The following is a 230686-nucleotide window of genomic DNA, read 5'->3' on the forward strand; positions in this document are numbered from 1 at the left end:
AATGTGGGTGATGAATTAGAAATTTGGGTCGATAAAGATCAAAATTTACAAAAGATTCTTTATCCAAAATCACAACTCACAACTTATGAACTGGTTAAAACGTCAACAGGTTACCAGATTCAAGAAAATAAAGCCCAAGTCGAGATTCGGACTGAAACGGCCTACGGCACAATCAATGGTTCTTTTTATATTGCCGCGCAAAATGCGGGTTTAAGCGCGCGCAGCATTATGAACCTAGCCGATTTATTTGCATGGGACATTGATTTTGCCCGAGAGTTACGTGATGGCGATGTCTTTAAAGTTATCTATGAAGCGAAGTATCTTGGTAATAAATATATTGGAGATGGTGACATTTTAGCCGCCCAAATTATCACAGAGAACGGCAACAATGCACATAATGCGTTTATCATGCGGGATAATAAAAACGTCATAGGTTACTACGACGAAAAAGGTAAAAACCTTAAAAAGGCTTTTTTACGTAGCCCAGTTGATTATGTCCGCATTACCTCCAAATTTACGCCAAGGCGTTTTCACCCTATTCTTAAAAAATGGCGCTCACACCGGGGCGTCGATTATGGTGGGCCGATTGGCACACCCATCCACGTCACAGGCAGTGGCAAAATCATTTATGAAGGTTGGGGGCCCGGTTACGGACGACACATTAAGGTTCAGCATGCTGGAAAATACATGACCCTTTATGGCCACCTTTCCAAGTATGGAAAATTCAAAAAAGGCAGTTATGTTTCACAAGGACAAACGATCGGATACATGGGTATGTCAGGCCTGGCGACAGGCCCACATTTACATTATGAGTTCCGCATTCACGGCAAACATGTTGACCCTCTAAAGGTGAAGTTCCCCGCAGCAGGGCCCATTGATAAAAAATACCGTGTCGCATTTAAAAAGCGGTCACATTTATTGCTTTCACAACTTGACCGCTTAGACAGCAGCACCTATTTAGCACGGAACTTTGAATAAATGCCTGCATCAAGCCTATATATCGGCCTCATGTCTGGGACCAGTGCCGATGGTGTAGATGCCGCCTTAGTGGAGTTCAAGTCCGATAAAATTCAATTAATCGATTTTATCAGCCCCTCTCTACCAAAAGCACTAAAAAAATCACTGCTAGCGCTGAATGATTCACCCCACCTCTCTCTCGAGCAGTTCAGCCAACTCTCCTTTGACATTGCCTTACAATTTTCACAAGCGGCACAGATGCTCATGACAAAGAATCGTTTGCAAGCAAGCGATATCCATGCAATTGGTAGTCATGGACAAACTATTTACCATGCGCCTCACATTCCCATGAGTGTACAAATAGGTCATCCGGCGTTTGTAGCCAAAACTACCGGCATACAGACTGTTGCGGATTTTAGAGTGGATGATATGGCTTTAGGAGGTCAAGGTGCACCTTTTGCACCGGCCTTTCATCAGGTTTTGTTTACAGATGACCAGGCCTGTTTTGTGGTTAACATTGGCGGCATTGCTAACATAAGCTTTTTACCTGGCAACCGCACTCCTAATCAGCCACCTCTTGGTTATGATACCGGACCGGGTAATGCGCTGATGGATGACATTTGTCAGCAGTTCTTTGACAAGGCTTTTGATGAAAATGGCGAGTTGGCAAAACAAGGTAAAGTCGACAGTGAACTATTAACCCTCTTGCTTTCTCACCCCTATTTTTTGAAGACTCACCCTAAAAGTACTGGTAGAGAAACCTTCAATGAAAGTTGGCTTGAAGAAACAGTACACCAGCATGAACAAAACTTAGGTACAACCATTGTTAAACAAACTCTATTAAGCACCTTATGTGAGCTGACAGCCCACAGCATTGCGATGGAAATTAAAAAAGTAACAATGGAACATCTTCCAATTGAATCCACTTTAAAAATACCTGTTTGGATTGTCGGTGGTGGAGCGCAGAATCAACACTTAATTTCACGATTACAAAACCAGCTGCCTCACTACCATGTACAAAGCTCTGCAGCCAAGCAAATCGACCCTAATGCCATCGAAGCCATGATGTGTGCTTGGTTAGCTCAACAACGAATGGCTTTAAATACCATCCCCTTGTCTGCTGTTACAGGGGCAAAACGAGATGCTGTTCTCGGCGGACTCTGGTTACCCTAGGGCGTATTATTTTTGTCTGCGCTTAATTGCATAGGACAAGCAACGCAACCTCCTAAATACCAAGCCAGATGTAATCCCATTAGAGTGTAATTAAAGCTATAAAAAAAGCCCTATTGGATAGTATCCAGTAGGGCTTTTTAAGGTTTAAAACGGTGCTTAACGCTTATTTAGTTTTTTTAGGGTCTTTCCGAGCGCCCCTCAATTCAACAGGCAAATAACAAAGATCACCTGAACCTGAATAGATTTGAGTCGGTCTAAAAATCTTATTGTTTTGCAACTGCTCGCGCCAGTGGGCCATCCAACCTGCCGAACGTGCTACTGCAAAGATAGGTGTAAAAATTCCTACATCGAACCCCATCTCTTTGTATAAAATCCCGGAATAAAAATCGACATTTGGGTAAACCCCTTTATGGCCTAATAACTCCTCACAAACCTTTTCAACCTCTAATGCGGTTTGAAAAGCCATGCTTAACTTATCAGACTTACCTTCCAATAGGCTAGAAGAAAGCTTCTGTAAAATAGAAGCGCGAGGGTCTTTTGTTTTATATTCACGATGCCCCATACCCCAGATCACTCTATTTTTAGCCAAACGATCTTCTATATAGGCACGAGCATTTTCTGGTGCACCGATTTCTTCAAGCATCTCAATCACTTTTTGATTAGCTCCACCGTGTAGTGGTCCTGATAAAGAAGCGATTGCCGAAGAGATGACTGAACACGGATTTGCCAGAGTAGAACCTGTCACCATGGTCGTGAAGGTAGAGGCATTGATGGTGTGTTCTGCATGCAAGATAAAAATGGCATCTAACAGGCGTGCCCAATCCTTATCGGGCTCTTCCCCTGTCACCATATACAAAAAGTTTTCAGCGTAGTTCAAATCTTTGCGAGGTGGAATCGGGTCATACCCATTGCGCATATGCTCCCACATGGCGACGAGAGTTCCCATATGCGCAATAATTTTCACGGTCACCGAGTTGATATAGTCTTGGTTCTCCGTAGCCCCTTTCATATACTCAGTACTAGGATAAAAACTCGCCAAACTGGCCACCACGACTTGCAACATATGCATAGGGTGGGTCGTGGGTGGTAAATTCTTCATAATCTCGCGTATATTATATTTGACACGACGATTATTCCTGAGCTCTGTATCAAAGTTAGCCAGCTCTTCAGCCGTTGGTAACTCTCCAAATAGCAGTAGCAAAGTGGTTTCTTCAAAAGAAGAATGCTCAGCCAACTCTTGAATATCGTAACCACGATACGTCAAGATTCCTTTCTGCCCATCGATAAAAGAAATCTTTGATTCCGTTGCCGGAACGCCTGCTAAGCCTGGAATATATTGCATCATATGAAGATCTGAACCATGAGTGGAATGAGTATTTAGCGATTAGACACTGAAAGAAGAACCGCAACCACAAGTGGTCGTCGCATTTGGGTTTTCAATGACAAAGCGTGCGCCCTGCAGGTCTTCAAGATAATCTATCTTAGAACCGACCAAGTACTGAAAACTCATGGAATCTACTAGCAGCGTCACCGTATCTTTAGTCACAACGGTATCATCATCATTCAATGTTTCATCAAATGTAAAACCGTATGAAAAGCCAGAGCAACCCCCACCGGAGATATACACTCGCAATTTTAACTCTGGATTTTGTTCATCTTCAATCAAGCCGCGCACTTTTACCGCAGCAGCTTCTGTAAAATCTAGTGGTGTTGGAATTTCTGACATCTCGTATTCCTTTTTATTTTCTACCCTGTCCAAGCCTTTACAGGCTTATTAACCAGAGTATTAGTTGACCAAATAAATATTATAACAAAAAACGGCCAATATCTCCTGTCTGAATACATTCAGGCAACAAGTTCGCGTAAAGAAAATATTCATTACTCTTAAGGCAGTAGTGCAACTTGGTTCAAGCCTGCGGTTTCTGGCAGATTAAACATAATGTTCATATTTTGAATGGCTTGTCCAGCCGCCCCTTTCACAAGATTATCGATAACTGAAGTGATCACCACTATATTGCCGCCAGGGGGACAATAAATTGCCATACGACACATATTGGATCCTTTAACCATTCGGGTTTCAGGTAAGCTACCGGCTGGCATGACATCGACAAAAGGCTCATTTTCATAAGCGGCTTCATACAGAGCTTGTAACTCTGCTTGGGTTTTATCTATTTTGAGCGTCGCATAGATCGTTGATTCCATTCCTCGGACCATTGGGAGTAAATGCGGTACGAAGGTTAAGCCAACTTCCTGACCTGTTAACAGTGACATTTTTTCTTGCATCTCAGGCAAATGTCGATGACCATTGACACCATAGGCCTTAAAACTTTCACTCATTTCGGCACCCAACATCGCCACACTTGCACCTTTTCCGGCTCCACTCACACCAGACTTACCATCTGCGATGATTGAATCAACCTTAACCAGATCCGCCTTTAATAAAGGTAAAATACCTAATAGAATACTGGTTGGATAACACCCTGGATTAGCGATCACTTTAGCGTGTTTTATTTTTTCACGATAGTACTCTGGCAAACCATAGACCGCTTCAGCCATTAGGGCCTCACTTGCAGGTTCAATCCCGTACCACTTCTGCCATACTGCCAAATCTTCTATTCGAAAGTCAGCGGCCAAATCAATCACTTTAACGCCCGCCTCGATCAATTCAAATGCCATGCTTGTTGCCACTCCGTGCGGCGTTGCAAAAAAGACAAGATCACAGTTTTTTAACTTTTCAATATCAGGGACGGAGAATTGCAAACGATAGATGCCACGCAAATTTGGATACATATCTGCAACAGCCACACCCTGTTCACTACGAGAAGTAATCATCGTCACTTCCGCAAAAGGGTGGTTAGCAAGGGATCTTAATAATTCGACACCGGTGTAACCCGTACCGCCAACGATCCCAACTTGAACTTTCTGGTTTGTCATGTGTCTATAATTCCTCAAAAGGGTCATCATAATTACTGGATTTAAAGCAATACTGTCACAAGGCCTATCGACGCTTGCAATCACTTAATGGATTCTCTATTTTAGTTAAAATCCACTTGAAAATTTTCGATAAAGCACTGGTTTGATTGATTAAGCACCCAAATCAAATTCTTTGTTTTTTGCACTCAGCCAAGGCTTGTTGGCGATCAACCTCACCAGAAATCGAGATGAGCAGGAAAATAAATCAATCACATAATTTTGACAAATACTTTGAAAAATTAATGGGCAACACTCCCCTCCAGATCTTTAGATTATACTCTTTAGGTTCATTATTTTCATCAAATCAGGTTCAATAAAACTTTTTGATTTGGCATAAGAACATTTTTTGATGCTGTTCCATAATGATGAATTAATGGACACCTGAAACATAATCTAAATGCTGAATAGAGCGGCTTTAGCTCTATTAATACACCGATAGAATAAACTTACTATCCATACTTTATTTAAGGTGATAGGATATTTAATTCATTACTATCTCTAGGGTAAAAGGCATCGTGTCACTCTTTCATAGATTTAAGACTAAACTGAGTTATAAGCTTCATATCCCAATTATTTTTGTCTTTATTCTTGGATTGGTAACCGTCACGCTGAATGCAGTACACTCGATTCAGAAACTCACCCAGGAAAAGCATTTAGAAGTTCAAGACACCTATCAACACTACGCCAAAAAAGCATTGCAAACACAATACCAAATAGCACTTACCAACGTCATTGCCATCGCCAACAACAGTGAAATACAACAAGCTCTTTTTGAAAAAGACCGTCCTACTGCACAAATCCTATTGAATAAACTTCTTGAGCAATACACCGCCTATACGGATTTTCATAATATAAAAATCCATCTTCATACCCTTGATCTTCATAGTTTTTTACGCAGCTGGCGTCCAGACAATAATGGAGATGATCTTAGCCCCTTCCGTTATTCCCTTCATCAGCTGCAAAAAACCCAGAAACCATTCGCGACCATTGAACTAGGCCGCGCGGGGATTTTGTTGCGTGGTCTATCCCCCATTAAATACCAAGGAAAAATCATTGGTTCGGTAGAATTCATCCAAAGCTTTGACAGCATCATCGGTGAACTCAAACATGAGCACCAATTAAAGTCTCTTGTATTGAGTCCCTATGACAAAACGATCAATTACTTCAATAGCCCTATCATGGTGGGAAGCCAGTACGTTCTATTAAATGGCAATCTAAACACTAACCAGAAAATAATTCAGTCTTTAACCGATAAAGATTTTGGTGTACTAGAAAATAAAAAGCCAATCACTAAAGCGGGACTATACCTCACAGGTATCCCACTAGTTGACTTTAGCAATAAACGCATTGGTTGGTTTTTAGTCGCGGACTCTTTAGCAAATGTCGATAATATTATTGACCATGCCCAACAGGCATTACTCTTTCAAATCATAATCATGTTGATTATCGATTTATTAATTATCCTGCTTCTTGTATGGATATTACATAAATCAATTGTTCAGCCCATATCCAAACTCTCTACACATATTGCTAACTTAAACACGGTTATTGATGATTTAGACAAATTAAAACAGGCGGACTCTTTCAAAAACCATCGCGAAGATGAAATTGGCACCATCTCTAAAGCTCTGGATCGTTTTATCAAACACATCAATCACCTACTTCAAAATTTACAAAAGTCTAACAAAATCAATACCGAGTATTTGAAAGCGGTCGATGCCGGTAGCATTGTTTCCAAAGCTACCCCCACGGGTATCATCACTTACGTTAACCAAGCCCTATGTGATGCAACCGGCTACTCTGAAACAGAGTTGATTGGCCAACCACATAACATGCTTAGACACCCTAGCACACCGAAATCAACCTTTAGGGAGCTATGGCGAACCATTACACATGGCAATATCTGGCATGGTTTATTCAAAAATAAACGCAAGGATGGCTCCTCTTTCTATGCCAACATCACAGTGGCCCCCATCATGGATGAAAATGGCAATATCATAGAATATTTAGCCTTAAGAGATGATGTTACAGAACTGGTAATGAGTCAGAAAAAACTGCGTAAAGCTTTCAGTACCGACACCCTGACCAGTTTGGGTAACCGTTTCAAATTGATGGATGACTTTACCCCCTTAGAGAAAGCCTACTTAGCCATTATTGATATTCGTTCATTTAAAGAGATTAATGACTTTTATGGTTATGAACTGGGTGACAAAGTCATTGTCGAACTCGGTAATTGCATCTTTGATTACTTTGAAGAAAAAGGCTATGAGGTTTATCGCTTACAAGGCGATGAATTTGCCGTCCTCGCCAATGGTGCATTAATAACGGAAGAAGATTTTATCGAAAAAGTTAAAAATCTGCCTACTCTCCTAGACAGCAACCCTTTCACTATTGATGACTATACCCCTGAAATTGACTTGACCCTTGGAATCTCTACCAATATTAAGGATTTATTTACCGAGGCAGACATTGCCCATAATACCGCAAAAAAACTTAATAAAAACTTCCTGAAATATTCCAAAAGACTAAAAACCAGTGATGAGTATAAAAACAACTTATTATGGACTGGCCATGTCAAAAAGGCCTTAGCGCAAGGACGTATTCTCAGTTACTATCAACCCATCGTCAATAATGTTTCACGAAAGGTCGAGAAATATGAAGCGCTTGTTAGAATGGCGACAGAAGGCAAAAAAGATAAAATAATTTCGCCTTTCTTCTTTTTAGAAATTTCCAAAAAGGCTCGACTCTACAGCAAAATAACCGAGACCATGATTGAAAATAGTTTTCGGTATTTTGCAAATCGCAGCGAACAGATATCTATTAACCTCACCGCTGACGACATCGTCAATGATGAGGTGGTTGAATACCTCATTCTAATGTTAGATAAATACAATATTGGAGAACGCGTAGTCCTTGAAATTGTTGAATCTGAAGGTATTCAGAATTTTGAAGAGGTTGAACATTTCATACGTAGGCTCAAAGAGAAGGGCTGTAAAATTGCCGTGGATGACTTTGGTACTGGGTACTCTAACTTTGAGTTTTTACTTAAACTTAAACCCGATTTTTTAAAGATTGATGGCAGCATGATTAAGAATATTCACCTAGATCCTCATGTTTATAATGTCGTGGAAATTATTGTCGCCTTTGCAAAAAAGAATGGTATTAAAACCATTGCTGAATTTGTCAGTGAAGAGGTGATCTTCGATATTGTGACGGATCTTGGCATTGATTACTCACAAGGGTATTATTTTGGAGAACCCAAAGCCAGTGCTCTTCCTGCTTAGGCTTATTCAGAGCGACCATTCCTCAGCTAATGCTTTCGCCAAGAATTGATCTCGTGTTGTCAGGCTAGATTCCGACACCCATAACGGTGCATGCGAAATCCGCCAAACCGGTCGGTTTTTCATAATCGATGTGAAATATTCTGCATCAAGATGCTGCTCTAACCATCTCTTTAAATAACGATAAATGGACTGCTCAAACCAATGTTTATCGACATGTGCAAACTGCCTGACGAAAGGAAACAGGGCTATATCTGTCATACTGATATTCTTAGCATTTAGTGCCAACAGCTTACTCACTGAAAAGCTGTGTGCCAGCAACTCTTCGAGTGTTTGTAAAAAGTCCTCTCCTCTTAATCGATAAGTTTCCGGTAACTCATCAGGAAAACGTTCCGCGTATTTGTAATGATCTAAATGTGTCTTGAACTCATTATCGCAAAGATCAATCAAAGAGGTCATTTCAGCAAAGGCTTTCTCCTTCTCCGACGGTAGCCAGTTCAACTTATCACTTTGCGACAAAGCCCAAAGCATAATGTCACAGCTCTCATCAATTACCTGGCCATCCGGCAAAATCAAGACCGGTACAGTGCCTTTCGGTGAAGCAGCTAACATCTCAACTGGTTTGTCCCAAAAAACAATCTCACGCTGCTCTACTTGCACACCTGAAGCCATAATCGCCATCCGTGCACGCATGGCATAAGGGCAACGCCGATAAGAGTACAAAATGGGAAAATTGACCATAAATCACTCCAAATAAGATTAAATATCAAAGACCATACAAAGTGACCCGGCCGGGTCACTTTGTATGGACTCTAAAGACAACATTATAAAACGATATAAATCAAAAGCACCATTCACAAAAAAGCCCGCATTAAGCGGGCTTTCAAAAAATAAGCGCTAAGCAAATTTTTGGGTTGAGAGGTTCAGTATTGCGTTAGCTTCAAGGCGAGAATTTGAACCGAAGCGCAGTGTGCTACTGGCACATGAGCATCGGAAGCAAATTCTCAACGCAGAAGATCGCGTGAAAATGAGCCTCTCAATCAAAAATTACATCATGCCGCCCATTCCGCCGCCACCCATCTGGGCATCTGCAGACGCGCCATCTCTAGATGGAAGATCGGCAATCGCTGCACCTGTCGTCAAGACAAGACCGGCAACAGATGCTGCATTTTGAAGGGCTGTACGAGTAACTTTAGCGGGATCGATAATCCCTGCTTCAATCATATCGCAATAGATTTCTTTCGCAGCATCAAAGCCGAAATGCCCCTTACCTTCCATAACTTTATTGACGATAACAGAGCCTTCTAAACCACAGTTAGCGGCAATCTGACGCATTGGCTCTTCCATTGCACGTAGTGCAATTTGAATACCAACATCTTGATCAGAGTTATCACCCTTAACGTTTACATTCGCTTTAGCGCGAACTAAAGCAACACCACCACCAGCAACAATCCCTTCTTGAACCGCTGCACGAGTCGCGTGAAGTGCATCGTCAACACGATCCTTCTTCTCTTTCATTTCCATCTCAGTCGCAGCACCCAACTTAAGGACAGCCACACCACCAGAAAGCTTCGCTAAACGCTCTTGAAGTTTCTCTTTGTCATATTCAGAAGTTGTAGTCTCTGCTTGCGAACGAATTTGCGCACAACGACCATCAATGTCTGCTTTATCACCAGCACCATCAATCAGCTTAGTATTATCTTTTCCAACAACAACGGTCTTAACTTCACCTAATAAATCTAAAGTGATCGCATCAAGAGAAAGGCCCACTTCTTCAGAAATAACCGTACCACCCGTCAGAATCGCCATATCTTGCAACATCGCTTTACGACGCTCACCAAAACCAGGCGCCTTAACGGCTGCAACCTTAACGATGCCACGCATATTATTGATAACCAATGTCGCTAGTGCTTCACCATCAACGTCTTCGGCAATAATCAATAATGGACGACCTGCTTTAGAAACCGTCTCCAAAGTAGGTAGTAATTCACGAATGTTAGAGATTTTTTTGTCATATAACAAAACATAAGGTGCATCTAATTCAGCAACCATTTTGTCTTGGTTTGTCACAAAGTATGGAGAAAGATAACCACGATCAAACTCCATCCCTTCTACAACAACCAACTCATCTTGCAGTGAAGAACCTTCTTCAACTGTGATAACACCTTCAGTACTTACACGCTCCATAGCATCTGCAATCATCTTACCGATGGCTATGTCAGAGTTAGCAGAGATAGTCCCTACCTGAGCGATTGCTGCTGAAGTTGTACAAGGCTGAGCCATGGCTTTAATTTCAGCCACCACTGCTTCTACGGCCTTGTGAATACCACGGTTTAAATCCATTGGATTCATACCCGCAGCAACGGCTTTCATACCTTCACGTACAATAGACTGTGCAAGAACAGTCGCAGTCGTTGTACCATCTCCAGCTACATCATTGGTTTGAGAAGCCACTTCTTTAACCATCTGAGCGCCCATATTCATGAACTTATCTTCTAAATCGATTTCGCGTGCAACCGAAACACCATCTTTTGTGACGGTTGGCGCACCAAATGATTTTTCTAAAACAACATTACGCCCTTTAGGCCCAAGTGTAACTTTTACAGCATCTGCAAGAACGTTAATACCTTCAACCATTTTCTCACGTGCATCTATTCCAAATCTGACGTCTTTTGCCATTTTTTCGCTTCCTTAAATTCTTGAAAATTCTATTAATAACCACTCTACCAGCCCAGATCAGTAATGGGTGCAGAGTACTTTTGTTATTTAATCGATAATTGCGATGATGTCATCTTCACGCAAAATAGTTAAAGTTTCACCTTTATCATCTTTAGTCTCTTGACCTTGATACTGGGCAAACATTACCTTATCACCGGTTTTTACCGTCATAGGAATAATAGTACCTGCATCCGATGCCTTGCCTGGACCAACAGCAAGTACTTCACCTAAATTCTGCTTCTCTTGAGCTGAACCTGGTAAAAGAATCCCACCAGCAGATTCTTTTTCTTCTTCAACGCGGCGAATAACAACACGGTCATGTAATGGCTTGATGTTCATAGGTATCTCCTAAAGTTTAAATAATATGGGGGTTCAAGGTTGTTTCGATGACAGCCGAAACAGTATTTTTTAAGACTAAATCAATTAGACAAATGAATTTAGCACTCTATCCTTGAGAGTGCTAATTATTTTAGTCATCTAGGGCTGTCTGTCAACTAAATATGGGGAGTTGTTGAAATGAATTCAAGAGTGTAAGAAAAAAATAGGGAATGATCAGGCCTGGTTATTAGGAATATAGGGTTGTACACCGAGCATAAAGCAAAGTATTTACGATCAACGTAAAGAGCTCACTTAATCGGTCAAAACCAGATTATCACGATGAATAAGTGATTCAGCGTCTATATACCCTAAAATAGATTCAATTTGACTACTTGGTTTACCCAGTAATTTTGCAGATTCATTCGCCGCGTAGTTGATCAATCCACGCCCCACTTCCTGGCCGGATTCGTCATAGCAAATGACCATCTCGCCCCGCTGAAACAAACCACACTGAGACTTGACTCCGATTGGCAATAAACTTTTACCAGAGGAACGAACCATCTCTACTGCACCACTGTCCAGAACCAACGTACCCTTGACTTGCAAGTGGCCCGCTAGCCATTGTTGACGAGCTGTTAAAGGTTCTAAATCCGGAATCAATAAGGTTCCAAATGGTTCCCCTTGAAACAACTTAGACAAGATATCGGGCTCCCGCCCAGACGCAATCAAAGTAGCCGTTCCAGAACGGGCTGCACGTTTAGCCGCCATGACCTTGGTATACATCCCCCCTTTTCCTAGAGACCCTCCCTCTGGACTTGCCATCGCTTCAATATCTTTGCGACTCACTTGTGCTTCTGTAATAAGCTGGGCATTAGGGTTTTCTCGAGGGTTATCATTATACAAACCATCCTGGTCTGTCAAAATAACCATCACATCAGCGGAGATTAAATTCGCAGTCAATGCCCCCAAGGTATCATTGTCACCAAAACAAATCTCATCTGTCACTACCGCGTCATTTTCATTAATGATCGGTACAACGCCATATTCTAAAAGGGTTTCAATAGTATTTTTGACATTTAAGTAACGCTTTCGATTAGACAAATCATCATGCGTCATTAAAATTTGAGCAGACTGAATATCAAATTCAGCAAATAAGGATTCGTAGGCTTGAATCAAACCCATCTGACCTACCGACGCGGCGGCCTGTAGTTCATTTAAAGCAGAAGGACGAGAGGTCCAACCTAAGCGTTTCATGCCTTCAGCAATCGAACCTGAAGAGACTAAAACAACCTCAACACCCTGCTTTTTAAGGAAGACCATTTGGGCAACCCAGTGCGCCAGCGCCGTTTTATTTAAGCCTTGACCATCATCCGTCAATAAGGCACTGCCGATTTTGATGACCCAACGTTTTGTATTTTTTAACTCTTCACGATTCATTTTGTAACCAAACGCGTTAAATATAGAACTTAAAATTTAAATTCATAATTTCAATAAAATCTTTAAAAGTCGAAATCGGCGTCCACTGATGCACGAACAGGCTCAACCTCTTCAGTCATTTCCATACGATTTTGCTCTAAGGCATACGCGATTTCATTCACCAATTTAGTGGTTCCGTCACGCATAACGGCTGAGATTTGGTAAACAGGGCCTTGCCAATTCACTTCGGCGACAATGCGGTCACAGACTTCCTTGGTCTCTTCAGGCAACAACAGATCCGTTTTATTCAAAACCAACCAACGCTCTTTGCCGGCTAAAATTTCGCTGTATTTTTCAAGTTCTTTCTGAATAATACGGATCTCTTCAGCAGGGTCCGTCTCATCCATCGGTGCAATATCGACCACATGTAATAACAAACCGGTACGTGAAAGATGCTTTAAGAATTGCAAACCTAAACCAGCACCTTCCGCAGCACCTTCAATAATGCCAGGAATATCCGCCATGACAAAACTGGTTTCAGGAGAGACACTGACCACCCCTAGGTTAGGATATAAAGTAGTAAAAGGATAGTTCGCAACTTTTGGGCGTGCCGCAGAGACCGCTGTAATCAAACTCGACTTACCTGCATTAGGCATGCCTAACAATCCGACATCCGCGAGAACGATAAGCTCCAACATTAAGTTACGCTCATCACCGTCTTCTCCTGTCGTACATTGACGAGGTGTGCGGTTACGACTACTCTTAAAGTGAATATTGCCTAGACCATGACGCCCACCCTGTGCGACTAACAATTCCTGACCATGTTCGGTTAAATCGCCCATCACTTCGTCCGCATCAATATCTCTTACCTTGGTACCCACTGGCACCTTAATAATCAACGGCTCGCCGGCACAACCGGTTTTTTGTTGCCCCATACCAGCTTGACCGTTCTGAGCTTTATAATTTTTGGTAAAACGAAAATCAACCAAGGTATTCAGATTACGATCAGCCAGCAGAATGACACTGCCGCCATCTCCGCCATCTCCGCCGTTAGGCCCACCAAATGGAATGAACTTTTCGCGACGAAAGCTCGCCACACCGTTTCCACCACGACCTGCTTCTACATGAATGGACGACTCATCTACGAATTGCATGTTATTCCCTTTTTTCAGTCAATTAACGCCTCACCGCTTTTTAATAAACGCTGAGCGACTTATTTTATCAAAACCTTGCCAAGCAAGTGACTATACCCATTAATAATGAACGTTAGTCTGTTTTTTATCTACAAACAAAAACGCCCCGTCAATGCGGGGCGTTTTTAGATAAGTTGAAACTGAAATTATTCAGAAACAATCGTTACGTATGTACGTAATGGCTTACCTTTATAAACAAACGCAACCGCGCCGTCTGCTTTAGCGAATAAGGTATCATCCTTACCGCGACCAACGTTTACACCTGGGTGAAACTTAGTCCCACGCTGACGAACGATAATGCTTCCTGCAGAAACTTGCTCACCACCGAATGCTTTAACGCCAAGGCGTTTGGCATTGGAGTCGCGACCGTTTTTAGTACTACCTGCTGCTTTCTTATGAGCCATGGTATAGTCCTTTAATTAACAGCGTTGCCCCCTACTAAGAAGCAACCCCTGTTTCGATTCAATTATTATTTAAGCTGAAATCTTACCGATTTTTACTTCAGTATAATTCTGGCGGTGGCCTTGCTTAGTTTTAGATCGGTTCTTACGACGACGGAACTTGATGATGGTTACTTTCTTACCACGACCGTTTGATTCAACAGTAGCTGCAATTTTTGCACCTTCAACAAAAGGCGAGCCGATTTTAATATCCGCACCTTCACCAATCATCAATACTTCGTCAAATTCAACTGTATCACCAGCTTCTGCATTTAAAGATTCAATGCGTAGAGTTTGACCTTCACGAACTCGATATTGCTTACCACCGGTTTTAATTACTGCATACATGAAACTTCTCCCGGATTTTAATAAATTCTGTTATACAGTCGCAGATTACGACAAAGCCGGGATTATATAGACTTTTTAATACTAGGTCAAAACAAATTAACTCTTTTTTAGAAAAAACCCTACTCTGTTTAATATAGAGTCGATAGAAAGTTCACATTGACAAAATATTTAAGCCTAACAGATTGATAATTATACCCTATTCAAACAACCCATATCAGCTATCACAACAGAGTTGAATAGAATCAATAGATGCAATTTTATACTGTTGCCATGCAAACACTGGCGTCCTTCTGCTATTCATACTAAAATAGCGGCTTTCACACTTTTGATATAAATAAACAGCCTTGAAACCCATGACTCTTACCGACATCAACACGCTCATTCAGAATGACATTGAAGCCGTCAATCAACTTATCATTGACCGCTTATCATCTGATGTTGTTTTGATTAACCAAATTGGCCACTATATTATTAATAGCGGGGGCAAACGATTGCGCCCTTTATTAGTCTTATTGTCGGCACGTGCATGTGGCTACCAGGGCACAGACCACCACTTAATGGCGGCCGTCATTGAATTCATCCATACCTCAACCTTGCTCCATGATGATGTCGTAGATGAATCCGATACCCGTCGAGGCAATAAAACAGCCAATGAAGTATGGGGCAATGCCGCCAGCGTTCTTGTGGGAGATTTCTTATACTCCCGTTCATTTGAAATGATGATTGAACCTGGTCAGATTCGAATCATGCAAGTGATGTCTGAAGCGACTAACGTGATTGCTGAAGGGGAAGTTCTACAACTGCTTAACTGCCATGATGCCGATACCAGTCAAGAACGTTATATGGAAGTCATTCATCGTAAAACAGCCAAGCTATTTGAAGCCGCGACTCAGATGGGGCCAATTTTAGCCAACAAACCCGAACTAGAATCGGCTTTTATCGCCTACGGTCGTCACTTAGGTGCGGCTTTCCAGCTTATTGATGATGTATTGGATTACACTGCAAATGAGATTGAACTGGGTAAAAATATCGGTGATGATCTAGCAGAAGGCAAGCCAACGCTGCCATTAATCTATAGCCTTGAGAAAGGGACAGATAACGAAAAATCTATTATTCGTCGCGCCATTGAAAGTGAAGGAATAGCACTACTCGCAGAAGTAACTGAGATTATTAAAAACTCGGGCGCGATTGATTACACCAAGAAGATTGCGTTAAATGAAGTTAAACTTGCTAAAAAAGCTTTATCGCCTTTAGCTGACAGTGATTTTAAAAGCGCTCTTAACGCCTTGGCCGACCTCGCAGTCAATCGCTCAAACTAAGCCGATAACAATTGATACTCAGACGCAGCATGGCTAAAAACCTAATAATGGTCTTGCCAATTACTGCGGCTAAATTGCCTAAACCATTTTAACGTGAATAGACACCTCTTGATTTTTTCTGATTGAATTTTTCTAAAGCACGTTGTAGCTCTTCAGCCTCTTTCTGAGCAATTTGTTCCTCAATCTGACGCTTTAGCTCTTCCTGCTCCTGAGCAACAACGCGCTTATACAACTCTAAATTATTCAACTTAGTTTTATCCCAATCAATACGACGCATTAACCAACGAACCATAAAACGCACCACATGACATTGATCACGACTAACGTAAATACGCTCAGACTTTACTCTTAAACCATGCACTCGTTCGACAATAATTAACTGTTCTTCTGAATCAGGACGTACTCTAATAAAACCAATATTATCCTCATCAAAACTTGTGCTGTAATAAACTCGCACAACTTTGTCCATACTAAAAATGGCTTTCGCCAAAATTGTCGATTCATGCTTGCCATTCAAACCCACGGTATGAATAAATATATTCTGAGTCATGATCTGTCTAAAGAAGCCTTCAACCTCTTCAAACGGAATATCTTTATGTAATGATGAGACTTCAGAAATTCCCGACTTTATCTGTTCGGAACGCCTTTCTAGATGCTTGAAGAAATACTTCACTGCGGGTGCTAAAGTTTTATCATTTTTCATTTTGTGAATACCTCTAAATAAGGTATCGACCAAATGTCTTAAACATTAAGGCTATTTGATAAAAATTAGGAGAGAAATTTTGGGTGAATCGATTATTGATGATTAAAGACTAACAGAGTGGCATAACAAGCAGGCCTGAAACATGTTAAGTGTCACTCTCAGCCTGTTATGTATAAAGCTGTCTACACAATGTTATTACTGCTAATCATCACTCTCTGACCCACTAAAGTTCAGCGCGACAATCATGGGTGAGAGCAATATCGCAACAGAGTTAAAGAGCTGATAGCTAGGTTTATCACCTCTTTTCTTGCATGTTTTTTGATTGACTGACCTACCATTGAATTAGGCACAGTGAGCTAAGACTTTATTTCGCTTCATCAATCATTTGGATTGTTTCTTGTTCAACGTCGTTCGCGATCTTAGTTAATGAGTCATCACTTGATAAAAGAGCCAATACTTTTGCGGGCTCGATCATGCCAATATAGGTTTGATCATTTTCCGTAAAAACCGAAATACGGCAAGGTAAAGCCATATTCAAACGCATATCAATGGCTAAAACCTCTGCCGCTTTAACAGGATTACACACTTCAAATACTTTACATTCTTCTTTAAATTCAATACCTTTGCTGCGCAAAGTTGCACCCAAATCATGAATATGCAACACACCAAAACTATGGCTTTTTACCGCAACGTCTAAATCGGCAACAGCTTGCTCAAATGACTTTTTACTTTCTACTTGATAATACATCGTTCTTTATCCCTTTATTTTATAAAACTCCAAACACCAATCATACTCCGTGAAAATTAAGTTATCAAACTGATCTGGCCTACTAAAACATGGCACGACTAATTCAGGCAATAAAAAAAGGCGTTTTAGACGCCCTTTCAGTAAATCAACTTCAGAAAACCATGCAAAACCTATTAAAATCGAGCCTCTAGTTTTATCCCCACAAATGCACCTAAAGCAATGCTAAATAGAGCTAAAAATGAGCCTAATGCCAAGGTCGAAACCCCTGTCAGACCATGGCCCACTGAACAACCCATTGCTAATACACTGCCGACTCCGACCAGTACTGCACCTAATATACTTAGCAAAACATCTTTGCGCGAAAAAAAGCCAAGTTCCGTCTTGAACTCTTTGCGTATCACACTGGATAGAAATGCTCCTAATGGGAGACCAATCACCGCAACGACACCAAAAGTGATTACCGACAAGCTACTAGGATTGAAAACCGCATAGACGGTATCAGCCATTGGAGCGGCAAAGCTATAAGATTGTGTGCCAAGCCCTAATGGCGGCACCTCCATAAACTCTGCTTCTGCAATCAAGGTCTGGCCCGTTTCCGCGCCCGTGAGATAAAAACCTGCCGTAATGGCTAAACCGATGATTAAAGCACTTAATAGATATCTCGGTTTACGGAATTGTGGATTTTTCAGAGCAAAATATAAAATTGGTAAGGAGATGATGAGCGCAATAGCTAATCGAGTGCTTTCTATATCACTTGAACGATTAGAATTCAAAAATAGTGACCCTAAATCTTGACTCGTCGCGGCACTAAAGTTGACTGAAAAAGGCATTACTATCGGCATAAAGAGATCAGCATACACCGAGGTCTTGGTCATGACATAGGCCGTTAATGCCATCACCAATACCAATAATATGGCCTTGAGACTACCCTGACCGACTCTCACTAGATTTCTCATTCCACATCCCATAGATAAAACCATGCCGAATCCAAAAATAAATCCTCCAAGAATATAACGCCCATAAGCAAACTCCTCAGCTCTATAGTTGGGCTTCGTCCCCGTCAAATCGACCCATTGAAAAAACTCAATCAAGGTCACACCCATCATAGCGACGGCAATCGCCACTAAATAGGTCCATAATCGATGTGCCCCCTGATTTGACATCACCTCTCTCAGTCCGCCTACTGGACAAAATTGACTGATTTGTGCCACCGCTCCAAAAACCATCGACAACACAAGCACTAACAATAAATACTGCACCAAAACATCCATTTACCTCTCCTTTAAATTATTTATGATTTTTTGGGCAGAATCATCTGCACCCACAAGCCCGACAATAACATCGCCGCACCGACAAACCAGAAAGGGGAAACTAAGTCCTGAGACCACTGCGCCATAAGTCCCATTAACAAAGCGCCAAACGCATAGCCCGAATCTCGCCAAAAACGATAAATCCCGATTAAACTTGCTCGGTGTTTGGCAGGAGCAAAATCGCCCACTGCCGCCCCCAAGTTTGGGTAAAGCATTGCCATACCTAGACCAATAAAAGCCGCCTCTAAACTCCATAAATAAACCTCATTGCTCAATGGAATCGCTAGCACCCCCAAACCACAAAACCACATTCCCCAGACGATTAAACCTTTACGACCAATCTTATCCGATAGAGGTCCGGTCACTAACTGACTTGCACCCCAGACCACACCGTAAATCGCAATAATGGCACCCGCCTCAATCAGCGTTAGACCCTGTTGTAAGAAATAGATCGGTAAAAACACCCAAATAATCGCATCAGTGAACTTCTCAACCAGGCCTGCCTGATTAAGAGCAACCAAATTTCTATCGTCTATACTTGCGGTTTTAAATAATTGAGCAAGACTCTGATGTTCACTGGTTTGACCTGCTGCAAGAGCCTTTTGATGGTGTAACTCTGCCCACGGTAACGTCTCTATAATAGTAAATTTAGCCAATAATAATCCGGAGAGAATGACAACTAAACTGAAGATGAATAAGCCCTCTTTTGCCCCCAATAAATCGACTAAATAAGCTGTCACTAGCCCTGCTACACCTACTGCTGCATAACCTGAAAATTCATTTACACCATTCACAAACCCTTTTTGCGTTGACTTAGCCAAATCCAACTTACTGTTTAACGCCATTGACCAACACAGACCTTGGTTAAAGCCTAAAAGAATTGTCGCAAAAATAATCCAATTCCAACTTTGCGCATAGAGCAATATAAAAGGCACTGGCAAAGCGACTAACCAACCCCAGAGCAATACCGTCTTTCTGCCATAATTCTCACTCAGTTTGCCTGCAAACAGATTCATAACGGCTTTGACAACTCCGAAGACTACTACAAAGGATGCCAGTAAAAAAAATGCTTGATCAGCCAATCCAAACTCAGTTTCTGCCAGGCCAGGTACCACAACTCTTGTCATTCCAATCGTCAGGCCCACGAGGAAAATTTGAATCAAATGTAAACTAAATTGGTGTTTATTAGCTGATATTCCATGTTTGATATCGGTTTCAAGTGTATTGAACGCATGCGTTACTGGTTCTATATTTTTTTTATCTTCAGACATATCCCTTCTCTCTTCAAAAATACTTGTTGCATTGTAGCAGGGATTATTTTAACATTCAATCAAACAATTGATTGTTTTATATTTACATTAACGCAATCATTACTCGCTAGACCAATACCATTACACTGGAGAAACATATGTTTTTAATTCAGAGAGAAGTCCCATCAGATCCATCCTCTATTGCTTACTTCATGGGATGTGCTGGACAAGGAAAAAGTATCGCCATTGATGTGCATAAAGAAGACGTAGAGTGGTTTATAGAACAAGCGGCTCAAAAAGGGGTCAATATAGACTATGTCATCGATACGCATATTCACGCCGATCACTTTTCTGGTGCCATGGAACTTGCAAAACGCACCGGTGCAAGCTATATGCTTCATGAATCATCCACCCCAAACTTTCCATTCACCCCTCTCAAAGACGGTCACAAATTTACCGCGGGTAATGTGGGCGTTGAAGTCTTTCACACTCCAGGACATACCATGGATTCTATTTGTCTATTAGTGACCGATTTTTCACGCGGACCTTTACCTTGGTTTTTAATTTCTCAACACACTCTGTTTGTCGGAAGTGTAGGTCGACCAGACTTAAGAGGCCATGAAAGAAAAATGGCAGGGCATTTATATGATTCAATTCATAGCAAAATTCTGACACTGCCTGATCACATTGAAATACTACCCGGGGCTAAAGCGGGAAGCGTGTGTGGTGTAGGACTTTCTGCAAAACCCAGCTCTACCATCGGTTACGAAAAGGCCAACAACGCCTCTCTGAAGTTAACAAAAGAGGCTTTTATTGAAAAAATTCTAGAGGAATTACCGCCCTTTCCAGACAAAATGGATGAAATCATTAACGCAAATATCACTGGATAAATTGAAATTGGCAAGCCCATGACATATCATTCAATTACTTAATTGAGTAAGGAAAGATAATGTCTGAAATCAAAAAGCAACTTTTTGAACAGCTTGCACTCATCACGCAAAGTTTAGCTTCGCCACAAAGAATCGAGTTACTCGACTACCTGGCACAGGCTGAACGTAGCGTGGATGAGCTCAGCCAGCTAACCAGTCTAAGCACTGCAAACACATCAAGACACTTACAAATCCTAAAGCAAAATGGCCTGGTTTTAATGAGAAAACAGGGTAAAAGCCGACTCTACAAAATTGCCGGTGATGACGTCATTCAACTGATTAGTTGCTTGAGAAGAACGGCTGAAAATCATTTAGCGGAAGTAACCCGCCTAAAACAAAATATCCTACCGAGCTATATCGATAAAGAGGCTATTTCCAGTAAAGAATTGCTCTCTAAAATGAATACTTGTGCGATTTTGCTACTGGATGTTAGACCCCTTAAAGAGTTTGAGCAGGGTCACATCAAGGGCGCGGTCAACATTTCGCCTGAATCAATCGAACAAAAAATAAACGATATACCACATGACAAAACGGTTGTTGCCTACTGCAGAGGCCCCTATTGCGCATACTCATACCAAATGGTAGAGGCTTTACGTCAAAGAGGGCTTAAAGCACTTAGATTAGAAGAGGGTTTTCCCGAGTGGAAAGCGGCAGGATTACCTTTTGAGATAAACCAGGTGGTTTAATGCAAAGTAACAGGAGCATATAATTGAAGATTAGACAAAGTGGTATGCCTGATATGGAGTATTGGAACAATTTCTTTGATGCGCCTCGCATCATTGAAAAACTTTTTACCAACACCCCTCCTGGCAACACCATTGAATTTGGCTGTGGTTACGGAACCTTTACCATGCCTGCCAGCTTACATACTCAGAAAACCTTATATGCATTCGATATCGAACCTTCAGCAATAAACTCAGTAACCGAATTGGCACACCAACAGCACATTTTCAATATTAAACTACAGCAACAAGATTTTATTCAACATGGTACTGGATTAACAGACGAATCTGCCACACACGTTATGATCTATAACCTGCTCCATCTTGAAAACCCAGGTGGACTTTTAAAACAAGCTTATCAACTGTTAAAACCCAACGGAGTTTTATCCATAATGCACTGGAGAAGTGATATTGAAACGCCAAGGGGCCCTTCTTTAGAGATTAGACCGACACCAGAGCAATCTAAGAAATGGCTAGAGTCGACTGGATTCCATTCAATACAAAAAATTGATATTGAGGTCTATGCCCCTTATCACTTTAGTTATATTGCAATAAAAGGCTGCAACAACCAGGTTAAAAGGGCTTTAAACTCTAAGAATATATAGTAGATCTACATGACCCAATTATTGTTCATATCAAGAAAGTTAACCATTTATGCTATCCAACTTTAAAGACTGAAAATTTATATGATAAACATAAATTGTGTATTTTTTGTCAATTCTATGGGTGTCAACCCCTAATACTAAAGTCTAGGTCCGCCGCGACGATTTTTTACACGAGTAAGTAAAGTTTTACAATCCACATCGATAATATGTTCACGTGAAAATAAATGTTCACGTGAAAAACGATCTAACGCTTCCGTATCATTCGTTAACGTATGAATATGAAGACTTTTCATATCACTCATAATATATAGACTTACTACTTCAGGACACTCCGCTAATTCATGCGCAATGGCCTCAATTCCTTGCGGGGCAACTTTTACATCAAGAAAAGCTGACAAAGACTTACCAAGTTTGTCAGGGTTTATAACGGCTGTAAATTGCTCAATCATACCTTCATCAACTAGTTTGTGTACACGCTGCCTAACATAAGCACGAGAGACTCCAATCTCTCGTGCTATATCCGCAAATGAAGCACGTCCATTTTTTATCAATAAATTAATGATATGTGTATCGGTATTCATTTTTAACCCCCCTTGCCTTTTAGAGTTGCTCCAATTTGGTGCGTGAATAAAACAGGTTATTTGTGTCAATTGTATACAAGATAGCTAAATTGTAGTGTTAATCGAAAGCAATTAAGAACAAGTGGACGTAATCCATATACAAACGAGCCCTAAACCATGCTTATTGTAAACAAAGGTTCTTGATAAAGACATTATTTTATGGTGCATATTAGAAAATTTTAATTTAAAACTTAGGCCTTAAAACTCATTAAACACAATATTATCAAGTAGTTACTGCTAATATAAATCTTTGGCACACCTCCTGCTAATTGGGTATCTGATAGTTTACAAATGATATGTATATTAATTAGGAGATAAAGAATGAAGTCTAAAAATCAAAACCGAGCGCTTGGATTACTTGCCTGCGCTCTGACTGGTGGAGCACTGCTTTCAGCAACGCCAATTGCAAATGCTGGCGTGACACTTAATATCGATGACGATCGATGGATAAAAATTGGCGCAGGCCTTAGAACAAGTATTACATCCACGGATGCTAAGGATGCTAGTGGCGCTACAATCGCACCAGATATGGCCGTTAACAATATGCGCTTTTATCTAACAGCTCAAGCTATGAAAGGGATTCAGTTCACCTTTAATACTGAAAAAGATGCTAATGATAATATAAAGATGTTAGACGCTGCAGCAAAGTTCCATATCAGTGATGCTTTGAATATCTGGGCTGGTCGAGTTTTGATTCCCACCGACAGGGCTAACTTAGACGGGCCATTCTACCAAGCGTCCTTTGATTTCCCTTCCGTACGAAAGTATCCATCCATTAATGCCGGCAGAGATGACGGTGTCATCTTTTGGGGTCTAGCCAATGATAAAAAAGTTAAGTACTACTTTGGTGCTACTCAAGGTCGGTCTGATGCGGGAGGTCCGAATGATTCTGGTAGCTTGCTTTATTCCGGTCGCCTTGCATTGAATCTATGGGATGCCGAGTCTGGTTACTTTAATCGCAGCACCTATCATGGAACAAAAGATATCCTTTCCTTCGGTATTGGTGGAGCTTACCAAAAGAATGGTGCAGGAACCGATATTGCGAACCAAGGAGATTTTACAGCCTGGAATGCTGACTTCTTACTAGAGAAGAAACTTGCAACGGGTGGTGTCGGTACGCTGGAAGGTGCTTATTACTCTTATGACCTTAATGGCGTGACTGACGTTTCCCTTAAAGCAGGAAACTCTTATTTGGTATTGGCTTCTTACCTATTCCCAACAAAAGTCGGAATTGGGCAATTTCAGCCTTATGCGCGTGTACAGCAGTTTGATTATGACGCAGTTGGTTCTGGAACCATGGATAAAACTGAGCTAGGCATGAATTATGTCATCTCTAGTCATAATGCGCTTCTTTCAGCAGTCGTTACCAATACAGATACCGCGGGTTCCCCTTCTGTCAGCACATTTAAGTTAGGCACTCAGATTCAATTCTAATCAAAATTAAACCAATTTATTTAGGAGTTATAAGATGGATATTAAAAGAAGAAATTTTCTAAAAACTGGACTTGCTGGATTAGCTGCTGCAGGAGCCGTAACTACTGCAGTCATTCCTTCTGTTGCTAACGCAAGTTCACCCAAAACATTTCGTTGGAAAATGACGAATGCTTATCCTGCAGGAGCACCTTTTTATTCAAAAGGCCCTGGAAGCGCAAGTTATTTTTGTAAGCGTATAGAAGAGCTATCTGCCGGACGCTTGCGCATTAAACACTATGCTGCTGGTGAGTTAATTCCAGCAATGGAAGGGTTTGATGCGGTTTCCAAGGGAACCATTGAAATGAACTGGGCGAACTCATACTATTGGGCTGGTAAAACATTTGCAGCACAATATTTTACAGCCGTTCCTTTTGGAATGAATTTCCAGGGGACCAATGCCTGGCTACAAGAAGGTGGTGGACAAGAACTTTGGGATGAGGTCTACAAGCCCTTCAATGTCATGGGATTAGCCGCTGGTAATACAGGTGTCCAAATGACAGGTTGGTTCAATAAGGAGATCAACTCTGTTGAAGACCTAAAAGGACTGCGTATGAGAATACCAGGCTTAGCAGGGAAAGTTTATGAACAGCTAGGCGTCAGTGTCAAACTACTTCCTGGTGGCGAAATTTTCCCTGCTTTAGAGCGTGGCGTTATTGATGCAGCCGAATTTGTTGGACCTTATCAAGATCGTCGCATAGGACTACAAAAAGCGGCTAAATACTACTACACCACAGGGTGGTCAGAGCCAAGCAATACTACCGAATGTTTAATTAATAAAGACGCTTGGGCGACTTTACCTAAAGACCTACAGGCTATTGTTCAAACGGTTGCCGCTGAGTGTAATCTAATGGGACTTATGTGGTCAGAAGGAAATAATTCTGAAGCTTTGGATGATTTAATTAAAAACCAAGGTGTTGAAGTACGTACCCTGCCCGACTCCGTCATTGCTAAACTAAAAGAAACAACCTTTAAAACTTTTGAAACTTATACAGGGAAAGACCCTTTAGTCAAAAAAGTTCATGAAAGTTATTTCGCATTTAAAGCCAAACATGATGCATGGCAAGCACGTAGTGAAGCTATTGTAATGACTAAGCTTTAATCAAAAAATGTCATTAGTCACTATATCTCAAAAGCTGGATGCATTCATTGAAAGCATCGGCCGCTTAAGCGCTTGGTTAATTTTAGCATTAGTTCTCTTGGTTGCTGGTAATGTACTTGCCAGAAACTTCTTCCATGTGAGCTCTGTGGGTTTACAAGAGCTTGAATGGCACCTACTTGCAGCTATCGCTATTCTTGGGTCTATATACACCTTGCAACAAGGTGAGCACGTTCGTGTAGACCTTTTTTATCACACATACTCTCTTAGAGTTAAACGTTGGATGGATATATTAATTCCGGCATTAATTATTTTGCCATTTGCGATTTTTATGATCTACCTAACTACAGATTATGCTTTGCAATCATATGGTATGAATGAGGTTTCACCTGATCCTGGCGGCTTACCTTACCGATACCTAGTCAAGGCATTGCTACCTGCCGGCTTCATACTAATTGGCCTTCAAGGCTTTGCTCATCTTTTGAAAGCTTTAACACACACTGAACAAGAGTCCTAACCTATGGAACCTCAATCACTGGCCATTTTAATGGTCATTACACTTTTTGCCCTCATCCTAGCAGGCGTTCCCGTTGCGTTTTCAATTGTCGCAGCAGGCGTAGGTTTTGGATTAATGGGAATGGGATTTGATTTATTCCACCTTATCCCCGCTCGTATTTTTGGAGTCATTACGAACTACACCCTTCTTGCAGTTCCCCTATTTGTTTTCATGGGCGTAATGCTAGAAAAATCCCGGCTTGCTGAAAAAATGCTCGATGTAATGGGGCACTTAGCTGGAAGAATACCTGGAGGCATGGCCATTTCCATTATTGTTGTTGGTGTGCTGATGGGCGCATCTACTGGAATTGTTGGCGCAACGGTTGTTACTTTAAGCATGATTGCCCTGCCGACGCTGTTACGCCGCAATTACAGCCACTCTGTTGCTTGCGGCACAATTTGCGCTTCTGGGACGCTGGGGCAGATTTTACCGCCTAGCTTAGTGCTTATACTGCTTGCCGATATTACTGGTGAAGCCATCGGTCCACTTTTTGCGGCCGCTTTGATTCCAGGCCTACTGCTCGCGACACTGTATGTTTTATATATTCTTTATCTCGCTTGGAAGTCACCAGAAAAGGTTCCTCCTATTGATTTGGAAGAAAGACAAAGCTATTCACGTAAGGATTTATGGATTCAATTCTTCAAGTCTGTTGCGCCTCCATTTATTTTGATTTTTGCAGTTTTAGGTTCAATTCTTGGAGGCGTCGCAGCTCCAACCGAAGCTGCATCTATGGGAGCTCTAGGAGCCTTGTTACTTGTCTTTTTAAGTAAAAGATTGAGTTTGGACGTACTGAAAGGCACCTTGCGTGAAACGTTAAAAATAACAGGCATGATTATGTTTGTTCTCATCGCCGCCCAGATATTTGGATTGAGTTTTAGAGGGCTTGATGGGGATTATTTAATAGAGGATCTCTTTTCAATCATTCCTGGCGGTGAATGGGGTGCAATATTCTTTATGATGTTGCTTCTGCTTGTTCTAGGGTTTTTCTTAGAATGGATAGAGATTTCTTATATTGTATTACCTTTGGTATTACCTATATTTCATGCCTTAGGTGTTGATATGGTCTGGCTTGCCATATTAGTAGCGCTTAATTTACAGACTTCATTTTTAACACCGCCCTTTGGTTGGTCATTGTTTTTCCTCAAAGGGGTTGCTCCTCCTGAAATAAAGACGATAGAAATTTATAAGGGGGTTCTTCCATTTATTGGAATGCAAGTCAGCGTTATTGGTTTGGTTATGCTTTTCCCTGAAATAGCACTATGGCTACCTAAAGCCATTGGTTGGAGTTAATATGAAACATTTTCCGGAAACACAAATTGCAGAAAATGGCATGGTGGTGGCTCCGCACCACTCTGCCGCGGATGCAGGATTAGATATTTTAAAGTCGGGTGGTAATGCGATTGAAGCAGCTATCGCCACAGCAGCATCACTTTCCATTCACTATCCTCATATGACAGGAATTGGTGGCGATGCTTTCTGGCTTATTTATGACCCAGAAGAAGGGGTCAGTTTTATTGAAGCCTCAGGGTATTCAGGCTCTAAAGTAAAGTCTGAACTCTATTCTGAGGTGCATGAAATCCCATTTAGAGGAAAGCTCGCAGCAAATACTGTTGCAGGTGCAGTTTCAGCTTGGTCTTTAGCATTTCAAAAAAGTCAGGACGAATGGCTAGGAAGCATGAATGCTTCTGAGCTGATGTCTGAGGCTGTTTCCGCAGCTAATAATGGCATTACAGTTACCCCTTCGTTAGCCGAAACATTAAAAGACAAAGCCAGTGAACTTCAATTGGATCCCTTTTTTGCCGACGTTTACTACCCTAAAGGAAATGTACCCAAGACTGGAGAATCATTAACTCAAACAGCATTGGGAAATACGTTAAAAAATATAGGCTATAAAGGGTTCGATGATTTTTACAGAGGACAGTTATCAGAAGACATTGCGCATGACTTTGCTCACCGCCAAGGTTTTTTAACTCATGAAGACCTTAAAAGTCATCATGCAACATGGCAACCCTATCTTGAGTTGGAAACCTCGCATGCAAAATTATTTAATGCTTCAGCACCTACTCAAGGCGTGGCTTCGTTGATGATTTTAGGGTTATTCGATCGGTGGACGGAGAAATTACCCGATATAGACTCTGCTGACTATGTGCACTTACTGGTAGAAGCTACCAAGATTGCATTTTCACACCGAAACCGCATGGATACCTCTGCAACACCTGAAGAACTTCAAGCCTGGTTAGAACCAGAGTATTTGGACCAATTAAGTAAACAAATCGATTTGGATAAAGCGATACCTTGGGGAGAGCAGACCTCTCCAGGTGATACCACTTGGTTTGGCGTTATTGATTCTAAAGGGCGAGTAGTGAGTGCTATACAGAGTATTTACCATGAATTTGGAAGTGGATTAATGCTCCCTAAAACAGGTATTGTTTGGCAAAATAGAGGCTGTAGTTTTTCGCTAGATCCTACTAATATTCGTGCATTAGCACCTCATAAAAAACCCTTCCATACGCTAAATCCTGCAATCGCTTTATTTAAGGATGGTCGTGTTATGGCCTATGGAACAATGGGGGGGGATGGACAGCCTCAGACACAAGCTGCTGTTTTTTCCCGCTATGCTTACTATGACGAAGATTTACAAACGGCTATAAATAAACCCCGGTGGCTCCTAGGTCGAACCTGGGGTAATTCTTCCGAGAGTTTAAAGTTGGAATCCCGTTTTCCTGATAACTACCACTCTCTTCTTCGCGAAAAAGGGCATGATTTTGAATGGTTATCCCCTTTAGATTCTGCCGTAGGTCATGCAGGTGCATTAGTACGCCACACCACATCAACAATAGAAGGGGCTTATGACCCTCGAAGTGATGGCAAGGCCTCTGGATTTTAAGGATAAAAATAATGAATGAACTACTAATTTTACTACCAATTTTATTAATTAGCGGCATGATTGCTGGGCTATTAGCTGGGCTATTAGGTGTAGGCGGGGGCATTGTGATTGTCCCAATGCTCTATCATATTTTTATTTATCTGAATATTGATATATCTATTGCAATGCCATTGGCCATAGGAACTTCACTATCCACCATTGTCGTCACATCGGTTATGTCCGTTAGAGCCCATCATAAAAAAGGCGGTATTGATTGGGGCTTAGTAAGGGTTTGGTTGCCATTTGTAATAGTAGGGGTGTTTATAGGAGCCTTTTCCGCCAACTTTATTGATGGCATAACCTTGAAGGTTATGTTTGGAATTTTGCTTTTAGTGATCTCTCTTCATATGATAATAAGCACGAGAATGAGTTTAGTTATAGCTAAACAGCTTCCGAGCCCTCCTGGACAACCTATTTTTGCGACTTTTCTAGGGTCATTTTCTTCAATCTTAGGGATTGGCGGAGGAACATTAATGGTTCCCTTATTAACACTGTTTTCTTACCCAATACATAAAGCAGTCAGTACTGCATCTGTATTTGGTTTAGTCATCAGTATTCCTGCAACAATCGGATATATTCTTATTGGCTGGGATGTACCGAACTTGCCTACAGGGTCAACAGGCTATGTTAACTGGCTTGGTTTTATAGCTTTAGTACCAATGACAATGATTTTCGCACCTATAGGGGTTAAGCTAGCATATCGCCTTAATGTTACACAGCTAAAAACAGCCTTTGCAATTTTTCTAGCACTTGTTGGAATTAAGATGCTTTTAGTGTGAGTTGTTAGTGCCTGCCTTAGATAATTCAACTTATCTAAGGCATAAAAAACCCGCTCTATTAGCGGGTTTTAGGACTCTTAACAATAAAAGATTTATGTCATTTAGAATGGTACATCGTCATCGTCAAAATCATTCGGTGCATAAGCTGGTGCTCTTTGTGGTTGCTGACCACCTTGGTAAGCTTGCCCAGCATTCGGATTTTGACCCTGTGGCTGTTGCTGTGGACGTCCTTGCTGACCACCCATTGGCGCAGCGCCTTGCTGACCCATTGGATTACCTTGTGGTGCTTGACTGAATCCACCTTGACTTTGGTCAAATGAAGTATCCCCACCCTGTCGCTGACCACCGCCACCAAGCATCTGCATCTGACCGTCAAAACCACTGATAACGACTTCTGTCGTGTAACGATCCTGGCCATTCTTATCTTGCCACTTACGCGTCTGCAATTTACCTTCTAAGTAAACCTGAGAACCTTTTTTAAGGTACTGCCCTGCAATCTCTGCAATCTTGCCAAACATAGAGACTCGGTGCCATTCTGTTTTTTGTTGCTTCTGACCGGTGCTCTTGTCATTCCACTCGTCACTCGTGGCCACACTTAGATTTGCAATGGCATTGCCATTGGCTGCATATTTCACTTCTGGATCAGCACCCAAAGTTCCAACAATAATTACTTTGTTCACACCGCGCATACAATAACTTCCTTTTAATTTCCACTATTACAAAGCCTTAGAGGCTTATAAAGCTCTGCAAATCCTCTGTTTAATTAGCCTAATACAGCCCAATAACAGTCGCAATACAACTCTTTTTTCAATCTAGATAGTTTAACCTAACCCGCTTTCAAAGTGCACCCTAGTTGCCCCTTTACCTACAGATTTAATCTCAAAATTAACATAAACTGACTTTGAGGCTTATCCCGTGGAGTAATAAACTCGTTCTAGACAGCAATATTACGGTTAAAATCGAATGTAATACATTAAGCATTGAGAAGCGCCATGGACACTCTTAAATTACGCAGAATCGCGATTGATACCTATAAAGAGAACGTTGCTTACCTGCACCGGGATTGTGAAATCTATCAAACTCAAGGGTTTCAGGCGCTCAATAAAATTGAGATTTATGTCAATGGTAATTTACATCCCGTGGTCGCCGTTTTAAACGTGGTAGATGATAAAAAAATCACCAACATTGATGAGCTTGGATTAAGTGAACAGGTTTTCCAACAACTTAACCTACCCGAAGGCACTCCGGTTAAAGTCAGGCATGCCGAGCAACCTAAATCACTCTCTTATGTTCACCGAAAAATTTCTGGGGATCGCCTGGAATATACTGAGTACTTAGAAATAATTCAGGATATTAATGCCAATCGCTATTCCAAAATTGAAATCACCGCCTACTTAGTTGGCTGTGCCGAATCGGAGATGGACCGAGATGAAGTACTGTATTTGACGCGTGCCATGGTGGATACGGGTGAGCGCATAGATTGGCAAGAACCGATGATTGCGGACAAACACTGCATCGGTGGCATTCCTGGTAACCGTACGAGTATGTTAATCATGCCCATCATTGCCGCTTATGGCATGTTAATACCCAAAACCTCTAGTCGAGCAATCACCTCGCCGGCTGGCTCTGCTGATACGATGGAGGTGTTAGCAAACGTAGAATTAGAAATAAAAACGCTGCAAAAAATTGTTCAACAACACGGCGGCTGCTTGGCTTGGGGTGGCACAGCAAAACTGGCACCTGTGGATGATATTTTAATCGCAGTAGAGCGTCCACTGTCGATGGACTCTCCCGGACAAATGGTCGCATCAATTCTCTCTAAAAAAGTGGCGGCTGGCGTCACCCATCTTATTATCGACATCCCAGTTGGCCCTACGGCAAAGGTACACAGTTATGCCAAGGCAATGAAACTCCGTAAATTATTTGAGTATGTAGGCGACAACCTGGGACTGACGTTGGAGGTGCTCATCACGGATGGCAAGCAGCCGATTGGTTCAGGGGTTGGCCCAATGTTAGAGGCTCGAGATGTCATGCGAGTCTTAGAAAATGACCCGCTCGCCTCTCAGCATTTACGCGAGAAAGCACTTCAATTGGCCGGGCACATTATTGAATTTGATATCAAAGTGCGGGCCGGTCAAGGCTATAACATTGCACGGGACATATTGGACTCTGGCCAAGCTTTAGAAAAGTTTAATGCCATCATTGATGCTCAGGGTAGAAACCCCAACCCTTTGAGATTAGCGAAGCTTAGTTATGACGTGGTTGCACCTATTCATGGATCCGTAAGCAGTATCAATAATTTTGTCATCGCGCACATTGCGCGCTTAGCTGGCGCACCAATCGATCAGGCCGCGGGAGTGGATATTCATAAAAAACTCGGGCAAACGGTCAAAAAAGGCGATCCGCTTTTTACTATCTACGCAGACTTTGCGGCTGACTTTCACTTTGCTAAGGAAGCGGCTATTCAGGATAGTGGCTTTGAGATTGAAGTCCAAAAAGTTAACTAGCAAGAAGATTACTGTTGAAAAACAGTCACCAATTGTTGTCCCGCTATCGTTAAGTCTCCATCATTGCTGACGGTCGTTAAATTCGGATGACTTAGCTGAGAAAATTCAGAAGCGCGTAACAAACGCTCTTGAATTTGCTCGGCGCTTTCTCGGCCACGTTGTTCTAGCCGAGTTTTTAATTTATCTAATGCAACAGTAATTAAGACCGGTCGAAGTTGAGGCAACCGCAATGTCGCCTCGGGCAAATAGCCTCTGGAACCATTCATGACGACATTCAAGCCTCTATCTAACCAGTCTTGCACTTCCTGACCGATACCATAATGCAGACCGTGACTCTGCCAATCAAATAGAAAACAACCGTATTGCAGACGGCTTAAAAACTCGGCTTCACTTAGTCTGACATGGTTTTCACCGTTTAACTCGACAGGACGTGTAATGTAACGATGAGCAAACACGACAGGAGCAGAACTTAAGAAAGGACGTACATAATTTAACAGACTGTCTTTACCTACCCCGGAAGCGCCAATTACATAATAAAGATGGCCTGTAGCAGGCTCAACCTCTTGATCTAACTGACCAGGCCTGGTCGATTTTATGTACGTCTTCATATAGATAGGCTCCTGAACAGGGCATAAATAGATTGCGTATTGATCCGTTTATATTGGTATATGCACTAGATTGACAGGTTCGCTTGACTGACTCTGCTCAATGTAATCAATTAGCCCTGCTTCGTTAATCACGCTACGATCAATTTTAAAAAATGCACGCTTTTCATCCAACAACACAACGGCCTCATAGACACCTTCATAAGCGAGCAACTTTTGCTCAATATCAGCGACATCCTCAATATGGATATCCCCCAGAGGTACTGAAGCAATACTCAGAGGCAGAGGATTATCCATGCTCATAGCAGCGATCAACCAGATGCCGCTAATGACGGCGGTAAAAACGAAAACCCCGACATAGCCATCATATTGGTAAAAATAGCCCCCGAATAAACCACCCACGGCGGCACCTAAGAACTGACTAGTAGAGTAGACTCCACTTGCGGTGCCTTTTTTATCCGCAGGTGACAACTTAACCACGAGTGAGGGTAATGAAGCTTCTAGTAAATTAAACGCGGTAAAGAATACTAACAATAATGCAAACAATGACCAAAAATTAGGATCAATGGTGGCGAATCCAATTTGCGACAGCATAAGCACTCCCACAGCACCGACAAATATCTGTTTCATACGACCTTTACTTTCGGCTTGAATAATAAGTGGCACCATTAAAGCAAATGACAACAACATAACGGGCAGATAAATGTGCCAGTGACTTAGGATGTCTAGCCCGGCATTATCTCTTAGGCTTAATGGTAAAGCGACAAACATGGCCGTCAACAAGGCGTGTAAAATAAAGACACCCAAATTCAAACGTAATAACTGGGTGTTTTTTAAGATCGCTCTGAACTGTTTTGGATCCGCTTGTGCTTCTCGCTGAAATTCTTGATGCTTAATATCCGGCATCACCCACCAGACTAAAATCATACCAAAAATGGCCAGCCCTGCAATGGCCCAGAAAATTCCGCGCACCCCAAACCAGTTCGCTAAGACAGGTCCCGCAACCAAGGAAAGAGTAAAAGAAAGCCCTATTGTCATACCGACAATTGACATGGCACGTAGTCTAAATTGTTCAGTGACTAAATCACCAACAGAGGCCATCAATACTGCGGCCACTGCACCCATACCTTGAATCGCTCGACCCAGAATCATCACCTCAATCGAGTCGGCTAATGCGCAGACGATCGACCCGACCATAAACACCAGCATCCCGGTAATAATAAGGGGTTTACGACCATACTTATCTGACAACATGCCATATGGAATTTGTAAAAAGGCCTGAGTTAAGCCATAAATTCCCATGGCAATTCCGATTTGCATACCGGTTACATTTACAAATTCGCCTTCTGCAAACAGAGCAAATACCGGAAAAATCATAAACAATCCCAACATTCGAGTTGAGAAAATTCCAGCGATGGAGAATGCGGCGCGGCGCTCTACCGGACTCATGGCATTGGGTTGGGGAATTGGCATGCTTGGGCTTCCTTGGTTGTAGATGATATTTGCAGATAAATTGACTTGAGAATACCTGCGACAAATTATAACACCGCTGGAAATGCACCGAGTTATAATCGAAGTCTGATTCTATGGCGTTTTGAATCACGCTTATTTTTATTTTACTGCCTTATACCGCCTATACAAACGTTAAGGCTCCTTAATTAATGGAGAGACAGATGTTTAATCGATTACTGCACACGATGCGCCGTAATAGCAAACGGCTATTACTGGTATTAACCCTTAGTATAACGAGCTTACTTAGTCCTTCGGCAATCGCTCAAGCAGCCACAAACCACAACAATGAAATTCAGAGTAATCAGGTTCACTTTTCTATCTCTGAAAGCCAAAATATTCCTAACGATCAGCTCACCATTATCTTTAACCATGTCGCTCAAGGGAACTCCGCACAAATAGTGGCTGATGAGATTAATGTAAAGATGCAAGATGCCCTTATTGTCCTCAATCAATATCCTGATGTTAATCATCAAACGTCGCAATATCATATTCGTCCCGCCTATAATAAACAACAGATCATCACCCATTGGACTGGATCGCAGAACCTCACAATTACACTTGAGAATAAACCAGAACTGATTAAAGTGCTCACAGATCTACAGCCTTATCTCACTTACCAGTCCATGCAATTCGGAGTCTCTACCCAGCTCAAAACAGACATCACTCAGAAGTTGACGATGAAAGCGATCCAAACCTTTCAAAAACAATCTGCCATGATTGCCCAAGGCTTTCATGCACCAGACTACCGTATTCTGGAAACGCGTATTAACACACCCTACAACCCGCCAATAATGCATAGTTACGCCCCTAATCGAATGTTAACGACGGAAGGAATGGCTCCTCCAGCAGTGTCTTCGGGAGAAAGTACGCTTCGAGTAGACATTTCAGGCGTTTTGCAGCTATCGCCGTAAGGGCCTGGAACCCGTTACGGGTTTCATGGTAGCTTTTACCTTTATTGAAGTACTCTTTATAAGGTATCTTCATTTGACCAGGCCTGGTCATTTAATTACCGTTCGTTCACCAGACTTAAGTCACTTTATGTAAATTAAGGTAATCTTGTTATAATACTCAATTAACTCAAAATTGACGGACAGGCATGCTCGAAGAAATCATTATTGAAGGGGCGCGTACCCACAATTTAAAAAATATCGATGTCACATTACCGCGTGATAAACTGATCGTTATTACTGGCTTATCGGGCTCAGGGAAATCTTCTCTTGCCTTTGATACCATCTATGCGGAAGGTCAACGTCGTTATGTTGAATCCCTTTCAGCCTACGCACGTCAATTTTTATCGATTATGGAAAAACCTGATGTAGATCATATAGAAGGTCTCTCGCCAGCGATCTCCATAGAACAAAAGTCTACCTCGCATAATCCACGTTCAACCGTCGGTACCGTTACAGAAATTTATGACTATTTACGTCTGCTGTACGCCCGTGTTGGTACACCGCGCTGCCCTACTCACGGTTGTGATTTAGAAGCACAAACCGTCAGTCAGATGGTTGACCATACATTGAACTTGCCTGAAGGTACCAAGTGTTTATTGATTGCACCGATTGTGCGTAGCAAAAAAGGTGAACACGTTCATCTATTGGAAGGACTCCAAGCACAAGGCTTTATTCGCGCACGGATTGATGGTGAAATTATCGATTTAGACGGCAAAATTCAGCTGGACAAAAATAAAAAACATAACATTGATGTCATTGTTGATCGCTTTAAAGTCAGAGATGACATGAAACAGCGACTGGCGGAATCTTTTGAGACAGCGCTTAAGCTAGCAGATGGGATCGCTCAAGTGTTACCCATGGACGACGAGGATGATTTTGCTCTGCTGTTTTCAGAGAAATTCTCCTGCCCGCACTGTGGTTACAGCGTGCCTGAATTAGAGCCACGTATTTTCTCTTTCAATAATCCACATGGTGCTTGTTCAACGTGTGATGGTTTAGGGGTTAAAGATACGTTTCAAGCAGAACGCGTCATTACCCACCCTGAACTCAGTTTAGCAGGCGGTGCCATTCGTGGCTGGGATCGTCGCCATAAATACTATTACGACATACTTAAAGCCGTTGCGGACTTCTATGCCTTCGACATTGAAACCCCTTGGGAAGAACTGGATGAAACACATCAACAGATCATCCTCTTTGGCTCGGGTGGGAAAAAAATTCCTTTACCCCATGGCCGATACAGTGATACTCGTCGTTTCGAAGGGGTGCTTCCAAATATGGAACGTCGCTTTACTGAAACTGAAAGCAAAACCGTACGTGATGAACTTGAAAAATATCGTGTTTCGCAACCCTGTGAAAGTTGCCACGGCACACGCTTAAACGAAATTGCGCGTAACGTCTTTGTCAACGATCAAAACTTACCCTCCATCACCGAGCGTCCGGTGGGTGAGTTGCACCAAATATTCAGTGAACTCACACTAGAAGGTGCTAAGGGCCAAGTTGCTAGTAAAATTGTCAAAGAGGTCTTTCAGCGCCTTACCTTTTTAGTCAATGTAGGATTGAACTACCTTGCGCTCAATCGAGGTGCAAATACTCTTTCCGGTGGTGAAGCACAGCGTATTCGTTTGGCCAGCCAAATTGGTGCAGGCTTAGTGGGTGTCATGTATGTTTTAGATGAACCTTCGATAGGCCTTCATCAACGTGACAATGACCGCCTGCTTTCAACTTTATTCCATTTGCGCGATATCGGCAATACCGTTATCGTCGTTGAACACGATGAAGATGCCATCCGCGCAGCAGATTATGTTTTAGACATAGGACCGGGTGCCGGGATACATGGTGGCCGAATTATGTCACAAGGCACACCAGAATTTGTCGCCAACGATCCGAACTCTTTAACTGGTCAGTATTTGAGTGGAGTACGTAAAATAGCCATTCCAGAAACACGTTTAGCGCCACAGGAAGACAAGTGGCTCACGATTGAAGGTGCAAGCGGTAATAACCTTCAGGATGTTGAACTATCTATTCCCGCAGGTCTATTAACCTGCATCACCGGCGTTTCTGGTTCGGGTAAATCTACACTGATCAACGGTACACTTTCAAAACTTGCCGCCAATATGCTCAACAAAGCGATGCAGACTCCAGCACCTTATACCGCTGTGCGAGGCATGGAGAATTTTGATAAATCGGTTAACATCGACCAAAGTGCCATTGGTCGTACGCCGCGCTCCAATCCGGCGACTTATACCGGGTTATTCACACCCATTCGAGAACTGCTTTCAGCAACTCCCGAATCCCGTGCACGCGGCTATACACCCGGGCGATTCAGCTTTAATGTCAAGGGTGGACGCTGCGAAGCTTGTCAAGGTGATGGCGTAATCAGAGTTGAAATGCATTTTTTACCAGACGTTTACGTACCTTGCGATGTCTGTAAGGGCGCTCGCTATAATCGTGAGACGCTACAGGTTCAATACAAAGGCAAGAACATCCATCAAATACTCGACATGACTATCGAAGACGCCCGCGCCTTTTTTGAAGTCATTCCGGTGATTGCACGTAAGCTGCAAATGCTTATGGAAGTTGGCTTGGGATATATCAAACTTGGACAGAGTGCAACCACACTCTCTGGTGGTGAAGCCCAAAGAGTTAAACTGGCGAAAGAACTCTCTAAACGCGACACCGGAAATACACTTTATATCCTCGATGAACCAACGACAGGATTACACTTCCATGATATTGAATTACTCTTAAAAGTGATTCGTCATTTGCGCGATCAAGGCAATACCATTGTAATTATCGAGCACAATTTAGATGTGATTAAAACCGCCGACTGGGTCATTGATTTAGGCCCTGAGGGTGGTTCTGGTGGTGGATTAATTGTTGCCACGGGTACGCCTGAAAAAATTGCACAGGCCGCGGAATCATTTACCGGATTTTATCTTAAAAAACTGTTATTGCCAGCCGCTGTATAGGATGACCAGGCCTGATCACTCCATAAAATACCCTCGTGGGGTGATACGTGGTTAACATCGCCCTCAAGGACTTCTTAGGTTACAAGCTAACCTTTCTACTGGTGATACTCTTTTGGATACCAGCCAGCAGCGCTAACGAGCAAATGAATGCTATTGAGTGGCAGTCTCCCAGCTACATACAAAAGGCATTCAATGAAATCGCCTTAAAAAACGAGTACCGAAAAACTCAGCAACGGATTATTAAGTGGCAGAAACCGATATTCTACAAATTTGTGTATCATAACCTCCCACAGAATCCTGTCATTGAAAGACTGTTCAATCGACACTTACAGCATTTACAACAAATCACACAGCATCCCATTCAACTTATTTCGAACGAAAAACTGAGCTCTCACAGACAACAGAAACCGAACCTACATATTCATCTAACCAAAGATACAGACTACGGCCGAGTCATCCAGCAGGTGTCCAAGTCTAAAGTTAGAAATATAGAACGTGAAAGTCATTGTATGGGAAGCTTTACACTGAATGCTCAACATCAAATCGAACAAGCTGTAGTTATCATTCCAGTAGACCACGTTTATAGCCGAGGACTGCTCGTTACCTGTATTGTAGAAGAAACCACTCAAATAATGGGATTGCCAAATGACTCTGATTGGGTCAATCCAAGTATTGCAAATGATGCGAGTAGAATAGAGTTATTGACGGGATTGGATTATTTACTTCTAAAAATACTCTATGATTCAAAATTGCAGGCTGGGATGCGGCTTTCACAAAGTGAACCAATCATAAAAAACATCATAAATGAGTTCCAAAAAAAGGATCTTATTAAAAATGCACAACAACAGGTCAACAAACAGGGCCTATATCCGTTGTTAAATTAAGCGTTTTCTTGTCGTGAGTGAACTATCTCTGGCTTAGGTGCCGCTAGGATCTGAATCACTCTCCCTGCCAACATTAATCCAAAAATTCCCGGCATATAACTTGCCGTCCCATTGACAACACGACCACGTGATCCCTCTATCTCCTCCATTGGACCCGGCGCTTGTGGAAGTTCACTTGAAAAAACCGTAATGACACCTTTATGGATGCGTTGCTTCTTCAACCTCTGGCGCATATTTCTCGCCAAGGCACAGCCGTAGGTTTTAGAAATATCCGCTAATTGAATCTTAGACGGATCAATCCTTCTTCCTGCCCCCATACTTGAAGCCACTGGGATTTTTTTTTGTACAGCCATAATCACTAAGGCGGCCTTGCAATTCAAGCTGTCTATTGCATCGACTACAAAGTCATAGGGCTTTGAAAGTACTCGTTCCATATCATCTGGCCGTATAAAATCTCGAGAGATAATGACTTTACAGTCCGGATTAATATCGGCGATTCGTTTTGCCATGACTTCCGCCTTATTGAGTCCCATCGTAGAATCTAGGGCAATGATCTGCCTATTTTTATTAGATAGGGAAACGCTATCATGGTCAATCAATGTGATACAACCAACTCCTGCCCGGGCCAATGCTTCGGCGACAAATCCCCCTACACCACCGACACCGGCCACCAATACATGAGCGGCCTGCAATTGTTGCAACCCTATTTCGGCAAAGACGAGTAAACTACGTTCGTATAATGGGTCATTAGTCATATTTATTCCGTGTGAAATTGAGTAAGCTCGATTTTGAGCTCTCATTATTATGAAGAACTAAGTTGAAAGATCTGTTCAGCATTGTCATTAAGCGTCTTTAAAACATCGTCAAAAGAAAGACCGAGTAGTGTCGCCACCTGTTCAGCTACTCGAATGCTATCATGCAAATTAGATTTGGCCTGGCCTGGTAACTTTACATTAGGGTAATCCGTTTCTAAAACGAGGTGCTCAGTTCCAAAATACCGAACTAAAGCATGATATCGATGAGCATTCCCACGTAATAGCACGCCATTCACACCAATTTTAAAACCGCAATCGACATAATTTTGAGCCACTTCTAGACTACTGCCCAAACCATGAATGATACCCGTCATACTACGTTGACGCAGGCTCTGATAAAGTTCATTGTGTGCCTTAACAACATGTATCGAAATTGGTTTACTAAACTTTTCTGCTAAAGATAATTGGGCTTCAAGCACGTCCATTTGAAATAGCTTACTATGTTGGTAGGTGGCTGAAAAATCCAAGCCGATTTCACCTAAAGCAACAACACACTCAACATTCAATAGATCTTCAAGTGACTGAAGACTAGCACGACTCTGTGCCGTAACGTACCAGGGATGGATGCCTAAGCTAGCATGAATATTAGGATACAACAGTGATAATTTGAGTGTAGCAGACCAGTTGTCTGGACTGACTGACATGGCGATAAAATGGGGAGTTAAATGATCGTTTTGAAAAATAGACAGAGAGTCCAAAAAATCTACAGAAGATTCAAGAAGTGAATCTAAATGGCAATGTGTATCGATGATCATTAGATGAATTTTAGGCATAAAAAAACCGGTAAAAACCGGTTTTTAAATGCTGATTAATCAGCAGCTTCTGTTGATTCAGCGATCGGACGATCAACTAATTCAACAATAGCCATTGGTGCATTATCACCAGGACGGAAACCACATTTTAAAATGCGGATATATCCACCTGGACGAGTTTGGTAACGAGGACCAAGCTCAGAAAATAATTTTCCAACCATTGCTTTATCACCTAAACGTGCCATAGCAAGACGACGATTATGTACGCTGTCTACTTTAGCAAGTGTAATCATAGGTTCAGCAATTCCACGAAGTTCTTTCGCTTTAGCAACCGTTGTACGTATAACTTCGTGATCGATAAGCGAAGCAGACATGTTTTTAAACATTGCCTTACGGTGTGAACTATTGCGATTTAACTTACGACCTGTTTTACCATGACGCATGATAGCTTCCTTATTTTATGCTGACTCTTTACTAACCAAACTTGCTGGCGGCCAGTTCTCTAATTTAGTCCCTAAGCTCAAACCTCTTTGCGCAAGAACATCTTTGATCTCTTGCAGAGATTTTTTACCTAAGTTAGGTGTTTTAAGTAAGTGAGGCTCTGCTCTCTGTACTAAATCACCAATATAATAGATTTGTTCTGCTTTCAGACAGTTAGCTGAACGAACAGTCAATTCTAAATCATCAACAGGTTGTAAGAAGATAGGATCAAACTCATTATCTTCTTCCTCTGGCGCTACAACTTCCTTATGCTTAAGATCAACAAAAGCATTCAGTTGATAATGTAGAACCGTTGCTGCCTGCTTAATGGCATCTTCAGGATCTAAAGTACCGTCAGTGACAATATCGATAATCAACTTATCTAGGTCTGAACGTTGCTCAACACGTGCATTCTGAACTTCATAACTTACTGTATGAATCGGGCTGAAACTAGCGTCTAAACGTAAAACACCGATTCCAGAATCCTCTTCAGTTCTTACCGCAGGTTGATAACCCATTCCTGAACGTACAGTTAAAGTCATATTCAACTCTGCACCTTCAGCAACATGTGCAATGACATGTTCTGGGTTAGCAATCTCAACATCGTGGTTTAAGACGATATCTGAAGCTCGAACGATCGCAGGACCCTTCTTGCTTAACGTTAATTCTGCATGGTCTGTTGCATTAAGTTTTACAGCCACTTCTTTCAGGTTTAAAAGAATTTCAAGCACATCTTCTCTTACACCTTCAATAGAAGAATATTCGTGTAAAACACCTTCAATTCTTGCTTGTACTATAGCCCCACCAGGCATAGAAGATAATAAAATACGACGAAGTGCATTTCCTAGTGTGTGTCCAAAACCACGTTCAAGTGGCTCTAACGTAACACGACTATGAAATTCGCTTTTTCTTTTAATATCAACCAAACGAGGCGTCAACAACTGTTCTAACATCTCTTGCATTCGAGGGTATCTCCGTATCAGGTTTTACTTAGAGTAAAGCTCAACGATTAGGTTTTCTGAAATATCAGAAGAAAGATCTGTACGATCAGGAAGATTTTTAAATGTTCCTTCAAATGCAGTCTTATTCACTTCAACCCAACTAACCGTACCAGCTTGAGCATTTAAATCTAATGCAGAAGCAATACGCGTTTGATTACGTGATTTCTCTCTAATAGCAACAACATCACCAGCACCCACTTCATAAGAAGGGATATTAACTGATTGACCGTTTACTAAAATTGATTTATGTGATACCAACTGGCGTGCTTCAGCACGAGTCGATGCAAAGCCCATACGATATACAACATTATCTAGACGGCTTTCAAGAATTTGCAACAAGTTAACACCTGTTGAACCTCTACGACGATCTGCTTCTTTGTAATAAAGACGGAACTTTTTTTCTAATACGCCGTACATACGACGAACTTTTTGTTTTTCACGAAGCTGTAAGCCGTATTCGGTTACTTTCTTTCGTCCTGTACCATGTTGTCCAGGTAACTGATCAATTTTACATTTTGATTCGATGCTACGAACACCGCTTTTCAAAAATAAGTCAGTACCTTCACGACGGGCAAGTTTACACTTTGGACCAATATATCTAGCCATGATTACCTCAAATATTAAACGCGACGTTTCTTAGGTGGACGGCAACCATTATGCGGAATTGGAGTTACATCAGCAATTGATGTAATTTTGAATCCTGCACCATTTAAGCCACGAACAGCAGAGTCACGGCCAGGTCCAGGACCTTTAACCATAACATCTAAGTTCTTAACACCAAAATCGTGGGCCATTTGGCCACAACGTTCTGCAGCGACCTGCGCAGCAAAAGGCGTACTTTTACGTGAACCACGGAAACCGCTCCCACCTGAAGTAGCCCAGCACAGTGCATTACCCTGACGGTCTGTGATAGTCACAATTGTGTTGTTAAAACTAGCATGGACATGTGCTACTGCATCTGTCACAACCTGTTTTACTTTCTTCTTAACACGCGAATTTGCTTTTGCTTTAGCCATAATCTTCTCTCGCAATTATGCGTTATCTCTTAATAGGTCTTACAGGACCTTTACGAGTACGTGCATTAGTTTTTGTACGTTGTCCACGCATAGGTAGACTACGACGATGACGAATTCCGCGGTAACAACCCATGTCCATTAATCGCTTAATGTTCATAGATACTTCACGACGAAGATCACCTTCAATTTTAAATTTTGTCACTTCTGAACGAAGTGCTTCTAACTGAACTTCACTTAGTTCTCGAACTTTCGTAGATGAGTCCAATCCAACAGAAGCACAAATTGCTTTTGCTGTAGTTGAACCAATCCCGTAGATCGAAGTCAAACCGATAACAATATGCTTGTTAACTGGAATGTTTACACCGGCAATACGTGCCATAGTGCGCTCCCTTTAAATCCATCTACTGAAAAACAGAGTATTATACTTGTTTTTCAGACTAAATACTAGAGTGACAACCAAATTGGTTATCGACTCTTGCGTTTTGATTTTTTCATCATGCCTGCATACTGTGTCGACTGCATTTGGGCTTGCACTGAAGTCATAAAATCCATAACAACAATAACAATGATCAGTAGTGATGTTCCGCCAAAATAGAACGGGACATTCCAGTAAAGAATTAAGAACTCAGGTAACAAACAAACCGCTGTAATATAAATCGCACCCGCTAAGGTTAAACGACCCATAATACCGTCAATATGACGTGCAGTTTGAGCACCCGGTCTAATTCCTGGTAAATAGGCACCTGACTTTCTTAAGTTGTCTGCCGTTTCCTTCGGATTGAAAACAATCGCTGTATAAAAGAAACAAAAGAAAATAATCGCAATTGCGTAAAGCAAAACATAAAGAGGCTGTCCTGGGGACATTGTCGTTGCAATATCCTTTAACCAACCCATACCTTCAGCAGCACCGAACCAACCACCAAGAGTAGCTGGAAACAAGATGATACTAGAGGCAAAGATAGGAGGAATAACCCCAGCCATGTTTAACTTTAATGGTAAGTGAGACTCTTGACCGCCGTAATGTCTATTACTACGCGATTTCTGCGCATAATGGACTGGAATACGACGTTGCCCGCGTTCTACAAAGACAACGAAAGCAATCACAGCAAAGATAAGTGCAAGTAAAACAAACACTGTTATTGCGTGAAGAGCACCTGTATTCACTTGCTCGAACGTACCACCCAAAGCAGATGGTAATCCAGCAACAATCCCCGCAAAGATAATCAGTGAAATACCGTTACCTATGCCTCGCTCGGTGATTTGCTCACCAAGCCACATTAAGAAGATTGTTCCACCAACAAGCGTCACAACTGCAGTCAATCTAAAGAGTAGACCAGGGTCCACTACAACAGACATACCATTAATATTTTGAGATTCTAAAGCAATTGCGACACCCAACGCCTGGAACGTTGCCAAAACAACGGTACCATAACGCGTGTATTGAGTGATTTTGCGGCGACCCTGCTCTCCATCCTTCTTTAATTGTTCTAAAGAAGGCGATACCACGGTTAATAACTGCATAATAATAGAGGCAGATATATAAGGCATAATACCTAATGCAAAGATAGATAAACGCTCAAGAGCACCACCCGAAAACATGTTAAACATGTCTAGGATCGTACCCTTTTGCTGTTCAAACATCGCAGCTAATGCAATTGGGTCAATAGACGGTACAGGTATATGTGTACCTAGTCTAAAGACGACGATCGCCCCAAGAACAAATAAAATCTTGTTCTTTAAATCACTCATACCTGAAGTTGCGTTAGAACTATTCATATTAAGCTTCTACAGCACCACCGGCAGCTTCGATTGCCGCTTTGGCACCCGCAGTTGCTTTAATACCAGACAACTTGATTGCTTTGGTAATTTCACCAGAACAAACAACTTTAACAACTTTGATTTTATCACCGATAATATCAGCTGCTTTTAAAGCTGCAATGTCAATGACATCCGCTTCAATTTTTGCTAATAAATCAAGACGAATCTCAGTTGCATATGCAGCTTTTCTTGATCTGAAGCCAACCTTAGGAAGTCTTCTTTGAAGAGGCATCTGCCCACCTTCAAAGCCGATTCTAGGCATACCACCAGAACGAGATTTCTGACCTTTATGACCACGTCCACCCATCTTACCCCAGCCAGAACCCTGACCGCGTGCGACGCGCTTTCTTTCAGATTTAGAACCTTCTGCTGGTTTTAGAGTATTAAGTTGCATACTATGCTTCCTCTACTTTTAGCAAATAGTGAACCTTATTGATCATTCCACGATTTTCTGGAGTATCAATAACGCTAACTGTTTGGTGCATCCTTCTTAGACCAAGCCCAGACACACATGCTCTGTGATTTGGTAAACGACCAATGGTGCTTTTTACCAACGTCACTGTGACATATTTTTTATCTGACATATTACTCACCTAAAATTTGACCGACTGTTTTACCGCGTTTAGCTGCAATATGCTCAGGACTGGAAATACTAACTAAAGCATTCACAGTTGAACGTACAACGTTTACAGGGCGTGTTGTGCCGATACATTTTGAAAGTACGTTTTTAACACCTGCAGCTTCTAACACTGCACGCATAGCACCACCAGCAATAACACCAGTACCTTCTGACGCAGGGAGCATAACAATGTTAACAGCCCCTTGTTTGAAGTTAATTGGGTATTGGATAGTTCCATCATTAAGATGGATATCTTTCATGTTACGACGAGCTTTTTCCATGGCTTTCTTGATCGCAATAGGAACTTCGCTAGCTTTTCCGCTACCAAATCCTACCTGACCTTCACCATCACCAACGACTGCTAGTGCTGAAAAACTAAATACACGTCCACCTTTTACAACCTTGGCAACACGACGAATGTCTACTAACTTTTCAATCATTCCATCGTCTTGTAATTCACGTGAAGACATATTTTATCCTTCCTTTAAAATTCAAGACCGTTTGCACGGGCTGAGTCTGCTAATTCTTGGATACGGCCGTGGTATTTAAACCCTGAACGATCAAAAGCAACAGCTGTTACACCAGCTGCTTTTGCTTTTTCAGCGATTGATTTACCAACAGCTTTAGCAGCATCTTTGTTACCAGTGTTGCTGATTTCTTTCTTAACGTCCGCTTGAACGGTAGAGCATGCAGCAATAACTTCGGTACCATTAGCTGAAATCAGCTGAGCATATATGTGCTGAGATGTACGATGTACGCACAATCTTGGCACTTGTAGCTCAAATATTTTGGCACGAGTTTTCTTAGCTCTACGAAGACGGGCTGTTTTCTTATTCATATCAACTTCCAGCTTTATTTCTTCTTAGCTTCTTTACGTAAAATACGCTCATCAGCATACTTAACACCTTTGCCTTTGTAAGGCTCAGGTGGACGGTATGCACGAATCTCAGCAGCAACTTGTCCAACAACTTGCTTGTCCGCGCCTTTTACAACGATTTCTGTTTGTGACGGAGTCTCAATAGTGATGCCGGCCGGTATAGCATGCTTTACCGGGTGTGAAAAACCAAGAGTCAAGTCTAAAACATTACCCTCAGCTTTTGCACGATAACCAACACCAACCAACTGTAATTTCTTCTCAAAACCATCTGTAACACCAACAACCATACTGTTAATGATTGAGCGAGCTGTTCCAGCTTGCGCCCAACCGTTTGCAGCACCATCAACTGGTGTACAAAATACTTGACCGTCTTCAGACTTAAACGCAACTGCCGCATTGAACTTTTTAGTCAATGAAGCCTTAGCGCCTTTTACCGTTACTTCAGTACCGTCAAATGTAACCTGTACACTTGAAGGGACTACAACAGCAGCTTTTGCAATTCTAGACATAATAGATTCCTTATGCTACGTAGCAAATAACTTCGCCACCAACACCCGCTTGGCGAGCGTCACGGTCAGTCATAATACCCTTAGACGTTGAAATTACAGCGATACCAAGACCACCAATTACATTAGGTAACTCGTCTTTGTTTTTATAAACACGTAAACCTGGACGGCTAACACGCTTAATCATATCAATGACAGGGTTCCCATCAAAATACTTTAGGTCTACTGATAACTCAGCTTTCCCTTTCCCTTCATCTTCTTTAATACTGAATGTTGAAATATAACCTTCTGCAGTCAAAACTTTAGCTAATGCTACTTTAAGTTTTGAAGAAGGCATATTTACTTTCGCGTGACCGGCCATTTGGCCGTTACGAATTCGTGTCAACATATCAGCAACTGGATCAGACATACTCATAGATAATTATCCTTACCAACTAGCTTTTCTTAAACCAGGCACATCACCTTGCATTGCTAATTCTCTTAGCATGTTACGTGATAAACCAAACTTTTTATAAACACCGTGAGGGCGTCCAGTCATACGACAACGATTACGTTGACGAACTGGAGAAGCATTACGAGGAAGAGCTGCTAGCTTTTCCATTGCTTCCATACGCTCTTCAAAACTAAGTGCCATGTCTACTGATGCTGTTTTTAACGCATCACGTTTAGTAGCAAACTTTGCTACTATCTTTGCACGCTTCTTTTCACGTTCAATCATTGATTGCTTAGCCATCAGTGAACCCCTATTTCGTGAATGGAAAATTAAAGGCTTCTAAAAGAGCTTTCGCCTCATCATTCGTATTTGCAGTCGTGACAAAGTTAATATCCATACCGCGGATCTTGTCAATCTTATCAAATTCGATTTCAGGGAAAATAATTTGCTCTTTAATACCTAGGTTGTAGTTTCCACGACCATCAAATGCTTTCGGGTTAACACCACGAAAATCTCTTACACGAGGCAATGAGATATTGATTAAACGATCTAGGAACTCATACATCTTGGCACCACGTAAAGTCACTTTGCAACCTAACGGATAACCATCACGAACTTTAAAACTAGCGACAGACTTACGTGCCAATGTTTTAACTGCTTTCTGACCTGAAATTGCTTCCATATCAGAGACTGCGTGATCTAGGACCTTCTTATCACCAATTGCTTCACCAACACCCATATTGATTGTAATCTTAATCAATTTAGGCGCCTGCATTGGAGACTTGTAACCAAATTGCTCTACTAACTTAGCAACAACCTGATCTTGATATACTTTCTGTAAACTTGCCATTTTCTACCCTATATTAAGCGTCGATCGCTTTACCAGTAGATTTAAAAAAGCGGATTTTAGAATCCCCTTCAACTTTAATACCGACTTTGCCAGCTTTATTAGTTTCAGGATTTACCAAAGCCACATTTGAGGCATCGATAGGCATTTCTTTTGAAAGAATCCCACCCTGAGCACCCGTCTGAGGGTTACCCTTAGTGTGTTTCTTAACTAAGTTAATACCATCAACTAGAACCTTACCGTTAGTCTGAACAGAAGAAATAGAACCTCTTTTCCCCTTGTCCTTACCAGTAATTACGATAACTTCATCACCTTTCTTTAAACGATTCATACCTTCTTCCTTATAGTACTTCAGGAGCTAATGAAACAATTTTCATAAATTTTTCATTACGCAGCTCGCGAGTTACAGGTCCGAAGATACGTGTTCCAACTGGCTCTAATTTTGCATTAAGCATAACGGCAGCATTGCCATCAAACTTAATCAAAGAACCGTCAGGACGTCTAACACCTTTAGCAGTACGAACCACTACAGCATTATAGACATCACCTTTCTTCACTTTTCCGCGAGGTGCTGCTTCTTTAACACTCACTTTAATAACGTCACCAACACTAGCGTAACGACGTTTTGATCCGCCTAACACTTTAATGCATTGGACGCGTCGTGCTCCGCTGTTATCAGCAACATCAAGCACTGTTTGCATCTGAATCATGGTGGTACTCCATCCATAAAAAATAAAAATTACTTACAGCACAAAAACCACTTAAAAGAGTAGTCCCTGAAAATAAATCAGGCTGACTCTTTAGAGTGGCTTTATTCATTTCGGGAATTATAACAGAACAATCCCCGGAATGCTATAAAAGTTAAATCTTAGCTTTACTATCAATACTTACTAATGTCCAAGACTTGTTTTTTGACAAAGGTCTACATTCCTGAATGGTGACTGTATCGCCAACACCACAAATGTTTTCAGCATCATGTGCCATAACTTTAGTAGATTTTCTAATAAATTTTTTGTACTTAGCATGCTTTACATAGCGCGAAGTATTAACAACGATAGAATCTTGCATACCATTGCTAGCAACAACACCTTGCATTGTACGGGCTTTCTTTTCTTGACCAGTCATCTTTATACACTCACTTTTTGACGAATGATGGTTTTAACTCTAGCAATTGAACGACGAACTTTTTTCAATTGAGAAGAGTTAGATAACTGACCAGTAGCATTTTGCATTCTTAAATTGAATTGCTCTTTTAACAAATTAAGCAATTCTGTTCTTAGCTCATCAACTGGCTTTTCATTTAATTCTTTAGCAGTCATTTACATCACCGTTTTCGTTACAACTTGTGTTTTAAAAGGTAGCTTAGCTGCAGCAAGCGCAAACGCTTCTTTAGCAAGCTTCTCATCAACACCCTGAATCTCGTATAAAACACGACCAGGCTGAATCTGAGCTACCCAATATTCAACACTTCCCTTACCCTTACCCATACGAACCTCAAGAGGTTTGTTAGTAATCGGCTTATCCGGGAATACTCGAATCCAAATTTTTGCACCACGTTTTACGTGACGAGTCATAACACGACGACCAGCTTCGATCTGTCGTGAAGTCATTCTTCCGCGCTCTAAGGCTTTAAGACCGAAATCACCGAAGCTAACTTTGTTTCCGACTTGCGCCAAACCACGGTTACGTCCTTTGTGTACTTTTCTGAATTTAGTACGTTTAGGCATTAACATAGTTAGTTATCCTTTTAGTTACGGCCTTTCTTGCCCTTAGATGGTGCATTATCAGTTAACGACAATTTACCAAGTTTCTCACCTTTGAAGATCCATACTTTTACGCCAATTTTACCGTAAGTAGTATTTGCTTCGAAAGCTGAATAATCGATGTCCGCACGGAAAGTATGAAGAGGTACTCGACCTTCTCTATACCACTCACCACGTGCAATATCAGTTCCATTTAAACGACCTGAAACGGCAACCTTAATCCCTTCAGCACCTAGACGCATTGCATTACCTACTGCACGCTTCATAGCACGTCGGAACTGGATACGCTTCTCAAGTTGCTGAGCAATACCTTCTGCAACAAGCTTAGCGTCCAATTCTGGTGTTTTAATTTCTTCAATATTAAGACTAACTTGCATGCCTGTCATTTTTGACAAAGACTGCTTTAGCTTTTCAATATCTTCACCTTTCTTACCAATAACAACACCTGGACGGGCAGTATGGATCGTTACACGAACTCCATTTGCTACACGCTCAATGTGAATCTTACTAATAGAAGCATGACCAAGCTTGCTATGTAACTCTTTACGGATTTCAACATCACTGACAAGAAAATCAGAAAAGTTCTTACTATCCGCATACCAACGTGCATTCCAATCTTTACTAATACCAAGACGAATACCAATAGGATGTACTTTTTGACCCATTCTGATTCTCCTTACTTTTCGCCAACTGTAACAGTAATGTGACTGATACGTTTTAAAATACGGTTACCGCGACCCTTAGCACGAGCGCGCATACGCTTCATGATCGGACCTGCATCAACAAATGCTGCTGTAACTACCAATTCATCAATATCAGCGCCTTCATTATTCTCGGCGTTGGCGATGGCTGAATTTAAAACCGCTTTAATTAGATCCGCTGCTTTTTTGTCGCTGAACGACAGAATGTTAACAGCAGTTTCAATATCTTTACCACGGATCTGATCAACTACTAAGCGCGCTTTCTGAGGAGAAATACGGGCAAACTTATGTGTTGCACTAACTTGCATATTAATCTCCTACTATCGCTTAGATTTCTTATCCGCGGTATGACCACGGTAAGTACGAGTTAATGAAAACTCGCCAAGTTTATGACCAACCATGTTTTCAGATACGAAAACTGGAATGTGCTCTTTACCATTGTGAACTGCGATTGTAAGACCAATCATGTCAGGAAGAATCATAGATCTTCTTGACCAAGTTTTAATGGGACGTTTATTACCAGATTCTTGCGCCTCGATCACTTTCTTATACAAGTGATGATCAACAAAAGGTCCTTTTTTAACTGAACGTGGCATCAGTGTCCTTCCTTATTTTTTGTTACGACGACGTACGATCATTCCATCAGTACGCTTATTGCTACGAGTCTTCTTACCTTTAGTAGGAACACCCCATGGAGTACATGGGTTACGACCACCAGAAGTACGACCTTCACCACCACCGTGCGGGTGATCAACAGGGTTCATTGCCACACCACGAACGGTAGGACGAACACCACGCCAGCGCGAAGCACCAGCCTTACCTAGCTTACGAAGACTGTGTTCGGCGTTACCAACTTCACCGATAGTCGCCTTACACTCAGCAAGAATTTTACGCATTTCACCTGAACGAAGCTTAAGTAAAACGTAAGCTCCATCTTTACCAGCAAGAGAAGCAGACACACCTGCACTACGTGCAATTTGAGCACCTTTTCCAGGACGCATCTCTACGTTATGGACAACAGTACCGACAGGGATATTTCTAAGCGGTAAACAGTTGCCAGGCTTAATAGAAACGTGATCACCTGTTTCAACAAGGTCACCAGCGGCTAGATGTCTAGGAGCAATGATATAAGACCACTCACCATCAGCATGCTTAAGTAATGCAATATGCGCTGAACGGTTTGGATCATATTCAAGATGCTCAACCGTAGCAGGAACACCTACTTTGGTACGCTTGAAATCAACCATACGGTAATGCTGTTTATGTCCACCACCGTGATGACGAACGGTGATACGACCGTTGTTATTACGACCACCAGACTTTGATTTCTTCTCTAGTAACGCTGCGTGAGGCTTACCTTTATGCAATGTCGGTTCAATAATATGAACCATAAAACGACGACCTGGAGAAGTCGGTTTAGACTTTTTAATAATTGCCATGTTGTAACTCCTTACTCAGCAGTCGAAAAATCGATTTCTTGGCCAGCTGCCAAACGCACGATCGCCTTACGGATACCATTACGTTGACCTTGACGACCTTTAAAGATTTTACGCTTACCTTTAATGTTGATCATGTTAACAGACTGAACCTTTACATCAAATAAAGACTCAACTGCCTGCTTAACTTCAGTTTTAGTTGCTGTAGGCTCAACTTTAAACACATATTGCTCGCGAGTGTCTGCAAGTATTGCAGCTTTCTCAGAGATATGCGGAGCTAGCAAAACCTTTAGAATTCTTTCTTGATTCATGCTAATTGCTCCTCTAGTTGTTTAACAGCACCTTGAGTCATTACAACATTTTTGAAACCAATTAAACTAACTGGATCAATTGAAGCAACATCACAAACATCAGCGCTATAAAGATTACGAACTGACAAGTACAAATACTCATCAAAACCTTCTGTAATAACTAAAGCATCTGTCACATTTAATTGTGCCAACTTAGCTTTAAATTCTTTTGTCTTTGGAGCATCAACTGTAAAGTCATCGACCACAATCAGACGTCCAGAACGATTTAACTCAGCAACAATAGATTTCATCGCACCGCGATACATCTTTTTGTTAACTTTCTGAGAGAAATCACGGTTATGACCTGGGAACGCACGCCCACCGCCAACCCATATAGGGCCACGACTAGTACCCGCACGAGCTCGACCAGTTCCTTTTTGATTCCAAGGTTTAGCACCACCACCACTAACAGCTGCACGGTTCTTCTGAGCTTTAGTACCTTGACGGCCACCGCTCATATATGCAGTTACAACTTGGTGAACAAGCGCTTCATTGAATTCTGTACCAAACAAAGCATCAGAAACGGAAACTGTTCCGTTTTCTTTACCCGTTGATAATTCGATTAATTTTAATTCCATAATGCCCACCTTACTTAACAGCTTTACGAACAATAACAGTACTATTTTTAGCGCCAGGGATTGCACCCTTAATCAATAACAGGTTATTTTCTGCATCAACTCTCACTAAATCAAGATTCTGTGTTGTTTGACGAACATCACCCATATGTCCAGACATTTTCTTACCTTTGAAAACGCGACCTGGAGTTTGGTTTTGCCCGATTGAACCGTTAGAACGGTGAGAAATAGAGTTACCGTGAGTTGCATCTTGCATCGTAAAATTATGACGCTTAATACCACCTTGAAAACCTTTACCTTTGGTTGTTCCAGTAACATCTACCACAGGAATTTCGTTGAAACGCTCAACAGTAAGCTCTGAACCTACTTCTAAACCTTCAGCCTCAGCAGCTGAATCAACACGAAACTCCCACAAACCTCTTCCAGCTTCAACACCTGCTTTCGCAAACTGTCCAGCTGCTGGCTTGTTAACACGTCCAGCGTGCACAGAACCAGTTGTAACTTGAATTGCAGAATAACCGTCATTTTCAAGTGTTTTGATTTGAGTGATGCGGTTCGCTTGAACCTCTACAACCGTTACCGGAGTAGATACACCATTCTCATCAAACACACGAGTCATGCCGATTTTCTTACCAATGATACCAATACTCATACCATTTCCTTATTTATTATTTATTGCCCATCATAACGATTGATGATCGGCTAAACCACGATTAACGTAATTCTAATTGAACATCTACACCAGCAGCCAAATCTAGCTTCATTAATGCATCAACAGTTTTTTCTGTTGGATCAACAATATCTAGCAGACGCTTGTGAGTACGAATTTCATACTGGTCACGAGCGTCCTTATTGACGTGAGGTGAGACTAGGATCGTGAAACGTTCTTTACGAGTTGGCATAGGAATAGGTCCACGCACTTGTGCACCGGTTCTTTTTGCTGTTTCAGTAATTTCACGAGCAGACTGATCGATTAAACGATGGTCAAATGCTTTTAAGCGAATACGAATATTCTGGGTAGCCATAATCTCGGTCTCATTTATTTACATAATAGAAAAGCACGCAAAATCAATGCATGCAAACTAAGGGAGCGGATTATAGCAACATAATCCAATTAAAACAACCCCTTATTATAGATACAAAAAAAGAGGGCATATAGCCCTCTTTCTTATGAAACAAGTGTAGTTTTAATCAAGAATTCTTGCTACAACACCTGCACCAACAGTACGTCCACCTTCACGAATGGCAAAACGAAGACCGTCATTCATTGCGATTGGGTTAATTAACTCTACTGTCATTTGTACGTTATCACCAGGCATAACCATTTCTGTGCCTTCTGGTAAGGTACATGCACCAGTCACATCAGTTGTACGGAAGTAGAACTGTGGACGGTAACCTTGGAAAAATGGAGTGTGGCGTCCACCTTCATCTTTTGAAAGTACATAAATTTCAGCTTCGAACTTAGAGTGCGGAGTGATTGTACCTTTATGTGCCAATACCTGACCACGTTCGATATCTTCACGCTTAGTACCACGTAAAAGAATACCAACGTTATCACCTGCCTGACCTTGGTCAAGAAGCTTACGGAACATTTCAACACCGGTAACCGTAGTTTCAGTTGTGTCACGAATACCAATGATCTGGATGACTTCACCAACTTTAACAACACCTGTTTCGATACGTCCTGTTGCGACTGTTCCACGACCTTGGATTGAGAAGATATCTTCTACAGGCATTAGGAATGGCTTATCCGTTTCACGAATAGGATCTGGAATATATGAATCCAATGCAGCAACTAGACGCTCTACTGCAGGTGCACCGATTTCAGACTGATCGTCAGCAATGGCTAACGTTGCTGAACCGATAATTACTGGCGTATCATCACCAGGGAATTCGTACATATCAAGAAGCTCACGAACTTCCATCTCTACTAATTCTAGTAACTCTTCATCATCAACCATGTCAGCTTTGTTTAGGAAAACAACGATGTATGGAACACCAACCTGACGTGAAAGAAGGATGTGCTCACGCGTCTGAGGCATTGGCCCATCAGCAGCTGAACATACTAGGATTGCGCCATCCATTTGTGCAGCACCAGTGATCATGTTCTTAACATAATCGGCGTGACCCGGGCAATCTACGTGTGCGTAGTGACGAGTCTCTGACTCATACTCAACGTGTGAAGTTGAGATTGTGATACCACGCTCTCTTTCTTCTGGTGCATTATCGATAGATGCGAAATCTTTAACATCTCCACCGAACTTTCTACCTTGTACGATTGTTAGTGCTGCTGTAAGAGTTGTCTTACCGTGATCGACGTGACCGATAGTACCAACGTTTACGTGAAGCTTATCGCGTGAAAACTTAGCTTTTGCCATTTTAAAATACCTATATTAAACAAGGACCTCGCTATAGAACGAGGCCTAAATAATTAAATTGATTAAGAGCCTTTTTTGGCACTTGTCATGATTTCATCTTGGATGTTTCTAGGCGCATGATTATACTTCATAAAAGTCATACTATAGTTAGCACGACCTTGAGTCAATGAGCGCATAGAGTTTGAATAACCAAACATCTCAGACAATGGAACTTCGGCCTTAATAGCCTTACCTGCAGGAATATCAGTCATGCTTGTTACCAAACCACGACGTCTATTCAAATCACCAATGATATCACCCATGTAATCTTCAGGAGTAGTAACCTCTACATCCATGATAGGCTCAAGAATAACAGCGTCCGCTTCCGCAACACCATTCTTAATACCCATTCCAGCAGCAACAGAGAACGCCATTTCATTGGAATCGACATCATGATATGAACCATCAATTAACTCGACACTTACATCCACCATAGGGAATCCTGCAAGCACGCCGTTTTCAAGTTGAGCTTTAGCACCTTTCTCTACAGCACCAATATACTCACGCGGGACCGAACCACCAACAGTACTGTTGATAAATTCAAATCCTTCACCAGGCTCACGAGGCTTCATTTTGAAGACAACATGACCATACTGACCACGACCACCTGACTGACGGACAAACTTTCCATCTACTTCAACTTCTTTCGTAATCGTTTCACGATAAGAAACTTGTGGTGCACCAACATTCGCTTCAACACCAAATTCACGCTTCATTCGATCTACGATAATATCAAGGTGAAGCTCACCCATACCAGAGATAATAGTCTGACCGGTTTCTTCATCAGAATGTACACGGAAAGACGGATCTTCGGCAGCAAGTTTCTGAAGAGCGATTCCCATCTTCTCTTGATCAGGCTTAGTTTTCGGCTCAATTGCGATTGAGATAACTGGATCAGGAAATTCCATACGCTCAAGTACAATGCGATTGTCTGGATCACATAGAGTATCACCCGTTGTAGTAGATTTCAGACCTACCGCACAAGCAATGTCACCCGCACGAACTTCCTTAATCTCTTCACGAGAGTTAGAGTGCATTTGTAACAAACGACCGACACGTTCACGTTTCTCTTTAGTTGAGTTGTAAACTGGACTACCTGCAGGTAAAGAACCAGAATAAACACGGAAGAAAGTCAATGTACCTACATATGGATCCGTCATAATTTTAAACGCAAGAGAGGCAAACGGCTCATCATCCGTTGAATGACGGACAGCAGGTGTTCCATCTTCCAATTCTCCGGCAATAGGTGGAACATCAACTGGAGCTGGCATATAATCAATCACCGCATCAAGCAGGGTTTGAACACCTTTATTCTTGAAAGCAGAACCACAGAACATTGGAACGATCTCAACAGCGATACAACGAAGACGGATACCCATCTTAATCTCTTCTTCTGTTAACTCACCTTCTTCAAGGTACTTATCCATAAGCTCTTCAGTAGCTTCTGCAGCTGACTCAACCATTTGCTCACGCCACTTATTGGCTTCATCGATCATATCAGCCGGAATTTCTTCATAACGAAACTCCATACCCATATTCTCTTCTTCCCAATAAATTGCTTTCATTTTCACCAAATCAACCACACCGCGGAAAGTCTCTTCAGCACCGATAGGTAGTTGCATTGGAACAGGATTAGCCCCTAAACGATCAATAACCATTTGGTTAACGTTCAAGAAGTTAGCACCAGCACGATCCATTTTGTTTACAAAGCCCATACGTGGCACGCCATACTTATCCGCTTGACGCCATACCGTTTCAGACTGAGGCTCAACACCACTTACTGAACAGAAACATGTTACTGCACCATCAAGTACGCGCAGTGAACGCTCTACTTCGATTGTAAAATCAACGTGACCTGGAGTATCAATAATATTGATGCGGTGCTGTGGATACTGCTTAGCCATCCCGCTCCAGTGACAAGTAGTTGCAGCAGATGTGATAGTAATACCACGCTCCTGCTCCTGCTCCATCCAATCCATCGTCGCACCACCGTCATGCACTTCACCAATTTTGTGAGATACACCCGTGTAATACAGGATACGTTCAGTTGTTGTTGTCTTACCCGCATCGATGTGCGCCATAATACCGATATTTCGGTATTGATTTAAAGGGGTTGTACGTGCCACTTTAATAACCTTTTTTAAATTGTACAAAAAATAAAGGCCCTAAATAGGGCCCTAATCAGATTACCAACGGAAATGTGAGAAGGCTTTGTTTGCCTCGGCCATTCTGTGAGTATCTTCTTTTTTCTTAACCGCAGAACCTCGACCCTCGAGGGCATCGCTAAGCTCACCAGCTAAACGCAGCATCATACCTTTCTCGCTACGTTTACGAGCAGCATCAACCGTCCAACGCATAGCTAAAGCTACTTTACGCTCTGGGCGAACTTCTACAGGAACCTGATACGTTGCACCACCAACACGTCGAGATTTAACTTCGACCATTGGACCAACGTTTTCAAGTGCTTCTTTCAAAAATGCAGCATGATCGCCGCCATTCTTACGCTCAACAACAACATCTAATGCGTCATAAACAATTTTTTCAGCAATGGCTTTTTTACCACTGACCATAATCATGTTTACAAATTTAGTTAGCGTCAAATCGCCGAACTTCGGATCAGGTAAAACCTGTCTTTTTGGTATTTCTCTTCTTCTTGCCATTCTTAACTCTTCCGGTATAAATATTACACAAAACTGCAAATCGTATGTTAAAAGTTAGTTACTAACCTTTAGGACGTTTTGCACCGTACTTTGAACGACCTTGTCTACGCTCAGAAACGCCGGCGCAATCTAATGCTCCACGAACTGTATGGTAACGTACACCAGGTAAATCTTTAACACGACCACCACGGATAAGAATAACCGAGTGCTCTTGCAAGTTATGACCTTCACCACCAATATAGGAAGCTACTTCATAACCATTTGTTAATCGTACACGCGCAACTTTACGCAGAGCAGAGTTAGGCTTCTTAGGGGTCGTTGTATAAACACGCGTACAAACACCACGACGCTGAGGACAAGCCTCTAACGCTGCTACGTTTGAAATCTTACGTTTATCTTTACGCGGCTTACGCACCAACTGGTTAATAGTCGCCATTCTTTCTCTCCAAATTTGAGATTAACTCTAACTTTAATACGAATTGCGGACCAATTATTAGTCCGCAAATAAGGATAGAGGATTCTAAAGGCCTAAACAACATAAGTCAAGCATTAACTACTTGAAATTATTTAGATTAGGCCTCGACCTCTGGGGTTTCTTTTTCTACTACTTCTGCAGTGAGTTCTACAACTTCATCAACGGTTTCAGAAACTTCTTCCGTTTTCATAAAAACTTGTAATTCTTCTGCTGCTTTCTCGGCAGCCTTTCTTCTAGCTATGTGATAGGCAAAACCTGTACCAGCTGGAATCAAGCGACCGACAATAACATTTTCCTTCAAACCAACTAATCTATCACGTTTACCACTGACAGCAGCTTCTGTTAATACACGCGTTGTTTCTTGGAATGAAGCGGCTGAGATAAAAGACTCAGTCGCCAATGATGCTTTAGTGATACCTAATAAGACACGATCGTAAGTGGCTTCAACTTCACCAGCTTCACGTGCTTGCTCATTTAGACGAAGCACTTTAGAGTACTCTGTTTGCTCACCTTTAATAAGACCCGTATCGCCAACAGTTTTAATTTCAACTTTACGAAGCATTTGACGAACAATTGTCTCAATGTGTTTATCGTTGATTTTAACACCTTGCAAGCGATATACATCTTGAACTTCGTCCACAATATACTCAGCAAGCTTTTTCATTCCCAATAAACGCAAGATGTCATGAGGGTTAGGGTTACCATCTACAACGATATCCCCTTTTTCTACACGCTCACCTTCAAATACGCTGACTTTACGCCACTTAGGAATCAAGTCTTCATACTGTTCGCCACTATCTTGAGTGATAACAAGACGCTGCTTACCTTTCGTTTCTTTACCGAAACCTACCACACCAGAAACTTCTGCCATGATAGAAGGCTCTTTAGGCTGACGCGCTTCAAACAAGTCAGCAACACGAGGTAGACCACCCGTAATATCCTTGTTTTTCGAAGATGCTTGAGGAATACGTGCGAGTACTTGACCCGCACCGATCTCTGCATTCTCTTGAATAACAACAACACCGTTTTCTGGCAAGTAATATATTGCAGGAGTCTGCGTGCCTGGGAAGTTAATAGCTTCACCTGCTGCGTTGACCAATGCAATAAACGGACGAGCTTCTTTTGCTGCAGTAGCACGCTCTTTAGCATCTTTAACCACGTGAGTGGTTAAACCTGTTAACTCATCAATAGTTTCCTCAACGGCACCATCGAAGTTACCAAAGATTGCTTGACCAGAAACTTCTGTAATAACTGGGTGAGTATGCGGATCCCACTGAGAAAGTATCTCACCAGCCGTAATCGAACCATTATCTTTAACCGTTAACAAACTACCATATAAGATTTTATAACGCTCTTGTTCACGACCCGTTTCATCTAGAATAGAAACCACACCAGAACGAGATGTGACTACGATTTGACCGTCTGGATTAGTAATGGTCTTAATCGCGTCATACTTAACTGTACCTGCATGCTTAACTTCAATCTGACTTTGTGCAGCTGAACCAGAGGCCGTACCACCGATATGGAAAGTACGCATGGTTAACTGAGTACCAGGCTCACCGATAGACTGAGCTGCCATAACACCGACAGCTTCACCCATATTAACTAAATGACCACGAGCTAAATCTCGACCGTAACACTGCTGACAAATACCAAACTTAGTTTCACATGTCATTGGCGAACGAACAAGAATATGATCGATACCATTCGAATCTATAACACCGGCAATTTTCTCATCAATCAACGTGCCGTTAGTAATCAATAGCTTACCATCACGCGTCATGACATCTTCATTTGTATAACGACCTAAAACTCTGACATTCAAGGTTTCAACAACATCACCACCTTCAACATGAGCCTTCATTAAGACACCAGCTTCGGTTCCACAATCACGTTCTGTAACCACAACATCCTGGGCAACATCTACTAAACGACGAGTCAGGTAACCAGAGTTAGCCGTCTTCAATGCCGTATCAGCTAAACCTTTACGAGCACCGTGAGTCGAAATAAAGTACTGAAGTACGTTCAAGCCTTCACGGAAGTTCGCTGTGATCGGCGTTTCAATGATTGATCCATCAGGCTTGGCCATCAAACCACGCATTCCACCTAACTGACGCATCTGAGCAACGGAACCACGAGCACCAGAATCAGCCATCATATATACGGAGTTAAATGAAGTTTGTTGAATTTCATTGCCTTCTGCATCGATAACGGTTTCAAACTGAAGTTCTTGCATCATTGCTTTGGTCACCAATTCATTGGTATGAGACCAAATATCAACAACTTTGTTATAACGCTCACCTTCAGTAACCAAACCTTGTGAAAACTGATTCTGAATTTCTTCAACCTGTGCTTCCGCCCGATCGATAATACCTGCTTTCTCATCCGGAATTAACATATCATCAGAACAGAAAGATAGACCACCCATTGTTGACCATTTGAAACCAGCATACATCAACTGATCCGCAAAAATAACAGTCTCTTTAGGACCTAATACTCGGTAACAAGTATTCAATACAGTACTGATATTTTTCTTTGTCAAATTAAGGTTCAATAAATCAAAACTTAACCCTTTAGGTAATATTCTTGACATGATTGCACGCCCAACAGTCGTATCAACAATACGTGTCGAAACGCTCTCGGTACCTTCATCATCTATTAATGTTTCTATAAACTTAAGCTTTATTCTTGTATGAATATGGACAACATTTGCATCTAAGGCACGTTGAACTTCTTGCCAGTTAGAGAACGCCATACCTTCACCGATTGCATTGATTTGCTCTCGTGTCACATAATAAAGACCCAATACAACATCCTGTGAAGGAACAATGATCGGCTCACCATTAGCGGGTGACAATAGGTTATTTGTAGACATCATCAAAGTACGCGCTTCAATCTGAGCTTCCAATGATAGAGGTACGTGTACCGCCATCTGATCTCCATCGAAATCGGCGTTGAAAGCAGAACAAACTAGAGGGTGCAAATTAATTGCCTTACCTTCGATCAGAACTGGTTCAAATGCTTGGATACCTAATCTATGTAGTGTCGGAGCACGGTTAAGAAGAATCGGATGCTCACGAATGACTTCATCTAATACATCCCAAACTTCTGGAAGTCCTTGCTCTACCATCTTCTTAGCCGCTTTGATCGTTGGAGCAGAGCCGCGCTTTTGTAACTTACTAAAGATAAATGGCTTGAATAATTCAAGAGCCATCTTCTTAGGCAAACCACACTGATGTAACATCAATGTCGGTCCAACTACGATTACTGAACGACCAGAATAATCAACACGCTTACCAAGTAAGTTTTGACGGAAACGACCTTGCTTTCCTTTGATCATATCGGCTAAAGACTTAAGCTGACGCTTGTTAGTCCCTGTCACTGCACGACCACGACGACCGTTATCCAACAAGGAATCAACAGATTCCTGCAACATACGTTTTTCGTTACGAACAATGATATCAGGAGCCATTAGATCTAATAATCGCTTCAAACGGTTATTACGGTTAATCACACGACGGTATAAATCGTTCAAATCAGATGTCGCAAAACGACCGCCATCAAGTGGCACTAATGGACGAAGTTCTGGCGGTAATACTGGTAGAACATCTAAAATCATCCATTCGGGCTTATTTCCAGACCCTAGGAATGACTCAATCAACTTCAAGCGTTTTGAAATCTTCTTCTGCTTAGTTTCAGAGTTTGTACTTTCAACCTCTTCACGTAATCTTTCAGCTTCGCCGGCTAAATCAATTGATTGCAACATTCTTTTGATGGCATCAGCGCCCATTAGGGCTTCAAATTCATCACCATGCTCATCCAAAGCATCCAGATACTCTTCTTCAGTCAATAACTGCCAAGGCTCTAAAGGCGTTAATCCTGGGTCAACGACCATGAAGGCTTCAAAATACAATACAGACTCGATTGATTTCAACGTTTTATCTAACATCAAACCAATACGAGAAGGCAGTGACTTTAGGAACCAAATGTGTGCAACAGAGGTCGCTAAGTCGATGTGACCCATACGCTCACGACGAACCTTAGACTGAGTAACTTCAACACCACATTTTTCACAAATGACACCACGATGCTTTAGGCGCTTATACTTACCGCACAAACACTCAAAATCACGGATTGGTCCGAAAATCTTGGCACAGAACAAACCATCACGTTCTGGTTTAAAGGTACGATAGTTAATTGTCTCTGGCTTTTTAACTTCACCAAAAGACCATGAACGAATTTTTTCAGGAGAAGCAAGAGACACCTTAATAGCGTCAAAATCACTACTAACATTTTGTTTTTTTAGAAATCCAAGTAAATCTTTCATTAATCTTGCTCCAACTCAATATCAATACCTAATGCACGAATCTCTTTACGCAATACACTGAACGACTCAGGCATACCAGGCTCCATGTACTCATTACCATCAACAATGTTTTTATACATTCTTGTACGACCGTTTAAATCATCTGACTTAACTGTCAACATTTCTTGCAGTGTAAACGCCGCACCATATGCCTCTAATGCCCACACTTCCATTTCACCGAAACGCTGCCCACCAAACTGAGCTTTACCACCCAATGGCTGCTGTGTGACTAAGCTATAAGGCCCAGTAGAACGTGCATGCATTTTGTCATCAACCAAGTGATTCAATTTCAGATAATACATATAACCAACGGTGACTGGACGATCGAACTCTTCACCTGTCTGACCATCGAATAACTTCATCTGGCCTGACTCGGGCAAGTCAGCAAGTCTTAACATAGATTTAATCTGCGCTTCAGAAGCACCATCAAATACTGGAGAAGCAACTGGAACACCTTTTTTAAGATTGTGAGCTAATTCTACAATCTCAGCGTCACTAAACTGGTTAAAATCAACAGATTGACCTTGAGTTTCGTTATAGATTTTATCTAAGAACTTTCTCAACTCGACAATTTCAGCTTGCTCTTGAAGCATATTGTTAATCTTAGTCCCCAGACCTTCAGCAGCAAGTCCTAAATGAACTTCTAGGATCTGACCAACATTCATACGTGATGGAACACCTAAAGGGTTAAGACAGATGTCAACAGGGCGACCCGTTTCATCATATGGCATGTCTTCAACTGGACAAATACGCGAGATAACACCTTTGTTACCATGACGACCAGCCATTTTATCACCTGGCTGGATACGACGCTTAATAGCAACATATACTTTAACCATCTTAGACACACCCGGCGCTAAATCGTCGCCTTGCGTTAACTTCTTACGTTTTTCTTCATAAGCTTCATTGTATTCAGTACGCTGGGCTTTAAGTTGGGCTTCTAACAACTCTAACTGACGAGACGTTTCTGCATCATCAACATTCAAACCGAACCATCTAGCACGCTCTACACCCGCTAAAAACTCATCATTGATAGCTGTTCCGTCAACTAACTTCTTACCAAGAAGCATCGTTTTAATACGCTCCAAAGTATCATTTTCTAGAATAGTATACTGTTCATCAATATCCTTACGGACTTTTGTCAGCTCCTGCTCTTGAATCTCTAATGCACGAGCATCCTTATCAATCCCTTCACGAGTGAAGACTTGAACATCAATAACGGTACCTTCGATACCTTTAGTTACACGTAAAGAAGTGTCTTTCACATCAGACGCTTTTTCACCAAAGATTGCTCGCAGAAGCTTCTCTTCAGGTGTTAGCTGAGTCTCACCCTTCGGCGTTACTTTACCAACCAGGATATCACCTTGCTTAACTTCAGCACCAACGTAGACAATACCGCACTCATCAAGACGGCCTAATGCAGACTCACCAACGTTAGGAATATCCGCAGTAATCTCTTCAGGACCAAGCTTTGTATCACGTGCTAAACAGGTCAACTCTTCAATATGGATAGTGGTATAACGATCTTCTTGAACAACACGCTCAGAAACTAGGATTGAATCCTCAAAGTTATAACCATTCCATGGCATAAAGGCGATACGCATGTTTTGACCTAATGCCAACTCACCTAAATCGGTTGAAGGACCATCAGCCATTACGTCACCACGTACTACTAGATCACCGGCTTTAACAATCGGCTTCTGGTTGATACAGGTGTTTTGGTTAGAGCGCTGATATTTAACTAAGTTATAGATATCAACACCAGACTCACCATCTTTAATCTCACCAGCACTGACTCGAACAACAATACGCGCTGCATCTGAAGACAAAACTTCACCACCACGTTCGGCAATAACGGTTACACCAGAATCGATAGCGACAATTTTTTCAATACCAGTCCCAACCAACGGCTTATCTGCACGTAATGTCGGCACGGCCTGACGCTGCATGTTGGCACCCATTAGGGCACGGTTAGCATCATCATGCTCTAGGAATGGAATCAAACTAGCCGCAACAGAAACAATCTGATTAGGTGAAACGTCCATCAAATTGACATCCTTAGGGGAAGCCAACGTAAATTCATTTTTATGACGGGCCGAAATAAGATTGTCAGTAAAACGCCCTTCCGCATCAACATTTGCACTGGCCTGAGCAATGACGTATTTCATTTCATCAATGGCAGAAATATACTCCACATCATCCGTCAACTGTCCATTAACCACTTTACGATAAGGTGTCTCCAGGAAACCATACTCATTGGTTTTTGCATAAATAGCCAAGGTATTGATCAGACCAATGTTAGGTCCCTCTGGCGTTTCAATAGGGCAAACACGACCATAGTGAGTAGGATGAACATCACGCACCTCAAATCCAGCACGCTCACGAGTAAGACCACCAGGCCCAAGAGCCGAGACACGACGTTTATGCGTCACTTCCGAAAGTGGGTTAACTTGATCCATAAACTGTGATAATTGACTCGAACCAAAGAACTCTTTAACCGCAGCCGATACAGGCTTTGCGTTAATCAAGTCCTGTGGCAACAAACCGTCTGTTTCAGCCTGATTCAAACGTTCTTTAACTGCACGTTCAACACGTACTAGACCGACACGAAATGCATTTTCAGCCATTTCACCAACCGCACGAATACGACGGTTACCTAATGCATCGATATCATCGACCATTGTCAGTCCATTACGTATACTGATTAACTCGCGTAATACGTCAAGGATATCTTCCTTCTCAAGAACGGTTGCACCGTCATTTTTCTTACGACCCATACGACGGTTTAGCTTCATACGACCTACTGAAGATAAGTCATAACGCGCATCATCAAAAAATAAGCTTTTAAATAACGCTTCTGATGAATCTTTAGTTGGCGGCTCGCCAGGACGCATCATACGGTAGATTTCAACCTGAGCTTCAAGCTGAGAAGTTGTTGAATCAAGATTCAATGTATCAGAGATATAAGGACCATTATCTAATTCATCAATATAAAGAACTCTGATAACACAACCCTTAATCTGAGCAATCTTATCTAATGTTTCAACAGTCAAAACTTCATTAGTACGACAAACTAGCTCGCCAGTGGTGGTATCCGTCACACCAGACGCAAGTACCTTACCAACCAAATACTCTTCAGGAACAATGGCACTCTTAACGCCAGACTCTTTAAGCGCTTTAACGTGACGTGCATTGATTTTGTTACCAGCTGTAATGATCTTTTTGCCATCATGCACAATATCAAAACCAGCGGTCTCACCCTTAAGCTGATCAGCATCAAGAACAAGCTCATAACCCTTAGGCGTAATCTTAATTGTATTGGCCACAAAGAATTCTGAAAGAATATCTTCGTTTGATAAACCCATTGCACGCAAGAAAACTGAAACGGGCAATTTACGGCGACGATCGATACGCGCAAACATACAATCATTATGGTCGAACTCAAAATCTAACCAAGAACCACGGTAAGGAATAACACGAGCGTTAAACAACAACTTACCAGACGAGTGTGACTTACCTTTATCGTTATCAAAGATAACACCAGGCGAACGATGTAACTGAGTCACAATTACACGCTCGGTTCCGTTGATAACAAACGTTCCGTTATCGGTCATTAAAGGAATATCGCCTAGATAAACTTCCTGCTCTTTAACATCCTTAACAGGACGCTTTCCAGCAGGTGCAGTCTTATCAAAAAGAACCAAACGCATTTTTACGCGCAATGGAGAGGCATAAGTCACACCACGTTGCTTACACTCTTTAACGTCAAACTCAGGCTGACCCATATGGTAACTAACGTATTCTAAATCTGCCGTACCTGCGACCCCATGAATAGGGAAAACAGATTTGAATGCAGAATGAAGACCAACTTTTGCTCTTTCGGCTGGCTTCTTATCTATCTGTAAGAAATCATGGAAAGACCCTTTCTGCAGAGAAAGCAAATAAGGAACTTCTAGAATGGATGGAAGTTTCGCAAAATCTTTACGAACTCGTTTCTTTTCGACTAATGAATATGTCATCGTTTACCTCGACGATATGATTGTCCGGATGCATGTAACAATCGTTACAAAATAATGCATAAAACTGTAGTAGCTATGAACAAGTTATCCACACGTTACTAACACACTTTTACACACTGTTAAAAACGAGAAAAGGCCGGCGCCAAGGCGCCAGCCAATTCAGTGCTGCTTTCGCAGCAAGTAGCGTTAAATTACTTAACTTCTACTTCAATACCAGCTTCTTTAAGCTCAGCTGCTAAAGCATCTGCTTCTGCTTTAGACGCGCCTTCTTTCAATGTGAAAGGAGCACTTTCTACTGCAGCTTTAGCTTCTTTAAGCCCAAGTCCAGTTGCTGCACGAACTGCTTTGATTGCAGCTACTTTGTTTGCGCCAGCGCCAGTCAGAATTACATCAAATTCAGTCTGCTCTTCTGCAGCTGATGCATCGCCAGCAGGACCAGCTACTGCTACTGCAGCTGCTGATACACCGAACTTCTCTTCCATTGCTTCAACAAGTGCAACAACATCCATTACTGACATGTTAGCTACTGCTTCTAGAATATCTTCTTTAGTTATAGACATTTGAAATCTCCAAAATTTTAATATTATTTAATTTGTGCTTAAGTAAAACTTAAGCTGCTTCAGCTTCTTTTTGCTCTTTAATAGCAACCAAACCACGTGCAATTTTCGCAACTGGTTCTTTCATAACATATAGAAGCTTACTTAGTGCTTCATCGTAAGTAGGTAGTGCTGCGATAATAGCCAATTGGCTAGCATCCATAACCCCATCTCCAATAGATAATGACTTGACAACAAGTGCTGCATTATCTTTAGAGAAATCTTTGAATACACGTGCCGCATTCCCTAACTCTTCACCAGAGAAAGCGAACACAAGTGGACCAACGAATGTCTCACCCATGTCTTCAAACTTAGTACCAGCAACTGCACGGCGTGCAAGTGTGTTTTTAACAACACGAACTTTTACACCTGCAGCACGAGCGCTAGCACGTAACTGGGTCATTTGCTCTACAGTCAAACCACGATATTCAGCGGCAATCATTGAACCCGCATCTGCAACAACAGCAGAAACTTCTTCAACGACAAGCTTTTTACCTTCGATATTGAGTGCCATTTTACCCTCCAAGCAGCCTATTCATTCTAAGAACGAGTAGACTCTTCCATCTACGTAGGCTTAATGACTATTAAGAGTGCATGCTCTGCACTCACCTACGGTCTGCGATGGGCACTCACTCGAGATCAAATTAATGTTCATAAGGAGTCCCAATTCGCAAATAATGCCTACGCACTTAACGTGCGTAACCAAAATTATAGTGTTGACTGATCAACCAATAGGCCTGGACCCATTGTAGAAGAGATAGTCACTTTCTTAACATAAACACCTTTTGCAGACGCAGGCTTAGCTTTCTTAAGCTCGTCTAATAAAGCATTTAGATTTTCTTGTAATTTTGCCGAATCGAAACCAACTGTTCCGATTGCTGCATGAACGTTACCTGCTTTATCCGCACGGAAACGAACCTGACCAGCCTTGGCATTATTGATCGCGCCAACGACGTCAGGTGTAACGGTACCCGTCTTAGGGTTAGGCATAAGACCACGAGGACCAAGAACCTGACCCAACATACCAACAACACGCATTGCATCAGGAGAAGCGATAACGACATCAAAGTCCATCATGCCTTTCTTGATTTCAGCTGCAAGCTCTTCCATACCAACGAACTCAGCACCCGCTGCTTTAGCGGCTGCTTGGTTCGCTTCACCCGTAAATACTGCAACGCGAACGTCTTTACCAGTACCATTAGGCATAACAGTCGCACCACGTACTACCTGGTCAGACTTACGAGGATCAATCCCTAAACGGATAGAAACGTCTACAGACTCAACGAATTTCGAAGTTGCTAATTCTTTAACAAGATCAAACCCTTCAATAACGTTATAAGCTATATCGCGATTAACGCGTTCTGAACTGATTTTTTGTTTTTTAGTTAGCTTTGCCATTCTATTATCCCTCTACCACTAGGCCCATACTACGAGCAGAACCCGCAATAATGTTGACAGCCGCGTCTAAATCGTTCGCATTAAGATCAGCCATTTTAGTCGTTGCAATTTCTTCCAACTGCGCACGAGTAACGGTACCAACCTTATTCATATTCGGAATTGCACTACCACTTTTAATTCCAGCTGCTTTCTTCAAAAGAATTGAAGCAGGAGGCGTTTTAGTGATAAACGTGAAACTACGATCACTGTAAACAGAAATAACGACAGGAATAGGCATCTTAGCTTCAAGACTTTGAGTCTGAGCATTAAATGCTTTACAGAATTCCATAATGTTAACACCGTGCTGACCTAGAGCAGGACCAACTGGTGGACTTGGGTTTGCAGCACCTGCAGGCACTTGCAATTTAATATAGGCTGTAATTTTCTTAGCCATGATACTCTCCTAATTTGGGTCAAACGCCTTTCGGCTCCCCTGTTGTTAAATCAGTTTAAATTTTTTCTACTTGAGTAAACTCAAGATCAACCGGAGTTGAACGACCAAATATTAATACTGACACTTGCAATTTATTTCTGTCGTAATCGACTCGCTCTAACACCGCTTCAAAATCCGTGAAAGGACCTTCGGTTACACGAACCATTTCACCAGGCTCATACATAACCTTAGGACGTGGCTTATCAACACTTGTTTCAACACGCTCAAGAATACGATCCACTTCTTTTTGAGAAATAGGCGCGGGACGATCTTTTGTCCCACCAATGAAGCCCATTACCTGTGGCACACTTTTAACTAAGTGCCAGGTATCTTCATTCATTTCCATCTGTACTAAAACATAACCAGGGAAAAATTTACGCTCACTCGTGCGTTTCTTACCATCACGAATTTCAACGACTTCCTCTGAAGGAACCAACATCTCACCAAAAAACTCACCTAACTCAGCGCGTTCAACATAATCAACTAAACTGGCTTTTACTTTATTTTCATAACCTGAATACGCATGAACGACATACCATCTCTTTGCCATCTTAACCACCTTGACCTGTTAATAGCTTTACTGCCCACATAAAGAACATATCAACCAACCACAAAAATATACCCATAAGAATAACTACTACAAACACGATTAACGTCATCTGCACAGTTTCTGGGCGTGTTGGCCATACGACTTGTTTAACTTCTCGTTTGGCGTGACTAAGATAGCTGTACCAGCTTCGGCCGACATTCGTTAGATAAAGAACAAATAGCGCAAGCCCTATACCGACTACTACACCTAAAACACGGAGAACCGCGTGAACTTCTTGAAATACGTAATACCCTACTAACGAACCAATTAAAATGGCAATCGCCAATATTAACTTCGCAGTATCAAGTGTGTTCGACTCGCTTTGTTTTTGCATTTCTTTATTCATAAACCTATCAGCTAAATGTAAAAACGACCCGTGCTTTGTTAAACACAGGTCGTTTTGAATATGGCAGGGGTAGAGAGACTCGAACTCCCAACACCCGGATTTGGAATCCGGTGCTCTACCAATTGGAGCTATACCCCTGGAATGTGTCACCAAAAAAAAGGGATTATACATCCCCTTCCTCAGTGTTACAAGCGTTATTTAGTCAAGAATTCTTGCTACAACACCTGCACCAACAGTACGTCCACCTTCACGAATGGCAAAACGAAGACCGTCATTCATTGCGATTGGGTTAATTAACTCTACTGTCATTTGTACGTTATCACCAGGCATAACCATTTCTGTGCCTTCTGGTAAGGTACATGCACCAGTCACATCAGTTGTACGGAAGTAGAACTGTGGACGGTAACCTTGGAAAAATGGAGTGTGGCGTCCACCTTCATCTTTTGAAAGTACATAAATTTCAGCTTCGAACTTAGAGTGCGGAGTGATTGTACCTTTATGTGCCAATACCTGACCACGTTCGATATCTTCACGCTTAGTACCACGTAAAAGAATACCAACGTTATCACCTGCCTGACCTTGGTCAAGAAGCTTACGGAACATTTCAACACCGGTAACCGTAGTTTCAGTTGTGTCACGAATACCAATGATCTGGATGACTTCACCAACTTTAACAACACCTGTTTCGATACGTCCTGTTGCGACTGTTCCACGACCTTGGATTGAGAAGATATCTTCTACAGGCATTAGGAATGGCTTATCCGTTTCACGAATAGGATCTGGAATATATGAATCCAACGCAGCAACTAGACGCTCTACTGCAGGTGCACCGATTTCAGACTGATCGTCAGCAATGGCTAACGTTGCTGAACCGATAATTACTGGCGTATCATCACCAGGGAATTCGTACATATCAAGAAGCTCACGAACTTCCATCTCTACTAATTCTAGTAGCTCTTCATCATCAACCATGTCAGCTTTGTTTAGGAAAACAACGATGTATGGAACACCAACCTGACGTGAAAGGAGGATGTGCTCACGCGTCTGAGGCATTGGCCCATCAGCAGCTGAACATACTAGGATTGCGCCATCCATTTGTGCAGCACCAGTGATCATGTTCTTAACATAATCGGCGTGACCCGGGCAATCTACGTGTGCGTAGTGACGAGTCTCTGACTCATACTCAACGTGTGAAGTTGAGATTGTGATACCACGCTCTCTTTCTTCTGGTGCATTATCGATAGATGCGAAATCTTTAACATCTCCACCGAACTTTCTACCTTGTACAATTGTTAGTGCTGCTGTAAGAGTTGTCTTACCGTGATCGACGTGACCGATAGTACCAACGTTTACGTGAAGCTTATCGCGTGAAAACTTAGCTTTTGCCATGATGTAATCTCCTATAGTAGCAGCGACTGTTGATACAGTTCGATGCAAATTAATTTCTAAAATTTGGAGCTCTTAATCGGAATCGAACCGATGACCTCATCCTTACCATGGATGCGCTCTACCGACTGAGCTATAAGAGCAAATTAAAAAGGCCCACCCCATCAATTTGAATTAACAAATTAACAAAGAGAGCCTTTGAAATATGGAGCGGGTAAGGAGAATCGAACTCCTCTCATCGGCTTGGAAGGCCGAGGTAATAGCCAATATACGATACCCGCAATATGGTGGAGGGTGGAGGATTCGAACCTCCGAAGGCTGAGCCAGCAGATTTACAGTCTGCCCCCTTTGGCCACTCGGGAAACCCTCCAAATTGTGTGTGCGTATTCTATAGAAGTTTTACACACTGTCAACAACAATTTACATAATTTTAGTAAAATCAGTAATTTCTTATTGCCGAAGCTAACTTAAACAGTATAAACATTACAATTGCCAGATTTTAAGAAAACCTTGCCAAAAACTATTCGCGTATTCTAGCAACCTTTTCCCCGAATACAAGCAATTCTTTATACTCTTTTGCTTTTGTTTACTTCTAACCAAGAGTAACTTTAAAAGAGTGCCGGTATTTCAACTAACATCACACTAGAACGTTTCGCAAAGAAATGGTTTAGAAGCTCGTTTATCATGATGGTTTAGGCTTAGAACCCTATGTTGACTCAATCAACTTAAGAGGCTCTGGCTACGCTTTTACTGTATTCAAGATCATAAACATACAGAATATTGTCATACCTCTATTTTTAACGGATCAATTGGATAAAACAAAACACCTTGCATTCAACCGCGGCATCATTTTGATTTGCCATTCAAACTCTATTAGAAACCATTATATATAAGCGGCCACGGAAAATTTCATTTCTGGGCACTCTCAATCATCCATATAAAATTACCATGCCTGGTAAAATAACGTCAACTCAAACTATTATAGCCCTATGCAACCGTTATATAAGAGACTGTTTAATACTATGAATTCGATCAAACCAAACCATTGGGACAACCTTCTCGCATTTGACCAACAGCACGTCTGGCATCCATACGCCAAAATACCCAATCCAAACCCAGTGATTGGTGTGACGAAAACGCAGGGCTCAATACTTACATTGGCAGATGGTTGTGAGGTGATTGATGGTATGTCTTCCTGGTGGGCGGCCATTCATGGCTACAACCACCCCTTTATTCAACAAGCCATGCATAATCAGATTGAAATTATGCCCCATATTATGTTTGGAGGATTAACACACCAACCCGCAATTGAGCTGGCTAAAAGGTTGATCCATTTAACCCCGCCAGGCCTGGTCAAAGTATTCTTCTCAGATTCAGGCTCGGTTGCAATGGAAGTCGCTATCAAAATGGCTCTGCAATTCTGGATAAGTAAAAACAAGCCCGAAAAAAACAGACTATTGACCGTCAGAAATGGTTATCACGGCGACACCTTTGCCACGATGGCAACGAGCGATCCTGATAATGGTATGCACCATATATTCAACGACAATCTTGCTCACCACATTTTCGCCCCTGCGCCAGAGATGGGGTTTAGCATAGAATCGGACAACTCGGATATTCAGGCTTTTGAGGCTTTACTAGAAGCACACCACACCTCTATAGCAACTGTCGTGATTGAACCGATTGCCCAAGGTGCTGGTGGAATGCGTTTTTATCGTCCCGACTACCTTAACCGAGTCAGAATGTTATGTACTCAATATGATGTACTCTTGATTATCGATGAAATTGCCACGGGGTTTGGCCGAACTGGCAAGCTCTTTGCCTGTGAATGGGCGGATATCGCTCCCGATATCATGTGCGTAGGCAAAGCTTTGACGGGTGGTTACATGACATTAGCGGCGACACTTTGCTCCCAAACCATTAGTGACACGATAAGTAATGGCAACCCAGGATTACTAATGCACGGTCCAACCTTTATGGCCAACCCTTTAGCCTGTGCCACCGCAATCGCAAGCATTGATCTACTGCTAGACTCTCCTTGGCAGCAAAACATTCAGCGAATTGAACGACACTTGCAAGCCACACTATTGCCGCTTAAAGACATTGAAGGTGTAGCGGATACACGCGTATTAGGTGCGATTGGCGTGGTTGAATTGGAACGAGACGATTTAGGTCCAACGATACAAGCTCTAGGCATAAAAAATGGTATTTGGTTAAGACCGTTCGGAAAACTTATCTATACCATGCCCGCTTTTAATATTCCGCAGACACAACTTACCTCGTTGATAAACGGCATGATCAAAGCCATTCAAAGCACACTAAATGCAACTTAATATCATTTAGGACAACAAGAGATTGAACCATGAATTATTTTTTAGATGCTCTCAAAAACTATGTGACCTTCACGGGCCGGGCCACCCGCCAACAGTATTGGATGTACATTCTGTTTTACATCGTCTTTTATTTTGTCGCCGTCATGCTCGACATTAATTTAGGGCAATACGACAAAGAGAACATGAGCGGCTTTATCAGTACCGTTTATACCTATGGCTTATTATTACCAACGATTGCAATACTCGCCAGACGACTGCATGATATCGGACGTAGTAGCTGGTGGATTTTGTTAATCATCATTCCGGTGATCGGCTCATTGGTCATTCTAATTTTTACGTTAATCGACAGTCAGAAAGAAGACAACAAATATGGTGTAAGCTTGAAATACGCAAACACAACAGAAGCTGATCAGGAATAATTAACTAAAACCCAATCATGCAGCCAGCAAACATCCAACCTATTATGGATAAAATACCCGCGTGCCTTGAAAAACAAAATGACCAGGCCTGGTCATTTAAGATTTAACTGACAAATGATTTATTTTGGCGGACTCTGCCATGGATTTATACGACGGCTTATAAGCCACAGCACAAAACGAATCTACCGGAAAACCAATTCTAGATTGAATCGTAATGTTTTCAAAACCAGCCAACTCGAGCAAAGACTCTACCTCTGCCGTTGTATAACGTGCAAAAATAGTTGGATGCAACTGCATTCTATCAATCTGCTCTCCGGTTCTAAAACCCATAACAAATTTTCCACCGGACTTTAAAACTCTTAAAACGTCTTTAAAATGCGGTTCTGGCGGTTGCCAAAAATAAAGCGTATTAGCACAAGCCACCTGATTAAATGAAAAACGATCAAATGGCATATTGTCACTAGACGCTTCGATCAAAGATAGCTGTCCGGATTTAATAAACCGTTGAGTACGTAAGGTAGCTTGTTGTAACATGAGGGGTGAAAAATCTGCCCCAGTAAACAGGGCAGAAGGATTTTGTTGGCACAACTGAAATAACAGTTCACCAGGCCCAAAACCGACCTCTAAGATCTGATCATTAGCCTGAACTGCCATCTGTTCGAGAATAAACTGATTTAAATCAGCATTCCCCTTAACGAACATAGGCTGGAGGATATTTTTCCCCAACCAGCCAGAAGGTTTTCTAGATTGCTTCGCCAGCGTCTCGGCGGACACCAAAGATTTCACTAGCAGCACTTTCACCATAAACAGATTAAACGCCACTCTTCCTCCTTTTTTGCCCTCTCAAAATAACTTAAGCTTCAATGATCTCGTAATCATGTGACATCTCTGCCGTTTTTTCCAACATTTTTGAAACTGAGCAATATTTTTCAGCAGACAACTCTACAGCGCGGCTGACCCTTTTCTCATTTAAGTCCGTTCCAGTCACCTTAAAATGCAGATGAATCTTAGTATAAACCGAAGGCACGCTGTCAGCACGTTCAGAGGTTATTTCGATCTGGCAATCCTTAATGTCTTGCTTACCCTTTTCCAGCATCATAACAACATCAATTCCAGAACAACCACCCAAACCCATTAGCAACATTTCCATTGGACGGGGCCCTTTATCCTCTCCACCAACAGTTTGTGAGGCATCCATTAGAACTTTATGTCCAGTCGACGAGGTTGCTTCAAACGCTTTTTTACCTTGCCATTTCACTGATATCGTCATATTTTATCCTTTGATATAAAGGGTTAAAAGGATTAAAGCGCTTCGGTTTCAGGATCAAAAATATCTTCTACCACAATGACTTTTGGTTTTGGATAGTAGTTAAATTCAGTCGCAGATGCAATTGTATACGCGCCCATTTGTTTGCCTATTAGGATATCACCAACCTCCATCTCTGGCAGTTCAATATCTTCAGAAATGACATCAATACTGTCACACGTCGGCCCGGCTAAGACACTTGAGAAAAACTCACCCGTCGCATCAAAGGGTTTTAATGGCGCCAAAGGGTACACGGCATGGTCAAACATCTGACCACTGAAGCCGCCATAAACGCCATCATCCATGTAATACCACATTTTGGCACCACGCTTAGCTTTACCAACCACTGAAATCACCTCAATCATAGACGGTGCTGCGATAAAACGCCCTGGCTCCGCATAGACTTCAATACCCTCTGGCAGCTCACCTAACGCCTCCATAACGGGAGCACAGAAATCTATAATCGGTAACACGGCTTCTTGATAAGAGACCGGGAAACTGCCGCCAATATCCAAAAACTTCCACCTTACATGATGCATTACCTTCATCGCGGCGACACTGGCACGAACTGCATTGACCTGCGTCATCGGCGATAATGATTGCGAGCCAACATGAAAGGAGAGTCCAACCACTTCAATCCCATTCTTTTGGGCAAGATCAACCATTACCGGTAGTTCTTCTAATGCACAACCAAATTTACGCGACAAATCAACGACGGCTTGTTGATTACGGAAACTGACACGCATAATCAACTCAACCTGACCCGCATAAGGAATGAACTTACGCAGCTCCTCAATGTTGTCAACCACAAAGCGATTACAGCCAAATTCTAAAGCACGTTTAATCTCTTTATCTTTTTTAATTGGATGCGAATGGATGCATTGATCCCCTTTAATCCCCAGTGACTCAACTAACTCTACTTCACCAATGGTCGCTAAATCAAAAGAGCTGCCTAAAGACTTAAGACGCTTAATCAACTCAGGGTGAGACAAGGCTTTTAAAGCATAAAAAAGCTTTACCCCAGGCAAAGCAGCCTGCAAAGATTTGTACTGATATTCGACTTCACTTAAATCGAGCACCATAAAGGGCGTTTCATGTTTAGCCACCAAGTTCTCTAAACTTTCGCGGTCAAACTCTTGTAGAGCATCGGGGTGAGACTGTTCTGCAAAAGACTCTGCAATCATATGTTTATTCATTAGTTTAAGACATCCAAAATATATTGCGGTAGTGCAAAACTAGCCTTATGCAACATAGGTGTATAAAAACGCGTCTTTATATTTGCCTGCGCAAAACGCGAGTCAAGTGTGGTTATATCCACATTCTTTAATGCTAAGTTATCAGTAGCCCAAGCAAACGTCATCATACCACCAACATAAGTTGGCACAGCCCCCGAATAAAAACTCGCTTCCTTAAAAAGAGGCAATAAACGCTTAAAGGTCGTGACCACTTCATCGGTTTGCAAAAAACAAACGCCATTCTGAGCAACAAAAACACCATCCTCTTTTAAACAACTTTTGATACCTTGATAGAAACGCGACGTAAACAAAACTTCTCCAGGCCCCATAGGGTCGGTTGCATCAGAAATAATCACATCAAACTGTTCAGTACAGTTGTTAACGAAATCGACGCCATCCGCAATGACAATATGTGTCTTAGGGTTATCGTAAGCTCCCGCTGAATGATTTGGCAAATACTTGACGCACATATCAATCACTTGCTGATCGATTTCAACCTGTGTCACGGACTCAACATTTTGATGCTTTAACACTTCACGCAAAATCCCGCCGTCACCACCACCAATAATCAATACCTTTTTAGCATGACCATGTGCAAACATTGGGACATGAGTCATCATCTCGTGATAGATAAACTCATCTTTTTCGGTCGTTTGAATAACGCCATCCAAGGCCATTACATTGCCCCATTGGTCATTTTTAAAAATGACTAGGTGTTGATGCCCAGTATTGACCTCAAACAACACCTCATCCATAACAAACTGCTGCCCCCAGGACGGGTACAGCGTTTCTAGGCAATTCTGACTCATGCTTCGAGTCTCACGTCCGCTTCAAGCATCTCACCACGTAAAATCGTGTCTACTTTGACTGAAGTTGGCGTAAAGGCCGCTTTTAAAACGTCAATCGCGTTCTCAGGTTCAGCGTCGCCACACATAAAGACATCAAATGCGGCATAGTTACGCTCAGGCCATGAATGCACACTGATATGGGATTCTGCTAGAACAGCCACCCCAGAAATCCCACCATTTGGCGTAAAATGATGCAAATGGATGTGCAATAAAGTAGCTTTAGCTTTTTCTACGGCTTCCCGTAATGTAGCCTCCATAAGCGGCAGATTATCTAGATGAGAAGCACCCCACAAATCAATAATTAAATGCGTACCGGCAAAGACTTTGCCATCTCGACAGATAAAGTGATCCGCATTTTGATCTTCTACGGCTTGTTCGTGGGTCGGCCAAGAGGAATCAATGATGGTCGTTTTTTCGATCACTTCGAAATGATCATTACTGGTGACCAGTGTGTTTTCTGAATTAGGCATGAAATGAGCACCTTACTAAAACACCCGAAAAAATGTAGACGGATGAATGATTAACAAAAATTCGACAAGACAAGGTTAGCTTGAAGAACCCCAGCCACGTTCAATAACGTGAGGTTTTAACCATTTTTCTTTCTATCTCCTACAGCAAGTTAGCCACAGGGTTCTGTCTGAAAAAGGAGAAACGTATTATTCTCCTTTTTGGAAGTTTTGCAAGCGTTTTTTATCGTCTTTTTTTCGTCTCTAAAAAACGCCGTAACATAATGATTTAACTGTATAGTTTTGCATACAATCCAAAGCTACATTCCGCTAATTAAAACCATAAATAAAAATATGTTTATCAAAAATAAATGACCAGGCCTGGTCGAGTTATTTCTATGATATCTTGATATAGATTGAGAAGCCTTTGAAGCTCTGTCATTCTCCTTGGAAGTTATCTAATGGCTTCACGTAACTTTTTTGCTTGTCCAAAAAAGTAACCAAAAAATGACCCCCCCGGTGACGGTCTCTATTTCACTAAGCTTGTAAGCGGAAGTTTGAGAACTCGCTTCGCTCAAACACACAAACTTTGATCCGCTTCCTACGCTAAGTTCAATAACGATTCCTTTCAAAGGGGACTTCGGAGGCTTGTGGATGCTTTTGTATTCTTTCAGGATGTTTTCAATTATAGATTTTTGAAATATAACAAAGCGGATCAAGAAGAGACGTTTAAAAGAGATAACCACCAGGCCTGGCTAAAATGAAGCTTGATCTCTTTTAAAGCTAAGATAAGTTCAAGGCAAAGTGCCCAAAGTCCCTTCTGTAAGAAAGCGCACTTTCACTTAATGAAGAGCGCGTTTAAACGTTTGAGCTGTTTGAGCGTTAGCGAGTTCTCAAACGTCAGCGATCGAGTTTAGGGAAATCGCTTTCGTCAGCAGGGCTACTTTTTTGGTTATTTTTTGCGCAGCGGCAAAAAGTAACGGGGAAGCCGAATAAGAAAATAGAGGAGGATTATTGAGTGTCAAAGGCTTCACATATCGCTTAGTCAATTAAAGGATAGTGCCTATTTTTTCGAATTTTCGTTTTTATGCTTCTTTACCTGAAAATTTATACAGCATATCCGCGCTCTACTGCATATGCATTACCTTTTTCTGTGAATAATAATTCACCTGAAGAGTTGTGTCTTACATATCCCTCTGCTGCCAACTGCTCTATTAGATGTCGGATTTTGACTGCACCAAATTTTGAACCTTCGATAATAGCTTTCATCGAGCAACGACCTTCTGCCTTAGTTAAATCTTTAATCAACTGATCTTCTTCATCGCTTAGAACACTTATGGCTCTCTTCTCTGCTATTTCAACAGGGGTTGCAGATCGAACCCTTACCCCCTCGACTTCAGCTTTTAACTTTTCCTTAATATCTTCATCTTCAATCTTATTAATTTCTACTTCACGCTTTGCTCGATCAATAAGACCTTCTTCAAGTGTCGCTAATAACTTTGCATTAGCTGATTCAAACTTTTGTTTTTCCAAAATTAACTTCGACTCTGAATCAGCTTGTAAAGAATTTTTCAAATCAGTTGGTATTTTACTAATCCCTAAAAAAACATAATGTATCCATGGGTATAAAAATGAGTATAAAAATGCCAGCATCAAGGGAAAGAAAAATAAGGAATCAAATCCAGTATGCTCATTAAAATATTCAATCCGCATCTCTGCGCTTAATTTACTAGCAAATAAATAAAATATTTCCTCCCAATTGAACGCAATAAAAGCAAAGAAAAAATAGCCAAATAATGGACTACTGATTCTAGAGAAAATTGATTCCATTACTTCTTTCATAATTTACCTTGTTTTAATTGTGCATCATCAAACAGACAAAAAAGCGCCTCATAAAGAGGCGTTTTCTTAATTAAACAACTCTGCCAACTTCTCGCCTGGATTTTCGGCGCGCATAAAAGCTTCACCCACTAAGAATGCATCCACATGACAGGCCCGCATTCTGGCAACATCACCCTTGGTTAGAATGCCACTTTCAGTGATGACAATACGATCTTCTGGAATCATCTCTAACATTTCAATGGTGGTGTCTAATGAGACTTCAAAGCTGTGCAAATCGCGGTTATTAATGCCAATCATTGGCAGTGGCAGATGCAAAGCTCGTTCCAACTCTTCCTTGTTATGCACTTCGATTAAGACATCCATATCCAAGGTTAACGCAACCTGAGTCAGTTCCGACATTTGCGCGTCGCCAATGGCTGCGGCAATTAACAGAATACAATCTGCACCAATCGCACGTGCTTCGTAGACTTGATAATCATCAACAATAAAGTCTTTGCGGATAATCGGCAGATCAACCGCTTCACGAACTTGCTGTAGATATTCATTTGAACCCTGAAAGAAATCTTTATCTGTTAAAACGGATAAACAAGCCGCACCGTTAGCCGCGTAACTCTTGGCGATTTCAACGGGATCAAATGATTCACGTAAAACCCCTTTGCTAGGTGAAGCCTTTTTAATTTCGGCAATCACTGCAGATTGCCCCGCATCTAACTTCGCTTGCATGGCACCCACAAAACTTTTAGTTTCTGGCGCTAATAGGGCACGTCTTTTCATTTCACGCAGTGGAATTTTGTCACAGCCATCCTGAATTTCTTCAAGCTTACGTAAGATAATTTTCTTTAAGATGGTTGGCGTAGCCATATTGCATTCCTTGATTAGGTGACTGATTCTGCATAACTCGCATGCATTGTTGTTTTATTAAATTCTGTATTAAAGGGGATTGTCTGATGGTGTTTTCACATCACTTGCAACGTCTTCCGCCACTCGCCACAAAAAGAAGAGTAATAGTAAAGCGATTCCGAGCAACATTAGCTGCAAGCCCAAACTCCCCCAGAGTAAACCTATGGAAAGACTAAAAGTAATCCCAATGACCCAAGTAGCTCTTTTTTTAGTGGCACGCTGCATGGTTTGATTATTTTCCCAGCGACGTAAATCTTCTCCTATCCAGCGATTATTTAATAATGCCTGATGAAATCGCGGAGAACTTCTAGCAAAACAGGCCGCTGATAAAATCATAAATGGAGTGGTCGGTAATATTGGCAAGACAACGCCTATCAGACCTATTAGAAAAAATAGACCTCCTAAAGTGAAGTAGAAATGGCGTTTCAGGGTTTTTGTCATTGTTAAATCTATTCTGACCAGGCCTGGTTAATATTCAATCAAGCGTTAAAGGGCTTTAAAAGACTGTGTTTTGGCGATAAATTCATTTAGTTTTTGCTGAGCCAGCCCATCGGCGATGATTTTACATGCCATAACAACACCCGCCGAATAAGATTCTACAAGGCCTGCCACGTAAAGAGATGCGCCCGCATTCAAACAAACAATATCTTTAGCGGCGCTGATATTATTGGCAAAAACCGCCCGAATAATATTCAAACTATCCAGCGCAGACTCCACCGCTAAATCTGATAGGTCGACATGATCCATACCATACTCAGAGGGATCAATAACCCACTCAATGACTTCACCGTTTTTTAATTCTGCGACAAACGTTCTACTGGCGACACTGATTTCATCCAACCCATCTTCAGCATGGACCACCATGACATGCTTTGAACCTAGGCGTTGCAAGACTTTGGCAAACAAAGAGGTCAGCGACTTGTCATAAACGCCAACGACTTGAGAAGGTGCACCCGCCGGATTAGTCAAAGGTCCGAGCATATTAAAAAGAGTGCGAACCCCCAACTCTTTACGCGCACCAATCACATGACGCATCGCGCTGTGATGTGCCTGGGCAAACATAAAACCAACACCCGTGTCATTAATGCATTCGGCGACCTGCTCGGGACTAAGCGTTAAATCCACACCCGCCGCTTCCAAAACATCAGCACTACCTGACTTACTGGAAATTGAACGATTGCCATGTTTGGCCACCGTACCACCTGCCGCCGCAACAACAAAAGCACAAGCGGTAGAGATATTGAAGGTATTAGCACCATCGCCCCCTGTACCGCAAGTGTCGACTAACGTTGATTTATCTTCTAACCGAACAGGGGTGGCTAAGCTGCGCATAACCTGAACAGCAGCCGTAATCTCTTCTAAGGTTTCACCTTTCATTCTCAAAGCGGTTAGGATCGCACCAATCTGAGCAGGTGTGGCTTTACCCGACATTAACTTATGCATGACCGATTCCATTTGATCCGCATTTAATGCTTGTCTCTCTATGAGTTGTTCAAGTGCCGCTTTCAGCTCCATGGAATAACCTGCTCAAGTAGATTTAGAAGTTAGGAACAACTGCTGTTAGGCGTTCTGTTCGAGAAAATTCCTTAGCATCTGATGACCTTGATCGGTCAAAATAGACTCAGGATGAAATTGCACGCCTTCAATCGGTAAGGTTTTATGGCGCACGCCCATAATCTCATCCAACTCACCATTTGCATCCTGCGTCCAAGCAGTAATCTCTAAACACTCAGGCAAGGTTGATTGTTCAATGACAAGTGAATGATAACGTGTGGTCGTGACCGGGTTTGGCAAGTTAGCAAACATGCCTGTATCTTGATGGTAAACCGGAGAGGTTTTGCCATGCATGACCTCTTTGGCACGAATGACATGACCCCCGAATGCCTGACCAATACTTTGATGCCCTAAGCAAACGCCCATAATCGGGATCTTACCTGCAAAGTATTGAATAGCGGCAACCGATATACCCGCTTCTGCTGGCGTACATGGTCCTGGAGAAATGACCAGATATTTGGGATTTAACGCTTCAATGCCTTCTATCGTAATTTGGTCATTACGAAACACTTCGACATGCTGACCTAATTCACCAAAATACTGAACGATGTTGTAGGTAAAAGAGTCATAATTATCAATCATTAATAGCATATTTTTTCCTAAGTCTTTCCCAGAGAGCTTTTTTAAGTCAGTTGGGTCTGCTGAATCATATTTACTTATGGTTTGCTTGTGGATTGATCGTCTGCAGACCATTGGTCACAAACTCTGCGGCTTTGAAAATGGCGCGGCCTTTATTCATGGTCTCATCCCATTCAAGCTGGGGGACCGAATCAGCGACAATGCCCGCACCTGCTTGTACAAAGAGGGTATTGTCTTTAATGACTGCGGTGCGAATCGCAATGGCCGTATCCATATTGCCGTGCCAACCTAAATAGCCCACCGCGCCAGCGTAAATACCACGCTTAACGGGCTCAAGTTCATCAATAATTTCCATCGCACGAATTTTCGGTGCCCCTGAGACGGTTCCTGCTGGAAAGGTAGCGCGCAGGACATCCATCGCACTTAAACCAGGTTTGATTTTTGCATTCACATTAGAAACGATATGCATGACATGTGAATAACGTTCAACAACCATCTTTTCCGTCAAGTCAACCGAACCAATTTGTGCAATGCGCCCAACATCGTTACGTCCTAAATCAATCAACATCAAATGCTCTGAAAGCTCTTTAGGGTCATTTAACAACTCTTGCTCTAAAGTCAGATCGCTCTCATGGGTTGCACCACGTCGGCGGGTTCCGGCAATAGGACGCACAGTGACTTGTTGATCCTCTAAACGCACTAGAATTTCAGGTGAAGAGCCAACAATCTGCACATTCCCCATATCCATAAAGAACATATAGGGTGATGGGTTCAGATAACGCAATGCGCGGTATAAGTCTATTGGTTCGTCATCGAACTTGACCGACATTTGCTGTGAAATAACCACCTGCATAGCATCACCCGCCAGGATGTATTCTTGAATTTTTGCAACGGCCTGTTTAAAGGCTTCTTCACCAAAACTTGACTGAAAATCCGCCTCGGTAATCTGCTTAGCACTCGGCACATCAATAGGTATCGGCATCGGTTGACTTAACTTCGCGCTAAGCTCGTCTATCCTTTGTAAGGCTAGGGTTTCACCATCATGTTTAGTTAAGTCGGCGTGTACAATCACATGTACTTGGCCACTCAAGTTATCAAACACCACTAATTCTTCAGAAACTAACAGTTCAATATCCGGCACACCGATATCGTCTTTTTCTGGAACGGTATTTTTTAGACGCTCTTCGACAAAACGGATTGTATCGTAACCGAAGTAACCTACTAGCCCACCGCTAAAAACAGGCATGCCTGAAGGTTCGTAAACCTTAAACTGTTTTTGATACGCTTCAATCCACGCTAAAGGATCCTCCGCAACTTGATGCTGCACCACTTCGCCGTCAAGAACCTCTTTAATATGATGACCATTAATCAGCAACCGTGTGTGACAAGGCAAGCCAATAATCGAGTAACGTCCCCATTTCTCACCGCCTTGAACGGATTCGAATAGATAAGAGTATGGACCCTTGGCTAACTTATGGTAGACACTCAACGGGGTATCATAATCAGACAGTACGGTACGCATAACCGGCACACGGTTATAGCCCTGCTTTGCTAAGTTTGCAAAGTGTGCGTTGCTCATTCTAGATCTACCTTAGTGTTTGATTGTTTCTCTAGTTTTTTAAACAAAATTGTTCGACGAATACCGGCAATTGAACAGAGTAATGGTCGAAAAATTTCTAGTAACAATGCTTTTAAAAAAGCCATATCGAATTCCTAATTGTTAATGCAAACTTCTCAAATTTATATTTTAAGCTTATCAAGTCACCATGCCTGGTAAGTTCAAATAACAAAGCCCTGCCTATAATAGACAGTGCTCATACATCTTAAACTTTATTTAGACTCAATGTAGTTGGGGAACTCAGCAAATGAATCCATAATGACATCTGGATTGTAATCGCGGATATCTTCACCGTGGTTATAACCGTAAGTCATACAAAAGATATGGAATCCAGCCGCACGGGCCGCTTTAACATCAGAACGAGAATCACCTACCATTAATGCATTTTCAGGTTCAACACCCATCAGTTTCGCCGCATGTAACAAAGGCATTGGATGGGGTTTCTTTTCGGCACAAGTGTCACCAGAGACGATGAACTCAAAATAATCGTGTAGCCCTTTATCTTTCAATAATGGAATGGTAAACGCTTCGGCTTTATTGGTCACACAAGCAATGCGGTAACCTTGCTTAAGCATCCATTCAATCCCTTCAACAACCCCATCATAGACACAAGAGCGTACTGCATTATTATGCGTATAAAGCTCTAAAAAGATAGGGTAAGCCTTATCCATTAAAGCTTGATCTGGCATGCCTTCTACTGCATTGATCAAAGCGCGTTCTGTTAAACGCTGAACACCATTCCCGACCCAATCACGTACGGCCGCTTCTCCACGTACAGGCATATCAAGTTGCTTCATCATTTCATCAACACAGTATGCTAAATCCGGCACACTGTCGATCAAAGTACCATCTAAATCAAATAGGACAAATCCAGGTTTTAACTTTTCCATTCTTATATTCTCTTTTTAAAAGTAGCTAATGTTTATTATTTTATGCGGTGAGTACACACTTAAATCTACGACACCATAAATAACAAACGCCAGCGTCACTAAGAGGCCGGCGTTTTATGATGATGATACCGTCTTTGAGAGTTTAAGCTTTTGCCAACTCATCACGCATTTGCTGAATAATCGTATTATAACGATTTGCATCAGACGCATTTGCTTTGCCGAAAATACCAGAACCGGATACAAAGGTATCACAACCTGCCGCCGCTACAGCAGCGATATTTTCAACCTTAACGCCACCATCAATTTCTAAACGAATATCACGACCAGACGCATCAATTAACTTACGCGCCATTTTTAGTTTTTCTAACGCTTGAGGAATAAATGATTGCCCGCCAAAACCAGGATTAACAGACATAATTAAGATCATGTCAATCTTGTCCATTACATGCTCAAGATAGTCTAAAGACGTTGCTGGATTAAAGACTAGTCCGGCTTTAAGACCTGCGTTTTTGATCAGACCTAAATCCCCGTCGATGTGCTCAGACGCTTCAGGATGAAACGTTATAATGTCTGCACCTGCAGAAGCAAAATCACCAATGATACGGCTAACAGGCTTAACCATTAAATGAACATCGACCGGTGCATTAATACCTTCTTTAACCATGAAGTTCTTAAGGGACTCACATACCAATGGTCCGATGGTTAGGTTAGGCACATAGTGATTGTCCATAACATCAAAGTGCACGACATCAGCGCCCGCAGCAATAACATCTTTAACATCGGTTCCTAACTGCGCGAAATCTGCAGATAAGATTGAAGGAGCGATCCAATTTTGTTGCTTAGCCATCATTAAACACCTTATATCTATAAACGATTAAAAAAATAATTCGTGCATTTTACCAGTATCTATTAGAATGGGCAAAAAAATGGCTATTTAACGACTCTAGCTATAGTGATAAAAAATCCCTCGATATATACTGGGAATAATCTATAGATTTAGCACATGCAAAAGGGCTGCAGAATGAAAGTTAAAGAACAATTTGATAAAAACGAAGTTATCCGTCCAGATAAACCAATGAGATTCACTGGTCTTGCTGAACGCACGTTAAAAAAAGGCATTCACTTCCTAGAGTTTATTGGTTTGTTCATTATTACTATAGCGACTATGTTCGCAGGCTATGACGCCGTTATTACAATGTATGAAAGCCGCGTCGTTCACCTAGGTGATTTGCTATTGTTGTTTTTATACCTTGAAGTCTTAGCCATGGTCGCCATCTACATCGACTCGGGTAAATTACCGGTGCGTTTACCGATGTACATTGCTATTGTCGCCTTGGCACGTTACCTAATTCTTGAGATGAAGGACTTAACGGAATGGCAGATGATTGCCGTAGCCGTTACAATTACCCTTATTACGCTATCTACCTTGGTTTTACGTTACGGAACGATGAAATACCCGTATCCTGAGAATCAAAACAGACGTAAACCTGAACACAACAACCAGAAATAGTAGGACGCCGCATGCAACCTCTTTATGAATCAAACCTGACGAGCCTACCTTTGATTGCTAAGGGCAAGGTACGAGATATCTATGACATTGATGAGCATCATTTATTGATCGTAACCACAGATCGTATCTCTGCCTTCGATGCGATATTGCCAACCCCGATTCCCGGTAAAGGCCGAATTTTGACCGCAATGCCACAGTTTTGGATGAATAAGATGCAAGACATCGTGCCAAACCATTTGGCACCCGAGATGGCTTTAGTGGACTATTTAACGCCTGATGAGCTACAACAACTCGATGGACGAGGCATGATTGTTCGTAAACTTAAACCTTTGCCCGTTGAAGCGATTGTTCGTGGCTATCTCGTAGGATCGGGTTGGAAAGAGTATAAGAAAAACCAAAGTGTTTGTGGCATTCCCCTTAAAAAAGGCATGTTACTCGCTGAAAAACTACCTGAGCCCTTGTTCACACCTTCAACCAAAGCGGCTCAAGGTGACCATGATGAAAACATCAGCTTCGAGCAACTGGTTGAGATTATGGGGCTCGAAAAATCCCAAAAAGTTCGAGACCTGAGTTTAAAACTTTATACGACGGCCGCTGAATTTGCATTAGAGCGTGGCATCATCATTGCCGACACTAAATTTGAGTTTGGTGAAGATGAAGAGGGTGTCATTTATTTAATTGATGAAGCTTTAACACCGGACAGCTCGCGATTTTGGCCGGCATCAAGTTATAAAGTCGGTAAAAACCCACCCAGTTTTGATAAGCAATATATTCGGGATTATCTTGAAAGCCTTGATTGGGACAAAAACCCAAGTACCGGCCCTGAACTTCCAGATGATGTCGTAGCACAAACTTTCGACAAATATCAAGAAGCTCAAGCACGCTTAACAGAAAATCTGTAATGCCTTCAGCAAATCACGCTTTAATCAAACCCACCAGGCCTGGTGGGTTTTTTATGACGGGTACCGACACCGATGTTGGTAAAACCTATGTAAGCGGTTGCATCGCCTTAAGCCTTAGACAACAAGGTTTAACCATCGCACCTAGGAAACCGATAGCCTCAGGATGTTTGGCCCAAACAGATGGTTCATTATTATCTGAAGATGCTCTATTTTTACAACGAACAACCAACACATCAGACTCTTTGCAAATCATCTGCCCTTATCGATTTGAACCTGCAATATCTCCGCACACAGCCATTAAACAAGCAAACCTAGACATCAGGCTAGACGACTTAATTAAAGCCTGTGATGTACCTGAAAATGAATTTGCTTTGATTGAGGGAGCCGGTGGGTTTTACTCACCTTTGGCACTAGACGGGCTAAATAAAGATTTAGCCGTTGCCTTGCGCTTTCCTGTCATTTTAGTGGTCGCCAATCGGCTGGGTTGCCTTAACCAGGCCTTATTGAGTATTGCGGCCATTGAACAAGCTGGATTAAGCCTACACAGCATCATTGTCAACCAACCCAACTCAAGTGTCGACCCAGTTGAAAACCATGCTCTAGGCTTGACAGACTTTACCGATGTGACTATTTTTGAGGTCGATTTTGCCAAAAATGGTCAAGCGATTGTTATCGAGAACTGGACGCGTTAAAAACTATTTTTGACCGGACATGGTCATTTATAAAGACCATTAAACAGCTTACTCAGTCATCACGAGCTTAAGCAGATGAACTTCTTTACCCGTCTCTTTATGCCTATAAACATCATGTTTTGCATCTGACCTAACCCACACATAATGTTCGCCCATGTACTGAATGCGCTCATCATAAAAACGTTTTAAGAGGGAAAGCTCCAATGCCCAACCCTTGGGAAAAGCCACCTCTTTCACACTTTTAGAATCATTGAAAGTCGCCAGACAAATCAAAGTATTATCCTTGAGTTTGCTAAACTGAATACTCAACCAAGAGCAAGCCACATCAAGCTCTCCAAACTGGGTCACCATCACCATATCTGTGGCCCTCCCCTCAGACCCATCAGCTGATTTGTATACCAAACCTCCCCCTTCTAAAATAGCGACAAATTCCTTAGCTTGTTTTAAATCGATAAATCCAATACGCAATAAATCATTATCAGAGCACACTGCCATCGGGTGTAACACAGTGTCAACAGAGCTTAAAAGTGATAATGCATCTGCTTTTTTTGAGGCTTCTGCTTTATTAATAACTATGGAATACCCTTCGATTAAGACCGCCATTTTCTACTCCTATTTATAATAATTTTTAATATTTTATCACTCATTTATGACGTTTGAAAATATTGAAATGCTATCATTCTCTTTTGGACGTAAAAAATCCATACCGTTAGATTAAATAAGGATTCAAATATGGCGAATACGATTACTGCAACAATTAGCTTTGATTACCAAGGCCGCCACTTTGAGCCAAGTGTCGTGTTTGATTTAGATGATTGGGTCAAGCGCAGCGAAGGCGAAATGCCGGACTTCGTATCTGCCATTGCCGGCGGAAGTGACTTTGGCGGACACTCCCATGAAGTAGAAGCGATGGAAGCGGCCGACGTCCTGCTTTCCAATCCAACAGGTATGGCGGACCGTTTTTATAATTTTGCGACTAAAGAATTTAACTTCACAGGCTTTCGTAAAACTTGGCTAAAGAATGTTTACTTCAGTCAGTTAAACCAGATCAATCAACGCCACCTCGACGTGGCCTTAGTAGAAGACTCCCCACAACATTTGTTGATGCTTGACGTCTTACAAATGAGTAAAAAAGTGTAAGCAATAAACGACCACAGAAAATTCGCTTTACCCTCTTCTTTTAGGTATCAAAGAGGAAGTTCAATCAACACGGTTTACTTAAATCTTGACGCAGTGTTAATCTCTCAGCGTCTTCACCATTATCTACCGTCACATTCATATTGTGCAAACGCCCATCTTTAATGTCATAGATAAAGCCATGAATCGCTAGTTTCTGACCTTTTTCCCAAGCCTTGCGCACCGCGGGTACATGACAAATATTACGAACCTGTTCAACAACGTTGATCTCACATAATTTGTCGACCTGCTCTTCTTTAGATAAACTGATTAAATCCGTTTTTGCGCGTTGGTAATATTTTCGAATAGGTCGAATCCAATGATCAATCAAATCCGGATTATCATCATTCAAGGAAGCCATCACCCCACCACATCCATAATGACCATTTACGATAATATGTTTTACTTTCAGGACTTCAACGGCGTACTGAATAACGGACAGGACATTCATGTCACTCGAGTTAACCAAATTGGCAATATTACGATGCACAAAAATTGTACCTGGAGCCATCTTAACCAACTCATTGGCAGGCACTCGACTATCCGAACAGCCTATCCACAAATACTCAGGCATTTGTTGGTGCACTAAGCTTTCAAAAAAACCTGGGCTCTTTTCATTGATCTGTGCAACCCACTCCTCGTTGTTTTTAAATAATTGCTGAATATCGTTATCACATTCACACTGATGACTCATCTTATATCACACCTATCAATTTTGATTCTATTGCTATCACTTAGCTCGAGCTTTAAGTACGTTTAATGTCTTAATCATTAAAGTACACAAGATGCCCGGGAAAAACATAAAGATCATCTCTGACCATAAAAAAACGATGCCGGTCAACCGTCTGTCAATGGCATTATTAAGCCACCCACAACTTCTGTCAATCGTATTTGACCGATAAAAGTCATTAAATGATACAGTAGTCACGTTATAAAACCGAGTATAAAAATACACATTTCAGCTTCCTCCAGACATAAAAAATGCCCTAATCTAAAAGATGAAGGGCATTTCAAAAAAGCATGGATTATATAATAAATTTAATGCGAACCACCTGCAGAGTAGCCAATGGCATAGGCTGCCATTAATGCCTGGTACATCGCATTACTCTCTGCTTGCTCAGGTAGATACGTTTCTGCAATATTTCGTATTAACATCTCAATGGTGACGTTATTACAGTCTGCAATAAATTGTTCTAATGGAACACTCTCCCCATGCATAAACCGGGAAACATACCCTTCAGCCTTAATAACCTCAACCGGCGTACATTCTAACGCATCAAACATATAGGAGTAGGTATCTACATCATTTGCACGCGCTATTCTTCGTGGAATGGACTCCGCGAACTCCAGCAAACTATCTAGATGTAATGGCAGTTCTTCGACGGATTGAAAAACAAATTCTTCACCTTTGTAGCCGAAGTTCATTTTAACCGTAATTAAATTTTTACTCGTTTTTGTCATATTAAGATACCAAAATTCTTATTATTATTTCGTTATATTCATGAATACTTGCGGCAACTGCTCTGGTAATTTCTCAACATGATCAATAATAGTGTAACTATTGCCGAAGATATCCGCTACATACTCATCTGCTTTTGGATCTAGTGTAATACAGTAGGCATGAATGCCTTGCTCACGTAATTCACGAACAGCCATCTTAGTATCTTCAATCAACACCCGAGGATCTTTAGTATCGATATCCGCTGGTTCACCATCCGTTAGAATCAACATGATTTTTTTCTCAGCTTTCTGTGCTTCAAGATAGTGTGCGGCATGACGCATTGCAGGCCCCATTCTCGTTGAGAAAGAAGCTTCCATCGCCGCTATACGTGCTTTAACTTCATCGCCATAACGCTCTGAGTAGCCTTTAATATGTTCATAACGCACTTCTTGACGGGTATCAGAACAGAATCCAGCAATCGCAAATTTATCACCCAACTGCTCAACCGTCCACGCGGTAATCGCTAACGCCTCTTCAGACAGTTCAAGCAATGTTTGTCCTGTATCAGGATTACGTTCATTAAGTGATTGAGACGTGTCAACCAACAACATAACTGCAATATCTCGATTGTCCGTCGTATAACTATAATTGATACGAGGATCGGGTACCTGGCCACTTTTATAATCAACAATTGAACGCAACGCAACATCCAAATCAAGTTCCTCACCCTCTTCTTGGAAGCGAATGCGTTTCTTGTTTTGAGGCTTCATCATTTCAATCATTTTTTTCAAACGCTTAGCCAAGACATCATGCTTAGCCATTAAACGATCAATTTTTCCTGCGTCCCCAGAAGGATGCAGGCGTTCGTAAACCGTTGCCCACTCTGGACGGTATGAATCGGAAAGATAATCCCACTCATCATAGCGACGTGGTGGTAAGCCACCATCAGTTTCAACTAACTTGTCTTCTGCTTCATACTCATTATGCTTATAATCTTCCGCTTCATCACTCTCTTCATGATGCATCCACATAACACGGTTGTCATCACGGTAGGAGATCTCAGTATCATCAAAAAACATATTGGGTAAACTATCTGTCTTTTTACGTGATTTAACATAAAAGTCACTGCCCAACTGCGCCATATCTTCAGTTGTACTCAACTCACCCTTTTCTTCCATAAGGTCATGGAAGCGTTTTTTAAAGGTGGCAATCAACTCATTATCAGCATCAAAACTATCATCCATAATCGCTCTTGATAACCGTGTGGCCCGGTACCGTAAGCAGGCTTGTATTTTAGGATCACATGCGCCTTTCCCAGGTACGGGATGTAGATCTAAAAAGAGTTTCTTTAAGCCAGGGAATTCTTTAATCGCTAAATACTCAACACGACAATCCTCAAAGGTAGAAACGAACAACTGCATATGCGGAGCATAGTTATCGGCCATCAACTCTCCAGACCAGCGTAAATGCGCCATCATATGGGCAATAGTGGCTTGATAGATTTTAATCCCAGGCACGCCATTTTCATCTTGAAATACGTCAGGAATGGCTAATGAGGCTTGATCTACATAAGGCACCGGTTTACGCAGTTGCTTAAAGCCCGTCGTGAAAGATTGGAATGGCAATTCACAGTTCCAAAAAGCCTCTTTCATCATTGACAGTTGGCGCTCGCTACCTTTAAAACTGGTACCCGCTCTTTCACGTTGAATGATGGCACGGGCATCAGGTGCTTCCAATGAAAAATATTCAACTTGGGGATCGGGTAAGTTTTGATAATTGCGCACACCAAAATCAATGAAGTTACGAAGACCTTCAAGATCGAGCAAACTAATCAATTGCGGCATGGACTCGCACAATGAAATAAGACCTGGGCTTTCGTATGCAGCATAGTGTCCCTGGACCACTTCCTCAGATCTTTTTCGGTAATCATCCATAATGTCTAAGTAAGTCTGAAAATCTTCTGCATCGCTCAGAATACGACTGACCGCAGGCAGCGCTTCTAAAAAAGGCAGTACCGCTTTTTTACTCGGGCTTCTAACAATGGTATAGATAAAATCGGCAATTTTCAGACTGGCTTCTTCACCCACATATTTCGCAATATCAGGCATTTCAACTAAAAAGGCCAAACCAGGTTCTACGCCAATACCAATTTTAAATAAGAAGTTAGCACCGTCAATATAGGCATTGATACCTTCTGGGCTCAAGACTTTAACGGCGTCTTCTAGGCAGTGTGGAAACGCTTCTTTTGCTTCAGGAAAACCCGCGGTAAAACGTGCTTGGTATTGGGAAAGTATTTCTGCATCCATGATGTTCAACTCATTTTTGTAGATAAAAGCAAAGCGAAAAGCTTTGTAAAATAGAAACTTCGTTTGAAACGCCTGAGTTTGATTCCTAGCCAGTTAGATAAAAGGTCGATACCCATTTATCTAACGATGATTAACTAGGGGGCGTATTAGACTCAGTAAAAGTCAAATGGTGCTTTAGCCGAAAATCAATTCGATTGCGGTATCTAATGTTTCACGAATATCAGCATCGTCTGTAATCGGACGAACCATCGCCATTTTACAAGCTTCAACAGGAGCAATGCCCTGATTAATCAAGGTTGCAGCATAAACCATCAAACGGGTAGAGATACCTTCATCTAAACCATGGCCTTTTAGATTACGTGCAGTCTCACCAATCTTGACCAGCTTATTGGCTGTATCACGATCAACATTACCTTCTTTCTGAAGAATACCTGCTTCTACCGATGCTTCTGCATAGTCGAAATCAAGTGCGCAAAAACGCTGCTTGGTTGATTGCTTCAGATCTTTCAGCATGGTCTGATAACCAGGGTTATATGAGATAACCAACTGAAAGTCAGGATGTGCTTTAATTAATTCACCCTTCTTATCCAAAGACAGTTCACGACGGTGATCTGTTAAGGCATGGATAACAACCATGGTATCTTGACGCGCTTCAACAATTTCATCCAAATAACAGATAGCGCCGTAACGAGCTGCTAATGTTAAAGGACCATCAACCCAACGCGTTCCGTTAGCATCTAAAAGATAGCGACCGACTAAATCAGAAGCGGTAATGTCTTCATTACATGAAACGGTAATAATTGGCTTACCCAACTTCCATGCCATATGCTCTATGAAACGTGATTTACCACAACCGGTAGGCCCTTTTACCATCACTGGTAAACGCGCATTGTATGCAGCTTCATAAAGCGCTACTTCATTTGATTGTGCGTCATAAAATGGTTCGTTTTCTATCTTGTACTGTGAAATATCCATATCAGTCCCCGTAACATTTATGGTTGGAAGTAAGTAATTTAACAATTCATTTTCAAAAGATGTTTTAGCTATCTTAATTCAAAAATCAATGACTAAATAACCTAGTATTTTGGTAGGTTTATTGCATTCGGATTAAAAAAAACCCCTGCTCGAAAGCAGAGGTTCCTTTTGGTTGTTCTAATAAGAATTCATTAACGAACTTCTTACTTATGAACACCCAACTTTTCTCTCCAGTTAGGATAAAGCTTATCAGCATCCCCTGGGAAAGATTCGAATGCGCGAGCGAATTCGTTATGGTCTTTAGCATACTCGATAGGATCAGCACCAGACTTCCAGCAATCAAATGCTTGAGCCAAAGACTTAGCACCGGCCGCAGGAGAATCGATATGTCCGTAAGCACCACCACCAGAAGTGTTGATTAGGTTACCGTGACCTAGGTTTTCGAAGAAACCAGGTAGACGTAACGCGTTCATACCACCGGAAATAATAGGAGTAACAGGCTTCATACCTTCCCACTTCTGATAGAAAACAGGACCTTGACACTCATCACGTTCGATCATGTAAGCGATGTGTCTATCATCGTTCCCACCTTCCATCTTACCGAAGCCCATTGTACCCACGTGGATACCTGACGCTCCCATAAGACGAGAAAGCTTAGCAAGAACAAACGCAGTGTAACCACGGTTCGCCAAAGGCGAAGTGATTGCACCATGACCTGCACGGTGATAATGCAAGTACTGCGAAGGATAGTTACGACGTGCTGTCGTAATCATACCTGGACCACCAACATAACCATCAACTAATAATGCAACCTGAGGAGCTAATTCACCAAAAGTCTCTAGAACATAGTCAGCACGGTAAGTCATTTCATGGTAATCATCAGCTGTGATGTTAGCAGAGAAAAGTTTAGTCTCACCCGTTTCGTCTTGTGCACGCTTCATAGCATCTACAGTTAGTGGAATAACTGTTTTCATTGGAGCATAAGTTTGGTTACCTTGTGGCTCATCATTCTTGATGAAATCACCACCTAGCCAGAACTGGTATGCAGCTTTTGCAAACGGCTCAGGACGTAGACCAAGCTTAGGCTTGATGATCGTACCCGCGATATAACCACCGTCAACTCTTGGACGACCTAAAAGCTTCCATAGGTAAGAGATGTCTTGAGCAGGACCGTCATATAGGTGTAACTTAGTTTCTGGAATCCAGAAATCTACCATCTGAAGCTGGTGTACATCACCCATAGCTTGGTTGTTACCAACTGAAAGCGTTAGGAAAGAGACAACCATTGATTTACCATCGATGTTGTTGCGATCGAAAAGACCAAAAGGATAAGCCACTTTCATGGTCTTATTTGCTTCATCGATCTCATAGACCATTGCATCAAGGCCTTCAGTAAACTCATCTGTAGTACAAACTTTAACGTTAGTACCAGTTGAAGATTCCGCACAAACGTGTGCAGCTACTTCTAGGTAACCATACCCAGCAGCAGGAGTCATTGTGTAAGCTACTAGAATGTGATTTTGACCTTTAATCAAATCTTCTTCTTTTAGCGATAAGTCAGCATAACGATTCGACTGATCCATTTTCTATACCTCTAATTTAAGGGACGCACTATTTCTTATATTGAATGGCATCCTTACTTTTTGGCTGAACTTTAAAAATTCAACCCCCGAAATTTGAATACTTATTATATTCATAAATAAACGTTATACAAATCAAGTTTTTTTATGTCATGTATAGCCTTTAGTCTATACAAAATCCAATATCTATTAATTTAAATCAATATTACAAGATTCATTTAAAACTTGTTAAAGACCTGCTGACTAAAGCTTTTACCTTCTAGCCTTAATAGTTTAATTAATTCCTCTGCTGCTATCGATAATACCTTGCCCTTTGGATAGGCTAAATACCAATGTCTATTTATTGGAAATCCTTCTACATCCAAGATGCTAATTTCACCTGCATCGATCTCTTTTATAAGCGTTGAAACTGCCGTCACGGTCACACCTAAGCCCTGTAACAATCCTAAGCGAATGACTTCATTTCCTCCTAATACCATCTGCAAACGGGGTTGGAATTTTAATTCCTCAAAAACTTTTTCAATTTGGGAGCGAATTCCTGAACCAACTTCGCGCATTAAAAAGGTTTGACTTGCTAAATCTTCTATATGTAACTTCTTCCCCACAAGGGGATGCGAGCTGTTGGCCACAAAGGCTAAAGGGTTGTCTGCCAATAATGTAGACTCAATATTCAACCCCTCTGGCGGCTGCCCCAATAAATAAAAATCGTCTTTATTTTGCGCAATTCTTTCTAACAAACTCTCTTTATTACCCACTCGTAAAATAACCGAAACATCTGGATAAGATTGCATAAACTCATGAATAACTTTCGGCACGAAATATTGTGCTGTCGAAATTACCGACATTTTGACACTGCCACCAGAAAAGCCTTTCAAATGGTTTATTTTTTGTTCAGCAATGGACAATTGTCCTAATATGCCATCCACTGAAGCATACAGAGCTTGACCCACAGCCGTTAAATATACTTTTCTTCCAATACGCTCAAATAATGGCGCTTCCAAAATATCGACCAGTTTCTTGACCTGCATAGAAACGGTTGGTTGCGTGAGATGTAACTCCTCAGCTGCACGAGAAAAACTATGGTGTCTGGCAATGCTTTCAAACACTTGCAACTGGCGCAAGGTGGCACTTCTAGCTAGAACGGATATTTTCTCAGGCATATTCTTCCTAAGTAAGATTAAAAGATAAAAAATAATTTTTATTATAAACGCTAGCGGGTATCAGACATGACTAATAACTTATTCACATCGACGCTTTTCAGGAATTCTAAAAAAGCCTCTGCAGCGGGTGGAAGCACTTTATTTGATTTATTCGCAACATACCAATCACGTGTCAAAGGAAACCCATCAACATCGAGAACATCCATGTGGCCATAGCGAGTCTCTAAACGAATTGCTTGCTTGGGTAAAATTGAAATTCCTAATCCTGCCATCACGGCTTGTTTTATCGCTTCAGTACTGCCCATTTCCATATATGGTTCAATTTTGACACCATCTTGAGAAAACCGCTCTTCACAAGAAATTCTAACGCCGGAACCCACTTCTCGCATTAAGAAACGTTCATTAGCAAGCACATCAACTGGTATATTTCGTCTCTTTGCTAATGCATGTTGGGGGGGAGCAACGACCACTAATTCACTTTTGAAGAATGGATATGAATCCATTTTCAAATCTTCTGGAACCCTTCCCATTATGATTAAATCATATTGATTCTGTTTGATTTCATCTAAAATCCTTCGGCGGTTAATTACCGTAATAACGGGCTTAACGTCTGGATAACGATTGAGAAAAGACTTCAAGATATAGGAGATAAAATACTTAGCAGGGGTCACCACAGCTATACGTAATTCACCTTCAATTCGGCTCTGTTCAGACTTAATATAAATATTCAATTCCGTCAGTTCATTAAGAATGTTCTGACTGCTTTTAAACATACGTTCACCCGCAGGGGTCAGAAACAATTTTTTGCCTACTACCTGAATTAACTTCACATCATTATTCTCCTCAAGACGTTTCATTTGTATCGAAACGGCAGGTTGTGTAAGGCTTAATTCTTGAGCGGCTTTAGTGTAACTTTCATTTCGCGCAACGGCCTCAAAGATACGAATTTGTTGTGCTGTGACGTTTAATCTATGCATAAAATAATAACCCTTAAAAACGTAAGTACATAGGATACAAGGAGTTTATTGTATAACTATTTGTTTATGATTTACATAACAAACGATGGATTGCAGGTCTTAGAATTTGATTTTAAGATACGTAGCAACTGAGAACAAGATGGATTTAAACGATTCCATGAACTTGATTTCAGAGTTTAAGTTTTTTAAACCTAAAGAGGTAAAACCAATGGCTAAGACCTATAACGCTGGTGTTAAAGCATACCGCGAAACATATTGGATGCCGGACTACGAGCCTAAAGACTCAGACTTCCTAGCATGTTTTAAACTAATCCCACAAGACGGTGTTCCTCGTGAAGAATTGGCTGCTGCGGTTGCTGCAGAATCTTCAACAGGTACATGGACTACTGTTTGGACTGACTTATTAACCGACCTTGATTACTACAAAGGCCGTGCGTACAGAATCGAAGATGTTCCTGGTGATGATGCGAGTTTCTACGCGTTCATTGCATACCCAATCGATCTTTTCGAAGAAGGTTCAGTTGTTTCTGTAATGACTTCGTTAGTTGGTAACGTTTTCGGCTTTAAAGCACTACGTGCATGTCGTCTAGAAGACGTTCGTTTCCCACTAGCATATGTTATGACGTGTGGTGGACCTCCACACGGTATTCAAGTAGAACGTGACAAAATGGACAAGTATGGTCGTCCAATGTTGGGTTGTACTATCAAGCCTAAGCTTGGTCTTTCTGCTAAAAACTACGGTCGTGCTGTATATGAAGTTCTACGTGGTGGTTTAGATTTCTCTAAAGATGATGAAAACGTTACTTCACAGCCATTTATGCGCTGGAGAGACCGTTTCCTTTTCTGTCAAGATGCAATCTCAAAAGCTGAAGCTGAAACGGGTGAGCGTAAAGGTCACTACCTAAACGTGACGGCTGGTACGCCAGAAGAAATGTATGAGCGTGCTGCATTCGCTAAAGAGATTGGCTCTCCAATCATCATGCACGATTACCTAACGGGTGGTTTCACTGCTAACACGGGTCTTGCGAACTACTGTCGTAAGAATGGTCTACTGTTACACATTCACCGCGCAATGCACGGTGTAATTGACCGTAACCCACATCACGGTATCCACTTCCGTGTACTAACGAAAGCACTTCGTTTATCTGGTGGTGATCACTTACACTCAGGTACGGTTGTTGGTAAGTTAGAAGGTGACCGTGAAGCAACTTTAGGTTGGATCGACATCATGCGTGATTCATTCATCGCTGAAGATCGTGCACGTGGAATCATGTTCGACCAAGACTTCGGTGCTATGCCGGGTGTTATTCCAGTTGCATCTGGTGGTATTCACGTATGGCACATGCCTGCGCTAGTTTCTATCTTCGGTGATGACTCTGTTCTTCAGTTCGGTGGTGGTACTCTAGGTCACCCATGGGGTAATGCTGCTGGTGCAGCGGCGAACCGTGTTGCTCTTGAAGCGTGTGTACAAGCACGTAACGAAGGTCAAGAAATCGAGAAAACTGGTAAAGAAATCCTTACTAACGCTGCTAAGCATAGCCCAGAACTTAAGATCGCAATGGAAACTTGGAAAGAAATCAAGTTCGAATTCGATACTGTTGATAAGCTTGACGTTAAGCATAAGTAATTGATAAATTGGAGAATAAATAATGAGTGAAGTACAAGATTACCCATCACGTATCTCTGATCCTAAGTCACGTAAGGCAGAAACTTTTTCTTACCTTCCGGCTATGACTAGTGAGCAAGTTAAAGCTCAGGTTCAGTACATCATTGACAAAGGCTGGAACCCTGCTATTGAGCACTCAGAGCCTGAGCGTGCAACAGATTATTTCTGGTATATGTGGAAATTACCGTTGTTCGGTGAGACTTCTGCAGACGCAGTACTAGCTGAAGTTCAGAATTGTATCAAAGCCAACCCAAACAACCACGTTCGTTTGATTGGTTATGATAACTTTTCGCAGTCTCAAGGTGCCAACATGCTTATTAAGCGTGGTGACATGTAAGCTTAAATCAGCTTTAAAGTTAACGTCTCGGGTCACTTACCAGGTCTGGTAAGTGACCCGAGAAGTTACTTTTAAATAGATTAGGTTAGAAGCGATCTTCTAGCCGACACACATTCTGAGAAGTGGCTTAACACACCGTTAGCCTATTTCTTAACCTGGTTTATTTGTACATTTCTATACCTCGTGTACAGATGACACTTGCCAGCTGGTCCCGAAATCCGGCTGGCATTTTATTTTTTTGGTTTACTCATTTTTTATAAAGTGATGAAACCAAAAAAATTTAAAACACGGTTTGAATATAACTTGTCACGGAGAACCAATCATGTCTGAAGTCAATGCAATAGATCCATCACAATACATTATCAAAGATGAGCCATTCTATCGCCCAGTCGCGGATGAAGTAGAGCTATTTGAATCGGGCTACGCTTCAAGAATGCCAATTATGCTTAAAGGGCCAACGGGATGTGGTAAATCACGTTTTGTTGAATACATGGCACACAAGCTAAATACCCCTCTTATTACCGTTGCTTGTAACGAAGATATGACAGCATCTGACTTAGTAGGTCGCTTCTTAATAGACGCCAACGGTACGCGCTGGCAAGATGGACCTTTGACGGTGGCAGCACGAATTGGTGCTATCTGCTATTTGGATGAGGTCGTTGAAGCACGCCAAGATACAACGGTTGTTATTCACCCTTTAACGGATCACCGTCGCATTTTACCTTTGGACAAAAAAGGTGAATTATTAGAAGCGCACCCTGACTTCCAGTTGGTTATCTCTTATAACCCTGGCTATCAGTCGATGATGAAAGATCTTAAGCAATCAACCAAACAGCGTTTTGGTGGGTTTAGATTTGATTATCCAGCAGCGGACATTGAAGCTGAAATCGTCGCCAAAGAAGCTGGAATTGACCTGGCAACAGCAGAGAAACTTGTTCAGATTGCACAGCGTTCACGTAACCTTAAAGGTCACGGTCTAGACGAAGGTATGTCTACCCGCCTATTGGTTTATGCAGCACAACTAATCAACAAAGGTGTTGATCCTAAGAAAGCTTGTAACATGGCGCTTGTCACACCGCTTACAGATGATGATGATATTTTAGATACCTTGTTAACGACCGTAGATACATTTTTTGAATAAATCCACCAGGCCTGGTGCAACCATTAATTGGAATTGCATCCTGGGCTCGCCGTTGAATTTAAAATGTATAGGATAATGTTATGAGTTTTGATCTAGAAGAAGTCAAAGCATCACTGATTGAAAGCGTTCCTCAACTTGAGGAAATGCTAGATTCATTGATTCAAGAAGCTTCACACTACATGAATGAACACTCTCGTGAAGAGTGGCTGGCTAATGCCAATACGCTTTCCTACCTTGGTAAAGGTCAGGAAGTGGTTGTCAGTTATCTTGAAGCGGTACCTCAAGTCGTCGCAAAAATTGAAGATGAAATTCTGGATGATATCCAAGAAACCGTCATGAAGTTATCTTCCGTTATGTCGGGTGAAGTCATTGCGCTGGTTTTAAACTCGTTGCCGATTATTGCTGAAAAAACTCGCGATATCGATTTGACTAGACAGTATCTTGCGCTTATCTACCAAATTGGCTCTAAAACACCCCGTGCAATGCGACCAATGTTAGGCAACATTGACGACATGATGTCTAAACTAACCGTGTCTGGTTTAAGACGTTGGGCACAATGGGGCGCACAAGCTCACGCGCGTAACTTTCCGGCACAAATCAAATACTTTGGTTTAGAGTCTGAAGACTCAAAAGCTGTCTTTCAACAGCAGCGTAAAGGCTCCTTGTTTATCGATTTTCACCGTCCGGTAAACTTCTTCCTGCGCGCTTTTTGGGCACGTGACTTCTTTATTCGTCCGGCAGCTGCTGACTTTGAAGACTTTAAGCCCTACTTTCAAAATATGGCTCTGCACCTGCCAGACGCACTAAATGATTTAGGCGATGTCACAGGGGCTGAACTTTATCGTGCAATGGCCGCTCACTTAGCCTCTCACCTTTGCTACAGCAAAGCGGCAATTTCAATGGAGCAACTCTCTCCGCAACAGATGTTCTTTATCGAAATTATTGAAGATGCGCGTGTTGAATACAATGCGATTAAGAACTTCCCAGGGCTAAGAAGCTTGTGGATGAAAGTAATCCATGCAAACCAAGAACAGATACAACTTGACCCTAAATCAGATGCTTATCGAATAGAGCAACTTGCGCTTAAATTGATGGACAGAGAGCATGATTTACAAGATGTGCAGTTATCACTTGTTGCTGATAAGTTCTATGCTGAGATAGAAGACAACCTTGACAATGAAAAATGGTCTTGGGATGTCGGTATCTTAATGTTCAATGCAATGAACCTTGCAACCAATAAATGGGTCTCATTAACCGACTTGAGCAAACAACGTTTTGGCTATCGAGATGATAATCGCTTTGTGTGGGCATCTGAAGAGTGGGCAGAAATGGATGCGGGTTCCGGTGGCAACAAGGAAACCGTACGTAAACATGTTTCTGTGATGGAAATGATTAACGAGATTGATTCTGAGTTGATTGATGTTAACCATGATGAAATCTGGGTGCTGGGCTCTGAACTGATGCCTTACGAAGATAATGGTATTTCTTGGAATGAGATGGAAGGGATTGAACCCATTTCTGATCCCTATCACTACCATGAGTGGGATTACCGTGTTCAACTGCATCGTCCAAGCTGGGTCACTTTATATGAACGTCGTGCCAAAAAAGGCGACCCTACCCTTTATAACCGTATCTTAGATGCAAATAAAGGCATTGCACACCGTATCAAACAAATTGTTGATAAATTACAAGCGGTTGGTTTACAGCGTATTCGTCGCTTAGAAGATGGTGATGAATTGGATTTAAACGCCTGTGTTGAAGCCATTACAGCTATCCGCATGGGACAAGAGCCAGACCCTCGTATCACCATGAAAAACGTGATTCGATCGCGTGAAGTTTCGGTGGTTATCCTTTTGGATTTATCTGAGTCAACCAATGAAAAGGTCTCAGGTGCAGACAAAACAATATTGGAAGTTACTCAAGAGTCTGCCATTCTAGTTTCTCATGCCATTAATGGCATCGGTGATCAGTTTGCAGTACACGGTTTCTCATCGGATGGACGACACGATTTACAATATATACGTTTTAAACAATTTGATGAGCCTTTTGATGACGAAGTGCATGCCAGACTTGCCGGTATGAAAGGTGGACTTTCGACCCGTATGGGTGGCGCAATACGTCACGCTGGCCATTATCTTAATCAACAGAACAGCAAGCAAAAATTGCTGCTGGTGATTACAGATGGAGAACCCGCAGATATCGATGAACAGGATGGCCAGTATCTCAAACAAGATGCTAAAAAAGCCGTTGAAGAGTTACAATCGAATGGTATCTACTCGTATTGTTTAACGATTGACCAATACGCAGATAAATATGTGCAAAATATCTTTGGACAGAATCGTTATGCTATCGTTGATGATGTATTAAAACTGCCTGAGAAATTACCACAGTTGTTTGCAAACCTAACAACTTAACACTCTCAGTCAATCTAACTGACTCCACATAAACCTTAGTCAGACTCTGACTAAGGTTTTTTTATTTGTAATTCTGCTAAAATACGCTGAATTACAAGACTATTAGGAATTCATAAAATGAATGCAGAACAATTTATACAGGCCTTAACAGACTTTTCGGATGAAAACTATCAAGCCATAGTAGAAGGTGCTGCTTTAGTCATACACGAAGATAAATCCTTAACATTAGGTAAAATCCAGCAGGCTTATGTCATTTTTGAAATGGGCGATGAAACGTTTGATTCAACTGATGCTTTAAAGGCATCATTGATTGAACGTGCAGCGGATTTAATTGAGGAATACTATCAGAACAATCCAATCAGTAAAATGCACTTTAATAGACAATTATTAGACTTTATTAAAGAGCATGGTGCGAATGCTTTCGTGACGATGCCTGGTCAACAAGCTCAGGTAAAATTATTTACAGAGGATGGTAACGTTCTCCTTGAAACTAAAGAGAGTCCAAAATTCAAATATGGTTTCTGTTTGGTTCTAAATGAAAAAGTATTACCGCAAGCCGTAGAGAATAAAGTTAAAAACTGGGTGTCATCTGGTAGCGCTTACGACGACTATATCAGCGTTAATGTCTGTCGTTTTAGCAGTACAGATTTAGATGATGTTGAAAGCAGCGATTACTTTTAATTATCGTCATCTCACAAAAAAGGGCGGTTAACCGCCCTTTTTTGTGCCTAAATAAACTCAATTACTGTGACAACATATTGCTCAGAATACGGCGAGAATCTTGGGCTAGTTTCGAGTCATTCGCTTCTAACATATTGATAATCGTCACAGCCAACTCTTGGGCTGCTCCTTCTTTATAAGTCGGCTCAACATTTAAAATCTCAAATATCTGATTCATGGCTTCTTCGTAGCCATGTTCAGCCACATAACAGATTGCTAATCCAAAACGCGCATCGAAGTTATCTGGCTGTTGATTTACTTGTTCCAGCAACTCTACCAGGCCTGGTGTCTTTGCAGCCAATCCTTTAAAGGTAATTTGCCCAAGCAATGCTTTACCGATCTCAGACTCTTTCTCTCTATCGGGCAACTTATTATATAAATCGACAGCTTGATCAAGCAGATTAATATCGAGCATAATTTGTACCATATCCATGGCGATACGAGCATTACTAGGATCGCTATTCATCGCCTCTGTGAGGATTTTAATCGCTTGTGGTGTATTTCCCTGTAGGTGTTGGGCACGTGCTTCATCACGCATTTCATCGGATCGACGGAACAGTCCATGAGCCTTCATCAAATCCGCTAATTCATCTGCATCCAACAGACCGATTTCTTGATGAACCATATTTCCATCTTTAAACACCTTAATAGTAGGTACATTGACAATGTCGTATTGCTCTTTTAAGTCACTCTCCATATCAACATCAATACGCGCCAAAATAAATTGCCCTGCAAACTCTTCCGTAAAGTCGGATAATCTACGCTCTAACTTTATACAGTCACCAATACTTGGACTCATAAATAAGGCAAAAACAGGTAGCTTGTAAGAGTTGATTAAAACAATAGAATTAAAATTATTTTGAGAAACTTCAAAGTTGTATATTTCAGTAGAAGCCATGGTTTTCCTAAGTTTTAGAGGTATTTAAAGCATTGTAACAGTTTGTTAAAATCCAATACATAACAAGAAGTTATACTCCCTATAACATCTATTCAAATTTCCAATCAGTTCCCTTTTTTAGGGCACAAAAAAGCCCGCATAAAGCGGGCCTTTTTTTGATCTGAATAAACAGTTAATTAACGAACCGTTTGATTCAATGAACCTGATGCATAACGAGCTTGCATCTCTTCTAGACCAACAGATTTGATCTTAGAACCGTGACCAGCACAACCGAAAGCTTCGAAACGAGCTTTACAGATTTCCATCATCGCGTTTTCTGCAGCATTGTAGAATTTACGAGGATCGAAGTTAGATGTATTTTCAGCTAAGTGCTTACGGATCGCACCAGTAGATGCCATACGAAGATCTGTATCGATATTTACTTTACGCACACCGTACTTAATACCTTCAACGATTGCTTCAACCGGAACGCCGTAAGTTTGGCCCATATCACCACCGTAGTTATTGATGATTTGTAACCACTCTTCTGGAACAGAAGAAGAACCGTGCATGACGATATGAGTATCAGGAATACGCTCATGGATCTTACGGATCTGATCAATCTTAAGGACATCAGCCCCAGGCTTAGAAGTAAACTTATAAGCACCGTGAGAAGTTCCAACTGCGACTGCTAAACAATCAACGTTTGTATCTTTAACGAACTGTGCCGCTTCTTCTGGGTCAGTCAACAGGCTGTCCATATCTAACTTGGCATCAGAACCATGGCCATCTTCTTCACCCATCATACCGGTTTCTAGAGAACCTAAACATCCAAGTTCACCTTCAACTGAAACACCACCAGCGTGTGCAATCTTAACGACTTCAGCCGTGATTCCAGCATTATACTCATAAGATGCAGGGGTCTTCATATCGGCTTCTAAGGAACCATCCATCATAACTGAGGTAAAACCAGACTGGATTGCACGTAAACAAACGCCAACATCAGAACCATGATCCTGGTGCATTACAACCGGCACATTAGGATACATCTCAACGGCTGCTGCGATCATATGACGAAGCATTGGCTCACCAGCATACTTACGTGCACCCGCAGAACCCTGAAGGATTACTGGAGAATCTACAGCGTCAGCAGCACGCATGATTGCGCGAACTTGTTCCATGTTGTTTACGTTAAACGCTGGCATACCAAAGTTATGTTCTGCTGCGTAGTCCATTAATTCACGAAGTGTAATCATCGCCATTTTGGAGACTCCTTTATTTGTTTCAAAAAATTTTAACTATTCTATCAAGCTTTTAGGTGCTATCCAAATAATATTGGTTCGCCATAAACACCAAGGTGTTCATGGCTCAAATTAGGCTTAAGAAACCTTAACAATTTCCATGCTGTTAGTACCACCTAGGTTACCGCGTAATTCACCACGAGTAAGGATCACTAAATCACCCTCTTTAGCGATACCAAAAGACTTAATTCTTTCCATAATAAGCGCTTTAACTTCCGCATCATCACATCCCTCATAACTCACCGTTGAAGGATAAACACCACGGTACATTGTCACTTTACGACGCGTCTCAAGATGTGGTGTTAATGCAATAATCGGAATGCCAGAACTGATACGTGACATCAATAATGCCGTATTCCCTGATTCCGTCAAGGCTGCGATACACTTAACATCAAAATGGTTTGCTGCGTACATAGCAGACATTGCAATGGTTTCATCAACCGCTGTAAATGACTCGTCAATTCGATGAGTAGATTCACGCGAAGAACGTGACTTTTCTGCTTCATGACAGATACGACCCATTGTCTCAATAACCAAACTAGGAGACTTACCGGTAGCCGTCTCACCAGACAGCATCACTGCATCCGTACCATCCATTACCGCATTGGCAACATCAAATACTTCGGCACGCGTAGGAATTGCATTATCAATCATGGTTTCCATCATCTGCGTTGCCGTGATCGTAACACGGTTTAGCTGACGTGAACGCTTGATCATTTTCTTTTGTAAAGCGGGCAACTGTGCATCACCGACTTCAACACCCAGATCACCACGGGCAATCATAACGACGTCAGACGCCAAAATAATGCCATCTAAAGTGGCATCATCAGCTACCGCTTCAGCACGCTCAACTTTGGAAACAATGCTACAGAACAGACCTGCTTTTTGCGCCAGGGTACGACAATACTCAACATCTTCTGCTGAACGAGGGAATGACAAAGCAAGAAAATCTGCTTTCATCTCGGCTGCTGTTAGGATATCTTCCTTATCTTTATCCGTTAAAGCGGAAGCTGAAAGACCACCACCCTGAAGGTTAATACCCTTGTTATTAGAAAGCGTTCCACCCACAATAACCGTACAGTTAACACGCTCACCTACCACGTTATCAACTTCAAACACTAAACGGCCATCATCTAACAATAGACGGTTACCTGGTTTAACATCGTAAGGCAGGCTTTTATAAGTCAAGCCAACTTCGTGTTGGTTACCAAGATTGATATCAACATTATTATCTAAAGAAAACTTATCGCCATCTTCTAGAAAAATTTTATCTTCAGAAAAACGTGCGATACGGATTTTAGGGCCTTGTAAATCGACTAAAACACCCACCTCATGATCATACTTGGCGGCGATAGCTCGAACAGCATCAACACGTGTTTTATGCTCAGCAGGATTACCGTGCGACATATTGATACGCACAACATCTAGACCCGCTTTAATCATTTTTTCTAGTTCGCCTGGACGATCTGTTGCTGGCCCTAAAGTCGCAACAATTTTTGTTCTTCTGATATTTGATGACATTAAATTTATACCTTTTAAATTTGAGTGTTTTACCAATTCAAAAAAGATGTCTCGCAAAATAAACGCCTTCCACACTGACAGCCAATCGGTGGCTGCTATGTCTGTTATGTTTACTTACCGAGTCACCCTCAAATGGAAACCTCATCTTATTACAATAACTCTATTATCAATATGACAAATAGATGAAAACCAGACCTGATAGTTACCAGGCCTGGTCAATTAGCCAATAAAGGCCAGATTACTTTTTTGCAGCTGCTTTTTCTAGCATCGTCACAGCTGGTAACTCTTTACCTTCTAGAAACTCAAGGAAAGCACCACCACCCGTAGAAATATAAGAAACCTTGTCAGCGATATCGTACTTATCAATTGCGGCTAAAGTGTCTCCACCACCGGCAATAGAAAATGCTTTTGATTCTGCAATCGCCATAGCAATTGCTTTAGTACCTTCACCAAACTGGTCAAACTCGAAAACACCGACTGGACCATTCCAAACAACTGTTCCAGCGTTTTTGATGATTTCGGCTAATTCAGCAGCAGAATCAGGACCGATATCAAAAATCATATCATCGTCTTGAGTTTCTGAAACATTTTTTGTTGTTGCAACAGCTGTTTCAGAGAACTCTTTCCCACAAACTACGTCAGACGCTAAAGGAATAGCCGCACCACGTGCTTCCATAATTCCGTTTAACTTCTTACACGTCTCAAGAAGGTCTGATTCAGACAGAGACTTACCAACGTTATAACCAGCAGCCTCGATAAAAGTATTTGCAATACCCCCACCAACCACCAACTGATCCACTTTCTCAGAAAGTGACTCAAGTACGGTTAGCTTAGTAGATACCTTAGAACCACCAACAATTGCCACCATTGGGCGTGCAGGATTGTTTAACGCTTTACCTAAAGCATCTAACTCAGCCGCTAATAAAGGACCCGCACATGCTGTTGGAGCAAATGCACCCGCACCATGAGTAGAGGCTTGAGCACGGTGTGCCGTACCAAACGCATCCATAACATACACGTCACATAAGGCCGCATACTGTTTAGAAAGCTTTTCGTCATCTTTCTTCTCACCAACGTTAAAACGTACGTTTTCTAAAAGAACCACTTCACCATCAGCGACTTCAAAACTACCACTTAGGTAGTCTTTAATCAAACGCACTTCTTTACCGAGTTTTTCAGAAAGATTTGCAGCCACAGGTGCTAGAGAGAACTCTTCGGCATACTCACCTTCCGTTGGACGGCCAAGGTGAGACATTAGCATGACCTTAGCACCAGCGTCTGCAGCCATCTTAATAGTTGCTAATGATGCACGGATACGTGCATCTGAAGTTACTTTACCGTCTTTAACTGGCACATTTAAATCTTGACGAATTAATACGCGCTTTCCAGCTAGATCTAAATCAGTCATCTTAATTACAGACATTCGGTATTCCTCAGTTTAGAGTGTTGCAGAGCAACAAAAGTTTAATATTAAATTTTCCATTCCATTTTCAATCGCTCAAAAATGGAACAGAAAACATAATCAGAGATTACACATTCAAGAATGGAATTTGTGCGTTCAGTCGTGCTGGCAATTCAAGGCGGGCAGAGGGAATATGCAAGTGCACATGACCGATAACCAACGAAGCAGTGTCGGCGCTAATGAGCGCACAAAACCATTACTTGCCTACGTGCTCTACAACTCTCATCATGTTACATGTATAGCCGTACTCGTTGTCATACCAAGCGACCACTTTAACGAAAGTAGTATCTAAAGCGATACCTGCTTTTGCATCAAAGATAGATGGACGAGAATCACCACGGAAATCTGTAGAAACGTTTGCTTCTTCAGTATAACCAAGAACGCCAGCCATAGACCCTTCAGAAGCCGCTTTCATCGCTGCACAGATCTCTTCATAAGTGGCTTCTTTCTCAAGTTCAACCACTAAATCTACAACAGAAACATCAGAAGTAGGTACGCGGAAAGCCATACCCGTCAACTTACCGTTTAACTCAGGAAGAACAACACCGACCGCTTTAGCCGCACCGGTTGATGATGGAATGATATTTTCTAGAATACCACGTCCACCACGCCAATCTTTCATAGATGGACCATCTACCGTTTTTTGAGTAGCGGTTGCAGCATGAACTGTCGTCATAAGACCACGTTTAATCCCGAAGCTGTCATTAAGTACTTTAGCAACTGGCGCAAGACCGTTCGTTGTACAAGACGCTGCAGAAACAATTGCTTCACCTTTATATTCGTTATGGTTAACACCATAGACGAACATTGGAGTGTGATCCTTAGAAGGCGCAGACTGAACTACTTTCTTAGCACCCGCATCAAGGTGAGCCTGACATGACTCTTCTGTTAGGAAGAAACCAGTACATTCAATTACTAGATCAGCACCAACATCAGACCATGCTAGGTCAGCAGGGTTACGCTCTGCAGTAATACGGATTGTTTTACCGTTAACCACAAGGTTACCGTCAACAACATCAACCGTTCCGTCAAAACGACCGTGTACCGAATCGAATTTAAGCATGTATGCTAGGTATTCAGGATCAAGTAGATCATTGATCGCTACTACTTCGATGTTTTTGAAATCTTTAGCCGCGGCACGGAAAGCCATACGACCGATACGACCGAAACCGTTAATACCAACTTTAATAGTCATTGAGTTTTACTCCAAATAATGACCAGGCCTGGTTAATCTAGGCCTAGTTTAATAAAAAATTTGTTAATACTGAATGCAAATAATTAAGCCGCCTTTAAGACGACCCTTTAATTACTTACCGAGTACTTTATTAGCTGTTGCTACAACGTTCTCTACGGTGAAACCGAACTCTTTGAATAAGTCGCCAGCAGGCGCTGATTCACCGAAAGTAGTCATGCAAACCGTACCACCGTCAAGACCAATATACTTATACCAGCCATCAGCAACACCTGCTTCAATCGCAACACGCTTCACACCAGGAATCAATACAGAATCCTTATAGGCTTGATCTTGAGAATCGTAGGCATTAGTACAAGGCATCGACACAACACGTACGTTTGCATCCATTGCGTCAGCCGCTTCAACTGCCAATCCAACTTCAGAACCGGTAGAGATAAAGATAATGTCTGGTGTACCAGCGCAATCTTTAAGGACATATCCACCCTTCTCGATGTTCGCAACCTGCTCTGCAGTACGAGGCTGAGGCGTTAGGTTTTGACGAGAGAAGATTAATGCCGTCGGAGCATCGCCACGCATCATCGCAATTTTCCAAGAAACAGCAGACTCGATTGCATCACAACCACGCCAAGTTTGGAAATTAGGGATAACACGCATAGTTGCCAGTTGCTCAACAGGTTGATGCGTAGGACCATCTTCACCTAGACCGATAGAGTCATGAGTGTAGACATAGATCGTACCGATTTTCATCAATGCTGACATACGTAAAGCGTTACGCATGAATTCCATAAACATAAAGAATGTTGCACCGTAAACTTTGAAGCCGCCGTGAAGCACCATACCGTTCATCATATGCGCCATACCAAACTCACGAACACCCCAAGAAAGGTAGTTACCGTTAGCATTTTCATGGTTAACTTTAACCGTTCCAGACCAGTTAGTCAGGTTAGAACCCGTTAAATCGGCAGAACCACCAAACATCTCAGGTAGCAAAGGACCCATTGCTTCAATTGTATTTTGAGACGCTTTACGAGAAGCGATATTAGGCATATCAACTTGAGTCTTAGCGATGAAATTATCCATTTCCATTTCGAAGTTCGCTGGTAAATCACCGGCTATACGACGAAGGAACTCGGCTGCTTCAGCAGGGTAAGCCGCTTTATAGGCCGCAAACTTCTCATCCCAAGCCGCTTCATCCGTTGCGCCCTTCTCTTTATGATCCCAACCAGCATAGATATCTTCTGGAATAACGAAAGGTTCAGCCGTCCAACCAAGCTCTTTACGAGCTTCAGCAATCTCATCATGCCCTAAAGCCGCACCGTGGCAGTCGTGACTTCCACAAAGGTTTGGAGAACCAAAACCGATGATTGTTTTAGTACAAATTAATGTCGGCTTATCAGTGACTTTCTTAGCTTCTTCGATTGCCGCATTGATTGCATTAGCATCGTGGCCATCAACGTTCGGAATAACATGCCAATCGTAAGAAACGAAACGACCTGGAACGCCTTTTTCCATCCAATCACCAATGTGACCGTCGATAGAGATATCATTATCATCCCAAAATGCGATTAGCTTACCAAGACCTAAGGTTCCAGCCATGGCTGACGACTCATGAGAAAGACCTTCCATCAAACAACCATCACCCATAAAGACATAAGTATGATGATCAACGATGTCGTGACCCGGCTTATTGAACTGAGCCGCTAAAGTACGTTCTGCAATCGCCATACCTACCGCGTTAGTCAAACCCTGACCTAGAGGACCTGTTGTGGTTTCAATCCCTTCAGCGTAACCATATTCTGGATGACCTGCTGTCTTAGCGTGAAGCTGACGGAATTGCTTAATATCTTCCATACCTAGGTCGAAACCAGTAAGGTGCAATAAAGAGTAGATCAACATTGATCCGTGCCCGTTAGACAATACGAAACGATCGCGATCAGCCCATTTTGAATTCGTTGGGTTGTACTTCATGTGGCTGTTCCACAATACTTCAGCGATATCTGCCATACCCATCGGCGCACCAGGGTGTCCCGAATTTGCTTTCTGAACTGCATCCATGCTTAATGCACGGATTGCGTTTGCTAATTCTCTACGAGTTGCCATACAACTTCCTCAATTTTTAAAAAAATTCGGTGTTTGCACACTCCTCTACTAACTTTAAGCTCTCAATCTTCGTAAGAACTTAAAGGAGGAATGACAAGATAATTTGGTGCAATATTCTCTCTTATAATGAGTAAATCATCAAGTTTTCTTATTGTTTTCTTATGTTTATTTGCCCAACAGCACGACTTATAACAGCTTATTGGCGTTCTATTACGAATGAAAAAACCCCTAAACACGGCTTTAGTTACCTCTTTAGGCCGTCATAAGTCATAAAAATAATTAATTACAGTATAGAGTGGCTATAAAACCCACATCACCTGACCTATTGATATAAAGGTCTTCTCAAGAAATGGCCGCAGGATCCTCTGGTGCATTCTTGATTTTTTTATGAATGGCTTCCCCAGCATGTTCATACAAAGACAGCATGGCCGGGATCACGAGTAAAATCAAAAAGGTCGAGAATATCAACCCGAAGGCAATTGCGGTCGCCATTGGAATCAAGAATTGTGCTTGCAAAGAGGTTTCAAACAACAAGGGCGTCAAACCCGCCACCGTGGTTAAGGATGTTAACAGTACCGCACGGATACGCTGCACAGACGCTTCTTCTAAAGCCGCATTCACACCTAAACCAGATTCTCTGAGACGCTTATAAAAACTCACTAAGATAATGGAATCATTGACCACGATACCTGACAAGCCAAAGAAGCCAAAAAGAGACAAAATTGTCATATCCAGCCCCATCCACCAGTGGCCCATGATGGCGCCAATCAAGCCGAAAGGAATCGCCATCATCACCACCAGTGGCCATCCATAAGAGCCAAACACCCATGCCAGGACAATATAGATTATTGACAACCCAATCAATAAACCTATCTTCATATCCGCCAGGGTATCTGCTTGGCGTGCACTCTGTCCCTCAACGGAATAAATCAAACCGTATTTCTTCTCAAGTTCAGGGAGCGTACTTTTGACCAATTGCGCTAAAATAAGGTTGCTATTATTAACGGTTCTGTCGACTTCCCCAATGACATTCACAGCCAACTGCCCATCGACATGGCGCATCACATCAAAACCCCGTTTAGTTGACCATGACGCCACCGTGTTTAAAGCAACACGTTCACCAGAAGGGGTGACGACTTGCATGCTATTAAGGGTGGCTAAAGTGTTCTGTTCCACTCGAGGATACTGCACACGCACTTCAACTTCATCTTCTGAATCTGTAAAGATTTGCACTAAACGTCCAGAAAAAGCATCTGACAACTGACGACCAAGTGAAACATATGTCAGACCAAGAGCTTTACCTTGTGCTGTCAACTGATAGATCATCTGATCACGGCCATAGGGTAGGTCATCACGTATACCGCTGACCCCAACCACTTGCGATAAAACCTCTTGCAAGTCTAAAGAGGCTTGCTTCAAGAGCAAAGGTGCAGCGCCGGACAAACGAACATCAATATCACTGCCAGGTGGACCGCTTCTAGGTGATTCAATGGTGAGCACATCTAAACCAGGGACGATGCCAGCTTTTTGTTGCCAGACTTTCACAAATTCTGTATTACGAGTGTGACGTTGATCCGGCTCAACCAACTCTACATTTATGCCGCTGAAATTAGGGCCCGTTTGACTACTGGTTTTATTGTAATTCACGGTCGCAATTTTGACTATACCAGGTTCAAGCTGTTGTTCAGTTTCCCGTAAAGCTTGATAGAGTTTTTCAACATAACGGGAAGAGACCTCAGAAGGTGTTCCGGCCACAAAACGGGCATCCGCTTGCAACTTGGTCGACTCTGGCGAAGGGAAAAAGACAAAACCTAACCGTCCCCCAGCAAGTAAACCCATGACAAAAATCATCATCGCCAAGGTCGCTGATAACGTAATCAATCTATTTTTCAATACCCAGCGAATCACATGACGAAACTGATGATGGCGCACATGATCAATCCCTTGATTCAAACGATATCGAATCGAACCTGGCTGAGAGGGTTTTACACCATTTAAAGCATGGCGCAAATGACCGGGTAAAATCGTAAAACTCTCTATTAATGAAGCGAAAATCACAGCAATGATCACTAACGGAATGGCAAATAGGATATTTCCCATCTCCCCCCCAATCATCATAAGAGGTAAAAAAGCCGCTACGGTTGTCAAGGAAGAAGCGGTGACAGGTCCGAGCATACGATGGGCACCACCCTCTGCCGCCTGCAACGCTGGCTCTCCGCGTTCATGATGTGAAAGTGCATCTTCACCCACCACAATAGCATCATCAACAATTATGCCCAATGCCATAATCAGGCCAAACATGCTGACCATATTAATGCTGCCGCCCGCAAGATAAAGAATCATCAAAGTCGCGGCAAACGAGATCGGAATACCGACCGCTACCCAGAAAGCCACTCGCCCATTCATAAACATATACAGAATTAAAACAACCAGGACTAAGCCGCCAATTCCATTATTGACCAAGAGCATAATACGCTGATTCACCAATGACCAAGTTTGATCATAAACTTGAAGTCGCACGCCCTGTGGTAAAGCCGGTTTTGCTTCTGCTAACCAATCCATTAATATTTTCGAAGAGACTAAAGTATCGCCACTCTCGGCACGCTGTAATTGCATTTCAATAGCAGGATGACCATCAACTGTTAAATAAGGCGAATCTTTAATGGCACGGCGTTCAACCAATCCCACATCACCCAATGCTACATTTTCAGAATCCGAGACCACTAAAGGCATTTGATTAAATTCATGCACAGTGCGCTTTTGCTCTAAGGCACGCAAGTCTCGTACACTGTCGTTATCCCCCACAGAACCCGCCGGATAATCGCGACTCATGCTGGCTACCTGATTACCGACCGCTTCGAGTGAGAGGTTAAACTGTTCGAGTTTTTTCTGAGAAAGCTCGATCGCCATCTCTTCTGAGGGCAACCCAGTAAAACTTATTTTGTCGATCCCACGATTAAGTAACTCTCGCTCAAACTGCCGGGCCATTGGCCGCAACTCCGCTAAGTCTCCCTGCTCACTCACCAATAGGACTCGGGCAATCGATTCATAACGAACAATCCGTTCAATAACCGGCTTCTCAGCATCCTGCGGCAGATTACGCAACTCATTGATGCGTTGATTGATTTGATCGACCGCCTCAATCATATTCACACCCTCCTTAAACTTCAAGGTGATCACGGCAATACCCAATGAGGACGTGGAGGTCATTTCATCCAAATTATCTAAATTACGCAAGACTCGTTCAATGGGTTCTGTAATGCTGCGTTCAACATCCTCACCGTTCGCGCCCGGCCACACCACACGAACAGAAGCATAATCCAGGTCAAAATTTGGAAAGAACTGCACATTCAACTTCATTATGGCGACAATTCCTGCCAACAGCATAATGATCATCAATAAGTTAGGTGCTACTTTATGACGAGCGAACAGGCCAATCATGCCATGCGATTTAAAACTGCGCTCCTTGACTTCATAATCATGATCTTCAACTTGAAAATCGTGATTTTTATCCTGCTTTAATGGATCATGCTCCCCTGACACAGAGCCGTTAGATTCAGAGATGCTCATTGAACACCTTCAGAGACTTTCAAACCAGAAACGGCATTCGGTAAATGGGTAATATTAATTTTGGTATTGGCCGCAAACTTAGGCAAAATTAATGCCCAGAGTTCATCATGACGCAAGACATCCCCCACCACTTTAACGTGCTCTGATACTAGACGTCCCTCTCGAATAATATAGACTTGGTTTTGACCATAAAGCGCACTGTAAGGAATAGCAACCACATTATCAATCGGCACACCTTGCAAGCTAACTTCCATTAAATCGCCTGGACGAGCATTGCTCAGCGCGGGCGGTAAACGAAAGAAAGCATCGATTCCACTGGTCGTCGACTCTCCCGCCAGTCTCGTTAAACTCAGAGGGATTGAGCGTTGACCTGAAGCGCCATTATGTTGAGTGTAAAAGGCTTGTAAAGTAATATTTGAATCTAATGCTTGCTGTACCTCAGACTGCACCATAACGGGTAATTTGGTACGCAACACCAGTGACGATACACCATAAAAACTGACCATACTCATACCGGCATTCACACGAGAACCTTCACTGACCGATACTTTTGCGATTCGCGCATCATAGGGGGCAACTAATTGACCACGTTGCATGTTTAGAGTCGCCTGTCTCAAAACCGCCTTGGCTTTTGCCAAACGCGATTCATTCTGTGTCGCTTTCAGTTGATTTTCTTCTACCGCCAATTGAGCACCCACCACCACATATTCCTGCTTAACCAACGCTTCTTTTACCGTGTCTAAATCCGTCCGTGACGCCAAGTCTTTAGTAATCAATTGTTGAGTCCGCTCTTGCTTAACCCTCTTTAACTTTAATACTTTTTTCTCAAACAACAAACGTTGTTGATTGGCTTCATACGCCAATTTTTGTAAACGAACCTGTGCAGAAGCATCGGCCACATCGGCCTTTGCCTGCTGTAAAGGAATGTCTAAATCTGAAAGATTCATGCTCACCAGTGCATCACCTTGCTTAACCGACTGTCCTTCTTTTACCCAAACATTTTCAATCACACCCGAAATAGGCGCGGCTGCATCCACCATTGAGAACGATTCAACCTTGCCATACAGATTTTGTACTGGGGATAAGCTTTCAAAGCGCGCAGGTATCGTCTCAACCATCCAAACCTTTTCCTTGATCTGTACGGGGGGCTGCTCTACCTTGCTGCTTTTTAAAAACACAAAAATGACTATCGCAGCAACAATAATAATAATGGGAATGAGCACGCTTCTAAAACGCGTTTTAAAAGTAGAAACTATCAAGATGAACCCTTTGTGAATTTATTCGAATCGTCATAACATCAATCATTTAAGGTGGTACCGCAGTTAAGGCGCCCCCTGACAACCCATTTACTCGCTTTATTCTACCGCTAAAGCATTCATTGTAGCGTTTTAAAAAACTTATTTAAATCAGCATGATCCGTTTGGCGTATTTGACAAAAAGACCTTTAAACACCCATTTCTTTAATCCAAGAAGGATTAATACAACTGGATAAACTCAGCAATCAATCTCACTCTTTCTCGATCGATTGCTTCTGCGATTTCGGAACCTTGAAAACCTTGTTGAATCACCTTTTGATTATCAACCTGATTCACAGCATTTAACATCTGCCTCCAAAATTTTATATGCGGATAGGCAATCGATTCAAATCCGATTCGACCTTGAGAATCAGCTTTACAGGCGAGTAAAACATTTTCAAAACCCACAGAATCTTTTAAAGCGCCACAGCCTTTAAGCACTTTTAAATAAGTCACTGGTTTCAAATAAGGCCGAAAACGATCCGATTCTATGCTTTTTAAACCCTGATGAATCAAACCATGCCACTGCGTGACTCTTGAAGCCAGTTGTTGCCATTTTTTGGGAACACGATAACGTTCACATAATTCCACCACAATCGGGACGCCCGCAACCTCATGACCATGATGTTTAGGCCACAACGCTTCAGGGGTCATCGCTTTGCCTAAATCATGTACCAAAGCAGCAAAACGTACCATCGGATCATTTGACAACCCTGCCGCAGCATCTAATACCATCATCGTATGATTCCAGACATCCCCTTCTGGATGATATTTCTGCGGCTGAGTCACATGATGTAAAGCGAATAACTCCGGGAACAAAACTTCAATTGCACCGACGCTGTCCAACACGGAAAAAAACACGCTTGGCGTCTCGGTATTCAAAGCCTTAACCACTTCTTGCCAAACCCGCTCAGGCGTTAAGTCAGATAACTCTCCTGCCTGCACCATCTGCGTCATTAAGCTTTGTGTCTCTGGTGCTAGTTTGAAATCAAAAGGCGCTAACTTCGCTGCGAAACGCGCCACTCGCAAAACCCGCAAAGGATCCTCAGAAAATGCCTCTGATACATGGCGTAGGAGCTTGTTATGCAAATCCTGCTGACCGCCATAGGGATCTATTATGTCACCAGAAGGCGATCTAGCCATGGCATTAATGGTTAAATCTCGGCGAATAAGATCTTCTTCAAGCGTTACGTTTGGTGCAGCAAATACCTCGAATCCGTGATACCCGACCCCAACCTTGCGTTCGGTTCTGGCTAAGGCATACTCTTCCTTAGTCTTTGGATGCAGAAAAACAGGAAAGTCTTTACCCACCTGCTCAAAGCCTTTCGCTAACATCATTTCAGGCGTCGCACCCACGACAACCCAGTCGCGATCATAAACCGCTAAATCGAGCAAACCATCTCTGACGGCACCCCCAACTAAATAGACGTCTAAATCCACGACACGACCCTCTTTAAATTTACCATCTGACTATTAACCAATAAAAAAGCCGTCAATAAAGACGGCTTTTTTCAGGTGACTTAAGCATCACGCCCACTTGCATCATTGCAAGAGTTCACACCATTTCGCGAGGATTACGGCTCGCTTCTTTACGGTAAAAGTTGTAACGTTCACGAATATGATGCGGTGCGGCATAGGTTGAAATAACCCATTCCAATCCACTTGGCATAAAGCCGAATATGGATGAAAAATCGCTGTCCGAAACCATATCTTTTTTCAGCATTAATAACTGAGATGCAGAGACCGATGCCATGGGAGAAAGTGCGCCTAGCTTCACCATAATCGACGCATTTAGACGACACATAGGAAAAACGATGGCTTCTTTTTGCATGATTTCAGCGACTAATTCACCCAACTGTTTAAGGGTAAGACGCTCTTCACCGACCACTTCAATTTTCTGACCAAATGTCGCAGACTTACGAATTGAGCCAACAAAAGCTAAAGCAAAATCTTTAACCCAAACGGGTTGTAAAACGGTGTTCGCGTTTGCCACCATCAATAATGACATACGTTGCAACTGCTTTACAAACCGCGACGTCGTGTCATCACCCTCACCAATCAACAGGCTGGGTTTAAAAATGGTCACATTTGCGCTGGCAACACTGTGCATTAAGTTATCCACTTCCGCGAGTAAACCAAACCAATCACTTCCCGGCTGATCTAAAGAAGCCCCCATTTGAGATAAACTTAACACACGCTTTACCCCCGCTGACTCAGCGGCCAATTTTAGCTTTTGGTTAATGTGCATCAAATCTGATGACTCAATCATCTCATTGCCTGCTGAACGATCTGTGGTCAAATTCACCATAATATCAGCATCTGCAAGTGCCAACTTTAGCTGTTCGGCATCATCAAAAGAGGTTACAGCCCTAACAACCGTATTAGGATACAGGGCAAATTCACGATATCTTTCAGGTCTACGAACTAAAAGAGTGACCTCATAACCTGCCTTGGACAGCTCATTGACCACCTCCTTACCAACAAATCCAGTTCCTCCAAAGACGCTTACTTTGTTTCCTAATATCACACTAAAATCCAGTTATTTTATTCGAATCTGAAAAGAATAAGGAAATACTGATGATGGGTCAAGTTTTTCAGCATCAAAATATTTTCAAAGCATTTGCAACATGTTCATTTAATGTGCGTATTCTGGGTGGTTTGATTTTGGTACAATAGAAACCATTTAGTACAACTCTGCTTCAGAACAAGGAAAAAACGGTATGAACATGATAATGGTATCCGCTTACAAAAGCCCAAAGAAACAAGAACTTTTTCTTTTTATGCCGAAAAAAAATCGTTTAGAAGACCTGCCAGACGAACTTTTAGTCATGTTCGGTGAACCGGCTCATGTCATGGACTTTGAACTAACGCCTGATAGAAAGATGGCGCGCGGGGATGCGGCAACCGTCTATGAAGCGATGGTCACGAAAGGGTTTTATATGCAAATGCCTCCTGCAGAATTCGAAAAAATGGGGAATATGACACCACCCCCTGAACGTTTAGACAATATTTTTTAAATAAAAAACGACCAGGCCTGGTTAAAACGTTAATAACCAAACAGTTTACTCAGGTATTTACAATCAGCTGGTTGTAGATACAATAGAAGACCTGACATTACACTCTACTTATATTTAAAAGGAAACCGCCATGGCTTTTACACTTCCAGCACTACCTTATGACTACGACGCTTTAGAGGTTTCTATCGACGCTCGTACTATGGAAATTCATCATTCAAAACACCACCAAGCTTATGTCACTAATGTTAATGCGGCCATTGCAGGGACAGAATTAGAAGACAAGACGCTTGATGAGCTTTGCGCGGTTGCAGGAACTTTGCCACCAGCAGTGCGCAACAATGGCGGTGGACATTGGAACCATTCATTCTTCTGGGACGTCATGACGGGTGATAGCATGGGCGCACCTAAAGGCGCTCTGGCCGATGAAATCAATGCTACGTTTGGTAGCTTTGAAGAGATGAAAACAAAATTCAATACCGCCGGTGCAACCCAGTTCGGTTCTGGTTGGGCTTGGTTAACCGTTTCTGCTGACGGTAAGCTAGAAATCTCTTCTACGCCTAATCAAGACAACCCTCTAATGGATTGTGCAAAGGTGCAAGGCACACCTGTGTTAGGTTTGGATGTTTGGGAGCACGCATACTACCTTCGTTACCAGAACCTACGCCCAGCTTACATGCAAGCTTGGTGGGACGTGGTTAACTGGAACAAGGTTTCAGAGCTTTACAGCGCTGCAAAATAACCTGCTTAATGACTCAAGCCATTCATTCCGTTAAACGTTGAATGACCTAAAAAAGCCCGAATTTATTCGGGCTTTTTTTTCAACGATAATACCCACCCTAACAAAACACCTTCTATCGAACGGTGATTAACCACGACTCCTGATGGCCAAACGGCATGATTTTATACAGAAGACCCATTAGAACGTCAGTAAATCTAGCAAAACAAATATCCCGTCTATTCAGTTCTGTTAATATACGATCAATAACTTGATTTAAATCAAGAACTCTTTACTTATAATTACTCATCTGGAGATGATCATGAATCCACTTAACAGCATTATAGGCACGATCGCCCTAGGTTTTATTGCCGCGATTTTAGCTATTTTTGCACTCGACATACCAAGTATGTACGTCGCAACCTCAGGTTACGGCAGCTTTTCATTCCTAATCACTGTATGGCTACACGTTTTAGCAGGTATTATTTGGATCGGTCTACTTTACTACTTCAACTTTGTGCAAGTTCCTGCAATGGGTGCCGCCTTAGCGGATTCTGACGGTCCTGGTCCAGCGGCAATCGGTAAGTATGTTGCACCGCGTGCTTTACTTTGGTTCCGCATGGCGGCTGCAACCACATGGTTGGTAGGTGTATCACTGCTTGCTCAAGCAAATGGTGCTGGTTTCCAAGGCATTATGGATGCGTTCTTATTTGCGCCAGGTTCACAAGTCATCGGCCTAGGGGCATGGTTGGGTACGATCATGCTCTTTAACGTTTGGGTACTTATTTGGCCTAACCAGCGTAAAATTCTTGGAATGGTTCCAGCGACAGCTGAAGAAATTACCAAAGCTAAGTTCGTTGCCGCGATGGCTTCACGTACAAACGTAGTGCTTTCAGCCCCGATGTTACTCACGATGTTTGCAGCACACGTCTAAGCGTTGCTGACAGGCACGCACTGAGCATTTTATTCGCTCGATCATTTAGAAACCGCCTTTCGGCGGTTTTTTTATACTTAAGATAAAGAGTCTGCTGAGCCAGTCCACTTAATGGCTATAACCTTCTGTTCGCCTACGCTGCATAAGTTCAAATTTAAATAGTATAAAAAGTTGACATTCATTTTTTTGGGAATATAATCCCAAACTATGAAAGAGACATTAATAACAGCACTCAACAAAAGTGCACTTCAAATACTACGCCCCCTCATTCGGACAATGCTTCGAAACGGAGTGTCTTGTGGTAATTTTGAAGAACTCGTACGTAAGACCTATGTTGATGAAGCTTACTCAATCGAAAACTGGCATGGAAAGCAGTCTAAAACGACCATTTCGAGCGTCTCCGCCCAGACCGGACTCTCAAGAAAGGAAGTGAAACGCCTCAAAGAAATTGAGCAAGTAGACCACCATCAGAACGATCAAAAATATAACCGTGCAACGCGAGTTATTAGTGGCTGGATGCACCACAAAGAGTTTTTGGACCGTTCTGGCAACCCCGTTCCTTTACGATTAGATAATATCGCACCTTCGTTTAGTCATCTGATCAAAACGTACAGTGGTGACATTCCTGCCAAAGCGATGCTTGATTTATTAATAAATGCAAATTGTGTCGAAATAAACAACGACATGGTTTACCTAATCAAACCCGCTTATTTACCTGGCACTGGCTCAACCGAAGTTGCACGTATCTTGGGTACGGATACCGCAGAACTTCTTGAAACCATTAGCCACAATCTGACGGCCAGCGACAATAACAAACGCTTTCAACGAAAAGTGTCCACTCTTAAGTTAGACAAAGCTAAAAATCTGGAATTTCAAAAGATTGCGGCACAACACTCTCAAGCTCTTCTTGAGCATTTAGATACCTGGCTCTTAGAGCACGAAACGCATAACAACGAAGACAGTCAGTATGTCAGTGTTGGGGTTTATTACTATGAAGACAAAGATAAGGAAGACCATCATGATTAAATCTATTAAAACAACAGCCCTCACTGCAGCTATGGCTCTGGGTTTAACCGCATGCGGCGGCAGCGGCAGTGGTAATACTGCTGGCATCGGTGGTTCAGGCTATATTTCATCTGGAACGATTACAGGATTTGGTAGCGTCTTTGTGAATGGGGTTGAGTTTGAAACCGTCAGTTCAGCATTTGATATTGAAGGCACTCCCGGCACACAAAGCAATCTGGCAATTGGCATGGTGGTCCGCGTCAACGGTACGATTAATCCTGACGGCATCACGGGTACTGCAACGAGCATTATCTTTGATGATGAATTGCAGGGCCCTGTTTCTGGTTTAACGCCTACTCCTATTTTGCCCACCACGACCAGCGCCACTTTTACGGTATTAGGAACCACAGTAAAGATTGACCGTAGCTCGACTTCATTTGACGGCACAACTTTCAATTTTGACACTATCGCTAATAATGACAATATTGAAATCAGTGGCTTCTTCAATGCAAGCGGTACCCTTCTTGCCTCACGTGTAGAACTCAAAGAGCCTTTTCTAGCCGATTCGAGTATTGTAGAAATCAAGGGAAATTTGTTAACCACTGATAATATCAACTACACCATTAACGGCCTAATTATTAGCATATCAGGGGCAACAAATATCGACGATTTACCCAATGGGCTGTCTAACGGAATTCCTGTGCAGGTCCAAGGTACATTAAATGGTGCGCATACCATTATTACTGCCAAAAAATTTGAATCCGAAGAGCTTAAACTAAATGATTCAGAAGAGTTTGAAATGGAGGGCTTTATTACAAATTATGTGGATAACACGAACTTCACCATTAATGGCATTACCGTAGATGCGAGTGCAGCAAACTTATCACCTTCTGGAATTACTTTGGCGAACGATCTACAGGTAGAAGCAGAAGGTTCGATTGTTAATGGTGTACTCAAAGCCCAAAAACTCAAACTACGTGGAGGAGATGTCAAGGTTTACGCGACAGTGTCAGCGATAGATATTAATGCCAAGACTTTTAAAGTTTCTCCAATTCTAGCTCAACCAGCCATTACGATTGGTTTAGGAACAGAGACGGAAATGAAAAATGAGCTAACAGGTAAAGAGTCTTTAAACATTACTCATCTGACCGATGGTGATTTTGTACAAATTGAAGGCTTTGAAAACAACGGTTCAGTTTTTGCCTCACAAGTAAAGATTGTCAATCCTGGTAAGATTAAAGTTCAAGGAAACATAACAGAAACCAATGATGATGGGTTCATTACTGTCTTAGGAATGAAATTTGACATTGCATCATCCACTTTTGAAGACAGCAATAACAACTCCATTCCTACTGAAACCCTCTTTAACGTAGCAGCAGGTACAAACCCTCTCATATCAGTGACTGCAGCCTCAGATGTCGGTACCGCCGAGAAAGTAGAACTCGAATAGCGCTCGCCTAATAATTTTCGATGCTAAATTTATGCCCTGTTACTCTAACAGGGCATTTTTTTGTCTTGATTTTGTGTTTATGACCTAAAACCATATCTTTGTAACTGGACTTTAGTAAACTAATTTTATTTTTTCTAATTCAAGGATTGCCATATGGTCAGCTTAACCACCCCCGTCTGTAATTTTGAGTTACCTGCTTTTGATTTCAATCTACCCGGCGTTGATGGTCAGAATTGGACGTTAGACAAAGCCAAAGGCGACAATGGCTTGTTGGTGATGTTCATCTGTAACCACTGTCCATACGTCAAATCGATACAGCAACGTTTAGTAGACGATACCCGCATATTGCGAGATGACTTTGGAATCAACAGTATCGCCATTATGTCGAATGATCCTAATGAATATACGGAAGACTCTTTTGAAAACATGAAGAAGATTGCGGATTTATGGGACTTTCCATTCCCTTATGTCTTAGACGAATCACAAGCCATCGCCAAAGCCTACGGCGCGGTCTGCACTCCAGACTTTTTTGGTTACAATGCCGATTTAAAACTGCAGTATCGTGGCCGATTGGACGCTTCTCGTAAAGAGACCGCGCCAGGCGATGTTAAACGCGATTTATTAGAAGCGATGAAACAAATCGCTCTCACGGGTCAAGGTCCATTAGAGCAAATCCCATCGATGGGTTGCTCTATTAAATGGAAAGACTAAAACCCTTGGCGGAGTATTCATTTATGTCCCATTTTAAAATGACCAGGCCTGGTCATTTTGAATTTCAGACAAATCAGGTCTTTCTTGCTGTTCTTTACTAGACTAATTTGCTAATCTAATCACAACTGTTTTCGTCAACCGCATCTTCTAACCGTAGACTCAAAACTAAAAACACCCTTCAATATCCGCAACGTCGCGTATCATTGTTCCACTTTCATTGCCATTATCTTTTGTGATGTCTTGTGACACTGAGGAATATTATGCCTAAATCATTTCGAGTACTGCTCGCGCCAGACAGCTTTAAAGGTTCTTTAAGTGCCATCCAATTTTGTGAAATAGCCACCCAAGTGATTCATTCCATTCAACCGGATGCATTGGTCGTTTCGAGACCAATGTCCGATGGCGGCGAAGGTTTTGTGGATAGTTTTGTCTTTGCGGGTCTAGCAGAGCAACAAACTCTCTGGACGTCAAATGCCTTAGGACGTAAAACCAAAGCGACCTTTGCTTGGCAAGCCGACTCCAAAACCGCCATTATAGAGATGGCGCAAGCCTCTGGTCTACCGCAAATTCGTCAAGAAGAACGCAACCCTCTGCAAACGCATACCTATGGCACGGGTCAAATAATTCAAGCCGCGTTAGAGTTAGGCGCTAAAAAAATTATTTTGGGATTAGGGGGCTCGGCAACCAATGATGGGGGAGCGGCCGCGTTACAAGCTTTAGGCATTCCTTTGTTAAACAGCAAAGGCAAATCGGTTGGGTTAGGCGGTCAAGTACTTGCACAGATTAAAGAGATAGGTGATATTCCTGCCCATCTATTACAAATAGAGTGGCAACTTGCCTGTGATGTCACCAACCCCTTGCTTGGAGAACATGGTGCGACCCGAATTTTTGGACCGCAAAAAGGGGTCACAGAACGTAATTTCGATACCTTAGAAAAGGGCTTAGCCAATTGGGCCACTCTAATAGAAAACAAAACCGGCAAGCAAGTTAAAGATATTCCAGGTGCGGGTGCGGCGGGCGGTATGGCTGCTGGGTTTATTGGGTTACTCAATGCACAGGTGACGCCAGGGTTTGATATTTTAAATGAGCGATTAAAGCTTGAAACGCTTATTGCAGAAAAAGAGTTCGATTACATATTGACGGGTGAAGGTCGAATGGATGAACAGACTCGATTTGGAAAACTCCCGATGCGTATCGCCGAATTAGGGTTAAAGTATGGCATGCCGACCATCGGCATCTGCGGTAGCCTCACATGTTCGCCAGATGATTTACCTGAGTTCAAGGCTCTATTCAGCATTATGAACCACCCTATGTCAGAAATGGAAGCCTTGCAAAACACCCCGGTTTTACTGAAAGATACTCTCACATCGGTCATTAACTTGATCGTTTAACGACTTCAACCTTTAGTCACTAACGACCCTGACTCAACTTGTTCAGTTGAGTGCAGTGCAGAATATTTTAACAATGCAGCGCTCTTCTTAGTTATTTTCCACACTTTCTTAAATGACACAGAGTCTTCGTGGTGACTGATTAAACTCAATAAAGCTAACCGTCACAAAGCTGTTATACAAGCTTCACATTTTGTTCAACTAAACCTTTTATGATGATTCAAAACAAGCTACTTAGCTAGAACAATCAAAAGGGAATAAAATGCCTGCCAGCATGCCAACGATGGAACAACCCTCTAACCCGCAAACTAAAACCAAAATGCTTTTAGATTCGGCCGTGAACAACACCTCTATTTTTAGCCGAAAAGGGTTATTAGACAGGTTGTTTACAACGTGGTTTGACCGTTTAGTGTATCCGCAAATCTGGGAAGATCCGGAAGTGGATATTCAGGCCCTTAAATTGAATAGCCAATCGCGCATATTCACAATCTCTTCAGGGGGGTGTAACGCCCTTAATTATCTTACAGAGCATCCTGAATCGATCACCGTTGTCGATTTAAATGAAGCCCACATCGCCTTGATTAAACTCAAACTAACAGCGATTAAACATCTGCCTGATCAAATCGCCTTTTTTGATTTTTTCGGCAAGGCTGATTTAAAGAAAAACTTAGATCGTTACCATGCTGACATTAAGCCAAACCTTGATGAAAAAACCTTAGCCTATTGGGAAGCTAAATCTTCTTATTTCGGCAAAAAACGCATCACTCAATTTACCGATGGCTTTTATCGTCATGGTTTGCTTGGCCAGTTTATCGGCTTGATTCACTGGCTGAGTAAACGCCAAGGTTATGATATTTCCAAAGTCATGCAGGCACAGAACCTTAAAGATCAACAAACGCTATTCGACCGTCATGTCGCACCTGTATTTGAAACGCGTCTGGTCAAGTTTTTGTGTCATCGCCCCATCGTCATGTATAGCTTGGGTATTCCGCCTGCACAGTTTGAAGAGATGCATCACGAATCTAAACAAGACCGTCAAGGCATGCATGACTTACTCAAAGAACGCGCTCGCCGATTAGCTTGTGACTTCCCGCTTAAAGATAATTACTTTGCTTGGCAAGCCTTTAACCGCTCGTATGACATTGTCCACAGAGAAGCCGTACCTCGCTACTTAAAAACAAATCAGTTCAACACCTTGCAATTAGAACAAGACAAAGTGCATGTCTTCCACCAATCCATGACCGAGCGCTTAAAGGCCATGCCGGCTCAAAGCCTCAATGCCTATCTCTTTTTAGATGCACAAGACTGGATGGATGCGCAGCAGTTAACCGAGCTCTGGCAAGAGGTAAATCGTACCGCAATGACGAATGCCCGAGTGGTTTTTAGAACTGCTGGAACCACCTCGCCATTAGAAGAAAAACTGCCCGCAAACCTTCTGCAAAACTGGTATACAGATTCTTTACAAAATGAGCTCTGGACCCGTCAGGATCGCTCTGCAATCTACGGGGGTGTTTTTGCCTACTACCTGATTGATGAGCCGGACATTTAAATGACGCAAACGTTGTTCAAAATTAGCCCTCAACTTTACCTTCGATACCCCAATAAGAAGCTCAAAACATGCCCCTACCCTCTTCCGAAATAAAATGGTTTCCAGCTCAAGCCTTTGTCATTGGCTTAGAAGCCATGCAATGCCATCAACCGCCCAAAGCGATTAGAAACGTACAGACCGAGTTGGATAGTATCTGTATTGAGGAGCATGTTATTCCGTTGACTCGTAATCTTCATGAATACAATAATAGCTATGTATGTTCGCCTTATACGGCATATATCCGCTACGCTCGTGATGAGCTCGGTTTGATAGATAATCAAGCCTTACGTTTGGGGTTACGTGCATTGATTACCTTGGCCTCTGGTCTTTTGCGTTTAGGACAAATAAACCAGACGCTTTCAATCAATAACTGGTTATTTTCCACCAACATTGTGCCAAATTGGCAAGCAGAAAGCGTGCGTCAGTTTACCCAGCAGTTGGCATCCAAAAACCCTACGCACAGTTTATCCATTCGTTCTTTAAACCAAGAAACCAATGCTGAACTGATGCAAATCCTCACCGCGAATGGCTGGCAACTTCTGCCTGCTCGTCAGGTATACCTATTTTTACAAGGTGGCCAGGCCTGGTGGAAAAAGAATAATGTCCAAAATGACCAACGGCTATTACGCAAAACAGAATTCACTTTAATCCAACCGATCGAACATAACAGTCCTGATTTTGAAGCCATCGAAACGTGCTTTAACCAACTGTTTATCGAAAAACACTCGACACTTAATCCCCAATTTAGTGCGGAATATTTTGAATTCTTACATAATCATAAACTGGTAGAGTTTTTCAGTTTTAGAAATGCTGAAGGTAGAATCATCGCCAGCATTGGACTGTTTACGCAACATGGACTGATTACGGCTCCCATCCTAGGTTACGACACCGATTTACCGCAAAAATTAGGACTCTATCGCCTGTTGATTGCAATCCTTCTCAAAGAAACGCATCATCGCCAACAATCACTAAACCTAAGTTCTGGAGCAGGTGATTTCAAAAGACAAAGAGGTGGCAAACCCGTGGTCGAATACACTGCACTCTATACCAACCACCTCCCCTGGTTAACGCGCATCATCCTCAAAAGCTTCAGTAAGCTGCTTAACAAATTTGCACCCGAATTCTTACAAAAACACCAGCTTTAAGGGTTATCAAAGCTTGATTTATTCATTGCAGAAAGGTAACAACAATATGAATACAGAACATCCCGCTTGGATGATGATACAAGAGACATTGAACACACCTCAAATGCCTCAAATGCCTCAAAACGAACAGAATAAAACGACTAAAAAGCACTACCGAACCATATGGATATCCGATACACATTTAGGCTCTAAAGGATGTAAAGCAGAGTTTTTAAGCGATTTTCTAAAGCAACATGATTGTGAACATTTGATTTTAGTCGGGGATATCATTGACGGCTGGCGCATGCGCAAAAAAGTATTTTGGCCGCAGTCGCACACCAATGCGATTCGCAGACTTTTAACTATGGCAAAACGAGACACGCAAATCGTCTATATCACCGGCAACCATGATGATATGTTACGTCGATATTCCGGCATCGAGTTCGGTAACATTAAGTTGGTCGATGAATATGTCCATCACACGGCAGATGGCAAACGCTTATGGTGTATTCATGGCGATCAATTTGATGGTGTTGTCCAGTGCCATCGGTGGATTGCTTTTTTTGGCGATTGGCTTTATGAGACTGTTTTGCATTTTAATCGCTGGTTTAACCAACTTCGTCACCGTTTTGGGTTTGGTTACTGGTCTCTATCTGCCTACTTAAAGGGTAAGGTTAAACGGGCGGTCAATTTCATCTCAGCCTTTGAAGAGGCGGTGGCTAAATCTGCACATGAAAAAACTATGGACGGCGTTATCTGCGGACATATCCATCATGCCGAAATTCGTACTTTGGAAAACGGCGTCACTTACTATAATTGTGGTGATTGGGTTGAATCCTGTACCGCGCTAGTAGAAGACTTTGAAGGCAATATCAAACTTATTCAATGGGTTAAAATTGACCATGTGCAATCGTTGTCGACTTAATTTTTTCAAGACTATTTAATTCGTGGCGTTTAAACCACCCATCTAAAGCGTATTAACCTCACAAAAAGTCCATATTCAGTAGGATATAAATTGGACTTTTTTAGCATAAAGAAAGCGCCATAAATGTAGACTCCTGTTAGAATAAGGCTCTTATTTATTTAATATGACAAGTCAAATAATCCTATGAGTAATGCACAGCTAATTCTGATCGACAAACGTAATCAACCTTTAAAAGAGTATCTTGTGGCCGTTGCCGCTTCGGATGGCCTGAATATTAAAGGTGTTGAAATCATGGCCTCACCCGCTAAAGGTGAAAAATCCTTATTGAATGCGGCCATCGTCATTCCCCCTTTAGAAGCGTTTGATTTCAATGTTCCAAAATTAGTTGATGCGTGTTTAAAACAACTCATGATTGGTGAAGAAGCCCACGAAATTGCCGAGTTTATTCAAAAATGTTCAGCCGATGAAGTCGTGCAAACCGCCTTAACGAAGTCTCTACCTAAATTGCGTAAAAAACTTGAACTCTTAATGAAGGATTTCTGTCAATCAGACGTGATCGACCTCCTTAAAGAGCGCCGTAATGATGCTTTATATAAGCTTAAACAACATGAGGTTGAGCTTAAGGGCAAAAACGTTGTCTGTATCGATATTGAAGCAACCAATGTTTCAACCCACCCAGAAGCCGATATCATTCAAATCTCTGCCTGTGACATCCATGGCAAAGAGTTGTTTAATCAGTTAATTGATCCGGGCTATGAAATCCCTGAAAATGAAAAACACAATATCACGACCGAAATGGTGCAAGGTGCGCCTTCTCTGGTTGAAGCTTGGGATCAAATTCACGATGTTTTGCAAAATGCAGATATCGTGCTCGCATACAGCACCGAAAGTGATTATATGTACCTTGAAAAAGCGGCCGAGAAGAAGATGCTTAAATTTGAACTCGACTATAATGACTGGCTAGATGCTGCCGAATTAAGTAAAGACCTTATGGGTGCATTGCGTTGGCATAGTGAAAAAATGTACTGGTTCTACAAAACACCAAAATTGACCATGGCCTATGAAAAAGCATTAGCAAAACCTTTCCCGGGTGATGCGCACGATGCCCTTGCCGATGCTCGCGCTACAGTAGAGTTGTTTAATGCCATGTTAGAAAAAGGTAAACTCTCACAAGTCGCTCAGAAAAAAGCCAAAGTAAACAGCAACCTAATCACTAACAACCCTTTTGCGGCGGCTTTTGCAGCGGCAAAAGGGCAATAGAAAAACGAGACCTTATCATGTGCCAAGCAACCGGTTCACCGCTGAGTTTTAAACAACTTGAAAAAGCCAAATCAGGTGACCACTTTGATTGGCAAACCTTAAAGTCTCAAGTCAGGTTTGATCAAAATGGTTTGATTCCCGCCATCGCCCAACAGTTCGATACCAAAGAGGTGTTGATGATGGCGTGGATGAATATGCAATCGTTACAAGAGACACTTGATACAGGCCGAGTCTGCTATTGGTCCCGTTCACGTCAAAATTATTGGCGTAAAGGGGAGGAGTCTGGACAGATTCAACGATTAAAGGCGCTTGCCTTTGACTGCGATGGTGACACCATTCTTCTCAGTGTCGATCAGACGGGGCCAGCGTGTCATTCAGGACGTAGAAGTTGTTTCTACACGAACGTACAAGGTTCCGACGTTGAAATCACCAGTAACCCACTGATTGATCCAAACGAACTTTATAAAAAATAACTCTTTTTGCCTGACCGAAGGGGATAAATTGTGTTGTCCCTTCAGCCAACAAGCACCAAATGACGCATATTAAGTTTAGCCTGTCTTAGTTCAGCCTGCCTGCGCCATGAAGCTGTCTATTGACACGATCTTTACAATCAAACTCAGTCGATTTAGATCCAACCAGGCCTGGTTATACACAAATAAATGGTCTATCCCATCCATTTCAACAAGGTTTGATCAAAGTATTCAATATCAATCGGTTTTGAAATAAAGTCATTCATTCCCACTGAAAAACAGTGCTCTCGATCTGCGGGCATAGCATTCGCGGTTAATGCAACAATCGGAATGGGCTGCGCCACACCCCCTAGCAACTCTTCTTTACGAATTAATACACTGGCTTCATAACCATCCATGATCGGCATCTCACAATCCATTAAAATTAAAGAATACTTCTGCGAATGCGTTCGCCAGAAAGAGAGACCTTCTATACCATTTTCGGCAATATCGACACGAGCCCCTAATCGAAGTATAAATTCTGAGATCACTTGCTGATTGATAAGATCATCTTCAATCAATAACACGGACTTACCTTTAAGAGGACTTGACCAGTTCAGAGAAGAGTGACCATTGGACTCTGCAGAATTTTTGGACAACAAAGAGACATCAAAACGTGGTTTAATTCGTTTTTTAAGATACGGATTACTCTTCGCTGAATCGTCAGATGTTCGCCTGTTGGCCCTCTCTGTTTGAACCACCGTCTTTTTGAGGTTTATAGGCTTTAATTCACTCTTATCATCCACTATTTGGAGAGGCAGTTTGACCCAGAATTGACTGCCTTTATTGAGAACGGAAGTCACCCCGACCTCTCCTCCCATCATCACAACCAACTGCTTGGTAATCGCCAAACCGAGACCCGTGCCACCATACTTACGTGTGGTCGATTCATCTTCTTGGGTAAATGAATCAAATAATTGATTGATATTTTCATGAGCAATACCGATTCCAGTATCTTTTACCTCAATAATGATATTACACATATCTGAAGCATCATGAATCTCATCTGCTAACATCAATGAGATATCTACTCGGCCTTCTGATGAAAATTTAATGGCATTGCCCAGGAGGTTTAGGATAATTTGCTGAATTTGACCAGCATCGCCTATAAATTGATTATCCCCTGGCAGACGGTTTTCAAATTGGAGTGTTACTCCAGACTCGTTCGTCTGACTCTCAAGCTTGTCCATACTCTCAAAAACCAATTCATTCAGATTAAAAGGTTGAAATTCCAGCTGTACAGCACCTTCATCCAACTTGGCAAAATCTAGAATACTGTTCACAATCCGCAATAGAGACTGCCCACTGTATTCAATCGCCTGTAAATAATCCTGCTGTTTATTATTCAAAGGCGTGTCCAAAAGCAGGTTAGACATGCCTAAAACACCATTCAATGGGGTTCTTATCTCGTGACTCATCGTTGCGACAAATCGGCTACGTGCTCTGGCTAATGCTTCGGCATTCTCTTTCGCAATTTGCATCTGTTTCTGTGCTTCAATTTGGACTGAAACATCTCGAATAATATGAACAATCTGTAAACCTTTAAGACCATTGATACTGCTTAAGCTGATTTCAACCGGTAACTCATTGCTTGATTTAGTCATGGCAAACAAGGGGTTTTTTACCCCCACTGAGCTGAAATGTGATGCCCTATTTTCAAGAGATTCATGCCTAAATTTATTAAAAATTTCATGACTATTTTGATTCATACAGATTTGAATAGGATGCCCAATCATCTCTTCACGGCGGTATCCAAATAGAGATTCAAACTCTTTATTCACGCGCACAACAATACCTTCATCATTGGTAACAGCAATTGCATCTGCAGCATTTTCAATGAGATTATTCGCATATTTCTCTGCCATTTTTTGGGCATGCACCGAACTCACATAACTCTGTAGTGAAATACAAAGACCATTTTGGTCGTAAGTTATATGTGTCACATCATTGACCCAACAGAAGCCATCAGAGACATCTTGCAATTCAAGACGATACTCCAAATTCACTTCTGGAAGTAATTTTTCAAAGGCTTCTAGCAATGAGGTTTGAACCTTTGGCCGGTCTTTGGTTAAAATTAATGTGCTGTAAGGTTTGTTTAATACCTCTTGCTGAGAACACCCTAACAGAGCTTTAATATTAGGTGATACATACTGAATAGACATACACTCATTGGGCTGCTTCTGAAAAAGTATCGTTGGCCCGGCATTAAATAAAGAGTCTTGAATCGAGTCATCCTTCAATTTTCTACGCGCTATTTCAACTCTTCGCAGATAGATGACCAGCCATAAAACCACTCCAGCTGCGGTTAAAAACAGGATGACAGCCATAAAACGCACTCGATAGGCATAGTGCTTGAAAACACCGGGTTTTTCCAAACCCAACAAAGACCAGTGAGTACCACTAATTGGCACGTGGGCTAACCCTTGATGCATTAACTCTTGGGTAATACTTTGACCATAAAAGTGACTGTCTGCCGATTTGGTGGAAGCCATGACATCAAGCTGATTCCGAGTATCAACGATAACGAATTCGAAATTAGAAGTATTGAAGTTCTCAAGAAGCCTTTTAATAGGACTGAGTTTAAAGCTCAAAAGTAATCCCGCAATCTCTCCGTTACGTTGCAGTTTATGGATGATTTCGTAGTGTTTTGTGCCCATTGAAAGGTCGGGTAATTCGATTAAAGTAGGCGTAAAACTATTTCTTGCTAACGTATTATCAATAGTGGCCTGACACTCCTTTCCAATAGATAGATCATCGCTAGCCACCACCACTTGCCCCTTTGAGTTGAGGATGGCAAACTGCTGTACATCAGGTAATAAATTGTTAATTTCATCGGATACATCATTAAAATCGAGTGGATAGCCTTCTCCTACCGACAAGTTAAAGATATGGTTTAGGTGATGCATTGAGATGGCTTGAATGATGACATAATGCTGTCCTATTCGCTCATCAATGACATTCGCGAGCCCTTTCGATGAGATAGTCGCAGCAACTTCCACTTTTTGATGTTGATGTTTTATCAGATACTCTGTCGTCATATATCCCACAAGAGCCATCGCAAACGTAAACAACCAAAATAAAATGGATAAGCTTTCTAGTGAAAATCCACGTTGGGAATTTCGAGACTGATGATTTGAATTAGACAATAATGCAACCCATTTAAAAATTAAAACGATCTTTAGTAGCCGTTGTATCCTAATTTTACCACCAGCACTGTCATTGAGCTGCTGGTGAGCAGACATCGTTCATTAACCTTACCCGAAGAACCTTTAAATCACAATCCAAAAAACCACTCAAAAATAAGTTCCAATTTTTTGAATGAAAAAATCCATTCACTGTTTAAGTCTGACCTGTTGATTGTAGTCGCGCGATTACGAAAAGTATTATTCTAAAACGATCCCAGCACGTCAAGCACCCATCATTAAGAGAGTGGCCGTTATTACGGTTATACCCATCTAACCGCCAACGACCTATGAAATCAAGAGTGATTGCAATTCATTGATTGGTATGATATATGCTTTTCATTCAAAATACTAAGTATAAACACTATATAAGTAATTAATAATATTATTGTATTAATTCAAAGCACTCAATGCACACCTATAAGGATCAAGACTATATGCGTAACAATCAACCCATTACCAATAAAGAGTACATTATCCCAGAAGGCCTTACATGGTATCCAAAACCGATTTAGCCGGAACGATTATCGAGTGCAACGATGCCTTTGAGGCGGCCAGTGGATTTTCACGTCACGAAATTATTGGTCAACCTCATAATTTAATCCGTCACCCAGATGTCCCACAGGCTGTGTTTAAAGATTTATGGCAATCCCTCAAAAAGGGCTATACCTGGAGTCAAATTGTTAAAAATAGGCGTGCTGATGGTGGTTATTATTGGGTCAGAGCCAATGCCTCACCCGTTTATACCAACGGTAAAATATCCGGTTACATGTCCATCCGCACCCCCGTAACTGAGCAGGAGAAAACCGTCACAGCACAAGCTTATAAAGACATCAATGCGGGTACAACCAAAATTAAGGATGCTCGAGTTTACTCGGGGGTTAATTGGCGTAATTTATGGATTTACTCTCGTTTACCGCCCCAGTTTCAGCTGGTTATGTTGATTGCAATATTGTACCTAACACCATATATCATCTACTCAATCATCGCTAAGCATGCTTTAATCGAGCAGCTCATAGTTGGCGTATTTGGTCTCATTCCACCCTTTATCTATGGATATTTATTATCTAAAGAAAATAAAAAGAGTCAAAGCCAATTAAACAAAATAGCCTCAGGCGATCATCTTTCAAACGAGTGGTTTGATCCAAACACCAGCACAGGGCAATTACAAACTTCGATCCGTTCTGTCTATTTAGCCGCGCGTGAACATAGTGAAGAATCCGCATACCAACTTGATCAATCGAGACAGTTGCAATCCGCCATGGATCAAATATCAAGTAATGTCATGATTGCCGACAGCAATCTCGTTATCAACTATATGAACTCGGCTATGGTGAAATTCCTTCAGGAGAAAGAATCCACCTTGAAAACCGTACTGCCAAAATTTGATGCTGACAACTTGATCGGTCAAAACATTGATGTCTTTCACAAGCAACCCAGTCATCAGCGCACAATGCTCAATCAATTAAAAGAACCTTACGCAGCACAAATCCAAGTCGGTGACACGCATTTAGAAATTTACTCAATTCCCGTTTTTAATCGTGCAGGCCAACGCACGTCGACAGTTGCCGAGTGGCGAGACAAAACAGCCGAAGTTCAATTAGTCGTCGAGGTAAATTCCGCCGTTGAAGCCGCACAACAAGGCTTGCTTGATAAACGAATTGATTTAAGCCGAGTTGAAGGTGTCACCAAACAACTGAGTGAATCAATTAACAATTTGATTATGGCCGTTGAAAAGCCTATCAATGCGGCGGTTGCTGTTGCCATTGCACTGGCTGAAGGGGATTTGACTCAACGCATAAAAGGTGAGTATCAAGGTCGTTTTGGCGCAATGAAAGACAGTCTTAATACCGCTGTCGATAATCTTAATCGCATGATGATTGAGACTAAACAAGCAACCCATTCAGTACATGAAGGTTCTAGACAAATTTATGACGGCAGTATTGCCTTAAATGATCGCACCCAGCAACAAGCCTCCTCTCTTGAAGAAACCGCTTCTAGCATGGAAGAGATGACAGCCGCCGTGAAACAGAATGCGGACAATGCTCAACAAGCTGCGAAAGTGACACATACAACCGCAACCCAAGCCCAATCAGGGGTAAAGGTGATGCACAACGCTATTGAATCTATGGATCAGATTAATACGTCCAGTCAAAAAATCAATGACATTATTGGCTTAATCGACAGTATTGCTTTCCAAACCAACCTATTAGCTCTGAATGCCGCCGTTGAGGCCGCGCGTGCTGGAGAACATGGTCGTGGTTTTGCCGTGGTGGCAGGTGAAGTCCGTAACCTTGCTGGAAAATCATCCGATGCCGCGAAAGACATTCGTATACTGATTGAAGATACCGTTAAAAAAGTTACAGAAGGCACGCTGCACGTCAAAGGATCGGGTGATGCCTTAAACGAGATTGTTGACTCCATTGGCAAAGTAAATCAAATTATCGAAGAGATTGCCTCATCTAGTAACGAACAGAGCATCGGTGTCAGCCAAGTGAATCAAGCTATTACTGAAATTGACAGCGCAGTTCAACAGAACGCCGCACTTGTTGAAGAAACGGCTGCAACGGCTGAAGAACTAGGCAATATGTCAGAGAAGATGAGTCAAAACATCGCTCAATTCAAACTGAATGAAGAGACCTCTGGAGTTGTTCATGAGAGTGCTTTGCGTACACAAAAACCGGATTCAAAAACGCCTCCCTTGCCGGTAACCCCACAAACGACAAAAGACAATGGAGATAAATGGTCTGATTTCTGATTTCTGATTTCTGATTTCTGATTTCTGATTTCTGATTTCTGATTTCTGATTTCTGATTTCTGATTTCTGATTATTATATTGAAGATTGTATTCAACAAAAAACCGCCAAATGGCGGTTTTTTTTGTGATCCAGACCATCTAACCCAAGTCTGACTTCGCTACCCTTACGCTGTTTCAGGCGCATTTTGAATCGCTTTAAGCATCCCTTGATAGTCCTGACCTTGTAACAGTTCTCGCATCACCATCGTGGCATAGCTACCTGAACGCAGGCTGAAAGAGAGTTGCAATACTGGAGCGGTATGCCAATCCGATTTAAGCGGTAACTTATCAAAAGCCATGGACAAGGCATCTGCACAATCTGCAGAAGAAGCTATCCATTGCCACTCTAATTCTAAAGGCAATAGCCGTAAAGCTCTGCGGTCTTGCTTGACACCATATTCATCTAAACCCGTTATCCAACTTTTGAAATGTTCAGCAATGCTTTGCTCGATCTTCAACGCACTCTTTTCTGTTGGTAAAACGCCCTGACCAAACAACGCACCCGTTGGATGGACATCTAGCGTGTTGACCCGTTCGGCTAAACCCGTTGAATCATCTTCAACAAACCATTTATTAGAGCCTTCCAATTGCAAAACGTCACCCGGCAAGAGCTGATTCCAATTCTGTTGTTTAATACGTTCACTCAACAAAACATTAAACATCCACGAACGGATCGCTGATAAAAATAGACTCTTTTGGTTGCGTTTCACTTTCGGCAATTCGCCTGCTAATAACTTTTCACCTTGTTTGATATTACGCCCATGAATACCAAAACGCTGTTCGCCGTAATAGTTAGGCACGCCCTGTTCTTTAATCTGGTTCAGTCGGGCTTGCAGGGATTGAATCACATCCGTATCGTTACCCTCAAACGGTTGCACATTACGAATGATGACCGTGAAGCGGTTGCCTGATAAACCGCCCGTTTGTAACTTACGTTGATGCCGAAGCGTCTTGAGTATGGTGACATTTTTAACTTTAAAGTCATCTATATTTGGATTAACCAGGCCTGCTAGTTGAATACTGAACCATTGGCGTGTCACGGCATGACGATCTTTCTGACCTGCTACACCAATTTTACTCGGCGACACCCCCGCCCATTTGGCAAGTTGTTGTAAAACCCAATCGGTATTCTCTCCAGTCTTTTCCACCCAGCACCACAGATGTTCACCTTCGCCACTCAGCTCATAAGCGATCTGCTCTTCGACCCTAAAATCCTGTGGGATCACTTTATAGATCCCCTGACAATCGGGTTGTCCATAGGCGTAATTAAGTACTTTTAAATCAGCGGGTTGCATTAAAGCATTTGGCATAGTCAATCGTCTTCTATAGAGATGTAAAAAAGGCCTGGCATATTTTTGAATATAACCAGGCCTGGTAGGTTTTATGAAGCAATTTTAAACTGGTTAAAGATTTTTAAAAACCTTCTCAGCAATAGGTAACTCTTTGCCTTCTGGTTTATCGTTATAAATCTGTACCAAAACTTCGCTAATATTACCGGGTACCACGAAGTCTTTAATTAACTGGCGGGCTTCCATCGGTGAATCTTTATGGATATAAAGATAGATGTTTCGTAAATGACATTTATTATCTGGATCAGATGCCATCGGACGCAAAACCCCTTCACCGGTAATTTTGACATTCTCTTTAGTGACAATCACGACCTTATGATAATAAGTTGAAGTTGGCGGTTTGGTAAAACAGATCTGTAATACTCGGTCAAAATTACCTGAGCCTTTATCAAGGCCACTGACAATTTTAGCTGTCGTCAATTTGACGGGCTCTTTACTGCAACCACTTATACCGGCTAAGGCGCTTGCAAAAAAAAGCCCTGAAACCGCTAAAACCCCCATTTTATAAGCCGATTTAAGGCGTGATTTAGTTCCTTTTGATTGCATGCTATCTCCCACGATTTAAAGCCTTAAGATGGACTAAAGTGACTCTGCATTTTGTTGAATACCCGCGACTTGCCAACTACCTTCGTCATTTGCCAAACGTCGAATGTGCCAAATTTCATTAAAAGCATGTGCACCTTCAGCCTCATTTTCTTGGATAAAACCGGTAAAACGAATACTGACGATGAAATACTCACCATCAATCGCCATATCGGCTAACTCAGCATTCAAGGTATCGATGACCGTATGATTATCACCCGCTTGCATGCCCATCATTTCTTGTTGTAATAACGCAAATAACTCAGGAGAACAGTAAGATTCAACTTCTGCCAAGTCCGCATCATCCCAGGCTTTCTGTAAGCTTGCAAAATGGCCCTTAGCGCCTTCAACAAATTCTTCCGCATTAAACCAGGCAGGTGTTTCAGTTAAATGCACGGCATCATCACTCACGCCTTGTCCCATACCGCCTTCCAGATCGGATCCAAAAATAGAACCGTTGGCATTTGGATTGTAGGCTGATGTTTCTGGAGCGGCTTCTCGTTGGTATGTTGATGATGGTGTGGTTTCAGTTTGCTGATAATTTGACTCATAAGCGGATGATGACTGTCCCTGCTTTTGACGCATATAAAATGTGAATAATTTAAACAATCCGAAAGCGATTAATGCCATCAATAAGATATCCATTAGTTGAATACCTTCAAATCCATCACCCATAAATAACGAAGCGAGTAACCCACCGGCTAACAAACCGCCCATCACACCCATTACACCAGCACGAGCAGGCGATGTACCTGGTTTAGTCGTCCCTGCTGGCGTTGCTTTTGGAGCTGCTTTCGGGGCGGAGTTAAAAGACTTGGGTGCGACGGATTTAGAGTAACCAAAACTGCTACCGCCGCCAAAGCGTTTTGCTTCAGCCACCTGTGTGACCGTAAATAGAGCAAAAAACACGGTGAGCAGAGCCAAAAAAGAGGGCTTAAACAATTTATTCACGATAATCTCCAATCTTTAAATTTAATTTTTATCTGTTTATATTTCTTTATGCCAAGCATTGTAGCCTGTTTTGAAAACGACTAAAAACAATTTGACCAGGCCTGGTCATTTCTAGGCTCATTCAAGAATGATTTATTGCTTCAAACAACGTGAAATTGTGTAACCCTTACCCTGTTTGAACTTGTCGTAGTGACCAAAGACTTCCATAACGTTACGTTTACTCAATGACACAGCCACATTAAGCTATTATTTAACAAACGCGCACCAATACGCTATTGATCCATGGTTGCACCAGGTCAGGTTAAGCTTTACTTTCAATGCAAAGCCTATCAGAAAAGATCAACCTTTAAATTACATAGCACGACGATAGGGGCGCGTTTCGTTGATATTTTAATTATACCCACACACATAATTTTATATTTATTTATAACAGGTACATTGTTGTTATTGAAACATACCTCATACCAAACTTGCTTAAATAAGGCGTGGATTGTTATTGCCTGAGAAACTCATTTCTAAAAAGCCAAATCAAACCCGAGCATACACAAAAACACGTAGCAAATAAGCTTTACTTCTGACATAATATTATAAAACCCTAGTTAAGATACTTATAAAAACCCACAAGTACTAATAAAACAAGGATAAACTATAATGAACTTTAAAATCGCACTCACATCCACCGCGGTTCTAACCGCCCTTTTAATCTCTGCAACAGTCCAAGCTGCAACACCTTATATTGAAGGCCAAGTCGGCGTTACAAACCTTGAAGACACTGATACAAAACCACACAGTGGCTCAAATGGTGGCATAACCTTCACCAATACCAACTTAAATCTTGATTATGACTCAAGCACCACTTTTGGCTTTGAGCTTGGTGCTAAAGATGTAATTCCCAACGTTAGAATTGGTGCATCCATCTCGAGAATGAACTTTGACTTGAAAAGCGCAACCGTTAACGGCTCTTTCACGGACGGTAGCACGGACAGTACGACAACCATAACAGGCCCAAGTAGAGTTTCCGGAAACGACCTTGCTGCAGTGGGCCTTAATCTTGATAAAAGCGTAAATCTGTACATGGTAAATGCATACTATGACTTTAAAAATTCAACAGACTTCACGCCATTTTTGGGGATTGGTATAGGTCTAGCAGACATCGAGAACACTAAAGACAATGAGTTTGCATACGCTATAAATGCAGGCGCCAAATACAATATAGGCAAGCAAACCTACATTGGCGTTAAAGCAACTTACACAACAATCAATGGTCCTAAAGACGAACGTGGCTTTTCATTTAAAGATATCAAGGCTTGCACGGCTAACGTATCTATTGGTTACGAGTTTTAAGCCCTCAACTTATATTAGCTTGAGTTTTCACGCTTCTCGGCTGCCGATTGTAAATTAAGCCGGAAGTGTGGAAACTTAAAGTCGCAATCGTCTTACTGTGTGGAGAAAAATTCAAGTTTGATGCACGTATAGACTGAGTGGGAATTTGTCCATCAATCCTTTAGTGATGGCGAAGTTTGATATCACTGCTGCAACTAATGTCATTTTAGATGCTTCTTGCCAATCGAGGTAATCACTCACTTTACCAAGAAATTGACTGACTAACCTTTTAGCCTAAGCAACGGTTACGAAACCAACATGATTAACCTTCGTATTTTTGGTTTTTTCTGGTGGTCGTAAGCAATAGAACCAGAAAGCTGTACTCAAACATACAGTTCCTTTATTTTTTAATCCATAAAGAGTATATATCCTTGACCGAACAACCAATTTCCTAACAAGCAAGCCTGTTAGCTTTACTGCTTTACACAACGTGAAATCGTGTAATCCTTACCCTGTTTGACCTTGTCGTAGTTGCCAAAGACTTCCATAAAATTACGTTTCATGTATTGACGTAGTCCATTAATAGTGACAACAACAAACTGTCCACCTGGTTCAAGATGGGCATGCACATCGTGCAAGAGGATGCTTAACATCTCTTTACCCACCTTCGCCGGGATATTGGAGACAACCGTCGTAAACATCATCTCTTTTGGTACAGCGCTTAAGCCATTAGACAGGTAAGCTTTTGCATTGCTTAGGTTGTTGTTTTGGGCATTTTTATTGGCGTAATCTACCGCGACAAAATCTTTATCCACCATATGTACTTGGCCTTTGGGGGCATTCGCTGCAATCGCCAAACCGAGTGGACCATAACCACAACCGATATCTAAAGCGATCTCATCTTCTTTTATCTCGAGGTATTTTAAAAACAGATCGGTTCCTGAATCAATCTCACGCGGACTAAAGATACCCCAAGTGGTCGCAAGCTTTAAAGGCTTATTCATTAACACCGCTTCGATGAGCAGATCTTTTTTTAGTTCGTCAATTGTAGCCACTTTAATCGCTTCCTAGGGTCGGTTTGAATAGTGGTATTGTACAAGAGGTATGCTTAAGAGGTATCTCTAAGAAGTAAAAATTTATTGAACGCGAAAACAAAAAACAAATCCGCCTTCAATAAATCAACAAAAACAGGTTTTACTTCTCCTTTGCTAAACTTAACCGTTATGCAAACTCCAAAACCACTTCAATCTAACTGGGTTTGATACCCACTCTTAAAAGTAGGTAACGGCGCTAGCAGATTAGATTATGAAACGAGATAGTGTTCATAAGTTATTAACTAATGACCATCGCCACTTGTAATCGGTTCTAGCAAGTCAAGTTAACGCATAATCCCGAACAAAATCACCTCTTCTTTTAATTGATTTATATTTTGTACCATGTGCTTTGATTCAAACAAAAAACTATATGGTCTATTGACTCTATTCTGCGAATATCTATTAATACATGTTCTTGGTTGGTAAGCAAATAGCGTATTCATAGCTGGTAATTTAGATGTTTCAATGACCGGAATCTCTTTAGGTGTTATCACCTGAGAATCTTTTTTATCACTTTTAGTAACTCTATCCATAATACTCTCTCCATGTATCAAACCTAACGTCAACGTATTCAAGGCTCAATGCTTAATTATTTTTTTTTCAGCGATAGGATTCCAGTCGATATTATTGCAAGCAAAACACTCTTCTTTAACCAGGCCCACTTTCACCATAAGAGTATGAAGTTTACAACCTACGCAAATACCTAAAACAGCCTCTAACCACATAAAAAGAATGCAAACCCATACTAAACCCGGTATCCAACCGGGCATATAGTTTTCAGTGACAGGGAGTAACACACTCCCTAATAAAGTATTAACCCATGTGGCAAATGTGTCGGGATTGAAATATAAAATACAGGCGAGGATCATGAATGCACCCAACGTCCATGCAAACCGTTTTGGTAGCAATGGTCGCCAAATAGGTTGAGTATTTTTGGCTAAATAAGTGCTGATCAAAATGATGGGAGAAAATCGTGCGCTGAACACAAACATACCAGCCAACATTTCAAATAATCCGTACAACAGTACTATTGTTTGAGTCGAATACTCATATGTTCGCTTGACCGCTTCAACGGCATAGAGAGTACGTCCTTCGCTGTCCGTTTCATACTGGTCAACAATGGTGTTACCGGTGACAACCCAGTTTGAGGTATAAAGTACATCATAAAGTGTTAAACCGACAAACAAAGGGATCATTAATAGAATCCCAGCTCGAATTCGAACGGCCACTTCATTCACATAAAGAGTGCTTTCATTACCGTCTCGAAACCAGACATTTTTAAAAAAAGAGAACATAAACATTACCTTATTAACTTATGGTTCATATGAGTCAAGTTTATTGTTATAGAGCGTCGTTTACGCCCCTCAAACAAGAGGGCATTTAAAACAACTGCTTAACGTAACTTAACGTTAATAAGATTCAATTCCAGGATTATCTGAAACGCCTTTCAATATTGGCGTGTTAATCTTTTTCAATTTCATGTCAGATTTCTTTTCACGCAAATGATCTGCTACCACATCCCAAACAGGACGGCCATTACCCACTTCCTCTACTTGACCCCAGCCCGCTACAGAATATTTTTTGCCTGCAGACAACAAGGTCCCATCATCTAAACGCAGATTAGAAATTCTCCGCCCAAAAGAAGCATTCGGTTCACAGGTGTAATCCATACCCCCTACGCGCACCATGTCGCCGCCCGATTGAAGATAAGGGTCTTTTTGAAAAATATTTTCACAAACGCCTTCTAAAATATCTTTTATTTGCCCTCCTGTCAGGTCAGATTTATAAGTCTCTCCATAGGTCATGGAGGTTTCGTCCATCACTCGCTCCATAGTGATCATTTCACCCGCCAAAACAGAGGTTCCCCACCTCACACCAGCAGAAAATGCAATTTGGCTGCTGTGTTCTTCACGCAAGGAATTAACAATAATTTGATCCCAAGTACCCATAAAATTACCCCGTCGATACAGGGTATCTTCCGCAAGGGCTAACTCTTCACCTAAAATGCTTTCATAGGTTTTGCCTAAACGATCCTGATTAAACGCATACTCAGGATTGCGAGATTCGACAATGTTTTTATCATAAACCGTTTGACGCATGTTGTTTATGAAGCTCTCAACCTCTTTATCTGCCGAGAGAACATTGGCAAAAACAGGTAGTAACTGGTAGTTTATGCCACGCAATTTACCATTTTGAATGTCTAAATCCATACAGCCCACAAATTTACCATTCGACCCTGCATTGGTCACATGACAAATACCACCTTCTGGCGTTTTAACCGGTACTGTTTGCGGGACACCGTCATGAGTATGACCGCCAAAAACGGCGTCTATTCCACTGACTCTACTCGACATTTTGATGTCCACGTCCATGCCGTTATGCGAAATCATGACAATGGCAGCTACCTTCTCTTCTTCGCGAATCTTATCAACTGTTTCTTGTAAGGATTGTTCACGCAGTCCGAATGACCAATCTGGAAAGTTTGATTGTGGATTGGCATTGGCCGTACGAGGGAATGCCTGACCGACAACCGCAATGCGTTCACCATTAATGATCTTTACGGTATAAGGTTTAAACGGCAAAGCACGGTCTTCATCGTATAGACCAGCACCACCATAAACAGCAGCCATATCACTATATTCACCGCCAAATAAGGCGTCTTCTTTGATGCGAATATTTTGTGCAAGAAATTCGCCCTTAAATTTTTGTACATTGGCCAAAACCTCACGCTCTTTATAGGAGAATTCCCAATGACCTGTCATAACATCCACACCAATCAAATTAGAGGCTTCAACCATGTCCTGACCTCTTGTCCAGAGTGCGGTCGCCGAACCATGCCACAAATCACCGCCATCCATGGTTAAGGTATTCTGCTGACCACCAGCTTGTTCTCTAAGGGTATCTAATAGAGTTTTGATGTGTGCAAACCCTCCAACCTTGCCATACTGTTCTGCGGCGTCTTGAAAGTTTAGGTAGGTAAAGGCGTGCGCTAAAGGGGTATTCTGTTTAATGCCCATTTTCTTTAATGCTTTGTGTCCGACGAGGTGGGGCAATTTGCCGTAAGCAGGTCCAATACCTAAATTCACATTGGGCTCGCGAAAATAGATTGGTTTTAGTTGAGCATGAGTATCGGTGATGTGTAGCAGACGTACCTTGCCCTTCATTGGAACCTTATACAAGTCCATCGATAAAGGACTACTCTGGAGTTTGTTTCTCTGCTCTGAACTTGCATGACTCGTACCTGGTAACATGCCCGCAGCGGCAGCCATTGACATAACATGAAGAAATTCACGACGATTTAATGACATTTGATGATGCTCCTCTAAAATAAAAATGATTATTTCAATCTCGAGAATGACTATATTTTCTTTTGTTAAAAAAGAATATTAGGGGCATTACTAAAATAAATAGGGTAAACCCTAAGGGCTTATTCTAAGAATTCGTAATAAACTAAGAGCTCGTAAGAAGTTTATTATTTGTAATAAACTAAGCGACATAAGATAAAACACCACAAAATTTTACTTTTAATAGCGGGCGCTGAATGACGTTAACCTTAAATCTCCACATTAAATGTTCCGCTAAAATGTATGCACTTGCCTTTATGTTTATGTGCAGTTTAATCATCGCTTCAACACCTGTTCAAGCGGACAGCATATCTGTGGGCGTTTTGAATGAGCGAGTGGCCGATTCTGATATCCGTTTTTGGACATCCACCGTTAATTATCTCTCCAAACAAATACCCGAACATCAGTTCAATATAAAACCAATGGGCTACGAATGTCTTACCAATGCGATTAATAAGAATCAACTTCAATTTCTTATTACCTCACCCGCTCATTTAGTTGCCTTACAATCGAGCGGAGCACGATCTATTGCCACGCTACAAACTCAATCTCAAGGTCAAACACGAGACACTTTCGGAGCGGTTATGATCTCACTTGAACAAAGAATAGATCTGAATGACTTTTCCAATATAAAAGATCAGAGTATTATCGCTCGTACACCGTTTGAATTTGGCGGCTTTCAAATAATTAAAAGAGAACTACTCCTGTCTGGTGTGTCGATTGAAAACGACTTTTTAGAGCTCAGGTTTACCAATGGATCGCAAGAGAATATTGTTAACTCCATTCTTAATGAAGATGCAGATATTGGAATCATCAGGTCTGGACTATTAGAAAGAATGATTGAGGAAGGTACATTGCCAGCCCATAAAATCAAAGTCTTTCATAAAAAGAACACAAAAAATTACCCTCTACTACACAGCAGTTCACTCTACGCAGAATGGCAGTTTATTCGTTTAAATGAAACCGATATTGCGCTCGCAAGACAAGTTTCTATCGCGTTGAAAAACATGCCCAAAGCGATACTTTCATCCACATCCATGTCGATACAGCAGGAACACTATGAACCTCATTATGGTTGGACACATCCAACCGATTTAGCGACGGTTAGCGGTTTGTTAAGAGCCTTAAAGCTGCCGCCTTACGAACCTTCTATAAAAATAAGCTTTAATCGTTTAATTGACGAATACGGTTTAGTCATTGTGCTCATCGCTGTTTTATTCATCACATTAGCTTTATCGATTCTACGCTTCAGTCATATCAATAAAAAACTTCATCTGTCACAAAAAGAACTCGCCAAACACCGTGATAACCTTGAAGAAAAAGTTAAAAAACGTACCCAAGAACTTTCACAAGTTAATCAAGCATTAGAAGAGGATATTAAGGCAAGAGAGAGTGTTGAATTCACTTTACGTCGAAGTCGTTCAGTCTTACAAGGTTTCTACGAAATCTCAATGGCTTCAAACTACAGTCACAGTGACAAACTCGAGCAATTACTCTCACTAGCACGTATTCACTTCCAAATGAATTCAACGTTTCTCTATAAAGTGGATAACCCTCATAGACAGCTAGATACTCCATCCACATGGATCCTTCAATCGTTTGACGGCGATCCAAGTTATGAAAAAGAAGCGGTTCGCTGCATACAGACGAACTTGCTCAACCCCGTTTATGAGCAGATTCAAACCTATGAAAATAACCAGTGCAATAAACGACTGCACAGCTTAATGATCAAGGTCGATAATCAACCGCATAGAATGTTGGTGTTTATTGGTGACTTAATCAGTGAATCCAAATTTACCGATGTGGATCAAGAACTGTTGCAGCTCATGACACAATGGATTGGTTCCGCGATAGAACGACAAGCCATTGAACAAGAGAGCGAAATCTACCGTTCTCAGCTCGGCAAAGTCACGCGCCTATTTACCGTTGGGGGGATGGCTTCTGGACTTGCTCATGAAATCAATCAACCCTTAACAGCTGCTGTAAATTACATAAGCGGCTGTTTACGCCGTTTAAAAGAGGATAAACCCGCGCAGATTGAAGTCGGATTAACTCGCTCCTTAGAAAGTTTAAATCGAGCGACAGACATCATTCGCCATTTAAGAGAGTTCGTACAAACAGGCGTACCTCGAACGGAAAAATTTGATTTGGTCACCTCAATCAATCAAGTATTAGACTTGCTTAGCTCTGAAGCCCGCCAAAACCAAACTCTCTTAAACCTTCGTACGATACAAACTTCGATAAATGTCACGGGGGATCCCGTTCAAATTGAACAGGTCATATTAAATTTAGTGCGTAATGCCATTGAAGCTTCGGCGACAAAAGGCCACGTGAATATCTCTTTAGACGTTCTTGAATCAAAAGTTCAAATTACTGTTCGAGATATCGGTTCCGGAATCCAAGATGAAGAGATGGAAGCTATTTTCAATGCTTTTCACTCCTCCAAACCTCAAGGCATGGGATTGGGCCTGGCTATCTGTCGCAGTATTGTTGAAGCGCATAGCAGTCATCTAAAAGTACAAAACAATGACTTAGGATGTCAGTTTATGTTTAAGTTACCCTTAGCCCAGAATGATTTTAATGAAATGCACGCGCGAGAAATAAGATAATTATGGAAATTTGTGTCTACGTTGTTGATGACGATCAGCAGGTTCGAGAATCGTTACAGTGGTTACTGGATTCAGTGAACATCACCACGCAGCTTTTTAAAAGTGGACAGGCTTTTTTAGATACCTTCTCAGCGGGTCTGCCGGGTTGCGTCATATTAGATGTTCGTATGCCTGATATAAATGGGATGGATTTACACCGATTAATTAAGAAAGTAGACCAACATTTCCCTGTGATTATCGTTACCGGACATGCCGATGTGCCCATGGCCTTAAGAGCAATGAAAGAGGGTGCTTTCGATTTTATTGAAAAGCCCTATAACGATCAACATTTACTTGAACGCATTCAAGTCGCCATCCAACAACATAGTGCCGCACAAAAAGAGCAAAAAAAACATAAGACACTCACGACCTTATTCAGCCAATTATCCAAACGTGAAAAACAAGTTTTAGACGGTGTTTTACAGGGTAAGTCCAATAATTCCATTGCTGAAATGCTTTATATCAGCGTAAAAACAATTGAAGTTCATCGTGCAAATCTTATGTCGAAGCTGAATGTAAAAACGGTTTCTGAACTTGTTAGGCTAGCGATTGAAGCGGATCACGATCGAATCACTCCACCACAATAGATAGTTGAGCCATGCCAAGGCCATTCTAACGGTTAAATAAAACAACCAGACCTGGTAGTTTATCTAGCTAATCGATTTAAAAAACGCCCGTGCCGCTTGGGTAACCTACATTTCACTGAAAATAAGATCGGATTAATATTTAAATTAGGAACTTCACTGGTTATCTAGGACTGGCCGAAGTAAAATTGGCAGTCTTCATGGTTGCGTAAAATAGTGAAAGTATTAATTTTAAATATCTGACCGTTTCTCGTCTTGTGCCTTATTTAATTCACCCCCCAATTTGAACACTGGTAGAACCCACAAAACCTATGCATAGCTTAAACGAAAGACAGCGCCAAGCCGTATTACACATAGAGACCCCCGCCCTGGTTTTAGCCGGTGCAGGCTCAGGTAAAACGCGTGTAATCACAGAGAAAATTGCCTATTTAATCCGTAAGTGTGATGTCAAAGCGCACAATATTTACGCACTGACCTTTACCAACAAATCGGCAAAAGAGATGAAAGAGCGTGTCACTAAGTTATTGAAAGATGAAAACACCAAGGGACTGAATGTCTCGACCTTTCATAACTTAGGACTGAATATCATTCGTCAAGAATATAAAGCGTTGGGCTATAAATCAACTTTTTCAATTATGGATGCGACGGACAGTGGGCAAATTCTCAAAGAGTTAATGCTAAAACAAACCGTGGATCCCGAAGTCTTAGATGGCGTGCAGTGGGATATTTCCAGCTGGAAGAATGACAGAGTCTCCCCTCAACAAGCTTTAGAGCAGGCCGAAGATGCGGCCGGCCAAGCACGTGCAATTTTATACGCAGCATACCAGAAACAGTTACGCGCTTATAACTCGGTGGATTTTGATGATTTGATTGGTCTACCCGTTAAGTTGTTCTCTGAGAACCCAGAAGCGCTCGAACGTTGGCAAAACAAAGTGCGTTATTTGTTAGTCGATGAGTATCAAGACACCAATGCTTCACAATATGCTTTGGTGAAATATCTGGTGGGGATTCAAGCACGCTTTACTGTGGTAGGTGACGATGACCAATCCATCTACGCTTGGCGTGGCGCTCAGCCGGAAAACTTGGCGTTATTGCAGACTGATTTCCCCGCGTTAAAATTAATTAAACTGGAGCAGAATTATCGTTCAAGTAACCGTATTTTGCAGTCGGCCAACCAACTCATCTCGAATAACCCACATCTTTTTGAAAAGAAACTGTGGAGTGAGATGGGCATGGGTGACCCACTGCGGGTAATCGCTTGCGCCAATGAGAACCAAGAGGCCGAACGTGTGGTTTCGGAAATTATTGTTCACAAATTTAAGACGCGCTGTAAAAACAGTGATTATGCGATTCTCTATCGCGGGAACCACCAATCACGATTAATTGAACGCGCGTTACGTGAACAGAATATTCAGTATGTGATTTCCGGTGGAAAGTCCTTTTTTGACCACGCCGAAATCAAAGATGTCATGAGTTATCTGCGTTTGATTGTCAATCCAGACGATGATGCCGCTTTCCTACGGATCGTGAATACCCCACGTCGTGAAATCGGAGCTTCTACTCTGGAAAAACTGGCCACCTATGCAACCGGGCGAGATATCAGCCTATTTGACGCCAGCCAAGAGTTTGGATTAACCACCATTTTATCTGAGAAAGCCCTTAAACGTGTGCAACACTTTGGTCAACAGTTGCTCGGTTGGGCACAAAAAGCGGACACAGCCGAAGGCGAAGAAGTTACCTCATTTGTACGTCAATTGATTGAAAATATCGAATATGACAACTGGATTCATGAAAATTCCAGTACCCCTAAAGCCGCCGAAAAACGCATCAATAACATCCGCGAACTCACCACATGGATTGAACGTATTATCAATAAAGCCAAAGAAGAAGATGGTGAAGATAAACGTTTAGAAACCATTGTCACGCACATGATGTTAATGGACATGATGGAACGTAACGAATCTGAAAAAGATCATGACATGGTCAGTTTAATGACACTGCATGCCTCTAAAGGATTGGAGTTTCCGCATGTGTTTTTGATTGGCATGGAAGAGGAGATGCTACCTCATAAACAGAATATGGAATCTCCAGGCCTTGAAGAGGAGCGTCGCCTGGCTTATGTCGGTATCACGCGTGCGCAACGTACCATGACGATGACTTACGCCACCAAACGCCGTAAATATGGAGAAGATATGACTTGTGATCCGAGCCGTTTCCTTGAAGAGTTACCAGCAGAGTGTTTAAAGTGGGAAGGCAAACCGGGGGTTGTTATCAGTAAAGAGGAACAAATGGATACAGGTAATGCACATCTTGCCAACTTGAAGTCTTTCCTTAAAAAAGACTAAACTGTTCTTTAAAGCCCTTTGCACCGCCACTGGGCCTTGCACTGTTTTAAAGCCGTTAAATCAGCATGAATACCACCGCATCCACCCTTCAGCCTACGGAGTCGTCAATGTCCTCAACCTTATCAGCCGTCATATCACCCTTTCAATTTGCGCCTATGCCCCATCTTTATTTTGGTTGGGGGATACGCCAACAGTTGCTAGAGGAGTTATCCACACGTTATTCAGGCAAGGTGGTTCTGATCACTGGAAAAACCCTCTGTGCACCAGGTCATTTCGGTGAGCTCTTATTGACCCAACTGCAAAGCCACACGATCCAGGTACAGCATTTTGTGGTCTCGGGTGAGCCCTCACCGTCATTAGTCGACCAAATTGTTAAACAGTGTCCAATCGAAACCCAAGTGGTGATTGGTCTAGGGGGTGGCAGCGTGCTTGATGCCGCAAAAGCGGTCGCTGGATTGATCCCAAGCCAAACCTCTGTCATGGATTATTTAGAGGGGGTTGGGTTAGGCAAACCGTTTCACGTGAAAACCTGCCCTTTTATCGCCATACCGACGACAGCCGGTACCGGCAGTGAAACCACTAAAAATGCCGTGTTATCCAATATAGGTCAGTATAAAAAATCGTTTCGCGATGATGCATTACTCGCCAAGCAGGCCTGGTTAGACCCTGAACTATTAGTCAGCTGTTCTAAAGAGGTACTCTATGCAACCGGCATGGATGCTTTTACTCAATTATTGGAATCCTACACGACCTTAAAATCCAACCCCATCACCGATGCCTTGGCCTGGCAAGGCATGAAGCTTTTTAAAGATGCTTTTGAGTTGATCGACAGTCCTGATAAGACCTTGCAACAACAGGGCTATAGCAATCTAATGTTAGCTGCATCATTATCAGGTACAACGCTTGCCAATGCTGGACTCGGCGCAGTTCACGGTTTAGCCGGGCCAATCGGCGCATTTTTTGAAGCGCCACATGGCCTTGTCTGCGCTAAGTTATTGGCCCCGATTACCCAGTCCAACATTGAAGCACTGCAAGCCGAGAAAACAACCACCTCACAACAGACCCTAGTAAAATATGTTTTGATAGCCCAACTATTCGATCCAAGCTTAAATGAACAGCAAGCCTTACCAGGCCTGGTCAAAATTTTAAATCATTTCTCGCAAAAATATACCCCGCAGGGCTTGGCGCAATATGGCTTAACGGAAGATAACCTGGATGTCATTCTGGAGAACTGCCGTAGTGGCAGTATGCTGGGAAATCCTGTCGTTTTAGAGGATGCAGAACTGCTTAAGGCATTAAAGCTAGCGTTACCTAGTTGTAGATAAATAGCTGTTCGGATAGCCATTCAAAGTGATATCAGCCATACGGCCAAAACAGACAACATCTTTCAGCGAGAATGCATGCCCTCTTATTTTTCTACTATTATTTACGTCAAAAGCAGTATCATAGTATAAAATAACTCTCAAGAAATGAGGGCTTAAGAATATATGCTTTTGCCTAAGCCGTGACTTCTGGTCGAGGCTCAATAACGAATAACACACTTAGATCTTCACTTAGCGACCTAATCACATAACGAACGACAGAGACTTCTTATGAAAAAATTTCAAAAAACCTTAATCACAAGTATCTTAGTGATGGGTTCAATGGCCTCCTTACCCGTCACAGCAAAAGAAGAAGCGAAGACACAAAGTACAGCCAACTATGCAGCAGAAAGCCTGATCAGCCTCGATGCAAACATTGTGGATACACTTTATAAGGACTTAGACCAAGATAACGTTCAAGATAAACTTGATCACTGTCCTAATACCTTGATCGGCGTTTCCGTAGATAAGTTTGGTTGTGAACTGGACACCGATCAAGATGGTGTGTTTGATCGTCTTGACCAATGTCCAGACAGCTTAGCCGGCACTCCAGTCAATGTATTTGGCTGCGAAGGTGATGCCGATGGTGATTATATATTAGACAGTAAGGATGCCTGCCCTAACACCCCTGAAGGGGCAACGGTTAATGAGCAAGGCTGTGTGCCAAAATCGATTGTCATTTCCAATATTGTCTTCAACAGTGCTCAACACGAAATTCGTTCAGATCAGACAGGCATCCTGCTCAAGGATGCGGCCCCTCTAGGTGACTTAAAAACAGGTGAAGTGATCTTGATCACAGGTCACACTGACGCACAAGGTGACGCAGAAATGAACAAACGGCTCTCCTGGCGCCGTGCGAACAGCGCCAAAAACTTCATTGTCACTGAATTCGACATCAATCCTGATCGAATCTATATTTCAGGAAAAGGTGAAATGGAACCGGTTGCAGATAATACAACGGTATTAGGGCGTCAAGAAAATAGACGTATCCAATTTAAAATCACTCCACAGACAGAATTACCAAAATCAGTCTCTTTAACTTTACCTAAAGAGATGAAATTAAGATAAATAACCCACAGAAATTGACGAAAATTCTCTATTGAGTCAAAAGCGTTCAAACCTCCAGAGAGGGGGATGGAACAATAAAACCCACGTTAAGTGGGTTTTTTTATGCCATTTAGACTAAAACAGCCTTTAAATCATGGACTATTTACATTAGCCTCACTTTGAGTATTGCCTTTACAATTAACCCCCGATAAACTGTTCGCATGATTTCACGGTATGGCTTAAATACAGTTAGCATATTTCTGATGACACTTTTTGGTTTAGCCTGGGTGACCGCAGCTGAGACCCCACGTATTGTCTCAGCAAAAGAGATACAACAGGCAACAGAAACTTATGGCATGTTGGCAGGAAAGCGTTTAAAGGCATGGCAAACGCTCGTGGATGAAAACATCCACCAACCAGAAGCTATTCAGCTTAAAAATGTTAATGATTTCTTTAATGAAGTCCGCTATGTCACTGATATCGACCACTGGAATCAAAAAGATTACTGGGCGACTCCCATAGAATTGTTGGCAACCGATGGTGGCGATTGTGAAGATTATACGATCGCCAAATACTTTACTCTAAAAGCATTAGGGGTCTCGCAAAAGAAACTGTATTTAACCTACGTTAAAGCCATCCGTCTGAATCAGGCGCACATGGTACTCACTTATTTCGAAAAACCTAGATCCATCCCATTGGTGTTAGACAATATTAACAAGAAAATTTTTCCGGCCACTCAACGTAAAGATCTGGTGCCGATCTACAGTTTTAACGGTGATGGTCTCTGGCTTGCCAAAGAGCGTGGTAAAGGAAAACCGGTTTCGGGTGGCACAAAAAAACTCACCGCCTGGAATAAACTCTTAAAAAGGTTAAAACCTTTATGACCTTGCAGGATACAAATCGATATATTGTTAGTTTCACATACGTTAATGTCAATCAACCGTTACACGGTCAATGGACGAACCTTCCGCTTTCAAAAGGACCTAAAGCATGAGCTTAAATAAACAGATGATTCTTTTTATAGCTTCGTTGTTAATCATCGTATTGATTGGCACGTTTAGCTTGAATTTAAGTAACACTAAAAAATTCTTGCAGGAACAATTAAGTACACATGCACAAGATACAGCCACATCTCTTGGCCTATCACTGAGTTCCATTGAAGATCCTACTGACCTGTCTAGTATGGAGACGATGATTAATGCGGTTTTCGATCGCGGTTATTATGCCTCTATTTATTTGACCGACATGGATAACAAGCCCCTCTACAAAAAAGATAACACTCAAACATTAGAAGCCGTACCTGACTGGTTTATCAAAAAAATATCACTCACGGCACCGCCCGCAGAAGCACTTGTACAATCGGGGTGGATACCCATAGGCACTCTCACAGTGGTCAGCCATACAGGTTATGCCTACACAGAACTTTGGCAGTCGATGATTAATTTATTAATTTGGTTTCTACTCTCAGCCGCGGCAGCCATTGTCATTATTATCTACACACTCAAGTACATGCTAAAACCTTTAAAACAGATGGAAGAGCAAGCACAAGCCATTGTCAAAAAAGAGTACTTATATCAAGACAGCCTACCTTCTACCATTGAATTTCGTCAAGTCGTTACCGCAATGAATGCCATGGTGATGAAACTAAAAACCGTTTTTGAAAGGGATGCAAATATTGCTGAAAAGCTGCAAAAAATGGCTTATCAAGATAGCGTGACGGGGCTCAGCAATCGTCGTCATTTTGAAATGATTATCGACGGTCTACTAGCCCCTAATGAAGAGGCAACAGCAGGCATTATTTGCATCATTAGAGTAAACAAACTCAAAGACCTAAACGACCAATACGGTTATTTAATGGGTGATAAGCTCATTAAATCTGTTGCTGAAAGCATGAAATTACATCTATGGCATCCCAACAACCTGTTCGCCCGTCTCAATGGTACCGAATTAGTCGCCGTATTACCGGGCAGTAGCATCACCCAAGTGCAGCCTTTAATTGAAGCCATTCGCCAAAACACGCCCTCCATTCTAAAAACACTGACGACTGAATCGGTGCCAACCAATTTATCCCTTGCATACATGCACTATCTACCAGATCAAAATAGAGGGGCAATACTGGCTAACCTTGATTTTGCCATTGATCAAGCCAGCCAGCTAGGTGAAAATAAATCCTTCTTTTACGACAGCGGCGAAGCATCCAACATACACAACAAGCCATGGGAACAAACACTTAACGATGCCTTTTCAGAAGAACGCTTCTTACTTTTCCAACAAAGTGCTTATAACCTAGATCGTAGCGTACATGATCAAGAAGTTTTTGTGCGCCTCAAAGAGTTTGATGGCACAATCCGCTCAGCCGGTTATTTCATGCCTGCCGTTGAGCAGTTAAACAAAACAGCCGATCTTGATAAACTTGTTATCAATCTTGCAATTCACCATCTTAATACTCAAGAATCCACATCCGCCATTGCGATCAACCTTTCTAAATCGGTCTTAGAAAATGAAGCGTTGAAAACATGGCTTATGCAAACGTTACATGACTCAAGCAAGCATCTAAAAAATATGGCATTTGAAATGACGGAAAGATTAGTGGCTGAGGAAAAAACTTTATCATGGCCACTGATTCAGGAACTTAAGAAACGTAAAGTGAAATTTGGTATTGATCATTTTGGTAGTCGTTTGACAAATATGCGCTATCTTCAAGAGCTTAGACCAGACTATGTCAAACTTGATGCCGCCTTTAGTAAAGCGATTGAAAATGATGAGCAAACTCGTAGCTATGTCTCTAGTTTATGTGAACTGACCAAAAGCTTGGATATTCAAGTGATTGCCATGGCCATCGAAAACGAAGCTCAACAAAAGGCTTTTACCGAATTGGGAGTGGATTATTTCCAAGGGTTTTTATACGGCGCACCGAGTCCGTTAGAGCACTAACAATGCAGGCTCTTACATAAATAAAATCTTTTGTTTACCATTATTCAACAAAAATAATCATTAAGAGGTTAAAATATTAAGTAAGCGGTATTCAGAATGCGATGGTCTTTAATCGGTAAAGTTCCAGACAAAGTCTTTTTAAATTAGAGTGGTTTTTTAAAAACATGACGGATCCTATCTCATCTAAAAAGTCCTCTACAAATGATTCCTTTGCCGTCAAAATTTCGACCGTAACACCCACATCTGAGGTAAGTGAAAATCGAGTAGATAGCAAGACGCTTGAGACGACAGATGAAGCTAAAATTGAACAAGCTACTTCTAAAGAGCTTTACAGCCCAATACTCGACTGTTTAGTACTCTATACCAAACTCAACCGTCAGCCATTTTCGAAAGCCGCCTTAATTGCTGGCTTACCTATCGATAAAGATAATATAACCCCTGAAATGCTCTCACGCGCTGCGGAACGTGCGAATTTGGTCGCCAACTTTAAAGAGCGGCGCATTGAAGAGATATCCAACCTCGTATTACCCTGCATACTCACACTGAAGAACCACCAAGCCTGTATTTTAGAAGCGATTGACCTTGATTCAGAAACCGCCAGAATCATTTTGCCGGAAGCTGAAGAGGGTTCTATAAAAATACCGCTTGAAAAGCTTAACGAAGATTATTTAGGTTTTGCCGTCTATCTCACTTCAAAAACGCACTATGATAAAAAGTCTGAAGATTTAATTGGCTTTGAAAATGGTCATTGGTTCTGGAGTACTTTATGGACTTCAAAAGCAATTTATCGAGATGTTTTAATTGCCTCTATTGTTATCAACCTTTTTATCCTGGCAAATCCACTCTTTGTCATGAATGTCTACGATCGAATTGTGCCCAATAACGCCATTGAATCACTTTGGGTGTTAGCAATTGGGGTCAGTGTAGTCTATATGTTTGACATTATTCTTAAATATTTACGCTCCTATTTCCTTGAAGTGGCTGGTAAAAAAAGCGATGTACTCATGTCGGCGAAATTATTTCAACAGACCTTAGGTCTTACGATGGAAAATCGCGGCGAATCCATTGGAGCCTTTGCGAACACATTAAAAGAATTCGATAGTATTCGTCACTTTTTTACCTCTGGAACAATCGCTTCCTTAGTTGACCTCCCATTTGTCTTTATTTTCTTATTTGTTATTTTCTATATTGCAGGTAGCATTGTCTTAATACCCATTGCAATTATTTTCATCATTTTGCTTTATAGCATACTCCTAAAAGGCCCTATTCAACGTAGCATAGAAGCCAGCTATCAGGCCAGTAGCCAAAAAAATGCCATCCTTATTGAAACGCTCAGTGCCATTGAGACAATCAAAGCCCTTGGTGTAGAAGCCCGCGCCCAGTGGAAATGGGAGCAAGCCGTCGGGGAAATCGCTAAAGCCAGTATTCGATCTAAAATGTTGCAAAGTTCGATTGGTCGTGCGACGGGGTTTATGCAACAAATGAGCACCATTGTCATCGTATTAGCGGGCGTTTATTTGATTAAAGAAGGCGACATGACGATGGGGGGCTTGATTGCGACTGTCATGTTAAGTCAACGCGCCATAGGGCCAATGGGACAGTTCGCGAACCTCACATCCAGCTACCAACAAACAAAAACTGCCCTGAACTCCTTAAATGAGCTTATGAAGAAAGAAGTTGAACGCCCCTCTTCTAAACGGTTCATTCAGCACCCCAATTTTGAAGGGCGTATTGAATTTAATAATGTTAGCTTCACTTATCCGGGCGAAACTAAATCTGCTTTAACCAACGTGACTTTCACAATAGAAGCAGGTGAAAAGGTTGGCATTATCGGCCGTATCGGTTCAGGTAAAACCACCATCCAAAAACTCATTCTCGGGTTCTACAAACCCAGCACAGGTTCTATCTTAATTGATGGGATTGATATCACTCAACTCGACCCTGCTGAACTACGCCGAAATATCAATTACGTTCCACAAGATGTCACCCTGTTTAGCGGCGATGTCCGGGATAATATCTCGTATAAAGCTCCGTATATTGAGGACAGTGCCATTTTAAGAGCCGCCCGCTTAGCCGGCGTGGATGATTTTATCAAACAACACCCTTCAGGTTACAGCCTCAAGGTAAATGAAGGCGGGACCTCTCTTTCAGGTGGTCAACGTCAAAGCATTGGAGTCGCCAGAGCACTTCTGCTTGAATCGGCCATCTATCTCTTCGATGAACCGACCAATGCAATGGATGCCAAAACAGAGCAAGTGATGATCGATAGGCTCAAAAAAGGTACCTTGAACAGTACCTCTCTATTAGTAACGCACAAGATGAGCTTACTACAATTAACGGATCGATTAATGGTTATGGATAATGGCAAAATCATTGCTGATGGCCAAAAACAGACCGTATTAGAAGCTCTTAAAACCGGCAAAATTAATAAGAAGAACTAAGCGATCATCATGCCAGAGACTCAACCTAAAAAAACGCGCCAACAACAGATTATAGAGTCTGATATAGAGTTCATGTCAAGCTTAAGCCAAGCCGCCTTAGAGAAACCGACTGCAAAATCTCAATGGATTGTTTGGGTTATTTTAGTGGTTATCCTATGGCTTATTGGGTGGGCCAACTATGCTGAATTGGACAAAATTGTGCGTGGCGAAGGCAAAGTCGTTCCTTCCACAGAAATTCAGGTTATTCAAAACCTTGAGGGTGGCATCATTGAGGAAATGCTTATAAGTGCCGGCGATAAAGTTAAAAAAGGGCAAACACTGCTTAAATTGGACAATACTCAATTCTCTAGTTCTTTTGATGAGAGTGAAGTCAAAGAAGCCCAATTAATGGCTCGAGCACAACGTTTAACGGCCGAAGCCTTTAGTAAACCTTTTAAAGCCGTTAAGGCATCAACCGATCCAAGAATTCAAATTCTTTATGATCGAGAGTATCGTTTGTATGAAGGACGCTACAGACAACATCAAACCAACGATGACATTTTGGCTCAACAGATAGAACAAAAGAAACTTGAACTTGAAGAAGCACGAAGTCAAAATACTCAACTGGCTCGTTCACGTAGCCTGCTGAATCAAGAAATATCTTTGATGAAACCTCTAGTGAAACAAGGCATTGCCTCTAAAGTAGACTTACTTAAATTACAACGCGAAGAAAATGATGCGTATTCCAAACTAAAAACGGTTCAGAACTCTATTCCAAAAATTAAATCCATTATTATGGAATCACGTTCTAAACGCATTGAAGCCAAAGAGCTTTTTATGAATGATGCTCATGAAGAGCTAAATCAGGCTTTAGCGGAAATTAGTCAAATAGAAAAATCTAAGCTGGCACTCGCTGACCGAGTCAAAAGAACCGATATTCAGTCACCCGTCAATGGGACGATTAAACAGATCCTCGTCAACACCATCGGCGGAGTGGTTCAGCCCGGCAGCGATATTGTTGAAATTGTACCCGATGACGATGCCTTGGTTTTAGAGGCTAAAATAGCACCTGCGGATATAGGTTTCATTTATGATGGATTAAAAGCCAAAGTTAAATTCACAGCTTATGACTTTGCCATCTATGGAGGACTGAATGCTACAGTTATTCGCATCTCAGCCGATACCATTACAGACAGTGACGGCAACAGCTTTTATATCGCTAGAATCAAGACGGATCAAAATCATTTAGGGACCGATGCTAAACCTCTCTACTTGCTACCCGGTATGACGGCCAGTGTCGACATTATCGTTGGAAAACATACCGTACTAGACTATTTACTTAAACCCATTATTAAAGCCAAAGACCTAGCGCTGCGAGAGTCATAAGTAAAAATAACCAGTAACAACTGTAATCAACCACTTAATTGTAATAGAATATGGCTTAGTCGAACGTGTTGTCTCCTCTAAGCCTAGTGATAAAGAGGGCTTCGCGTTTAATGAAACGTCCATTGATTTTTGTACAAGATCCAAATGCATTAAAAAACTGGTTAAAGGCTTGCGGGACTGACACTAAAATTCTATACGATTTAGACAGTTTAGATCAACGATTTACAGCGAATGAATGTATCGTGTTAATCCAACTATCTGACTTATCGAATATTGAGCAAGTTAAAAAAATTGTTCAACAAAAATTTGATGTGCTGCTATTTTGTAATGAACCCTCAACCACTGAGGGGTTAGCTCTATTTCAGTTTGGAATAAAAGGCTACCTTAATACTTTTGCAAGCGTGGGAAGAATTGAGCAAGCACTGGTTACGATTTCTGCAGGCAGCATTTGGTTAGGCCCTGAAATTTTGCAAAATATGATTCAATCCGTCACCCATGCTCAAACATTGGATGACCATTGGATGGAAATAGTGACCGATAGAGAGCAACAAGTTGCTTTATTAGTCCTAAAATCCAAGAGTAACAAAGAGATCGCTGAGCAACTCAATATAACGGAACGTACAGTAAAAGCACATATGCACAATATGTTTGAGAAATTTCAAGTTTCTGACCGTCTTTCACTGGTTCTAAAAATCAAAAACTATTCATAAAATTTATTAACTTAACTTAGCTTAACGTATCTACTGCTTTGTTAAAAACAGAGAGAACCTCATGAAAGTACAATTTTGTCATTCCAAACTGTTGTTAGCATTAAGTAGTGCTTTTATATTGAATACTACATTCGTGACAACTAGCCAAGCAATGGAACTTGCACCGACGGTTGAAGATGCGATAATGCACAGCCCTGAATTTAGAGAACAAATTAAGGTTCATCAAGGGGTCAATGCTGATCTTAAAGGAGCCGAAGGTAGCTGGTACCCCGTCATTGATTTGGGAGCAGGTATTGGTCTTGAAGAAATTGAGCGCGAGAACTCAGCCTTAAATAGCAGTTTAACGCGCACTGAAACAAATATTCGTCTGACTGAAAACCTATTTGAGGGCTTTGGTACCGAAAATGAGATTGCTCGTCAACAAGCACGTTTAGATGCCGCAGCGTATACCAGCCAATCTAAAGCTAACAAAATTGCTTTGGATATGGTCTCTGCTTATATTATTTTACAAAAAGAACAAGAATTACAGCAGCTCTCTATGGAGAACAAGCTGACTCATGAACGTATTCTTGACCAAATTACCCAAAGAAGTGATGCTGGAATTGGTAATCAGGTTGAAGTCGATCAAGCTAAAGCACGTTTAGCACTTGCAAATTCAAACCTTGCGGCCGCTAAAAACAACTATAGCGATGCACTGACGAGTTTTCATCGCGTTTTAGGACGTTTACCAGATAATGAATTAATCAAACCCACTCTTGACTATAACTTCCCCGCAACACTTGAAGAAGCCACTAACATCGCGTTGTTGCAGCACCCTACTCTACGTTCAGCGAATGCTGACATTGCTGAAGCGCGTGCACAACATGATGCGGCTGCACGTTTCTATTACCCACGCGTAGATTTAGAGATTGCACAAACCTTTGATGACAATATCAGTGGGATTCGTGGTAAAAATCAAAATTTTCAAGCGATGCTAAGAATGCGGTATAACTTATACAATGGTGGTAAAGACACTGCCAACCGTGACCGTACTGCAAGTGCCGTACAGCAATCGGCTGAGATTCGGAATAACACTCGTCGCCAGACCATTGAGAATTTACGTTATGCTTGGGATGCTAGGAAAATGATAGGTGTGCAACTTGAGTATGTTAAACAACAAATCAAACTCACACATGAGACCTTAGTAGGTTATCGAAAGCAGTTCAGCTTAGGACGTCGCTCGTTACTGGATCTTTTAAACACCGAAGATGAGTATATCAGCGCCCTAAGAAAGCTTGTTGAAAGCGAAAGTGAACACTCCATTGCTGAATATCGCATTTTAAATGGTATGGGTAACTTGATTGAGGTTTTAAATATCAACGTTAGCTATGTAAGTGTTGATGTCGATTATTCAAACCAATAGAAACTGATCATCACTCATCCTAAAAGGCACCTCATTCAGGTGCCTTTTTTGTATATACAGCTTTCATTAGGTCCCAGAAATCATCGGAGTAACGTACATAAGTCTAGCAAAACACATTCGTTTGGTGGCAGATAGGGAATGTGTATCCGTTTCGTCAGTCAAGCAATTGTTAGACAGTGACGACGACGGCAAGATATAACTGCCAAAAACCCATCACCATAACACTAACACCTGCAAAACGGCGCACCCATAGGTTACGTGATATTTTTGTAAAGTAGAAAGCAAACACACCCATTAATAACAAGTTTGGTAAGGTTCCTAGACCAAACGCCAACATCACCAGCCCTCCCTGTAAAGCACTGCCTGCACTTAATGCCATAATCAACATACTGTAAACTAACCCACAAGGTAGCCAACCCCAAACAAGACCATACAACCAGGCCTGGTGAATATATTTAACAGGCGTAAACTTTGCCGCATAGGGAGATAAACGCTGCCAAACAGAACGGCCTACCTTTTCAATAGCCACCAGACCAAACCACCAACCTCCTAGATACAATCCTAACGCTATCATAAATAGGCCTGCAATAACTTGTAACACTTGCTGTGCAGGTAAAAAGGTCGCAAGAGAACCCAGAGCTGACCCCAAGAAGCCAAACAAGGTACCGATAATTACATAACTGCTGATACGGCCAATATTGTAAGCCAACTGGAACGGTAGCATTCGCCACCAACTGGCTTGAGCCTTAGGCTCTAAACTAAAGGTCAAGGCGCCGACAACGCCTCCACACATACCTAAACAGTGGACCCCACCTAAAAAGCCAACCATCAGGGCGGTAACAAGTATTGAATCCATGGCTAATGAATCCTATCTAAGGATCGATAACCCAGCGCTTCTGCGATGTGTTGACTACCGACATCGGCCAGCCTTTCCATATCTGCTAGTGTACGGGCAATTCTTAAAATTCGGTGATAGCCACGTGCGGATATACCCAGTTGATTGACGGCTTTATCCAGGATAACAAGACTTAACGCATCCAGAATAACGTGTTCTTTCAACTCCTTTGGAGTTAAATCACAATTCAAGCATCCTTGACGCTTTAACTGCAAGGTTCTGACCTCCATGACACGGTCACGAACTTGCGCACTTGATTCTCCGACAGCACCGTCACCTTGTAAATCCGATAGATCAACAGCAGGAACTTCTAAGTGCAGATCGATACGATCAATTAAAGGCCCCGATATTTTCTTTTGATACCGATGTATTTGATCAGGTGTATCTTGACAGCGACCTAAAGGGTCGTCGGGGAAAAACCCAGATGGAGAAGGATTCATGGCTGCGACTAACAAACAGTTAGCAGGAAAACTCACTTGCTGGTTAACACGAGAGATTTCAACTCGCTTACTCTCTAACGGTTCACGTAAAGCTTCCAACACATTACGAGTAAACTCAGGCAGTTCATCTAAAAACAGTAAACCATTGTGCGCTAAAGAAATTGCACCAGGCTTAGGAATAGAACCACCACCAACCAGTGCTGCGGCTGAAGCCGTATGGTGAGGATTCACAAAAGGTCTTTTATAGAAATGTTCACCGCCAATCTCTTGACCTGTAATCGAATGAATCGTAGCACTTTCAATTGCTTCTTGCTGCGTCAATGCAGGCAATAAAGTGACTAAACGCGAAGCTAACATGCTTTTTCCAGAACCCGGCGGACCGACCATAATGAGTGAATGATGACCGCTGGCGGCGATTTCCAAAACTCGTTTTGCTTGTAGCTGACCACTGATGTCGGATAAGTCCTGTGGATAATCCAGATTGGGATGATGTATTTTAAGTTGAGTTTTCGGCGGTATTAATTGCTCCCCCAAGACCACTCGACAGGCCTCTTTTAAATCACGTACCAATATGAAGTTTGCAGATAAGTCACTGGCCGACTGGGAGAGCAGAGCTTCCGCCTGATTACCTTCAGGTAAAACACATATTCGGGAGGACGAATGTGCAGCCAACAAACTAGGTAAAGCCCCTTTTATAGACCGCAATTCACCATTTAAAGCAAGCTCACCAATAAATTCCAAACGTTCAATATTAGGGCCATCCAATTGCCCCGTGGCAATCAAGATGCCTATGGCAATCGGTAGATCATAACGACCTCCAGATTTAGGCAGGTCTGCAGGCGCTAAATTAACGGTGATACGTTTAGGAGGAATCTGAAATCCAGAACTAAGCAATGCACTGCGGACACGATCTTTACTCTCTTTTACTGATGCCTCGGGCAAGCCAACAATAGACAGCGAAGGCAATCCATTACTGACATGCACTTCAACGGTTACGACAGGGGACTCAATACCATTTAAGGCACGACTTGTGACGGAGGATAGGTTCATCGTTTGCATGAAATCCAAGCTAACACATATACTGCTTATTTAATAGAGGCTTCAAGTTCTGCAACCACCTTTTCTAGGGCTTCTAACTTAGCACGAGTCTTAGCCAGAACACCTGCTTGAATATCAAATTCGTGGCGACTCACTAACTCCATTTTCTCGAACGTGCGAGAAAGAGTGGATTTAATTTGATCTTGAACACCTGAAGGTACTTGAGCTAATCCTTGTGGTATGACTTCAGCGATCTTTTTAGCCATCTCTTCTAGCTGTCTTGCATTTAGCATTATGCCTTCCTGATAACGATATGAATGAATATAAAACTATACCTTTTTCTAGTTCGTTAAGCCACAACTACAACATCCATCAAACCTTAAATAAACCCTCACACAAAAGGAAAATCAACGATGCTTATTATCTTGGTTGTGTTATTTTCATGTTAAAATTTCAATAATTAAGTCGTTTGATAACCAAATAGAATAAAAGGGTTAAGCACAATGATTGACACGAAAGATCTGCCTGAAAAAGCGAAACGCATATTTGATTCGTTAATTGAAGCTTTTGAAGAACAAAACATCAACCCTACCCCCTTAAACTATTTGGTTTGGTATCAATATTACAAAGGTGACAACCCCAAGTTTCGCCAAGAGATGGATACCATCCTCAGCGATCCCTTTGGTTATACAGATCGTCTTGGAAAACGACTTTATGATGAATACCTAGCCGAAGACGAAAACGAAAACGAAAACTCTGAATTTGATCGTGCATTCAGGCGTTTAATGGATGTCATGATCAAAAAAATGGACCTATGGAGCAATAAGCTTTCAAAGCACACCCAAGAACTTAATGATTGCACTCACCAACTCTCTGATCCAAACCTAAATGCCGAAGACGTCAAAAAAATCACCCATAGCGTTTTAACATCGACCTCATCAATGAAAGAAAGCAGTATGGCTTTGCAAGAAGAGATATCTAACAGCTCCGATGCCGTCCGCGAACTACGCCAACAGCTGGTGGAAGCCCGAGCTGAAGCAATGAGAGACGAACTAACGGACGTAGGTAACCGTAAAGCCTTTAATAATGCAATTGAAGAGTTAATGTTTGACGCTAAAGACATTCCAAATAGCTTATATTTAGTCATGGCTGATATTGATAATTTTAAAGACTTCAATGATACGTATGGCCACTTAGTAGGTGACAGTGTCTTGCGTTATTTTGCCAGCATGATGAAAAAAACCAAAGGCGATAATGAAACGATTTGTCGATTCGGAGGAGAGGAGTTTGCGATTCTTATCGCTGAAAGCTCTATGGAACAAGCCACTGAACGTGCGAAAGGCATCCGTAAAGATATTCAAGCGGCGCATCTAAAACAAAGGAACTCGGATAAACCCCTTAAAACAATTACTTCTTCATTTGGTATTGCACGATTTCACGGTGATAAAGATGATGCTAAAAGCTTTCTAGAGCGTGCTGATGATGCACTCTATCTTGCCAAGGAAAAGGGGCGTAATCAGGTCGTCGATGAAGAGCAAGTACTCTCTGAAAAAGCAGTTGATGCTAAAAAATAAGCGATCCAATTACGATGACAGGCTCCTTTTGAAACCCTGCCAATCCCAAGCCTAAGTCACAAACAACATTCAGGGTTCTTGTTCTGGCCTTGGAGCCTTAATGAGCAATGTGCCTAAACCGATTCGGCGCAACTCGTTGCGGCGTTTATTTAAAATTAAACGATCATCAAAAGGCCCGATTCTCAAACGATAATAGGTTCTATTAGGCTTGTGCAAAGCGGACACCTGTAAAACCTGCCCTAATTTTTCTAAACGCTTCTGCTCTTTAAACGCAACGGCTTCTGAACCAAACGACCCAGCCTGAATGTAATAAGGGGTATCTAACTTAACAGAGATCGGTTCGACATCAACAATAACTTCCGTCTGACTCAACCCTTGATAAAAAGAATATTGATGCGCTGAGTGACTCTTATCCTCCACCGCAGATAAGTCATCCTCAACAATCGAAGCCTGGAGAGTTGTCTCACTCGATTTTTTAGGGAGATCAGACTTTGGAGGTTGCAGCTTCTGAGATATCTCAGCAATGGATGCAGTCGTCGCTTCTTGCAAAGCAACCGCAGACTGAAAAATGGTTTTTTCAGCTGGTACAGCTGATTTAGCACCTTTGGAAACAAAATGCTGGGTGACAAAAAAACCAATCAGCAACACAGCCGAAACTAAAAAACCTGCCCCCCAAATCAATGAAACAGAACGTTTCTCTGACTGATGACTGGTTTGCTGTGACTTACGCGTAAACCCTTTTTTATGACTGTGACCGTGACGATAATCTCGAGCCATTACATACTCTCAGGTGCAGAGACGCCAATCACGGCCAAACCATTACGAATCACTTGGCGCACGGCTGTTATCAACGTTAAACGTGCGTGACGGATATTATCCTCTTCGACAATAAACTGACTGGCGTTGTAATAAGAGTGCAAAGCATGCGCCAAATCCTTTAGGTAATAGGCAATTTGATGCGGCTCATAAGAGAGTGCGGCACGTGCCACAATTTCAGGGTACTTTGCGAGCTCGGTTGCAATATGGGTCTCTTGTTCACTTTCTAACACTTCCAAATTCACCAATCCAGCTTGCACATCCAGGCTATAACCTTTTTCGATGGCCTGTTCTAGCACACGACAAATTCGAGCATGAGCATACTGAATATAATACACGGGGTTTTCATTCGATTTAGACACCGCCAGATCCAAATCAAAGTCCATATGTTGTTCAGATTTACGTTGTACATAGAAGAATCGTGCCGCATCGACACCGACTTCGTCACGTAGCTCACGTAAGGTTACAAATTGGCCGCTACGCGTGGACATGGCCAATTTTTCGCCCCCACGATAGAGAATCGCAAACTGGACTAACAACACTTCCAAGGTTTCAGGGTTAGTGCCCATCGCGGTCATTGCGGCTTTAACACGCGGGACATAACCATGGTGATCCGAACCCCAGATATCAATCAACAGATCGAAACCACGCTCTAGCTTATTGAAGTGATAAGCGATATCCGAAGCAAAGTAGGTTTTAAGACCATTGTCACGGACGACAACACGATCTTTTTCATCACCATAATCCGTTGAACGGAACCAGAGCGCACCCTCTTTTTCATAAATTTTATCGGCGGCTTGTAACTTTTCAAGCGCCGCATCAATCACACCCGTTTCCATCAAGGCACGTTCAGAGAACCATTGGTCAAATGTGACGCCAAAACCAGATAGATCTTGTTTAATATCTGATAGAATTGAGTCAACGGCAGCTTGAAAAACAGTCTCATAATGCGTTGCACCCAACAGGTTTTTCGCTTTAACAATCAAATCGTCAATATGCTTTTCTTTGTCTCCGTCAACTTGTCCTTCATCCGCCCTGACACCCGCAAAGACTTCTAAAGCGGTTTTTTTCAGCGTTGTACCAAACTCAGCTTTAAGGCTTTCGCTGATTTCAAAAATGTAATCCCCTTTGTACCCATTGCTTGGGAAGGTGAATTCTTCACCACAAATCGACAAATAACGTAGCCAGACAGAAGTCGCCAATATGTCCATTTGGCGGCCCGCGTCATTCACATAGTACTCTTTCGAGACCTTAAAACCAGCGACGCTTAATAGGTTCGCAACACTGGCACCATAAGCAGCACCACGACCATGCCCGACATGTAAGGGTCCTGTTGGGTTGGCTGACACAAACTCAACCAAAACCGACTTGCCTTGACCAACATTACAGCAGCCAAAGTCAGCTTTTTCAGTTATTACTTTTTCAACAATCGCAAATTTAGCAGAATCATTAACAAAAAAGTTAATGAAGCCTGGGCCAGCAATTTCAACCTTAACAACCGCGGGTTTATCTGCGACCAGTTCAACGATTTTTTCAGCCAAAGCACGCGGCGGCATGCCTGCGGCTTTGGTCAACATCATCGCCAAATTGGTTGCAAAATCACCGTGCGCTTTATCTCGAGTATTCTCAATATTGATGCGCGGTGTTAAGTCTTCAGGAATAATTCCCTGATCTTTTAGTTGTTGAACCACATCGGTCAAAATTTGCGCAATTTGCTGCTTCATGAGTGTCTCTTGCCTTGAAAAGTTGGGAATACGCCCTTTATAAACCTCTATTAAGGCCTTAAGAAGTCACGTATTAAAAATCTAACGGGTTATTTTACTAAAAATAGAAGATTTTAAGGATGAATTTTAGGATTACCAACCAGGTAAGTTTAAAAAAAGCCTAATGACCGCTTGAATCGTCGTTTATTTACCTCAACAAACATCATGAGTCAATGTTAAAAAATGCCTATAAAAAAACCACCAGACCTAGTTTAGAGCTGATGGCTTCATAAATTGACAGAAAAAGGCCTAACTTTTGTCAGCGGCTTTTTTAACAACGGTTTTCTTAACCACGGCTTTTTTAGCCGCTGGTTTTTTTACGGGGGCCTTCTTAACCGCAGGCTTTTTCTTAACCGGAGCCTTTTTCGCGACGGTTTTTTTCGCGGCGACTTTTTTAGGCGCTGCTTTTTTTGCCCCCGCTCGACCACGTTTTTTAGGTTCAGGCGCTTCTTCCAAACGCTTTTGGCACTCTTCTAGAGAGAGTTCAAGCGGCTCTTCATCTTTTGCGATTTTGGCATTTTTCTTAGTCACCATATCTGTAATATAAGGCCCCCAACGACCTTTGAGAATTTTGACATCGGTCCCTGTAAACGTTTTGATGATCTTATCTGCATCAGCCTGAATTTTAGATTCAATCAAAGCAATTGAATCCTCTAAACTGATCTTTAAAGGTTCAAACCCCTTCATAGGGCAGTACATTTTTTCGCCATACTCCAAATACGGTCCAAACGGTCCTTGCTTGGCGATAATCATTTGACCTTTTTCTACGCCAAACTCTGAGCCATCAACGGCTTTAGCCCTAAACGACTCAGGCATTTCGCCCACCTCTCGCGGCAATTTAAACAACTCCAAGGCATCTTCAACTTTGAGTAGATCCATCTTTTGCCCGGGCATTAAGCTGGCAAACGTCGGTTTTTCATCATTCTCGCCATCGCCCACCTGCACATAAGGTCCAAAACGACCGATTTTGACAAACATCGGCTTACCACTTTGAGGATGATTACCTAATAATCGTTGCTGTCCGGCTTCTTCACGTGAGACTAACTCGGCTGCTTCAACACGCGGATGGAATTTAGTATAAAACTCTTCCAACATATCCTGCCATTCAAGCTCTCCCTTAGCAATGGTATCGAACCTCCCTTCAACCTTTGCGGTAAATTGATAGTCCAAAACTTCGCCAAAATGCTTGGTTAAAAAGCTGGTGACAATGCCCGCAATCTCAGTTGGGAACAACTTATTCTTTTCAGTACCCGCCATTTCAACCAGGCTGTGGGCTGTCACTTTACCCTCTGTTAATGTCACTTGACGATAAGTACGCTCTTTGCCTTCACGATCCTCTTTAACCACATAACCGCGCTGTTGTACCGTATCAATGGTCGGCGCATAGGTTGAAGGCCGTCCAATTCCCATCTCTTCCAGGGTACGCACCAAACTGGCTTCGTTATACCGTGGCGGTGGACGACTAAAACTTTGACGCGCACCTAGTTCAGCTACCTTCACGACCTGACCAACCGTCATAGGGGGTAACAATCCAGATTCATCATCCGAACCGAAGTCATAAACCTTTAAAAAGCCTTCAAAGATCACCACTTCACCTTTCGCCGTCAACTTATCGCTTGGCAGTCCATCAATCCCGATATCAACCGTGGTGCGTTGCAGTTTTGCATCGGCCATTTGTGAGGCGATCGCGCGACGCCAAATCAACTGATAGAGACGTTGTTCATTGCGTTCACCTGGGACAATATCCGTGGTAAATTCAGTTGGACGAATCGCTTCATGCGCCTCTTGAGCATCGGCATTTTTGGTTTTATAACGTCGTGGCACACTGAATTCTGAACCGTAGTTCTCAACAATCGCTAACCTGGCCTGTTCAATTGCAGTTTCTGATAAATTAACAGAATCCGTTCTCATGTAAGTGATTTTTCCAGACTCATATAAGCGCTGAGCAACCATCATGGTCTGCTTCACTGAAAAGCCTAACTTTGAAGAGGCTTCTTGTTGCAAAGTTGAGGTCGTAAACGGCGCTTTAGGACTACGTTTAGCAGGCTTCTCTTCAAGCGAAATGACTGATAAATTACTTTTAGCCACGGCTTCCAAAAAGGCCGTAGCTTCTTCTTCTGTGTCAAAAGTGGCAGTACGTTTAACATCCAATTTACCAACGGTTTTTTGTGAACCATCTAATAAATCTAATGCCCCTTGCACACGATACACAAAATTTGATTCATAGGCATCAACCTCTCTTTCACGTTCTACAATCAGACGTACCGCAACGGATTGAACACGTCCAGCAGAAAGTCCTGTACGGATTTTTTTCCATAAAACAGGCGAAAGTTCAAAGCCTACAATACGATCCAATACGCGGCGGGCTTGCTGGGCATTCACTACATTCATATCCACCGTGCGCGGTTCTGCAACGGCTTTTTGTATAGCGGGTTTTGTGATTTCGTGAAAAACGATACGTTTTGTGGTTTTAACATCTAAATTAAGCGCTTCGGCAAGGTGCCAGGCGATTGCTTCACCCTCGCGATCCTCATCCGTCGCCAACCATACGGCCTCGGCGGTTTTGGCGATTTTTCTAAGCTCTGCCACCGTTTTCTTTTTATCTGGAGAAATTTCATAGGTTGGTTCAAAGCGATTGGCTAAATCAATTCCCATGCCTTTTTTCTGCATATCTCGAATATGACCATAACTGGACAGTACGGTAAAATCTTTACCCAAAAATTTTTCAATGGTCTTAGCTTTTGCCGGGGACTCCACGATCACCAAATTTGTCATATCTTTTTTTACTCAATTATATGTGTAATGAAATTACTTCTTTTTTAAGGGTGCAAAATTTTTCACACTTTTGCAAACACTAATTCAAATTTTCAGCTTATTTTATGCTTATCGGCTTTTTACCCAACATTCTCGGTGTTAGCTTACCTACTTATGCTTACCAAAAAAAATTTAAGTTGTTATAATTGAGACTTTTACGTGACCTTTTAATTACAGACGAAAATACTCATGGTGATCAGCACTGCGCAAGACGTCATTCAACCTCACTCAATACAACTCTTATTAATTGGTTCAGACCAACACTCTGAGATTTTTCTGCGCACGACACTTAAGAAAGAAGGCTTTCAACTGACTTTTGTAAAAACTCCCGAGGAAGCTAAACGACTTATCTTTGAGAAGCCAGCCTCTTTTTACAGTGCCTACTTATTTGACGATCACCAGCAAACAGAACAAAATTTGAATCTTTTACAGATTTTAAAAGCGGACAGTCAATATGCCCTCGTTCCAGCTATTTTCCAAACCGACAGTCGACACTCTCAGGAAATTGAATTGAGTCTAGCCAACGGTGCTTATTTCTTTCTCCTAAAACCCTTCACCAAGGACCTACTGTTTTCTGTTTTAAATGCCGCATTAAAGGGCTTTACCAACCACCAAGAACTGACTAGTCGTGTGGCTGACATTGAAAACACTCGGACGATGATTGACCAAGCCCAATTTCACATCAGAACCATTCAGGATGCTAAGAGTCTCTCTTCAGTATTGGCTTACATGACCCCAAACCCAAGGGAAAGCAGAGTGGGTTTATTTGAATTAATGGTCAATGCCATTGAACATGGTAATCTAAAAATTTCGTATCAAGAAAAAACAAAATTGATTCAACAAAATATACTTCAAAACGAGATTTTAAAAAGACTTACCCTACCAGAAAATCATAAAAAACTAGTAACGGTCCTGTTTAGTCAAACACCCCAACAATTAGAATTTACCATTACGGACACAGGAAGTGGATTTGATTATTTGCCCTATTTAGAATTTTCAGTAGAGCGTGCTATGGATAACCATGGACGAGGTATTTTAATTGCTAACAAGTTAAGTTTTGATGAATTGGAGTATTCAAATAACGGTTCAAAAGTGACTGGTAGAATCAACCTAAAGTAACACTCTATGAAACTTTGGCAAAGTGACAAACCAGGTTTGTTTACTCAAATTATTTACGAAATCCTTCGCCAACGCCCTGCGGACATCGCCTCAATATCGCCTGATAATTCTAACATTATCAATTGCCCTTGAATCGCTGAAACAGGGCTTTTACTTAAAACAGCCAACTCATCCAAACCAATCGGTTCATAACCAATATGCTCTAAAATAGGTTGTTTCGATGAATCCAGTTTATTACCCTTGCTCTGCAATTCAAACGGTAACTGCTTACTGTTAGAAACGGTCTGCTGGGGCTCCAAGGAGAACTGAATCAAAGCTGACAGTTCCTCAAAAACATCTTGTCCAGACTCTACCAACTTTGCCCCCTGCTTAATCAGCTGATGACAGCCTTTCGCTAAAGGGTTATTGATCGATCCCGGCACGGCAAAGACCTCCCGACCTTGTTCAATGGCCGTTTTCGCCGTAATCAAAGATCCACTTTTTAAAGCCGCTTCAACCACCAGCGTGCCCACACTCAAACCACTGATAATGCGATTACGGCGTGGGAAATTGAATGCTAAAGGAGGTGTTCCCAAGGGAAACTCTGAAATCATCACCCCCTCTTCAGCAATTTGTCGTGCTAGAGCTTGATTGGCAGCAGGATAGATACGATCCAAGCCAGTACCAATCACCGCAACGGTTTTACCTAAGCCTTGTAGACCACCTTGATGTGCCGCAGCATCAATACCTAAAGCCAATCCACTGGTAATCGTCAGCCCTTGATTGGAAAGATGCTGAGCAAAGTCCTTAGCAATATTCACCCCTTGCTTAGAAGCATGACGACTGCCGACAATCGCCAGCTGTGGGTCTTTTAGTAAGGCTACATTTCCTCTGACTGATAATAAAATCGGGGCATCATCAATTGAGGCAAGCAACTCTGGATAACCAGCAGAACCAATAGGCAGGTAACTTTGCAAAGGCCGCTCGGCCCATTCCAGAGCCAAATCGACCAGACCTGCTCGTTCTGTTAACATGAAACTTTCCAACTGCTTTTTAGAGAGAATCTCACTGTTTCTCCACTCAGCTTCACCGGCACTCACCGCAGTCGAAATCGAGCCAAAATAGACCAGAATATCTTGCAGCTGTTTTAAAGAAACATGGCTCAAGTGCAAGGCTAGTAAACTAGGAAGGTCAAAGCTGGGTAAATCAGAAAAATTTGACATAGTTCGCTATAATATGAGAATTAATTAAACCAAGTATAACTGAAGCATAAAACAACACTATGGAAAAACTTGATATCGTTCTCTACCCTGAAGCAGGCTTAAGAGAAATCTGCGCACCCATCCCAGAAATGACGGATGACTTAGACAAACTCATCGATGATATGTTCTATACGATGTATGATGCACCCGGCATCGGTTTAGCGGCACCCCAAATTGCCGTACAACAACGTTTAATTGTCGTAGACATCTCGGAAAGTAATGATCAACCAATTGCGTTACTCAATCCAGAAATCATTAAAAGCGCTGGCACGATAGAGTGGGAAGAAGGCTGCCTCTCAATGCCGGGTATTTACGCCAGTGTCACACGGCCTAGTGATATTTTGGTTCGAGGCATGAATCGTGAAGGCAAAATGATTGAATTCGAAGCCAGTGAGCTATTGGCCGTTTGTATTCAACATGAAATTGATCACCTGAATGGCAAAATGTTTATTGACCATCTTTCGGGTCTGAAACGTGCCCGTGCTATTCAAAAATTCCGTAAATCACTTCTCCAACAAGAGTCCTAAATTAATAATGCCAATGACCGAAAACGCCGCATCTCCAGCATCACGACCGCTCAGAATACTCTTTGCAGGCACCCCTGAATTTTCGGTTGCGCCTTTACAGGCACTGCTCGATTCAAAACATGAAATTGTCGGCGTTTACACCCAACCCGATCGCCCTGCTGGACGTGGGCGTAAGTTGACGGCCAGCCCCGTTAAAGTCGTGGCGTTAGAGCATGGTCTACCGGTGTTCCAACCTGAAAATTTCAAAACCGCAGAGACCTGCGAACAACTTGCCAGCTTAAAGGCGGATGTCATGGTGGTGGTCGCTTATGGTTTGATTCTGCCAAAAGCGGTTTTGGAAATGCCAACCTTTGGTTGCTTAAATATACATGCCTCTTTACTGCCTAGGTGGCGTGGGGCAGCACCGATTCAACGTGCGATTGAAGCAGGTGATGCTTTAAGTGGTGTCACCATTATGCAAATGAACATGGGATTGGATACCGGGGATATGCTTCATAAAGTCATCACTGAAATCACCTCTAAAGACAGTGCTCAAGCGTTACACGACCGCTTAAGTGTTTTAGGTTCACAAGCTTTAATGGAGACCTTATGTGCTTTGCAAAGCCAGGCATTGCAACCGGAAAAACAGGATGAAAATCTGGTCACCTATGCGCAGAAACTCAGCAAAGCAGAAGCGGAAATCGACTGGTTTCAGTCGGCTGAATCAATTGTGCGCAAAATACAAGCCTTTAACCCTTGGCCTGTTGCCTTTACCCACTTTCAAGAACACCCTTTGAGAATCGGCCAAGCAAAGCAACTCTTACATGATGAACTAGCAGAACTCACGCAGTATGCAGATGCGAGTGTGCTTGCTCAAAACACACCTGGCCTGGTGCTTTCAATTAATAAGGTTGGCGTAGTGGTGATGACCGGTACCTTACCCATCTTATTGCAGCAGATTCAGCCTACAGGTAAAAAAATGATGTCTGCCTATGACTTTGCGCAGTCGCGCCCAGTACTGGGGGCATGTTTTAAATGAGTCACCCTCAAAACAATAGTCCCGCGCTTAACAGCCGCTTTATTGCACTCAAAATCTGTTTAGCCGTCATTGATGGGGGACGTTCTTTAAGCCAGGCCTTGCCTGAAGGATTAGCGCAGTTCTCTGATCGACGAGAACGCAACTTCACTCAAAATTTAGTATTAGGCACTTTACGTTGGCAGTATCGATTAGAAGCCATCCGCAGCCATCTACTGAAGAAAAAACTCAAAGCCAAAGACGAAGATGTGAACCAACTTATTTTATTAGGTTTGTATCAGATTTTGTATATGGAAACCCCGGAACATGCCGCGGTTTCAGAAACGGTTGCACTGGTGCCTAAGCTTAAAAAGCCATGGGCCAAAGCACTCATGAATGGGGTTTTACGGACATTTTTACGTGATAAAGAAGCGATTTGTGCTGAAGTCGACTTAAAACCAGCCTTTCGTTATGCTCACCCCCAATGGATGGTGAGAGAACTCCGTAAAGCCTACCCCAAAGAGTGGGAAAACGTTCTCATGGCTAACAATGAGATTGCAGCACTGACTTTACGCGTGAATACAATTCAACAAACTCGAGAAGCACTCCTTCTCAAATTGACTGAAGCAGACATTGCAGCCGAACTTCATCCAACGGCCCCACAGGGCATAGTGTTGCTGCAAGGCGTCGATATCACCAGCCTACCAACCTATGAGGAAGGTGGTTTTAGCGTGCAGGATCCTGCGGCACAACAAGCAGCAAATATATTATCGCCTCAGCCGGGTGAACGCATTCTGGATGCATGTGCGGCTCCGGGTGGTAAAACGACTCATTTGTTAGAGTTATCCAACAATGAAGCCAAGGTTTTTGCTTTAGAGAAAGAGCCTGAACGCTTAGAGCGTTTATCTGAAAACCTCTATCGTTTGGATTTGGAGGCAGAATACCAAGCAGGCGATGCCTCCTTGCCAGAGACTTGGTGGGATGGCAACTTGTATGACAAAATACTATTAGATGCGCCTTGTTCGGCCACCGGCATTATTCGCCGCCACCCTGATATCAAATGGCACCGCACCGAAGAGGATATTGAAGAAGTGGTCTCACTCCAAGCCGAGATTTTAAAAGCATTATGGCCTTTGTTAAAACCGGGTGGAAAGCTGCTATATGCCACCTGCTCTATTTTACCGCAAGAGAATACGTTACAAATGCAGCACTTCCTTGCAGAAGAATCCACAGCAAAGGAGATTCCAATTAAAGCGGCCTGGGGTGAAGACTCCGATCGTCCAGGACGCCAAATACTGCCAGGCACGTCTGGCATGGATGGATTTTTCTACTGTTTGCTTGAAAAAATCTCACCCCCATGAACTCTCTTGCATCAGCATCAACCCACACCAGAAAACCTTTGGCACTTAGCTTAAGGACTCGATGCCAAGATGCGACCAGGCCTGCTCATTTAAAAAGCACCTTAAAACAGACTGTTATTCGTGCTGTTTTTCAGAGCTTTATGGGAATGGTTAGCATAACAAGCTTCGTAACCGCTGCGCAGGCCAGTGATGAAATCATGATTCTCCGTGTCAGTGATTATCAGCAAAATCAAAAGCTATTGTTGGATTCGGAAAGCCGCTTCAATCTGCCTGACGCCATTATCACCGCCATAAACCATGAAATTCCGCTGACCTTTAAAACGGAAATCAGACTCAGTGAAAAAAACCAACGATTGGGTTTCGATTACGAACGTACTCGAGTGGCGATTGAATACCAGACCCGCCTTTATGTCGAAGGTGTGAATCCGCGTTATTACCTTTATAACTCGCGCAACCTTAAGACACAAAGCTTTGCTAGTTTAAAATCGGCCTTGCTGACCTTAGGTACTTTACAAAGTTTTCCAGTGATCAATCTTTCGGAATTACACCCTAAACAGCACTACACCCTAAAAATGAGAATTTCTTTAGATCACTGGCAACTACCCGCTCCCTTACTCATGGAATCACTGTTTAAAAGCCACTGGCGATTAAGCAGTGGTTGGTATGACGTCAGCATACAAACACCTGGGAGCTGGTTATAGTGTCGTTCTCCAATCAATGTAATGATAAAACAATAGAGTTCGATCCTTTAATGTACTTTGAATCGCGAGGCGACAAATGAACTCTCATTTTTGGCGTTTTTTAAAACAGTATGGTTGGATTACTCTCATTTCGGGTGCATTACTTATTTTGCTCGTGATTATGAGTCAAATTTTGCAAAATGCATCGAGTTTTGCCGAGACCTATTCAACCCTATTATTTGCAACTTTCGGGGGCGTTGGCGTGCTTCTATTCGTACTCTTTAAAACCCTATGGGGTCTAAGATTACAACGTAAAAGAAATGTGCCTGGTAGCAAAATCACCATCCGTTTAACGACCATTGCCACCTTAATGTTGGGCATACCGAGCGCGATTATTTTTTACTTCTCTCTAACCTTTATTCAACAAGGTATTAATCAATGGTTTGATGTCAAAACCGAAACCGCATTGGAAAATGCGTCGGCTTTGGTGCGTACAGCACTTGATAATAAAACTCGCGACATGCTCAATTTAACCCTGGCCGCCGCAAAGGATAAAAGCCCATCACTCGCCACGTCACCGATCATCGAAGTCAGTAAACTGCGAACATTATTAAACGCTCAAGAAGTCGCTTTATATCATTCTAATCAACAACTTATTGCCTTCAGTAGCGCCGAAATAAGTGATACTTTACCCCTCCCTCCAGGAGACAACCTGTTCCAACAAATCCGTCAGAAAAAAACCTATGCCGCAATCGAAAGTCATCAAGAGCCTGGATCCGTAGAACAATTTATCCGAGTCATTATTCCATTCTCCGATCTCGATTTGGCTGGAAACTATGCCCTACAAGTTCTATTTCCCATTCCCAGCAATATGACTCAGCTTGCAGAATCCGTAGCCATAGCCGCTGGTCAATACAAAGAACTCTCTTATTTAAAAGGGCCTTTAACGGCCAGTTTTATACTCATTTTATCGATGGTATTATTATTGACTCTGGTTACGGCCGTGTTGTTCACCATTCAGGCCGTGCAAAACTTCACCCGACCTATTCGTACCCTAGCACGTGGCACAAAAGCCGTTTCTAAAGGTGATTATAGTGTCAAAATGACCATCAAAGAGAATGATGAATTTGGTGATTTAACCCAATCTTTTAATGATATGATTCAGCGCATATCTAAAGCCAGAACCGACATTAAACTCGGTCATCAACAGACAGAAGTTCAAAAACTCTATCTGCAAGCCGTCATAAAAAACCTCACCAGCGGGGTACTGACTCTCGACATGAATTTGCGAATCCGCACCACAAACGATGCCGCGCAAAAAATCCTCAATACCGATTTAGACAGCCATATAGGACAACGCATTGATGAGTGGGTTAAGCATGAACAAAATACCCATTTGTTTGAGCTGTTTGCACACATTACTCCCATGTTTAAACAAGGCGCGACCCCTTGGAATTTACAACAAGAATTTACTTGTAAACAAGGCCAAAAAATCCTGATGATCCATGGGTCAACTTTGCCGAGTGTCGACAAGAAAATTGGTGGTTATGTCATCGTTATTGATGATGTGACCGAAATGGTTCAGGCACAGTTAAATGCCGCTTGGAGTGATGTAGCGCGTCGTTTAGCACATGAAATCAAAAACCCGTTGACACCCATTCAACTTTCGGCAGAGCGTCTTAATTACAAACTCCACGCTAAACTTAACAATGAAGATCAAGCCTTACTTGCGCGAATGACCAACACTATCATTGAACAAGTGTCGACCATGCAAACTCTGGTTCAAGCCTTCTCAGATTATGCCAATACGCCTGATGTGCTACTCCAACAAACCGACATTAACCGTCTCATCACTGATATTGCAGAGATGTATCGCGCGCCTTCAGCCAGCTGGAGAGTACAAATAGACCTTACAAAAGAGTGTCCCTTGGTATTGGCTGATAGCGCCCGTTTGCGCCAACTTCTGCATAACCTTATAAAGAATGCCCTTGAGGCGACTGTCGACACAATACTGCCTCGCATTAAAATTACCACGCTCTATCAAGATACTGAAAACATCACCCTCAGCATCTGTGATAATGGACCGGGGATACCAGAAGAATCGCAGAACTGGATTTTTGAGCCTTATGCCTCTGATAAACCAAAAGGCACTGGTTTAGGCCTGGCCATTGTGCGTAAAATTGTGGAAGAGCACCGGGGTAAAATTACGCTGAATTCCTCACCGGATGAAGGCACCTGTTTTATAATTACTTTACCCGTATTATCGAGTGAAAATGAAGGACCTAAATGAAAGCAGGTAAGCTATTAATTGTCGATGACGAAAAAGACATCCGAAACTTAATGGAAGAAATCTTTATTGAGGAAGGTTATCAAGTTGAAACAGCCGCAAATGGTATACAAGCCCAAAACGCCTGGCGCAAAACCCTGCCTGACGTCATCTTCCTAGATGTATGGATGCCGGATATCGATGGCATTTCATTGTTGGCCGATATGCAAAAAGAACATGTTTTAGATCATGCGAAAGTGATTATGATGTCTGGACATGGCACGATTGAAACCGCGATAGAAGCCACAAAACTAGGTGCCTACGATTTTCTGGAAAAGCCACTTTCACTCGCTAAGCTGATTGTCACCGCAGAACGCGCGCTTGAACACAATCGATTAAATCAAGAAAATCGACAGCTTAAACAGAAACAGCCAGAACAACTTTTACCCATTGGCAAAAGTAAAAGCATCATTCAGCTCAGAGAGACCATTGACCGTCTGTCGAAATTCACCATGCCCATTTTAATCAGTGGAGAGCCCGGTTCAGGTAAACATCATATTGCGCGCGCTTTACATAAAACGAGTAGCCGTAAAGACTATGCCTTAGTGGAGATATCTGCGATTGACTTCAATCGGTTGACAGATGAAGTTGTATTAGATCCTTTAAAAAAGCTCCTGAGAGAGGCCCATAACGGCTCTTTAGTGATTGCTAACCTTGAGCAACTCTCCGCCAACTCACAACATATTCTAGCCACCTTAATTCAGAAACAGGTCTACCAAGCCACACCTGGCAGTGATGCCATTGCAATGGATATCCGCTTGATTGCCTTATCTAAAACGGATTTGGAACAAGCTGTCCAGCAAAGCAATTTCAGAGATGACCTTTACCAACGCTTAAAAGTGATGCCCATTCTGTTACCGGCTTTGCGCCAACACACGGAAGATATTCCAGAATTAGTAGACTACTTTGTAAATCACTTTGTCACACAAGAAACGCTTGAATACCGTCACTTTACCGTCCCGGCACAGAACGTTTTGCGCCAATACGGCTGGCCTGGCAACCTGAAAGAGTTGAAAAATTTAATTCAACGCATTCTTATACTGGGCCGTGGCGAAGTCACCGATTCTGAAATAAAAAATGCCTTACAGAAAATTGATAATTCCGTGGAACAAGACTCTACAGTGGATACGTCACTGCTGTTAAAAGAGGCAAAAGATAGACTAGAAGGGGCCTATTTAAGTCAGTTGCTACGAGAAACGGGGGGGAATGTCTCTGAAACAGCAAAACGTTCAGGCATTGATAGAACCAACCTCTACCGTAAATTGAAAGCGCTTGGAATCAACCCCAAAAACCCCACATAAAGCGACTAAAATGTCTGTAGAATGGTTTTTCTACAGAATTTAAACCCACTTTAAGAGACCTTTGCATGCATTGAGGTCGCTTTAAACACAAAGACACACAACTATGAATATCGTAATCTTAGGCGCAGGTCAGGTAGGCTCCTCTCTTGCTGAATTACTGGCTAATGAAAATCATGATGTCACCGTGGTTGACCTCGACAGACTGCATTTGCAACGCCTGCAAGACCGCCTCGATATTCGGACTATTTGTGGTCATGCATCGCACCCGGATATACTCGCGCAAGCCGGATTGGAAGATGCCGACATGCTCATTGCTGCGACTCAAAACGATGAAACCAATATCGTCGCGTGTCAACTTGCCCACATCATGCATAAGACCGGTACTAAAATTGCCCGGGTACGAAGCCGTTCTTATTTAGACCATCCCGAATTGTTTGATAAACATAACGACAATGCCATTCCCATAGATGTCTTAATTAGTCCAGAAAGCCTGGTCACAGACTATATATTACAGCTTATCGATTACCCTGGATCACTACAGGTAATCGACTTTTCTGAAGGCAAGGTGCGTATGGTTGCGATGCGTGCCTACGCCGATGGTTTGCTGGTAAACAATAAAATTCGTACCCTTAATGAACACCTTCCAGCGAATATTAAAACGCGTATTGTTGCCATCTATCGACGTGATGAAGTGGTCATGCCAACCGGTGATACTGTCATACAAGCAGGCGATGAGGTTTTCTTTTTGGCGGAACCTAAACATATCTCGGCGATTGTTTCTGAGCTACGCCATAAAAAAGAGCGACCTTCACGTAATATCATGATTGGTGGAGGCGGAAATATAGGCTTTAGTTTAGCGCAAGCGCTGGAAGCCGATCACCAAGTAAAACTCATTGATCGCAATATGGAACAGGCGCGTCAAGTTGCCGAAACACTTGACCGCACCATCATTATCCACGGGGATGTCTCGGATAAAGACCTTCTTTTAGAAGAGAATATTGATGAAATAGACCTGTTTGTCGCAGTGACGAATAATGATGAAGCCAATATCATCTCCGGCATGCTCGCTAAAAAACTCGGTGTTAGACGAGTGATTGCACTGGTAAACAACCAATCCTATGTTGAACTGATTCAGCTCAACAGCATTGACGTTGCCATTTCCGCAGACAGCATCACCACCAGTAACTTATTGCATTATATGCGCCAAGGTGACACTGTTAAAGCAGCGACTTTAAGACGTGGTGCTGCAGAAGCCATGGAAGTCATTGCCCATGGCAGTGAAAATAGCTCCGCGATTATCGGTCAAAAAATTGGCGACATCCCTTGGCCAAGCGATATTACCATCGGCTGTATTATCCGAGGTCAAGAGGTGATCATCGCCCATCGTAGTTTAGAAATCCAAGCTGAAGATCATGTCATTCTATTTTTGACCGATCCTAAAAGTTCTGCCGAAATATCCAAGCTCTTCTCGCCCGAAGTAAAACAAAATTGGTTTTAAGATTTAAAGTGATCCGCTTAAGCATGGAAAAGGCGCAACAGATGCTCGGTTTCAAACGATGATGAAAGGTTAATCTCCCACAATGCATTCTAAAATTATCTTAAAAATACTTGGCTTATTCCTGATGGTCTTTAGTGCGAGCCTCGTGCCACCTGTCCTGATTGCACTCTTTTATCAAGACGGCGCATTTGTCTCTTTTTCGAACGTTTTAATTGGGGTATTGGTACTGGGATTACTGCTTTGGTATCCTGTGCGTAACCATAAGCGAGAACTCAAGATCCGCGATGGATTTTTAATCGTTGTCATGTTCTGGACCGTACTGGGATTTGTGGGCGCACTGCCTTTTTACATCGAAAAAGAAGTTCCATTGAGCTTAACCGATGCTATTTTTGAGTCCTTCTCTGGCCTGACAACTACTGGCGCCACGATTCTAACCGGCCTTGATGATATGCCACACGCCATTCTCTGGTACCGCCAACAACTGCAATGGATGGGCGGCATGGGGATTATCGTTTTGGCGGTTGCCATCTTACCGATGCTGGGCATTGGGGGCATGCAGCTCTACCGTGCGGAAACACCTGGCCCGGTGAAAGATACCAAAATTGCCCCACGCATTTCACAAACGGCTAAGGCTCTCTGGTACATTTATGTCGGACTCACCATATCATGTGCCCTTGGTTACTGGTTTGCAGGTATGAATTGGTTTGACGCATTTACCCACAGCTTTTCAACCGTGGCGATTGGTGGATTTTCCACCCATGATGCCAGCATTGCTTATTTTAATAGCCCTGCCATTGAAGGTGTTGCCATATTTTTTATGATTGCTTCTGGGATTAATTTCGCGCTGCACTTCACCGCTTTTAGACACCTAAAAGGCTTATCCTACTTTCGTGATCCCGAGTTTAAGGCCTATATCAGCTTACTCATCATTGGGGTGTTAGTGGCCACCAGTTACCTTTATCTCCATCAAATCTATCCAACCCTAGGAGATGCATTTCGTTACGGACTTTTCCAAACCGTCTCCATCGCCACCACGACCGGTTTTACCAATTCTGACTTTGCATTATGGCCCGCCTTCTTACCCATCATGCTCATTTTTATGAGTTTTATCGGTGGCAGCGCAGGCTCCACAGCCGGTGGTATGAAAATGATTCGTTTTGTTCTATTGTTTAAACAAGGCATGCGAGAAATCAAAAGCTTATTACACCCTAATGCCATTCTGCCCGTTAAGCTCAATGGTAAAAGTATTCCTGAGAAAGTCATGACGGCTGTCTGGGGGTTTTTCTCGGTGTATGTCTTTACCTTTGCCATTTTAATGCTGATGATCATGGCACTAGGCGTTGATCAAACCACTGCATTTTCAGCAATCGCCGCCATGATGAACAACTTAGGTCCAGGTTTGGGCGAGGTTGCCTTCAATTACCAAACCATGAGCGATCCGGTCAAGTGGATTTTGACCTTTGCGATGTTATTGGGTCGACTTGAGATATTCACTTTATTAGTTCTATTTACGACGGCTTTCTGGCGTAAATAGAGCGAATAACAGATCGCCAAAATGAGCCGCATATGAGTCACACGAAAACGCTAAATTCCGCCGAAAAATGGGATGCAAAATACCAGCAAGCCTCCCTAAAAACACCTGCTAACCCAAGTTATGTGCTTAAACAGCACAGTCGTTTACTGCCGTTTCGTGGGCAAGCCCTTGAACTGGCGTGCGGTTTGGGGGGCAATGCCCGTTTTCTGGCACTCTGTGGATTAAAAACACATGCTTGGGATATCTCGGACACGGCCTTAACCATCCTCAATAATTGGGCGAGTCTTAACCACCAGCCCATCACCCCCTTGATTACGGATTTAGAGCAGATGATTCTGCCCTTTCAGCAATTTGATGTCATCGTGGTCAGTCATTATTTGGACAGAAGCTTGTTCTCAGCCATTGAAGACGCGCTTAAACCCGGCGGTTTACTCTTCTATCAGACCTTTTTAGGACCTGTGCAAGACAATGCACCACAGAATCCAGATTTTTACATCCACTCTGGAGAGTTCAACCAGGCCTGGTCAAAACTCACCACCGAAGTCTATGGAGAAGGTTGGTTAACAAATGAAAATCACCGTGAAAATGACCCAGAACAGACATCTGAAAATACCTCAAAACATCGGTATGCCTGGTATATTGGCCGTAAAATCGCGTGATTAAATTTCCCAATTTATCCCCCATCACCATCGGCTTTATCTTAGCCATCTTCGGCACAGCACTGTTCTCGCTCAAATCCATCTTTATCAAACTCGCTTATGCAGAAGGTTTAAATTCTGACAGTGTATTAATGATACGTATGGCGATTGCTCTGCCGATTTACCTAGTGATTCTATTTTGGTTAAGTCGTGTACAAACCAAACCCGAAGGACTCAACTCAAAACTTCTCAAGATCACTTTTTTAGGGTTTATCGGTTACTACCTCGCGTCTTATTTAGACCTGAAAGGCCTAGAGATGATCTCTGCTCAGCTTGAACGACTGACGCTGTTTACCTATCCGATTATGGTGTCCATTTTAGGCGCACTGTTTTTCAAGACACCTATCACTCGGAAAGTGTTACTCGCGCTGGTCATCACCTATGGAGGGCTCTTAATTGTGTTTGCTAAGGAAGTTTCACTCAGTGGAGAACAAGTCCCCCTTGGCACCTTACTGGTCTTTTTAGCCGCCTTAAGCTTCTCTTTCTATGTGCTGCTTGGTAAACAGATGATTAACCAGATTGGTAGCTTATGGTTCACCAGTCTCGCCATGAGCATCTCGAGTATTTTTGTACTGTTGCACTTTGGACTCTTCAGTGATTTTTCAAATCTGAGTGTGACCCCAATGGCATGGCTGTGGTTAGGCTTACTCGCCATTTTCAGCACGGTCATTCCCAGTTTTATGATCAGCGAAGCCATCGCCAAAATAGGCCCCGCGCAAACCGGTATAGTCGGCATCTTAGGCCCGGTTGTCACCATGGGCTTGGCGATTACCATTCTCGAAGAAGTCTTTACGGTTTGGCATGCTTTAGGGATGGTTTTGGTGATTGGTGGGGTAGCGATATTGACGATTAGAAGTAAACCTGCGGTTTAAATCGCATTACAAAACTACCAGGGCTGGTAAGTTAAACCTCTCCTAAAAGACGTATTATTTACTTATACAGATACAATGAACGGTATTAATTTAAACAAGAAGGGATAAGAATGGAACAGATCCTTTATGCAGTGGTCGCTATGATTATATTTGGGACTATATCGGGGGTAACACGTCTAGCTTATAGACACCCTGAAGGATATAAAGCGATATCCTGCACTCTAATGGCTCTTCTTATGACTATAACTTGCGCATTAGTAGCCTGGAACCTTGCCGTAACTATGACTGGAGGTGAACTTCATAGTTTGATAGAAGCATCAAAAACTGTTGAATCTGGCAATGTTATGCGAACACTACAGATTCCGTCTTTTATACTGATAGCGGTACCAAGTCTTTCGGTTTACTTGATTTTTCTGCTTTTTTTACCAAAATTACTAGGTACGCATGTAAACATAAAAGGAAATATAGATAAAGAGTAAAGCGGGACGTTGCCCTTTTAGCTCTAATAACCTGTTGAGAAGCCTTTCTGAAATTGGTCATTCACCCTTATTTTCCATAAAGGCTTCCCGTGACTATTTTGCTTGCCCCTACTACTGTCAAAACCAGTAACCACAAAAGGGCACCCCGCTCAATCAATTGGCATTCCCTAAACTCATTCACTGAAATCCCAGAACTCGCTGGCGCTCAAACACCTGGGATTTTTCAACGTTCATTTCGTTAAGGGCATTGCTCGATTGCTTTCAAAGGGGAATTTGGCGTGAGATTTTATTGTTCAGATAAGCTTGATATTGAAAGTAACCAGGCCTGGTCAAATCCAAAAGCACTACATAAACCCAATAAAGAACAGACGAGCTCACGTGGAGACCTCCCCTTTTGTAAGCAATCGTCATTTCACTTAGCGAAGGACGCGTTTAAACATTCCCTGTGTCTGAGCGAAGCGAGTTTAGGGAATGTCAGCGAACAAGCTTAGTGAAATAGAGGGCGTCAGCAGGGTGTCTTTTGTTTGGTTACTTTATTTGGACAAGCAAATAAAGTGACGGGAAGCCGTAGATAAAAATAAAGGCCTATAAATATCAAAAGGCTTCTCAAGCATTGATGAAAAGAAAATATATAACCAGGCCTGGTTATATATCAAAGCCCAGACAACGCCAAAATCAAACATATTGAATTCACGTGGAGACCTCCCCTTTTGTAAGCAATCGTGCAATTCACTTAGTGAAGGACGCGTTTAAACATTCCCAATGTCTGAACGGAGCGAGTTCTGGGAATGTCAGCGGACAAGCTTAGTGAAATAGAGGGCGTCAGCAGGGTGTCTTTTGTTTGGTTACTTTATTTGGACAAGCAAATAAAGTGACGGGAAGCCGAAAGAGAAAATAAAGAGTTATAAATATCAAAAAGTCTTCTCAACTTATAACAAAATCAAATTGAAACCATCAATAAAAACCTACCAGGCCTGGTCAATCTACTTTTATACTAAGAATATGCGCATTATTGCTTTTATTCATTTAAAATAAATGACATTCATATCATAAAACGACTGCCATCCGCTCAACATTAACTACCATAAATAGAATCATAACAATGCAAAAAAAAACGAGGTATATACAAACTTTACAGGATTTCTTACTGTTCTTTTTGGGTACTTATATTGGTATCAAACTGTCTCAATTCGGTAACTTTGAGGTCTCCAAACTATTTAATATCATCGGTTTAACATTTGATATATTTGGGGTCGTTATACTTTCTTACGTGGTCATCTCGAACGAAAAAATAAAAGAAATTGTATCGGGCTGGGGCGCTGCAACAACGATAAGCATTGTGGGTTTTATGCCCATAGGATTGTTTTTAGGCGCCTTAATCGGCATTAAATTTTTGGGCCACGAAGAGGTCAATAATTTATTTTCATATTATTTACCCATTACTGTCTATGCTTTGTTATCCGCCTTTTTTATAGAAGATACGATTCTCATGCCAAAATTTAGTGTGTTTAAATCGCAAGATACGCGCATTAAAGTGCTTGGCGGTTTTTTTCTTTTGTCAGGCTTATGCATACAACTCTATGCTGCCGTTCTAGACTTGCTTGGAAAATAAATGCCAATATTTGATTGAGCCATTAGGCTTGTATATTATGCTTCAGTCGTAATTTCACCAGGCCTGATAGGTTTTAAAAGCCCAACTAAAGATAGACTATAAACAGACCCCTTAAACGACTGAATCGTTGTGCTTAATTAAAGTAAGAAAGTAGAAATACCCAATATTCATGCATGGGGTGTTCAGTAACTTAGACTCATCTTCATATCTATATTCTGCCCATCGTATTGGAAACTAGCGGCAGAGAATGACGGAGCGCTCAGTAATGCTTCGGCGTTGTTTGAGAAACCAAAGCCTTCCTTTGGGTCACCCAACCAGTTGGTGTCCAGACTGCCATTCATATTCTCATCATGAATGACGGCCATCGCATAGTTACCCGGCGGAATGTCTGAAAAGTGACAAGTCGCCTGGGACTCCTGAATTTTGATGATTGTAATATTCGTTGCAAAGCGCAAAAAATCTTTAGGGAAGCCCTTCGGCGATTGGAACAACGCGCACGCTATGGCTCCAGTGCTGTTGCTTATTTTCAGAATCTTCACGTGAATTCCAGAGCATGGTGGTTGGGCAAAAGCGAGGTTGGGAAGACTCGCAAACATCAACATCAAACACCATGCTGCGCATCGGGCTCCCATTGATATCCATACCTGTAGCCCTCTGATGGCGAAGGCCGCTGTTGACTTCCGATTGATTGACTTATTCATGAATTTCCTCCCATTTTTAACCTCACATCGTGAGTGGACAGCAGTGGAGCCCGGGTCACTTCTTCCCCTACGTAGATACCTAACCCGAGGACCACCATGCTTAAACTGTTAGGCCGCAAGCGTTCTTCGTGTCTGAGTTAATGCGCTGGTTCGGTTCGGTTATTTTATTTTTTATATATTTATTGGGAGTGAGTCATACGAAAACTTGCCCCTGTTTTCTTGCATCAACGCCCTATTTTTATATTTCTTGTTTTCACACAGGTATTACTGAAGCCGTCAAACTTATCGCATGTGGTTCGCACAAATGACTTCTGGGCTGGGTAGAAAGAACACTTTGTTTGATAATGACAGGTACTGTTGAACTTTTCCCAGTGCTGACATTCTTCAACGCATTCGAGTTTTTTGTACGTATAAGTCGTTTTTTCAAACAGGCAATTTTTATCAAAACTATCCCAGTATTGGCACTCATTGAGAGCCAAAGGCATATCAACAGTTAACGGTTGACCGCAAGTGACGGAGAGGTCTCCCTGGTGGTATGTTTCTCCCGTGTTGAGACTTACTTCTTTTGCTCCGACAGGACCTGTCAAAAACGTCATCCCTACAATTAAACTTATCAACACCTGTTTTTTCATATTTGAATTCGCTGTTATCTTAGTTTGTTTATAATCGAAATTTTGCAGAGTTGAGTTTCCGGCAAGATCAATCCCGTAACTCTTGTTAGCCGGACTATAATTAGACAATATTAACTAGTAATACCACTTATGTCAATCGCTTCTAATAATGCCGTTTTGTGCTTTTATTTTATACTTTATCAACACATTTATTAAACTGCGCCAGTCGGTATTTCGTATGCAATTTAATCGACTTTGTCACCCAACCTCTTATGCATCCGCAATCTAACCCCGCAAAGGTATCTAATTATTTTGAAGACTTGTCATTCACCAAGTCGTCTTCATGGCCGGTAGACGCCAACCTTATTTCACGCACAACTCGTATTGTCGGCTTAAAGGCAAACAGCAATGATCCGATAATAAAATACCATTTTGCAGCATGTGCATACGACTCATAGAGAAACATAATTGATCCTATGGTAAAGGCCATCGCCGCCAAAAAATCAACTATCGTGTAGAGAATTTCAAACATTGCATATACTTTTCGTTTGTTCGCTTTAACCCCATGTAACGATCCATCAAAAAACATTCTACAACTCTCCTTCTAAGATTTGGATTGGCGTTTAAAAAGGCAAAAAACCTTTAAACAATAATATCAATATGCGTCCGAGAGACTCACATTGAGCTTCACTTATCTGAAAACAGACCAAAAGTCCGTTGTTTAAATGCGGTTATATCTACTTGAACGGTTCGGCTTCCATCTCAAGAAAAATGCGGTAAGCATTGCCACGATTACTTCCATTAAATGCTGGCATGTTTCTGTAAGCAGACCAGTCGGTCGCATTGTAGGCTTCATCAAAAGGCACAAGATTTTCTGCTGCTTCACCCATCGCATCACGTACGAAGTTGATGTAGTCACGGGTTGTTGTGACCGCATCCTTTACGCTTTCCGAAGGGGTGCCATGACCAGGAATAACAAAACGCGGCTGTGGATCTAACTCGGCCAGATAGTCAAGCCCTCGAAGCCAGCGTTTGGTATCTGTCTCTGGGCTGTCCATGAAAGGCACGCGGCCCTTGTAGATGACGTCACCACTGAACAGCACACCATAATTTTTTACTAACATAATACTGTCAGCTGGTGCGTGTGCTGGCCCAAGATGTTTCACCATAAAAGTGACTCCGCCAAGCTCAAAGGTCATGTCATCTTTGAAGGTGTTAGTCGGTGAAACAATGTGGGTATTTTCGTCTACCCATGGTGATAGCGCTTTACGTCGCTGTGCAAGACGGCGTGCGGCATCTTCGCCTTGACTGGCCGTTGACCCACCGACATACCCCAGCGCGAGCACTTGCGCCCACACCGGTGGATTACCGGCATGTTCTTCAAAGGCCTGTAGTCCATAAATATGGTCTGCGTGATAATGACTGAGAATCACTCGCTCAATAGGCTGGTCGGTCACCTCGCGAATACGTTGTAATAAACGATAACCCAGTGCCGGCGTACCCAGAGCATCAAACACGACAACGCCCGCATCGGTTACCACGAAGCCTGCATTTGAAGTATGTCCTTCATTCTCTGTGTCTGGCACACCCGAAAAACCAATCACATAATAAATAGGTGCATCTTTTACTTTAAACAGCTTCATCGCAAGTTTAGAGTCGCCATAAGGTGTAGCAACCTTGTTAATCGGTGTTGCACTCACATCGCTGCCAGAGGCCGCCACCTCAGATGACTTGGTGCAAGCCGATACGGTTAATAACAGGACAAAAATGAAAAAATGTTTCAGGCGCATGTTTTTTCCTCAATAGAAATTGCAATCGGAAACGAGCGCACATTTGTCTACACAAGTGAGGACAAGGTCCCATTGAATAGTCATTACACGGCCCGTACAGTTTTAAAGTCACAAATACTGACTATATACGTAATAAATATTATAACGTCTAATGAATGCCAGAGGAAGCATACTCATGACAAGACCAAGTCCTTCACAAATAACAAGTGATTAGGATTCGTGTCTCATTGAAAAAGCATGGCGTAAAATGGATAAATCAGGAGTCACAACGCCTCCGTACTATAACAAAATGAAAATTAAGGGGGCAGATCCATTAAAATGATATCAGTGCGGCATGTAACACTGACATTCACCCGTTAAAAGTTATGAGCCGCACACGGCCACATAAAAAACGGGCTCGGATGTAATCCGAGGATGAGCGTTGAAGGTTGGCCAGGTCGATTAAGATTTATAAATATCCACCACACCTGCTGGTGGATGGCGAAAACGTTTATAAGACCAAAGATACTGTTCTGGTGCCAAGGCAATACAAGCTTCAATCCCTGCATTTAAAGCCGTCGTCGCAACCAACTCATCTGTACTTCCAATATCGGCATCGGTCGGCAAAAAGTGCAGCCGATAACCTTCGGCATTGGGCAGACGCTCCATCATCATAAACAACACAGCACAATCGGTTTTCTGAACCAATTTACTCACAAAAGTCATACTGCGGGCCGGTCGTCCAAAAAACGGTGCATAAACACCACCCGATTCGCCAGGATCTTGATCGGGCAAAATCCCGGTTACTTCATTGTTCTTTAGGGCTTTAATTAGGGTACGTACACCCCGTAAGTCCGTCGGCACTAGCTTACCTCCAAATCGCGAACGCGCTTTCTTCATAAAGGATTCAACCGAAGAGACATTAGGGGGGCGATAGAGAAAGGTAGAAGGATAGCGGCTCGCTAAATAGATGGCATTCAGCTCCCAATTACCAATGTGAGGGCCGAGAAAAATCACCCCTTTCTGATTCGTAATCGCCTCATCCAATAAGGCCTGGCCTTTTATCTCTTTAATCAAAGGTAAAATCTGTTGATTAGGCCAACACCACATTGGCCCGAGTTCGGTAATGGTTTTACCTAACTCGAATAAGGTATTGTGCAGCAAAACTTTCTGTTCATCCGGCCTTAAGTCGGGATAAACCACCTGGAGGTTTTTCCGAGCGATACTTTTCTGACTGTTCGGCAACCAAATTAATAACCAACCGATGCCACGACCGAGTCTTTGATTCCAGGCTAAAGAGAACCAGGAAAAGGCAATGACCAAGCCTTTTAGTAAGGCCCCTAACCAGGCCTGGTCATTTACTGTGCGTTTTTTAGCAGGCTTTTTCTCAGGCAGTTGATGCTTTAAATGACTCATAAATCGACCTCATTCGGCTCTGACAATTCAGACTGTAACAGGCTCGCATGCCCTGCATGATTGTCATCTGCAATTAAGGGTTGCATCGCACGCCATAGATTAGCATAGAGATGTGAATTGGTTTTTTCTTGCGCTAACAACATCTGTTTGGTCTCTTCACGGGCTTGCGGTTTGGCATAACAAGCCGGGCAATTATCTTCAATCACCGGCAAACCAGCTTCTGTGGCAAATTCACGGGTTTGACATTCACGAACCCGCACCAACGGACGGATAATGCGAATGTCTTTATCGTCATTCAGATAGTGGGCTTTCATAGTACGTAATTGACCGGCGTTAAAAGCACTCATAATAAAGCTTTCGGCCAAATCATCTAAATGTTGCGCTAAGGCCAACACGTTATACCCTTCACGACGACAAGTCGAATATAAAATACCGCGTTTTTGACGGGCACAGAAACTGCAAAAAGAGTTGCCTTTCATACGCTCTTCCGCCAGTTTGACAATGTCTTCCGATTCATAAAAGTAGGGGACATCCAATGATGCACACCAGGATTTTAAGGGTGAAGGATCAAATCCTGGAATCTCAGGATCAATCGTACAGGCGGCAATCTCAAAATGAATCGGCGCATGGCGCTGGATGTGTTTCAAAATAATGAGCAAAGACATCGAATCTTTACCACCAGACAAACCCAATAAAACCCGGTCGCCCTCGCGCAACATTTGATACTGAGCCATGGCTTTACCGACCAATTTCATAATGGATTTTGGGGGTTTGATCCAATCCTTGGTACGTTCTTTTTTCGAACGCTTAATGGAAGCGGATACAGGCTTAATATCAGACTCAACATCGGAGATTGCTTTGGTTATCGCTTCCGCGGTAGGTTCTGTTATTGATTCACTCATGGTCACAGTCATTTGGCCGTTGTTTAGTTTGTTAGCGACTATTTTACACAATCCGCTACAATAACGGTTTGATTAAACACGTTATCACCCGAGTCTGACATCATGCACCTAATATCACACCTTACAAAACGCATTTGCATTAAAACCTTATTTGGCTATGGCCTTTTGTTGGCACTGACATTCGCAGTAAACACTGCAAATGCAAACACGCTAGCGACGCCGGAAAATGACCAGGCCTGGTCATTTTCTACCGACTTAGGAATGGATTCTTTGAATATCAGTGGCCTCATTGTTAGCAGCGACTTTATGGCGCTGGCAACGGATGAAGGTCATCAAATACAACTGTTTACGCGCCTCAAAACAAATTCGGGCCAACTTATCTGGCAACCCGGTCAACTCATCTCCCTAGACAGCTCGATGGCCGCCTTGAATACCGAATTGGATATTGAAGGCTTGGCTTGGCAAGCGCCCTATCTCTACGCCATCGGCTCTCACAGTGTGAAACGCGCTAAACTCAAAAAAAACAAATCTGCTAAACAGAATTTGAAACGACTACAAACCGTCAGTAGAGAACCTGCCAGACAACAGCTGTTTCGCATTGAACTGGATAGGCACTATAAAGCCGTTAAGGTTGAAAGCCTTTCATTAGCAGAAGAGTTACAAAATCATGCAACGTTAGGTTTATTTGTGGGGATTCCCAGTAAAGAAAACGGGGTCGATATTGAAGGATTGGCAATCGATGTTAAAGGTCGCCTGTTAGTCGGTTTTAGAGGACCGGTGTTGCGTGGCAATATCGCTACCGTTTTACGTTTAAAGTTGCATAAAAAGAAGTTTAAAATCAAATCGGTTAAAACCCTCTATCTGCCCCTAGCTGGCAGAGGGATTAGAGGCATAAGTGAAATGGAACCTGGTTTTCTAGTGTTGACAGGTGCGGTGGGCGACCAAGACTTAAGCTATCAAGTCATTCTCTGGAATGGTGAAGATGCCTTACCGAGTGAATCTGCTTCTAAAACGGCCTTACGTTATCTATGCGACCTCCCATCAAGCATGGGTAAACCCGAAGGCATTCAATTTTTACAAAAAACCGCGACAAGGATAGAGTTCATCATTGTTCAAGACGGTCTCAAAAACGGACAACCCACTGTTTTTAGCTGTGCACTTTAAGTTTTTTCTGTTGCATTCACCTTCACGATTAAGACTCTTGATTGGTGCAAAACTTGGGTCCTTGTTTAACCCACCATGCTCCTTTATAAAACGGATACATCTGACGTATTAGAAATATCACAATTCAATTGATATCCCTAGCAAAATGGTATGATATTATCTAACAACTATTTATGAGAAGGAGTGGTGACGGAATGGATGATTTATATGTCTTTGCTGCGGATACTGCCAAAGAAATACTCAGTGACAAACTGCATAAAATGCAACCCTGGAAAGTGCTCATTGTTGACGATGAACCGGACGTCCATAAAATCACCAAGCTGGTCTTAGAGTCCGTTACTTTTGAAAATAAAAACGTTGAATTACTCCATGCCTACAGCGCTGCAGAAGCGAAAGAAGTATTGCAAAGACAACCTAAAAACGCCCCCATTGCCGTCGCCTTTATAGATGTGGTCATGGAGACGGATACGGCTGGACTTGACTTAGTCAAATACATTCGTGAAGAGATGGACAATCACATCACCCGTATCATTCTTCGCACAGGCCAACCGGGACAAGCGCCTGAAGAGTCGGTTATCAAAGATTATGATATCAACGATTACAAATCAAAAACTGAATTAACCTCTAGCAAGCTCAAAACTACTCTTTATGCCTCATTGCGTTCTTATCGAGACATTATGACCATCGACAATCATCGGGTGGGATTGCAAAAAGTGCTCAAAGCGATTGGGAACATCAGCTCTGAAACCAACCTACGCTCCTTAACCTCGCTGATCCTCTCGCAAATCGCCACGGTATTAGACCTGGAAGAAGATGCGATGTACTGTACTGTGTTGACCACCCCCACTCAACAAGATCACAATGGACAGCAGTTCAAAGTATTGGCTAAAGCAGGGGATCTTTTCTCCGAGCTCAAAGAGGATGAAATTTGCACTCTTCCACCTGAAGTTCACACCCTATTTCAACAGTCCTATCAACAAAAAAGTTCGATACAAAAAGGCATCGAATTTGTGGCTTATATTAGCAATGACCTTGGCGAAGAAAACCTGCTTTATGTCCGTAAATCACAACCGTTAAGCGAATTAAACCTGCATTTGTTGGATATTTTCATTGATAATTTTGTCAAAGCCCATACCGCCTTGACACTTAAAGATGAGGTTGAGCAAAGCCAAAGCGAACTTGTACACATATTGGGTGAAGCCGTTGAAGTTCGCTCCAAAGAAACCGGTAGTCATGTTAAACGGGTGGGACAAATCAGTTATATTTTAGCGAAAGCCTATGGCCTTAATAAATTTGACTGTGCATTAATTAAATTAGCCTCGCCCTTGCATGATGTGGGTAAAGTCAGCATTCCAGATCATGTCTTAAACAAACCAGGGCGACATGACGAAGATGAACGGCAAATAATGCAAAGTCATGCCGAAGTCGGCTACAACATACTCTCAAAATCAAAATCTGCATCATTAAAGACAGCCGCCCTCATTTCTTTGGAGCATCATGAACACTGGGATGGAGGGGGCTATCCTGCGGGAAAAATTGGCGATGAGACACATGTAATGTCTCGTATTACGGGACTTGCAGATGTTTTTGATGCTCTTGGCAGTAAACGTTGTTACAAAGAGCCTTGGCCAATTGAAAGAATTGTTGATCTGATTTCAGAACAGAAAGGTAAGCAATTTGAACCTAGATTGGTTGATTTGCTCTTAGAGTATCTCGATGAAATAAAGATGGTTCGTACTCTTTATCCAGACTAAGAATTCCCGGCATAAACTCCGCCACAAACCAAATAAGTGGCCGATAAACTAAGTGATAAAGATATTATTTTAGACTCTATATGAAAAATTCTACCGCTTCAATACTCATTTTAAGTTTTGTGATGACCATTGGCGTATTCACTGGTTTGATGACATACACTCTATCGCAGTTTGATTCGGTCAAAATTAAAATCGAAGAAATTGTTAAATACAACAATACCAAAGTCGACATTATGCATACCATGCATAGCGCAGCACGAGAACGTTTATTAGGCATGCTCATCATGGCGAATATCGATGACGATTTTTTGCTCGATGAACTCTATATGGACTTCAATAAGCATGGCGCAGTTTTTGCCACCGCACGCAACCGATTTGAAAAACTCAATTTAACTCCACAAGAAAAGACAATTCTTGACCAACAAGGCGCGATTGCAAAAGTATCCATTCCAATACAGTTTCAAGTCATCTCGCTTATTCACAACTCTGAACGTAAAAAAGCGATCGATTTACTCAATGAAAAAGGTATCGAAGCACAAAACCGCTCTTTACAAAAATTATCCGAACTTGTCACGTTACAAAGAAAAAGTTCGCAAAACATTCTGAATGAGATTGAACAACAATATGCAGAAAGTGTGCATCTCATATTAACCTGGTCGATTTTAACGGTTTTACTTGGTTCCTTTTTGGCGTACAAGGTTATTTTCAAAATCATTCGTACCGAAAAACAGCTCTCTGTCAGCCATGCAGAGCTAGAACAAACGAACCAGAATTTAGAATTTTTGGTTAAGGAACGCACCAACGAGATTGAACAAACGCTGGAAAACTTAAAAAGTACGCAAGATATGCTCGTTGAAAATGAAAAAATGGCCTCTTTAGGTGGTCTTGTAGCCGGAATAGCGCATGAGGTAAATACCCCGTTAGGGGTTGGCTTGACCAGTAGTTCTTTATTAAGAGAAAAGGTCGAGCACTTGCAAAATTTGTTTGACAACCAAGCTCTCACACAAAGTGCGTTAACTGGATTTTTACATCAAGCGCATGAAGCCACCGTCATCGTTGAAGAAAACCTTTACAGAGCCAACGATTTAATCGCGAGTTTTAAGCAACTTGCCGTTGATCAAACGTGTGATCAAACATTCACTTTTAATATCTATGACACTCTACATTCAAGCCTGATTAGCTTAAATCATGTTTTAAAAAAACAGAACATCCAAAGCATTCTCTCCTGTAATGAACAATTAACGCTTAACAGCAATGCTGGTTCCGTGAGTCAAGTCGTTACCAATTTAATCATGAATGCTTCCATTCACGCTTTTGATGACAATACGCCCAATCCAACCATTGAGATCAAAGTCACTGAACGTTCTGATAATCGTTTAGAAATTCAGTTTATTGACAATGGTAAAGGTATGGCTAAGGAAGTGCTCGACAAGGCATTTGAACCCTTCTTTACGACGAAACGAGGTCAAGGAGGTAGTGGACTAGGCTTACACCTGGTTTATAATCTAGTCACCCGAAAGTTAAAAGGCACCATTATCGTTCAAAGTGAACTCGGTAAAGGTACCGTTTTTCTGGTCACCATCCCAACTCAACTGGGAACTGTTTAAACCTTTGAATCAGCTTGTTCAGAATGCTGTTCAAGCAATTTTGTAATGGCTTTCTGCCAAGAGATTGAAAGTGCTGGGTGCTTCACCACCGCGTGCAAAATGGACCAATCGTGATCGGTTTGATGAAATTGTTTGGCTAAGAACAACTTTTGAATAGATATTTTATAAGGCATTTTTTCGGCATGTTCTTCATGGCTATCTCGCGTCAACCATGTGACCGCTTGACCCTGTTGTAAAACCCCAGTCACTAAGACTCGACAATAAAAACCCACTCGGCCGCTTTCAGAATAGGTTTTTAAAAATTCACCTGATCTCCAATCGGAACCTTCACTGGCCTGTTGGCCCAGCTTCCAACAAGGAGAGCGAGGCTGAGTCACTTCTAACAGAACCGTGCCAATTTGCAAACGATCTCCTAAACAAACCTCCGTTTCATCCAGACCGGACAAGGTTAAATTTTCGCCCAGAAAACCAAAGGGTTGATCAATTTCAAAGAATGCATAATTACTTTCTGGCATGATGAAAACGGCTTTATCTTCACCCCCATGATTTTTAAGATCGCCCTGTTCATCTCCAGCAAGCCCTATTTTATGGACGACAATCTGCCCTTGTACTGCTGACTTATGCATAGCACTTGGCGTACCGTCACGCCAAGATTGTATTTGAACTTGACCCACATTGACCGAAATGACTTTCATCAATTTATATTCCTTTTACCTATAAATCTTGTTGAGTATGATGCTTTGTTTTTTTAGACCAACCGATGTTAGTTTGGCCTACTAGCCTACTATAAAGGTGCACACTACGATCCGGATTCTATTTATTTCATAATACAAGTCGTTCTAAATAAGAATGATTCCATTAACGGCATCGTGTGTAAACTATATCATCACTCATTTGAGACCTATCATGACTATTTGATACTGAACTAGACTTTATCCAACCGTTACAGATACTTTAGATACAAAAGATAAAGTTTTTCAAAAGCACTTTTTAAAGTAACCAGTTTTTTCGATCTTTTAGGGAATAAGTTCCATAAAGGTGGCTTATTATCTTCAGCTGCATGCAACCACAACCCATCATTTCCCATATTCAAAATACATGAAAGTTCTTTACGATAAGTATGGGTTGCTTCATCCTTGTTAAGGACTTCCCGCATATTTTTAGCCGCCGCTTGAGATCTCAATTGAGCCATATGAGCCTGGTGTGGTAACCATGGAGTTGGATGTTCATGATTGGCACAATCGCCCGCAGAGAACACATTCTCTAACCCTTTAACTTGGCCATATTGATCAACATCTATATGACCACCTACCGAAACAGGCAAACAGGATTTGACCGCTAATTCAGGTGCTACAATTCCAGGAGAAAATAGAACAATATCCGCCTGCCTAAAAGTACCATTTGCGTCTAGCATTCCACCCTCAATAAACTCTTTAGGTTCATAACCATAGTCCAGAATGATATTACGTTCTAATAAAAGATCGGTGATTGCGCCTTTTTCATTTACCTCGATGTTTGGTGAAAACAGATGGATATTAAAATGTTCTCTAACGCCTCTTTTCTTTAATTCATAATCCAGTAAACAAGCCGTTTCATAAATTTGTCCTCCCCGACCTGCAACAAACCCATCCTCTTTATTGAGCTTAAAACCCAAATAGATCGTTCCCTGCTTTAAGGTATTTAACTTCTCTAGAAAACGTTCCATGTCGTCAATTCCACTGCATGGTGAGTAGGTATATTCTACTGTCCCAGGAATGTCATTTTTTAAGAACGCTGGGCCAATACCCAGAAAAAGAGCATCATTTGAATATCGTCCTTTGGTGGTAATGACAGTTCGACCTCCATCCTGGATGTCTGTCACCATATCATCAACAAATTTAATGTTTCTTCTCTTTAAATAAGGTTCTATATCAACCGTTATTTTTTCCCGGTTTCTATGTCCTGTAATAAAATCCGGTATTGAAGGGAAATAGATAAATTGTCCATTACCAATCAAAGTAATCTCGTGCTTAGAAAATAATTTGTAAAGCCAGCTAACAAAAACAGGCAGCACTGGCAGCAACAAAAAATATTGGATAAAAAACAAGGATGCAAAGCCATTGCCAACGATGATTATTTTTTTCTTTTTCATGCCTACGTCCTATTTAATTGGGTTTAGATTGAAACGACTACCTTATTCCGAACGGTAAATTAATTCGCTGAAAACCACCTTAATTTGACCTAATTACGCCGTTAGAAAATGATTTTGAACCCCTTTTTAAGTTAATACTGAATGTGTTTCGTCTCAGATAAAAAAGAGTGTCCATAACTTCAAAGAGGCAGCCGACTTGATCGACTGTCTACAAGGTTGAGATCGTTATCTTTAAACCCTTTCTCAGAGAGAAAGATATTATGAACATGTTACTTATCTCGACCGAACATTTCATTGACAAGATAATGGATTTTATTTAAAGCAGATGAGATACGTTTTCATAAAGAATAAAGACACCCATTAAAACCAAGAAAACGGCAAAACCCTGTTTCAACTGATGTTGATTGACCCTGCTACTCAGTTTATGCCCTAACCAGCTACCAAATACGCCAATCGTAGAAAAAATGCCAATCACTTGCCAATCGATGCTTAAATTTAATGCCTCTAGTACTTTTATATACCCAATAAAACCAGAAAATGAATTCATGGCGATAATAACCAAGCTCGTACCGACCGCCAATCGCATTGATAAACTGCCTAGCAAAGCCAGTGCTGGAATAATTAAAAACCCACCTCCTACTCCGACTAAACCTGTTACCGACCCAACAAGAAAGCCATCAATGGCAATTTTAATCATCGCACGTTCAGGACCGTCTCTCTCTGAAGGGTTTAATTTAACGGGCTTAAACATCAGATAAGAAGCCACTAACAACAGCATTGCAAAAATTAACATTTGAATGGCACCACTGACAAAGTGTGCAGCCCAAGCACCCGCGACCGCCCCCATCATCCCTGGAAGGCCAAAAACCACAACGGTACGCCATTTAACAAGCTTTTGAAAGGCATAAGGCAGTGCTGCAAAGACACTGATAATACCGACAATCATCAAGGAGCTAGCAATCGCAAGCTTTGTCTCTTGACCCACCACATAGGTTAATACAGGTACCGTCAGAATGGAGCCACCAGAGCCCAGTAAACCTAACGTTATGCCTATAAAAAGCGCACCCACCCAAGCTAAAATCATACCGCTTTCCTTTTTAAAAAGACACCGCTTTCAATGTGGTGCGTATACGGAAACTGATCAAATAAAGCAGACTCGACAATATCGTGGGTTTTCTCAATTTCGATTAAGTCTATCGCCAAGGTTTCTGGATTACAGGAGATGTAAATAATACGCTCAAACTCTGCCACCATTTTACGGGTTAAGTTATCTAGCCCCGAACGTGGCGGATCCACAAAAATCGTCTCAAAATGATAGGAGGCTAAATCGACCTCTTTTAGCCGAGTAAATTCTTGTCCCTGCAACGCTTGTGAAATTTCTTCGGCAGCCATCTTGACCACAGTTACGTTTTCTACCTGATTAGCGGCGATATTAAACAATGCGGATTTTACTGAGGTTTTTGAAATCTCAGTTGCCAATACGCGATTATAAAACTCCGATAACGCAATCGAAAAGTTGCCATTACCGCAATACAGTTCAATTAAATCACCCGCTGCACCTTTAGAGACCTTTCGAGCCCAGTGCAACATTTTTTGTGCAACCCCAGCATTCGGCTGAGTAAAAGAGTTTTCGATTTGCTGATAAGTAAAGATCTTACCATCGACGTGCAATTTCTCGATGATAAAATCCTGTTCTAAGAGAATTTTTTGCTTTCTAGCACGGCCAATGATATGCGTAATGGGTAAGGTTGTTTTCAATCGGTTCGCAGAATCCAGCCAGGCCTGGTTACCTTCAATTCCGCATCGGTAGATCAATGTCACCAACATGTCACCACTGAGTGTCGCTAAGAAATCCACTTGGAACAGTCGTAGACGTAACACCTCATTGGCCGTAATCTCTGCCATCAATTTTGGCATTAAGTCTGCAATTGACTCAATCGCCATGGGGCACTGCTTTATATTCACCTTCTGCTTGGTTTCCTGGTCAAACATAATGTAATCAGTCTCATCTCCTTCATGCCATATGCGGAATTCTGCACGAGCCCTGTAATGCCGAGGTTCAGAGGCAAACACCGTGAGGTGATGTAACGATGGGATCAAATCCTGCAAACGCTGGGTCTTTTCAGCCAGCTGAGATTGATATTGTTCAGGAAAAACTTGGCAGAGCATGTTCACATCCAGACTAAGCGGTTAAGTGATAACATTGAGAGAGCAGCTCTCAACACCGATAAAATCGGTATTATAGCAATTATCAAGGTGAAAAGCATGACTCGCACGTCACCTAAAATTAGGTGCTATAAGCGTTAAACATGTGAATCAAACCCTTTAAAATATAGAGTCCTACTTAAGCTTTATCACCCTACTCTTTGATATATTAGCTATTACGCTCGTGCATCATTTTATGTATACTATTTATGCAGTTAACAATCAACAATCAATACGGCTTATAAACCCTATGGCTAAAGATGCCTTTCTCATTATCGAAGACCAAAAATCAATGGCGCTCCTTCTACAGAGAGAGTTAGCACTTCTCACCGATTTGACTATTTATATTTGCCACTCATTGGCCGAAGCAACAGCTCTGCTTAATACAAATATCAATATTGCCGTTTGTTTGAGTGATTTGAACCTCCCGGATGCCCCACAGGGTGAAGCAATTGATCTGTTATTACGTAAACACATCACCACCATCGTGGTCACGGCAAGCTATAATGATGAGATACGCCAAGCAATGTTCAAACGAAAAGTGGCCGACTACGTTCTCAAAGATGGCCTCTCCTCAATTCGTTATGCCGTACAAACTGCTCACACCATTTACCGCAACAGTCAAAAACAGGTTTGGTTATTGAGTACAAGTTCTAAATCCAGCTCTAAACTACTCGGTATGTTACGCATTCATCATTTTCAAGTTTCACTCTATGAAAGCTGTGATGAACTGCAAGAAGATCTTAAAACGTACTCTCCTGACCTGCTCCTGTTGGATGTTTCTGATGACTTTTCAAACCTTGAACTCTATACACTCGTCAACCATATCCGTTCGCAGTATTCCCAAAACCAACTGCCCATGATGTCTTGTGCGCCAAGCGAAAACATTGCAGCCACCATCAAACTCATGAAATATGGCGTGAATGATTTTTATAATACGAGTTTTACAGCTGAAGAATTTTACATACGGGTTCAACAAAACATTCAACAAGCAGAATCCTTTCTCGAAATCGAACGAATCTCTCAAACCGATGCTCTCACTGGAATTTTTAACCGAGGTCATTTTTTCAAAGCCGGTGGAGAACGTTTTGAGCAACTTCAATCTTCTCAACAATACTTTTTCACCGTAATGGCGGATATTGATCACTTTAAGCGAGTCAATGATAACCACGGTCACCAAAAAGGCGATGAGGCCATTACCTATACGGCCCACAAAATCGAACAAACTTTTTCGAATCATCTCGTCGCTCGATTCGGCGGCGAGGAGTTTTGCATTTTAGGCCAAGTAGAAGATGCTGCCGAAATAGAAGCCCTTTGTGAGAACCTTAGAGCTACCATTGAGAACGATTCTTTAAATACGACTGGCGTTTCGTTTACCATTAGTTTAGGTTTGACCTATTCTGGGAAAAACTTAGAAGAAGCCGTTTCAAAAGCTGACAAAGCGCTATACCGTGCAAAAGAGTCTGGACGTAACCGTGTTTCTACGGAATTTTAAACCGACAATCACTCATCAAGATCCTTGGTCACCAAGCAAAAAAATTAACAGTGTATTTAAACCTCACTTTCCTTTCAACATTCAAAACAAAACAACGACCTTCTTTCATATTTTTCAACCGCTTTACGCTACTTTTTACCCCAGGTAACAATCGTTTTCTTTAACATTTTTTAGGCACATTCGGTTAAAATAGCAAGCTCATAAATCAAAACGATGAAATACCAATGACATTACGTGCACAACGCCTGACCACCTTAAAATCCTTACTAAAAGAGCGTGTTTTGGTGCTTGATGGCGCCATGGGAACGATGGTGCAAGATAAACAGCTTTCGGAAGAAGAGTTCCGTGGCGAGCGTTTTGCCGACTATCACATGGACATCAAAGGCAACAACGATATCCTGGTTATCACACAACCAGAAATTATCCGTGACATTCATTTGGCGTTTCTACGCAACGGCGTGGACATTCTTGAGACCAATTCATTCAATGCCACCACCATTGCGCAAGCCGATTATGACATGCAAGATTACGTCGCTGACATTAATTTGCAAGCCGCCTTGGTGGCTCGTCAAGCCTGCGATATTGCAGAAGCTGAAGATGGTAAACCGCGTTTTGTGACCGGGGTTTTAGGGCCGACTAACCGGACTGCGTCTATCTCACCTGACGTCAATGACCCAGGTTATCGCAACACCTCATTTGATGAACTTGTCATAGCCTTTAAACAAGCGACTCATGCACTCCTTGAAGGCGGTGTAGACACCATTCTGATTGAAACCGTTTTCGATACTTTGAATGCCAAAGCGGCCATATTTGCTGTAAAGGAAGTCGAAGATGAAGTCGGTTATGAAGTGCCCATTATGCTGTCTGGCACGATAACAGATGCCTCAGGTCGTACTCTTTCTGGCCAAACGACGGAAGGTTTCTATAATGCCGTCGCCCATGCTGAACCGCTTTCGGTCGGTTTGAACTGTGCCTTAGGGCCGCAAGAATTGCGTCCTTATGTAGAGGAGCTGAGTCGCGTTTGCGAAACCTATGTCTCGATTCACCCCAATGCAGGTCTGCCGAACGAATTTGGTGAATATGATGAAACGCCTGAAGAGATGGCGGAAGAGATCTCTATCTGGGCAAGGCGCGGTTGGATCAATATCATCGGTGGCTGCTGCGGCACGACGCCTGCACATGTCCAGGCAATGGCCGAAGCCGCTTTAAAGCATCCGCGCCGTCCACTGCCGGAGATTAAACCTGCCTGTCGTTTATCAGGTTTAGAACCTTTAAACATAGATGAAACCTCTCTGTTCGTCAATGTCGGTGAACGCAACAACGTCACTGGCTCAGCTAAATTCAAGCGTTTAATCATAGAAGATAACTATGAAGAAGCTATTGATATTGCCATTAAACAAGTTCAAGAAGGCGCACAAATCATCGACGTCAATATGGATGAAGGCATGTTGGATGCCAAGGCGTGTATGAGTCGTTTCTTGAATTTACTGGCCTCTGAACCGGAAGCCTCTCGCGTGCCTATTATGATTGACTCCTCTAAATGGGAAGTCATTGAAGCCGGTTTGAAATGTATTCAAGGTAAAGGTATCGTTAATTCGATCTCGTTAAAAGAGGGCGAAGAAGCCTTTATTTACCATGCGAAACTGGTCAAAAAATATGGTGCAGCAGCGATCATAATGGCCTTTGATGAAGATGGCCAGGCAGATACCTTAGCGCGAAAGATTGAAATCTGTCAGCGCTCTTATGATGTATTAACCCAAAAAGTAGGCTTTTTACCGCAAGACATTATTTTCGATCCCAATATCTTTGCCGTGGCGACGGGGATTGAAGAGCATAATAATTACGGCTTAGATTTCATTCATGCCGTGACCTGGATTAAAGCCAACTTACCGCATGCCAAAATTTCGGGCGGCGTCTCAAACGTTTCCTTCTCTTTCCGTGGCAATAACCCTGTGCGTGAAGCAATCCACTCAGTTTTCCTCTATCACGCCATCAAAGAAGGTATGGATATGGGGATTGTAAATGCCGGACAGATGGCCATTTATGATGACCTACCAGAAAAACTACGCCAAGCTGTTGAAGACGTTATTCACAATACCGATCCAGAAGCGGGCGAACGTTTACTGGATATCGCCGCCACCTTTTTGGGTGATGGCACCACGGCCAGTAAAGAGGCTGACCTATCTTGGCGTGAAGCACCTGTCGCAAAACGTATTGAACATGCTTTAGTGCGTGGCGTAACGGACTTTATCGTAGAAGATACTGAAGAAGCGCGCTTAGAACTCGGCGCACCGATTAATGTGATTGAAGGTCCACTTATGGATGGCATGAATGTAGTCGGCGATCTGTTCGGTGCCGGAAAAATGTTCTTACCACAAGTGGTTAAATCCGCGCGCGTCATGAAACGTGCGGTGGCCTACCTTGACCCTTTCCTGGCGGCTGCAAAAAGCACTGGCCAGGCGCGCGGAAAAATCGTCATGGCAACTGTTAAAGGCGATGTCCATGACATCGGTAAAAACATCGTTGGTGTCGTTCTGCAGTGTAATAACTTTGATGTCATCGATTTAGGCGTTATGGTACCGGCCGAAAAAATATTGGATACCGCCATCGCCGAAAATGCCAATGTCATTGGTCTATCAGGCTTAATCACGCCTTCACTTGAAGAGATGGTCAATGTTGCCAAACTGATGAAAGAACGAGGTATGAATTTACCTCTACTCATTGGCGGGGCAACCACTTCCAAAGCTCACACAGCCGTCAAAATTGAACCGCAATACGACTGCCCCGTTGTTTATGTCAAAGACGCCTCGCGCGCGGTGGGTGTAACGCAAAGCTTGATTTCAAATGAATTGAAAGCCGACTATGCCGCTAAAATTCGCGCTGAATATGAAACGGTTCGTGAAGAACGTAAAGCCCGTGCCAAGCAGGTTAAACGTATCTCGATCACCAAAGCCCGTGAAAATCCTTCTATTGAAAACCAGGCGTGGTCAAATTATGTTCCGGTTAAGCCGAGTTTTATAGGCCGTAGAGTTCTGGAGGACTTTCCACTAGAAACCCTACTTGAAAAGTTTGATTGGTCCCCCTTCTTCCAGTCATGGGAACTACATGGTCTTTACCCACGCATTTTGGATGACAAAGTGGTTGGTGAAGAGGCCAAGAAAGTATTTGCTGATGCGCAGGCGATGGTGAAACAAATCATCGCTGAAAAATGGCTAACGGCGAAAGCGGTCTACGGTTTCTACCCAGCCAACCGCGTGGGTGACGATATTGAAGTTTATGCTGACGAATCACGCACTGAAGTCATTCACCGCTTTCATCATCTTCGTCAACAGGCTGAGAAAAAACGCGGGGGTGCTAATAACTGTCTATCAGATTTTATTGCCCCTAAAGAACTCGAAGGAGTGGCGACTGGCATAAAGGATTACATCGGTTTCTTTGCCGTCACCGCAGGCATTGGGATTGATGAACATATTGAACGCTTTGAAGCGGACCTTAATGATTATGACTCCATTATGCTTAAAGCCTTAGCGGATCGTTTTGCAGAAGCGTTTGCAGAAACCTTACATGAAATTGTCCGCACAGGAGAGTGGGGGTATGCCGCAGATGAAGCACTGGGCAATGAAGATTTAATCAAAGAACGCTACCAAGGCATTCGCCCGGCGGCGGGTTATCCCGCCTGCCCAGACCACACCGAGAAAGGTACTTTATGGGAACTGCTCAAACCAGATGAAGCCATTGGCTTACAGATTACGGAAAGCTTTGCCATGTTTCCGACGGCGGCGGTTTCAGGGACCTATTTTGCACATCCAGAATCGCGTTATTTTGGCGTAGGCTCTATTGGTCGAGATCAAGTTGAGGACTATGCCGAGCGTCGTGGTTGGAGTATTGAAAAAACCGAGATGTGGTTAGCGCCCAACCTGGGTTACGATCCAGAAGATTTCTCACAATAAACCACCATGAGTTTACTAAGCAAAAAAGCCTAAGGTCACTTAGGATTTTTTGCTTTTATCGATCCTATAGCACCTTCTCCTTCTTACCCCCTTAATCACATTCTCTTGCACCGCCCTTGAAACCCTTTGAATCTTTTCTCGATTATTTTTCTCTCAGGTCTTTAATGGTCAGCTTTGAGCACTCTGACGTGACCAAAAGACAGATCCTAAATGAAGACTAAGTCTTTGTTAAACATGAATTATTAAAAGCAAAAATCCCCAGCGGCCATTTAACTATAATGCCTCAACACCTCTAGCACAACCTACGTAATAAAATATACTTATTCGCCCCATAAATCTTCTTCGTTGACTCTAATCAATTAAAAGCACACGATGAATGTATAAAACATTGATTTATAAGGAAATACTTATGGAAATATTCGTCTGGTCAGGGTGGTTAGCAGGTCTCGCAATTGGCCTTTTTGTAGTATTACACTTTTGGCTAATTGGTAAACCCGCTGGTTGCTCCACAGGTTACGGTAATGTCTGTGGAATAATGAGCCGCAAACTCAGCTACTATCATGAAGGTGAGTACAAAAATAAATACAGTGTAAAGCTTTGGTTTCTTATCGGCATACCTCTGGGCGGTTTTTTAAGCTCTCTAAGCTCCACCGAGCTTTGGCATTTAAGTTTTGATATGGGGATGTATGACGCAATTTTGCCACAAAGCATAGTCGCTAAAGCGATTTGGCTCATATTTGGGGGCATACTACTTGGTTTTGGAGCGCGACTTGCTGGTGCTTGCACAACCGGTCACGCACTCGTTGGAGGCGCGATGCTAAACCCAACCAGTTTATTCGCAGCGGCCATATTCTTTATGAGTGCCTTCATTACAACCCATCTGTTATTTGACATATAGGACTGGCATACAAAGAATTCAGCATTCTGATGTTCAATCACCATAAACCATTAAAAGGACGCTTAAAATGCCAACGCCCGAGATCGATCTTAATCACAAAACTGAAGAAAACAGTCCCAATCTATCGCGCCTGCAAAAGATGAAGTTCACGATTCAACATTATTATTACAGCTATCGAACGAATATCTCAGGCATATTATTAGGTGCGTTATTTGGTTTTTTGATGAGTCATGCCGGTGCGACCACTTATGATTACCACGCTAAAATGTTTTTATTGATCGACTTGCAACTGGTAAAAGTGATTGGCACTTCAATTGTTGTCGCCATTATCGGAATCTCACTTTTAAAGAAATACAAAGTACGTGCGATCTCCACAGGGGTTGAAGTGGATTTTGTGAAGAAAAAATATCAAGAGGGTTTGATAACGGGGGCATTCTTGTTTGGAGTTGGTTGGGCAATGACGGCTTCCTGTCCAGGAACCGTTCCTGCGATGTTGGGCGAAGGAAAAGTCGGGGCTATCTTCACCTTGATAGGATTGCTCCTCGGCACGATGGCCTATGGCGTACTACAGACCTATAATGCTCACAATAAAACCCTGGAACGAACCCACCACAACCAAGATTAACCCATAAACGCTCTATTTATTGGCTGAAAACCGACAACATAATGGTAATTAACTCAGTCAATACACCTACTTAGACTGTTTCATTTTACTTTAGTGCATGCGTATTTGGGTTATCCACAATAAAAGCACTGATTACACTATCAATTCTTGAGTATTTCATTATAATACCTTCTTTTTCAATTCCTTAGCGCACGACTAATTCCAGAAGATTTTATAGGGATTCGCTAAGTGTAAGAAACCATTCGTAAAATAGAGAGCCATTAATGACAACTCAACATATTCGCAATATCGCTATTATTGCCCACGTTGACCACGGAAAAACAACCCTGGTAGACCAACTATTAAAGCAATCAGGAACGTTGGATATACGTAAGGATACTGGTGAGCGATTAATGGATTCTAACGATCTTGAGAAAGAGCGCGGAATAACGATCCTTTCTAAAAACACTGCGGTTAAGTGGAATGACTACCGTATCAACATCGTAGATACTCCGGGTCACGCTGACTTTGGTGGTGAAGTAGAACGTATTCTTTCTATGGTTGACTCTGTATTGCTATTGGTTGACGCGGTTGAAGGGCCTATGCCACAAACGCGTTTCGTCACTGAAAAAGCACTTGCACAAGGTTTAAAGCCGATTGTTGTTATCAATAAAATCGACCGTCCTGGCGCACGACCTGACTGGGTACTTGACCAGACTTTCGATCTTTTCGATCGCTTAGGTGCGACGGATGAGCAGATGGACTTCAACGTTATCTATGCATCGGGTCTAAACGGTTTCTCTGGTTTTGAAGAAACGGTTCGTGAAGGCGATATGGAGCCTATCTTCCAGACGATCGTTGATAAGGTATCTCCACCTGACGTTGACCTTGGTGGTCCTTTCCAGGTACAGGTTATCTCTCTTGATTATGATACCTATAAAGGTGTTATCGGAACGGGACGTATTAAACGTGGTTCTGTTCAAACGGGTATGTCAGTACGTATCGTTGATAATAAAGGAAATATTCGTAACGGTAAGTTTGCTGAAATCTTCGGTTATCACGGCCTTGAGCGCATCAGCATTGATGAAGCACACGCCGGTGACATCATTGCCTTTTGTGGTTTTGACCCTCTTATGATTTCTGAAACAATTTGTGATCCTGCTCACCCAGAGCCATTACCAGCTTTAACGATTGATGAACCTACTGTGAGCATGACGTTCCAGGTAAACAACTCACCTTTCGTTGGTCAAGAAGGTAAGCTGTTAACATCTCGTCAGATTCGTGAGCGTTTGGACAAAGAATTAATTACCAACGTTGCATTACGTGTTGAAGAGACTGAAGATGCGAACAAGTTCCGTGTGTCAGGTCGTGGTGAACTTCATCTTTCTGTCTTGATTGAAACCATGCGTCGTGAAGGTTTTGAGATGGGTATCTCTCGTCCGGAAGTTATTTTCCGTGAAATTGATGGCGAAACCCAGGAACCTTATGAAAGCCTAACCGTTGATGTTCCAGAAGAGTCTCAAGGGACTGTTATGGAAAAACTAGGAATGCGTAAAGCCGAAATGAAAGACATGATTCCTGATGGTCATGGTCGTGTCCGTATTGACTTTATCATCCCTTCACGTGGATTGATTGGTTTCCGTACAGAATTCATGACCGCGACGCAAGGTAATGGTTTATTGTTCTCTAGCTTCTCTCATTACGGCCCTAAGTTTAAAGGTACTTTAGGTGACCGTACTAACGGAGTATTAATCTCGATTGCACAAGGTAAAGCAGCTGCATTTGGTCTATTCAACCTGCAAGATCGTGGTCGCCTATATATCGGTCATGCGGAAGACGTTTATGAAGGTATGGTTATCGGTCTTCACAGCCGTGCAAACGACTTAACGGTTAACCCGATTAAAGGTAAGCAGCTAACAAACATGCGTGCTTCAGGTACAGATGAAGCGTTAACATTGGTTCCACCAATTCGTTTCTCACTTGAGCAAGCACTTGAATTCATCGATGATGATGAATTAGTTGAAGTAACCCCTGAAAGCGTTCGTATCCGTAAAAAGGTGTTAACAGAAGCTGGACGTAAGCAAGCTTCTCGTTCAAAAAAATAAAATAAGAGCTCTCTAGCGCCCTGATCAGGCGCTGGTTTCTTATCATAAGCCGGTACTATTTTAATAGTGCCGGTTTTTTTTTGCGTAGCCGTTTGTTTCTAAAATCCATTTTCAGGTACACTAATTGACAAACAACCTTGGAAGTAGACCATGCCTTTACAATCCATCCTCTATCCTCAGATTGAACCATTCGTTCAACACAGCTTGCAAGTAGATAATACGCACTGCCTCCATATCGAAGAGTGTGGCAACCCCAATGGCATCCCTGTGGTCTTTATACATGGCGGACCCGGTGCAAGTTATAGTCCTATTCACCGACAATTTTTTGATCCTCAAACCTACCGTATTATCTTGTTTGATCAACGCGGCTGTGGACAATCGAGACCCCATGCGTGCCTGACGAACAACACCACAGCCCACCTCATTGAAGACTTGGACAAGATACGTCGCTATTTACAAATCGATAAGTGGTTACTGTTTGGAGGCTCGTGGGGCTCGACCCTTGCTTTGCTTTATGCGCAGGCTTATCCCGAAAGAGTATTTGGATTGATTCTTCGCGGAATTTTTCTCTGCCGTGAGCAGGATATAAACTGGTTCTATCAATCAGGGGCAAATCGCTTTTATCCAGAGTATTGGAGGGACTTTACTGCACCTGTAGTGACTGAAAATCGTTCAAATATGATAGAGGCTTACCATCAGCTGCTGACAAGTGAGAATGAAATTGAAAGAATGCGTGCTGCTGAAGCCTGGTCCGCCTGGGAAGGCAGAACTTCAAATTTAGTGACTGACCCAAAAACCGTGCATCATTTCAGTCAACCATTCCATGCTTTAGCAATGGCAAGAATAGAGTGTCATTATTTTTATCACCAGGCTTTTATTGAGGAGAATCAAATTCTCAATAACAGCCAAGCCATTAGCCATATTCCAGCCATTATTATTCACGGCCGTTATGATATGGTTTGCCCCATCAATCAAGCATTTGACTTACATGATGAACTCCCACAATCAAAGCTCATTATCTGCAGTCATGCAGGGCATTCTGCTATGGAATCCGAAAATGCAACCGCTCTAGTCAAAGCGACAGATCAATTTGCCACAGAGTTAAATACATTATGATCTGTCTGATTCAGCGCGTTACGCAAGCCAAGGTCGTAATCGATCAAAATACGGTTGGTCAAATTGGATTAGGTATGCTCGTTTTAACGGCCTTTCAACCTAATGATCATTCCCAAAATATTCATAAAATGGTGAATAAACTATTACATTATCGATTATTCGCGGATAAAGATGACAAAATGAATCTGAATATCCAACAAGTTGAAGGTCGTTTCTTGCTCATCCCACAATTTACGTTAGCTGCAGACACTCAAAAAGGATTACGTCCTAGTTTCTCGGGCAGTGCCGAACCCAAAATAGCAACGATGTTATTCGATGAGTTTGTGGATGAAATGACTAGCGCATCGCCCCTAATTGAAACAGGAAAATTTGGAGCCGATATGCAAGTAACATTGACGAATGATGGCCCGGTGACCTTCTGGTTAGAAACCTAACATCGATATTTTCCAACAATAACTAAAATCCTATTTTATTTTAAGTGGTTAGCCTATAAACTAGAACCAAACTCACCGATAACCTAATTAAGTAGCCCTAGATTAAACTATGTCCAATCGTCCAACAAATAGCTACCTCATTCTCATTATTGTGGACCATGAATCTACGCGTCAAAGTGCCTCTAATACATTGCATGATCTAGGCTATCAAGTTATAGAGGCTACTAATGGCAACGATGGTTTTACGCGTTTCATTGAGAGTAGACCCAACTTGGTTTTAATCGACAGTCAAATGCCTGTCATGAACGGTTTCTTAGCGACAAAAACAATTCGCAACTTTGAAAGCGGACGAACGACCCCTATTTTAACGCTGACACCAAAGCAGGATGTGCTCGCCATTGATCAAGCGTTTGAGGCGGGTGCGACTGATTTTATTACCAAACCCGTTAACTGGGAGCTACTCACCCAGCGGATTAAATTTGCATTGCGCACTGCAGATGATCAAGAACGTTTGCGAGTTAATCAATCTCAACTTATGTTTGCACAAAAAATTGCAAAACTAGGCTATTGGGAGTGGGATGCTAGCCGCAATGAAGTTTCTGGCTCGCAGTCGGTATTTTCACAGTTTGGCATTCCAAAACAGGGGGGGATTTCTTTAGAACAACTTTTCAGTAACGTACTGCCTAAAGATAAGCCTATTATCCAACAGGCCATTTCTGAAGCCCATCAGGGGCAATCTCATCTGGCCGTTAGCGTCCGTGTCCTAAAACCAGATGGCAATTTGAATCATATTGAATTTTTAGGAGAGGTAACGTACCAAGAAAGTGGACAGGTTTACAAAATAGCGGGTTCAGCGCAGGATATTAGTCGGTTACACAAGGCCGAAACTTTAGTACATTACCAGGGAAAGCATGATGGCTTGACTGGACTCCCTAACCGCAATGCTTTCAGCAAATCGCTCAATGATTTTGTCGCACACAAAAAAACAAAAACCTTAAGTGCTGTACTCATTTTTGATATAGATCGTTTTAAAGAGGTTAATGCCAACTTAGGCCAAGAACAAGGTGACCTTTTATTACTCTCATTAGCTCAAAGACTCAATCGCATTACCCGTGAGAATGATTGCGTCGCCCGTTTAGGCAGTGATGAATTCGCCATCTTGATAAGACAACTCCAAGACTTAAACGAACTGAAATTATTAGTCAACCGGATCAGGAATGACTTGAATGCCCCTTTTATGCTCATTAATGGTGAACAATTTATCAGCTATAGTGTGGGTGTATCCGTTTTCCCTGATGATGCCAACTCAGCTGAGGCCTTATTGACACGTGCCAACATTGCTCGAGCGACCGCCAAATCTCGAGGGGGAAATCAGTTTGTGTTCTATCACGAAGATATGAATGCACAAGCACAAGACCTACTTTCATTAGAGAATGATTTACGCCGAGCCGTGAAACGCAATCAAATCGAAGTCTATTACCAGCCGCAAGTCGATGCTAAAACCTTACAACCTACCGGTGCTGAGGCGCTTGTTCGTTGGCGGCACCCTAAATTAGGTATTATTTCACCTGTCGTATTCATACCAATGGCTGAGAGTACGGGACTCATTCTCGAGATTGGACGCCATGTTTTACAAGTCGCGATTCAACAAGCTGAAATTTGGCATCAGATGGGTTTTTCACAAATGCGTATCGGTATCAACCTTTCAGGTCGTCAGTTCACCCAGTCAAACCTAATGGAAGATGTTCAATCGGTTATTAGTCAATCGAATCTACCGGCTCGATTTATTGATTTGGAAATCACTGAAAGCTTAGCCATGAGTGATGCTGAAACTAATATAAACATCCTCAACGGTCTTAAATCACTGGGAATTTCTCTTTCCATTGATGATTTTGGAACGGGTTACTCATCTTTAGCTTATTTACATCGGTTCCCGATTGATACCATTAAAATTGACCGTTCATTTGTCCTTAATTTAGATAACCAAGAGGGCCAAGCCATTGCTCGTACTATATTGGCTATGGCCAAAAGTTTACACTTGGAGGTCGTTGCAGAGGGGATTGAACTGGATGATCAAGTTGATTTTTTCCAAGATAAACATTGCGATATTTTCCAAGGCTTTAAATTCGGAAAACCAATGCCCGCCGATGGGTTCATCGACTGGCTTAACTGTCACTAATAAAATTAATTTTTTCCAATTCTCAGCACCTTAAAGCGAAGTTCTGCTAATATTGTTGCATATCATTAACCTATAATATGCTTCGACATTACGTAACATAATATCCGTGTTTTTAAGGCCATCATTAATCGCCTTCTTACACTTAAAACTAAATTGAGAGAGACTATGCAGTATAAAGTCACCGATCAGGAGATTCGTGCGGCGAAAACTCCACACCATATCTTTAATATTAACATCATTTTCACTCATCTTTTTATCTCAATGATTGTGCTCGAAATTGGAGATACTCTTGCTTTATTACTGATCCCTTTCATTTCTAGCCTCGTTATATTTTACCTTTATCATCGTAAAAACAGTGCGAGTGTCCAATCTTCTTGGTTTGTGTCTGCACATTGGACGCTTGCCTGGAGACGTGGCCGCATCTTACTTTTCAGTTATGCAATCGCTCTAGCCATGGTGGCCCTCTATTGGGTTATTAACCAAATTTTTCCGGGTGGTTTTTCCATGAATGATTTTTCGACGGATAACAGTCAAACCAACCTGGGTAAAATCATTACTTTATATTTCGCAGCGGTTGTCATATTCATAGCCGTCTTAATCACCTTTACCCAAACGGGCATTTCGATCTATGATGCCGGCAGAGGGATTATGGATCCAGCTATTGAAAAATGGGTTCCGCGCGATGTCAATTCCAATGAAGCACTGGGGATCGGCAGTGACGAAGTTCAGCATTCTAATACCAAAAAAATGGATTGATTCAAAGCTATGACTTCCAAACAAATCGATAAAAAAAAATCATTACCTATGTTCTGGCTGGTGCTGGGCGGTTCTATCCTTGGACTCCTTGTAATTTTGCTCTTTCAACCAGATCGTCAAGCGATTGATCGTTCGCACCTACCTTGGAATGCTCAGTTCGATGAATCTGGAAAGTTGCATGCCTTAGGGTTAACAATTCATGAGTCAAGTCTTGCGGATGCTATGGCGCTGTACGGGAAAGATGTCGAGATTAAAATATTTTCTGATAAAGATGAAAGTAACAAATCTTTAGAGGCCTACTTCCCAGTTATGTACATCGGATCCATTAAAGCGGCATTAGCGGTCAAATTAGAGATTACGCAACAAGAATTGAATGCGGCCTATGCAATGGGTAAGACAATTACCACCAACACGTCAGGAACGCGTGAAGTTGAACTTTATAACTCAGAAATTGAGAAGTTACTCTCTAAAAGTATCACCAGTTTGACCTTGGTCCCAAGAAACCACTTAACTGATCGAGCCATTAGCAAACGATTTGGCGAGCCTGACCATAAAGAGATACAAAGTGATCACTTACCACATTGGTTCTTTGATAAATTAGGTTTAGAAATGATTATAGACCAGGAAGGACCGGAAGCGCTGCAATACACTACAAAGTCTCGTTTACCCTAATCTACTATTTATGTTTTGAAAAACCACCAGGCCTGGTGGTTTTTTTATTTGTCCGAAACCAAGTCATCTTCTCAGTAATTAACCAACGCCATTAACTTCTAATAATGAATAGGGCAATCACGTTTGTTACGTCTTTTTTACTGGGTCGCTTCCTAAGGTCTCAGTTTTTTTGTCAGAGGGGGTGGCAGGTGTACTTTCGGTAGGTTTAAGTTCCTCTGGGTATTCATCATCATCCATAAAAATGCGGTTGGCAGCGCCATCCAGATCATCAAAATGTCCAGTTTTAGCCATCCAAATAAAGACGACAACCACTAAGAACCCAAAAAAGAGCATCATTGGAATCAATCCATAAATAACATCCATTATTTTATTCCTTGTCTGCGTTTGCTAATGGCTTTGGGGCTAAAAAAGCGTCGGATTCTTGCCGCATTGCCTATCACCACTAAGCTACTCAATGGCATGGTAATCGCGGCAATTAAGGGGGTTAAAACCCCACTCATCGCTAAAGGCACCATAACTATATTATAAATAATCGAACTGGTAATGTTTTGTTTGATGGTTTTAAGTGTCCGTGCAGAAAGCTCTACCGCAGTATCGACTGCCAGTAGTTCATTATTCATCAGAACAATATCAGCACTGTCCATGGAAACATCTGTACCTGAACCCAAAGCAATACCAACATTCGCTCTGACTAACGCAGGAGCATCATTGACACCATCACCAATCATAGCTACCTGCTGACCACTTTCTTGTAAATCTCGAATAACACGGTTTTTATCTTCAGGCAAGACTTCAGCGATGACATTCATACCGCCGAGTTGTTCGGCTACACGCTGAGCAACGACATTCAGATCACCGCTGAGCAACGTAACCTTTTTGCCCTTGGCTTTCAGGCGTTGGATGAGCTCAACCGCCTCAGGGCGTATCTCATCCTCAAGAAACAATACACCAACAACGTTATTATCTCGAGCAATCCAAACGGCTGTTTGCGCTAACGAGGCACGTTCATCTGCTAAATTTACCAATGTTTGCGGTAACACCAACGCTAAGGAGTTTAGCCATCGAGCGGTGCCAATATTAAAAGTGCTACTTTGGTGCTCACCTTGCACACCCTTCCCAGGGAGTGCCTTAAATTGATGAATATCTAACCAATCTTTATTATTAAGAGACAAGCGGTCTTTAATGGATTCGGACACAGCACGCCCCAAGGAGTGTTCAGAGAGATGCTCAATCGAACCGATTTCGAGCAGAAACTGTTTTTCATCAATGCCAGATAACAGCTTATAATCGACTAATTGCATTTGCCCTTTCGTCAAAGTACCCGTCTTGTCGAACACAAAGTGTTCAATCGACTGCAAAGTCTCTAATACAGTGCCATTTTTAACCAAAATGCCATGTCTAGCAGAGATACCCGATGCAACCGCAATCGCCATTGGTGTTGCTAAACCAAATGCACAAGGACAAGTAATAATAAGGACTGCAGTTGCCGTCATAACCGCAAATTCAAGATCGGCGTTGAAGAACCAATATAAAAAACTTACCGCTGCCAACATTAACGTTGTACTCACAAACCAGGGCATTATTTTATCTGCTGTGCACTGTATAGGGGCTTTGGAACCTTGAGCCTCTTCCACCATGTGCACGATTCGACCCAACTGTGTGTTTTGTAAAATATTCTCTACCGAAACCGTTAAGATACCATCAACATTTAATGTCCCTGCAGCGACCCGGTCACCGACCTGCTTGCTTATTTCTCGGGATTCGCCACTTAACATGGATTCATTGACCATGCTCAAGCCTGAAATAACGATACCATCGACAGGAAACTGCTCTCCAGGTTTAACACGTATTTCGTTACCTGGTAAGAGTGCACGTACTGGCATAATTTTAGTGTCACCATCGATGACTTGTCGTGCAACCTTAGGCTGTAAATCCATCAAACGGCGTGAAGCATCCACGGCTTTGTTTTTTGAGATAGCCTGTAAATAGCGACCAATCAATAATAGAAACATAAAGTCTATCAAGGTATCAAAGTACACGCCGCCCGTGGAGTTCGGATTGACAGTAATCCATAATGAATAAAAATAAGTTGTTAAAATACCTAGAGAGATGGATACATCCATCCCCACCGTACGCGCTCTCAGCGAGGTGACAGCACCTTTTAAAAAGGGCTGGCCTGAATAAGCAAGCGTGATGGTAGCGATAATAAGTTCTATCCAATGGAAATAATTACGATACCCCTGATCTTCGCTCGCGCCGGTGTAGAGTGCAACTGAAAACCACATGACGTTCATCATTGCAAAACCAGCAAAACCTAATCGATAGAGTAAATCTCGATTGGCTTTACGATAAGCCGCTTCACTTGAAGTCGCATCATAAGGTGTCGCATCATAACCAAGGCTATTGAGTTTTTTGATAATATCGGACAGCTTAATTTTGCTATTGTCCCATCGAATTTTAATCTGTTTATTGGTGAAGTTGACTGAAGCAAGTAAAAGACCATCCACTTTAGCAAGTGAATGCTCAATTAACCAAACGCAAGCTGCGCAGTGAATTGCGTCTGACATCAAGGTTATTTGACGGCGATCCGTTAGCTCAGTGACATATTGCGACTGAACTTCATCATAATCAAAAAACTCAATGTCTTTATTCGGAGGCGGAGGTGGCGAAAGCAACTCTCCTTCAGGGGTACGCTGATAAAAACTTTCCATACCCGCTTCATAAATTACCTCACAAACCGAGGCACATCCGTGGCAACAAAATTCTCGTTCTGTACCATTGATTGGTTTTAAAATGAGATCACCTTCAGGAATCGCCTGACCGCAATGAAAACAACCATGAGAAAGCATTATTGAGAATCTTGAACCATAATGGAACGACCCATATTGAAGCTCAAATCACCTTGAGTCACTTCCATAATAATATCCCACTTACCTTTGGTATTTAACACTATATTTGCCTGATATTCGCCAGTGTTTCCTGTCGATATCAAGGTTTTCTTACCGTCTAATTTGCGATCCGACGGGCGGTAATAATAAAGTATTGCAGTATCCACATTTAATGGACGGTCCTCTTTATCAACCACTGTCAATTTAACGGTATCGACCTTGCCTTCGGACAAAATCGGCAAATCGATCTTTAATTGCCAACCCAGCTGCTCCATGCGTTTGCGTTCGGCCAAGACTTTATCCATATTTTTACCTTTTTCGTAAAAATCATCAATCACCAAACCAGGATTGGTCACAATGGCCATACTCACCATAAAGAAGTTTACACTGACCACAATAATCAAAATAGCAAACCAACCGATGACAAAAGGATTCTTCCAAGCAACACTCCAATTGCGTTCATCCTTTTTAATTTTTGACATTTTTTTCTCCTATTCAATTCGATAAAAAAGCCCTTAAAAGGGCTTTTTAGTCGTCACGATAATATAGTGTTTAGACAAATATTTCTATTAAAATCTTTTTAAAACAATCGATTACTTGCGTATCTTTGGACTTAAAAATACACTTTTATAGTTTTCAGCATTGAGTGGATTATTTAAATCAACCACTTTGATCAATAAAGGTGTTTTAGTTGATGTAAGTTGCTTTTTAGGAATCTTAACCAGTAGAGTTGTCGCACCTACATTCCCTGGCTGAACGGTAATCACCTTTTCAGCAACATAACTCAACCCCGCAGGGCCTTCCACGCTAATCTCTGCATGCATTACTTCTGCACTTTTGTTAACGACTTTAATCGTCCATTTATTTTGGATATCCCCATTACTCATCAAAACATAAAGTGGCGAACGATCATGTAGTGCTTTAACGTCGATTGAAGACATGGTGGTAAGTCCCCAGAGCATTGTCGTCGCTGCGAAAAGCATAATAGCGACATACACAATGACCCGTGGGCGCTTCCAAATGGCAGGTAATTTTTGGCCTGCAAACTCAGAAAGAGAAGCGTAACGAATCAAGCCTTTCGGTTTTTTAATTTTTTCCATGACCGAATCACAGGCATCAATACAGAGTCCACAAGTAATGCAGCCAAACTGTTGACCCAACCGTATATCAACCCCTGTAGGACAAACTGCTACACAAAGGTTACAGTCGATACAATCCCCTAAATCAGGTATTTCTTCATCGGGTTTAATCCGTTTAATACGTCCACGAGGTTCTCCACGATCTATGTCATAAGTCGGCACCACTGTTTGGGTATCAATCATAGCACCCTGAATACGCGCATAAGGGCAAAAACCGATGCAGGTTTGCTCACGTAATATTCCAGCAAAAAAATAACTGGCAAAGCCGAGCCCAATGATAATGCCTGTTTCGGTCGCACCCCATTCAAAACGAAACATTCTCACCCAAAGATCCAGCGCATCAGTAAAGTACGCCACAAAACTGAAAGAAGTCATAAAACCGATGAACCCCCAAATCAGGTGTTTCTTAAACTTCATTTTGAATTTTTCAAAATTCATCGGAGTGGCTTCAAGTTGAATACGTTTATTAGGTTGACCCTCAATTTTTTCCTCTATCCAGGTAAAAACATCCATCCAAACAGTTTGAAAGCACGCATAACCACACCATAAACGCCCAGCAATGGCCGTCGAAGCCGCCAATAATAAGGCAAAGAACAGTAAAATCATGGCAAGAATCCAAATATCTTGCGGCAATATTGTCAGACCAAAAATATGAAATTGGCGATTTCCTAAATCAAACAACAGTGCTTGGTGACCATCCCAGCGTAAATAAGGCCCCAAAAAAAGGGCTAACCAAAAAGAGGCTAAAACCCACTTAATTGTTCGGAAAGTCCCCCCAATACGCTTAGCATGCACCGTACCGCCAGCATGAACAGGTAAGATCTCGATCCCAATATTTTCTAAATTCTTATTACTGGTATCCATTTGGTCCAATAAAGAACCTGTTTGACCGTTATCGCGATACAAATCTTTTTTATTGTCTGACATAAGCTAATTCTGTTATCCCTACTTTGGTGAAAAGCGTTATTTTATAAAATTACTTTACCAGTATATCAATGACTATAAACAAAAATAGGCCCAACGAAGTAGACCTATTTTTGTTTATACATGGAGGAAAAGCTAATCGACTTTGTTTTCGTCTTTGTTTTCATCTTTGTTTTCGTCTTTTTCTAAGCCTTCCATCGCTCTTGCCGTCTTCCAAGCAAAGCCGATGAATGCCACAATACTAAGCACTAATGCAGCAAGTGAAATCCAAAGAACAAAGTTACTGTTTAATTCATTCATATCAAACTCCTAGCAACTTGATTTAGATCAAGCTGTCTTTTCCCAAAAATGAGAAAGGAGAACAAGTGTTCTCCTTTCAGTTCAATCGCTCAATGCCGAAGCACGAACTACTGACCACCACCTAATGCATGAACATAAACCGCTAAGCGTTTCACATTCACATCTGCATTTGGTAAACGCTCTTTGAATGAAGGCATAACAGCTTGATGCGTGCCAGCAACATACTCGCCATTTTTCTTAACATTTACACCGTTAGCAATAACACCACGAATTTCTTCACGATTACCACTGAAACGCCATATTTGATCTGTCAAGTTTGCAGCGCCTACAGGTGCTAAAGGCTTACCAGCAGGACCGTGACATGCAAGACACATTCCTTTAGTGTAAGCCGCTTTACCTGCTGAATAAGCAACATCGTTGCCTTCTCCTTGGGATAAAGCAATAACATAATCAGCGACATTATCGATTTCAGTATCGCTTAAATTACCCATCATGCCTTTAGCAGGCATGTTGCCGATACGACCATTCTTAATAGAGGCTTCGATTTGGGCCACACTACCGCCCCATAACCAATCATCATCGGCCAATACTGGGAAGCTGGGATTACCCGCTCCACCAGCTCCATGACACGCCGCACAGTAATCACCAAATAACATTTTAGAAGTGGCTACCGCATATGATTTAAGTTCTTCGTCTTGAAGAATTTCAGTCACAGACATCGCGGCTAACTTTTCTTCTTTGTCAGCAAACTTGGAATCTCGCCAATCTTTAAGAACCTTAAAATCGTCGTGATATTCATTTACCTGTGTCCAACCAGTCATACCTTTTGTAAACTCTCCAGTCGCATTCGTTAATGGAATCGTCGGATAGTACAAGGTATAAAAGATAATCATAATGAAACCCGCGTAGAAAGATAACATCCACCATAATGGCGGTGGGTTATCTAATTCACGCAAATCTTCATCCCAGATATGACCAGTATTACCTTCATCTGGCCATGGATTTTGATGTGCCATATTTATTTCTCCTCGAAATGACGACTAATCGTCATCCAAAATTTTGTATTTTTGCTCTTCCATTTCCTTACGTTTGCTTGGTCTTAAAGCCAAAGCAAAGGTAATTAACATGCCAAAGAACACCAATACAGTTATGATCAGTCCAGCCCAGTCCTGAGACGTCATTGACGCCCAGTCAGTGCTTAAATACTCTTCAAGTACGCTCACAATTAATGGCGATAGGTTTTACTGTCATCCAGCTTAACCATCGTCCCTAATACTTGTAAGTAGGCAATCATGGCATCCATTTGGCTATAGCCAGCGATTGCTTTATTCGCATTCTCGATTTCGGCATCGGTATATGGAACACCCAATGTACGCATTGCCGATAAACGAGTCTGCATATTACGTTCGGTACCGAAGAAGTCTTCTGAAATAGGTTTTTCCGCTAACCAAGGGTAAGCAGGCATAACCGATTCTGGTACTACGTTTTGTGGACGTAACATATGCATAACATGCCATTCATCGGAGTATTTTCCGCCTAGACGTGCAAGATCAGGTCCAGTTCTTTTTGAACCCCACTGCATTGGATGGTCATACATTGATTCAGTTGCCAATGAAAAGTGACCATACCGTTCGCGCTCATCACGGAAAGGACGAATCATTTGTGAGTGACAAATATAACACCCTTCACGAAGGTATAAATCGCGACCAGCAAGCTCTAATGGTGTGTAAGGACGAACCCCATCACCCGCTTTCCAGTCCGCAACGACCCACTTGCCGTTACGATCTTCTTTATACAATGCTTTATCAGAAACTAACTTACCGTTAGCATCCTTAGTGAAGGTACGTTCCCAAACTAACTCTGGAAACGTTTCATTTTTAACATTACCGTACTGATCTGTTTTCTCAGTATAGTCAACTGCAGACTTAAGATGAAACAGAGGTATGATTTCTACTATTCCAGCAATTGAAACTGCCAAAGCAGTTGCCATGAATAAAGCGAATATATTACGCTCAAACATGTCCTGGATATTTTTTGGTTTTTGATCATCTGACATGAGTTTGTGCTCCTCAACTCATAATTTTCTTTTTAGGTGGTAAACGTCACCACCTAACCTTAGGCATTCAGCTTAAGCGTGCGCTGGAACTGTATGGGCAGATCTTGCATTCGCCATACGAATAGTCATCACTACGTTATATAACATGATAACCGCACCACTGAAGAAGAGTAATCCACCGAAAGCGCGCATCGCATAATAGGGATGCATTGCAGAGACTGACTCAGCAAAGGTATAAGCTAACGTTCCATACTCATCATATGCTCTCCACATAAGTCCCTGCATAATCCCGGATACCCACATCGCTACGATATAGAAAACCGTACCAATTGTCGCTAACCAGAAGTGGAAGTTAATCAACTGCATTGAATACATTTCAGTTTTCCACATCTTCATGACCATATGATAGATTGCACCGATAGAAATCATCGCTACCCAACCTAATGCGCCAGAGTGAACGTGACCAATCGTCCAGTCTGTATAGTGAGACAATGCATTAACTGTTTTCGCTGCCATAACAGGCCCTTCGAAAGTAGCCATTGCATAGAATGCTAAAGAGATAATTAAGAAACGTAAGATGTAATCCGTACGTAATCTATCCCAAGCTCCAGAAAGTGTCAGCATACCGTTTAGAGCACCACCCCATGAAGGAATGATCATCGCTAAAGAGATTACCGCACCTAAAGATCCCGTCCAATCTGGCAGTGCTGTGTACTGAAGGTGGTGAGCACCTAGCCAGACATAACCAAACATCAAGGCCCAGAAGTGGATAACCGATAAACGATAAGAGTAAATAGGACGCTGTGCTTGCTTAGGTACAAAGTAGTACATAATGGCAAGGAAACCAGCCGTTAAGAAGAATCCTACCGCATTATGTCCCCACCACCACTGAATCATGGCATCTTGAACACCTGCAAACATAGAGTATGAACGGAACATTGAGACCGGAATTGACAATCCGTTAACAACATACAGGTATGTGATTGCAATCATCATCCCCATAAAGAACCAGTTAGAAACGTAAACGTTTGGATGAGTCTCTTTGTTACGAGATGCAATTGTCATAATAAAGTTGAACGTGTAAATTGTCCAAACGATTGAAATAGCAATTGCCAAAGGCCATTCTTGTTCATGGTATTCTTTACCTGTTGTCATCCCTAAAGCGAGAGAGATAACCGTGGCTAGAAGACCGATTGTGAACAGAATAGCCGTTGTCCAAGCCAAACCATTACTCCAGAGTTTCACACCATTCGTTCTTTGAACCGTGTAGAAAGCTGTTGCCATTAGCGTCATTCCACCAAATGCAAAAATAACGGTATTCGTATGAATAACACGCAATCTCGCAAAAGTAATTTCCGCAATATCAAAATTTAACGCAGGCCATGCTAGTTCCGCTGCTGCATAAGTACCCATTAAAGTACCTAACACCAAAAAAACTGTCGCACCTACTGTTAAATACTTAACCACACCATTGTCGTACTGTGGCTTTGCTGTAGTATCCATCAGTTGGATTCCCCTTTTAGTCTTAACATTCTGTCTTCACCCATTTAACTCAACCAATTAGATGCAGACCCCTCAATGCGTGATTATACATTGACGACCCCACGAAGGAATAGTTAACGCCACAAAAAACTTATTTTCGATCAATTTTTTCTTTAATTCAAATAAGCTTGAAAGTGCCTAAAATAGACTCAACACCTATAAATAACTTTTTAATTATCCCAGAGAGCTCTCTTATTGCCTACTTAAATAAATCTATAAGGACATATAATAGTTTGCTTATGGGTATTCTTATTAAGACCTGATTTAAAGTTTTCTACAGCATATTAGTGACTTAGCCGATCACACTGCTTGTTCAACTCATGCATTTTTAATTAATCTCATATAAAAAAAACACCTTTTCAGTTATTATATTGCCAACAATTGAATACAGGATGGACACTATGCGCAAAGCAACCATCGAGCGTGATACGCTTGAAACTCAAATTACAGTCTCAGTAAACCTCGATGGTCAAGGCGATGCCAAATTAGATACTGGTGTTCCTTTCTTCGAGCACATGTTAGACCAAATTGCCCGTCACGGTATGATTGACATTGACATTAAGGCAAATGGCGATACACATATAGACGATCACCATACCGTAGAAGATGTGGGTATCACGCTCGGTCAAGCCATTAATCAAGCGGTGGGTGATAAAAAAGGCATTACCCGTTACGGTCATGCCTACGTACCACTGGATGAAGCACTCTCTCGAGTTGTCATTGATTTATCAGGTCGACCAGGCCTGGTCTTTAATGCCGACTTCACACGTGAAAAAATTGGCAACTTTGAAACTGAGTTGGTGTTTGAATTTTTCCAAGGCTTTGTTAACCACGCTAACGTTACATTACATATCGACTGTTTGCGCGGTCACAACTCACACCACCAGGCGGAGACCATTTTCAAAGCCTTTGGTCGAGCATTGCGCATGGCACTTTCTGCGGATGAACGCATGGCAGGCAAAATGCCTTCTACCAAAGGAAGTCTCTAGATGGATCAAAAGCTAGTGGCCGTTATTGACTACGGCATGGGCAACTTACGCTCAGTGGCTAAAGCCGCGGAACATGTCGCCCCTGACAATGTCCATATTCTCGTCACTAACAACCCAGAAGAGGTTGCTTGTGCTGATGCCATTATATTTCCGGGCCAAGGGGCTGCCAAAGCGTGTATGCAAGCGCTGCACGACACTGGCATGATTCACCCTATTCAAAAAGCCGCTCAAGAAAAACCTTTTTTAGGCATCTGCATGGGATTGCAGGTCCTCATGTCTCACAGCGATGAAAATCAAGGCATAAACTGTCTGAATGTCATCCCTGGTCATGTAAAACACTTTGAGCTTGAAGAGAACTCTCCGCTTAAAATCCCGCACATGGGCTGGAATCAAATCCACCAAGAGCAAGACCATGCTCTGTGGCAAAATATCCCGCAAGATAGTCGCTTCTATTTTGTACACAGTTATTATGTCCAACCAGAAAATCAAGCTATGATTACTGGCACGACTACACACGGCATAACCTTTCCAGCGGTGCTCAGCCATAAAAACGTGTTTGCAATTCAAGCTCATCCTGAAAAAAGTGCTGAACATGGCCTACAGCTATTCAACAACTTTTTAGCGTGGGATGGCCAATAAATAGACAGTGACTTACTAGTAAGTCAGATAAAAATTCGATTTAACGACTTTACACTAGAGTCGTTATCCACAAACTTTAAAAGGCTACAAACATGTTATTGATTCCTGCAATCGATTTAAAGGATGGTGAATGCGTTCGCCTAAGACAAGGTGTTATGGAAGGTGCGACCGTCTTCTCTGGTGACATTGTTGCCATGGCCGAAAGATGGGTGACTCAAGGTGCTCGCCGTTTACACATGGTCGATCTTAATGGTGCTTTTGAAGGCAAGCCAGTGAATGGCGAAGCCGTGTATCAAGTACGTGCAGCTTATCCTGATCTACCGATCCAAATCGGTGGCGGAATTCGTGATTTAGCCACTATCGAAGCTTATTTAAATGCGGGTGTGAGTTATTGCATTATTGGGACACAGGCAGTCCACAACCCTGCATTTGTCGCCGAAGCTTGTAAAGCCTTCCCTGGTCACATTATGGTTGGTCTAGATGCTGTCGATGGCATGGTTGCCATTAACGGTTGGGCTGATGTGACTGACCATGAAGTCACAGAACTTGGTCGACAGTTTGAAAATGACGGCGTTGAAGCCATTATCTATACTGACATTGGGCGTGACGGTATGATGCAAGGGGTTAATATCGAAGCCACTCAAGCTTTGGCCAAAGCACTGAGCATTCCAATTATTGCTTCTGGTGGCATCACCAATTTGGATGATATTACCCGCTTAGCAAGTATTGAAGCAGATGGTGTCACTGGCGCGATTACCGGTCGTGCCATATATGAAGGCTCTTTGGACTTTAAAGCGGGGCAAACACTTTCAGACAAGTTGTCACCGTTAAGAAAGTAACCAGGCCTGGTCAAACCGACCTCATTAGACCCAATTTAGGAAACACTATGAGTTTAGCAAAACGCATTATCCCTTGTTTAGACGTTGATAACGGTCGCGTAGTAAAAGGCGTGCAATTTGTCGACATTCGCGATGCAGGCAATCCGGTTGAAGTCGCCAAACGTTATGATGAACAAGGGGCTGATGAGATCACCTTCTTAGACATTACAGCCACAGCAGATGGCCGTGACACAATGGTTCACCTGGTTGAAGAGGTTGCAAGCCAAGTTTTCATACCACTCACCGTCGGTGGAGGCATTCGTTGTGTCGAAGATATTCGTACCATGCTTAATGCTGGCGCAGATAAAGTCGCGATTAACTCCGCTGCGATTTTTAACCCAGCATTTGTTAAACAAGCCTCCGATGCATTTGGATCACAGTGCATTGTCGTCGCGATTGATGCTAAAAAAGTCAGCGCGATAGGCGAAGATAATAAATGGGAAATATTCACCCACGGTGGACGTAAAGAGACCGGTATTGATGCTATTGCTTGGGCTAAACGCATGGAATGTTTAGGCGCGGGAGAGATCCTCTTAACCAGCATGGATCGCGATGGCACCAAAATAGGTTTTGATCTAGAGTTGACACGTGCGATTGCCGACAGCATTCGAATTCCAGTCATTGCCTCAGGAGGTGTCGGCGAACTAGAACACCTCGCCAAAGGCATTACTGAAGGCCATGCAGAAGCCGTGTTAGCTGCAAGCATATTCCACTTTGGACAGCACACTGTGGAAGAAGCTAAACTTGCCATGCAAGCTGAAGGAATTGAGGTACGATTATGAGTAACGTTCTAAAACAACTTGATGCCGTGTTAGAAGCACGCAAGCTGGAATCAGCTGACAGCTCTTATGTCGCCAGTCTGTACTCAAAAGGGACAGAAAAAATACTTAAAAAAATTGGCGAAGAAGCTAATG

Annotated in this window: 210 protein-coding genes and 4 tRNA genes (2 of these 214 only partly in view); 85 read left to right on the forward strand and 129 right to left on the reverse strand. The window is 42.1% G+C overall.

Features of this window, described 5'->3' with window-relative positions; genetic code table 11:
• Both F612_RS0106980 and F612_RS0106985 read left to right on the forward strand, forming a co-directional pair.
• Nucleotides 1-978, forward strand: partial view of a M23 family metallopeptidase gene (locus F612_RS0106980; RefSeq protein WP_157760469.1) — the 3' portion only. The gene continues 303 nt to the left of window position 1, outside the view; the window shows 978 of its 1281 coding nt (coding positions 304-1281); its start codon lies off the left edge, out of view; the stop codon is at nucleotides 976-978.
• Nucleotides 979-2130, forward strand: a complete 1152-nt coding sequence (locus F612_RS0106985) for an anhydro-N-acetylmuramic acid kinase (RefSeq protein WP_019557046.1) — start codon at nucleotides 979-981, stop codon at nucleotides 2128-2130.
• A 163-nt stretch (nucleotides 2131-2293) separates the two neighbouring features.
• On the opposite strand, the gene F612_RS0106990 is transcribed toward F612_RS0106985, so the two are convergent.
• The 3 genes from F612_RS0106990 to argC all read right to left on the reverse strand — a co-directional run bounded on the left by F612_RS0106990 (nucleotide 2294) and on the right by argC (nucleotide 5064).
• A complete protein-coding gene (locus tag F612_RS0106990) occupies nucleotides 2294-3472 on the reverse strand; it encodes a citrate synthase (RefSeq protein ID WP_083917336.1) in 1179 nt (392 codons plus the stop codon).
• Nucleotides 3473-3514: 42 nt separating this feature from the next.
• Nucleotides 3515-3856: an iron-sulfur cluster insertion protein ErpA gene (gene erpA, locus F612_RS0106995; protein ID WP_019557048.1), complete on the reverse strand. Its 342-nt coding sequence runs from the start codon at nucleotides 3854-3856 to the stop codon at nucleotides 3515-3517.
• Nucleotides 3857-4014: 158 nt separating this feature from the next.
• Nucleotides 4015-5064, reverse strand: coding sequence for an N-acetyl-gamma-glutamyl-phosphate reductase (argC, locus tag F612_RS0107000; protein ID WP_019557049.1), 1050 nt, complete (start codon nucleotides 5062-5064; stop codon nucleotides 4015-4017).
• A gap of 554 nt (nucleotides 5065-5618) precedes the next feature.
• Between argC and F612_RS12965 the strand changes: the two genes are divergently transcribed.
• Nucleotides 5619-8387, forward strand: coding sequence for an EAL domain-containing protein (locus F612_RS12965; protein ID WP_019557050.1), 2769 nt, complete (start codon nucleotides 5619-5621; stop codon nucleotides 8385-8387).
• Between the two features lie 6 nt (nucleotides 8388-8393).
• Here the strand turns inward: F612_RS12965 and F612_RS0107010 are convergent, their stop codons facing one another.
• The 7 genes from F612_RS0107010 to rplU form a co-directional block, all read right to left on the reverse strand.
• The gene (locus tag F612_RS0107010) at nucleotides 8394-9125 is read right to left on the reverse strand and encodes a glutathione S-transferase (protein ID WP_019557051.1); all 732 of its coding nucleotides are present in this window, start codon (nucleotides 9123-9125) and stop codon (nucleotides 8394-8396) included.
• A gap of 306 nt (nucleotides 9126-9431) precedes the next feature.
• Nucleotides 9432-11063, reverse strand: a complete 1632-nt coding sequence (gene groL, locus F612_RS0107015) for a chaperonin GroEL (RefSeq protein WP_019557052.1) — start codon at nucleotides 11061-11063, stop codon at nucleotides 9432-9434.
• Nucleotides 11064-11150: 87 nt separating this feature from the next.
• Nucleotides 11151-11441, reverse strand: coding sequence for a co-chaperone GroES (locus F612_RS0107020; protein WP_019557053.1), 291 nt, complete (start codon nucleotides 11439-11441; stop codon nucleotides 11151-11153).
• 291 nt (nucleotides 11442-11732) lie between these two features.
• Nucleotides 11733-12857 carry a glutamate 5-kinase gene (proB, locus tag F612_RS0107025; RefSeq protein ID WP_019557054.1) on the reverse strand — a complete coding sequence of 375 codons (1125 nt, stop codon included), beginning with the start codon at nucleotides 12855-12857 and terminating at the stop codon, nucleotides 11733-11735.
• A gap of 62 nt (nucleotides 12858-12919) precedes the next feature.
• Nucleotides 12920-13990, reverse strand: a complete 1071-nt coding sequence (cgtA, locus tag F612_RS0107030; protein WP_019557055.1) for an Obg family GTPase CgtA — start codon at nucleotides 13988-13990, stop codon at nucleotides 12920-12922.
• A 185-nt stretch (nucleotides 13991-14175) separates the two neighbouring features.
• Complete coding sequence (gene rpmA, locus F612_RS0107035) at nucleotides 14176-14433, reverse strand: 50S ribosomal protein L27 (protein ID WP_019557056.1); 258 nt, start codon at nucleotides 14431-14433, stop codon at nucleotides 14176-14178.
• A gap of 69 nt (nucleotides 14434-14502) precedes the next feature.
• Nucleotides 14503-14817 carry a 50S ribosomal protein L21 gene (rplU, locus tag F612_RS0107040; protein WP_019557057.1) on the reverse strand — a complete coding sequence of 105 codons (315 nt, stop codon included), beginning with the start codon at nucleotides 14815-14817 and terminating at the stop codon, nucleotides 14503-14505.
• Nucleotides 14818-15170: 353 nt separating this feature from the next.
• On the opposite strand from rplU, the gene ispB reads away from it, so the two are divergent.
• Nucleotides 15171-16136 carry an octaprenyl diphosphate synthase gene (ispB, locus tag F612_RS0107045; RefSeq protein ID WP_019557058.1) on the forward strand — a complete coding sequence of 322 codons (966 nt, stop codon included), beginning with the start codon at nucleotides 15171-15173 and terminating at the stop codon, nucleotides 16134-16136.
• A gap of 88 nt (nucleotides 16137-16224) precedes the next feature.
• Here ispB and F612_RS0107050 read toward each other — a convergent pair whose 3' ends face one another.
• The 4 genes from F612_RS0107050 to F612_RS0107065 all read right to left on the reverse strand — a co-directional run bounded on the left by F612_RS0107050 (nucleotide 16225) and on the right by F612_RS0107065 (nucleotide 20168).
• On the reverse strand, nucleotides 16225-16839 hold the full coding sequence (locus F612_RS0107050; RefSeq protein ID WP_019557059.1) for a hypothetical protein: 615 nt from the start codon (nucleotides 16837-16839) through the stop codon (nucleotides 16225-16227).
• Nucleotides 16840-17203: 364 nt separating this feature from the next.
• Nucleotides 17204-17587 (reverse strand): DUF302 domain-containing protein, encoded by a 384-nt coding sequence (locus F612_RS0107055; protein ID WP_019557060.1) that lies wholly within the window; start codon nucleotides 17585-17587, stop codon nucleotides 17204-17206.
• Nucleotides 17588-17760: 173 nt separating this feature from the next.
• Complete coding sequence (locus F612_RS0107060; protein WP_019557061.1) at nucleotides 17761-18858, reverse strand: YeeE/YedE family protein; 1098 nt, start codon at nucleotides 18856-18858, stop codon at nucleotides 17761-17763.
• A 20-nt stretch (nucleotides 18859-18878) separates the two neighbouring features.
• A complete protein-coding gene (locus F612_RS0107065; protein WP_019557062.1) occupies nucleotides 18879-20168 on the reverse strand; it encodes an MFS transporter in 1290 nt (429 codons plus the stop codon).
• 137 nt (nucleotides 20169-20305) lie between these two features.
• On the opposite strand from F612_RS0107065, the gene F612_RS0107070 reads away from it, so the two are divergent.
• The 3 genes from F612_RS0107070 to F612_RS12355 are packed head-to-tail and all read left to right on the forward strand — an operon-like array spanning nucleotide 20306 to nucleotide 22403.
• On the forward strand, nucleotides 20306-21037 hold the full coding sequence (locus F612_RS0107070) for an MBL fold metallo-hydrolase (RefSeq protein ID WP_019557063.1): 732 nt from the start codon (nucleotides 20306-20308) through the stop codon (nucleotides 21035-21037).
• A 59-nt stretch (nucleotides 21038-21096) separates the two neighbouring features.
• Nucleotides 21097-21762, forward strand: coding sequence for an ArsR/SmtB family transcription factor (locus F612_RS0107075; RefSeq protein WP_019557064.1), 666 nt, complete (start codon nucleotides 21097-21099; stop codon nucleotides 21760-21762).
• Between the two features lie 23 nt (nucleotides 21763-21785).
• Nucleotides 21786-22403, forward strand: a complete 618-nt coding sequence (locus tag F612_RS12355; RefSeq protein ID WP_157760470.1) for a class I SAM-dependent methyltransferase — start codon at nucleotides 21786-21788, stop codon at nucleotides 22401-22403.
• Between the two features lie 137 nt (nucleotides 22404-22540).
• Here F612_RS12355 and F612_RS0107085 read toward each other — a convergent pair whose 3' ends face one another.
• Nucleotides 22541-22984: an Lrp/AsnC family transcriptional regulator gene (locus F612_RS0107085; protein ID WP_019557066.1), complete on the reverse strand. Its 444-nt coding sequence runs from the start codon at nucleotides 22982-22984 to the stop codon at nucleotides 22541-22543.
• Between the two features lie 360 nt (nucleotides 22985-23344).
• On the opposite strand from F612_RS0107085, the gene F612_RS0107090 reads away from it, so the two are divergent.
• Genes F612_RS0107090 through F612_RS0107115 form a run of 6 tightly spaced genes read left to right on the forward strand, consistent with a single transcriptional unit; the run spans nucleotide 23345 to nucleotide 29853 of the window.
• Nucleotides 23345-24457: a hypothetical protein gene (locus F612_RS0107090; protein ID WP_019557067.1), complete on the forward strand. Its 1113-nt coding sequence runs from the start codon at nucleotides 23345-23347 to the stop codon at nucleotides 24455-24457.
• 34 nt (nucleotides 24458-24491) lie between these two features.
• Complete coding sequence (locus tag F612_RS0107095; RefSeq protein ID WP_019557068.1) at nucleotides 24492-25595, forward strand: TRAP transporter substrate-binding protein; 1104 nt, start codon at nucleotides 24492-24494, stop codon at nucleotides 25593-25595.
• 7 nt (nucleotides 25596-25602) lie between these two features.
• Nucleotides 25603-26109: a TRAP transporter small permease subunit gene (locus F612_RS0107100; protein WP_019557069.1), complete on the forward strand. Its 507-nt coding sequence runs from the start codon at nucleotides 25603-25605 to the stop codon at nucleotides 26107-26109.
• Nucleotides 26110-26112: 3 nt separating this feature from the next.
• Nucleotides 26113-27438 (forward strand): TRAP transporter large permease, encoded by a 1326-nt coding sequence (locus F612_RS0107105; protein ID WP_019557070.1) that lies wholly within the window; start codon nucleotides 26113-26115, stop codon nucleotides 27436-27438.
• Between the two features lies 1 nt (nucleotide 27439).
• The gene (locus F612_RS0107110) at nucleotides 27440-29035 is read left to right on the forward strand and encodes a gamma-glutamyltransferase family protein (protein ID WP_019557071.1); all 1596 of its coding nucleotides are present in this window, start codon (nucleotides 27440-27442) and stop codon (nucleotides 29033-29035) included.
• 11 nt (nucleotides 29036-29046) lie between these two features.
• Complete coding sequence (locus tag F612_RS0107115) at nucleotides 29047-29853, forward strand: sulfite exporter TauE/SafE family protein (protein WP_019557072.1); 807 nt, start codon at nucleotides 29047-29049, stop codon at nucleotides 29851-29853.
• A gap of 101 nt (nucleotides 29854-29954) precedes the next feature.
• On the opposite strand, the gene ssb is transcribed toward F612_RS0107115, so the two are convergent.
• Entirely contained in the window at nucleotides 29955-30542 is a 588-nt protein-coding gene (gene ssb, locus F612_RS0107120) for a single-stranded DNA-binding protein (protein WP_019557073.1), read from the reverse strand.
• A 303-nt stretch (nucleotides 30543-30845) separates the two neighbouring features.
• On the opposite strand from ssb, the gene F612_RS0107125 reads away from it, so the two are divergent.
• Nucleotides 30846-32360 (forward strand): thymidine phosphorylase family protein, encoded by a 1515-nt coding sequence (locus tag F612_RS0107125; protein WP_019557074.1) that lies wholly within the window; start codon nucleotides 30846-30848, stop codon nucleotides 32358-32360.
• Nucleotides 32361-32368: 8 nt separating this feature from the next.
• Here the strand turns inward: F612_RS0107125 and phnN are convergent, their stop codons facing one another.
• The gene (gene phnN / locus F612_RS0107130; RefSeq protein WP_019557075.1) at nucleotides 32369-32968 is read right to left on the reverse strand and encodes a phosphonate metabolism protein/1,5-bisphosphokinase (PRPP-forming) PhnN; all 600 of its coding nucleotides are present in this window, start codon (nucleotides 32966-32968) and stop codon (nucleotides 32369-32371) included.
• Between the two features lie 48 nt (nucleotides 32969-33016).
• The gene (locus F612_RS0107135) at nucleotides 33017-34438 is read right to left on the reverse strand and encodes an MFS transporter (protein ID WP_019557076.1); all 1422 of its coding nucleotides are present in this window, start codon (nucleotides 34436-34438) and stop codon (nucleotides 33017-33019) included.
• A gap of 200 nt (nucleotides 34439-34638) precedes the next feature.
• Here F612_RS0107135 and F612_RS0107140 point away from each other — a divergent pair, with 200 nt between their 5' ends.
• From F612_RS0107140 to F612_RS0107150, 3 genes are all read left to right on the forward strand, one after another.
• Nucleotides 34639-35388 (forward strand): SIMPL domain-containing protein, encoded by a 750-nt coding sequence (locus F612_RS0107140; RefSeq protein WP_019557077.1) that lies wholly within the window; start codon nucleotides 34639-34641, stop codon nucleotides 35386-35388.
• 185 nt (nucleotides 35389-35573) lie between these two features.
• Entirely contained in the window at nucleotides 35574-38396 is a 2823-nt protein-coding gene (gene uvrA, locus F612_RS0107145) for an excinuclease ABC subunit UvrA (protein ID WP_019557078.1), read from the forward strand.
• Nucleotides 38397-38443: 47 nt separating this feature from the next.
• Entirely contained in the window at nucleotides 38444-39280 is an 837-nt protein-coding gene (locus F612_RS0107150; RefSeq protein WP_019557079.1) for a DUF2927 domain-containing protein, read from the forward strand.
• Here F612_RS0107150 and F612_RS0107155 read toward each other — a convergent pair.
• The 46 genes from F612_RS0107155 to F612_RS0107380 form a co-directional block, all read right to left on the reverse strand.
• A complete protein-coding gene (locus F612_RS0107155) occupies nucleotides 39277-40035 on the reverse strand; it encodes a tRNA threonylcarbamoyladenosine dehydratase (RefSeq protein WP_019557080.1) in 759 nt (252 codons plus the stop codon). The genes F612_RS0107150 and F612_RS0107155 overlap by 4 nt on opposite strands.
• Before the next feature lie 47 nt (nucleotides 40036-40082).
• Nucleotides 40083-40868 carry a TatD family hydrolase gene (locus tag F612_RS0107160; protein ID WP_019557081.1) on the reverse strand — a complete coding sequence of 262 codons (786 nt, stop codon included), beginning with the start codon at nucleotides 40866-40868 and terminating at the stop codon, nucleotides 40083-40085.
• A 35-nt stretch (nucleotides 40869-40903) separates the two neighbouring features.
• Complete coding sequence (rplQ, locus tag F612_RS0107165) at nucleotides 40904-41290, reverse strand: 50S ribosomal protein L17 (RefSeq protein WP_019557082.1); 387 nt, start codon at nucleotides 41288-41290, stop codon at nucleotides 40904-40906.
• 15 nt (nucleotides 41291-41305) lie between these two features.
• On the reverse strand, nucleotides 41306-42289 hold the full coding sequence (locus F612_RS0107170; protein WP_019557083.1) for a DNA-directed RNA polymerase subunit alpha: 984 nt from the start codon (nucleotides 42287-42289) through the stop codon (nucleotides 41306-41308).
• Between the two features lie 24 nt (nucleotides 42290-42313).
• Complete coding sequence (rpsD, locus tag F612_RS0107175) at nucleotides 42314-42934, reverse strand: 30S ribosomal protein S4 (protein WP_019557084.1); 621 nt, start codon at nucleotides 42932-42934, stop codon at nucleotides 42314-42316.
• 14 nt (nucleotides 42935-42948) lie between these two features.
• Nucleotides 42949-43344: a 30S ribosomal protein S11 gene (rpsK, locus tag F612_RS0107180; protein WP_019557085.1), complete on the reverse strand. Its 396-nt coding sequence runs from the start codon at nucleotides 43342-43344 to the stop codon at nucleotides 42949-42951.
• Nucleotides 43345-43366: 22 nt separating this feature from the next.
• On the reverse strand, nucleotides 43367-43723 hold the full coding sequence (gene rpsM, locus F612_RS0107185) for a 30S ribosomal protein S13 (protein ID WP_019557086.1): 357 nt from the start codon (nucleotides 43721-43723) through the stop codon (nucleotides 43367-43369).
• An 86-nt stretch (nucleotides 43724-43809) separates the two neighbouring features.
• Complete coding sequence (gene secY / locus F612_RS0107190) at nucleotides 43810-45120, reverse strand: preprotein translocase subunit SecY (protein WP_019557087.1); 1311 nt, start codon at nucleotides 45118-45120, stop codon at nucleotides 43810-43812.
• Between the two features lies 1 nt (nucleotide 45121).
• Entirely contained in the window at nucleotides 45122-45556 is a 435-nt protein-coding gene (rplO, locus tag F612_RS0107195; protein WP_019557088.1) for a 50S ribosomal protein L15, read from the reverse strand.
• A gap of 1 nt (nucleotide 45557) precedes the next feature.
• A complete protein-coding gene (gene rpmD / locus F612_RS0107200) occupies nucleotides 45558-45746 on the reverse strand; it encodes a 50S ribosomal protein L30 (protein ID WP_019557089.1) in 189 nt (62 codons plus the stop codon).
• Between the two features lies 1 nt (nucleotide 45747).
• A complete protein-coding gene (rpsE, locus tag F612_RS0107205) occupies nucleotides 45748-46251 on the reverse strand; it encodes a 30S ribosomal protein S5 (protein WP_019557090.1) in 504 nt (167 codons plus the stop codon).
• 14 nt (nucleotides 46252-46265) lie between these two features.
• Nucleotides 46266-46619 (reverse strand): 50S ribosomal protein L18, encoded by a 354-nt coding sequence (gene rplR, locus F612_RS0107210; RefSeq protein WP_019557091.1) that lies wholly within the window; start codon nucleotides 46617-46619, stop codon nucleotides 46266-46268.
• A 14-nt stretch (nucleotides 46620-46633) separates the two neighbouring features.
• Nucleotides 46634-47167 carry a 50S ribosomal protein L6 gene (gene rplF / locus F612_RS0107215; RefSeq protein WP_019557092.1) on the reverse strand — a complete coding sequence of 178 codons (534 nt, stop codon included), beginning with the start codon at nucleotides 47165-47167 and terminating at the stop codon, nucleotides 46634-46636.
• A gap of 10 nt (nucleotides 47168-47177) precedes the next feature.
• Entirely contained in the window at nucleotides 47178-47579 is a 402-nt protein-coding gene (gene rpsH / locus F612_RS0107220; protein ID WP_019557093.1) for a 30S ribosomal protein S8, read from the reverse strand.
• A 12-nt stretch (nucleotides 47580-47591) separates the two neighbouring features.
• Nucleotides 47592-47897 (reverse strand): 30S ribosomal protein S14, encoded by a 306-nt coding sequence (gene rpsN, locus F612_RS0107225; protein WP_019557094.1) that lies wholly within the window; start codon nucleotides 47895-47897, stop codon nucleotides 47592-47594.
• A gap of 10 nt (nucleotides 47898-47907) precedes the next feature.
• Nucleotides 47908-48447 (reverse strand): 50S ribosomal protein L5, encoded by a 540-nt coding sequence (gene rplE, locus F612_RS0107230; protein WP_019557095.1) that lies wholly within the window; start codon nucleotides 48445-48447, stop codon nucleotides 47908-47910.
• Nucleotides 48448-48460: 13 nt separating this feature from the next.
• The gene (rplX, locus tag F612_RS0107235; RefSeq protein WP_019557096.1) at nucleotides 48461-48775 is read right to left on the reverse strand and encodes a 50S ribosomal protein L24; all 315 of its coding nucleotides are present in this window, start codon (nucleotides 48773-48775) and stop codon (nucleotides 48461-48463) included.
• 10 nt (nucleotides 48776-48785) lie between these two features.
• Nucleotides 48786-49154: a 50S ribosomal protein L14 gene (gene rplN / locus F612_RS0107240; RefSeq protein ID WP_019557097.1), complete on the reverse strand. Its 369-nt coding sequence runs from the start codon at nucleotides 49152-49154 to the stop codon at nucleotides 48786-48788.
• A 151-nt stretch (nucleotides 49155-49305) separates the two neighbouring features.
• The gene (gene rpsQ / locus F612_RS0107245; protein ID WP_019557098.1) at nucleotides 49306-49569 is read right to left on the reverse strand and encodes a 30S ribosomal protein S17; all 264 of its coding nucleotides are present in this window, start codon (nucleotides 49567-49569) and stop codon (nucleotides 49306-49308) included.
• A gap of 2 nt (nucleotides 49570-49571) precedes the next feature.
• On the reverse strand, nucleotides 49572-49763 hold the full coding sequence (rpmC, locus tag F612_RS0107250) for a 50S ribosomal protein L29 (RefSeq protein WP_019557099.1): 192 nt from the start codon (nucleotides 49761-49763) through the stop codon (nucleotides 49572-49574).
• Nucleotides 49764-50177 carry a 50S ribosomal protein L16 gene (rplP, locus tag F612_RS0107255; protein ID WP_019557100.1) on the reverse strand — a complete coding sequence of 138 codons (414 nt, stop codon included), beginning with the start codon at nucleotides 50175-50177 and terminating at the stop codon, nucleotides 49764-49766. It lies immediately after the preceding gene.
• A gap of 14 nt (nucleotides 50178-50191) precedes the next feature.
• Nucleotides 50192-50872 carry a 30S ribosomal protein S3 gene (rpsC, locus tag F612_RS0107260; protein ID WP_019557101.1) on the reverse strand — a complete coding sequence of 227 codons (681 nt, stop codon included), beginning with the start codon at nucleotides 50870-50872 and terminating at the stop codon, nucleotides 50192-50194.
• Between the two features lie 11 nt (nucleotides 50873-50883).
• The gene (gene rplV, locus F612_RS0107265) at nucleotides 50884-51216 is read right to left on the reverse strand and encodes a 50S ribosomal protein L22 (protein WP_019557102.1); all 333 of its coding nucleotides are present in this window, start codon (nucleotides 51214-51216) and stop codon (nucleotides 50884-50886) included.
• 12 nt (nucleotides 51217-51228) lie between these two features.
• A complete protein-coding gene (gene rpsS / locus F612_RS0107270) occupies nucleotides 51229-51504 on the reverse strand; it encodes a 30S ribosomal protein S19 (RefSeq protein WP_019557103.1) in 276 nt (91 codons plus the stop codon).
• A gap of 12 nt (nucleotides 51505-51516) precedes the next feature.
• Nucleotides 51517-52347, reverse strand: a complete 831-nt coding sequence (gene rplB / locus F612_RS0107275; protein WP_019557104.1) for a 50S ribosomal protein L2 — start codon at nucleotides 52345-52347, stop codon at nucleotides 51517-51519.
• Between the two features lie 11 nt (nucleotides 52348-52358).
• Nucleotides 52359-52655: a 50S ribosomal protein L23 gene (gene rplW, locus F612_RS0107280; RefSeq protein ID WP_019557105.1), complete on the reverse strand. Its 297-nt coding sequence runs from the start codon at nucleotides 52653-52655 to the stop codon at nucleotides 52359-52361.
• A complete protein-coding gene (gene rplD, locus F612_RS0107285) occupies nucleotides 52652-53272 on the reverse strand; it encodes a 50S ribosomal protein L4 (RefSeq protein ID WP_019557106.1) in 621 nt (206 codons plus the stop codon). The genes rplW and rplD overlap by 4 nt, the downstream gene beginning before the upstream one ends.
• Before the next feature lie 10 nt (nucleotides 53273-53282).
• The gene (gene rplC, locus F612_RS0107290) at nucleotides 53283-53921 is read right to left on the reverse strand and encodes a 50S ribosomal protein L3 (RefSeq protein ID WP_019557107.1); all 639 of its coding nucleotides are present in this window, start codon (nucleotides 53919-53921) and stop codon (nucleotides 53283-53285) included.
• 61 nt (nucleotides 53922-53982) lie between these two features.
• Complete coding sequence (rpsJ, locus tag F612_RS0107295; protein ID WP_019557108.1) at nucleotides 53983-54294, reverse strand: 30S ribosomal protein S10; 312 nt, start codon at nucleotides 54292-54294, stop codon at nucleotides 53983-53985.
• A gap of 162 nt (nucleotides 54295-54456) precedes the next feature.
• Nucleotides 54457-55647: an elongation factor Tu gene (tuf, locus tag F612_RS0107300; RefSeq protein ID WP_019557109.1), complete on the reverse strand. Its 1191-nt coding sequence runs from the start codon at nucleotides 55645-55647 to the stop codon at nucleotides 54457-54459.
• A 62-nt stretch (nucleotides 55648-55709) separates the two neighbouring features.
• Complete coding sequence (gene fusA / locus F612_RS0107305) at nucleotides 55710-57812, reverse strand: elongation factor G (RefSeq protein ID WP_019557110.1); 2103 nt, start codon at nucleotides 57810-57812, stop codon at nucleotides 55710-55712.
• Nucleotides 57813-57872: 60 nt separating this feature from the next.
• Nucleotides 57873-58346 carry a 30S ribosomal protein S7 gene (rpsG, locus tag F612_RS0107310; RefSeq protein WP_019557111.1) on the reverse strand — a complete coding sequence of 158 codons (474 nt, stop codon included), beginning with the start codon at nucleotides 58344-58346 and terminating at the stop codon, nucleotides 57873-57875.
• A gap of 61 nt (nucleotides 58347-58407) precedes the next feature.
• Nucleotides 58408-58782, reverse strand: a complete 375-nt coding sequence (gene rpsL, locus F612_RS0107315) for a 30S ribosomal protein S12 (protein WP_019557112.1) — start codon at nucleotides 58780-58782, stop codon at nucleotides 58408-58410.
• A 136-nt stretch (nucleotides 58783-58918) separates the two neighbouring features.
• A complete protein-coding gene (gene rpoC, locus F612_RS0107320; RefSeq protein ID WP_019557113.1) occupies nucleotides 58919-63148 on the reverse strand; it encodes a DNA-directed RNA polymerase subunit beta' in 4230 nt (1409 codons plus the stop codon).
• Entirely contained in the window at nucleotides 63148-67206 is a 4059-nt protein-coding gene (gene rpoB / locus F612_RS0107325) for a DNA-directed RNA polymerase subunit beta (protein WP_019557114.1), read from the reverse strand. The genes rpoC and rpoB overlap by 1 nt, the downstream gene beginning before the upstream one ends.
• Nucleotides 67207-67397: 191 nt before the next feature.
• Nucleotides 67398-67766 carry a 50S ribosomal protein L7/L12 gene (rplL, locus tag F612_RS0107330; RefSeq protein WP_019557115.1) on the reverse strand — a complete coding sequence of 123 codons (369 nt, stop codon included), beginning with the start codon at nucleotides 67764-67766 and terminating at the stop codon, nucleotides 67398-67400.
• Between the two features lie 49 nt (nucleotides 67767-67815).
• Complete coding sequence (gene rplJ, locus F612_RS0107335; protein ID WP_019557116.1) at nucleotides 67816-68316, reverse strand: 50S ribosomal protein L10; 501 nt, start codon at nucleotides 68314-68316, stop codon at nucleotides 67816-67818.
• A 194-nt stretch (nucleotides 68317-68510) separates the two neighbouring features.
• The gene (rplA, locus tag F612_RS0107340; protein WP_019557117.1) at nucleotides 68511-69200 is read right to left on the reverse strand and encodes a 50S ribosomal protein L1; all 690 of its coding nucleotides are present in this window, start codon (nucleotides 69198-69200) and stop codon (nucleotides 68511-68513) included.
• A 4-nt stretch (nucleotides 69201-69204) separates the two neighbouring features.
• A complete protein-coding gene (gene rplK / locus F612_RS0107345; RefSeq protein WP_019557118.1) occupies nucleotides 69205-69633 on the reverse strand; it encodes a 50S ribosomal protein L11 in 429 nt (142 codons plus the stop codon).
• 55 nt (nucleotides 69634-69688) lie between these two features.
• Complete coding sequence (nusG, locus tag F612_RS0107350) at nucleotides 69689-70222, reverse strand: transcription termination/antitermination protein NusG (RefSeq protein WP_019557119.1); 534 nt, start codon at nucleotides 70220-70222, stop codon at nucleotides 69689-69691.
• Between the two features lies 1 nt (nucleotide 70223).
• Nucleotides 70224-70607: a preprotein translocase subunit SecE gene (gene secE / locus F612_RS13130; protein ID WP_019557120.1), complete on the reverse strand. Its 384-nt coding sequence runs from the start codon at nucleotides 70605-70607 to the stop codon at nucleotides 70224-70226.
• Between the two features lie 61 nt (nucleotides 70608-70668).
• Nucleotides 70669-70745 (reverse strand) — tRNA-Trp (locus tag F612_RS0107360).
• 60 nt (nucleotides 70746-70805) lie between these two features.
• Nucleotides 70806-71996, reverse strand: coding sequence for an elongation factor Tu (tuf, locus tag F612_RS0107365; RefSeq protein ID WP_019557109.1), 1191 nt, complete (start codon nucleotides 71994-71996; stop codon nucleotides 70806-70808).
• Nucleotides 71997-72060: 64 nt separating this feature from the next.
• Nucleotides 72061-72136, reverse strand: a tRNA-Thr gene (locus tag F612_RS0107370).
• A gap of 63 nt (nucleotides 72137-72199) precedes the next feature.
• Nucleotides 72200-72274: transfer RNA gene (locus F612_RS0107375), tRNA-Gly, on the reverse strand.
• 4 nt (nucleotides 72275-72278) lie between these two features.
• Nucleotides 72279-72363, reverse strand: a tRNA-Tyr gene (locus F612_RS0107380).
• Between the two features lie 652 nt (nucleotides 72364-73015).
• Here F612_RS0107380 and F612_RS0107385 point away from each other — a divergent pair.
• Together F612_RS0107385 and F612_RS0107390 are read left to right on the forward strand one after the other, a co-directional pair.
• A complete protein-coding gene (locus tag F612_RS0107385) occupies nucleotides 73016-74326 on the forward strand; it encodes an adenosylmethionine--8-amino-7-oxononanoate transaminase (protein ID WP_019557121.1) in 1311 nt (436 codons plus the stop codon).
• 29 nt (nucleotides 74327-74355) lie between these two features.
• Nucleotides 74356-74745, forward strand: coding sequence for a DUF805 domain-containing protein (locus F612_RS0107390; protein WP_019557122.1), 390 nt, complete (start codon nucleotides 74356-74358; stop codon nucleotides 74743-74745).
• A 96-nt stretch (nucleotides 74746-74841) separates the two neighbouring features.
• Here the strand turns inward: F612_RS0107390 and F612_RS0107395 are convergent, their stop codons facing one another.
• The 13 genes from F612_RS0107395 to rpe form a co-directional block, all read right to left on the reverse strand.
• Nucleotides 74842-75567, reverse strand: a complete 726-nt coding sequence (locus tag F612_RS0107395) for a class I SAM-dependent methyltransferase (RefSeq protein ID WP_019557123.1) — start codon at nucleotides 75565-75567, stop codon at nucleotides 74842-74844.
• A 31-nt stretch (nucleotides 75568-75598) separates the two neighbouring features.
• Nucleotides 75599-76015: an OsmC family protein gene (locus F612_RS0107400; protein ID WP_019557124.1), complete on the reverse strand. Its 417-nt coding sequence runs from the start codon at nucleotides 76013-76015 to the stop codon at nucleotides 75599-75601.
• A 32-nt stretch (nucleotides 76016-76047) separates the two neighbouring features.
• Nucleotides 76048-77247 (reverse strand): type III PLP-dependent enzyme, encoded by a 1200-nt coding sequence (locus F612_RS0107405; protein ID WP_019557125.1) that lies wholly within the window; start codon nucleotides 77245-77247, stop codon nucleotides 76048-76050.
• Nucleotides 77247-78095 carry a polyamine aminopropyltransferase gene (speE, locus tag F612_RS0107410; protein WP_019557126.1) on the reverse strand — a complete coding sequence of 283 codons (849 nt, stop codon included), beginning with the start codon at nucleotides 78093-78095 and terminating at the stop codon, nucleotides 77247-77249. The genes F612_RS0107405 and speE overlap by 1 nt, the downstream gene beginning before the upstream one ends.
• Entirely contained in the window at nucleotides 78092-78604 is a 513-nt protein-coding gene (gene speD, locus F612_RS0107415) for an adenosylmethionine decarboxylase (protein ID WP_019557127.1), read from the reverse strand. The genes speE and speD overlap by 4 nt, the downstream gene beginning before the upstream one ends.
• Nucleotides 78605-79687: 1083 nt before the next feature.
• The gene (locus tag F612_RS0107425; protein ID WP_019557129.1) at nucleotides 79688-80422 is read right to left on the reverse strand and encodes a hypothetical protein; all 735 of its coding nucleotides are present in this window, start codon (nucleotides 80420-80422) and stop codon (nucleotides 79688-79690) included.
• Between the two features lie 66 nt (nucleotides 80423-80488).
• Entirely contained in the window at nucleotides 80489-81283 is a 795-nt protein-coding gene (trpC, locus tag F612_RS0107430) for an indole-3-glycerol phosphate synthase TrpC (RefSeq protein WP_019557130.1), read from the reverse strand.
• A gap of 69 nt (nucleotides 81284-81352) precedes the next feature.
• The gene (locus F612_RS0107435; RefSeq protein ID WP_019557131.1) at nucleotides 81353-81763 is read right to left on the reverse strand and encodes a YbaN family protein; all 411 of its coding nucleotides are present in this window, start codon (nucleotides 81761-81763) and stop codon (nucleotides 81353-81355) included.
• Between the two features lie 45 nt (nucleotides 81764-81808).
• Nucleotides 81809-82837, reverse strand: a complete 1029-nt coding sequence (trpD, locus tag F612_RS0107440) for an anthranilate phosphoribosyltransferase (protein WP_019557132.1) — start codon at nucleotides 82835-82837, stop codon at nucleotides 81809-81811.
• Between the two features lie 45 nt (nucleotides 82838-82882).
• On the reverse strand, nucleotides 82883-83467 hold the full coding sequence (locus tag F612_RS0107445; RefSeq protein WP_019557133.1) for an aminodeoxychorismate/anthranilate synthase component II: 585 nt from the start codon (nucleotides 83465-83467) through the stop codon (nucleotides 82883-82885).
• Between the two features lie 61 nt (nucleotides 83468-83528).
• Nucleotides 83529-85034, reverse strand: coding sequence for an anthranilate synthase component I (gene trpE, locus F612_RS0107450; protein ID WP_019557134.1), 1506 nt, complete (start codon nucleotides 85032-85034; stop codon nucleotides 83529-83531).
• Between the two features lie 251 nt (nucleotides 85035-85285).
• The gene (locus F612_RS0107460; protein ID WP_019557136.1) at nucleotides 85286-85963 is read right to left on the reverse strand and encodes a phosphoglycolate phosphatase; all 678 of its coding nucleotides are present in this window, start codon (nucleotides 85961-85963) and stop codon (nucleotides 85286-85288) included.
• A 142-nt stretch (nucleotides 85964-86105) separates the two neighbouring features.
• On the reverse strand, nucleotides 86106-86810 hold the full coding sequence (gene rpe / locus F612_RS0107465) for a ribulose-phosphate 3-epimerase (RefSeq protein ID WP_019557137.1): 705 nt from the start codon (nucleotides 86808-86810) through the stop codon (nucleotides 86106-86108).
• 174 nt (nucleotides 86811-86984) lie between these two features.
• Between rpe and F612_RS0107470 the strand changes: the two genes are divergently transcribed.
• From F612_RS0107470 to bioD, 3 genes are read left to right on the forward strand one after another with little or no spacing between them, the layout of a single operon-like run.
• Nucleotides 86985-87473 carry a phosphate-starvation-inducible PsiE family protein gene (locus F612_RS0107470; protein ID WP_019557138.1) on the forward strand — a complete coding sequence of 163 codons (489 nt, stop codon included), beginning with the start codon at nucleotides 86985-86987 and terminating at the stop codon, nucleotides 87471-87473.
• 11 nt (nucleotides 87474-87484) lie between these two features.
• The gene (locus F612_RS0107475) at nucleotides 87485-88375 is read left to right on the forward strand and encodes a phosphoribosylaminoimidazolesuccinocarboxamide synthase (RefSeq protein WP_019557139.1); all 891 of its coding nucleotides are present in this window, start codon (nucleotides 87485-87487) and stop codon (nucleotides 88373-88375) included.
• Nucleotides 88375-89067 carry a dethiobiotin synthase gene (gene bioD / locus F612_RS12360; RefSeq protein WP_019557140.1) on the forward strand — a complete coding sequence of 231 codons (693 nt, stop codon included), beginning with the start codon at nucleotides 88375-88377 and terminating at the stop codon, nucleotides 89065-89067. Before F612_RS0107475 ends, bioD begins: the two co-directional genes overlap by 1 nt.
• Before the next feature lie 48 nt (nucleotides 89068-89115).
• On the opposite strand, the gene F612_RS0107485 is transcribed toward bioD, so the two are convergent.
• On the reverse strand, nucleotides 89116-89670 hold the full coding sequence (locus F612_RS0107485; RefSeq protein ID WP_019557141.1) for a hypothetical protein: 555 nt from the start codon (nucleotides 89668-89670) through the stop codon (nucleotides 89116-89118).
• A 129-nt stretch (nucleotides 89671-89799) separates the two neighbouring features.
• On the opposite strand from F612_RS0107485, the gene F612_RS0107490 reads away from it, so the two are divergent.
• A complete protein-coding gene (locus F612_RS0107490; protein ID WP_019557142.1) occupies nucleotides 89800-90207 on the forward strand; it encodes a hypothetical protein in 408 nt (135 codons plus the stop codon).
• 64 nt (nucleotides 90208-90271) lie between these two features.
• On the opposite strand, the gene F612_RS0107495 is transcribed toward F612_RS0107490, so the two are convergent.
• The 7 genes from F612_RS0107495 to F612_RS0107525 form a co-directional block, all read right to left on the reverse strand.
• A complete protein-coding gene (locus F612_RS0107495) occupies nucleotides 90272-90937 on the reverse strand; it encodes a carbonic anhydrase (protein WP_019557143.1) in 666 nt (221 codons plus the stop codon).
• A gap of 344 nt (nucleotides 90938-91281) precedes the next feature.
• Complete coding sequence (locus F612_RS0107500) at nucleotides 91282-91704, reverse strand: hypothetical protein (RefSeq protein WP_019557144.1); 423 nt, start codon at nucleotides 91702-91704, stop codon at nucleotides 91282-91284.
• Between the two features lie 24 nt (nucleotides 91705-91728).
• Nucleotides 91729-93990 (reverse strand): nitric oxide reductase activation protein NorD, encoded by a 2262-nt coding sequence (locus F612_RS0107505; RefSeq protein WP_019557145.1) that lies wholly within the window; start codon nucleotides 93988-93990, stop codon nucleotides 91729-91731.
• 174 nt (nucleotides 93991-94164) lie between these two features.
• Nucleotides 94165-94965, reverse strand: a complete 801-nt coding sequence (locus F612_RS0107510) for a CbbQ/NirQ/NorQ/GpvN family protein (RefSeq protein WP_019557146.1) — start codon at nucleotides 94963-94965, stop codon at nucleotides 94165-94167.
• Between the two features lie 203 nt (nucleotides 94966-95168).
• Nucleotides 95169-96548, reverse strand: a complete 1380-nt coding sequence (locus tag F612_RS0107515) for a ribulose-bisphosphate carboxylase (RefSeq protein ID WP_019557147.1) — start codon at nucleotides 96546-96548, stop codon at nucleotides 95169-95171.
• A 215-nt stretch (nucleotides 96549-96763) separates the two neighbouring features.
• Nucleotides 96764-97705, reverse strand: a complete 942-nt coding sequence (locus F612_RS0107520; RefSeq protein ID WP_019557148.1) for a LysR substrate-binding domain-containing protein — start codon at nucleotides 97703-97705, stop codon at nucleotides 96764-96766.
• A 50-nt stretch (nucleotides 97706-97755) separates the two neighbouring features.
• The gene (locus F612_RS0107525) at nucleotides 97756-98682 is read right to left on the reverse strand and encodes a LysR family transcriptional regulator (protein ID WP_019557149.1); all 927 of its coding nucleotides are present in this window, start codon (nucleotides 98680-98682) and stop codon (nucleotides 97756-97758) included.
• Between the two features lie 208 nt (nucleotides 98683-98890).
• Here F612_RS0107525 and F612_RS0107530 point away from each other — a divergent pair, with 208 nt between their 5' ends.
• The 5 genes from F612_RS0107530 (at nucleotide 98891) to F612_RS0107550 (ending at nucleotide 104921) form a co-directional block, all read left to right on the forward strand.
• Complete coding sequence (locus F612_RS0107530; protein ID WP_026329681.1) at nucleotides 98891-100309, forward strand: form I ribulose bisphosphate carboxylase large subunit; 1419 nt, start codon at nucleotides 98891-98893, stop codon at nucleotides 100307-100309.
• A gap of 22 nt (nucleotides 100310-100331) precedes the next feature.
• Nucleotides 100332-100685, forward strand: a complete 354-nt coding sequence (locus F612_RS0107535) for a ribulose bisphosphate carboxylase small subunit (RefSeq protein ID WP_019557151.1) — start codon at nucleotides 100332-100334, stop codon at nucleotides 100683-100685.
• Nucleotides 100686-101007: 322 nt separating this feature from the next.
• Nucleotides 101008-101826 carry a CbbQ/NirQ/NorQ/GpvN family protein gene (locus F612_RS0107540; protein ID WP_019557152.1) on the forward strand — a complete coding sequence of 273 codons (819 nt, stop codon included), beginning with the start codon at nucleotides 101008-101010 and terminating at the stop codon, nucleotides 101824-101826.
• 80 nt (nucleotides 101827-101906) lie between these two features.
• Nucleotides 101907-104240, forward strand: a complete 2334-nt coding sequence (locus tag F612_RS0107545; RefSeq protein ID WP_019557153.1) for a nitric oxide reductase activation protein NorD — start codon at nucleotides 101907-101909, stop codon at nucleotides 104238-104240.
• Nucleotides 104241-104357: 117 nt separating this feature from the next.
• Entirely contained in the window at nucleotides 104358-104921 is a 564-nt protein-coding gene (locus F612_RS0107550) for a hypothetical protein (RefSeq protein ID WP_019557154.1), read from the forward strand.
• A gap of 61 nt (nucleotides 104922-104982) precedes the next feature.
• Here the strand turns inward: F612_RS0107550 and F612_RS0107555 are convergent, their stop codons facing one another.
• The 10 genes from F612_RS0107555 to F612_RS0107600 form a co-directional block, all read right to left on the reverse strand.
• Nucleotides 104983-105858 carry a tetratricopeptide repeat protein gene (locus F612_RS0107555; protein ID WP_019557155.1) on the reverse strand — a complete coding sequence of 292 codons (876 nt, stop codon included), beginning with the start codon at nucleotides 105856-105858 and terminating at the stop codon, nucleotides 104983-104985.
• A 176-nt stretch (nucleotides 105859-106034) separates the two neighbouring features.
• Nucleotides 106035-107099: a class II fructose-bisphosphate aldolase gene (gene fba, locus F612_RS0107560; protein WP_019557156.1), complete on the reverse strand. Its 1065-nt coding sequence runs from the start codon at nucleotides 107097-107099 to the stop codon at nucleotides 106035-106037.
• Nucleotides 107100-107216: 117 nt separating this feature from the next.
• Nucleotides 107217-108659, reverse strand: a complete 1443-nt coding sequence (gene pyk / locus F612_RS0107565; protein ID WP_026329682.1) for a pyruvate kinase — start codon at nucleotides 108657-108659, stop codon at nucleotides 107217-107219.
• A gap of 238 nt (nucleotides 108660-108897) precedes the next feature.
• The gene (locus F612_RS0107570) at nucleotides 108898-110082 is read right to left on the reverse strand and encodes a phosphoglycerate kinase (RefSeq protein WP_019557158.1); all 1185 of its coding nucleotides are present in this window, start codon (nucleotides 110080-110082) and stop codon (nucleotides 108898-108900) included.
• A 235-nt stretch (nucleotides 110083-110317) separates the two neighbouring features.
• Nucleotides 110318-111316, reverse strand: coding sequence for a type I glyceraldehyde-3-phosphate dehydrogenase (gene gap, locus F612_RS0107575; RefSeq protein ID WP_019557159.1), 999 nt, complete (start codon nucleotides 111314-111316; stop codon nucleotides 110318-110320).
• 111 nt (nucleotides 111317-111427) lie between these two features.
• On the reverse strand, nucleotides 111428-113416 hold the full coding sequence (gene tkt / locus F612_RS0107580; RefSeq protein WP_019557160.1) for a transketolase: 1989 nt from the start codon (nucleotides 113414-113416) through the stop codon (nucleotides 111428-111430).
• 342 nt (nucleotides 113417-113758) lie between these two features.
• On the reverse strand, nucleotides 113759-116986 hold the full coding sequence (locus F612_RS0107585) for an efflux RND transporter permease subunit (RefSeq protein ID WP_019557161.1): 3228 nt from the start codon (nucleotides 116984-116986) through the stop codon (nucleotides 113759-113761).
• Nucleotides 116983-118245, reverse strand: a complete 1263-nt coding sequence (locus tag F612_RS0107590) for an efflux RND transporter periplasmic adaptor subunit (protein WP_019557162.1) — start codon at nucleotides 118243-118245, stop codon at nucleotides 116983-116985. The genes F612_RS0107585 and F612_RS0107590 overlap by 4 nt, the downstream gene beginning before the upstream one ends.
• A 216-nt stretch (nucleotides 118246-118461) precedes the next feature.
• Entirely contained in the window at nucleotides 118462-119721 is a 1260-nt protein-coding gene (locus F612_RS0107595; RefSeq protein ID WP_019557163.1) for a multifunctional CCA addition/repair protein, read from the reverse strand.
• 115 nt (nucleotides 119722-119836) lie between these two features.
• A complete protein-coding gene (locus tag F612_RS0107600; protein ID WP_245539514.1) occupies nucleotides 119837-120808 on the reverse strand; it encodes an NAD(P)H-binding protein in 972 nt (323 codons plus the stop codon).
• A gap of 193 nt (nucleotides 120809-121001) precedes the next feature.
• Between F612_RS0107600 and F612_RS0107610 the strand changes: the two genes are divergently transcribed.
• From F612_RS0107610 to hisI, 12 genes are all read left to right on the forward strand, one after another.
• On the forward strand, nucleotides 121002-121298 hold the full coding sequence (locus F612_RS0107610; protein ID WP_019557166.1) for a YcgL domain-containing protein: 297 nt from the start codon (nucleotides 121002-121004) through the stop codon (nucleotides 121296-121298).
• A 130-nt stretch (nucleotides 121299-121428) separates the two neighbouring features.
• Complete coding sequence (locus F612_RS0107615; RefSeq protein WP_019557167.1) at nucleotides 121429-122037, forward strand: superoxide dismutase; 609 nt, start codon at nucleotides 121429-121431, stop codon at nucleotides 122035-122037.
• Between the two features lie 298 nt (nucleotides 122038-122335).
• Complete coding sequence (locus F612_RS12365) at nucleotides 122336-122947, forward strand: urate hydroxylase PuuD (protein ID WP_019557168.1); 612 nt, start codon at nucleotides 122336-122338, stop codon at nucleotides 122945-122947.
• Between the two features lie 207 nt (nucleotides 122948-123154).
• Nucleotides 123155-123973, forward strand: coding sequence for a DUF6502 family protein (locus F612_RS0107625; RefSeq protein ID WP_033394409.1), 819 nt, complete (start codon nucleotides 123155-123157; stop codon nucleotides 123971-123973).
• A complete protein-coding gene (locus F612_RS0107630; protein ID WP_019557170.1) occupies nucleotides 123966-125402 on the forward strand; it encodes a DUF5666 domain-containing protein in 1437 nt (478 codons plus the stop codon). Before F612_RS0107625 ends, F612_RS0107630 begins: the two co-directional genes overlap by 8 nt.
• 153 nt (nucleotides 125403-125555) lie before the next feature.
• On the forward strand, nucleotides 125556-126113 hold the full coding sequence (locus F612_RS0107635; protein ID WP_019557171.1) for a thioredoxin family protein: 558 nt from the start codon (nucleotides 125556-125558) through the stop codon (nucleotides 126111-126113).
• Between the two features lie 260 nt (nucleotides 126114-126373).
• A complete protein-coding gene (locus F612_RS0107640; RefSeq protein ID WP_019557172.1) occupies nucleotides 126374-127504 on the forward strand; it encodes a glycerate kinase in 1131 nt (376 codons plus the stop codon).
• A gap of 259 nt (nucleotides 127505-127763) precedes the next feature.
• A complete protein-coding gene (locus F612_RS0107645; RefSeq protein WP_019557173.1) occupies nucleotides 127764-129050 on the forward strand; it encodes a DUF3419 family protein in 1287 nt (428 codons plus the stop codon).
• Between the two features lie 68 nt (nucleotides 129051-129118).
• Complete coding sequence (locus F612_RS0107650; protein ID WP_019557174.1) at nucleotides 129119-130234, forward strand: GNAT family N-acetyltransferase; 1116 nt, start codon at nucleotides 129119-129121, stop codon at nucleotides 130232-130234.
• 46 nt (nucleotides 130235-130280) lie between these two features.
• Nucleotides 130281-131138, forward strand: coding sequence for a UDP-2,3-diacylglucosamine diphosphatase (locus F612_RS12370; RefSeq protein ID WP_019557175.1), 858 nt, complete (start codon nucleotides 130281-130283; stop codon nucleotides 131136-131138).
• Nucleotides 131139-131321: 183 nt separating this feature from the next.
• Nucleotides 131322-132398, forward strand: coding sequence for a 3'-5' exonuclease (locus F612_RS0107660; RefSeq protein WP_019557176.1), 1077 nt, complete (start codon nucleotides 131322-131324; stop codon nucleotides 132396-132398).
• A 17-nt stretch (nucleotides 132399-132415) separates the two neighbouring features.
• Entirely contained in the window at nucleotides 132416-132871 is a 456-nt protein-coding gene (hisI, locus tag F612_RS0107665) for a phosphoribosyl-AMP cyclohydrolase (RefSeq protein WP_019557177.1), read from the forward strand.
• A 191-nt stretch (nucleotides 132872-133062) separates the two neighbouring features.
• Here the strand turns inward: hisI and F612_RS12970 are convergent, their stop codons facing one another.
• A complete protein-coding gene (locus tag F612_RS12970) occupies nucleotides 133063-136149 on the reverse strand; it encodes a PAS domain-containing hybrid sensor histidine kinase/response regulator (protein ID WP_019557178.1) in 3087 nt (1028 codons plus the stop codon).
• 433 nt (nucleotides 136150-136582) lie between these two features.
• On the opposite strand from F612_RS12970, the gene F612_RS12380 reads away from it, so the two are divergent.
• Nucleotides 136583-138847, forward strand: coding sequence for a methyl-accepting chemotaxis protein (locus F612_RS12380; protein ID WP_019557179.1), 2265 nt, complete (start codon nucleotides 136583-136585; stop codon nucleotides 138845-138847).
• A gap of 164 nt (nucleotides 138848-139011) precedes the next feature.
• On the opposite strand, the gene truD is transcribed toward F612_RS12380, so the two are convergent.
• From truD to F612_RS0107690, 3 genes are all read right to left on the reverse strand, one after another.
• Nucleotides 139012-140196: a tRNA pseudouridine(13) synthase TruD gene (gene truD, locus F612_RS0107680; RefSeq protein ID WP_019557180.1), complete on the reverse strand. Its 1185-nt coding sequence runs from the start codon at nucleotides 140194-140196 to the stop codon at nucleotides 139012-139014.
• A gap of 93 nt (nucleotides 140197-140289) precedes the next feature.
• Nucleotides 140290-140781, reverse strand: coding sequence for a hypothetical protein (locus F612_RS0107685; protein WP_019557181.1), 492 nt, complete (start codon nucleotides 140779-140781; stop codon nucleotides 140290-140292).
• Between the two features lie 33 nt (nucleotides 140782-140814).
• Entirely contained in the window at nucleotides 140815-141768 is a 954-nt protein-coding gene (locus tag F612_RS0107690) for a Tim44 domain-containing protein (protein WP_019557182.1), read from the reverse strand.
• Nucleotides 141769-142419: 651 nt separating this feature from the next.
• Between F612_RS0107690 and F612_RS0107695 the strand changes: the two genes are divergently transcribed.
• Nucleotides 142420-143112 (forward strand): outer membrane beta-barrel protein, encoded by a 693-nt coding sequence (locus F612_RS0107695; protein ID WP_019557183.1) that lies wholly within the window; start codon nucleotides 142420-142422, stop codon nucleotides 143110-143112.
• Between the two features lie 452 nt (nucleotides 143113-143564).
• Here F612_RS0107695 and F612_RS0107700 read toward each other — a convergent pair whose 3' ends face one another.
• The 4 genes from F612_RS0107700 to F612_RS0107715 all read right to left on the reverse strand — a co-directional run bounded on the left by F612_RS0107700 (nucleotide 143565) and on the right by F612_RS0107715 (nucleotide 147493).
• Nucleotides 143565-144146 carry a class I SAM-dependent methyltransferase gene (locus F612_RS0107700; protein ID WP_019557184.1) on the reverse strand — a complete coding sequence of 194 codons (582 nt, stop codon included), beginning with the start codon at nucleotides 144144-144146 and terminating at the stop codon, nucleotides 143565-143567.
• 323 nt (nucleotides 144147-144469) lie between these two features.
• Nucleotides 144470-144718, reverse strand: a complete 249-nt coding sequence (locus tag F612_RS0107705) for a hypothetical protein (protein ID WP_019557185.1) — start codon at nucleotides 144716-144718, stop codon at nucleotides 144470-144472.
• Nucleotides 144719-144763: 45 nt separating this feature from the next.
• On the reverse strand, nucleotides 144764-145480 hold the full coding sequence (locus F612_RS0107710; protein ID WP_019557186.1) for a DUF4395 family protein: 717 nt from the start codon (nucleotides 145478-145480) through the stop codon (nucleotides 144764-144766).
• 114 nt (nucleotides 145481-145594) lie between these two features.
• On the reverse strand, nucleotides 145595-147493 hold the full coding sequence (locus F612_RS0107715) for a 5'-nucleotidase C-terminal domain-containing protein (protein WP_019557187.1): 1899 nt from the start codon (nucleotides 147491-147493) through the stop codon (nucleotides 145595-145597).
• 233 nt (nucleotides 147494-147726) lie between these two features.
• On the opposite strand from F612_RS0107715, the gene F612_RS0107720 reads away from it, so the two are divergent.
• The 11 genes from F612_RS0107720 to F612_RS0107770 all read left to right on the forward strand — a co-directional run bounded on the left by F612_RS0107720 (nucleotide 147727) and on the right by F612_RS0107770 (nucleotide 164366).
• On the forward strand, nucleotides 147727-150138 hold the full coding sequence (locus F612_RS0107720; protein WP_019557188.1) for a sensor histidine kinase: 2412 nt from the start codon (nucleotides 147727-147729) through the stop codon (nucleotides 150136-150138).
• 2 nt (nucleotides 150139-150140) lie between these two features.
• Nucleotides 150141-150764: a response regulator transcription factor gene (locus tag F612_RS12385; RefSeq protein WP_019557189.1), complete on the forward strand. Its 624-nt coding sequence runs from the start codon at nucleotides 150141-150143 to the stop codon at nucleotides 150762-150764.
• Between the two features lie 308 nt (nucleotides 150765-151072).
• A complete protein-coding gene (rep, locus tag F612_RS0107730) occupies nucleotides 151073-153106 on the forward strand; it encodes a DNA helicase Rep (RefSeq protein WP_019557190.1) in 2034 nt (677 codons plus the stop codon).
• A gap of 107 nt (nucleotides 153107-153213) precedes the next feature.
• A complete protein-coding gene (locus F612_RS0107735; protein WP_019557191.1) occupies nucleotides 153214-154431 on the forward strand; it encodes an iron-containing alcohol dehydrogenase in 1218 nt (405 codons plus the stop codon).
• A 267-nt stretch (nucleotides 154432-154698) separates the two neighbouring features.
• Entirely contained in the window at nucleotides 154699-155535 is an 837-nt protein-coding gene (locus tag F612_RS12390) for an OmpA family protein (RefSeq protein ID WP_019557192.1), read from the forward strand.
• A gap of 242 nt (nucleotides 155536-155777) precedes the next feature.
• Complete coding sequence (locus tag F612_RS0107745; protein ID WP_019557193.1) at nucleotides 155778-156398, forward strand: transglutaminase-like cysteine peptidase; 621 nt, start codon at nucleotides 155778-155780, stop codon at nucleotides 156396-156398.
• A gap of 106 nt (nucleotides 156399-156504) precedes the next feature.
• Nucleotides 156505-158448: a bifunctional diguanylate cyclase/phosphodiesterase gene (locus F612_RS0107750; RefSeq protein WP_019557194.1), complete on the forward strand. Its 1944-nt coding sequence runs from the start codon at nucleotides 156505-156507 to the stop codon at nucleotides 158446-158448.
• A 164-nt stretch (nucleotides 158449-158612) separates the two neighbouring features.
• The gene (locus tag F612_RS0107755; RefSeq protein ID WP_019557195.1) at nucleotides 158613-160889 is read left to right on the forward strand and encodes a type I secretion system permease/ATPase; all 2277 of its coding nucleotides are present in this window, start codon (nucleotides 158613-158615) and stop codon (nucleotides 160887-160889) included.
• A 9-nt stretch (nucleotides 160890-160898) separates the two neighbouring features.
• Nucleotides 160899-162254 (forward strand): HlyD family type I secretion periplasmic adaptor subunit, encoded by a 1356-nt coding sequence (locus tag F612_RS0107760; protein WP_019557196.1) that lies wholly within the window; start codon nucleotides 160899-160901, stop codon nucleotides 162252-162254.
• Between the two features lie 110 nt (nucleotides 162255-162364).
• Nucleotides 162365-162964 (forward strand): response regulator transcription factor, encoded by a 600-nt coding sequence (locus tag F612_RS12395; protein WP_019557197.1) that lies wholly within the window; start codon nucleotides 162365-162367, stop codon nucleotides 162962-162964.
• Nucleotides 162965-163025: 61 nt separating this feature from the next.
• Nucleotides 163026-164366: a TolC family outer membrane protein gene (locus F612_RS0107770; protein WP_019557198.1), complete on the forward strand. Its 1341-nt coding sequence runs from the start codon at nucleotides 163026-163028 to the stop codon at nucleotides 164364-164366.
• A 169-nt stretch (nucleotides 164367-164535) separates the two neighbouring features.
• On the opposite strand, the gene F612_RS0107775 is transcribed toward F612_RS0107770, so the two are convergent.
• Genes F612_RS0107775 through F612_RS0107785 form a run of 3 tightly spaced genes read right to left on the reverse strand, consistent with a single transcriptional unit; the run spans nucleotide 164536 to nucleotide 167032 of the window.
• A complete protein-coding gene (locus tag F612_RS0107775) occupies nucleotides 164536-165222 on the reverse strand; it encodes a sulfite exporter TauE/SafE family protein (protein WP_019557199.1) in 687 nt (228 codons plus the stop codon).
• Nucleotides 165223-165224: 2 nt separating this feature from the next.
• Nucleotides 165225-166760, reverse strand: a complete 1536-nt coding sequence (locus F612_RS0107780) for a YifB family Mg chelatase-like AAA ATPase (protein WP_019557200.1) — start codon at nucleotides 166758-166760, stop codon at nucleotides 165225-165227.
• A gap of 26 nt (nucleotides 166761-166786) precedes the next feature.
• Entirely contained in the window at nucleotides 166787-167032 is a 246-nt protein-coding gene (locus tag F612_RS0107785) for an accessory factor UbiK family protein (RefSeq protein ID WP_019557201.1), read from the reverse strand.
• A 210-nt stretch (nucleotides 167033-167242) separates the two neighbouring features.
• On the opposite strand from F612_RS0107785, the gene F612_RS0107790 reads away from it, so the two are divergent.
• Nucleotides 167243-168313: a GGDEF domain-containing protein gene (locus F612_RS0107790; RefSeq protein WP_019557202.1), complete on the forward strand. Its 1071-nt coding sequence runs from the start codon at nucleotides 167243-167245 to the stop codon at nucleotides 168311-168313.
• A 69-nt stretch (nucleotides 168314-168382) separates the two neighbouring features.
• On the opposite strand, the gene F612_RS12400 is transcribed toward F612_RS0107790, so the two are convergent.
• The 3 genes from F612_RS12400 to topA all read right to left on the reverse strand — a co-directional run bounded on the left by F612_RS12400 (nucleotide 168383) and on the right by topA (nucleotide 173667).
• Nucleotides 168383-169090, reverse strand: coding sequence for an SPOR domain-containing protein (locus tag F612_RS12400; protein ID WP_019557203.1), 708 nt, complete (start codon nucleotides 169088-169090; stop codon nucleotides 168383-168385).
• Nucleotides 169090-170853, reverse strand: a complete 1764-nt coding sequence (gene argS / locus F612_RS0107800; RefSeq protein WP_019557204.1) for an arginine--tRNA ligase — start codon at nucleotides 170851-170853, stop codon at nucleotides 169090-169092. Before argS ends, F612_RS12400 begins: the two co-directional genes overlap by 1 nt.
• 288 nt (nucleotides 170854-171141) lie before the next feature.
• A complete protein-coding gene (gene topA, locus F612_RS0107805) occupies nucleotides 171142-173667 on the reverse strand; it encodes a type I DNA topoisomerase (RefSeq protein WP_019557205.1) in 2526 nt (841 codons plus the stop codon).
• A gap of 228 nt (nucleotides 173668-173895) precedes the next feature.
• Between topA and F612_RS12405 the strand changes: the two genes are divergently transcribed.
• The gene (locus F612_RS12405; protein ID WP_019557206.1) at nucleotides 173896-174825 is read left to right on the forward strand and encodes an ATP-binding protein; all 930 of its coding nucleotides are present in this window, start codon (nucleotides 173896-173898) and stop codon (nucleotides 174823-174825) included.
• A gap of 53 nt (nucleotides 174826-174878) precedes the next feature.
• On the opposite strand, the gene dprA is transcribed toward F612_RS12405, so the two are convergent.
• The gene (gene dprA, locus F612_RS0107815) at nucleotides 174879-176027 is read right to left on the reverse strand and encodes a DNA-processing protein DprA (protein WP_019557207.1); all 1149 of its coding nucleotides are present in this window, start codon (nucleotides 176025-176027) and stop codon (nucleotides 174879-174881) included.
• Between the two features lie 59 nt (nucleotides 176028-176086).
• Between dprA and def the strand changes: the two genes are divergently transcribed.
• The 12 genes from def (at nucleotide 176087) to F612_RS0107875 (ending at nucleotide 189948) form a co-directional block, all read left to right on the forward strand.
• Complete coding sequence (gene def, locus F612_RS0107820) at nucleotides 176087-176593, forward strand: peptide deformylase (RefSeq protein WP_019557208.1); 507 nt, start codon at nucleotides 176087-176089, stop codon at nucleotides 176591-176593.
• Nucleotides 176594-176600: 7 nt separating this feature from the next.
• Entirely contained in the window at nucleotides 176601-177611 is a 1011-nt protein-coding gene (gene fmt / locus F612_RS0107825) for a methionyl-tRNA formyltransferase (RefSeq protein ID WP_019557209.1), read from the forward strand.
• Nucleotides 177608-178948 carry a 16S rRNA (cytosine(967)-C(5))-methyltransferase RsmB gene (gene rsmB, locus F612_RS0107830; protein WP_019557210.1) on the forward strand — a complete coding sequence of 447 codons (1341 nt, stop codon included), beginning with the start codon at nucleotides 177608-177610 and terminating at the stop codon, nucleotides 178946-178948. Before fmt ends, rsmB begins: the two co-directional genes overlap by 4 nt.
• On the forward strand, nucleotides 178945-179649 hold the full coding sequence (locus F612_RS0107835; RefSeq protein ID WP_019557211.1) for a DUF4390 domain-containing protein: 705 nt from the start codon (nucleotides 178945-178947) through the stop codon (nucleotides 179647-179649). Before rsmB ends, F612_RS0107835 begins: the two co-directional genes overlap by 4 nt.
• Nucleotides 179650-179725: 76 nt before the next feature.
• Nucleotides 179726-181918, forward strand: a complete 2193-nt coding sequence (locus F612_RS0107840; protein ID WP_019557212.1) for an ATP-binding protein — start codon at nucleotides 179726-179728, stop codon at nucleotides 181916-181918.
• Complete coding sequence (locus F612_RS0107845; protein ID WP_019557213.1) at nucleotides 181915-183255, forward strand: sigma-54-dependent transcriptional regulator; 1341 nt, start codon at nucleotides 181915-181917, stop codon at nucleotides 183253-183255. The genes F612_RS0107840 and F612_RS0107845 overlap by 4 nt, the downstream gene beginning before the upstream one ends.
• Before the next feature lie 103 nt (nucleotides 183256-183358).
• Nucleotides 183359-184753, forward strand: a complete 1395-nt coding sequence (gene trkA / locus F612_RS0107850) for a Trk system potassium transporter TrkA (protein WP_019557214.1) — start codon at nucleotides 183359-183361, stop codon at nucleotides 184751-184753.
• A gap of 82 nt (nucleotides 184754-184835) precedes the next feature.
• On the forward strand, nucleotides 184836-186287 hold the full coding sequence (locus tag F612_RS0107855) for a TrkH family potassium uptake protein (protein ID WP_019557215.1): 1452 nt from the start codon (nucleotides 184836-184838) through the stop codon (nucleotides 186285-186287).
• Between the two features lie 32 nt (nucleotides 186288-186319).
• Nucleotides 186320-186946 carry a class I SAM-dependent methyltransferase gene (locus F612_RS0107860; RefSeq protein ID WP_019557216.1) on the forward strand — a complete coding sequence of 209 codons (627 nt, stop codon included), beginning with the start codon at nucleotides 186320-186322 and terminating at the stop codon, nucleotides 186944-186946.
• Entirely contained in the window at nucleotides 186943-187857 is a 915-nt protein-coding gene (locus F612_RS0107865; protein WP_019557217.1) for a DMT family transporter, read from the forward strand. Before F612_RS0107860 ends, F612_RS0107865 begins: the two co-directional genes overlap by 4 nt.
• Nucleotides 187858-187967: 110 nt before the next feature.
• On the forward strand, nucleotides 187968-188336 hold the full coding sequence (locus F612_RS0107870) for a hypothetical protein (RefSeq protein WP_019557218.1): 369 nt from the start codon (nucleotides 187968-187970) through the stop codon (nucleotides 188334-188336).
• Between the two features lie 1102 nt (nucleotides 188337-189438).
• On the forward strand, nucleotides 189439-189948 hold the full coding sequence (locus tag F612_RS0107875) for a hypothetical protein (RefSeq protein WP_019557219.1): 510 nt from the start codon (nucleotides 189439-189441) through the stop codon (nucleotides 189946-189948).
• A gap of 182 nt (nucleotides 189949-190130) precedes the next feature.
• Here the strand turns inward: F612_RS0107875 and F612_RS0107880 are convergent, their stop codons facing one another.
• The 6 genes from F612_RS0107880 to F612_RS0107905 all read right to left on the reverse strand — a co-directional run bounded on the left by F612_RS0107880 (nucleotide 190131) and on the right by F612_RS0107905 (nucleotide 195347).
• Complete coding sequence (locus tag F612_RS0107880) at nucleotides 190131-190649, reverse strand: DUF2141 domain-containing protein (protein WP_019557220.1); 519 nt, start codon at nucleotides 190647-190649, stop codon at nucleotides 190131-190133.
• 224 nt (nucleotides 190650-190873) lie between these two features.
• On the reverse strand, nucleotides 190874-191281 hold the full coding sequence (locus F612_RS0107885; RefSeq protein ID WP_157760471.1) for a hypothetical protein: 408 nt from the start codon (nucleotides 191279-191281) through the stop codon (nucleotides 190874-190876).
• Between the two features lie 286 nt (nucleotides 191282-191567).
• Complete coding sequence (locus F612_RS0107890; protein WP_019557222.1) at nucleotides 191568-191849, reverse strand: YrhK family protein; 282 nt, start codon at nucleotides 191847-191849, stop codon at nucleotides 191568-191570.
• Nucleotides 191850-191997: 148 nt separating this feature from the next.
• Nucleotides 191998-193050: an MBL fold metallo-hydrolase gene (locus tag F612_RS0107895; protein ID WP_019557223.1), complete on the reverse strand. Its 1053-nt coding sequence runs from the start codon at nucleotides 193048-193050 to the stop codon at nucleotides 191998-192000.
• Nucleotides 193051-193491: 441 nt separating this feature from the next.
• A complete protein-coding gene (locus tag F612_RS0107900; RefSeq protein ID WP_019557224.1) occupies nucleotides 193492-194445 on the reverse strand; it encodes a lysophospholipid acyltransferase family protein in 954 nt (317 codons plus the stop codon).
• Complete coding sequence (locus F612_RS0107905; RefSeq protein ID WP_019557225.1) at nucleotides 194442-195347, reverse strand: tRNA 2-thiocytidine(32) synthetase TtcA; 906 nt, start codon at nucleotides 195345-195347, stop codon at nucleotides 194442-194444. The genes F612_RS0107900 and F612_RS0107905 overlap by 4 nt, the downstream gene beginning before the upstream one ends.
• 168 nt (nucleotides 195348-195515) lie before the next feature.
• Here F612_RS0107905 and F612_RS12975 point away from each other — a divergent pair, with 168 nt between their 5' ends.
• From F612_RS12975 to F612_RS12980, 3 genes are all read left to right on the forward strand, one after another.
• Entirely contained in the window at nucleotides 195516-196511 is a 996-nt protein-coding gene (locus tag F612_RS12975; protein ID WP_157760472.1) for a DUF3616 domain-containing protein, read from the forward strand.
• Nucleotides 196512-196705: 194 nt separating this feature from the next.
• Nucleotides 196706-198265, forward strand: coding sequence for a DUF3369 domain-containing protein (locus tag F612_RS0107915; RefSeq protein WP_019557227.1), 1560 nt, complete (start codon nucleotides 196706-196708; stop codon nucleotides 198263-198265).
• Nucleotides 198266-198345: 80 nt separating this feature from the next.
• On the forward strand, nucleotides 198346-199872 hold the full coding sequence (locus F612_RS12980) for a sensor histidine kinase (protein ID WP_019557228.1): 1527 nt from the start codon (nucleotides 198346-198348) through the stop codon (nucleotides 199870-199872).
• Here F612_RS12980 and F612_RS12420 read toward each other — a convergent pair.
• From F612_RS12420 to trmA, 4 genes are all read right to left on the reverse strand, one after another.
• On the reverse strand, nucleotides 199869-200567 hold the full coding sequence (locus F612_RS12420) for an MOSC domain-containing protein (protein WP_019557229.1): 699 nt from the start codon (nucleotides 200565-200567) through the stop codon (nucleotides 199869-199871). The genes F612_RS12980 and F612_RS12420 overlap by 4 nt on opposite strands.
• Before the next feature lie 248 nt (nucleotides 200568-200815).
• Nucleotides 200816-202003 (reverse strand): NAD(P)/FAD-dependent oxidoreductase, encoded by a 1188-nt coding sequence (locus F612_RS0107930; RefSeq protein ID WP_019557230.1) that lies wholly within the window; start codon nucleotides 202001-202003, stop codon nucleotides 200816-200818.
• Between the two features lie 316 nt (nucleotides 202004-202319).
• The gene (locus tag F612_RS0107935) at nucleotides 202320-203087 is read right to left on the reverse strand and encodes a sulfite exporter TauE/SafE family protein (RefSeq protein WP_019557231.1); all 768 of its coding nucleotides are present in this window, start codon (nucleotides 203085-203087) and stop codon (nucleotides 202320-202322) included.
• A complete protein-coding gene (trmA, locus tag F612_RS0107940; RefSeq protein WP_019557232.1) occupies nucleotides 203084-204172 on the reverse strand; it encodes a tRNA (uridine(54)-C5)-methyltransferase TrmA in 1089 nt (362 codons plus the stop codon). The genes F612_RS0107935 and trmA overlap by 4 nt, the downstream gene beginning before the upstream one ends.
• 286 nt (nucleotides 204173-204458) lie before the next feature.
• On the opposite strand from trmA, the gene F612_RS0107945 reads away from it, so the two are divergent.
• The 10 genes from F612_RS0107945 to F612_RS0107990 all read left to right on the forward strand — a co-directional run bounded on the left by F612_RS0107945 (nucleotide 204459) and on the right by F612_RS0107990 (nucleotide 218417).
• The gene (locus F612_RS0107945; protein ID WP_019557233.1) at nucleotides 204459-205703 is read left to right on the forward strand and encodes a diguanylate cyclase; all 1245 of its coding nucleotides are present in this window, start codon (nucleotides 204459-204461) and stop codon (nucleotides 205701-205703) included.
• A 224-nt stretch (nucleotides 205704-205927) separates the two neighbouring features.
• Nucleotides 205928-209653 carry a methionine synthase gene (gene metH, locus F612_RS0107950; protein ID WP_019557234.1) on the forward strand — a complete coding sequence of 1242 codons (3726 nt, stop codon included), beginning with the start codon at nucleotides 205928-205930 and terminating at the stop codon, nucleotides 209651-209653.
• A 409-nt stretch (nucleotides 209654-210062) separates the two neighbouring features.
• Nucleotides 210063-210551, forward strand: coding sequence for a YeeE/YedE family protein (locus F612_RS0107955; RefSeq protein ID WP_019557235.1), 489 nt, complete (start codon nucleotides 210063-210065; stop codon nucleotides 210549-210551).
• A 67-nt stretch (nucleotides 210552-210618) separates the two neighbouring features.
• Nucleotides 210619-211176: a DUF6691 family protein gene (locus tag F612_RS0107960; RefSeq protein ID WP_019557236.1), complete on the forward strand. Its 558-nt coding sequence runs from the start codon at nucleotides 210619-210621 to the stop codon at nucleotides 211174-211176.
• A 263-nt stretch (nucleotides 211177-211439) separates the two neighbouring features.
• Nucleotides 211440-213260 carry a translational GTPase TypA gene (gene typA, locus F612_RS0107965; protein ID WP_019557237.1) on the forward strand — a complete coding sequence of 607 codons (1821 nt, stop codon included), beginning with the start codon at nucleotides 211440-211442 and terminating at the stop codon, nucleotides 213258-213260.
• A gap of 150 nt (nucleotides 213261-213410) precedes the next feature.
• A complete protein-coding gene (gene pip, locus F612_RS0107970) occupies nucleotides 213411-214376 on the forward strand; it encodes a prolyl aminopeptidase (protein ID WP_019557238.1) in 966 nt (321 codons plus the stop codon).
• The gene (dtd, locus tag F612_RS0107975; RefSeq protein WP_019557239.1) at nucleotides 214373-214810 is read left to right on the forward strand and encodes a D-aminoacyl-tRNA deacylase; all 438 of its coding nucleotides are present in this window, start codon (nucleotides 214373-214375) and stop codon (nucleotides 214808-214810) included. The genes pip and dtd overlap by 4 nt, the downstream gene beginning before the upstream one ends.
• Nucleotides 214811-214919: 109 nt before the next feature.
• A complete protein-coding gene (locus F612_RS0107980; RefSeq protein ID WP_019557240.1) occupies nucleotides 214920-216989 on the forward strand; it encodes a two-component system response regulator in 2070 nt (689 codons plus the stop codon).
• A 165-nt stretch (nucleotides 216990-217154) separates the two neighbouring features.
• A complete protein-coding gene (locus tag F612_RS0107985) occupies nucleotides 217155-217745 on the forward strand; it encodes a hypothetical protein (protein WP_019557241.1) in 591 nt (196 codons plus the stop codon).
• Between the two features lie 9 nt (nucleotides 217746-217754).
• A complete protein-coding gene (locus F612_RS0107990) occupies nucleotides 217755-218417 on the forward strand; it encodes a hypothetical protein (RefSeq protein ID WP_019557242.1) in 663 nt (220 codons plus the stop codon).
• A gap of 126 nt (nucleotides 218418-218543) precedes the next feature.
• Here the strand turns inward: F612_RS0107990 and ccoS are convergent, their stop codons facing one another.
• The 9 genes from ccoS to ccoN all read right to left on the reverse strand — a co-directional run bounded on the left by ccoS (nucleotide 218544) and on the right by ccoN (nucleotide 227227).
• On the reverse strand, nucleotides 218544-218780 hold the full coding sequence (gene ccoS / locus F612_RS0107995; RefSeq protein WP_019557243.1) for a cbb3-type cytochrome oxidase assembly protein CcoS: 237 nt from the start codon (nucleotides 218778-218780) through the stop codon (nucleotides 218544-218546).
• The gene (locus tag F612_RS0108000) at nucleotides 218780-221266 is read right to left on the reverse strand and encodes a heavy metal translocating P-type ATPase (RefSeq protein ID WP_019557244.1); all 2487 of its coding nucleotides are present in this window, start codon (nucleotides 221264-221266) and stop codon (nucleotides 218780-218782) included. The genes ccoS and F612_RS0108000 overlap by 1 nt, the downstream gene beginning before the upstream one ends.
• The gene (locus F612_RS0108005; protein WP_019557245.1) at nucleotides 221266-221787 is read right to left on the reverse strand and encodes a FixH family protein; all 522 of its coding nucleotides are present in this window, start codon (nucleotides 221785-221787) and stop codon (nucleotides 221266-221268) included. The genes F612_RS0108000 and F612_RS0108005 overlap by 1 nt, the downstream gene beginning before the upstream one ends.
• A gap of 111 nt (nucleotides 221788-221898) precedes the next feature.
• Nucleotides 221899-223371 (reverse strand): cytochrome c oxidase accessory protein CcoG, encoded by a 1473-nt coding sequence (gene ccoG, locus F612_RS0108010; RefSeq protein ID WP_019557246.1) that lies wholly within the window; start codon nucleotides 223369-223371, stop codon nucleotides 221899-221901.
• Between the two features lie 132 nt (nucleotides 223372-223503).
• Nucleotides 223504-223668, reverse strand: coding sequence for a hypothetical protein (locus F612_RS13250; RefSeq protein WP_019557247.1), 165 nt, complete (start codon nucleotides 223666-223668; stop codon nucleotides 223504-223506).
• A gap of 107 nt (nucleotides 223669-223775) precedes the next feature.
• Nucleotides 223776-224684 (reverse strand): cytochrome-c oxidase, cbb3-type subunit III, encoded by a 909-nt coding sequence (gene ccoP / locus F612_RS0108020; protein WP_019557248.1) that lies wholly within the window; start codon nucleotides 224682-224684, stop codon nucleotides 223776-223778.
• Between the two features lie 24 nt (nucleotides 224685-224708).
• Nucleotides 224709-224891, reverse strand: coding sequence for a cbb3-type cytochrome c oxidase subunit 3 (locus F612_RS13225; RefSeq protein ID WP_157760473.1), 183 nt, complete (start codon nucleotides 224889-224891; stop codon nucleotides 224709-224711).
• Between the two features lie 2 nt (nucleotides 224892-224893).
• Nucleotides 224894-225724: a cytochrome-c oxidase, cbb3-type subunit II gene (ccoO, locus tag F612_RS0108030; protein WP_019557250.1), complete on the reverse strand. Its 831-nt coding sequence runs from the start codon at nucleotides 225722-225724 to the stop codon at nucleotides 224894-224896.
• Nucleotides 225725-225796: 72 nt separating this feature from the next.
• The gene (gene ccoN, locus F612_RS0108035; RefSeq protein ID WP_019557251.1) at nucleotides 225797-227227 is read right to left on the reverse strand and encodes a cytochrome-c oxidase, cbb3-type subunit I; all 1431 of its coding nucleotides are present in this window, start codon (nucleotides 227225-227227) and stop codon (nucleotides 225797-225799) included.
• A gap of 440 nt (nucleotides 227228-227667) precedes the next feature.
• On the opposite strand from ccoN, the gene hisB reads away from it, so the two are divergent.
• The 5 genes from hisB to F612_RS0108060 all read left to right on the forward strand — a co-directional run.
• A complete protein-coding gene (hisB, locus tag F612_RS0108040; RefSeq protein ID WP_019557252.1) occupies nucleotides 227668-228255 on the forward strand; it encodes an imidazoleglycerol-phosphate dehydratase HisB in 588 nt (195 codons plus the stop codon).
• Nucleotides 228256-228894 (forward strand): imidazole glycerol phosphate synthase subunit HisH, encoded by a 639-nt coding sequence (gene hisH, locus F612_RS0108045; protein WP_019557253.1) that lies wholly within the window; start codon nucleotides 228256-228258, stop codon nucleotides 228892-228894.
• Between the two features lie 92 nt (nucleotides 228895-228986).
• On the forward strand, nucleotides 228987-229733 hold the full coding sequence (gene hisA, locus F612_RS0108050; protein ID WP_019557254.1) for a 1-(5-phosphoribosyl)-5-[(5-phosphoribosylamino)methylideneamino]imidazole-4-carboxamide isomerase: 747 nt from the start codon (nucleotides 228987-228989) through the stop codon (nucleotides 229731-229733).
• A 47-nt stretch (nucleotides 229734-229780) separates the two neighbouring features.
• On the forward strand, nucleotides 229781-230554 hold the full coding sequence (hisF, locus tag F612_RS0108055; RefSeq protein ID WP_019557255.1) for an imidazole glycerol phosphate synthase subunit HisF: 774 nt from the start codon (nucleotides 229781-229783) through the stop codon (nucleotides 230552-230554).
• A protein-coding gene (locus tag F612_RS0108060; RefSeq protein ID WP_019557256.1) for a phosphoribosyl-ATP diphosphatase crosses the window boundary here: on the forward strand, nucleotides 230551-230686 show its 5' portion. Its footprint extends 203 nt past the window's final position; 136 of the gene's 339 nt are visible here — the first part of the coding sequence; the start codon lies at nucleotides 230551-230553; its stop codon lies beyond the right edge, outside the window. Before hisF ends, F612_RS0108060 begins: the two co-directional genes overlap by 4 nt.

The organism is Thiomicrorhabdus arctica DSM 13458, assembly GCF_000381085.1.
Classification (GTDB): Bacteria; Pseudomonadota; Gammaproteobacteria; order Thiomicrospirales; family Thiomicrospiraceae; genus Thiomicrorhabdus; species Thiomicrorhabdus arctica.

Coding starts and splice junctions, on each gene's coding strand:
- F612_RS0106985 (WP_019557046.1), top strand. CDS start 979: ATGCCTGCATCAAGCCTATATATCGGCCTCATGTCTGGGACCAGTGCC.
- F612_RS0106990 (WP_083917336.1), bottom strand. CDS start 3,472: ATGCAATATATTCCAGGCTTAGCAGGCGTTCCGGCAACGGAATCAAAG.
- erpA (WP_019557048.1), bottom strand. CDS start 3,856: ATGTCAGAAATTCCAACACCACTAGATTTTACAGAAGCTGCTGCGGTA.
- argC (WP_019557049.1), bottom strand. CDS start 5,064: ATGACAAACCAGAAAGTTCAAGTTGGGATCGTTGGCGGTACGGGTTAC.
- F612_RS0107010 (WP_019557051.1), bottom strand. CDS start 9,125: ATGGTCAATTTTCCCATTTTGTACTCTTATCGGCGTTGCCCTTATGCC.
- groL (WP_019557052.1), bottom strand. CDS start 11,063: ATGGCAAAAGACGTCAGATTTGGAATAGATGCACGTGAGAAAATGGTT.
- F612_RS0107020 (WP_019557053.1), bottom strand. CDS start 11,441: ATGAACATCAAGCCATTACATGACCGTGTTGTTATTCGCCGCGTTGAA.
- proB (WP_019557054.1), bottom strand. CDS start 12,857: ATGAATCGTGAAGAGTTAAAAAATACAAAACGTTGGGTCATCAAAATC.
- cgtA (WP_019557055.1), bottom strand. CDS start 13,990: ATGCAATTCGTAGATGAGTCGTCCATTCATGTAGAAGCAGGTCGTGGT.
- rpmA (WP_019557056.1), bottom strand. CDS start 14,433: ATGGCTCATAAGAAAGCAGCAGGTAGTACTAAAAACGGTCGCGACTCC.
- rplU (WP_019557057.1), bottom strand. CDS start 14,817: ATGTATGCAGTAATTAAAACCGGTGGTAAGCAATATCGAGTTCGTGAA.
- ispB (WP_019557058.1), top strand. CDS start 15,171: ATGACTCTTACCGACATCAACACGCTCATTCAGAATGACATTGAAGCC.
- F612_RS0107050 (WP_019557059.1), bottom strand. CDS start 16,839: ATGAAAAATGATAAAACTTTAGCACCCGCAGTGAAGTATTTCTTCAAG.
- F612_RS0107055 (WP_019557060.1), bottom strand. CDS start 17,587: ATGTATTATCAAGTAGAAAGTAAAAAGTCATTTGAGCAAGCTGTTGCC.
- F612_RS0107060 (WP_019557061.1), bottom strand. CDS start 18,858: ATGGATGTTTTGGTGCAGTATTTATTGTTAGTGCTTGTGTTGTCGATG.
- F612_RS0107065 (WP_019557062.1), bottom strand. CDS start 20,168: ATGTCTGAAGATAAAAAAAATATAGAACCAGTAACGCATGCGTTCAAT.
- F612_RS0107070 (WP_019557063.1), top strand. CDS start 20,306: ATGTTTTTAATTCAGAGAGAAGTCCCATCAGATCCATCCTCTATTGCT.
- F612_RS0107075 (WP_019557064.1), top strand. CDS start 21,097: ATGTCTGAAATCAAAAAGCAACTTTTTGAACAGCTTGCACTCATCACG.
- F612_RS0107085 (WP_019557066.1), bottom strand. CDS start 22,984: ATGAATACCGATACACATATCATTAATTTATTGATAAAAAATGGACGT.
- F612_RS0107090 (WP_019557067.1), top strand. CDS start 23,345: ATGAAGTCTAAAAATCAAAACCGAGCGCTTGGATTACTTGCCTGCGCT.
- F612_RS0107095 (WP_019557068.1), top strand. CDS start 24,492: ATGGATATTAAAAGAAGAAATTTTCTAAAAACTGGACTTGCTGGATTA.
- F612_RS0107100 (WP_019557069.1), top strand. CDS start 25,603: ATGTCATTAGTCACTATATCTCAAAAGCTGGATGCATTCATTGAAAGC.
- F612_RS0107105 (WP_019557070.1), top strand. CDS start 26,113: ATGGAACCTCAATCACTGGCCATTTTAATGGTCATTACACTTTTTGCC.
- F612_RS0107110 (WP_019557071.1), top strand. CDS start 27,440: ATGAAACATTTTCCGGAAACACAAATTGCAGAAAATGGCATGGTGGTG.
- F612_RS0107115 (WP_019557072.1), top strand. CDS start 29,047: ATGAATGAACTACTAATTTTACTACCAATTTTATTAATTAGCGGCATG.
- ssb (WP_019557073.1), bottom strand. CDS start 30,542: ATGCGCGGTGTGAACAAAGTAATTATTGTTGGAACTTTGGGTGCTGAT.
- F612_RS0107125 (WP_019557074.1), top strand. CDS start 30,846: ATGGACACTCTTAAATTACGCAGAATCGCGATTGATACCTATAAAGAG.
- phnN (WP_019557075.1), bottom strand. CDS start 32,968: ATGAAGACGTACATAAAATCGACCAGGCCTGGTCAGTTAGATCAAGAG.
- F612_RS0107135 (WP_019557076.1), bottom strand. CDS start 34,438: ATGCCAATTCCCCAACCCAATGCCATGAGTCCGGTAGAGCGCCGCGCC.
- F612_RS0107140 (WP_019557077.1), top strand. CDS start 34,639: ATGTTTAATCGATTACTGCACACGATGCGCCGTAATAGCAAACGGCTA.
- uvrA (WP_019557078.1), top strand. CDS start 35,574: ATGCTCGAAGAAATCATTATTGAAGGGGCGCGTACCCACAATTTAAAA.
- F612_RS0107155 (WP_019557080.1), bottom strand. CDS start 40,035: ATGACTAATGACCCATTATACGAACGTAGTTTACTCGTCTTTGCCGAA.
- F612_RS0107160 (WP_019557081.1), bottom strand. CDS start 40,868: ATGCCTAAAATTCATCTAATGATCATCGATACACATTGCCATTTAGAT.
- rplQ (WP_019557082.1), bottom strand. CDS start 41,290: ATGCGTCATGGTAAAACAGGTCGTAAGTTAAATCGCAATAGTTCACAC.
- F612_RS0107170 (WP_019557083.1), bottom strand. CDS start 42,289: ATGCAAGAGATGTTAGAACAGTTGTTGACGCCTCGTTTGGTTGATATT.
- rpsD (WP_019557084.1), bottom strand. CDS start 42,934: ATGGCTAGATATATTGGTCCAAAGTGTAAACTTGCCCGTCGTGAAGGT.
- rpsK (WP_019557085.1), bottom strand. CDS start 43,344: ATGGCTAAAGCAAAAGCAAATTCGCGTGTTAAGAAGAAAGTAAAACAG.
- rpsM (WP_019557086.1), bottom strand. CDS start 43,723: ATGGCACGTATTGCCGGTGTAAACATTCCAGTTAACAAGCATATTGTT.
- secY (WP_019557087.1), bottom strand. CDS start 45,120: ATGAATAGTTCTAACGCAACTTCAGGTATGAGTGATTTAAAGAACAAG.
- rplO (WP_019557088.1), bottom strand. CDS start 45,556: ATGCAACTTAATACTCTAAAACCAGCAGAAGGTTCTAAATCTGAAAGA.
- rpmD (WP_019557089.1), bottom strand. CDS start 45,746: ATGTCAGATAAAAAATATGTCACAGTGACGTTGGTAAAAAGCACCATT.
- rpsE (WP_019557090.1), bottom strand. CDS start 46,251: ATGTCTTCACGTGAATTACAAGACGATGGAATGATTGAAAAGTTAGTA.
- rplR (WP_019557091.1), bottom strand. CDS start 46,619: ATGAATAAGAAAACAGCCCGTCTTCGTAGAGCTAAGAAAACTCGTGCC.
- rplF (WP_019557092.1), bottom strand. CDS start 47,167: ATGTCTAGAATTGCAAAAGCTGCTGTTGTAGTCCCTTCAAGTGTACAG.
- rpsH (WP_019557093.1), bottom strand. CDS start 47,579: ATGAGTATGTCTGATCCAGTTGCTGATATGTTGACACGAATTCGTAAC.
- rpsN (WP_019557094.1), bottom strand. CDS start 47,897: ATGGCTAAGCAATCAATGATTGAACGTGAAAAGAAGCGTGCAAAGATA.
- rplE (WP_019557095.1), bottom strand. CDS start 48,447: ATGGCAAGTTTACAGAAAGTATATCAAGATCAGGTTGTTGCTAAGTTA.
- rplX (WP_019557096.1), bottom strand. CDS start 48,775: ATGAATCGTTTAAAGAAAGGTGATGAAGTTATCGTAATTACTGGTAAG.
- rplN (WP_019557097.1), bottom strand. CDS start 49,154: ATGATTCAGATGCAAACAGTGCTTGATGTTGCTGATAACAGCGGAGCA.
- rpsQ (WP_019557098.1), bottom strand. CDS start 49,569: ATGACTGGTCAAGAAAAGAAAGCCCGTACAATGCAAGGTGTTGTTGCT.
- rpmC (WP_019557099.1), bottom strand. CDS start 49,763: ATGACTGCTAAAGAATTAAATGAAAAGCCAGTTGATGAGCTAAGAACA.
- rplP (WP_019557100.1), bottom strand. CDS start 50,177: ATGTTAATGCCTAAACGTACTAAATTCAGAAAAGTACACAAAGGACGT.
- rpsC (WP_019557101.1), bottom strand. CDS start 50,872: ATGGGTCAAAAAGTACATCCTATTGGTATTCGTCTTGGTATTAGTAAA.
- rplV (WP_019557102.1), bottom strand. CDS start 51,216: ATGCAAGTTAGTGCAACACATAAGTTTGCCCGTATTTCTCCTCAGAAA.
- rpsS (WP_019557103.1), bottom strand. CDS start 51,504: ATGCCACGTTCAGTTAAAAAAGGACCTTTTGTTGATCATCACTTGTAT.
- rplB (WP_019557104.1), bottom strand. CDS start 52,347: ATGGCAATTATTAAAAAGTCTAAACCGACTTCTCCAGGTCGTCGTTTT.
- rplW (WP_019557105.1), bottom strand. CDS start 52,655: ATGAATCAAGAAAGAATTCTAAAGGTTTTGCTAGCTCCGCATATCTCT.
- rplD (WP_019557106.1), bottom strand. CDS start 53,272: ATGGAATTAAAATTAATCGAATTATCAACGGGTAAAGAAAACGGAACA.
- rplC (WP_019557107.1), bottom strand. CDS start 53,921: ATGAGTATTGGTATCATTGGTAAGAAAATCGGCATGACTCGTGTGTTT.
- rpsJ (WP_019557108.1), bottom strand. CDS start 54,294: ATGGCTACCCAGAATATTCGTATTCGCTTAAAAGCATTTGACCATCGT.
- tuf (WP_019557109.1), bottom strand. CDS start 55,647: ATGGCAAAAGCTAAGTTTTCACGCGATAAGCTTCACGTAAACGTTGGT.
- rpsG (WP_019557111.1), bottom strand. CDS start 58,346: ATGGCAAGAAGAAGAGAAATACCAAAAAGACAGGTTTTACCTGATCCG.
- rpsL (WP_019557112.1), bottom strand. CDS start 58,782: ATGGCGACTATTAACCAGTTGGTGCGTAAGCCGCGTAAAGATAAACGT.
- rpoC (WP_019557113.1), bottom strand. CDS start 63,148: ATGAAAGATTTACTTGGATTTCTAAAAAAACAAAATGTTAGTAGTGAT.
- rpoB (WP_019557114.1), bottom strand. CDS start 67,206: ATGACATATTCATTAGTCGAAAAGAAACGAGTTCGTAAAGATTTTGCG.
- rplL (WP_019557115.1), bottom strand. CDS start 67,766: ATGTCTATAACTAAAGAAGATATTCTAGAAGCAGTAGCTAACATGTCA.
- rplJ (WP_019557116.1), bottom strand. CDS start 68,316: ATGGCACTCAATATCGAAGGTAAAAAGCTTGTCGTTGAAGAAGTTTCT.
- rplA (WP_019557117.1), bottom strand. CDS start 69,200: ATGGCAAAGCTAACTAAAAAACAAAAAATCAGTTCAGAACGCGTTAAT.
- rplK (WP_019557118.1), bottom strand. CDS start 69,633: ATGGCTAAGAAAATTACAGCCTATATTAAATTGCAAGTGCCTGCAGGT.
- nusG (WP_019557119.1), bottom strand. CDS start 70,222: ATGGCAAAGAGATGGTATGTCGTTCATGCGTATTCAGGTTATGAAAAT.
- secE (WP_019557120.1), bottom strand. CDS start 70,607: ATGAATAAAGAAATGCAAAAACAAAGCGAGTCGAACACACTTGATACT.
- tuf (WP_019557109.1), bottom strand. CDS start 71,996: ATGGCAAAAGCTAAGTTTTCACGCGATAAGCTTCACGTAAACGTTGGT.
- F612_RS0107385 (WP_019557121.1), top strand. CDS start 73,016: ATGAATTCGATCAAACCAAACCATTGGGACAACCTTCTCGCATTTGAC.
- F612_RS0107390 (WP_019557122.1), top strand. CDS start 74,356: ATGAATTATTTTTTAGATGCTCTCAAAAACTATGTGACCTTCACGGGC.
- F612_RS0107400 (WP_019557124.1), bottom strand. CDS start 76,015: ATGACGATATCAGTGAAATGGCAAGGTAAAAAAGCGTTTGAAGCAACC.
- F612_RS0107405 (WP_019557125.1), bottom strand. CDS start 77,247: ATGAATAAACATATGATTGCAGAGTCTTTTGCAGAACAGTCTCACCCC.
- speE (WP_019557126.1), bottom strand. CDS start 78,095: ATGAGTCAGAATTGCCTAGAAACGCTGTACCCGTCCTGGGGGCAGCAG.
- speD (WP_019557127.1), bottom strand. CDS start 78,604: ATGCCTAATTCAGAAAACACACTGGTCACCAGTAATGATCATTTCGAA.
- F612_RS0107425 (WP_019557129.1), bottom strand. CDS start 80,422: ATGAAAGAAGTAATGGAATCAATTTTCTCTAGAATCAGTAGTCCATTA.
- trpC (WP_019557130.1), bottom strand. CDS start 81,283: ATGGCTACGCCAACCATCTTAAAGAAAATTATCTTACGTAAGCTTGAA.
- F612_RS0107435 (WP_019557131.1), bottom strand. CDS start 81,763: ATGACAAAAACCCTGAAACGCCATTTCTACTTCACTTTAGGAGGTCTA.
- trpD (WP_019557132.1), bottom strand. CDS start 82,837: ATGGAGCTGAAAGCGGCACTTGAACAACTCATAGAGAGACAAGCATTA.
- F612_RS0107445 (WP_019557133.1), bottom strand. CDS start 83,467: ATGCTATTAATGATTGATAATTATGACTCTTTTACCTACAACATCGTT.
- trpE (WP_019557134.1), bottom strand. CDS start 85,034: ATGAGCAACGCACACTTTGCAAACTTAGCAAAGCAGGGCTATAACCGT.
- F612_RS0107460 (WP_019557136.1), bottom strand. CDS start 85,963: ATGGAAAAGTTAAAACCTGGATTTGTCCTATTTGATTTAGATGGTACT.
- rpe (WP_019557137.1), bottom strand. CDS start 86,810: ATGGCTAAGCAACAAAATTGGATCGCTCCTTCAATCTTATCTGCAGAT.
- F612_RS0107470 (WP_019557138.1), top strand. CDS start 86,985: ATGAAAGTTAAAGAACAATTTGATAAAAACGAAGTTATCCGTCCAGAT.
- F612_RS0107475 (WP_019557139.1), top strand. CDS start 87,485: ATGCAACCTCTTTATGAATCAAACCTGACGAGCCTACCTTTGATTGCT.
- bioD (WP_019557140.1), top strand. CDS start 88,375: ATGCCTTCAGCAAATCACGCTTTAATCAAACCCACCAGGCCTGGTGGG.
- F612_RS0107485 (WP_019557141.1), bottom strand. CDS start 89,670: ATGGCGGTCTTAATCGAAGGGTATTCCATAGTTATTAATAAAGCAGAA.
- F612_RS0107490 (WP_019557142.1), top strand. CDS start 89,800: ATGGCGAATACGATTACTGCAACAATTAGCTTTGATTACCAAGGCCGC.
- F612_RS0107495 (WP_019557143.1), bottom strand. CDS start 90,937: ATGAGTCATCAGTGTGAATGTGATAACGATATTCAGCAATTATTTAAA.
- F612_RS0107500 (WP_019557144.1), bottom strand. CDS start 91,704: ATGACAAAAACGAGTAAAAATTTAATTACGGTTAAAATGAACTTCGGC.
- F612_RS0107505 (WP_019557145.1), bottom strand. CDS start 93,990: ATGGATGCAGAAATACTTTCCCAATACCAAGCACGTTTTACCGCGGGT.
- F612_RS0107510 (WP_019557146.1), bottom strand. CDS start 94,965: ATGGATATTTCACAGTACAAGATAGAAAACGAACCATTTTATGACGCA.
- F612_RS0107515 (WP_019557147.1), bottom strand. CDS start 96,548: ATGGATCAGTCGAATCGTTATGCTGACTTATCGCTAAAAGAAGAAGAT.
- F612_RS0107520 (WP_019557148.1), bottom strand. CDS start 97,705: ATGCCTGAGAAAATATCCGTTCTAGCTAGAAGTGCCACCTTGCGCCAG.
- F612_RS0107525 (WP_019557149.1), bottom strand. CDS start 98,682: ATGCATAGATTAAACGTCACAGCACAACAAATTCGTATCTTTGAGGCC.
- F612_RS0107530 (WP_026329681.1), top strand. CDS start 98,891: ATGGCTAAGACCTATAACGCTGGTGTTAAAGCATACCGCGAAACATAT.
- F612_RS0107535 (WP_019557151.1), top strand. CDS start 100,332: ATGAGTGAAGTACAAGATTACCCATCACGTATCTCTGATCCTAAGTCA.
- F612_RS0107540 (WP_019557152.1), top strand. CDS start 101,008: ATGTCTGAAGTCAATGCAATAGATCCATCACAATACATTATCAAAGAT.
- F612_RS0107545 (WP_019557153.1), top strand. CDS start 101,907: ATGAGTTTTGATCTAGAAGAAGTCAAAGCATCACTGATTGAAAGCGTT.
- F612_RS0107550 (WP_019557154.1), top strand. CDS start 104,358: ATGAATGCAGAACAATTTATACAGGCCTTAACAGACTTTTCGGATGAA.
- F612_RS0107555 (WP_019557155.1), bottom strand. CDS start 105,858: ATGGCTTCTACTGAAATATACAACTTTGAAGTTTCTCAAAATAATTTT.
- fba (WP_019557156.1), bottom strand. CDS start 107,099: ATGGCGATGATTACACTTCGTGAATTAATGGACTACGCAGCAGAACAT.
- pyk (WP_026329682.1), bottom strand. CDS start 108,659: ATGTCATCAAATATCAGAAGAACAAAAATTGTTGCGACTTTAGGGCCA.
- F612_RS0107570 (WP_019557158.1), bottom strand. CDS start 110,082: ATGTCTGTAATTAAGATGACTGATTTAGATCTAGCTGGAAAGCGCGTA.
- gap (WP_019557159.1), bottom strand. CDS start 111,316: ATGACTATTAAAGTTGGTATTAACGGTTTCGGTCGTATCGGTCGTATG.
- tkt (WP_019557160.1), bottom strand. CDS start 113,416: ATGGCAACTCGTAGAGAATTAGCAAACGCAATCCGTGCATTAAGCATG.
- F612_RS0107585 (WP_019557161.1), bottom strand. CDS start 116,986: ATGAGCATCTCTGAATCTAACGGCTCTGTGTCAGGGGAGCATGATCCA.
- F612_RS0107610 (WP_019557166.1), top strand. CDS start 121,002: ATGAACATGATAATGGTATCCGCTTACAAAAGCCCAAAGAAACAAGAA.
- F612_RS0107615 (WP_019557167.1), top strand. CDS start 121,429: ATGGCTTTTACACTTCCAGCACTACCTTATGACTACGACGCTTTAGAG.
- F612_RS12365 (WP_019557168.1), top strand. CDS start 122,336: ATGAATCCACTTAACAGCATTATAGGCACGATCGCCCTAGGTTTTATT.
- F612_RS0107625 (WP_033394409.1), top strand. CDS start 123,155: ATGAAAGAGACATTAATAACAGCACTCAACAAAAGTGCACTTCAAATA.
- F612_RS0107630 (WP_019557170.1), top strand. CDS start 123,966: ATGATTAAATCTATTAAAACAACAGCCCTCACTGCAGCTATGGCTCTG.
- F612_RS0107635 (WP_019557171.1), top strand. CDS start 125,556: ATGGTCAGCTTAACCACCCCCGTCTGTAATTTTGAGTTACCTGCTTTT.
- F612_RS0107640 (WP_019557172.1), top strand. CDS start 126,374: ATGCCTAAATCATTTCGAGTACTGCTCGCGCCAGACAGCTTTAAAGGT.
- F612_RS0107645 (WP_019557173.1), top strand. CDS start 127,764: ATGCCTGCCAGCATGCCAACGATGGAACAACCCTCTAACCCGCAAACT.
- F612_RS0107650 (WP_019557174.1), top strand. CDS start 129,119: ATGCCCCTACCCTCTTCCGAAATAAAATGGTTTCCAGCTCAAGCCTTT.
- F612_RS12370 (WP_019557175.1), top strand. CDS start 130,281: ATGAATACAGAACATCCCGCTTGGATGATGATACAAGAGACATTGAAC.
- F612_RS0107660 (WP_019557176.1), top strand. CDS start 131,322: ATGAGTAATGCACAGCTAATTCTGATCGACAAACGTAATCAACCTTTA.
- hisI (WP_019557177.1), top strand. CDS start 132,416: ATGTGCCAAGCAACCGGTTCACCGCTGAGTTTTAAACAACTTGAAAAA.
- F612_RS12970 (WP_019557178.1), bottom strand. CDS start 136,149: ATGTCTGCTCACCAGCAGCTCAATGACAGTGCTGGTGGTAAAATTAGG.
- F612_RS12380 (WP_019557179.1), top strand. CDS start 136,583: ATGGTATCCAAAACCGATTTAGCCGGAACGATTATCGAGTGCAACGAT.
- truD (WP_019557180.1), bottom strand. CDS start 140,196: ATGCCAAATGCTTTAATGCAACCCGCTGATTTAAAAGTACTTAATTAC.
- F612_RS0107685 (WP_019557181.1), bottom strand. CDS start 140,781: ATGCAATCAAAAGGAACTAAATCACGCCTTAAATCGGCTTATAAAATG.
- F612_RS0107695 (WP_019557183.1), top strand. CDS start 142,420: ATGAACTTTAAAATCGCACTCACATCCACCGCGGTTCTAACCGCCCTT.
- F612_RS0107705 (WP_019557185.1), bottom strand. CDS start 144,718: ATGGATAGAGTTACTAAAAGTGATAAAAAAGATTCTCAGGTGATAACA.
- F612_RS0107710 (WP_019557186.1), bottom strand. CDS start 145,480: ATGTTCTCTTTTTTTAAAAATGTCTGGTTTCGAGACGGTAATGAAAGC.
- F612_RS0107715 (WP_019557187.1), bottom strand. CDS start 147,493: ATGTCATTAAATCGTCGTGAATTTCTTCATGTTATGTCAATGGCTGCC.
- F612_RS0107720 (WP_019557188.1), top strand. CDS start 147,727: ATGACGTTAACCTTAAATCTCCACATTAAATGTTCCGCTAAAATGTAT.
- F612_RS12385 (WP_019557189.1), top strand. CDS start 150,141: ATGGAAATTTGTGTCTACGTTGTTGATGACGATCAGCAGGTTCGAGAA.
- rep (WP_019557190.1), top strand. CDS start 151,073: ATGCATAGCTTAAACGAAAGACAGCGCCAAGCCGTATTACACATAGAG.
- F612_RS0107735 (WP_019557191.1), top strand. CDS start 153,214: ATGTCCTCAACCTTATCAGCCGTCATATCACCCTTTCAATTTGCGCCT.
- F612_RS12390 (WP_019557192.1), top strand. CDS start 154,699: ATGAAAAAATTTCAAAAAACCTTAATCACAAGTATCTTAGTGATGGGT.
- F612_RS0107745 (WP_019557193.1), top strand. CDS start 155,778: ATGACACTTTTTGGTTTAGCCTGGGTGACCGCAGCTGAGACCCCACGT.
- F612_RS0107750 (WP_019557194.1), top strand. CDS start 156,505: ATGAGCTTAAATAAACAGATGATTCTTTTTATAGCTTCGTTGTTAATC.
- F612_RS0107755 (WP_019557195.1), top strand. CDS start 158,613: ATGACGGATCCTATCTCATCTAAAAAGTCCTCTACAAATGATTCCTTT.
- F612_RS0107760 (WP_019557196.1), top strand. CDS start 160,899: ATGCCAGAGACTCAACCTAAAAAAACGCGCCAACAACAGATTATAGAG.
- F612_RS12395 (WP_019557197.1), top strand. CDS start 162,365: ATGAAACGTCCATTGATTTTTGTACAAGATCCAAATGCATTAAAAAAC.
- F612_RS0107770 (WP_019557198.1), top strand. CDS start 163,026: ATGAAAGTACAATTTTGTCATTCCAAACTGTTGTTAGCATTAAGTAGT.
- F612_RS0107775 (WP_019557199.1), bottom strand. CDS start 165,222: ATGGATTCAATACTTGTTACCGCCCTGATGGTTGGCTTTTTAGGTGGG.
- F612_RS0107780 (WP_019557200.1), bottom strand. CDS start 166,760: ATGCAAACGATGAACCTATCCTCCGTCACAAGTCGTGCCTTAAATGGT.
- F612_RS0107785 (WP_019557201.1), bottom strand. CDS start 167,032: ATGCTAAATGCAAGACAGCTAGAAGAGATGGCTAAAAAGATCGCTGAA.
- F612_RS0107790 (WP_019557202.1), top strand. CDS start 167,243: ATGATTGACACGAAAGATCTGCCTGAAAAAGCGAAACGCATATTTGAT.
- F612_RS12400 (WP_019557203.1), bottom strand. CDS start 169,090: ATGGCTCGAGATTATCGTCACGGTCACAGTCATAAAAAAGGGTTTACG.
- argS (WP_019557204.1), bottom strand. CDS start 170,853: ATGAAGCAGCAAATTGCGCAAATTTTGACCGATGTGGTTCAACAACTA.
- topA (WP_019557205.1), bottom strand. CDS start 173,667: ATGACAAATTTGGTGATCGTGGAGTCCCCGGCAAAAGCTAAGACCATT.
- F612_RS12405 (WP_019557206.1), top strand. CDS start 173,896: ATGGTGATCAGCACTGCGCAAGACGTCATTCAACCTCACTCAATACAA.
- dprA (WP_019557207.1), bottom strand. CDS start 176,027: ATGTCAAATTTTTCTGATTTACCCAGCTTTGACCTTCCTAGTTTACTA.
- def (WP_019557208.1), top strand. CDS start 176,087: ATGGAAAAACTTGATATCGTTCTCTACCCTGAAGCAGGCTTAAGAGAA.
- fmt (WP_019557209.1), top strand. CDS start 176,601: ATGCCAATGACCGAAAACGCCGCATCTCCAGCATCACGACCGCTCAGA.
- rsmB (WP_019557210.1), top strand. CDS start 177,608: ATGAGTCACCCTCAAAACAATAGTCCCGCGCTTAACAGCCGCTTTATT.
- F612_RS0107835 (WP_019557211.1), top strand. CDS start 178,945: ATGAACTCTCTTGCATCAGCATCAACCCACACCAGAAAACCTTTGGCA.
- F612_RS0107840 (WP_019557212.1), top strand. CDS start 179,726: ATGAACTCTCATTTTTGGCGTTTTTTAAAACAGTATGGTTGGATTACT.
- F612_RS0107845 (WP_019557213.1), top strand. CDS start 181,915: ATGAAAGCAGGTAAGCTATTAATTGTCGATGACGAAAAAGACATCCGA.
- trkA (WP_019557214.1), top strand. CDS start 183,359: ATGAATATCGTAATCTTAGGCGCAGGTCAGGTAGGCTCCTCTCTTGCT.
- F612_RS0107855 (WP_019557215.1), top strand. CDS start 184,836: ATGCATTCTAAAATTATCTTAAAAATACTTGGCTTATTCCTGATGGTC.
- F612_RS0107860 (WP_019557216.1), top strand. CDS start 186,320: ATGAGTCACACGAAAACGCTAAATTCCGCCGAAAAATGGGATGCAAAA.
- F612_RS0107870 (WP_019557218.1), top strand. CDS start 187,968: ATGGAACAGATCCTTTATGCAGTGGTCGCTATGATTATATTTGGGACT.
- F612_RS0107875 (WP_019557219.1), top strand. CDS start 189,439: ATGCAAAAAAAAACGAGGTATATACAAACTTTACAGGATTTCTTACTG.
- F612_RS0107880 (WP_019557220.1), bottom strand. CDS start 190,649: ATGAATAAGTCAATCAATCGGAAGTCAACAGCGGCCTTCGCCATCAGA.
- F612_RS0107885 (WP_157760471.1), bottom strand. CDS start 191,281: ATGAAAAAACAGGTGTTGATAAGTTTAATTGTAGGGATGACGTTTTTG.
- F612_RS0107890 (WP_019557222.1), bottom strand. CDS start 191,849: ATGTTTTTTGATGGATCGTTACATGGGGTTAAAGCGAACAAACGAAAA.
- F612_RS0107895 (WP_019557223.1), bottom strand. CDS start 193,050: ATGCGCCTGAAACATTTTTTCATTTTTGTCCTGTTATTAACCGTATCG.
- F612_RS0107900 (WP_019557224.1), bottom strand. CDS start 194,445: ATGAGTCATTTAAAGCATCAACTGCCTGAGAAAAAGCCTGCTAAAAAA.
- F612_RS0107905 (WP_019557225.1), bottom strand. CDS start 195,347: ATGAGTGAATCAATAACAGAACCTACCGCGGAAGCGATAACCAAAGCA.
- F612_RS0107915 (WP_019557227.1), top strand. CDS start 196,706: ATGGATGATTTATATGTCTTTGCTGCGGATACTGCCAAAGAAATACTC.
- F612_RS12980 (WP_019557228.1), top strand. CDS start 198,346: ATGAAAAATTCTACCGCTTCAATACTCATTTTAAGTTTTGTGATGACC.
- F612_RS12420 (WP_019557229.1), bottom strand. CDS start 200,567: ATGAAAGTCATTTCGGTCAATGTGGGTCAAGTTCAAATACAATCTTGG.
- F612_RS0107930 (WP_019557230.1), bottom strand. CDS start 202,003: ATGAAAAAGAAAAAAATAATCATCGTTGGCAATGGCTTTGCATCCTTG.
- F612_RS0107935 (WP_019557231.1), bottom strand. CDS start 203,087: ATGATTTTAGCTTGGGTGGGTGCGCTTTTTATAGGCATAACGTTAGGT.
- trmA (WP_019557232.1), bottom strand. CDS start 204,172: ATGCTCTGCCAAGTTTTTCCTGAACAATATCAATCTCAGCTGGCTGAA.
- F612_RS0107945 (WP_019557233.1), top strand. CDS start 204,459: ATGGCTAAAGATGCCTTTCTCATTATCGAAGACCAAAAATCAATGGCG.
- metH (WP_019557234.1), top strand. CDS start 205,928: ATGACATTACGTGCACAACGCCTGACCACCTTAAAATCCTTACTAAAA.
- F612_RS0107955 (WP_019557235.1), top strand. CDS start 210,063: ATGGAAATATTCGTCTGGTCAGGGTGGTTAGCAGGTCTCGCAATTGGC.
- F612_RS0107960 (WP_019557236.1), top strand. CDS start 210,619: ATGCCAACGCCCGAGATCGATCTTAATCACAAAACTGAAGAAAACAGT.
- typA (WP_019557237.1), top strand. CDS start 211,440: ATGACAACTCAACATATTCGCAATATCGCTATTATTGCCCACGTTGAC.
- pip (WP_019557238.1), top strand. CDS start 213,411: ATGCCTTTACAATCCATCCTCTATCCTCAGATTGAACCATTCGTTCAA.
- dtd (WP_019557239.1), top strand. CDS start 214,373: ATGATCTGTCTGATTCAGCGCGTTACGCAAGCCAAGGTCGTAATCGAT.
- F612_RS0107980 (WP_019557240.1), top strand. CDS start 214,920: ATGTCCAATCGTCCAACAAATAGCTACCTCATTCTCATTATTGTGGAC.
- F612_RS0107985 (WP_019557241.1), top strand. CDS start 217,155: ATGCAGTATAAAGTCACCGATCAGGAGATTCGTGCGGCGAAAACTCCA.
- F612_RS0107990 (WP_019557242.1), top strand. CDS start 217,755: ATGACTTCCAAACAAATCGATAAAAAAAAATCATTACCTATGTTCTGG.
- ccoS (WP_019557243.1), bottom strand. CDS start 218,780: ATGGATGTTATTTATGGATTGATTCCAATGATGCTCTTTTTTGGGTTC.
- F612_RS0108000 (WP_019557244.1), bottom strand. CDS start 221,266: ATGCTTTCTCATGGTTGTTTTCATTGCGGTCAGGCGATTCCTGAAGGT.
- F612_RS0108005 (WP_019557245.1), bottom strand. CDS start 221,787: ATGTCAAAAATTAAAAAGGATGAACGCAATTGGAGTGTTGCTTGGAAG.
- ccoG (WP_019557246.1), bottom strand. CDS start 223,371: ATGTCAGACAATAAAAAAGATTTGTATCGCGATAACGGTCAAACAGGT.
- F612_RS13250 (WP_019557247.1), bottom strand. CDS start 223,668: ATGAATGAATTAAACAGTAACTTTGTTCTTTGGATTTCACTTGCTGCA.
- ccoP (WP_019557248.1), bottom strand. CDS start 224,684: ATGGCACATCAAAATCCATGGCCAGATGAAGGTAATACTGGTCATATC.
- ccoO (WP_019557250.1), bottom strand. CDS start 225,724: ATGTCAGATGATCAAAAACCAAAAAATATCCAGGACATGTTTGAGCGT.
- ccoN (WP_019557251.1), bottom strand. CDS start 227,227: ATGGATACTACAGCAAAGCCACAGTACGACAATGGTGTGGTTAAGTAT.
- hisB (WP_019557252.1), top strand. CDS start 227,668: ATGCGCAAAGCAACCATCGAGCGTGATACGCTTGAAACTCAAATTACA.
- hisH (WP_019557253.1), top strand. CDS start 228,256: ATGGATCAAAAGCTAGTGGCCGTTATTGACTACGGCATGGGCAACTTA.
- hisA (WP_019557254.1), top strand. CDS start 228,987: ATGTTATTGATTCCTGCAATCGATTTAAAGGATGGTGAATGCGTTCGC.
- hisF (WP_019557255.1), top strand. CDS start 229,781: ATGAGTTTAGCAAAACGCATTATCCCTTGTTTAGACGTTGATAACGGT.